The sequence below is a fragment of the Kluyvera sp. 1366 genome, assembly GCF_054823405.1.
Genome location: NZ_JBTRDW010000003.1, coordinates 1 through 230,686 on the forward strand (window position 1 = coordinate 1; position 230,686 = coordinate 230,686).

The 230,686-nt window shown below is 53.8% G+C and carries 190 protein-coding genes, 2 tRNA genes, 1 riboswitch and 1 other annotated feature (1 of these 194 cut by a window edge); of the genes, 88 read left to right on the top strand and 104 right to left on the bottom strand.

Annotation, left to right across the window (positions count from 1 at the left end; genetic code table 11):
* Nucleotides 1–267 precede the first annotated feature (267 nt).
* The 5 genes from ACVLVH_RS06865 to ltnD all read right to left on the bottom strand — a co-directional run bounded on the left by ACVLVH_RS06865 (nt 268) and on the right by ltnD (nt 5,312).
* Nucleotides 268–1,620 carry a GntP family transporter gene (locus ACVLVH_RS06865; RefSeq protein ID WP_101763406.1) on the bottom strand — a complete coding sequence of 451 codons (1,353 nt, stop codon included), beginning with the start codon at nt 1,618–1,620 and terminating at the stop codon, nt 268–270.
* A gap of 119 nt (nt 1,621–1,739) precedes the next feature.
* Complete coding sequence (locus tag ACVLVH_RS06870; protein WP_498949059.1) at nt 1,740–2,519, bottom strand: HPr family phosphocarrier protein; 780 nt, start codon at nt 2,517–2,519, stop codon at nt 1,740–1,742.
* On the bottom strand, nt 2,519–3,145 hold the full coding sequence (otnC, locus tag ACVLVH_RS06875; protein WP_192233438.1) for a 3-oxo-tetronate 4-phosphate decarboxylase: 627 nt from the start codon (nt 3,143–3,145) through the stop codon (nt 2,519–2,521). The genes ACVLVH_RS06870 and otnC overlap by 1 nt, the downstream gene beginning before the upstream one ends.
* On the bottom strand, nt 3,142–4,401 hold the full coding sequence (gene otnK / locus ACVLVH_RS06880; RefSeq protein WP_498949061.1) for a 3-oxo-tetronate kinase: 1,260 nt from the start codon (nt 4,399–4,401) through the stop codon (nt 3,142–3,144). Before otnK ends, otnC begins: the two co-directional genes overlap by 4 nt.
* 2 nt (nt 4,402–4,403) lie before the next feature.
* The gene (gene ltnD, locus ACVLVH_RS06885; protein ID WP_101763402.1) at nt 4,404–5,312 is read right to left on the bottom strand and encodes an L-threonate dehydrogenase; all 909 of its coding nucleotides are present in this window, start codon (nt 5,310–5,312) and stop codon (nt 4,404–4,406) included.
* A gap of 259 nt (nt 5,313–5,571) precedes the next feature.
* Here ltnD and ygbI point away from each other — a divergent pair, with 259 nt between their 5' ends.
* Nucleotides 5,572–6,333, top strand: coding sequence for a DNA-binding transcriptional repressor YgbI (gene ygbI / locus ACVLVH_RS06890; RefSeq protein ID WP_101763401.1), 762 nt, complete (start codon nt 5,572–5,574; stop codon nt 6,331–6,333).
* Nucleotides 6,334–6,498: 165 nt separating this feature from the next.
* Here the strand turns inward: ygbI and ACVLVH_RS06895 are convergent, their stop codons facing one another.
* Nucleotides 6,499–7,857, bottom strand: a complete 1,359-nt coding sequence (locus tag ACVLVH_RS06895) for an APC family permease (protein ID WP_101763400.1) — start codon at nt 7,855–7,857, stop codon at nt 6,499–6,501.
* 371 nt (nt 7,858–8,228) lie between these two features.
* Entirely contained in the window at nt 8,229–9,644 is a 1,416-nt protein-coding gene (locus tag ACVLVH_RS06900; protein WP_101763399.1) for a glutamine synthetase family protein, read from the bottom strand.
* 213 nt (nt 9,645–9,857) lie between these two features.
* Between ACVLVH_RS06900 and puuD the strand changes: the two genes are divergently transcribed.
* Genes puuD through ACVLVH_RS06915 form a run of 3 tightly spaced genes read left to right on the top strand, consistent with a single transcriptional unit; the run spans nt 9,858 to nt 12,478 of the window.
* Nucleotides 9,858–10,622 carry a gamma-glutamyl-gamma-aminobutyrate hydrolase gene (gene puuD / locus ACVLVH_RS06905; protein WP_498949064.1) on the top strand — a complete coding sequence of 255 codons (765 nt, stop codon included), beginning with the start codon at nt 9,858–9,860 and terminating at the stop codon, nt 10,620–10,622.
* Entirely contained in the window at nt 10,619–11,176 is a 558-nt protein-coding gene (gene puuR, locus ACVLVH_RS06910) for an HTH-type transcriptional regulator PuuR (protein ID WP_277973779.1), read from the top strand. Before puuD ends, puuR begins: the two co-directional genes overlap by 4 nt.
* Nucleotides 11,177–11,200: 24 nt before the next feature.
* Nucleotides 11,201–12,478: an NAD(P)/FAD-dependent oxidoreductase gene (locus ACVLVH_RS06915; protein WP_137386093.1), complete on the top strand. Its 1,278-nt coding sequence runs from the start codon at nt 11,201–11,203 to the stop codon at nt 12,476–12,478.
* Between the two features lie 100 nt (nt 12,479–12,578).
* On the opposite strand, the gene ACVLVH_RS06920 is transcribed toward ACVLVH_RS06915, so the two are convergent.
* Nucleotides 12,579–13,406 (bottom strand): SDR family oxidoreductase, encoded by an 828-nt coding sequence (locus tag ACVLVH_RS06920; RefSeq protein ID WP_498949066.1) that lies wholly within the window; start codon nt 13,404–13,406, stop codon nt 12,579–12,581.
* Between the two features lie 176 nt (nt 13,407–13,582).
* On the opposite strand from ACVLVH_RS06920, the gene hisL reads away from it, so the two are divergent.
* The 12 genes from hisL to ACVLVH_RS06980 all read left to right on the top strand — a co-directional run bounded on the left by hisL (nt 13,583) and on the right by ACVLVH_RS06980 (nt 23,481).
* Nucleotides 13,583–13,630 carry a his operon leader peptide gene (hisL, locus tag ACVLVH_RS06925; RefSeq protein ID WP_100396937.1) on the top strand — a complete coding sequence of 16 codons (48 nt, stop codon included), beginning with the start codon at nt 13,583–13,585 and terminating at the stop codon, nt 13,628–13,630.
* Nucleotides 13,606–13,727 (top strand) — a sequence feature (His leader region). Its footprint overlaps the gene before it by 25 nt.
* Nucleotides 13,728–13,780: 53 nt before the next feature.
* Entirely contained in the window at nt 13,781–14,680 is a 900-nt protein-coding gene (gene hisG, locus ACVLVH_RS06930; protein ID WP_008104821.1) for an ATP phosphoribosyltransferase, read from the top strand.
* Between the two features lie 4 nt (nt 14,681–14,684).
* On the top strand, nt 14,685–15,992 hold the full coding sequence (gene hisD, locus ACVLVH_RS06935; protein WP_498949068.1) for a histidinol dehydrogenase: 1,308 nt from the start codon (nt 14,685–14,687) through the stop codon (nt 15,990–15,992).
* Nucleotides 15,989–17,065: a histidinol-phosphate transaminase gene (gene hisC / locus ACVLVH_RS06940; RefSeq protein ID WP_498949070.1), complete on the top strand. Its 1,077-nt coding sequence runs from the start codon at nt 15,989–15,991 to the stop codon at nt 17,063–17,065. The genes hisD and hisC overlap by 4 nt, the downstream gene beginning before the upstream one ends.
* Nucleotides 17,062–18,129 (top strand): bifunctional histidinol-phosphatase/imidazoleglycerol-phosphate dehydratase HisB, encoded by a 1,068-nt coding sequence (gene hisB / locus ACVLVH_RS06945; RefSeq protein WP_192233424.1) that lies wholly within the window; start codon nt 17,062–17,064, stop codon nt 18,127–18,129. The genes hisC and hisB overlap by 4 nt, the downstream gene beginning before the upstream one ends.
* Nucleotides 18,129–18,719 (top strand): imidazole glycerol phosphate synthase subunit HisH, encoded by a 591-nt coding sequence (gene hisH / locus ACVLVH_RS06950; protein WP_101763389.1) that lies wholly within the window; start codon nt 18,129–18,131, stop codon nt 18,717–18,719. The genes hisB and hisH overlap by 1 nt, the downstream gene beginning before the upstream one ends.
* Complete coding sequence (hisA, locus tag ACVLVH_RS06955; protein WP_312464028.1) at nt 18,719–19,456, top strand: 1-(5-phosphoribosyl)-5-[(5-phosphoribosylamino)methylideneamino]imidazole-4-carboxamide isomerase; 738 nt, start codon at nt 18,719–18,721, stop codon at nt 19,454–19,456. The genes hisH and hisA overlap by 1 nt, the downstream gene beginning before the upstream one ends.
* The gene (gene hisF, locus ACVLVH_RS06960; RefSeq protein WP_192233420.1) at nt 19,438–20,214 is read left to right on the top strand and encodes an imidazole glycerol phosphate synthase subunit HisF; all 777 of its coding nucleotides are present in this window, start codon (nt 19,438–19,440) and stop codon (nt 20,212–20,214) included. The genes hisA and hisF overlap by 19 nt, the downstream gene beginning before the upstream one ends.
* Nucleotides 20,208–20,819, top strand: a complete 612-nt coding sequence (hisIE, locus tag ACVLVH_RS06965; RefSeq protein ID WP_101763386.1) for a bifunctional phosphoribosyl-AMP cyclohydrolase/phosphoribosyl-ATP diphosphatase HisIE — start codon at nt 20,208–20,210, stop codon at nt 20,817–20,819. Before hisF ends, hisIE begins: the two co-directional genes overlap by 7 nt.
* A gap of 93 nt (nt 20,820–20,912) precedes the next feature.
* On the top strand, nt 20,913–21,389 hold the full coding sequence (locus ACVLVH_RS06970) for a YbaK/prolyl-tRNA synthetase associated domain-containing protein (protein WP_061717713.1): 477 nt from the start codon (nt 20,913–20,915) through the stop codon (nt 21,387–21,389).
* Between the two features lie 66 nt (nt 21,390–21,455).
* Entirely contained in the window at nt 21,456–22,253 is a 798-nt protein-coding gene (locus ACVLVH_RS06975; protein ID WP_498949073.1) for an ABC transporter substrate-binding protein, read from the top strand.
* 112 nt (nt 22,254–22,365) lie between these two features.
* The gene (locus ACVLVH_RS06980; RefSeq protein ID WP_498949075.1) at nt 22,366–23,481 is read left to right on the top strand and encodes a succinylglutamate desuccinylase/aspartoacylase family protein; all 1,116 of its coding nucleotides are present in this window, start codon (nt 22,366–22,368) and stop codon (nt 23,479–23,481) included.
* 129 nt (nt 23,482–23,610) lie between these two features.
* On the opposite strand, the gene ACVLVH_RS06985 is transcribed toward ACVLVH_RS06980, so the two are convergent.
* From ACVLVH_RS06985 to wbaP, 27 genes are all read right to left on the bottom strand, one after another.
* Entirely contained in the window at nt 23,611–25,026 is a 1,416-nt protein-coding gene (locus ACVLVH_RS06985) for a glycosyltransferase family 2 protein (RefSeq protein ID WP_498949076.1), read from the bottom strand.
* 123 nt (nt 25,027–25,149) lie between these two features.
* A complete protein-coding gene (locus ACVLVH_RS06990; RefSeq protein WP_498949077.1) occupies nt 25,150–26,508 on the bottom strand; it encodes a glycosyltransferase family 2 protein in 1,359 nt (452 codons plus the stop codon).
* A 1-nt stretch (nt 26,509) separates the two neighbouring features.
* Nucleotides 26,510–27,490, bottom strand: a complete 981-nt coding sequence (locus tag ACVLVH_RS06995; RefSeq protein ID WP_498949079.1) for a glycosyltransferase family 2 protein — start codon at nt 27,488–27,490, stop codon at nt 26,510–26,512.
* Nucleotides 27,491–27,515: 25 nt separating this feature from the next.
* A complete protein-coding gene (locus ACVLVH_RS07000) occupies nt 27,516–28,616 on the bottom strand; it encodes an acyltransferase family protein (RefSeq protein ID WP_498949081.1) in 1,101 nt (366 codons plus the stop codon).
* Nucleotides 28,617–28,760: 144 nt separating this feature from the next.
* The gene (gene gnd, locus ACVLVH_RS07005; protein WP_498949082.1) at nt 28,761–30,167 is read right to left on the bottom strand and encodes an NADP-dependent phosphogluconate dehydrogenase; all 1,407 of its coding nucleotides are present in this window, start codon (nt 30,165–30,167) and stop codon (nt 28,761–28,763) included.
* 254 nt (nt 30,168–30,421) lie between these two features.
* Nucleotides 30,422–31,555 carry a glycosyltransferase family 4 protein gene (locus ACVLVH_RS07010; protein WP_498949084.1) on the bottom strand — a complete coding sequence of 378 codons (1,134 nt, stop codon included), beginning with the start codon at nt 31,553–31,555 and terminating at the stop codon, nt 30,422–30,424.
* Nucleotides 31,552–32,457: a glycosyltransferase gene (locus ACVLVH_RS07015; RefSeq protein ID WP_498949086.1), complete on the bottom strand. Its 906-nt coding sequence runs from the start codon at nt 32,455–32,457 to the stop codon at nt 31,552–31,554. The genes ACVLVH_RS07010 and ACVLVH_RS07015 overlap by 4 nt, the downstream gene beginning before the upstream one ends.
* A complete protein-coding gene (glf, locus tag ACVLVH_RS07020; RefSeq protein ID WP_498949087.1) occupies nt 32,454–33,605 on the bottom strand; it encodes a UDP-galactopyranose mutase in 1,152 nt (383 codons plus the stop codon). Before glf ends, ACVLVH_RS07015 begins: the two co-directional genes overlap by 4 nt.
* Before the next feature lie 5 nt (nt 33,606–33,610).
* Nucleotides 33,611–35,515 (bottom strand): DUF4422 domain-containing protein, encoded by a 1,905-nt coding sequence (locus tag ACVLVH_RS07025; RefSeq protein ID WP_498949088.1) that lies wholly within the window; start codon nt 35,513–35,515, stop codon nt 33,611–33,613.
* Between the two features lie 11 nt (nt 35,516–35,526).
* Complete coding sequence (locus ACVLVH_RS07030) at nt 35,527–36,264, bottom strand: ABC transporter ATP-binding protein (RefSeq protein ID WP_222212085.1); 738 nt, start codon at nt 36,262–36,264, stop codon at nt 35,527–35,529.
* Nucleotides 36,264–37,031 carry an ABC transporter permease gene (locus ACVLVH_RS07035; RefSeq protein ID WP_498949090.1) on the bottom strand — a complete coding sequence of 256 codons (768 nt, stop codon included), beginning with the start codon at nt 37,029–37,031 and terminating at the stop codon, nt 36,264–36,266. Before ACVLVH_RS07035 ends, ACVLVH_RS07030 begins: the two co-directional genes overlap by 1 nt.
* Before the next feature lie 309 nt (nt 37,032–37,340).
* Nucleotides 37,341–38,354 carry a UDP-glucose 4-epimerase GalE gene (gene galE / locus ACVLVH_RS07040; RefSeq protein WP_498949091.1) on the bottom strand — a complete coding sequence of 338 codons (1,014 nt, stop codon included), beginning with the start codon at nt 38,352–38,354 and terminating at the stop codon, nt 37,341–37,343.
* Nucleotides 38,355–38,402: 48 nt separating this feature from the next.
* A complete protein-coding gene (gene galF / locus ACVLVH_RS07045) occupies nt 38,403–39,296 on the bottom strand; it encodes a UTP--glucose-1-phosphate uridylyltransferase GalF (protein WP_101763372.1) in 894 nt (297 codons plus the stop codon).
* A 326-nt stretch (nt 39,297–39,622) separates the two neighbouring features.
* Nucleotides 39,623–40,963, bottom strand: coding sequence for an MOP flippase family protein (locus tag ACVLVH_RS07050; RefSeq protein WP_008104858.1), 1,341 nt, complete (start codon nt 40,961–40,963; stop codon nt 39,623–39,625).
* Complete coding sequence (locus tag ACVLVH_RS07055) at nt 40,960–42,183, bottom strand: glycosyltransferase (protein ID WP_192411955.1); 1,224 nt, start codon at nt 42,181–42,183, stop codon at nt 40,960–40,962. The genes ACVLVH_RS07050 and ACVLVH_RS07055 overlap by 4 nt, the downstream gene beginning before the upstream one ends.
* A gap of 4 nt (nt 42,184–42,187) precedes the next feature.
* Nucleotides 42,188–43,450, bottom strand: a complete 1,263-nt coding sequence (gene wcaK / locus ACVLVH_RS07060; RefSeq protein WP_101763371.1) for a colanic acid biosynthesis pyruvyl transferase WcaK — start codon at nt 43,448–43,450, stop codon at nt 42,188–42,190.
* 210 nt (nt 43,451–43,660) lie between these two features.
* Nucleotides 43,661–45,871 carry a phage tailspike protein gene (locus tag ACVLVH_RS07065; RefSeq protein ID WP_498949094.1) on the bottom strand — a complete coding sequence of 737 codons (2,211 nt, stop codon included), beginning with the start codon at nt 45,869–45,871 and terminating at the stop codon, nt 43,661–43,663.
* A 57-nt stretch (nt 45,872–45,928) separates the two neighbouring features.
* Nucleotides 45,929–46,963, bottom strand: a complete 1,035-nt coding sequence (locus tag ACVLVH_RS07070) for a glycosyltransferase (RefSeq protein ID WP_101763369.1) — start codon at nt 46,961–46,963, stop codon at nt 45,929–45,931.
* Between the two features lie 50 nt (nt 46,964–47,013).
* Nucleotides 47,014–47,766 (bottom strand): glycosyltransferase family 2 protein, encoded by a 753-nt coding sequence (locus tag ACVLVH_RS07075; protein WP_498949096.1) that lies wholly within the window; start codon nt 47,764–47,766, stop codon nt 47,014–47,016.
* A gap of 73 nt (nt 47,767–47,839) precedes the next feature.
* Nucleotides 47,840–48,757, bottom strand: a complete 918-nt coding sequence (locus tag ACVLVH_RS07080) for a glycosyltransferase family 2 protein (protein ID WP_192411530.1) — start codon at nt 48,755–48,757, stop codon at nt 47,840–47,842.
* A 74-nt stretch (nt 48,758–48,831) separates the two neighbouring features.
* Nucleotides 48,832–50,010 (bottom strand): acyltransferase family protein, encoded by a 1,179-nt coding sequence (locus ACVLVH_RS07085; protein WP_110866650.1) that lies wholly within the window; start codon nt 50,008–50,010, stop codon nt 48,832–48,834.
* Between the two features lie 24 nt (nt 50,011–50,034).
* Nucleotides 50,035–50,757 (bottom strand): SGNH/GDSL hydrolase family protein, encoded by a 723-nt coding sequence (locus tag ACVLVH_RS07090; RefSeq protein WP_498949097.1) that lies wholly within the window; start codon nt 50,755–50,757, stop codon nt 50,035–50,037.
* 15 nt (nt 50,758–50,772) lie between these two features.
* On the bottom strand, nt 50,773–51,909 hold the full coding sequence (locus ACVLVH_RS07095; RefSeq protein WP_137386120.1) for an EpsG family protein: 1,137 nt from the start codon (nt 51,907–51,909) through the stop codon (nt 50,773–50,775).
* A gap of 181 nt (nt 51,910–52,090) precedes the next feature.
* On the bottom strand, nt 52,091–54,268 hold the full coding sequence (gene wzc / locus ACVLVH_RS07100) for a tyrosine-protein kinase Wzc (RefSeq protein ID WP_137386121.1): 2,178 nt from the start codon (nt 54,266–54,268) through the stop codon (nt 52,091–52,093).
* Between the two features lie 12 nt (nt 54,269–54,280).
* Nucleotides 54,281–54,715: an arsenate reductase/protein-tyrosine-phosphatase family protein gene (locus tag ACVLVH_RS07105; protein ID WP_101763362.1), complete on the bottom strand. Its 435-nt coding sequence runs from the start codon at nt 54,713–54,715 to the stop codon at nt 54,281–54,283.
* A 9-nt stretch (nt 54,716–54,724) separates the two neighbouring features.
* Nucleotides 54,725–55,855 carry a polysaccharide export protein gene (locus ACVLVH_RS07110; protein WP_101763361.1) on the bottom strand — a complete coding sequence of 377 codons (1,131 nt, stop codon included), beginning with the start codon at nt 55,853–55,855 and terminating at the stop codon, nt 54,725–54,727.
* A 273-nt stretch (nt 55,856–56,128) separates the two neighbouring features.
* Entirely contained in the window at nt 56,129–57,562 is a 1,434-nt protein-coding gene (gene wbaP, locus ACVLVH_RS07115; RefSeq protein WP_498949099.1) for an undecaprenyl-phosphate galactose phosphotransferase WbaP, read from the bottom strand.
* Nucleotides 57,563–58,348: 786 nt separating this feature from the next.
* Here wbaP and ACVLVH_RS07120 point away from each other — a divergent pair.
* Nucleotides 58,349–59,905, top strand: coding sequence for a TerC family protein (locus ACVLVH_RS07120; protein ID WP_277973800.1), 1,557 nt, complete (start codon nt 58,349–58,351; stop codon nt 59,903–59,905).
* Nucleotides 59,906–59,941: 36 nt separating this feature from the next.
* On the opposite strand, the gene asmA is transcribed toward ACVLVH_RS07120, so the two are convergent.
* The 3 genes from asmA to udk all read right to left on the bottom strand — a co-directional run bounded on the left by asmA (nt 59,942) and on the right by udk (nt 63,110).
* Nucleotides 59,942–61,741 (bottom strand): outer membrane assembly protein AsmA, encoded by a 1,800-nt coding sequence (asmA, locus tag ACVLVH_RS07125; protein WP_498949101.1) that lies wholly within the window; start codon nt 61,739–61,741, stop codon nt 59,942–59,944.
* A gap of 76 nt (nt 61,742–61,817) precedes the next feature.
* Nucleotides 61,818–62,399, bottom strand: coding sequence for a dCTP deaminase (dcd, locus tag ACVLVH_RS07130; protein ID WP_007888946.1), 582 nt, complete (start codon nt 62,397–62,399; stop codon nt 61,818–61,820).
* A gap of 72 nt (nt 62,400–62,471) precedes the next feature.
* Complete coding sequence (gene udk / locus ACVLVH_RS07135) at nt 62,472–63,110, bottom strand: uridine kinase (protein WP_008104883.1); 639 nt, start codon at nt 63,108–63,110, stop codon at nt 62,472–62,474.
* 230 nt (nt 63,111–63,340) lie between these two features.
* Here udk and ACVLVH_RS07140 point away from each other — a divergent pair, with 230 nt between their 5' ends.
* From ACVLVH_RS07140 to yegD, 3 genes are all read left to right on the top strand, one after another.
* Nucleotides 63,341–63,952: a phosphatase PAP2 family protein gene (locus ACVLVH_RS07140; RefSeq protein ID WP_498949104.1), complete on the top strand. Its 612-nt coding sequence runs from the start codon at nt 63,341–63,343 to the stop codon at nt 63,950–63,952.
* A 161-nt stretch (nt 63,953–64,113) separates the two neighbouring features.
* Entirely contained in the window at nt 64,114–66,678 is a 2,565-nt protein-coding gene (locus ACVLVH_RS07145) for a diguanylate cyclase (RefSeq protein ID WP_280171867.1), read from the top strand.
* 77 nt (nt 66,679–66,755) lie between these two features.
* Nucleotides 66,756–68,108 (top strand): molecular chaperone, encoded by a 1,353-nt coding sequence (gene yegD, locus ACVLVH_RS07150; protein WP_110866643.1) that lies wholly within the window; start codon nt 66,756–66,758, stop codon nt 68,106–68,108.
* A 56-nt stretch (nt 68,109–68,164) separates the two neighbouring features.
* Here yegD and ACVLVH_RS07155 read toward each other — a convergent pair whose 3' ends face one another.
* Both ACVLVH_RS07155 and ACVLVH_RS07160 read right to left on the bottom strand, forming a co-directional pair.
* Nucleotides 68,165–69,499 carry a carbohydrate porin gene (locus tag ACVLVH_RS07155; RefSeq protein ID WP_167391199.1) on the bottom strand — a complete coding sequence of 445 codons (1,335 nt, stop codon included), beginning with the start codon at nt 69,497–69,499 and terminating at the stop codon, nt 68,165–68,167.
* Between the two features lie 218 nt (nt 69,500–69,717).
* A complete protein-coding gene (locus ACVLVH_RS07160; protein ID WP_110866641.1) occupies nt 69,718–70,680 on the bottom strand; it encodes an aldo/keto reductase in 963 nt (320 codons plus the stop codon).
* Between the two features lie 240 nt (nt 70,681–70,920).
* Between ACVLVH_RS07160 and ACVLVH_RS07165 the strand changes: the two genes are divergently transcribed.
* From ACVLVH_RS07165 to yegS, 10 genes are all read left to right on the top strand, one after another.
* Nucleotides 70,921–72,141, top strand: coding sequence for an MdtA/MuxA family multidrug efflux RND transporter periplasmic adaptor subunit (locus ACVLVH_RS07165; protein WP_110866640.1), 1,221 nt, complete (start codon nt 70,921–70,923; stop codon nt 72,139–72,141).
* Entirely contained in the window at nt 72,141–75,263 is a 3,123-nt protein-coding gene (locus ACVLVH_RS07170; RefSeq protein ID WP_192411524.1) for an MdtB/MuxB family multidrug efflux RND transporter permease subunit, read from the top strand. Before ACVLVH_RS07165 ends, ACVLVH_RS07170 begins: the two co-directional genes overlap by 1 nt.
* The gene (gene mdtC / locus ACVLVH_RS07175) at nt 75,260–78,331 is read left to right on the top strand and encodes a multidrug efflux RND transporter permease subunit MdtC (protein WP_498949106.1); all 3,072 of its coding nucleotides are present in this window, start codon (nt 75,260–75,262) and stop codon (nt 78,329–78,331) included. Before ACVLVH_RS07170 ends, mdtC begins: the two co-directional genes overlap by 4 nt.
* 71 nt (nt 78,332–78,402) lie before the next feature.
* Entirely contained in the window at nt 78,403–78,636 is a 234-nt protein-coding gene (gene vapB, locus ACVLVH_RS07180; RefSeq protein ID WP_101763423.1) for a type II toxin-antitoxin system VapB family antitoxin, read from the top strand.
* Nucleotides 78,636–79,034, top strand: coding sequence for a type II toxin-antitoxin system tRNA(fMet)-specific endonuclease VapC (gene vapC, locus ACVLVH_RS07185; protein WP_137386130.1), 399 nt, complete (start codon nt 78,636–78,638; stop codon nt 79,032–79,034). The genes vapB and vapC overlap by 1 nt, the downstream gene beginning before the upstream one ends.
* Before the next feature lie 16 nt (nt 79,035–79,050).
* Nucleotides 79,051–80,457, top strand: coding sequence for a multidrug transporter subunit MdtD (gene mdtD / locus ACVLVH_RS07190; protein WP_498949107.1), 1,407 nt, complete (start codon nt 79,051–79,053; stop codon nt 80,455–80,457).
* Complete coding sequence (gene baeS, locus ACVLVH_RS07195) at nt 80,454–81,839, top strand: envelope stress sensor histidine kinase BaeS (protein WP_101763347.1); 1,386 nt, start codon at nt 80,454–80,456, stop codon at nt 81,837–81,839. The genes mdtD and baeS overlap by 4 nt, the downstream gene beginning before the upstream one ends.
* Nucleotides 81,840–81,848: 9 nt before the next feature.
* The gene (gene baeR, locus ACVLVH_RS07200; protein WP_101763346.1) at nt 81,849–82,556 is read left to right on the top strand and encodes an envelope stress response regulator BaeR; all 708 of its coding nucleotides are present in this window, start codon (nt 81,849–81,851) and stop codon (nt 82,554–82,556) included.
* A gap of 145 nt (nt 82,557–82,701) precedes the next feature.
* Nucleotides 82,702–84,069, top strand: coding sequence for a prephenate-dependent tRNA uridine(34) hydroxylase TrhP (gene trhP / locus ACVLVH_RS07205; RefSeq protein ID WP_498949108.1), 1,368 nt, complete (start codon nt 82,702–82,704; stop codon nt 84,067–84,069).
* A gap of 249 nt (nt 84,070–84,318) precedes the next feature.
* Nucleotides 84,319–85,218: a lipid kinase YegS gene (yegS, locus tag ACVLVH_RS07210; protein ID WP_110866633.1), complete on the top strand. Its 900-nt coding sequence runs from the start codon at nt 84,319–84,321 to the stop codon at nt 85,216–85,218.
* Between the two features lie 77 nt (nt 85,219–85,295).
* Here the strand turns inward: yegS and ACVLVH_RS07215 are convergent, their stop codons facing one another.
* Nucleotides 85,296–86,417, bottom strand: coding sequence for a Gfo/Idh/MocA family protein (locus ACVLVH_RS07215; RefSeq protein WP_498949109.1), 1,122 nt, complete (start codon nt 86,415–86,417; stop codon nt 85,296–85,298).
* Nucleotides 86,418–86,723: 306 nt separating this feature from the next.
* Here ACVLVH_RS07215 and ACVLVH_RS07220 point away from each other — a divergent pair.
* The 5 genes from ACVLVH_RS07220 (at nt 86,724) to ACVLVH_RS07240 (ending at nt 91,676) form a co-directional block, all read left to right on the top strand.
* Nucleotides 86,724–86,799: transfer RNA gene (locus ACVLVH_RS07220), tRNA-Asn, on the top strand.
* Nucleotides 86,800–87,007: 208 nt separating this feature from the next.
* On the top strand, nt 87,008–88,018 hold the full coding sequence (locus ACVLVH_RS07225; RefSeq protein WP_498949263.1) for a Zn-dependent oxidoreductase: 1,011 nt from the start codon (nt 87,008–87,010) through the stop codon (nt 88,016–88,018).
* 84 nt (nt 88,019–88,102) lie between these two features.
* Nucleotides 88,103–89,386 carry an MFS transporter gene (locus ACVLVH_RS07230; RefSeq protein WP_101763341.1) on the top strand — a complete coding sequence of 428 codons (1,284 nt, stop codon included), beginning with the start codon at nt 88,103–88,105 and terminating at the stop codon, nt 89,384–89,386.
* 44 nt (nt 89,387–89,430) lie between these two features.
* The gene (locus ACVLVH_RS07235; RefSeq protein WP_498949110.1) at nt 89,431–90,891 is read left to right on the top strand and encodes a mannitol dehydrogenase family protein; all 1,461 of its coding nucleotides are present in this window, start codon (nt 89,431–89,433) and stop codon (nt 90,889–90,891) included.
* 98 nt (nt 90,892–90,989) lie between these two features.
* On the top strand, nt 90,990–91,676 hold the full coding sequence (locus tag ACVLVH_RS07240; RefSeq protein ID WP_498949112.1) for a GntR family transcriptional regulator: 687 nt from the start codon (nt 90,990–90,992) through the stop codon (nt 91,674–91,676).
* 156 nt (nt 91,677–91,832) lie between these two features.
* On the opposite strand, the gene fbaB is transcribed toward ACVLVH_RS07240, so the two are convergent.
* The 3 genes from fbaB to thiM all read right to left on the bottom strand — a co-directional run bounded on the left by fbaB (nt 91,833) and on the right by thiM (nt 94,615).
* The gene (fbaB, locus tag ACVLVH_RS07245) at nt 91,833–92,885 is read right to left on the bottom strand and encodes a class I fructose-bisphosphate aldolase (protein WP_101763338.1); all 1,053 of its coding nucleotides are present in this window, start codon (nt 92,883–92,885) and stop codon (nt 91,833–91,835) included.
* Nucleotides 92,886–93,032: 147 nt separating this feature from the next.
* Entirely contained in the window at nt 93,033–93,833 is an 801-nt protein-coding gene (gene thiD, locus ACVLVH_RS07250; protein WP_192411518.1) for a bifunctional hydroxymethylpyrimidine kinase/phosphomethylpyrimidine kinase, read from the bottom strand.
* A complete protein-coding gene (thiM, locus tag ACVLVH_RS07255; protein WP_192411517.1) occupies nt 93,830–94,615 on the bottom strand; it encodes a hydroxyethylthiazole kinase in 786 nt (261 codons plus the stop codon). The genes thiD and thiM overlap by 4 nt, the downstream gene beginning before the upstream one ends.
* 33 nt (nt 94,616–94,648) lie before the next feature.
* A riboswitch (TPP riboswitch) is annotated at nt 94,649–94,744 on the bottom strand.
* Nucleotides 94,745–95,010: 266 nt separating this feature from the next.
* On the opposite strand from thiM, the gene chiP reads away from it, so the two are divergent.
* From chiP to ACVLVH_RS07285, 6 genes are all read left to right on the top strand, one after another.
* Nucleotides 95,011–96,408, top strand: coding sequence for a chitoporin ChiP (chiP, locus tag ACVLVH_RS07260; RefSeq protein WP_192233354.1), 1,398 nt, complete (start codon nt 95,011–95,013; stop codon nt 96,406–96,408).
* Nucleotides 96,409–96,459: 51 nt separating this feature from the next.
* Nucleotides 96,460–99,123, top strand: coding sequence for a beta-N-acetylhexosaminidase (locus ACVLVH_RS07265; protein ID WP_192411516.1), 2,664 nt, complete (start codon nt 96,460–96,462; stop codon nt 99,121–99,123).
* Nucleotides 99,124–99,176: 53 nt separating this feature from the next.
* Nucleotides 99,177–100,301 carry a sugar efflux transporter gene (locus ACVLVH_RS07270; RefSeq protein WP_192411515.1) on the top strand — a complete coding sequence of 375 codons (1,125 nt, stop codon included), beginning with the start codon at nt 99,177–99,179 and terminating at the stop codon, nt 100,299–100,301.
* Nucleotides 100,302–100,357: 56 nt separating this feature from the next.
* The gene (gene galE, locus ACVLVH_RS07275) at nt 100,358–101,389 is read left to right on the top strand and encodes a UDP-glucose 4-epimerase GalE (RefSeq protein ID WP_192411514.1); all 1,032 of its coding nucleotides are present in this window, start codon (nt 100,358–100,360) and stop codon (nt 101,387–101,389) included.
* The gene (locus ACVLVH_RS07280) at nt 101,389–103,254 is read left to right on the top strand and encodes a GNAT family N-acetyltransferase (protein ID WP_498949113.1); all 1,866 of its coding nucleotides are present in this window, start codon (nt 101,389–101,391) and stop codon (nt 103,252–103,254) included. Before galE (ACVLVH_RS07275) ends, ACVLVH_RS07280 begins: the two co-directional genes overlap by 1 nt.
* 185 nt (nt 103,255–103,439) lie before the next feature.
* On the top strand, nt 103,440–103,643 hold the full coding sequence (locus tag ACVLVH_RS07285; RefSeq protein ID WP_101763330.1) for a hypothetical protein: 204 nt from the start codon (nt 103,440–103,442) through the stop codon (nt 103,641–103,643).
* A 71-nt stretch (nt 103,644–103,714) separates the two neighbouring features.
* On the opposite strand, the gene ahpF is transcribed toward ACVLVH_RS07285, so the two are convergent.
* The gene (ahpF, locus tag ACVLVH_RS07290) at nt 103,715–105,283 is read right to left on the bottom strand and encodes an alkyl hydroperoxide reductase subunit F (RefSeq protein WP_192411512.1); all 1,569 of its coding nucleotides are present in this window, start codon (nt 105,281–105,283) and stop codon (nt 103,715–103,717) included.
* 67 nt (nt 105,284–105,350) lie between these two features.
* Nucleotides 105,351–105,914: an alkyl hydroperoxide reductase subunit C gene (gene ahpC, locus ACVLVH_RS07295; protein ID WP_192411511.1), complete on the bottom strand. Its 564-nt coding sequence runs from the start codon at nt 105,912–105,914 to the stop codon at nt 105,351–105,353.
* Nucleotides 105,915–106,140: 226 nt separating this feature from the next.
* Between ahpC and ACVLVH_RS07300 the strand changes: the two genes are divergently transcribed.
* The gene (locus ACVLVH_RS07300) at nt 106,141–106,593 is read left to right on the top strand and encodes a GNAT family N-acetyltransferase (protein WP_192411510.1); all 453 of its coding nucleotides are present in this window, start codon (nt 106,141–106,143) and stop codon (nt 106,591–106,593) included.
* Here ACVLVH_RS07300 and apbC read toward each other — a convergent pair.
* The gene (gene apbC / locus ACVLVH_RS07305) at nt 106,590–107,702 is read right to left on the bottom strand and encodes an iron-sulfur cluster carrier protein ApbC (RefSeq protein WP_192411509.1); all 1,113 of its coding nucleotides are present in this window, start codon (nt 107,700–107,702) and stop codon (nt 106,590–106,592) included. The genes ACVLVH_RS07300 and apbC overlap by 4 nt on opposite strands.
* Before the next feature lie 161 nt (nt 107,703–107,863).
* Here apbC and metG point away from each other — a divergent pair, with 161 nt between their 5' ends.
* The 6 genes from metG (at nt 107,864) to sanA (ending at nt 114,854) form a co-directional block, all read left to right on the top strand.
* A complete protein-coding gene (gene metG, locus ACVLVH_RS07310) occupies nt 107,864–109,897 on the top strand; it encodes a methionine--tRNA ligase (protein WP_309833943.1) in 2,034 nt (677 codons plus the stop codon).
* A gap of 155 nt (nt 109,898–110,052) precedes the next feature.
* A complete protein-coding gene (locus tag ACVLVH_RS07315; protein WP_309833941.1) occupies nt 110,053–110,436 on the top strand; it encodes a CidA/LrgA family protein in 384 nt (127 codons plus the stop codon).
* On the top strand, nt 110,429–111,121 hold the full coding sequence (locus ACVLVH_RS07320; RefSeq protein ID WP_222233708.1) for a CidB/LrgB family autolysis modulator: 693 nt from the start codon (nt 110,429–110,431) through the stop codon (nt 111,119–111,121). Before ACVLVH_RS07315 ends, ACVLVH_RS07320 begins: the two co-directional genes overlap by 8 nt.
* Nucleotides 111,122–111,245: 124 nt before the next feature.
* The gene (gene cdd, locus ACVLVH_RS07325; protein ID WP_498949114.1) at nt 111,246–112,142 is read left to right on the top strand and encodes a cytidine deaminase; all 897 of its coding nucleotides are present in this window, start codon (nt 111,246–111,248) and stop codon (nt 112,140–112,142) included.
* A 160-nt stretch (nt 112,143–112,302) separates the two neighbouring features.
* On the top strand, nt 112,303–114,000 hold the full coding sequence (locus ACVLVH_RS07330) for an NAD-dependent malic enzyme (RefSeq protein ID WP_176972365.1): 1,698 nt from the start codon (nt 112,303–112,305) through the stop codon (nt 113,998–114,000).
* A gap of 134 nt (nt 114,001–114,134) precedes the next feature.
* Nucleotides 114,135–114,854, top strand: coding sequence for an outer membrane permeability protein SanA (gene sanA / locus ACVLVH_RS07335; RefSeq protein ID WP_008104952.1), 720 nt, complete (start codon nt 114,135–114,137; stop codon nt 114,852–114,854).
* 63 nt (nt 114,855–114,917) lie between these two features.
* Here sanA and mglC read toward each other — a convergent pair whose 3' ends face one another.
* The 7 genes from mglC to ACVLVH_RS07370 all read right to left on the bottom strand — a co-directional run bounded on the left by mglC (nt 114,918) and on the right by ACVLVH_RS07370 (nt 123,144).
* Nucleotides 114,918–115,928, bottom strand: coding sequence for a galactose/methyl galactoside ABC transporter permease MglC (gene mglC / locus ACVLVH_RS07340; protein ID WP_007889502.1), 1,011 nt, complete (start codon nt 115,926–115,928; stop codon nt 114,918–114,920).
* A gap of 18 nt (nt 115,929–115,946) precedes the next feature.
* Nucleotides 115,947–117,467 (bottom strand): galactose/methyl galactoside ABC transporter ATP-binding protein MglA, encoded by a 1,521-nt coding sequence (gene mglA / locus ACVLVH_RS07345; protein WP_110866613.1) that lies wholly within the window; start codon nt 117,465–117,467, stop codon nt 115,947–115,949.
* Nucleotides 117,468–117,537: 70 nt separating this feature from the next.
* Complete coding sequence (mglB, locus tag ACVLVH_RS07350) at nt 117,538–118,533, bottom strand: galactose/glucose ABC transporter substrate-binding protein MglB (protein WP_101763715.1); 996 nt, start codon at nt 118,531–118,533, stop codon at nt 117,538–117,540.
* Between the two features lie 303 nt (nt 118,534–118,836).
* Nucleotides 118,837–119,877, bottom strand: coding sequence for an HTH-type transcriptional regulator GalS (gene galS / locus ACVLVH_RS07355; RefSeq protein WP_110866612.1), 1,041 nt, complete (start codon nt 119,875–119,877; stop codon nt 118,837–118,839).
* 142 nt (nt 119,878–120,019) lie between these two features.
* Entirely contained in the window at nt 120,020–121,180 is a 1,161-nt protein-coding gene (gene yeiB / locus ACVLVH_RS07360) for a DUF418 domain-containing protein YeiB (RefSeq protein ID WP_110866611.1), read from the bottom strand.
* A 53-nt stretch (nt 121,181–121,233) separates the two neighbouring features.
* Nucleotides 121,234–121,899, bottom strand: coding sequence for a GTP cyclohydrolase I FolE (folE, locus tag ACVLVH_RS07365; RefSeq protein ID WP_498949116.1), 666 nt, complete (start codon nt 121,897–121,899; stop codon nt 121,234–121,236).
* Between the two features lie 117 nt (nt 121,900–122,016).
* Nucleotides 122,017–123,144 (bottom strand): YbfB/YjiJ family MFS transporter, encoded by a 1,128-nt coding sequence (locus ACVLVH_RS07370; RefSeq protein ID WP_498949117.1) that lies wholly within the window; start codon nt 123,142–123,144, stop codon nt 122,017–122,019.
* Between the two features lie 99 nt (nt 123,145–123,243).
* Here ACVLVH_RS07370 and ptrR point away from each other — a divergent pair, with 99 nt between their 5' ends.
* The 3 genes from ptrR (at nt 123,244) to fghA (ending at nt 126,202) form a co-directional block, all read left to right on the top strand.
* Nucleotides 123,244–124,155: a putrescine utilization regulator PtrR gene (ptrR, locus tag ACVLVH_RS07375; RefSeq protein WP_498949118.1), complete on the top strand. Its 912-nt coding sequence runs from the start codon at nt 123,244–123,246 to the stop codon at nt 124,153–124,155.
* A gap of 67 nt (nt 124,156–124,222) precedes the next feature.
* Complete coding sequence (locus tag ACVLVH_RS07380) at nt 124,223–125,347, top strand: S-(hydroxymethyl)glutathione dehydrogenase/class III alcohol dehydrogenase (RefSeq protein ID WP_064739274.1); 1,125 nt, start codon at nt 124,223–124,225, stop codon at nt 125,345–125,347.
* A 12-nt stretch (nt 125,348–125,359) separates the two neighbouring features.
* Nucleotides 125,360–126,202 carry an S-formylglutathione hydrolase gene (fghA, locus tag ACVLVH_RS07385; RefSeq protein ID WP_137386162.1) on the top strand — a complete coding sequence of 281 codons (843 nt, stop codon included), beginning with the start codon at nt 125,360–125,362 and terminating at the stop codon, nt 126,200–126,202.
* A 167-nt stretch (nt 126,203–126,369) separates the two neighbouring features.
* Here fghA and ACVLVH_RS07390 read toward each other — a convergent pair whose 3' ends face one another.
* From ACVLVH_RS07390 to yieE, 4 genes are all read right to left on the bottom strand, one after another.
* Nucleotides 126,370–127,155, bottom strand: coding sequence for an ABC transporter ATP-binding protein (locus ACVLVH_RS07390; RefSeq protein ID WP_110866609.1), 786 nt, complete (start codon nt 127,153–127,155; stop codon nt 126,370–126,372).
* Nucleotides 127,155–128,234 (bottom strand): FecCD family ABC transporter permease, encoded by a 1,080-nt coding sequence (locus ACVLVH_RS07395; RefSeq protein ID WP_101763708.1) that lies wholly within the window; start codon nt 128,232–128,234, stop codon nt 127,155–127,157. The genes ACVLVH_RS07390 and ACVLVH_RS07395 overlap by 1 nt, the downstream gene beginning before the upstream one ends.
* A 169-nt stretch (nt 128,235–128,403) precedes the next feature.
* Entirely contained in the window at nt 128,404–129,870 is a 1,467-nt protein-coding gene (locus ACVLVH_RS07400; protein ID WP_498949121.1) for an amino acid permease, read from the bottom strand.
* 136 nt (nt 129,871–130,006) lie between these two features.
* On the bottom strand, nt 130,007–130,873 hold the full coding sequence (gene yieE, locus ACVLVH_RS07405) for a DNA-binding transcriptional regulator YeiE (protein WP_498949123.1): 867 nt from the start codon (nt 130,871–130,873) through the stop codon (nt 130,007–130,009).
* 139 nt (nt 130,874–131,012) lie between these two features.
* On the opposite strand from yieE, the gene ACVLVH_RS07410 reads away from it, so the two are divergent.
* Nucleotides 131,013–132,056 (top strand): YeiH family putative sulfate export transporter, encoded by a 1,044-nt coding sequence (locus tag ACVLVH_RS07410; RefSeq protein WP_498949125.1) that lies wholly within the window; start codon nt 131,013–131,015, stop codon nt 132,054–132,056.
* A gap of 57 nt (nt 132,057–132,113) precedes the next feature.
* The gene (nfo, locus tag ACVLVH_RS07415; protein ID WP_101763704.1) at nt 132,114–132,959 is read left to right on the top strand and encodes a deoxyribonuclease IV; all 846 of its coding nucleotides are present in this window, start codon (nt 132,114–132,116) and stop codon (nt 132,957–132,959) included.
* A 55-nt stretch (nt 132,960–133,014) separates the two neighbouring features.
* Here nfo and fruA read toward each other — a convergent pair whose 3' ends face one another.
* From fruA to ACVLVH_RS07435, 4 genes are all read right to left on the bottom strand, one after another.
* The gene (fruA, locus tag ACVLVH_RS07420) at nt 133,015–134,712 is read right to left on the bottom strand and encodes a PTS fructose transporter subunit IIBC (RefSeq protein WP_498949127.1); all 1,698 of its coding nucleotides are present in this window, start codon (nt 134,710–134,712) and stop codon (nt 133,015–133,017) included.
* 16 nt (nt 134,713–134,728) lie between these two features.
* Nucleotides 134,729–135,667, bottom strand: coding sequence for a 1-phosphofructokinase (gene fruK, locus ACVLVH_RS07425; RefSeq protein ID WP_101763702.1), 939 nt, complete (start codon nt 135,665–135,667; stop codon nt 134,729–134,731).
* Complete coding sequence (fruB, locus tag ACVLVH_RS07430) at nt 135,664–136,794, bottom strand: fused PTS fructose transporter subunit IIA/HPr protein (RefSeq protein WP_498949129.1); 1,131 nt, start codon at nt 136,792–136,794, stop codon at nt 135,664–135,666. The genes fruK and fruB overlap by 4 nt, the downstream gene beginning before the upstream one ends.
* Before the next feature lie 278 nt (nt 136,795–137,072).
* Nucleotides 137,073–137,327: a YkgJ family cysteine cluster protein gene (locus ACVLVH_RS07435; protein ID WP_008105007.1), complete on the bottom strand. Its 255-nt coding sequence runs from the start codon at nt 137,325–137,327 to the stop codon at nt 137,073–137,075.
* A gap of 152 nt (nt 137,328–137,479) precedes the next feature.
* Here ACVLVH_RS07435 and yeiP point away from each other — a divergent pair, with 152 nt between their 5' ends.
* From yeiP to yejF, 9 genes are all read left to right on the top strand, one after another.
* Nucleotides 137,480–138,055 (top strand): elongation factor P-like protein YeiP, encoded by a 576-nt coding sequence (gene yeiP, locus ACVLVH_RS07440; protein ID WP_008105009.1) that lies wholly within the window; start codon nt 137,480–137,482, stop codon nt 138,053–138,055.
* A 106-nt stretch (nt 138,056–138,161) separates the two neighbouring features.
* Nucleotides 138,162–139,136 carry a CobW family GTP-binding protein gene (locus tag ACVLVH_RS07445; protein WP_498949131.1) on the top strand — a complete coding sequence of 325 codons (975 nt, stop codon included), beginning with the start codon at nt 138,162–138,164 and terminating at the stop codon, nt 139,134–139,136.
* Between the two features lie 44 nt (nt 139,137–139,180).
* Nucleotides 139,181–139,888 carry a phosphatase PAP2 family protein gene (locus ACVLVH_RS07450; RefSeq protein WP_176972348.1) on the top strand — a complete coding sequence of 236 codons (708 nt, stop codon included), beginning with the start codon at nt 139,181–139,183 and terminating at the stop codon, nt 139,886–139,888.
* A gap of 514 nt (nt 139,889–140,402) precedes the next feature.
* Nucleotides 140,403–140,978, top strand: a complete 576-nt coding sequence (gene mepS / locus ACVLVH_RS07455) for a bifunctional murein DD-endopeptidase/murein LD-carboxypeptidase (protein WP_008105015.1) — start codon at nt 140,403–140,405, stop codon at nt 140,976–140,978.
* Between the two features lie 281 nt (nt 140,979–141,259).
* Nucleotides 141,260–142,825, top strand: a complete 1,566-nt coding sequence (gene pdeN / locus ACVLVH_RS07460) for a cyclic di-3',5'-guanosine monophosphate phosphodiesterase PdeN (protein ID WP_271460832.1) — start codon at nt 141,260–141,262, stop codon at nt 142,823–142,825.
* Between the two features lie 65 nt (nt 142,826–142,890).
* The gene (locus ACVLVH_RS07465) at nt 142,891–144,699 is read left to right on the top strand and encodes an extracellular solute-binding protein (protein WP_462061889.1); all 1,809 of its coding nucleotides are present in this window, start codon (nt 142,891–142,893) and stop codon (nt 144,697–144,699) included.
* 10 nt (nt 144,700–144,709) lie between these two features.
* Complete coding sequence (locus ACVLVH_RS07470; protein WP_137386169.1) at nt 144,710–145,801, top strand: microcin C ABC transporter permease YejB; 1,092 nt, start codon at nt 144,710–144,712, stop codon at nt 145,799–145,801.
* Nucleotides 145,801–146,823 carry an ABC transporter permease gene (locus ACVLVH_RS07475; RefSeq protein ID WP_101763694.1) on the top strand — a complete coding sequence of 341 codons (1,023 nt, stop codon included), beginning with the start codon at nt 145,801–145,803 and terminating at the stop codon, nt 146,821–146,823. The genes ACVLVH_RS07470 and ACVLVH_RS07475 overlap by 1 nt, the downstream gene beginning before the upstream one ends.
* Nucleotides 146,824–148,413: a microcin C ABC transporter ATP-binding protein YejF gene (gene yejF / locus ACVLVH_RS07480; RefSeq protein WP_498949132.1), complete on the top strand. Its 1,590-nt coding sequence runs from the start codon at nt 146,824–146,826 to the stop codon at nt 148,411–148,413. It begins immediately after the preceding gene.
* Here yejF and ACVLVH_RS07485 read toward each other — a convergent pair.
* From ACVLVH_RS07485 to rsuA, 3 genes are all read right to left on the bottom strand, one after another.
* Complete coding sequence (locus ACVLVH_RS07485) at nt 148,407–148,733, bottom strand: YejG family protein (protein ID WP_462061891.1); 327 nt, start codon at nt 148,731–148,733, stop codon at nt 148,407–148,409. The two genes, yejF and ACVLVH_RS07485, sit on opposite strands and share 7 nt — an antisense overlap.
* Nucleotides 148,734–149,070: 337 nt before the next feature.
* Entirely contained in the window at nt 149,071–150,264 is a 1,194-nt protein-coding gene (locus ACVLVH_RS07490) for a Bcr/CflA family multidrug efflux MFS transporter (RefSeq protein WP_192233314.1), read from the bottom strand.
* 12 nt (nt 150,265–150,276) lie between these two features.
* Complete coding sequence (gene rsuA / locus ACVLVH_RS07495; RefSeq protein ID WP_101763690.1) at nt 150,277–150,999, bottom strand: 16S rRNA pseudouridine(516) synthase RsuA; 723 nt, start codon at nt 150,997–150,999, stop codon at nt 150,277–150,279.
* Nucleotides 151,000–151,165: 166 nt separating this feature from the next.
* Between rsuA and radD the strand changes: the two genes are divergently transcribed.
* From radD to ACVLVH_RS07515, 4 genes are all read left to right on the top strand, one after another.
* Nucleotides 151,166–152,920, top strand: coding sequence for a DNA repair helicase RadD (radD, locus tag ACVLVH_RS07500; RefSeq protein WP_280171888.1), 1,755 nt, complete (start codon nt 151,166–151,168; stop codon nt 152,918–152,920).
* A gap of 131 nt (nt 152,921–153,051) precedes the next feature.
* Complete coding sequence (rplY, locus tag ACVLVH_RS07505; protein WP_101763688.1) at nt 153,052–153,336, top strand: 50S ribosomal protein L25; 285 nt, start codon at nt 153,052–153,054, stop codon at nt 153,334–153,336.
* 216 nt (nt 153,337–153,552) lie between these two features.
* Entirely contained in the window at nt 153,553–154,410 is an 858-nt protein-coding gene (locus ACVLVH_RS07510) for a S6 family peptidase (RefSeq protein WP_498949133.1), read from the top strand.
* Nucleotides 154,301–157,363, top strand: a complete 3,063-nt coding sequence (locus ACVLVH_RS07515) for an autotransporter outer membrane beta-barrel domain-containing protein (RefSeq protein WP_498949134.1) — start codon at nt 154,301–154,303, stop codon at nt 157,361–157,363. Before ACVLVH_RS07510 ends, ACVLVH_RS07515 begins: the two co-directional genes overlap by 110 nt.
* A gap of 35 nt (nt 157,364–157,398) precedes the next feature.
* On the opposite strand, the gene yejK is transcribed toward ACVLVH_RS07515, so the two are convergent.
* Entirely contained in the window at nt 157,399–158,403 is a 1,005-nt protein-coding gene (yejK, locus tag ACVLVH_RS07520; RefSeq protein WP_101763686.1) for a nucleoid-associated protein YejK, read from the bottom strand.
* Between the two features lie 158 nt (nt 158,404–158,561).
* Between yejK and ACVLVH_RS07525 the strand changes: the two genes are divergently transcribed.
* The 3 genes from ACVLVH_RS07525 to ACVLVH_RS07535 all read left to right on the top strand — a co-directional run bounded on the left by ACVLVH_RS07525 (nt 158,562) and on the right by ACVLVH_RS07535 (nt 160,713).
* Complete coding sequence (locus ACVLVH_RS07525) at nt 158,562–158,789, top strand: YejL family protein (RefSeq protein ID WP_036648480.1); 228 nt, start codon at nt 158,562–158,564, stop codon at nt 158,787–158,789.
* A 22-nt stretch (nt 158,790–158,811) separates the two neighbouring features.
* Nucleotides 158,812–160,566, top strand: coding sequence for an LPS biosynthesis-modulating metalloenzyme YejM (gene yejM / locus ACVLVH_RS07530; protein ID WP_101763685.1), 1,755 nt, complete (start codon nt 158,812–158,814; stop codon nt 160,564–160,566).
* A gap of 70 nt (nt 160,567–160,636) precedes the next feature.
* Nucleotides 160,637–160,713, top strand: a tRNA-Pro gene (locus tag ACVLVH_RS07535).
* A gap of 51 nt (nt 160,714–160,764) precedes the next feature.
* On the opposite strand, the gene arsC is transcribed toward ACVLVH_RS07535, so the two are convergent.
* From arsC to ACVLVH_RS07550, 3 genes are read right to left on the bottom strand one after another with little or no spacing between them, the layout of a single operon-like run.
* The gene (gene arsC / locus ACVLVH_RS07540) at nt 160,765–161,190 is read right to left on the bottom strand and encodes a glutaredoxin-dependent arsenate reductase (protein ID WP_101763684.1); all 426 of its coding nucleotides are present in this window, start codon (nt 161,188–161,190) and stop codon (nt 160,765–160,767) included.
* A 12-nt stretch (nt 161,191–161,202) separates the two neighbouring features.
* Nucleotides 161,203–162,492, bottom strand: a complete 1,290-nt coding sequence (locus ACVLVH_RS07545) for an arsenic transporter (RefSeq protein ID WP_192411489.1) — start codon at nt 162,490–162,492, stop codon at nt 161,203–161,205.
* Nucleotides 162,493–162,533: 41 nt separating this feature from the next.
* Complete coding sequence (locus tag ACVLVH_RS07550) at nt 162,534–162,854, bottom strand: metalloregulator ArsR/SmtB family transcription factor (RefSeq protein WP_192411488.1); 321 nt, start codon at nt 162,852–162,854, stop codon at nt 162,534–162,536.
* Nucleotides 162,855–163,146: 292 nt separating this feature from the next.
* On the opposite strand from ACVLVH_RS07550, the gene ACVLVH_RS07555 reads away from it, so the two are divergent.
* A complete protein-coding gene (locus ACVLVH_RS07555) occupies nt 163,147–163,350 on the top strand; it encodes a hypothetical protein (protein WP_192411487.1) in 204 nt (67 codons plus the stop codon).
* 77 nt (nt 163,351–163,427) lie between these two features.
* A complete protein-coding gene (locus tag ACVLVH_RS07560) occupies nt 163,428–164,153 on the top strand; it encodes a 4'-phosphopantetheinyl transferase family protein (protein ID WP_192411486.1) in 726 nt (241 codons plus the stop codon).
* 156 nt (nt 164,154–164,309) lie between these two features.
* Here the strand turns inward: ACVLVH_RS07560 and ACVLVH_RS07565 are convergent, their stop codons facing one another.
* The 3 genes from ACVLVH_RS07565 to apbE form a co-directional block, all read right to left on the bottom strand.
* Nucleotides 164,310–165,962 (bottom strand): multidrug ABC transporter permease/ATP-binding protein, encoded by a 1,653-nt coding sequence (locus tag ACVLVH_RS07565; protein ID WP_498949136.1) that lies wholly within the window; start codon nt 165,960–165,962, stop codon nt 164,310–164,312.
* 514 nt (nt 165,963–166,476) lie between these two features.
* Entirely contained in the window at nt 166,477–167,118 is a 642-nt protein-coding gene (alkB, locus tag ACVLVH_RS07570; protein ID WP_192411484.1) for a DNA oxidative demethylase AlkB, read from the bottom strand.
* Nucleotides 167,119–167,129: 11 nt separating this feature from the next.
* Nucleotides 167,130–168,167 carry an FAD:protein FMN transferase ApbE gene (gene apbE, locus ACVLVH_RS07575; RefSeq protein WP_498949138.1) on the bottom strand — a complete coding sequence of 346 codons (1,038 nt, stop codon included), beginning with the start codon at nt 168,165–168,167 and terminating at the stop codon, nt 167,130–167,132.
* Nucleotides 168,168–168,569: 402 nt separating this feature from the next.
* Here apbE and ACVLVH_RS07580 point away from each other — a divergent pair, with 402 nt between their 5' ends.
* Nucleotides 168,570–168,728, top strand: a complete 159-nt coding sequence (locus ACVLVH_RS07580; protein ID WP_168197464.1) for a hypothetical protein — start codon at nt 168,570–168,572, stop codon at nt 168,726–168,728.
* Nucleotides 168,729–168,731: 3 nt separating this feature from the next.
* Here the strand turns inward: ACVLVH_RS07580 and ACVLVH_RS07585 are convergent, their stop codons facing one another.
* Nucleotides 168,732–169,187 (bottom strand): nuclear transport factor 2 family protein, encoded by a 456-nt coding sequence (locus tag ACVLVH_RS07585; RefSeq protein ID WP_192411482.1) that lies wholly within the window; start codon nt 169,185–169,187, stop codon nt 168,732–168,734.
* A gap of 93 nt (nt 169,188–169,280) precedes the next feature.
* On the opposite strand from ACVLVH_RS07585, the gene ACVLVH_RS07590 reads away from it, so the two are divergent.
* Nucleotides 169,281–169,844 carry a TetR/AcrR family transcriptional regulator gene (locus ACVLVH_RS07590; protein WP_192411481.1) on the top strand — a complete coding sequence of 188 codons (564 nt, stop codon included), beginning with the start codon at nt 169,281–169,283 and terminating at the stop codon, nt 169,842–169,844.
* A gap of 24 nt (nt 169,845–169,868) precedes the next feature.
* Here ACVLVH_RS07590 and ompC read toward each other — a convergent pair whose 3' ends face one another.
* The 4 genes from ompC to ACVLVH_RS07610 form a co-directional block, all read right to left on the bottom strand.
* Nucleotides 169,869–170,993, bottom strand: coding sequence for a porin OmpC (gene ompC, locus ACVLVH_RS07595; RefSeq protein ID WP_101763675.1), 1,125 nt, complete (start codon nt 170,991–170,993; stop codon nt 169,869–169,871).
* Between the two features lie 598 nt (nt 170,994–171,591).
* On the bottom strand, nt 171,592–172,761 hold the full coding sequence (locus ACVLVH_RS07600) for a beta-barrel domain-containing protein (RefSeq protein WP_192411480.1): 1,170 nt from the start codon (nt 172,759–172,761) through the stop codon (nt 171,592–171,594).
* Nucleotides 172,758–174,890 carry a type I secretion system permease/ATPase gene (locus tag ACVLVH_RS07605; protein ID WP_498949141.1) on the bottom strand — a complete coding sequence of 711 codons (2,133 nt, stop codon included), beginning with the start codon at nt 174,888–174,890 and terminating at the stop codon, nt 172,758–172,760. Before ACVLVH_RS07605 ends, ACVLVH_RS07600 begins: the two co-directional genes overlap by 4 nt.
* Nucleotides 174,891–174,962: 72 nt before the next feature.
* Nucleotides 174,963–176,747, bottom strand: coding sequence for an Ig-like domain-containing protein (locus ACVLVH_RS07610; protein WP_498949143.1), 1,785 nt, complete (start codon nt 176,745–176,747; stop codon nt 174,963–174,965).
* Between the two features lie 562 nt (nt 176,748–177,309).
* On the opposite strand from ACVLVH_RS07610, the gene ACVLVH_RS07615 reads away from it, so the two are divergent.
* The 3 genes from ACVLVH_RS07615 to rcsB are packed head-to-tail and all read left to right on the top strand — an operon-like array spanning nt 177,310 to nt 181,806.
* A complete protein-coding gene (locus ACVLVH_RS07615) occupies nt 177,310–178,464 on the top strand; it encodes an MFS transporter (RefSeq protein WP_110866581.1) in 1,155 nt (384 codons plus the stop codon).
* Nucleotides 178,465–178,487: 23 nt separating this feature from the next.
* A complete protein-coding gene (gene rcsD, locus ACVLVH_RS07620; protein WP_192411954.1) occupies nt 178,488–181,154 on the top strand; it encodes a phosphotransferase RcsD in 2,667 nt (888 codons plus the stop codon).
* A 1-nt stretch (nt 181,155) separates the two neighbouring features.
* A complete protein-coding gene (gene rcsB, locus ACVLVH_RS07625) occupies nt 181,156–181,806 on the top strand; it encodes a response regulator transcription factor RcsB (RefSeq protein WP_007889370.1) in 651 nt (216 codons plus the stop codon).
* 48 nt (nt 181,807–181,854) lie between these two features.
* Here the strand turns inward: rcsB and rcsC are convergent, their stop codons facing one another.
* Nucleotides 181,855–184,710, bottom strand: a complete 2,856-nt coding sequence (gene rcsC / locus ACVLVH_RS07630; protein WP_101763669.1) for a two-component system sensor histidine kinase RcsC — start codon at nt 184,708–184,710, stop codon at nt 181,855–181,857.
* Nucleotides 184,711–184,874: 164 nt separating this feature from the next.
* Nucleotides 184,875–187,514: a DNA topoisomerase (ATP-hydrolyzing) subunit A gene (gene gyrA / locus ACVLVH_RS07635; protein WP_110866580.1), complete on the bottom strand. Its 2,640-nt coding sequence runs from the start codon at nt 187,512–187,514 to the stop codon at nt 184,875–184,877.
* Between the two features lie 176 nt (nt 187,515–187,690).
* Here gyrA and ubiG point away from each other — a divergent pair, with 176 nt between their 5' ends.
* The 4 genes from ubiG (at nt 187,691) to yfaE (ending at nt 192,991) form a co-directional block, all read left to right on the top strand.
* Nucleotides 187,691–188,416, top strand: a complete 726-nt coding sequence (gene ubiG / locus ACVLVH_RS07640; RefSeq protein WP_192411477.1) for a bifunctional 2-polyprenyl-6-hydroxyphenol methylase/3-demethylubiquinol 3-O-methyltransferase UbiG — start codon at nt 187,691–187,693, stop codon at nt 188,414–188,416.
* Between the two features lie 842 nt (nt 188,417–189,258).
* Nucleotides 189,259–191,544, top strand: a complete 2,286-nt coding sequence (nrdA, locus tag ACVLVH_RS07645) for a class 1a ribonucleoside-diphosphate reductase subunit alpha (RefSeq protein WP_101763666.1) — start codon at nt 189,259–189,261, stop codon at nt 191,542–191,544.
* Between the two features lie 53 nt (nt 191,545–191,597).
* Nucleotides 191,598–192,728 (top strand): class Ia ribonucleoside-diphosphate reductase subunit beta, encoded by a 1,131-nt coding sequence (gene nrdB, locus ACVLVH_RS07650; RefSeq protein ID WP_192411476.1) that lies wholly within the window; start codon nt 191,598–191,600, stop codon nt 192,726–192,728.
* A gap of 2 nt (nt 192,729–192,730) precedes the next feature.
* Nucleotides 192,731–192,991, top strand: coding sequence for a class I ribonucleotide reductase maintenance protein YfaE (gene yfaE, locus ACVLVH_RS07655; RefSeq protein ID WP_061717835.1), 261 nt, complete (start codon nt 192,731–192,733; stop codon nt 192,989–192,991).
* A 37-nt stretch (nt 192,992–193,028) separates the two neighbouring features.
* On the opposite strand, the gene ACVLVH_RS07660 is transcribed toward yfaE, so the two are convergent.
* The gene (locus ACVLVH_RS07660) at nt 193,029–194,225 is read right to left on the bottom strand and encodes a nicotinamide mononucleotide deamidase-related protein YfaY (RefSeq protein ID WP_192411475.1); all 1,197 of its coding nucleotides are present in this window, start codon (nt 194,223–194,225) and stop codon (nt 193,029–193,031) included.
* Nucleotides 194,226–194,369: 144 nt separating this feature from the next.
* Nucleotides 194,370–194,678, bottom strand: a complete 309-nt coding sequence (elaB, locus tag ACVLVH_RS07665; RefSeq protein WP_008105125.1) for a stress response protein ElaB — start codon at nt 194,676–194,678, stop codon at nt 194,370–194,372.
* A gap of 291 nt (nt 194,679–194,969) precedes the next feature.
* Between elaB and ACVLVH_RS07670 the strand changes: the two genes are divergently transcribed.
* Nucleotides 194,970–196,628, top strand: coding sequence for a glucan biosynthesis protein D (locus ACVLVH_RS07670; RefSeq protein WP_498949146.1), 1,659 nt, complete (start codon nt 194,970–194,972; stop codon nt 196,626–196,628).
* Between the two features lie 30 nt (nt 196,629–196,658).
* Here the strand turns inward: ACVLVH_RS07670 and ACVLVH_RS07675 are convergent, their stop codons facing one another.
* The 15 genes from ACVLVH_RS07675 to lrhA all read right to left on the bottom strand — a co-directional run bounded on the left by ACVLVH_RS07675 (nt 196,659) and on the right by lrhA (nt 213,918).
* The gene (locus tag ACVLVH_RS07675) at nt 196,659–197,111 is read right to left on the bottom strand and encodes a GNAT family N-acetyltransferase (RefSeq protein ID WP_137386192.1); all 453 of its coding nucleotides are present in this window, start codon (nt 197,109–197,111) and stop codon (nt 196,659–196,661) included.
* 189 nt (nt 197,112–197,300) lie between these two features.
* Complete coding sequence (nuoN, locus tag ACVLVH_RS07680) at nt 197,301–198,758, bottom strand: NADH-quinone oxidoreductase subunit NuoN (RefSeq protein WP_008105131.1); 1,458 nt, start codon at nt 198,756–198,758, stop codon at nt 197,301–197,303.
* Between the two features lie 6 nt (nt 198,759–198,764).
* Nucleotides 198,765–200,285: an NADH-quinone oxidoreductase subunit M gene (gene nuoM / locus ACVLVH_RS07685; RefSeq protein ID WP_192411474.1), complete on the bottom strand. Its 1,521-nt coding sequence runs from the start codon at nt 200,283–200,285 to the stop codon at nt 198,765–198,767.
* A gap of 84 nt (nt 200,286–200,369) precedes the next feature.
* The gene (nuoL, locus tag ACVLVH_RS07690; RefSeq protein WP_137386193.1) at nt 200,370–202,205 is read right to left on the bottom strand and encodes an NADH-quinone oxidoreductase subunit L; all 1,836 of its coding nucleotides are present in this window, start codon (nt 202,203–202,205) and stop codon (nt 200,370–200,372) included.
* Complete coding sequence (nuoK, locus tag ACVLVH_RS07695; protein WP_007889334.1) at nt 202,202–202,504, bottom strand: NADH-quinone oxidoreductase subunit NuoK; 303 nt, start codon at nt 202,502–202,504, stop codon at nt 202,202–202,204. Before nuoK ends, nuoL begins: the two co-directional genes overlap by 4 nt.
* Complete coding sequence (gene nuoJ, locus ACVLVH_RS07700; protein ID WP_008105138.1) at nt 202,501–203,052, bottom strand: NADH-quinone oxidoreductase subunit J; 552 nt, start codon at nt 203,050–203,052, stop codon at nt 202,501–202,503. The genes nuoK and nuoJ overlap by 4 nt, the downstream gene beginning before the upstream one ends.
* A gap of 10 nt (nt 203,053–203,062) precedes the next feature.
* Nucleotides 203,063–203,605 carry an NADH-quinone oxidoreductase subunit NuoI gene (gene nuoI, locus ACVLVH_RS07705; RefSeq protein WP_007889332.1) on the bottom strand — a complete coding sequence of 181 codons (543 nt, stop codon included), beginning with the start codon at nt 203,603–203,605 and terminating at the stop codon, nt 203,063–203,065.
* A gap of 11 nt (nt 203,606–203,616) precedes the next feature.
* Nucleotides 203,617–204,594, bottom strand: coding sequence for an NADH-quinone oxidoreductase subunit NuoH (gene nuoH, locus ACVLVH_RS07710; RefSeq protein ID WP_008105140.1), 978 nt, complete (start codon nt 204,592–204,594; stop codon nt 203,617–203,619).
* A complete protein-coding gene (gene nuoG, locus ACVLVH_RS07715; protein ID WP_498949148.1) occupies nt 204,591–207,314 on the bottom strand; it encodes an NADH-quinone oxidoreductase subunit NuoG in 2,724 nt (907 codons plus the stop codon). Before nuoG ends, nuoH begins: the two co-directional genes overlap by 4 nt.
* Before the next feature lie 103 nt (nt 207,315–207,417).
* Nucleotides 207,418–208,758 (bottom strand): NADH-quinone oxidoreductase subunit NuoF, encoded by a 1,341-nt coding sequence (nuoF, locus tag ACVLVH_RS07720; RefSeq protein ID WP_498949266.1) that lies wholly within the window; start codon nt 208,756–208,758, stop codon nt 207,418–207,420.
* A 2-nt stretch (nt 208,759–208,760) separates the two neighbouring features.
* A complete protein-coding gene (gene nuoE, locus ACVLVH_RS07725; protein WP_101763655.1) occupies nt 208,761–209,276 on the bottom strand; it encodes an NADH-quinone oxidoreductase subunit NuoE in 516 nt (171 codons plus the stop codon).
* A 2-nt stretch (nt 209,277–209,278) separates the two neighbouring features.
* The gene (gene nuoC / locus ACVLVH_RS07730) at nt 209,279–211,078 is read right to left on the bottom strand and encodes an NADH-quinone oxidoreductase subunit C/D (RefSeq protein WP_008105149.1); all 1,800 of its coding nucleotides are present in this window, start codon (nt 211,076–211,078) and stop codon (nt 209,279–209,281) included.
* Nucleotides 211,079–211,194: 116 nt separating this feature from the next.
* Complete coding sequence (locus ACVLVH_RS07735; RefSeq protein WP_008105151.1) at nt 211,195–211,875, bottom strand: NuoB/complex I 20 kDa subunit family protein; 681 nt, start codon at nt 211,873–211,875, stop codon at nt 211,195–211,197.
* Nucleotides 211,876–211,890: 15 nt separating this feature from the next.
* Nucleotides 211,891–212,334, bottom strand: a complete 444-nt coding sequence (locus ACVLVH_RS07740) for an NADH-quinone oxidoreductase subunit A (protein WP_007889316.1) — start codon at nt 212,332–212,334, stop codon at nt 211,891–211,893.
* A 660-nt stretch (nt 212,335–212,994) separates the two neighbouring features.
* Complete coding sequence (lrhA, locus tag ACVLVH_RS07745; protein WP_021509211.1) at nt 212,995–213,918, bottom strand: transcriptional regulator LrhA; 924 nt, start codon at nt 213,916–213,918, stop codon at nt 212,995–212,997.
* A 968-nt stretch (nt 213,919–214,886) separates the two neighbouring features.
* On the opposite strand from lrhA, the gene ACVLVH_RS07750 reads away from it, so the two are divergent.
* Both ACVLVH_RS07750 and yfbR read left to right on the top strand, forming a co-directional pair.
* Nucleotides 214,887–216,104, top strand: a complete 1,218-nt coding sequence (locus ACVLVH_RS07750; RefSeq protein WP_008105154.1) for a pyridoxal phosphate-dependent aminotransferase — start codon at nt 214,887–214,889, stop codon at nt 216,102–216,104.
* Nucleotides 216,105–216,174: 70 nt separating this feature from the next.
* The gene (gene yfbR / locus ACVLVH_RS07755; protein WP_110866568.1) at nt 216,175–216,774 is read left to right on the top strand and encodes a 5'-deoxynucleotidase; all 600 of its coding nucleotides are present in this window, start codon (nt 216,175–216,177) and stop codon (nt 216,772–216,774) included.
* A gap of 27 nt (nt 216,775–216,801) precedes the next feature.
* On the opposite strand, the gene ACVLVH_RS07760 is transcribed toward yfbR, so the two are convergent.
* From ACVLVH_RS07760 to yfbV, 3 genes are all read right to left on the bottom strand, one after another.
* Nucleotides 216,802–217,461 carry a sugar phosphatase gene (locus ACVLVH_RS07760; protein ID WP_192411472.1) on the bottom strand — a complete coding sequence of 220 codons (660 nt, stop codon included), beginning with the start codon at nt 217,459–217,461 and terminating at the stop codon, nt 216,802–216,804.
* A gap of 14 nt (nt 217,462–217,475) precedes the next feature.
* A complete protein-coding gene (locus tag ACVLVH_RS07765) occupies nt 217,476–217,970 on the bottom strand; it encodes a YfbU family protein (protein ID WP_008105160.1) in 495 nt (164 codons plus the stop codon).
* 150 nt (nt 217,971–218,120) lie between these two features.
* Nucleotides 218,121–218,573 carry a terminus macrodomain insulation protein YfbV gene (gene yfbV, locus ACVLVH_RS07770; protein WP_101763650.1) on the bottom strand — a complete coding sequence of 151 codons (453 nt, stop codon included), beginning with the start codon at nt 218,571–218,573 and terminating at the stop codon, nt 218,121–218,123.
* 339 nt (nt 218,574–218,912) lie between these two features.
* On the opposite strand from yfbV, the gene ackA reads away from it, so the two are divergent.
* From ackA to ACVLVH_RS07785, 3 genes are all read left to right on the top strand, one after another.
* Complete coding sequence (ackA, locus tag ACVLVH_RS07775) at nt 218,913–220,115, top strand: acetate kinase (RefSeq protein WP_192411471.1); 1,203 nt, start codon at nt 218,913–218,915, stop codon at nt 220,113–220,115.
* Nucleotides 220,116–220,188: 73 nt separating this feature from the next.
* A complete protein-coding gene (pta, locus tag ACVLVH_RS07780; RefSeq protein ID WP_192411470.1) occupies nt 220,189–222,333 on the top strand; it encodes a phosphate acetyltransferase in 2,145 nt (714 codons plus the stop codon).
* A 129-nt stretch (nt 222,334–222,462) separates the two neighbouring features.
* Entirely contained in the window at nt 222,463–223,722 is a 1,260-nt protein-coding gene (locus ACVLVH_RS07785) for a 4-aminobutyrate--2-oxoglutarate transaminase (protein ID WP_192411469.1), read from the top strand.
* A 46-nt stretch (nt 223,723–223,768) separates the two neighbouring features.
* Here ACVLVH_RS07785 and yfcD read toward each other — a convergent pair whose 3' ends face one another.
* Both yfcD and yfcF read right to left on the bottom strand, forming a co-directional pair.
* Nucleotides 223,769–224,314 carry an NUDIX hydrolase YfcD gene (yfcD, locus tag ACVLVH_RS07790; protein WP_007889295.1) on the bottom strand — a complete coding sequence of 182 codons (546 nt, stop codon included), beginning with the start codon at nt 224,312–224,314 and terminating at the stop codon, nt 223,769–223,771.
* 111 nt (nt 224,315–224,425) lie between these two features.
* On the bottom strand, nt 224,426–225,067 hold the full coding sequence (gene yfcF / locus ACVLVH_RS07795) for a glutathione transferase (protein WP_008105173.1): 642 nt from the start codon (nt 225,065–225,067) through the stop codon (nt 224,426–224,428).
* Between the two features lie 204 nt (nt 225,068–225,271).
* Here yfcF and ACVLVH_RS07800 point away from each other — a divergent pair, with 204 nt between their 5' ends.
* Nucleotides 225,272–226,165, top strand: a complete 894-nt coding sequence (locus ACVLVH_RS07800) for a TIGR01777 family oxidoreductase (protein WP_101763646.1) — start codon at nt 225,272–225,274, stop codon at nt 226,163–226,165.
* A gap of 32 nt (nt 226,166–226,197) precedes the next feature.
* On the opposite strand, the gene ACVLVH_RS07805 is transcribed toward ACVLVH_RS07800, so the two are convergent.
* From ACVLVH_RS07805 to dalD, 3 genes are read right to left on the bottom strand one after another with little or no spacing between them, the layout of a single operon-like run.
* A complete protein-coding gene (locus ACVLVH_RS07805) occupies nt 226,198–227,478 on the bottom strand; it encodes an MFS transporter (RefSeq protein ID WP_192411468.1) in 1,281 nt (426 codons plus the stop codon).
* A gap of 22 nt (nt 227,479–227,500) precedes the next feature.
* Entirely contained in the window at nt 227,501–228,970 is a 1,470-nt protein-coding gene (xylB, locus tag ACVLVH_RS07810) for a xylulokinase (protein ID WP_280171905.1), read from the bottom strand.
* 10 nt (nt 228,971–228,980) lie between these two features.
* Complete coding sequence (gene dalD, locus ACVLVH_RS07815; protein ID WP_192233263.1) at nt 228,981–230,375, bottom strand: D-arabinitol 4-dehydrogenase; 1,395 nt, start codon at nt 230,373–230,375, stop codon at nt 228,981–228,983.
* A gap of 195 nt (nt 230,376–230,570) precedes the next feature.
* Between dalD and ACVLVH_RS07820 the strand changes: the two genes are divergently transcribed.
* Nucleotides 230,571–230,686: the beginning of a sugar-binding transcriptional regulator gene (locus tag ACVLVH_RS07820; RefSeq protein WP_192233261.1), read on the top strand. Its footprint extends 832 nt past the window's final position; only the first 116 of its 948 coding nucleotides appear in the window; the start codon lies at nt 230,571–230,573; its stop codon lies beyond the right edge, outside the window.

A 230,686-nucleotide genomic window follows, 5' to 3' on the forward strand; every position in this document is an offset into this window, starting at 1 on the left:
TGGTATCTCTCGCATCCCAGGACATAAGCGACTCCATAAACGGGTTCTTATGCCTTAGTTGTAAGTGTCTACCATGTCCCCGAACAAGTGTTCACCATGTCCCCGGACTGTACACTCCCACAGGGAGAGGGAGACGCTGCCAAATGCTGGCGTGAGCGCTCGATCGGTTCCCCCTTCCACAGGAGAAGGAGACGCTGCCAAATGCTGGCGTAAGCGCTCGATCGGTTCCCTCTCCCTGTGGGAGAGGGTTAGGGTGAGGGAAAACCCTTAAATCATCCCCCACACCAGCCACGTCAATGCGAAACCGCTCAGCCCCATCACCGTCGTCAATACCGTCCAGGTCTTCAGACCATCGGCCACTGACAAGCCCAGATAGCGCGTCACCACCCAAAAACCCGCATCATTGACGTGCGACAAACCTAACCCACCGAAACAGGCCGCCAGCGTCACCAACACGCGCTGCATATCCGTTACATCGCCCACCGCCTGGCTTAACAAGCCGCTGGTGGTCAGAATCGCCACCGTTGCCGACCCCTGCGAAGCACGCAGCGCCAGCGACAGAATAAAGGCCGCCGGAACTAATGGCAGATGCAAGGTTTCCAGCGTCAACGCCAGCGCTTTGCCCACGCCCGATTCCACCAGCACCTTACCAAACGCACCGCCCGCGCCCGCCACCAGAATCACGCTGGCGGAGCTGGGAATCGCACGTCCGGTGAGATCTTCCAGTTTCTCTTTGCTCCAGCCGCGACGCACGCCGAGCAGCCACGCCGCCAGTCCCAGCGCAATCAGCAACGCAATGGCTGGCGTACCGATCACCGTCATCACCGCACGCAGCGTGCTGCCTTCTTCCAGTGTGGTATGCGCGACGGTACCCATGACGATCAACAGAATCGGCACAACAATCAGACCGGTAATGGTCAGTGCACCCGGCGCTGGCGCGTCGTTCTTCGGCTTACCTTCCGGCTTCGCCAGCTGCAGCTGTTCTAATACATCAACGGAAAGATGATATTGGCGCAGGTTCATCGCTTTCGCGACGTAATAACCGACGATACCGACCGGAATCGAGATCAGGATACCGAGCATCATCAGCCAGCCCATATCAGTGTGCAGAATGCCCGCCGCCGCCGCCGCGCCGGGATGGGTTGGCAGCGCCACATGCACCGTCAGCATCACGCCCGCCATCGGCAAGCCAAACTTCAGCGGTGACACGCGCGCCACTTTGGTGAAGCCATAAATCAGCGGAATCACGATGATGAAGCCGACTTCGAAGAACACCGGAATGCCGAGGATAAACGCCGCCATGGTCAGCGCCGCCACGGTACGCTTGATACCCAGCGATTTACTGAAGCGTTGTGCCAGCGACTCGGCACCGCCCGAGGCTTCAATCACTGCGCCGAGCATCGCCCCCAGCACGATGATAATGGTGATATGCCCCAGCAAGTTACCCATCCCGCTAAAGATGGTTTCCATAATTTTGTCGGCTGGAATGCCGGTCGCAATCGCCACCAGCAAGCTGACAATCAGCAGCGCCACAAAGGGGTGAACTTTGGTTTTAATCACCAGCAGCAGCAAGATCACAATGCTGGCGGTAGCAATGGCTAACAACAACGCGGTAGACATGATAATCCTCTGATTTAATTAGTATAGTTTGGGTACAGCTCTATCTGGTATTGTCGAATTCAGGTAATACTTACCCAGCACAGTGCTGAAAATCCCTGTGCTGGGTGGTTAAACAAAAATTATTTAGCGTAAGGCGCGAACCAGCCGAGGCCAGCTTCAGTGCGGCCGCGCGGGATGTATTCACATCCCACCCAACCGTCGTAACCCACTTCATCCAGCAGGTCGAACAGATAGGAATAGTTGATCTCGCCTTCATCCGGCTCGTGACGATGCGGCGCAGAGGCGATCTGGATATGGCGATAACGACCAGCGTATTCACGAATCAGATGCGTCAGATTGCCGTCCACCAGCTGTGCATGGAACAGATCGAGCTGGGTAAAGACGTTGGGCCGATCGATACGCGTCATCATCGCCAGCGTCTGATACTGGCTGGCGTAGAGATAATTCGGCTTAGTGACTGGATTAAGCGCTTCCAGCAGCAGGCGAATGCCGTGCGGCGCAAAACGCTCGGCGGCATAACGCATGTTACGCACGAAAGTCTCTTCATAGGCTGCACGATCGACACCGTTTGGCACCGTTGCCGCCATCACATGCACCTGCTGGCAGTTGAGCGGCAGCGCATACTCGAGTGCCCGATCGATATCGGCACGCGCTTCCTGTTCACGGCCCGGAATGGCAGAAACGCCCCACTCGCCCGCCTGCACGTTGCCTGCGGCGGTGTTGAACAGCACCAATTCCAGCTGATGTTTTTCCAGCTCGGCTTTAATCACCTCGGCCGGAAAGTCATACGGAAACAGGAATTCAACGGCGCGAAAACCGGCGTTAGCCGCGGCGGCAAAGCGTTCGATAAACGGCAACTCACCGAACTGCGTAGATAGATTGGCTGCAAACTTAGGCATTAAACATTCCTCAATTCCGCGACTTCGCTATCGGTCAGATAACGAATCGAGCGGTCACCGAGCGTAAACATCAGGCGCGCGGTCTCTTCCAGTTCTTCAGTGTTATTGGCAGCTTCGCGCAGGGATTTGCCCACCACCACCGGACCATGATTAGCCAGCAGGAAGGCGTTATAGCGCGATGCCAGATTGGCCAGATCGTCAGCCAGCCGCTGATCACCCGGCTTGTAATAGGGCACCACCGGCACATCACCGACGCGCATCACCACGTACGGCGTGAACGGACGGATGCAGTTTGCTGTGTCGAGATCGTTGAGGCAGGAGAGCGCCGTCAAATAGTGGCTGTGCAGATGCACCACCGCTTTGCACGCGGGATTGTTCAGATAGAGCGCGCGGTGAAAAGCCACCTCTTTCGACGGCTTGTCGCCGGAGATCCATTCGCCCTGAATCGTCACTTTCGACAGACGATCGGCCTGCAGTTCGCCGAGACAGGAGCCGGTTGGCGTCGCCAGCAAGTTGCCATCCTCCAGCAGCAGAGACAAATTGCCCGCTGAACCGGTGGCGTAACCGCGCTGAAAGAAGGATGCGCCGAGCTGTACCATTTCTTCGCGTGCTTGTTGTTCCGTCATGCTGAATACTCCTGTTGTGCGCGGGCAAAGAACTGTTCGTCGCCAAAGTTGCCTGATTTCAGCGCCAGTGACAGCGGCTGATGGATATCGCGTACCCACGGCACGCCCGGTGAAATCATCGGGCCAATGTGGAATGCGGTAACGCCAAGGCTTTGTGCCACCACGCCCGAGGTTTCACCGCCGGCGACGATAAAGCGCTGCCAGCCACGGGTTTTTAGTTCACGGGTTACGGCGGCAAACAGCTGCTCAACCGCTTCACTGCTGCGCGCTGCGCCGTATTGCTGCTGAATGGCTTGCAGCTGCTGCGCATCGGCGGTAGCAAACAGCAAGGGCGCCAGTTCGGGCTGATGATGCGCCGCCACCCAATCACAGAGTTCCTGCGCATAGCTTTCGGCGTTATCGAGGCAGCGTTCCACCAGCACTTCATGCGAGGGCGCTTGCTGACGATACGCCTGCACCTGACGGTTGGTCATTTGCGAGCAGGAGCCTGAGATCACCACCGCGCGATCGCCTTGTGGACGCCCGGCGTGTTCAGCGTCACTGTTCTGCTGCTGCGTTGCCCAGGCGCGGGCGATACCGATCGCCAGGCCAGAACCGCCGGTCACCAGTCGCGTCTCTTTCAGCGCTTCGCCCTGCGTCAGCAGATGCTGCTCGTGCAGCGCATCCAGCACCACATAGTTGATGCCCTGCGCTTTTAAAGCATCCAGCTGCGCACGCACCGCATCAGCACCTTGATCCAATTGCGCGGCGTTGATCACTGCGGCCTGGCCTTTGGCCTGGCGCGTCATCAAACGCACCAGATTGCTATCGGTCATTGGCGTTACCGGATGATGGCGCATGCCCGATTCGGACAGCAGCTGATCGGCCACAAACAGATAGCCCTGATACACCGTACGACCGTTAACCGGCAGCGACGGCGAAATCACCGTTTGCGTTTCGCCCAATGCCGCCAGCAGCGCATCGGTTACCGGGCCGATGTTGCCCTGCTCGGTGCTGTCAAAGGTGGAGCAATATTTGAAATAGAAACGATCGCAGCCCTGCTGTTGCAGCCACTGCAGCGCCGCCAGCGACTGATCGATCGCCTGCTGGACCGGGCATGAGCGTGACTTCAGGCTGATAACAATCGCCTGCGCGCTCAGCGCGTCATGCCTTTCCGGCACGCCGTTGAACTGGATGGTCGGCAAACCGTTCTGCACCAGAAAACTGGCGATGTCGGTTGCGCCGGTAAAATCGTCTGCAATAACGCCTAAACGCATGATTATTGCTCCTTCGCCTGCGGCAGCGTGATGCCGCTGAAGATCTTGATCACTGCGCTGTCATCTTCACGACCGTGGCCGGCGTTGCTGGCTTCGGTAAACATATTGAGCGCAGTAGAAGCCAGCGGCAGCGGGAAGTGCAGCGACTTGGCGGTATCCGCCACCAGATTGAGATCTTTAACGAAGATATCGACCGCTGATTTCGGCGAGTAATCGCCATCCACCACGTGACGCATGCGGTTCTCGAACATCCATGAGTTACCGGCGGCGTTGGTCACCACGTCATACATGGTGTCGAGCGGGATCCCGGCGCGCGCGGCCAGCGCCATCGCTTCTGCGCCCACGGCAATGTGCACGCCCGCCAGCAGCTGGTGAATGATTTTGACGGTTGAGCCGAGACCGATTTCGCTGCCCACGCGATAGACTTTCGCCGCCACCGCATCCAGCACGGGCTTGAGCAGGGCAAAAGCTTCATCGCTGCCGGACGCCATCACCGTCATCTCGCCAACTGCAGCTTTGGCTGCGCCGCCGGAAACCGGTGCATCCAGCATCAGCAACTGATGCTGCGCCAGCTGTTGTTCAATCGCCTGCGCATCCTGTGAAGAGATGGTAGAAGAGACCATGACCACGGTGCCGGGCTTGAGCTGCGCCGCCACGCCGTTTTCACCGAACAGGATTGCTTTAACCTGCGCGGCATTCACCACAAGCAGCAGCACCGCATCGAGTTCAGCGGCAAAGCGGGCAGCGGAGGTTTGCGCATCACGTGCACCGGCCTGACGCAGGGTTTCCAGCGCCTGCGGATTGAGATCAACACCCCAGGTATTTAATCCTGCACGGATGCAAGACTGCGCGGCACCCATGCCCATGGAACCTAAACCAATCACGCCGATGTTATTCACGGTTGCTGACATAGCAAACCTCCATTGTTAATTTAAGTGATAATTTGTTCATTGGTGTTAAGTCTGCCGCAGTCAGTGGCGAATAAACGTGCGTGATATCACAAAAATTAACTTATGCGCGCAAGGATTAACATGGATTCACAGCCGGAGGTCAGCGCTTCGAAGTCAGTCCAGATGGGATTTCTGCTTAGATTCCGCCAAGATAAATTGTGCTGCGGGCTGTGAATCGATGATCTACAATGTGAAAAAATGATAATTCAGGGAGAGCAAGGTGATTCCGGTTGAACGTCATCAACAAATTTTAGCGCTGGTGGGCGAACGCGGCGTGGTTAGCATTGCCGAGCTCACTGAGCGCTTGGGTGTGTCGCATATGACGATACGTCGCGATGTGCAGAAGCTGGAAGAGCAAGGTGCGGTATTGTCTGTTTCGGGCGGCGTGCGCTCAGCGGATCGCCTGGCGGCGGAGCCATCGCATCTGGCGAAAACCAATATGTACAGCGGCGAGAAGATGGCGATTGGGCAGTATGCCGCGCGTCATATTCCGCGTAATAGCTGCATCTATCTCGATGCCGGCACCACCACACTGGCGCTGGCGCGCGAGTTGCTTGAGCGTGATGACTTGCTGGTGGTGACCAACGATTTCGTGATTGCGCGCCTGCTGATGGAGAGCAGCGGCTGCAAGTTGATTCACACCGGCGGCACGGTATGTCGTGAGAACCGTTCCAGCGTCGGTGAAGCGGCGGCCAGAAGTTTGCGCCAGCTGGCGATTGATATCGCGTTTATCTCCGCGTCCTGCTGGGGCCCGCGCGGGCTGTTTACGCCGGATGAGGATAAGGTGCCGGTGAAGCTGGCGGCGAGCGATGTGAGTAGTAAGCGCGTGTTGTTAAGCGACAGTTCGAAGTACAACAAGATTGCGACGCATCTGGCGTTACCGCTGGAGCGGTTTGATACCTTGATTACCGATGCGGGGTTGAGTAAAGCGGGACGCGAGGCGTTGAGTGCGGGGAGTTGGGAGTTGGTGTTGGCGGGATAGTGCGTGCTGTTCCCGGTCGGTGCTCGCTGTCCCCCATCCCGGCCTTCCCCCGCTAGCGGGGGAAGGAGACGCTGCCACATGCAGCTTCAGAACTCACATATGGCAGCATCTTCCTCCCCCATTTATGGGGGAGGACCGAGGAGGGGGACAGCGACGTCGATCAAATCACACTTCTTCGCTGAACTGCGGAACCGGGTTGCGGAAGGTGCGGGTCACAAAGGCGAGGTAAATAATACCAATCGCTGCCCACACCAGGCCGAGCACCATGGAGGTCTCTTCCAGGTTAATCCACAACGCACCGACTGTCAGGGCACCCATCACCGGCAGCACCAGATAGTTGATGTGATCTTTCAGCGTCTTGTTACGCTTCTCACGGATCCAGAACTGCGCAATCACCGACAGGTTCACAAAGGTGAACGCCACCAGCGCACCGAAGTTAATCAGCGCAGTTGCGGTTACCAGGTCGAAGTTGATCGCCATCAGCGCGACCGCACCCACCAGCAGCACGTTCAGTGACGGCGTGCGGTATTTCGGGTGCACGAAGCCAAAGAAACGCTGCGGGAACACGCCATCGCGGCCCATCACGTACATCAAACGTGAAACGCCTGCGTGCGCGGCCATACCGGATGCCAGCACCGTCACCACCGAGAAGATCAGGATGCCAATTTGCAGCGCTTTACCCGCCACGAACAGCATGATCTCTGGCTGTGAAGAGTCCGGATTCTGGAAACGCGAGATGTCCGGGAAGTACAGCTGCAGGAAGTAAGAAACACCGATAAAGATCACACCACCAATCAGCGCGGTGAGGAAAATCGCGCGCGGGATCGTGCGTTCAGCATCTTTGGTCTCTTCTGACAGCGAACTGATACCGTCAAAGCCAAGGAACGAGAAGCAGAGAATGGTCGCACCAGTAATCATCGGGACTACGTGCGCATTCTCAGACCAGAATGGTCTGCTGCTGGTCAATGTCCCCTCGCCAACACCGTGTGCCACACCGTAAACCACCATGCCGGTAATCACTACCATCACTACCACTTGCAGCACCACGATCACGCTGTTGAAGTTGGCAACGGTTTTGATTCCACGCAGGTTGGAGATGGTCATAAAGGCCACCAGCAGCACCACGAAAATCCACGACGGAATGCCCGGCACCAGCGTCTCAAAGTAGCTTTTCGCCAGCAGGATGTTGATCATCGGCATGAACAAGTAGTCCAGCAGTGATGACCAGCCAACCATAAAGCCGACGTGCGGACTGATTGCTTTCTGAGCATAGGTGTAAGCGGAGCCCGCAGATGGGAAGCGGCGTACCAGCTTGCCGTAGCTCACGGCAGTAAACAGAATCGCGATCAGGGCGAAAGCATAAGCGGTGGCGACGTGGCCGTCGGTCAATCCAGACACGATTCCGAAGGTATCAAACAGGGTCATTGGCTGCATATACGCCAGGCCCATCATGACAACCGGGATCAGGGTCAGAGATTTTTTCAGGTGTGCACGCTGAGGTGCGGCAGAGGTGTTAAGCGACATTGTTCAGGCCCCCGCAGACGACAACCGAGATCGGTTGGGCTACAGGGCTACTGCGCAATTTGCTGCAGTGAGAAGTGATATTAGTGTTTACGATTGTCGCGGCGCCGTAGTCATCACGGAAGCGAGAACCAGCCTGCGCTGGTGCAATGTTAAACAGTCCCATCTTTGTTTTCCTCAAATCTCACGCACAAGCGTGTTTGTCAGTATCTATCTATCCGGATGCGTGTCCGGCCTCGTGTGAATGTCAGTGAGTACATCATGCAAAAAAATAACCGACGCGGTTAACGTCGGTTAGTTCTCATTTTGCAGGGCGCGTATTTTGCCCCAACTTATGCCATCGGCACAAGACGTTAGATCAATTCTTCCGGCACTCAGGCATTCTTGAGCATCCAGTCGATTTCCGTCGAGGTGATTAAGCGCTCAAACTGCATCAGTTCGTACTGTTTGCAGCTGTGCCACACCCCGCTAAAACGCTCGCCCAGCAGCTTTTGCAGCGGATAGCTATTCTCAAATTCATACAGCGCATCGCTCTGCCGAATCGGTAATGCCAGCCCTTCTGCTTCATGTCCATTGCCCTGCACCGCATGCGGTAAAGGTAGCTGATTATCCAGACCGTGCAAAATACCGGCAAGAATAGTTGACACCACCAGATAGGGATTTGCATCCGCACCGGCCACGCGATACTCGATGCGATGGTTATCCGCATCGCCACAAGGCACACGCAGCGCAACCGTACGGTTGTTGTGTCCCCATGACGCCTGCAGCGGTACATAGGCTTCCGGCAGGAAGCGGCGATAAGCGTTCACGTTAGGCGCCAGCAGCGCCATCGAAGCCGGCATTAAATCGATCATGCCCGCCAGCGCGCGTTTCATCAGCGGTGAATCGCTGCCGTCATCAAGCGCAAAGGCGTTGTGATCGGCGGCATCCAGCATGCTGATATGCACATGCATGCCGCTGCCCGCGTACTCTTCGTAAGGCTTGGCCATGAAAGTGGCGGTCATGCCGTGATTTTCCGCCACCTGACGCACCAGCCGTTTCAGCTGAATAGCGTGATCGCAGGCTTTAAGCACGTCGCGCGTGTGATGCAGGTTGATTTCGAACTGGCCGGGCGAGGCTTCCGCCAGCGCGCCATCGGCGGGAATGCCTTGCAGCTTGGCCAGATGGTCGATGTCCCGCAGTACGTCGGCGAAGTGATCGAGATTATCCACCGAATACACCTGGCTCTGCATATTGCGTTCGTCACTGCCCGGCGAACACGGCGGCTGAATGAAGCCCTCCGCATCACGCTTTTTATCCACCAGATAGAACTCCAGCTCTACCGCTACCACCGGGAACAATCCTCGATTACGCAGCTGTTGCCACAGCCGATTGAGAACATTACGGGGTTCAACGTCAAAGGGAGTGCCATCTTGGTTACACATGGTCAGCAACAGCTGAGCGATGTGCGTGGGATCGGCGGCAGAAGGAATTAAGGTGCCGGGCACCGGCATGCAGAGGTGGTCGGGTTCGCCCAGTGACTGACCCAGTCCGGCGTCTTCGACGGTGTTACCGAGAATATCCATAGCGAAAACCGAGGCCGGGAAGTAACACCCTTTTTCCAGTTTTGCCAATGCGGAGATGGGAATGCGTTTACCGCGAAATACCCCATTTAAATCATTAAGAAGAATATCGACATACTGCGTTTCAGGATGGCGTTCCAGCCAGGTTTTGACCTCCAGCTGGAACGCGCTTGTTCGTTTCTCTTCACTGTGTCGCGTGAAGTCTTCTACTTCTACGAGGTTCGTCATGATCCCACCCGCCCTTTACCGTTTAATATTGGTGCGCGCAATGCTCAAAATAACAGCCACTCCACTAACATAGCGCTAACGCAAAAAGTGTGCAAATGTAACAATTCTGTTTGAGGAATGAACGATCGGTTGCTAGATTGACAAAATATTGCACACTTTTAAGGCCAGCCGCGCATTTCCGGCGAAAATATTGAACAGCAACGCGGAGACGTTATGGGCATTATTTTTGACAAGCCCTTGATTGGCGTAGTGATGTGCCAGAACTTTATCGGCAGCCACGCAGGGCAAACGATTCATAACAAATATCTCGACGCTATCGTGCTTGCCGGTGGCGTGCCGCTGCCCTTGCCGCATCAACTGATGCAAGCACCTCATCTATTAGAAAACAGTATGACCGTGCTGGATGGCATTTTGCTGACCGGCAGCCCCAGCAACATTGAACCCTGGCATTACGGCGCGGACGGTAAAGAGGCGCATGCCGATCCGGCGCGCGATCGCCTCGCCTTTGGGCTCATCACCCATGCGATCGGTAAAAAGATGCCGATGTTCGGTATCTGTCGCGGTTTGCAGGAGCTGGTGGTCGCTAATGGCGGTGCGCTGCATCGCCAGCTGCATATGACACATCTGTTTCAGGAGCATCGCGAAAACGACGCGTTATCGCTGGATGAGCAATACGCGCCGGCACATACCGTGCAGCCAGAAGTGGATGGCATGCTGAGCCAACTGCTCGGCAGCGCCGAACCTTTTGCGGTCAACTCGCTGCACGGGCAAGGCATCCGCGAAACCGGTCCGCAGCTACATATCGAAGCGCGCGCGCCCGACGGGCTGGTTGAAGCCGTAAGCCTGCCAAAGCACCCTTTTGCCCTTGCGGTGCAATGGCATCCGGAATGGCACTCCGATCGCGATCCGGTCTCGCGCCGTTTGTTTGAGGCCTTTATCCACGCCGCTGTCTGTTATCACAAGGAAAAACAGCCATGAATGATGCCACTCTGGCACCCGGACGTCGCTTATCGCAGATCCGGCAGGAGTTGGGATTGTCTCAGCGTCGCGTCGCTGAGTTATCAGGTTTAACGCACAGCGCCATCAGTACTATCGAACAGGACAAAGTGAGCCCGGCCGTCAGCACCTTACAGAAGCTGCTGAAAGTTTATGGGCTTTCGCTGTCAGAGTTTTTCTCCGAACCCAAAATCAATGCCACGCCGCGGGTGATTGTGCGCCCGGAAGAGTGCGTGGAGATCGGCAGCCTTGGCGTATCGCTGATGCTGATCGATAACGGTGCCGCACGGCGCGCGCTGGCGATGCTGCTGGAGCGTTATGAACCCGGCGCCAGCACCGGCGAGAAGTTACGCCATCCCGGCGAGGAAACCGGCACCGTGCTGGAAGGGGAAATCATGCTGGTGGTCAACGGCCAGAGTTACCATCTCTATCGCGGTGAAAGCTATGTGATTGATACCGGCTTGCCGCACAGTTTTACCAATACCTCAGATCAGCCGTGTCGCATTGTTAGCGCGCATACGCCCGCCAATTTCTAAGGTTTCGCGCTTAAGGAGGATGTCATGCAACATGTGGGAAGTTATTACGCCGCTACCGCCAACGCCCATGAGCCGTGGCCGGAGCTGCAAGAGTCAGTGCAGTGCGATGTCTGCATCATTGGCGGCGGCTTTACCGGGCTCTCGTCCGCGCTGTTTCTCACCGAAGCCGGTTACGACGTGGTGCTGCTTGAAGCGGCGAAAATCGGCTTTGGCGCCAGCGGCCGCAATGGCGGCCAGGTCGTCAACTCCTACAGCCGCGACGTGGATGTGATTGAGCAGCGCTACGGCAAACAGACCGCACAAATGCTTGGCAGCATGATGTTTGAAGGCGCGGAGATCATTCGCGACCGCATCGACCGTTACGCTATCGCCTGCGACTATCGTCCCGGCGGCATTTTCGCCGCACTGAATCAGCGGCAAATGGGCCATCTTCGCAGCCAAAAAGCCCTTTGGGCACGCTATGGCAATCACGATTTGGAGCTGCTCGACGAACGCGGCATTCGGCGCGAAGTGGCGACCGATCGCTACGTCGGTGGCTTACTTGATAAGCGCGGCGGGCATCTGCATCCGCTCAATCTGGCGCTGGGTGAAGCGGAAGCTATTCGCCGTCACGGCGGGCGCATTTATGAGCAGTCAGCGGCGATTGAAGTGAAATACGGCGCACCGCATCGCATAAAAACTGCTAAGGGCGAAGTCAGCGCCACCTTCGTGATTTTTGCAGGTAACGCTTATTTGCCGTCACAGCTTGAACCGCGCCTGACGGGCAAAAGCATGCCGTGCGGTTCGCAGATCGTCACCACCGAACCTTTAACGCGCGATCAGGCTTTGGGTTTGCTGCCGAACAATTACTGCGTTGAAGATTGTAACTATCTGCTCGACTACTTCCGCCTCACCGCCGATAACCGCCTGCTCTACGGCGGCGGCGTGGTGTACGGCGCACGTGAGCCGGATGATATCGAAGCGCTGATTCGCCCCAAGCTGCTGCGCACCTTTCCGCAGCTGCGTGACATCAAAATCAGCCACCGCTGGAGCGGCAATTTCCTGCTCACGCTATCGCGCATGCCGCAGTTTGGGCAGGTAGAGAAGAATGCGTTCTTTATGCAGGGCGACAGCGGACACGGCGTGACCTGTACCCATCTTTCAGGAAAGTTGATTGCTGAAGTGCTACGTGGGCACGCCGAGAGATTTGATGCGTTCGCGAAATTGCCGCATCTGCCGTTTCCAGGTGGGAGACGGTTTAAGGTGCCGCTTACCGCGATGGGAGCGGCGTGGTATGCGTTAAGGGATCGGTTTGGGGTTTAATCTGCTGCGCGCTGATGCCCTCACCCCGGCCCTCTGCTACGGGAGAGGGAGCAAAAGATTCCCTCGCCCGCCTGCGGGAGAGGGTTAGGGTGAGGGGAAATCACTCCAGCGGCATTTTCATCGGGTCATCATACGTATACTCAAACCCCAGCTCACTCGCGATCTTCGAGCCATCAATCACCTTGCCGTTAGAACGCTCCGGCTCAACAACGAACGTCGGTGGCTCAAGCCCCAGCTGCTTCGAAACGCTAGGATAAAAACTGTCGCGCGACGGATGTTTCGAGGCACACAAATTGTAAACATGCCCGCCTTTCGGGGTTTGCAGCAACAGCACAATCGCATCGACCACATCATCGAGATGTACCAGATTGACCGCATGACCGCCGTTTTCCAGCCCGGTTTTACCGGCAAGGAAACGCCCCGGATGACGATTCGGCCCCACTAATCCCGCGAGACGCACAATGTCCACGCTGGTGCCGGGCAGATCGTGCAGCCAATTTTCCAGCTCCACCAACGTTTTGCCGGCGACGGTTTCCGGCTGCAGCGGACTGCTCTCTTTCATTACACCCTCACCGCTGCCGTACACAGACGTTGAGCTGGTGAAAATAATGCGCGGTACTCTCTTCGCCAGCGCGGTATCCACCACGTTCTGCACCGCCTGCATGTAATCTTCACCGCCTTTCACCGTGCGACTGGCGGGCAAGGTCACCACCAGCGCATCGACTGCCATCAGCGTATCTAACTCTTCGGCTTCACACTCCAGTTCGGGGGTTAACACCAGCTGGAAGGCTTCAATGCCACAGCGGCGTGCGGCGTCCACGCCATCCGGCGAGGTTTTACTGCCGGTGACCTGCCAGCCGCGTGCCGTTAGCGCCATCGCCAGCGGCATACCCAGCCATCCCAGACCTACAATCGCGACCTTTTTCATATCGACTCCTGCTATGGGCTCACACTTCATCTTAGTGCGGGTAGATGTGCCAAACCAGCGCAAACTGTTTCGGGAGATTCCGGAAATTGACGGTTAAAAAAGGGTTGCCAATTGTCACCATCTTCGTTAGGTTATTCAGCACGCAAATGAATACTCATTCAGCAACGGAATTTACTATGACACGCGTTCAGTTCAACCACCATCATCACCATCACCCTGACTAGTCTTTCAGGCGATGTGTGCTGGGAGACGATTAGGATCTTCCAGTGGTGCGAACGCAAAGAGAGCCCCCGGAAGATCATCTTCCGGGGGTTTTTTTATGGGCGAACGCCAACCAACACGTTCAGACAGGATTGAATAAGAGGACAGGAATCATGTTAGATAACACCCGTATTCGCATAGCTATGCAGAAATCTGGCCGTTTAAGTGATGAATCACGCGAACTGCTGGCACGCTGCGGTATCAAAATTAACCTTCAGCAACAGCGTCTGATTGCGTTTGCGGAGAACATGCCGATCGACATCCTGCGTGTGCGCGATGACGATATCCCTGGCCTGGTAATGGATGGCGTGGTCGATCTCGGTATCGTCGGTGAAAACGTGCTAGAAGAGGAGCTGCTGAATCGCCGTGCTCAGGGCGAAGATCCGCGTTACTTCACGCTGCGTCGTCTGGATTTCGGCGGTTGTCGCCTGTCGCTAGCGATGCCGGTTGATGAAGAGTACACCGGCCCGCAATGCCTGAATAACGCCCGCATCGCCACCTCTTATCCACACCTGCTGAAGAAATACCTCGATAAACAAGGCGTCGCCTTTAAATCCTGCCTGCTGAACGGATCGGTTGAAGTCGCACCACGCGCGGGTTTGGCCGATGCGATTTGTGACCTGGTTTCAACCGGCGCCACGCTGGAAGCCAACGGCCTGCGCGAAGTGGAAGTGATCTACCGCTCTAAAGCAGTGCTGATCCAGCGCGATGGCGAACTGCCGGCCGCCAAGCAAGAGCTGGTCGACAAAATGATGACGCGTATTCAGGGCGTAATTAAAGCGCGTGAATCCAAGTACATCATGCTGCACGCGCCAAGCGAGCGTCTGGATGAAGTGATTGCGCTGCTGCCGGGCGCTGAGCGTCCAACCGTGCTGCCGCTGGCCGGCGATGTGAGCCGCGTGGCGATGCACATGGTGAGCAGCGAAACGCTGTTCTGGGAAACCATGGAAAAGTTGAAGTCGCTGGGTGCCAGCTCGATCCTCGTGCTGCCAATTGAAAAAATGTTGGAGTAATACGATGAGCACGCTGATGACACCCATTGATTGGCAGCAATGCAGCGCAGAGCAGCAGCAAGCGCTGCTGATGCGTCCGGCGATTTCGGCTTCAGAAACTATCAGCCAGATCGTGCGCGACGTATTAGTTCAAGTGAAAGAGAGCGGCGATGCGGCGCTGCGTGAATTTAGCGCGCGCTTCGATAAAGCGCAGGTGGATAACCTGCGCGTCAGCGCCGAAGAGATGCAAGCGGCCAGCGATCGTCTGAGTGACACGCTGAAGCAGGCGATGGCCGTGGCCGTGAGTAATATCGAGACTTTCCACAACGCGCAAATTCTGGCGGAAGTGGATGTGGAAACTCAGCCTGGCGTGCGCTGCCAGCAGATTACCCGTCCGGTGAAATCGGTAGGTTTGTACATTCCTGGCGGTTCCGCCCCGCTGTTCTCAACCGTATTGATGCTGGCGACACCGGCACGCATCGCCGGTTGCGGTCGCGTGGTGCTGTGCTCGCCGCCGCCGATTGCCGATGAAATTCTTTACGCCGCCCAGCTGTGTGGCGTGAAAGAGGTGTTTCAGGTGGGCGGTTCACAAGCCATCGCCGCCCTCGCCTTCGGCACCGAAAGCGTGCCGAAAGTGGACAAGATTTTTGGCCCTGGCAACGCCTACGTCACCGAAGCCAAACGTCAGGTTAGCCAGCGTTTAGATGGCGCGGCAATTGATATGCCAGCCGGTCCATCGGAAGTGCTGGTGATCGCCGACGAAGGCGCCACGCCCGCGTTCGTGGCATCTGATTTGCTGTCGCAGGCGGAACACGGCCCGGATTCGCAGGTGGTTTTGCTGACGCCGTCGCTGCAACTGGCCGAAGGCGTGGCGCAAGCGGTTGAAGAGCAACTGGCGCAGCTGCCGCGTGCGGCTACCGCGCGTCAGGCGTTAGCGAGCAGCCGCCTGATTGTGCTGCGCGATTTAGAGCAGTGCATCGAGATCTCCAACCTGTACGGCCCGGAGCACCTGATCATTCAGACGCGCCAGCCGCGCGATCTGGTCGAAAGCATCACCAGCGCCGGTTCGGTATTCCTTGGCGACTGGTCCCCGGAATCCGCGGGCGATTACGCGTCCGGCACTAACCACGTGCTGCCGACCTACGGCTACACCGCGACCTGTTCCAGCCTTGGCCTGGCCGATTTCCAGAAACGTATGACGGTGCAAGAGCTGACGCCGCAAGGCTTCCTCAATCTTGCCGCGACGATTGAAACGCTGGCCGCCGCCGAGCAGCTGGAAGCCCACAAAAATGCCGTTACCCTGCGTGTTGCCGCGCTAAAGGAGCAAGCATGAGCCTGAATATTGAAGAGTTAGCGCGCGCCAACGTGCGAGCGTTGACGCCGTATCAATCGGCGCGTCGTCTGGGTGGTAACGGTGATGTGTGGCTGAATGCCAACGAATTCCCGCTGCCGGTGCCGTTTGAGCTGTCGCAGCAGACGCTGAACCGCTATCCGGAATGTCAGCCGAAGATTGTTATTGAGCGCTACGCCGCTTACGCCGGTATGACGCCGGAGCAGGTTCTGGTCAGCCGCGGTGCGGATGAAGGTATCGAACTGCTGATGCGCGCGTTTTGCGAGCCGGGCAAAGATGCGATTCTGTTCTGCCCGCCAACCTACGGCATGTATAGCGTCAGCGCCGAAACCATCGGTATCGAATACCGCACCGTGGCGGCACTCGATGACTGGCAGCTGAATCTGCCGGCAATTGCTGACCAGCTCGACGGCGTGAAAGTCGTCTATATGTGCAGCCCGAACAATCCGACCGGCAACCTGATCAATCAGGATGACATCCGCTCGCTGCTGGCGATGACCGCCGGTAAAGCGCTGGTAGTGGCCGATGAAGCCTATATCGAGTTCTGCCCGGACGCGACGCTGGCGGGCTGGCTGCAGGAATATCCGCACTTAGTGATTCTGCGCACGCTGTCCAAAGCCTTTGCGCTGGCCGGTTTGCGCTGCGGCTTCACCCTCGCGAACAAGCCGGTGATCGATCTGCTGATGAAGGTGATTGCGCCCTATCCGCTGGCGACGCCGGTAGCGGATGTGGCGGGACAAGCGCTGAGCGAGCAAGGCATTGCGCTGATGCGTCAGCACGTTGCTGAGCTGAACGCCAATCGTGCCTGGCTGTTTGAGCAGTTGCCGCAGATTAGCGTGGTGCAGCAGGTGTTCCCGAGTGAAACCAACTACATTCTGGCGCGTTTCACTGCTTCGCCAAAAGTGTTTAAAACGCTGTGGGATCAAGGCATTATTCTGCGCGACCAAAACAAAAACCCCGGCCTTGCGGGATGCCTGCGCATCTCCATCGGCACCCGTGAAGAGTGCGAGCGGTTGATCGCCGCGCTGCAAGCCTTATCAGTGGAGCAAGCATGAGTCAGAAGATCCTTTTTATCGACCGCGACGGCACCATCATCTCTGAGCCACCCACTGATTATCAGGTGGATCGCATGGAGAAGCTGGCGTTTGAGAAGAACGCCATTCCGGCGCTGCTGGCGTTGCAGGCAGCGGGCTATCAGCTGGTGATGATCACCAATCAGGATGGCCTCGGCACCGACAGCTTCCCGCAGGCGGATTTTGACGGCCCGCACAACCTGATGATGCAGATTCTCCGCTCACAAGGCGTGAATTTCAGCGACATCCTGATCTGCCCGCATATGCCGGAAGATAACTGCGATTGCCGCAAGCCGAAGACCAAAATGGTGGAAGCCTGGCTGGCCGCCGGTGCGCTCGATACCGCCAACAGCTACGTAATTGGCGATCGTCTCACCGATATTCAGCTGGCGCAGAACATGGGCATTCAGGGCCTGCGTTACGGCGCGGAAGGCGAAGATTGGGATGCGATTCAGGCGCGCCTGACCCAGCGCGATCGTTACGCGCTGGTGCAACGCAACACCAAAGAGACGCAGATTAAAGTCGAAGTGTGGTTGGATCGTGAAGGCGGCAGCAAAATTAACACCGGCGTCGGCTTCTTCGATCACATGCTGGACCAGATTGCGGTGCACGGCGGCTTCCGCATGAACATTGATGTGAAAGGCGATCTCTACATCGACGATCACCACACCGTGGAAGATACCGGTCTGGCGCTCGGCGAAGCGCTGCTGAAAGCGCTGGGCGACAAACGTGGCATCGGCCGCTTCGGCTTTGTGCTGCCCATGGATGAGTGCCTGGCTCGCTGCGCGCTGGATATCTCCGGCCGTCCGCACATCGAATTCAAAGCCGAGTTCAGCTACCAGCGCGTCGGCGATCTCAGCACCGAGATGGTCGAGCACTTCTTCAGCTCCCTCTCCTACGCCATGATGAGCACGCTGCACCTAAAAACCAAAGGCCGCAACGATCACCATCGTGTGGAAAGCCTGTTTAAAGCCTTTGGCCGCACGCTGCGCCAGGCGATTCGCGTGGAAGGCAACACCTTGCCGAGCTCGAAAGGAGTGCTGTGATGAACGTGGTGATCCTCGATACCGGCTGCGCCAACCTGTCGTCGGTGAAGTGGGCGATTGAGCGCCTCGGGTATACGCCGCAGGTGAGCCGCGACCCGGATGTGGTGCTGCATGCCGACAAGCTGCTGCTGCCCGGCGTGGGCACCGCGCAGGCGGCGATGAATCAGCTGCAGGAGCGCGATCTCATCGACTTAATCAAAGCCTGTACTCAGCCGGTGCTCGGTATTTGCCTCGGCATGCAGCTGCTCGGTCGCGGTAGCGATGAGAATGGCGGCGTCACCACGCTCGGCCTGGTTGATGAGCCCGTCACGCTGATGGATACGCAGGATTTACCGCTGCCGCACATGGGCTGGAACCAGATCACCGCTAAAGCCGGCCATCATCTGTTCCGCGACATTCCCGATGGCAGCTACTTCTACTTCGTGCACAGCTATGCCATGCCGGTGAATGCCGCCACCATCGCCCAGTGCGATTACGGCTATCCGTTCACCGCTGCCCTGCAGAAAGATAACTTCTTCGGCGTGCAGTTCCACCCGGAGCGTTCGGGCAAAGCCGGCGCGCAGCTGCTGAAAAATTTCCTGGAGATGTGATGATTATCCCCGCATTAGATTTAATCGACGGCAAAGTGGTGCGCCTGCATCAGGGCGATTACGGCCAGCAGCGCGATTACGGCAGCGATCCGCTGCCGCGTTTACAGGATTACCAACGCCAGGGTGCAGAAGTGCTGCATCTGGTGGATTTGACCGGCGCCAAAGATCCGGCCAAACGTCAGATTCCCCTGCTCACCACCTTACTGCGCGGCGTGACCGTGCCGGTGCAGGTCGGCGGCGGCATCCGCCATCGCGATGATGTGGCGGCGCTGCTGGCAGCGGGTGCCACGCGCGTGGTGGTCGGTTCCACCGCGGTGAAGCAACCGGAAGAAGTCAAAAGCTGGTTTAGCGAGTTTGGCGCCGACGCCATTGTGCTGGCATTAGATGTGCGCATTGATGCCAACAACCGCAAAGAGGTGGCGATCAGCGGCTGGCAGGAAGCGGCGGGCGTGACGCTGGAAGAGGTGATTGGCTGGTATCAGCCGGTTGGCCTCAGGCATGTGTTGTGCACTGACATTTCGCGCGACGGCACGCTGAGCGGATCCAACGTCGCGCTGTATAAAGAAGTGTCTGCGGCCTTCCCTGACATCGCCTTCCAGTCTTCAGGCGGCATCGGTTCGCTGGATGACATCGCGGCGTTACGCGGCAGCGGCGCACAGGGCGTGATCGTTGGTCGCGCGTTACTGGAAGATAAATTCACGGTGGCGGAGGCAATCGCATGCTGGCAAAACGGATAATTCCTTGTCTCGATGTGCGTGACGGACAAGTGGTGAAAGGCGTTCAGTTCCGCAACCACGAAATCATCGGCGACATCGTGCCGCTGGCGCAGCGTTATGCGCAGGAAGGTGCGGACGAGCTGGTGTTCTACGATATCACCGCCTCATCGGATGGCCGCGTCGTGGACAAAAGCTGGGTGTCGCGCGTAGCGGAAGTGATCGATATTCCTTTCTGCGTGGCGGGCGGCATTAAGAGCGAAGAAGACGCGGCGCGCATTCTGCAGTTTGGTGCCGACAAGATTTCCATCAACTCGCCAGCATTAGCCGATCCGACGCTGATTACGCGCCTGGCCGATCGCTTTGGCGTGCAGTGCATCGTAGTGGGCATCGATACCTGGTTTGACGAAGTGAGCGGCAAATATCACGTCAATCAGTACACCGGCGACGAAGCGCGCACCAAAGTGACCACGTGGGAAACTCTGGATTGGGTACAGGAAGTGCAGAAGCTGGGCGCAGGCGAAATCGTCCTCAACATGATGAACCAGGATGGCGTGCGTAACGGCTACGACCTGGTGCAGCTGAAGAAAGTGCGCGATGTGTGCAAAGTGCCGCTGATCGCCTCCGGCGGCGCAGGCACCATGCCGCACTTCCTTGAAGCCTTTGAGCAGGCGAACGTCGATGGTGCGCTGGCGGCTTCGGTGTTTCACAAACAAATTATCAATATCGGCGAGTTGAAAAACTTCCTGATCGACAACGGTGTGGAGATTCGCGCGTGTTAACTGCAGAACAACTGGCCAGGCTGGATTGGGTCAAAACCGCGGGCATGATGCCCGTTATCGTCCAGCACAACGTTTCCGGCGAAGTGCTGATGCACGGTTATATGAATGAAGAAGCGCTGCAAAAAACCCTCAGCGAGGGCAACGTCACCTTCTTCTCTCGCACCAAAAACCGTTTATGGACCAAAGGCGAAACCTCGGGCCACTTCCTGCAAGTGGCGAGCATTACGCCGGACTGCGACAACGACACGCTGCTGGTGCTGGCCAATCCGATTGGCCCAACCTGCCATCTCGGCACTTCCAGCTGCTTCTCACCGGCTGCGCCAGACTGGACGTTCCTCTATCAGCTCGAGCAGCTGCTGGCTTCGCGCAAAAGCGCCGACCCTGAGAGTTCGTACACTGCGAAGCTTTATGCCAGCGGCACCAAGCGTATCGCGCAGAAAGTGGGGGAAGAAGGCGTGGAAACGGCGTTGGCGGCAACGGTTAACGATCGTCACGAGCTGACCAATGAAGCTTCGGATCTGCTTTATCACCTGATGGTGCTGCTGCAGGATCAGGAGCTGGATTTGAGCACCATCATCAATAATCTGCGCGCGCGTCATAAATAACAGATTGTGCAACATGCTGCTCAAAATTGGCTTTTCTGGCTAGTTTTGAGCAGCTTACTGCTCAAAACCCACGTTTAGATAATGGAGAACGCCATGACCACCCATGAAAAACTGATCGCCCTGCTCGACCAACATCAGGCGCGCTATCGCGTGATGGAGCATGAAGCGACCGGCAAGTGCGAAGCGGTGGCGGCGATTCGCGGAACTGAAGTTGGGCAAGGCGCGAAAGCGCTGGTGTGTCATGTAAAAGGCAACGGCATCAAGCAACATGTGCTGGCAGTGTTGCCTGCCGATCAGCAAGCGGATCTCAGTAAGGTTGCGGCAGCGGTTGGCGGTCGCCGTGCTTCGCTGGCCTCGCCTGCGGAAGTAGATACGCTGACCGGCTGCGTATTCGGGGCTATTCCGCCGTTTAGCTTCCATCCTGATTTACAGCTGGTGGTCGATCCGCTGCTGTTTGAACGCTATGACGAAATCGCTTTCAATGCCGGATTGCTGGAGCAATCGGTGGTGCTGAATGTAGCGGATTATCAGGCGCTGCATAATGGTAACGTGATGAAAATAATCCTCTAATTGCCTTGCCAGGCCCTGAGCGGTCCTCTTTCTGACTCAAGATCACATCAAAAGAAGACCGATATTATGGCAAGTTCTCGTTTAACCGCCTGCCTGCGTCACACGCTGGCGCTGGCTGTGCTGGCAGGTTGCGCGTTTGGCGCACAGGCAAAAATTGATCAGGTGCGTTTCGCAGTGGATCCCACCTATCCTCCTTTCGAATCCAAAACGCCACAGGGCAAACTGGTCGGTTTTGATATCGATCTCGGCAATGCGCTGTGCCAGCAGATGCAGGCAAAATGCGTGTGGGTGGAGAGCCAGTTCGATGGCATGATCCCGGCGCTGAAAGCGCGTAAGTTCGACGCCATCTTGTCGGATATGGGCATCACCGAAGAACGTTTGAAGCAGATTGATTTCACCGTGCCGCTCTACGACACCCATACGCAGCTGATTGCGCGTAAAGGATCTGGCTTGCTGCCAACTGCTGAATCGCTGAAAGGCAAAACCGTGGGCGTTGAACAAGGCACCGTGCAGGAGCGTTATGCGTTGGCCAAATGGCAGCCGCATGGCGTGCAGGTTGTGCCTTATGGCGATCAGGCGCAGGTAGAAAGCGACCTGATTTCGGGTCGACTTAACGTGGTGTTTACAGATGCCGCTCAAGCCGCCAATGGCTTCCTGAAACATCCGCAGGGCAAAGATTTCGAACTGGCCGGCCCGATTGTACAGGATCCGATTATCGGTCCGGGCACCGCGATTGGTCTGCGTAAAGGCGACACCGAACTGAAAACCGCACTGGATAACGCGTTTGCCGAACTGAAGAAGAACGGCACTTTCGATAAAATTCGGAAACAGTACTTCGCGACGGACATCTCCATCCAGCAGTAATCTTTTGGGCGGCTTTTTTGCCGCCCTTTTTGCACTCAGCACTATAATTCCATCAGAAAATGCATCTGGCGTCGCTGAAAGCGTGCCACGAATAAAGGACATCGATAGCGTTATGCAACAACAACATCATCCTCTATTAAGCGCCTCGCTGGGAACGCAACGCGAAATTGTTAGCTTCCACTTCGGTACGGATTCACAGCAACGCGTCTACATTCAGGCTGCGCTGCACGGCGATGAACTGCCGGGCATGGCGGTGGCGTGGTACTTGAAACAGAAACTGCTGGCGCTGGAATCTGCCGGACAACTCAAATCCAAAATCACATTGGTGCCGGTGGCGAATCCTTTAGCCATGGGACAGCATTGGCATGGGAGCCATTTGGGGCGTTTCCATACGTTATCAGGACAAGACTTTAACCGCCGCTTCCCGGCATTGGGTGAAGCCTTGGTTGAGGAACTCGCCGGCTCACTGACGCAAAGTGAATACGAAAACAAACGCCTGATCAGGGAAGCGATTGATCGCCATTATCGTGACCGCATTGCCCGCACCGAACTGGATGCCCAGCGCTTTACGTTGATGCGTATGGCGAGCCAGGCCGATTTGATGATTGATCTGCATTGTGACTGGGATGCGCTGCCGCACCTCTACACCACGCCGCACGCATGGCCGGATATTGAACCGTTGGCGCGTTGGTTAGGCAGTGAGGTGCAGTTGCTGGCGCAGATATCTGGCGGTGAACCGTTTGATGAGGCTTGCTGTGAGCCGTGGCTAACATTGGCAGAGCGTTTTGGTGATGAGTATCCGATGCCGCGCGGCTTGCTGCCGGTGACGCTGGAACTGCGCGGTGTGGCGGATGTATCGCCTGAGATGGCGGAGAAAGATGCCGACGCGATTATCAATGCACTGATTGAAGGCGGTTATATTGCCGGTGAAGTGGTTGAGTCCCCTGCCCTGATTCATCCGGCGACGGCGCTGGCGGGATGTGAGTATATTCATGCAGCTCAATCTGGATTAGTGTTTTACAGACGTAATTTGGGCGAGTGGATTAAGGCTGGGGAAGTGGTGGCTGAGGTTGTTGATCCGATCACTGACCAGGTGATGCCGCTGGTGGCGGAGTTTGGTGGCGTGTTGTATGCGAGGAATTTGACCAAGTTTGTGACGGCGGGGATGTTGGTGGTGCGGTTGGCTGGGGAGAATGCTGGGAGACGGGGGGAGCTGTTGGTATATTAATTGACTTAAACGATTAAAAGGTATTAAAGAAATCAATAAATAAAGGCCATGGTCTACATTTGGCCTTTAAAATATGATATAATATCAATTCTCTTACAATTTTAGTATTATTTAAGAACCATGAAGTAATCAACCATTAGCTTTGTTATTAGCTTTGTTAAATGACTCGATAAGATTTTTGTTTAATAATGCTTCTTTTTTCAAAAATTCTATCTCTCTGACACATGAGTCGTAAAGTTTTCTGTTTAAATAATGAGATTCTTCAAGCGTCATTGTTTGTTCGTTCAAAAGTTGATTTGTAGGGGCACATATATCAATTTCATTACAAAGATTTCCTTTATAATTTGAACTAATAAATTCATTGGAGGTTATAAAGAGTTCTTTATTTAAACTGGACAGATGCCCACTAACCTCGTTAAAAAACATTTTTAGTTTTGCTAATTCACATGAAAGGTTATCCTTGGATTTTTTTGATTCACTTAGAAATTCATCATTAGAATCGATAAATCCTTGCTGAACAGATACTTTATCTTTTAAATTCTGTACTTCATGCAACAATCTATTTTTTAAATTGAATAAATATGAATCAGCATCAAATAAAACAATCCTTTCAAAAGCCTCTTTCGTGACATCTTCATAAAATACAGTGTCGTCACCCTTTAATTTTTGTAAGAAAAATTTTGCATCATTGTAAAATTCATAGAAAGCTTCTCCAGATAAAGTATTAACATTCCACTCAATGAAAAAAACAGCATAATTCATAAAATCATGTTTTCTTTTTTCATATAAGTCGTTCGATGAAAGAAAATTGTTTACTTCAGTGAGAGCCTCTAGAGCACAATGAGCCGATTTTTCTCTTGTATTTTCTAAAGAATCATTTCTTGAGACTGTATGATGTATCATGACATCTTTAATAATGCTAATTCGTTCTGCTAACATCATCTGAGCAGAAGTGAATAATAAATCGTTACTCGTCCTTATCTCCTGAAATAATATACCTGTTTTTTTTATAAATTCTTTTTTGAAAAACTTATCCCATGGCCACCAAATGAAAGTACGATAAAAATCTTTAGAAATATCATCTGCAGAAAAAACTTGTTTTTGAGGAAGAAGATCATGCCTTATAGTCCAAGGAGTTTCAATAATCTTTTTCGTCTGATAATTAACGAAATTTGATCCATACACTAAAATATCTGTATTTCTTAATTTAGCTTCTTTATAGAGAGTTGAAAGCAGATGTTCACTGACATAATCATCATCATCCAAAAAAATCACATACTCACCTCTTGCAGTCTCTAAGGCTTTATTACGACAAGCTCCTGCGCCAAGATTTTCTGAATTATTTATAACTCGAATTCTTTCATCTAAATTCGCATAATTTTGAATTAAAGTTTGTGTATTATCAGATGAGTTATCATTAACCAATATAAATTCTATATTTTCCAGTGTCTGATTATGAACATTGGTAAAAGTGCTTTGAAAATAATTTTCTGCATTATAGATGGGCATTATAACTGTTACATAAACATCATTAGCAATATTCATCTATTTCTTCAGCCTTTGATTTCAAATATATAGTAGTAACAAAACAACCAGAAGCTAGCAATCAGATAAAGTTTAAAAGTAAACTGCACTACATCTCCTTTCATGAGTGCAGCACTTATAAAATTACTTCAAATTTCTCTCTGAAAGAATAAAGCCTGTCTCTACAATTTTTTCTAGACTTTTGATGTTGTGCTCATTCTTATGGAAACCATGATGAATATCCATAAAAAGCTTATTTTGTGATACTTCAATGTGATCAAGCCTTGAATTAACTTCATGAATTTTATCAAGGACCAAATCTAATTTTTCCGAAATCTCTAAAGAAACATTAGCTTGTGAACTAATGTATTTACGCCCAGCAATTTTATGGCGATAAGAACAAATTTTGTACTTCAAGTGACGGATAGACATCGAAGTAAATCTTCGTAGCCCCAGCTTGTGATAGTTAAATTTGACTTTCTCATTCATTTTTTCTGAAAGTGCGCCGTTCATGACCTTGACAAACTTTTTTTGATCTTTACTAATAACGGCTATAATAAGTTCAACAGACTTACGATCATAAAATCTATTCAGGAAGTAATCCTGCACTTCACTTTTAGTATATTTAGAAAAGTGAGGGATTAAAGCATCGTAAAACTCTTTCGCATAGCTAGAAGCTAATACTTGCTGAATCCAGGATACATGCCCACACAACCAATTAAGAGCATATTCTCTATAGTCGTTTAAAATATTTTCTTCAGATAAATATTCATAAATTACAGAATGTTGATGGAAAACGCCTAATAAACGCTCCCCGCCAGAGGACATTGTTTGCCCAACGCGATTTCTTCTGTGTAAGCATAATACTTCATTTACGAAAGCAACTTTATTTGAATTTAACGTTGTCATCCAATGAAACCCATTGTCTTCAAAGAAAAATGGACCTACAGGAAAATGTAGTGATTTGGAAGACAGCATTTTACGATTATAAATTTTTCTCCACGGTACAGGCAATAACTCCAGTATTATCTTTTTATTATCAGGATTAGAAATATCCAATGAATCATTCAGAGCAACTTTAGACCAAGAAGGTTCATATGGTTCATTTTTTACACCTGATTCTGATTCGAACTCCTGAAAATTACATAGCGCTATATCAGCATTATTTTTGAGTGCGCTGTTATATAATTTTTCGAACATACTTACGTCATAAAGATCATCACCATCAGCAAAACCTATAAAGTCACCCTTAGCCATATCTATACCTATATTAGCTGGCGTTGCAACTCCCCCTGGCGAATTTTGAGTATTCAGAATAGGAATTATTCGAGAATCTTTGGCAGCATATTCATTTATTACATCTTGCGTTTTATCAGTTGAACCGTCGTCAACGACAATAATTTCGATGTCTTTTATTGTCTGATTTACAATATTATTCAGACACTCACCTATAAAAGACTCAATATTATAAGATGTTACGATTATTGAAATTTTAGGGTTCATTTTAAATACCTTCTTTATTGATTATAAACTCACAAATATTGTTATAAAAATATTCATTTAAATGATAAATCTTCTGTAATTGCTCAAAACTTATATTTAAAAAGATATCCCTTGCAGTTTCATGAAATTTTTTCTTATATTCATCACTTATTATTCCATAAGCCCAACCTATAACATCCGCTGAAAAATACCAAAAAACGGATTCAAATGGCTTATATACATCATTGCTTTTAATTAAATCATAAAGTTGCTGAATAGCATTTAGGCATTGAATCCTAAGACCAGAAGAATTATTTGTCATGTTATTTCCGCTTGGATCCAAAATGTAATTGCAAATTACTTTTTCAGAAATATGAATTTTATTTGAATTCATCAAAATGGTCCAGTGAGGAAGAATATCTTCATGAAGGCGAAGACTCCCAAATGTTACATTATTTTTAATTAGATATTGAGTCTTACATATTTTCGTCCATGGGTAATTAATTAAAGTAAGCAGTTTTGGATAAATTTTTGGATCTAATATTTTACCTAAATTATTATGAATATAGTTATATATTTCCCTGTCCTTTTCCCACATCGCAATATTTTCCTTTTCAGGTCCATAGAGGATATTATACTTTCCTATAGAGACATCTAAATCATGAATATCCATATAATTAACAATTTCGTCTATAGCATTCTTCAGCATTAAATCATCACTATCAAAGAAAAGAGTGTATTCTCCTTGTGCATATTTTAAACCCAAATCACGTGCAACACCTGGTCCTTCATTAATATCTTTTTCGATAACCCTCAAGTTATTCTTATTCTTGGAAAAATCAGATATAACGTCCAACGTTCTATCTTGTGATTTATCATCAACTATGATAATTTCAAAAGAATTAGAAATTGATTTATATATAGAATCAAGAGTGTCAATAATATAGCTGCTAGCATTATATGCAGGAATTATTATTGATATCTTTACAAGTTGATTACTCATCCCCAACCCCAAAACAGTAATTTATTTAATTAAATTTCTTTGCTATGCTATTTGCTAAATTAATTGATGGAATATCAACATAACGTTCAAATAACGATGAAAACAGTAAACAAATTGGTATGGCAACAAAAACACTTAATAAGAAAATAAAAATTGTTATTTCATGAAAGTAAACATGTATAAAATAGCTAATTATTGAAAGAATAGTTGTGTGAATGATGTATAGAGGAAACGAAATTCTCCCAAGAAATTGTGCAATTTTTTTATTTAAAACTTTAATTGAAAGCTCAGAATTAAGAATTGATGCAAATATTAAAATACTACCAATCAACATCATGGTCTGATAAAGGTCAGTATATTTTGAAGCATTAAACAATTTAAGATAAGAATACATACCTCCATATACATCTACACCCTCACGCTGATAAGGTGAAGTGACCAGTATCAGTCCAAAGATAAACGCAATAAATCTAGTTACAGAATTTAATTTAAATAGTTCCCTTACATAAAGATTGCTGAAAATCATACCAATTACAAACAAGCAATAGAAAGATGAGTTAAAAAGTAAAAATACAAAAGTTATAATATAAAAAAACATCTTATATTTATATTGACCGAAAAGTGCCAACATGCAAAATACAATCAATGAACCATATATTTCAAAGGATATAGTCCAAAGAGCATAATTCTTTAACTGCACATGTTCGAAAGGGGCATAATATAAAGCTTCACTCAAAGCGTGAATGAAATGCAAGTTTATGTCATGACCAGTGTAAACCCTCAGCAATTTAAAAGATAAATACATAAAAATCATTGAGCACACGATTGGAAAAATCAATCTAGGGTATCTTTTTATTACTCCAGCTGTAATATCTTTTTGATTACCAGAGCGATTGAATTTTATGGAAAGAACAAATCCACTTAAAATAAAAAATATGCAGACCGGTGCGATCCCACTATAAATTATATTAATTGGAGTTAAAGCAACTAGCTTTCGTATCAACCCACCAATTTCACTTAATCCAGTGAATCTTATATCTGGTTTAAATTCATTAATGCAATGATCGAGAATAACAATAAAACAACAAACACCTCTTAAACCTTCAAGATACTTAATTTTATTCATGAGCCACCAAGGATTAAAAAATCAGATGAAATAAAAAATTTAAAGCAGCACTTAATTTTATTCATTATCTAAACACATTGACTTCCAAAAAAAAAGCCTCTAGCAGAGGCTTAGTTTGATTAAAACTTCAATTAATCCTTATTATTAAAGCCATTCAGTATGAAACACGCCTTCTTTATCGATACGCTTGTAAGTATGCGCACCAAAGTAATCACGTTGAGCCTGAATCAGATTCGCCGGCAGAACTTCTGAACGATAGCTATCATAGTATGCAATAGCAGCAGAGAAAGTCGGCGTCGGAATACCGTTCTGAATAGCGTAAGATACTACATCACGCAGCGCCTGCTGGTACTCATCGGCAATATTCTTGAAGTAAGGATCCAACAGCAGGTTAGCGATACCTGCATCATTCGCATATGCATCGGTAATTTTCTGCAGGAATTGAGCACGGATGATGCAACCAGCGCGGAAAATCTTAGCAATCTCGCCGTAATGCAGATCCCAATTGTTTTCTTCAGAAGCAGCACGCAGTTGAGAGAAGCCCTGAGCATATGAGACGATTTTGCCCAGGTACAATGCACGACGCACTTTTTCTACGAACTCAGCTTTATCTCCGGTAAAGGCTTTCGCCTGCGGGCCACTGAGTACTTTGGAAGCTGCAACACGCTGAGTTTTCAGAGAAGACAAATAGCGTGCAAACACTGATTCGGTGATTAATGACAGTGGCTCGCCCAGATCCAATGAGCTCTGGCTAGTCCATTTACCGGTACCTTTGTTAGCTGCTTCATCCAGAATGACATCAACCAGATATTTACCGTCTTCATCTTTCTTAGTGAAAATATCTTTAGTGATGTCGATCAGATAGCTGCTCAGCTCACCGTTGTTCCACTCAGTAAAGGTTTCAGCCAGCTCTTCATTATTCAGGCCCAATGCACCTTTCAGCAATGCGTAGGCTTCTGCAATCAACTGCATGTCGCCGTATTCGATGCCGTTATGCACCATCTTCACATAGTGGCCTGCGCCATTTGGCCCGATGTAAGCCACACAGGCTTCGCCATCTTCCGCACGTGCTGCAATCTTGTCCAGGATCGGTGCAACCAGCTCGTACGCTTCTTTCTGGCCACCAGGCATGATGGATGGGCCTTTCAGTGCACCCTCTTCACCGCCAGAAACACCAGTACCAATAAAATTGAAGCCTTGATCGGACAGCTCTTTATTACGACGAATGGTGTCTTTATAGAAGGTGTTACCACCATCGATCAGGATATCGCCCTTTTCCAAATGAGGAGTCAGGGAAGCGATAGTTTTATCAGTTGCCTCACCTGCTTGTACCATCAGAAGGATTCGACGTGGTTTTTCCAGCGATTGAACAAACTCTTCTACAGTATAGAAAGGCGCAAGTTTTTTACCCTGGTTCTCAGCGATGACTTCATCAGTCTTTTCACGTGAACGGTTGAAGATAGAAACAGTGTAACCGCGGCTCTCAATGTTAAGAGCCAAATTGCGCCCCATAACTGCCATACCTACAACACCGATTTGCTGCTTTGACATTTATCTACTCCTGTCTGTTTGTAAACCGTATATAAACTGTTCATTAGATGTTAACTGAAATATCTTACATCATGATACGGGTAACTTTAAACAATTAAAAATCGCAAGCACTCAAAGCTAAACTATAGTTTAGGTGGAGGAAGCTGTAATAGAAGCAAATGAATTGGTAAATCATTATTAAATCATCATCATAATCACTTACAAAAAACATCAAACACTAATATAAATAATATCTTCTGCCAATTATGAACTTACTAATTAGCTATTAAATTCTTATAAATCCCCAGCGTGGTTTCAATTACTTTCTTTGAAGAGAAACCATCTACAGCTTTTATACTTGCTCTTTTGCCAAATTCTTTTCTCAGCTCAATATCAACTAGCAAAACTTGTAATTTATCAAGTAACTCTGGAAAGTTACTTTTCTCAATTAAGTATCCAGTTTCATTATTTTCAATAATGCTGCCACAGCCTCCGGTATCGTAAGCTATTGTAGCTCTACCTATAGCTGCTGCCTCAATTAGAATTCTTGGAACGCCCTCCGCATAAACAGAAGGTAACGCTATAATATTTGATTTTTTTATTAATTCACTCACATTATTTGATTTACCCAACCATCTAATAATGCCTTTACACGACCAATCTTCAATTAAACTTTGCGGGATTGAATCTGGGTCATTTTTAACTATAAAACCAGCCACATCTAATACAAAATCCACGCCCTGCTCGCGGAGAGCAATCTTTGCATCAATAAGGTCTTTTAAACCTTTACTCCATATGAGACGACCTGCAAACAGCACCACTGGAATTTCTCTATCATCTTCCTCAACATAATTAAAATCTGATAGATTGACACCCGCACCATTTATTACAAAAGTCTTATTGATATCAATACCAGTTCTATTAACTATTTCACATCTGTCATTTTCATGTTCAAATATGAAGAAAACATTTTTTTTCTTAGAAATCCATGCGTAAAGCTTAGTTACTATTTTCTCTAGAAGCTTGTAAATAATAACTTCTGAAGAAAAGACTCTACCTAACCCAACAAAACTTAGAACTAAATTTTTATTATATATTTTTGAATATAAGCCGCCAATGATGCATGCTTTGATTGTGATACAGTGAATAATATCAGGGCTAATTTTTTTAAGTATTTTACAAGAGCGATAGACATCCTTCATTAAAAAAAACGGATTTAATGATTGCTCAGACATATTGGAATTATGTGTGATTAGTCCTAACAATTCTAATGAGCGTCTTTCATCATCACTTGAAAAATTGCATATTACGTGAACTTGATAGCCATTATTGATAGCAGCTACCGCTCGTTCCTTCCAGTGCAAACTAAAATACCAATCAGAATTTATATAGAAACATAATTTTTTCATTTAATGACACCATCTTTAGATATTTTACTTTTATTCAAAGCCCCATCCCATACCCCCCTTATAATTGCTTTAAAATATTTCAACTTACTTTCTGAATGAATTGTTTGTAATAAATAACTAAATATCCTAATTAGAATGGAAGTATATCCAAATGGCTTCTTCTTTCCAAATATGTGCACAGACCAAATAAGATTCCTGACAAGATAATATATTTTCCCCGGACTCATCACTGTTTGCCTGTCAGCTATGTCATGTATGAAGCTAAGTGTGGGTTCGTATTTTATTTTATATCCCTGCCTGACTAAAAACCATGAATAGTATACATCATCAAAGTAGATAAATAGGCGTTTATCTATATTTTGGTAAGTATTCCTGAGAACGTTTGAGTTAATAAAAACCCCTACAAATGAAAAAGAAATTATGCTACAACATTCTTCGCCAATTGCAGTAAATAAATTAGGTTCGGCACGATATTTATTAACATCTCTTATCGTATTCGGAAATTTAATCCACGGTATATTCATCTTGCAACGAATGCCTTGTTTATCTACGACTTTTGTTGCTATAGCATCTACGTCAGTCTTATCGGTCAACGCAAAATTGTTGAGCAATTCTATATCTGGATATGCGTCATCATCAAAGAAAAGAACCCAATCTGTAATACAATTTTCAGAAATCCATTTAGCTCCTTTATAGAATCCCCCAGCGCCACCATCATTGGTATCACTATTTAATATATTTATATTAGGTTCGTCAATGGACTCTAGCCAACACTGCGTATCATCAGTTGATGCATTGTTTACTATAACAATCTGGTGAAAAGATAGCAGCCTCGCGGCCGCTACACATTTTTTTAACTTTTCAAGTCGATTGTAAGTGACAATCAACGCAGTAATTTTCATCTCGGATTAACCACAAATGATGGCATTTTTTGATTATCTAATAGTGCCTGACGATATGAACGTACCACTGACAATGCCTCGGCTATTGTCACATCCATATCGAGGTAACGATAAGTTCCAAGACGACCAATAAATGTAATGTTACTTTCTGATTCTGCTTGATCTAGATACTTTTGAAGCAATGACATTTCACCCATTTGTCTAATTGGATAATAAGGAATGTCATTCTCAGTACAAGAGCGACTAAACTCTTTATAACATACAGTTGAATCATGCTTTTCCCATGGGGCAAAATATTTATGTTCAGTGATCCTGGTATAGGGTACATCAACCTCACAGTAATTCATTACGGCACAACCTTGATAATCACCTTCGGCAGTGAATTTATCAAAGTCTAAAGTTCTGTATCCTAAGCGCCCTAAACTATAACCGAAGTATCCATCCAACTGACCACTATAAAACACATGGTCATAATTTTCTTTTTCTTGAGGGTTATAATCAGTGTTCAATTCAACAGTAATATTTTCGTGATTTAGAATCGATTCAACAATTGGGGTATAACCCTCTTTTGGCATGCCTTGATACTTATGATTGAAATAGTTGTCATCATAATTAAAGCGTATCGGGAGCCTTTTTAAGATAGAAGCTGGCAATTCTTTTGGCTCCATACCCCATTGTTTAATGGTATAGCCCTTAAAGAATGACTCATATAATTCTTTACCAACAAATCTTAACGCTTGATCTTCGAATGTTTTAGGATCAAGGATTGTTGCATCACCCTTTGATTCAATGAGCTTTTTAGCTTCTTCAGGATTACATGTAGTTTTAAAAAACTGATTGATCGTGTGTAAGTTGATCGGTAAAGAGAAAACCTGTCCATTTACAGTTGCTTTAACTCTATTTACGTATGGCATCATCTCGCAATGCGAACTGATATAATTCCAGACTTCTTCATTATCGGTATGAAATATATGAGGCCCATAGGTATGAATCATTACATTAGTTTTTTCGTCTCGCTCGCTATAGCAATTTCCAGCGATATGGGCACGAGAATCAATGATTCGTACATTGTGCCCGTCCTCTGCTAGTTCACGCCCAATCACTGCACCTGAAAAGCCAGCACCTACAATTAATACATTCTTTTTCATATAAATTAACCTAAAATCATCCGACGAAATTTATAATAAGTTTTTGCGATATGCTGCCGACGCTTACTACCAACTGGAGCATAACGATTTAAATATGGCATCAATTTGCGTTTTACTTTTGTCTGGAATAATATTTTGTTACTGCCTGTGTTATTCGCAATTACGTTAACCTTTCCGTTCAAGCGGTTAATAACTTCTAGTTGCCAAGGCGTTCCATCGATATAAGACATGAAGTTATCAAAGAAATCGACATGAGGAGCATCCCATGGCTTGTTTTCACCTGCAAAATGAATCATTTTTGGTTTTCTTCTGGAAGCCAAAAACTCCATGTATGATGCAAATTTAAGATTTGGGAAGAAATCATCTGTATTGCCATTACCATGATATACATTCCACTCAAATGGCAGATAATGCACTCGGTCGTAAAATACCTTATTCATAATGTCTTGGTCTAAGAACCAAAACGATCTGGATTTCATAGTCGCCATTAACTTAGTGTATGTATTTTCAATATTCATTTGCGCAATATTGAAAAGTATTAAGCCAGCCTGAAAGTAACGCTCTGTATCCTTCATTGACAGAACATTATTTAAATATTCTTTTGCTGTTTCGTTTTTACCTTCTTCAGAATGAGCAATAGCGCCAAACTTTACAAAACCTTCCATGACAATATCTTTAACAGCTGCTATAAGATTATTATTCAGATCAATATGAACTAATTCTGCAACGTCACTTTCAACTATAGTATCAGCATCGATAAACAGGACTTTTTCAAAATTAGAAAATAAAGAAGGAATAAATAATCTGGCATAGGTCGCAGCGCTAAAATGCGCGCGCGTATAAACACTTTTCATTTCACTAAATGCATTAACATCAAAGAAGCGTAATGTAAAGTTACTTTTATTTTTTAACAGCGAAATTAAACGCGACTTATTTCTTGCCGAAACGCCATTTTCTAGTACAACAATATCGTAATTATCCTTTTCATTGCTATTTTTTACTATGGAGTTTATTAGTGCTCCACCACTTAATGAGTAATTATCATCAAAACAAATGACAATAGGGATATTTTTTAATTCAAAACTCTGTTTTAACTTCCCGTTAAATGTTTCATTTTTAACAAAAGTTCTTTGAATTTCTTTTTTATTTAACCCAGTGGTTTTTTCTTTATGAATCAAATAAATATTAAACAGCCTTTCGGAGATATGCCCTATAACTCTTCTTTCTTGTGTATCATAATTTTTCAGCGCAAAATGATTTTCAAGATTACCTAATATCCAAAATAACCACTCTGAATATTCTCTGAATAATTCAGATTTCATAACGAACATATTCGTATAATATCCATCGTGAGCAGTATTGAATTCTTTTACCGCTGCAGCATATTCAGGATATAGATACAATAAGCTGTCTATTGCTGACTGGTAATCTTCAATATGTAGATGCTGAGATATTTTATAATGTTCATAATTATTCTTACTCCCCGCCTGCTTTACACTCCATTTTTTAGGCAACAAGATATCATAATCGGCTATTGCACTAATGATGCTGCTTTCATCTAATCCAAACTTTTTTTCATATTCAGGAGATATAACGTCTTCATTAATTACACCCCAAACATCTTCATCAAAACTTTGATCTGATGAAAAATTTAAATGCCTCCTGTAGTGCATAAAGCCGACATAATCTGATGAGAGATCATTTTTCCATACCCAATATTGAGCTGTAAGTTCGCAATAAAATGGATTCTTAAAAGAAATATTTTCTCCAGTATTATCACCTAAACAGCAAATATCATTATAGCTATTAGCTTTTCCTACATGTATTGGTTTTATCACACTTGATGATAAAAAGGCGCTAGGCTTATGGTGGCTGGTATATATTTTAACTTTTTCATTTGTAACGTTCATTCATTGTTTCCTTACATTGAAGATCGATATTGTTCTAAAATTACACCCGCATTGCCACTCGCCTTTAATCGGTGGTTCTCAATCCATATAACTCTGTCACAAATCTTTTCAATATCGGTTAAATTATGACTAACAAATAGTATCGTTACGCCTTTCTCTTTAAATTTGTTAATGGTCTCAATGCACTTCTTTTGAAACGCATAATCACCTACAGCTAAAACCTCATCAATAATTAAAATATCCGGATCGACTTGAGTAATAACCGAGAAACCCAGTTTTGCTAACATGCCGCTTGAATAAACACGAATCGGTTCATCAATAAATTCACCAAGCTCAGAAAATTCAATAATCTTATCAATTCGTTCATTTAATTGCTTACGTCTCAAGCCGAGTAGAGTTGCATTTAATCTAATATTTTCTCTACCAGTGAGTTCAGGATGAAAGCCGCCTCCCAATTCTAGCATCGAAGCGACTCGGCCTTTGGTGATGACACTCCCTGCAGTAGGCTTAATTACTCCAGCAACCAAACCTAATGAAGTGCTTTTACCAGCACCATTTCTGCCTATCAAAGCAACAGATTCCCCTTTATTAACTGTGAAGTTGATATCCTCAATAGCCAGATAGCTTCTACCTGATAAAAGGGTTAATGCTCTTTTGGGGTTAAAAATCAGCTCTTTAATTCCTGAGCCAATATGATGATATAAGGGATAACTTTTAGTTACCGCTTTAAATTCAATTGCGACTTCCATTATAAAATCTCTGCGAAACGGTATTTTAATTTGTTGAAAACCCATGCACCAATGGTAAGCGTCACGATTCCCATACCATAAAGTGAAAGAATTTTTTCATAATCAACATAACCATTCATGAATAATTCTCTCCAGCTTAAAACCATATCTGCGAGAGGATTATAGGTTATTAACCATTGATATTTTTCAGGTATCATATCACTGGCATAAAGTATCGGCGTGCAATAGAACAGCAGCATAATACCCAATGTAATAAACCTTTCTAAATCACGGAAGAAGAGATTTAATGTTGAAAGGAAAAGAGCAATACCATAAGAGAAAATTAATTGTGCAATACCAATCAATGGGATGCCATAGATCCAATTCCAATGAGGCGTCATGTCATATATCAAAAGGAACACAATGATAACAGGAATGGTACATAGGAAATGCAAGCACTCCATCATGACATTACTGAAAGGAATAACTGATCTTGGAAAAACCGTTTTCTTTATTATTTGTGCATTAGCTATGAACGAAAACAGCGAGTTAGAGGTTGTGCTTGCAAACCACTGCCAGGGAAACAATCCTGTGATAATAAAGATTGTGTAATTCGGGATTTGGACTCGCATGATTAACTTGAAGATAAAGTAGTAAATCATGGCAAAGAGAAGTGGATTAGCTATTGACCATAAATAACCTAGAAAACTGCTTTTATAGCGAACTTTAAGTTCCTTCTCAGTGATTACTGTTATTAAATCAATGAGATATCCCAAACTAAACTTCATACTTTACGCTCTAATTTTAAGCTTACGCTAATGATTATTTAATGTTCGATGATTAGTTCTGCAGACGCTACCGCCCCTGGCTCTATAGCTACCAGTACACTACTAATCAATCCATGTTTCGAAAGTTCGTGCTGCTATTTCCGATAACAAGCTAAACACATAACTTAAATTTTATAATGACCATCCGCACTTTTTGATAAGCGCAGAATGTTATCATTTCCGATAACTACTTAAAAGCCTGTAAAACTCCATGATTTATAAAGCAAAAAAGCCTGTCCGTAGACAGGCTTTGAGCTATAAACAGTATAACTAGCGGAATCCATTCGGATTCTTCGACTGCCAGTTCCACGTATCACGCATCATGGCATCAATCCCGCGCGTCACACGCCAGTCCAAATCAGTATTTGCGAGACTTGCATCCGCCCAGAACGCTGGCAAATCGCCGTCACGACGTGGCTTGAACTCGAACGGAATCGGCTTACCGGACGCTTTCTCAAACGCCTTGATCATCTCCAGCACGGAGAAGCCTACGCCGCCACCGAGGTTGTAAGCTTTGTAGCCTTCAACTTTGGCTAAGTGGTCCAGCGCTTTTAAGTGCCCTTCTGCCAGGTCGACAACGTGAATGTAGTCGCGCTGTGCGGTGCCATCTGGCGTGTCGTAATCATCGCCAAACACGCCCAGCTTCTCAAGACGGCCAATCGCCACCTGCGCGATGTACGGCAGCAGGTTGTTAGGAATGCCGGTGGGATCTTCACCGATTTCGCCAGACTCATGCGCGCCAACCGGGTTGAAGTAGCGCAGCGCGATGGCTTTGAAATTCGGATCGGCTTTAGCGAAATCGCGCATCACGAATTCGATCATCAGCTTCGAGGTACCGTACGGGCTGGTGGTACCGCCAATTGGCGTGGTTTCCACGTAAGGAACCGGTGCATCGGCGCCATAAACGGTCGCCGATGAGCTGAAGATGAAGTTCCACACGCCAGCCGCGCGCATCTCTTCCAGCAGCACCACGGTGCCAGCCACGTTGTTTTCGTAGTATTCCAGCGGCATGCGCGTGGATTCACCAACGGCTTTCAGTGCGGCGAAGTGAATCACAGCGCTGATATCGTTAGTGGCAAACAGGTCACGCAGGCAGGCGCGATCGCGGATATCGCCTTCGACGAACACCGCTTTTTTGCCTGAGAGCTTTTCCACGCGGTTAATGGCTTCGCGGGAAGCATTGCAAAGGTTATCCAGGACCACAACGTCGTCGCCGCGCTCTAACAGCGCCAGCACCGTATGGGAGCCGATGTATCCCGCTCCGCCCGTTACCAAAATAGCCATGTGTACTCCTTTAAACCGCGCTAAAGGCGCGGTAGAGAATGAGAAAGCTTATTTCGCCAGGATTTTCTGAATAGATTCGCGGAAATCGCGGCCCTGATCGTTGTTACGCAAGCCGTAAGAGACGAATGCCTGCATATAACCGAGTTTACGACCGCAGTCGTAGCTGGTACCGGTCAGCAGCTGCACATCAACTGGCTTCTTCTTGCTCAGAGAGGCGATAGCATCGGTCAGCTGAATGCGGCCCCATGCGCCCGGCTCAGTGCGCTCCAGCTCTTCCCAGATATCCGCAGAGAGCACATAACGGCCAACTGCAGTCAGGTCAGAGTCGGTAGAACCCGCTTCTGGCTTCTCAACAAAGCTGGTGATGGTGCTGATATCGCCTGGGTTATCAATCGGCTCTTCGGTGGTCAGCACGCCATATTCAGTGAGATCTTCGCCCGGCATGTGTTTCGCCAGCACCTGGCTGTGGCCAGTATCTTCGAAGCGAGCAACCATCGAGGCAAGGTTATAACGCAGGTGGTCAGCGGTGGAGTCATCAAGCAGCACGTCTGGCAGCACCACCACAAATGGGTTGTCGCCAATCATTGGACGCGCGCACAGCACAGAGTGGCCCAAGCCTAACGGGTTGGCCTGACGCACGTTCATGATGGTCACGCCCGGCGGACAGATTGACTGCACTTCGCTCAGCAGCTGACGTTTAACGCGCGCTTCAAGCAGCGCTTCCAGCTCGTAAGTGGTATCGAAGTGGTTTTCCACTGCATTTTTGGAAGCATGGGTGACCAGCACAATCTCCTTGATGCCAGCCGCGACGCATTCGTCAACAATGTATTGAATCATTGGTTTGTCGACAATTGGCAGCATCTCTTTCGGAATGGCTTTCGTCGCAGGAAGCATATGCATACCGAGACCCGCAACGGGGATTACTGCTTTAAGCTTGGTCATATTTATTCCATTTCATGAAGTGAATACGTGGGGTCGATTATGCAGGATCGGCCGGTCGAGCAAGTATAATCTTTATCTGAAAAACCGGCACTAACTCTCTGTCACACCATCAAAATTCGCCAATTTGGCCGGTAAAAACGCCGAAATGCCAATGAGGAACCGATGCGCTAAACCGCTGAAAAATCGTGAAAGGATTTGAGATGACGACACCAGAGATTGACTGAAAGCTGAGTTGATAATGCGCCATAAATGGCGCCGCTACGGACCGTGTAAACATTGAGTCATCTGTAGCGGCGCGATTCATCACGCGGGTTGGATGTTGATGTCTACAGCCAGCCCTCAAACCATTCCGGCATCACGAACAGGTTGAAGTGGTTTACCAGCATCATCAGCGCAACAAACACCACCGACACCGAAACCCACTGACGTGCATACGGCATAAAGCGGATGCCAATCACCGGCTTGATGAAGAACGGATGGGCAAAGGCCGAAATCAGCACCTGCGAGATCGACAGCGTCAGCGCCACATACAGCACGTTCGGCCAGATGTAGGTTGTCGCCAGCACCGCAACCACCACCAGGCTCGCCACAATGTTCCAGTAGAACTCAACATTGGTGCGGCCGTTGGCCTGCGAAATCGCGCCTGTTAAGCCGCCCATCGGACGCAGCATGCCAAACAGCAGCATCAGCGGAATCAGATGGTAAACCTGCTCATGTGAAGCGCCGTACAGCACGCGCACAATGACCGGGGAAAGAATGCCAATCGCCAGATACATCGCGCTACTGAACAGCATGATGACGAAAGTGCCTTTCAGGAACAGCTTTTTCAGCTGCTCTGGATCGTGCTGCTTCTCAGCGAAGCGCGGCAATGCCAGGCGGTTAATCACCGGCGAAACCAGCTTCAGCGGTTGCAGAATGAGCTCTTTTGCCAGCGAGTAAATCCCCAGCATCTCCGCACCCATCACTTTACCGACGATCAGCGCATCGGCCTGGGTACGCAGCTGATTGATGGTCTGCGAACCAAGCTGATATACGCCATAACGCACGGCGCTGACGAAGGTTTTGCCGTCGAACTCCCAGGTCGGACGCCAGGATTTCTCGCCGAAGTAGATCATGCAAAGAATGCGCGTGAAGGCGTTGATGAACAGACCAAGAATCGCCGCGGCCACGGTAAGCGAGGTGTAATACAGCATCGCCACGGTACACAGGAACGCAAACAGCTTGGTGGCCATCTCAATCTTCGCCAGCGTTACCATGCGTTTGGTTTTCACATAGTGCGCCTGATACTGCGACAGATGTCCCAGCACCAGGAAGTTGAGGCTGGTGAGCATGATCAGGCCCACCAGCTCCGGCAAGTGATAGAACCACGCCACCGGATAGGCAATCGCCAGCATAATTAAGCCGGTGCAGAAACTGAGCGACACGTTCACCCAGTAAATGGTGCTCTGCTCACGGCGATTAATATCCTGGCGATGCACGATATAGCTGCTCATGCCCATATCCTGCAGCACGGTCGCCACCGCCAGAATCGCATTGATGATCGCCAGTAAACCCAGCTCGTGCGTTTCCAGTTTGCGCGCCAGCACGGCGAGCTGTAACACCTGGAGCAATGCGGCAAAACAGGTACTACCAAACAGCCAAACGGCCTGTTTTTTTAATCCGCTCACACCATGCGCTCCAGAATTTTCGCCAGCTCACCGTAAGCGATGTGCTGATTGAACTCAGTTTCGACTTTCTGCCGCGCAGCGGCGACCACCGGTGCCACATCCACGTCGCCACGCGACAGGCGCAGCAACGTCGCTGCCAGCTCGTCAGGATCGTTTTCGGCCACCAGCCATCCGCTGACGTCATTCTCAATCAGCTCAGGAATGCCGCTGTGATAGGTCGACACCACCGGCAAGCCAACCGCCATCGCTTCCATCAGCGCCACCGGAATGCCTTCCATATCGCCATCTGCGGCGGTTTTAGACGGCAGCAGGAAGATGTCCGCCTCGTTCAGCGCCTGACGAATTTCATCCTGCGGCTTGAAGCCCGGCATGGTGACGTAATCCTGCAATCCAGCGCGCGCGATGTGCTCGCGCATCATGCCATCCTGCTCGCCGTTACCGATGATGGTGAACTGGAACTGGCCGCCATTATTGCGCAGGATTTCGCTGGCTTTCACCGCCACATCCAACCCTTTCTTCTCGGTCAGACGCGCCACTGAGACGATGCGCAGCGGTTGATGGAACGCCTCGCGCGGACGGAAGTTAAACTTCTCCGGCTCGATACCCATACGCGTGACATGCACCTTGGCGCGCGGACAACCCATCTCAATCAGCTTGTTCTCCCACAAGTGGCTGATAGGCAGCATCAGTTCGCTCTGTTTGAACAGGTTGACGTAGTCGAGCTTGTGCTCTTCCAGAATGTGACGACGCGAAATATCCGCGCCGTGGAACACCGTCGCCTGCTTGCCTTTCAGCACGCCGAGTTCGCGCAGCTTGTTAGCCAGTGCGCCGGCATAGCCGAAGTGCACCAGAAACACATCGGCGGTGTAAGGCTGTTTAGTGTTGGCGACAATCGCCGGCAGCAGCAGTTTGCTGGCCTGTGCGCCGTAGCGACGCACATTCAGCGACTTGAGCAACGCGCCTTTGGTGATTTTCGGCAGTATCAACCCGATACGCTGCGTCAGCTTATCAAGGTTGGATACTTTCTCTTCCGGCAGTAAATAGTGGGTTTTCGCTGCCAAATTGTAGTCATCGAACGCGGCGTGGCGATTAATCATATCGCCCGGAAACACGGAGATAATCTCCACGTCGTAGCCTGCATCGATGAAATGCGTCACCTGATTGAGCACAAAGGTCTCAGAGGCAACAGGAAAACGCATGGTGAAAAAGGTCAGCTTCATCACTTCACCCCAGGACGTTGAGAATTTCTGCTGTAATGCGGTTACCAATCTCACGCTCCTGCGCCACCGCGGTATCAACTTTGTGTTTCACGTTGTCGTAGTCGGCCAGCACCGTCTGCACTTTATCAATGAGCGAACCGTCCATCAGGCTCTGCACATCGGTGGCCATCTGCGGCAGGCCAAGCTGTTTCATCACGCCGAGCGACTTGTGCTCGTAGTTGATGGCCACGGCTGGCGTACCAAAGTTCATGGAGATGATGGCGGAGTGCAGGCGGGTACCAATGGTCAGATGACAATGGCTGAGGAGGATGCCGAGTTCGAGGTCGTTGAACTCGTCCATGATGACATGGTAATGCTCGGGATGCTCGACATGATCGCGCAACGTCAGCGCCACCATGCGGTCATCTTTGGCGTAGCTATCAATACCGGTACAGGTAGAGAAGGCAACCACCTGATAACCTTCGGCAATCATCGCATTAATCACGCGGCCAAAGGCAGCTTCATACTCTTTCTGCGTGACGCCGAGACGTTTGTCGAACGGCGCCAGTTCACGCACGGTAATCGCAATGGTTTTGCGTGCGCTGATAATCGCCTGCCAGTGCAGCAGGTTATGGCTTGGATTGGCCACTTCACGCGCTTCAACCAGGAACGCGGTATCAACACCCTTCTTCACTTTGCTGGTGGTCACGCCATCTTGCTTCAGGCGGTCGTAGCTCACCTCTTCGCGCAGCACCAGGCTGTCAACGCGATCAAAGACAAAGTTCGCCAGCGCATTAACGCGCGGGTTCTCGAACGGACCGACCGAGTGACCGACCATATGCAGCGGCTTTTTCGCCATCAGCGCACAAAGCGCGTGGTCGAATTGGGTCACGCCGTAGAGATCGACGAAGAACGAGCCGCCAACCTGAATAATCGCGTCGTACTGCGCAAGGCTTTGGGTGAACGCCGCCAGATGCGGTGGCACCGAGAAGGATTTGTACACGCCGCCTTTGCCAAGGTGCGCCATCATGATGTCCGGCATCAAGCGGTTCGCCACCTTGCGTTTCAGGCTGCCCACTAACCCTTTGCCCGACTTGCTGTTGTGCAGGAACAGGGAATCCTGCTGGATATCCTGCTGCAGTAAATAGCCAGAGCTTGTTGGATAACGGCTGATCACATCGATATCCAAATCCGCACGCGCGGATTTCAGTGAATCAATCAGCCCACGTAAAATCGCGCCATCCCCACGATTTCCACAGGTATGGTTTCCTACCAATAAAATCTTCATAAAAAAACTCCGGAAAAATTTTTGTAATTTTTACAAGCCGCCAATAGCTGCACTGGCAAAGTGAACTCTGATTCAAAGGACTGCAATGGGAGTAAACCCCAAAAAAGTGGTGCTAATTGCATTTCTATTCAGTACTGCTTACAAACTATGCACATTCCGTTGCGGCGCGATTTATCGCGCAATAAATTGCGCCGCTACGATCGGTGTGCGTTATGACTTCACGGCGAAATACGGCATAGCCACCTGCTCGCCATTGATTACTACCGAAATGAAACCTTTGGGTTCGCGCGTATCCACCTGCTCCGGCTTCAGCGCACGCGAGGCCAGCAGCAGATCGCCCTGCTCGTTACCGCCGATGCCGGCTTTGCCGTTGTGCAGGCTAAAACGCTGCGGCGCCTGTTGCGCTGCGCTGCCCGGCGCGCCTTTGTCCATCACGGCGTCAACGCGCGCGCAGCGACCGGTCAGGAAGCGATCCTTGGCGGTACTCTTGATCAGCACGGCGGTGGTCGGCGTCCAGCCCGCCAGCTTCACGAACACTTTGGTGTCGGTATCAGTGCGCGGTTCGAAACGTACGTCCACCACCGGCGAGCTACCTTCCGCTGACCAGCTGGCTTCCGCTTTGTTTTTCTTGCGCTGCAGATGAATCACCGCGCGGCCGCCGGTACCTTTGCCGTTGATAACATCCATCAGCGGCTGATTGGCGGTGCCGTTATTGAACTGTGACTGACCAAATACCTCGATCTCCCAGCTATCGCCCACCGTTGGCGAGTAGAAGTTGCCGAGTTCAAACCAGGTTTGCTGATCGCTATTATTGGTCAGGCGGAAGCGCGAGGTGATGTAGTTGTATTTCAGACTGCCATCAATGGCGACGCCGTAAGATTCAACGCGCGTTGAGCCCATTTCCCAGATGTTCAGCCAGCGCTCGCCTTCCAGCGAGTTATCAATCCAGCTGCCCGACTGCAGATTGGTCTGACGCATATTAAGGCGCGAGTTACGTGCGTTGAGCGGGTTCTTACAATCCTCAATGCTCAGCGCATCGACAATCCACTGGCCGTTCGAGATGTCGCCAGGGAAATCGCTGTGCTCAATCCAGCCGTTGTGGATGATGGATTGGCTGCAGCGCGGCAGATTCAACACCATGCCGCCTTTACAGTGCTGGGCGTTGAAGTTGGAGAGCTCAATCGCGGTACTGTGATCCCAGGCACCGGCCTTTTGACCCGACCAGCTGGCTTTAATCACATCGCCGGTACAGGCGTTGGCGTACCACTGGTCGATTTTGCAATCCAGCGTATCCAGCAGGCTGAGCGAAACGCCGCCCACCTGATTGAAGCGCAAGCAGGCACCACGGAAGAACTGGCCGCCCGGACAGGTATTGCGGAACAAACCCTGTTTGTTCGGACGCTTGTCGGTATTGCCGTTGAAATTCAGGTTGGAGATTTCCGTCCAGCGCGCATTTACCTGGAACAGGAATTCGGAGCGACCGTCGGAAACCAGCGTGGTCGCCGGGAAGTAACCGAAGTTGACCATCGCGCCGGAAATGCGGAAGAAGCGACGTCCTTCGTCACCGAAATCACATTCAGAGACAAAGAAGGTGCCGGCCGGGAATTGCACGCAAATCTGCTGGCTGGCATCAATCGACCATTGATACATGGCTTTGATCGCCGGTGCCGTGTCGGTTTTGCCGTCGGCGATCGCGCCGAAATCAAACAGCGTCAGGCGATTAAAATCTTCCACCACGCGACGCCAGGTAAAACCGTTGCCGCTGAAGTTCACGCCGCCATCATCTTTGCCATCACCGAAGGTGCCGACAAACTCGCCGCCGCCCACTTCCAGCCCTTCGTGCCAGCTTTTCAGCTTGATTTTGGCACCGGCAAACAGCGGACGGGTTTTGCGCAGCTCTTCAACCGATGGGATTTCACCAATCAGCTGGTAGCCGTTCGGCTGCGCCAGACGCTGGCTGAAGTTGCTTTGATTAGGGCGCGAGACATCGCTGATAGAAAACAGTGTATGGCCCTGATCGTCCTCCACCACCATTGAGTGCACGGGATTGGCGATCAACGCCGCATTGTCGTGAATGAACTGGGCGAAGTTGCCCTTGTTCAGCGCAATCGGCTGGCTGATTTGTGACACTTTGCCATTGGCATCGCGCAGAAACACCGGGATCTGGTTGCCGGCCTGGCTGGCATCGCTGCCCGCTTTACCGATCCACAGTTTGCCCTCGAAGTTCTGCCAGAACTGCGGCGGCATGGTATAGACGTTTTCTGGCGTCAGAATCGGCACATCGCCTGCCGGTACGCTGGCAGGATCGACGGATTTTAACGTTGGCTGACCACTTTTTGCGGCGTAGCTGGAAAACGCACTCACTGAGAGCGCAGTAACAATCGAGGAGGCTGCGGCCTGCAAGACTTCTCTTCTTTTCATGCTTCAATTCCCGTGGTTGTGCGGCCAAAAAGGATTCCCGAGGCACGATAATTGTCGCTAAACAAGGGCGAGCCAGCTCTGCTTGATCTGATTACCGTCAAACTTGAGCGCGGTTTCTTTGGTTTTTTCACTCATGGCGTAGAACAGGCCATCATCACTGGCGAGCTGCTCCATCCGCTTGATAAAGGTGGTTTTGTCATTCATCGGCACCAGGAAGCCATCTTCACCGTGGTTGATGATCTCCTGCGGCCCGGTTGGGCAATCGTACGCCACCACCGGCAGCGACCAGGATTTGGCTTCCAGCAGCACCAGCGGCAAGCCTTCATAGCGCGACGTCATCAGCGCCATGTCGCTTTCGCGGTAGTAATCGTTGATGTTGCTGACTTTGCCGACAAAGTTAACGCTATTAGTGATACCTAACGCCGCAGCCTGATCGTGTAGCTGCTGGCGTAGTTCGCCGTCACCGGCAATCACCAGTTTCCACTCGGGATGTTTCTTGCTGAAGTCGGCCCAGATATCCAGCAGCAGGTCGAAGCCTTTCTGGTTATCAAGACGTCCCACCGCCAGCGCCTGACGGCTGCGCGTTTGACGTTGAAACGCTTTGTACACCACCGGATTGGGGATTTGCTGGCTGGCAATATTCCAGCGGTTAAACACCTGATGATCTTTGTCGGTCAGGACGATCACCTGGTCGTAATAGCGCAGCATCAGCCACTTCAGCAGCTTAATCGGCTTGCTGAACGAGTTAATCGCGATGTGTTCGCAGGCATACGCCTTGAAGCGCTTCTTCTTCAGCGCCATCAGGTTCCAGAAGGCAAACATCACGCTCAGGCGACCCATGCTGATCAGGAATACGCTGTCGAAGCCTTCCTGATGAATGCTGCTAACGGCGCTTTTAATTGGGTTGCTGTGGCCTTCAAAGCTGACAATTTTTTTCACCCGTTCGAACGGATAAAAGGTTTTGCCATGGCCTTCCAGCGAGTAAATGGTGACTTCATGCTGCTCGCCGAGGCACTCAGACATAAAGTTGCAGATGTTTTCCGTGCCCGCATACGAGTAGGCATCTTTAATCACCAAAACGATCTTTTTCATACAATCCTTTCCACCTCAAAAATATAAAAGCAGCTAAATCACCGTTGCGCTTAGCGGTGTTTTAAGGCAAAAAGAACCCCATTCACCATATACCAGACATAATAGTAATATACTTTTAACGGATTGTTTTTATAGATAATTCTTAATAATTCGAGGTGCCACTTCGCCGCTTTATTTTTGTTGCGCGACAGTGAATCGCCCAACTCGTAATAGTTGACCAGGGTTTTCTGGATCACGCGGGCTTGTTTGTAGCGGAGGAACAACTCATAGAGGAACAGGAAATCTTCGTGGCCTTTACGCTGGAAGAAGATGCCCTGTGGAGGACGGCGGAAACACACCGAGGAGAAGCAAACACGATATTGCTTCTTCACGAAGTTTTCCTGCTGCAGGTAGGGTTTGCTGTAGTTGATATCGTGGTCAGCGGTTTTGGTTTTGTAGTGATAATGCGTGATCACGAAATCGTCGCCGGCGGCGATCGCGGCCGTCTGTTCGGCCAGTTTTTCGCGGTGCCATTCGTCGTCGCTGTCAAGAAACGCGATGATCTCTTCTTTCGCCGCGCGCAGCCCCACGTTACGGGTTTCGGCTGCGCCCTGATTGACCTCGTTGTCGAGAATGGTGATACGCGCGTCCTGACAATTTTCACGCACCAAGGCGAGTGAATCATCGGTGGATTTGTCGTTGATCAGGTAAAGATGCCAGTCGCTGTAGGTCTGGTTGATGATCGACTCAACCGCGCGCAGAACGGTATTTCGCGCGTTATACATCGGCATCACAATACCGACGGTGCCAACATGATTTGTCATTTGTCTACCCGGAGTTTCAGGAACCAAAAAATTGCCCCCGTGTAGGGAGCAAGTGAAAGTGTTTAAAAGTGAATCAGGAGACGGCTCTTCTGCCCGAGAAGCGCGACTTCACCTTATCGAGCAAGCGATTCATGAAGTAGGCGCGATTGTCACGGTTGGTGAGGAAGAAGTAGCGTGCAAAGCTGAGGCTGGCCTGCAGCGATTTACCATCCATCTTGTAGCGCAGCGGCAGCTTGAACGCCTTGTAAGTATGGATGTCACGCGTGGTCAGGTGCGGCTTCATGGTATCGAGCCAGAAGAACGAGTATTTGACCGATTCGCCTTTGTGCTTGGAACCAAATTTGGTCACCAGATGGTAGGTTGCCAACGGCTTGTCGATCATCACGAAGTCGTAACCCATGCGGTCAGCGCGGATGCAGAAGTCATAATCCTGATGGCGAATATAGCGCGCATCAAACTGGATCTGCGCCGCATCTTCGCGCTTCAGCACAATGGTGCTGGTTTGAATAAAGCCGTAACAGCCAAACAGATACTCGGCGACGGTTTCGTTTTTGCCGGGCGGTTGCATCGGCATCACCTTGAGGAAGCTGCCATCCTGATGGATGTTCACCTGACTAAAGATGACGTAGCGCGATTTGCCCTGCGCTTCCAGTTTGGCGATGGTTTCACTCGCCACCAATAACTTGTCCGGATGCCACTCATCGTCGGCATCGAGGAAGCTGATAAAGTCGCCGGTTGCCAGCTCAATACCTTTGTTACGGGCGCCAGCGCCGTTGAGTTTGACCTCAGACAGCTCCAGTTTGATAGCCAAATCCTGATAACGTTCGCTGCGTACCACCTGCGCCAGTTCAGCCGCATCGGCCGATTTGTCATCAACAATAATGACTTCAAAATTGCGATAGGTTTGCGCTTTGACGCAATCTAGCGTCGTGACAATCGATTTCGACGCGTTATACGCGGGAATAACAATTGAGAAGCGAATCTCCTGCATTGCCAGCACCTCATTAAAAAAGTTACAAAATCAATGATATAACTTGTGGGCTCAAAAGAATAATGGGTGATGTCCTAATTTGTCGGCGAGGTCTTCATCGCCACTTTCTTCTTGTTGCTACTGCCGATAAACGGTTTCTCGACAAACAGATACGTCAATTTCGCCACATAGAAGGAGGCGACAAAGAACAACGTTGAAAGCAAGGTGTAGAACAGGAACGAATGCGGATAGAGCGTTTCCGGGATCTGCTTGATGAAATAGAGCACCACACCGTGAATCAGATACAGGCTGTAACTCACCTCACCAATCGACATCAGGGTTTTGTTTTCCAGAATGCCAAACACCGCGTTGCCGCTGCTGACAATAAAGAAGATCACCGTCAGGCAGCAGAGGAAAATCAGATACCAGAAGGTGTTGCTGGTGAACGACAGCGAGAACAGCGACAGCACAATCACCGCAAAACCGGCCAAGCTGGAAGTTTTGTAGTGCGCAAACATGTCGCGATACTTATACGCCAGATAACCCATGGCGAAGCCCAGCACCGGACGCGGATCGGTATAGGTTTTGCCCCACAGACGCAGGCCAACCGCCACGCAGAAAATCACGCCGATCGAGCCGAGAATCAGCAGCGTTTTGTATTTACCTTTGGTGGCGCGGTTGAGCACGTAAATCAGCGGAATCGACAGGTACAGCAACCATTCGAGGCGCAGCGTCCATTCCACACCGGCGTTGACATCCGCCGTCAGGAAATCACCCATGCGATAGCTGCCAATAAACAGCAACCACAGCACGGCATCTTTTACTGCCGTGAGGCTATAAGTGAGATCGCCCTGCACCACGCCTACCGCGATGATGACAAAACCGGAGAACCAGAACATCGGGACGATACGGCGGATACGCGACTTCAGCAGCTTGTGAGTCAGCTGCCCTGGCGTCAGGGTTTCATTATCCAGCCAGCGATAGAACAGGAAGGCGGAGATCATGAAGAACAGCAGTACACCGAATTTACCGGAGTTAACGAAGAAGTTGCCTTCGGAGAACCAGGCAAAATAGTCTTTATCGAACACCCACTGACCATCCAGCGAATAGATATAGTGCGCGAAGTGTGAGAACGCCACGATGCTGGCCAGCAGCGCGCGCATACCAGAGATACTTTTAATACCGCTACTGTTGTAAACGCCTTTGTGGAAGGAGAATACTCGCAGAATGATTAGCGCCAGACAAAATGACAGCACCATGATTAATACATACATGTCAGCTCCTGAATCTGAGTTGGGTTAGCTGCTGTGCCGCGACAAAACGCTATCGAAAGTGCTGCTTAAGACGTTGAAGGTTCTTTCTGCTTTCTGCTTATAAAGCATCTCGTTCGGGTGAATGCAATCAGGCGACATCTCAGATTGCCAGTCACGGTTCTGCTTGATGACGCTGTACTGCTTCACAATCGGCACTTGCTGCTCTTTAGCCACTTCATTTAACTGATAAACATACGGCCAGACGTTCCAGCGCTCGGCTTTGCCACAAATGGGATTCGGTTCCTGTAACACCACCAGCTTGTTATTCGCCTTCGCGCCTTTGACCAGCTCGGTGATGATGCGCTTATACTCTTGCGGCGTTTCAATGCGCTCGCCTTTGTCTTTGAAGAAGTTGATGCGCGCATCGTTGATGGCATAGTTAATCAGAATCATGTTGGCATCGGATTTCGCCATGCGTTCTGACCAATCCATCGGCGTATTGTCTTTGTCGTAAACCAGCACCGAAACTTGTGCGCCCGGCATGCCGTGGTTCTTCACCTCAATGTTGTTGCCGTATTTCTCACGCAACATCTGCTGCAAAAAACTCACTTCATTATTTTTACTGAGGATATTGCGATTGCCCGACGCGGTAACGCCAGCGGTGGTGGAGTCACCGTAGGCGGCGATGATGAAGGTGCCGGGATGATCCTCTGCCTGCGCCAGAAACGGCGCAGAGGTGATCAGAATTGCCAGTAAAGTCTTCCGCATATTTCCTCTCATCGGTTAATGAAACAATTTGAATTCACGAGCAACTTCATAGCCCACAACGGCCTGCTTCAGTGAGATCGTGTTGTAGTAGAGGTAATAAACAAGGAAGAAAGCGAACATCGCAAACATCGCGGGTTTCAGTACGCGTTTTGACTGGAAGATTAGCGATGTCAAAATAATCGGTTCGACCTGCAGCAGGTAGTTCGACAGGCGCGCACCCGATGAGTAGTTGTAGAAGAAGATCCTGATACCGCCGCCGATGGCAAAAGTGAGAATCAACAGATAGTTCAGCTTCCACACGTCGTACTGTTCACGCTTGAGCTGGTTGCTCAGCATGAAGTAGACAAAGATAAACACCAGCATGATGTTTTTCAGGTTGGACACTGACACCACGCTGCCGTCACCGGCATTCGAGGCTTCGTTACTGTAGCCTGCGGCCCTCTCGCCCATCGATCCCAGATGTCCGGCGATCAAGGCAATAAAGCCGGTCCCGCCCACCACCGAAAGTGGCACACTGAATATAATGATGGCCACCGGCCACCAGCGCGATTCCCGAATAAACAGGAACGGAATGATGGTCACCACCATTACTGCGGTGTTGTGGCTGAGGAAGGACAGAATAAAGAAGGCAAACGCCCACCAGTATTGCTTGAGGTAAATAGTCCAGATCACGCCAAGGAACAGCGCCGAGCTCAGGCCAAAACGAATCTGGTTTACGTCTTTGTTGATAAAGATATGCGCCGAGTAAAGCGCCAATGCCAACACCGGATACGGTGACATCTTTTTGAAAAAGATGGCGTTGGTTGAAACTGCCAGAATACTGAACACAAACAGGAACACGCTGGCATTGTGTGAAAACAGGCTGGTGATCCACGCGATAGCAAAAATCAGCGGTTCATAACGGAAGAAGGCGACGGTGTTGGCAAAACCGTTGACCTCAATACGGCGGACGAAGTCGGCAAAGAAGCTGCGATATTGATAGTCGTCCATCCCGGTACCGAGACCGCGAATACCGGCGAAAATAATCAGCGTGACCGTGGCGATGCACAGCAGGTAAGTCAGAATATGGGTGGTGCGTTCGTCTTTCTTCAACAGGATTTCGACCAGCGCAAGCAACAGCAAAAACCCTGATAAATACCAATATGGAGCCATGGTGTGATTCCTTAATTCCACAAGTTCTCGTGCCAGCGGTGGCTTTTAATGGCGTTATAGAGAGAATCACCTGTGTAAATCGTTGCGTGTCGTCATTCAAACGGTGCGATCAAAAGGGGCGGTCAACCCGCCCCTTTCTTCACCGGATTACCCTCATCATTAACTGTGAATGACGGGCAAATTAACTTTTGGTCGGTTTGCCATACTCGTAGTCGTAATAGTCGTAACCGTAACCATAAGAGTTGGCGGCTTTACGCACCACGGCGTTAAGGATCACACCTTTAATCTCAATACCGTTCTGGGCAAAGCGCTTGAAGCTGACATCCAGTTCTTTCGGCGTGTTGGTTTCGAAACGCGCCACCATCAGCGACGTACCGGCCAGCTTACCGATGATAGACGCATCGGTGACCGCCAGAATCGGAGGCGTATCAATCAACACCAGGTCGTAGTTCTTGCTCGCCCAATCCAGCAGCTCACCCATGCGACGATGCATCAGCAGTTCAGATGGGTTTGGTGGCACCTGACCGCGTGGCAGGAAGTCAAAACCGTACGGGCCTTTCTGAATCAGCGCCGGGCTGAACTCGGTTTTGCCTGACAACACGTTAGACAGACCGGATTTGTTATCGGCTGACAGCAGTTCGTGGGTGTAACCGCGACGCATATCACCATCGATGAACAGCACACGTTGGCCCGCTTTGGCGACCAGCGTTGCCAGGTTGGCACAGATAAAGGTTTTACCAATACCTGGGCTGGCGCCGGTGATCATCAGGATGTTGTTTTTCGCTTCCATCATCGCGAAGTGCAGGCTGGTACGCAGGCTACGAATCGCTTCAATTGACAGATCAGTTGGATTGCCCAGCGCCAGCAGCGTTTCGTGGGGATCGGTTTTCACCTTGTTGCCACGACGCGCCAGTGCTTCGGTATCTTTCTTACGTTGCCATTCTGACAGCGGTACGCTGGCATAGACGTTCATGCCCAGCTCTTCCAGCTGCTCTGGATTTTCGATGCCGTGATGCAGCAGCGCTTTCAGCAGCACCAGACCAACAGAAACCATCAGACCCAGAATCACGCTCGCCGCGATGATCAGCAGTTTCTTCGGTGCCACCGGGCTGTTGCCGGTTGCTGCGCCATCGATGATGCGTACATCACCCACGGTGCTGGCTTTACTGATACCCAGCTCTTGCTGACGGTTCAGCAACTGCATGTAGATTTCCTGACCAGACTGCACATCACGCGTCAGACGCAAGATCTCTTGCTGCGTTTGTGGCATCTGAGAAATCTTTTTATTCAGCTGCGCCTGCTCACCTTCCAGCGTTTTGCGTTTTTCCAGCAAGGCGCGGTAGGTTGGGTGATCTTTAGTAAACAGCTGAGACACTTCGGCTTCACGGAAGGTCAGTTCGTTCAACTGGCTCTGCACGCTGACAGAAGAATCCAGCGCCGATTTCGCTTCCAGCGACAGGTCAACCGACTCGTTCTGGCGACGGAAGGTATTCAGCTTGTCTTCGGCATCATCCAGTTTGCCACGCACTTGCGGCAGCTGATTGCGCAGGAATTCCAGGCTTTTTTCCGCTTGCTCAGATTTACGCTCAACGTTCTGCAGCAGATAGTTATTGACGATTTGGTTCAGCACTTTGCTGATCTGCTCCGGATCTTCACCCAGATACTCCAGACCCAGCACGCCCGTGTCTTTACCTTTATCCGCAACGGTCAGGTTGGCCAGCACGGAGTTAATCGCCTGCAGCTCGTTCAGTTTGGTAACGCTGAAGCTGGTGCCTTCATCGGCATTGATGCCGCTTACCAGCATGGTCACATCACCGTGCGTTTCCAGCTGACCAACTTTACCTTTGAACAGCTCATCACCGTCCGCTGACACGGTATACGAGTCAGGACCGGTCACTTCCAGTTCAACGGTACGCTTATCGATGGTGCGTGGAATTTCCAGGCGGGAGATGGCGACGGTTGATGGCTTGTTACCCATCAAACGCGACAGACCTTTACCAATCACCGGGAAATAGTTCTGGGTGACAACGGTGTCCAGACCCAGATCGTCAACGGTTTTACCGATAACCATGCGCGATTCAAGAATCTGAATCTCGGTATCGGACGCCGGCGTTGGCGGCAGAATGCTGTCTAACTCATTCAGTACTGAGCTGGCATTCTTCTGTTCAACCTGGACTAACGCATCCGCGCTGTAGATTGGTGTAGCAAACAGTGTGTAGAGCGTGGCTACCAGCATGAAGAAGGCGGTAACGGCAACAATGATCCAGCGATGATCAATCAGCTGTCCCACAAGATGCGCCAGATCCCATCCATTCGAATCTTCCTTTGGCGCGGTCATAACCTTGTTTTTGATATTCATGGATATTCCCAACTATCGGCTTAATACGTTGACCCATTTCTGGGTAGCGTTTTCCAGTAACCCGTAGACCTCTTCAAAGGCCTCGCGACTTTTTTTGTACGGATCCGCAATTTCCTGCTGATTGAGCCAGTGGCCAAGCAGCATGGTCTTTCCGCGTGCGGCTGGATCGATGCGATTCACCTGTTCAATGTGGCGCTTTTCCATTACCAGAATCAGGTCATAGTCACGGCACATGCTGGCCGTTAATTGCTGAGCCTGATGCCCTTCCAGCGACACGCCGTGTTCGGCGGCCACAGCCAGGGCTTTCTGGTCCGCCGGATAGCCTTGCAGCGCGCTGAGCCCTGCGGAGGCAATCCGGATGTTTGGTAGCGCGCGTTTGAACAGACGCTCCCCGGTGGGGGAGCGGCAGATATTGCCGACGCAGACGACTAACACGGACTTAATCATGGCGAACCCTTAGTTCGACCAGTTGCGGAAACGAAGAGCCGAGGAGCTGGCATCGTCAATACCTACGATGGTCGGCAGCAGGCCCGAAATCACACGGTTCCAACGGGTGATTGGTGTCGCGGTGACATAGACGATGTCGTACGGCTCCAGTTGGAATTCGGTGCCCATCACCATCGATGCCGCATCTTTGGTATTCAACTGATAGATGTTGGCGATCTTGGTGCGGTTGGCGCCGCGAATCGGACGAATCACGAACACGCCGGTGGCATCAGAGGTGGTCTGATCCATACCCTGCGAGTTGCCCAGTGCTTCGGCCAGCGTCATGCCACTGCGGTCCATCTTCAGCGTTGACTGCTGCTTCACTTCACCCATCACGAAGACTTTGAGATCGTCGTTACGTGGCACGTAAAGGATGTCGCCCGGATAGAGCAGATGGTTTTGGCTCAGGTCGCCGTTTTGCATTAGCGCCTGCAACGAAAGACGTTGTTCTTTGCCGTTGTGCGTCAGCACCACGTTGCGCCAGTCAGCGTCAGCCGCTAAACCGCCGGCGGCGTTGACGGCATCCAGCACGGTCAGCGGCACGTTAGTGATCGCCTGCTGTCCGGAGGTGGTGACCGAACCGGTGACGTACGCTTTCTGCGAACGGAACGAGGCGACGTTAACGTCAACCTGCGGACTTTCGATGTATTGCGCCAGACGACGCGCCACTTCGCTGCGGATCTCGGTAACCGTTCGGCCTGCTACGCGCACTTTACCGATGTACGGGTAGAAAATGGTGCCATCTGCCTGTACCCAGTTACCGGTGTCGCTGGCGCTACGGTACTGACCGGCAGGTGTGGTCAACTCTGGGTGATCCCAGACCGTGACGTTCAGCACGTCGCCGACACCGATACGGTATTCGTAGCTCTGAATTTCATTTTGCAGCATCGGGTTAGCCTGCGCGACTAACGGCTTCGGACGCATCTGTTCAACCAGACGCGGCGTCAGCGGGAAGACGTTGACATATTTGTCGATGTCATAGTTGCTATCCTGTTGCTCTATGACATCTTTTCCACTGGTGGAAAGGTGAGAACCCGGCTCAATGGTGCATCCGGAGAGAAAAGTCGCGGATACCAGTAAAGGTATCAATTTAATTTTCATTATCATCTGATTCTTCGCTATCAGTTATTGATTGATAGAGGCGAAATCGCCCGCTGTGTAGCGTCTTACAAAAATGGAATGTGACGGGTTAAACACTGAAACTGTGGGTCATTATTATGCGCTCCCTTGGTTTTATGTTGTCACCGAGTCTAAAGACGACATCAATTAAAATGGTTATACAGACTCAATCAGTGCAGCTGTCTAATAACGACACACCCAGCACCCGCAGTTTTCAACCGGGGAGCTTGCTGCCCTCCCCGGCTTCGCTGTCTATCAATAGGCGCCATCGCGTTTCAGCACTACGCCAACCGTCTTAAACAGAATCGCGATGTCATTCCACAGCGACCAGTTCTTGACATACCACGAGTCGAAATAGACGCGTGTTTCATAGTCAACGTCGTTACGACCGCTAACCTGCCACAATCCCGTCATGCCTGGTTTCGCCATCAGGTAATAATCGACATCACCGGCATAACGGCAGAGCTCATCTTCAATCACCGGGCGCGGCCCCACCAGGCTCATATCGCCACGGACCACGTTCCACAGCTGCGGCAGCTCATCCAGACTGGTTTTACGGATGAAATGGCCGACTTTGGTGATGCGCGGATCGTTCTTCAGTTTGAAATCTTTATCCCACTCGGCGCGGGCAACAGGATCGGTACGCAGTACCTCTTCCAGCACCTCTTTCGAGTTAATCACCATTGAGCGGAATTTCAGGCATTTGAACTTACGGCCGCCTAAGCCCACACGTTCATGACCGTAAATCGGTGGTCCGCCATCGCGGCCAACCATAAATCCAAGGACCAGCAACGCCGGGGACAGCGCGAGGATAATGCTCAGCGCGCCGACGATATCGAATGCACGCTTAAGGAAACGTGACGTGCGCTTCGCCAGATTGTTATTCACACGCAGAATCATCACTTCATGGCTAAAGATGTAAGCCATGTCGGTGCCGTACAGCGGTACACCGCGCAGTGTTGGAATAACAGAAACCGAGCGGCAATTGTGCATCGCCAGGGTTTTCAGCCAGTGGTCGCGGTGCTGGCTCTGTTCGAACTCCACCGCCACGATGAACTGGGTTTCGCTGTTGGTCAGCTGCCACAACTCTTGTTCGTTGTGCAGCACAGGTACGCCTGAGATGCTGGCCTGTGGGCTGCTCTTATCGACATCGAAGAAGGCGATAACATCGAAGCCCATCACCTCTTCGCTCTGCAGCGCCTGCCAGGCTTCCTGGGCATTGCGGCTGCTGCCGATGATGATGGTTTGCTTCTTCCACATGCCATAATGATTCAGCACACGCTTAGAGATGGCGCGCGCTAAAGGAATCATAATCAACGCAAGAATCCAGGTCGCTACCCAGACAAAGCGCGACATTTGCCACTGTGAAAGGGCTGAAATTGACAAATCGATGACAGAGAAAATAAGAATGGTACGAAAGATCTCTTTGAGCTCGAACCAGAATGGCTTGCGATAGGTATAATGACGCAGGCGAACCCAGAACCAGCCCACGCAAATAACGGAAAGCGCAATGTGCGTAGCAATTTTTAAATGCAGGTATTTTTCAGATATATCTGCCAGTGGAGAATGGGTAAACGAATTAATCAATGCCATCGCAATAAATAATGCTGCGTTGAAACAAATTAAATCCGAGCACGCCAGTAAAATTTTTGTCAGAAGACTTTTATATGTAATTTCGTTATCGCGCATAGTTAACTCTTTTATATTATTTCTTTAATCCCTAATGCCTCAACGCTGTTTGATAAATGAGCGAAATATTCACTGCATTTGTTGAGGCAATCTGCGGTAAATTCTCTGAGGCCAAATCAATTCTCACAATAGTAAGCAAGAGAATTGTGATTAATACCAACAGATTAGTCCGACTTCCCTTACCACAGTGGCAGACCATTAAACCAAGAGAAAGGCGATTCAGGCACGCTACCGCCCTTGGCTGTCGCTGCCAATACCGCTTTCATCCTAATTACAACTTGTTTTATGCGGCATTTTTGCGCTAATTACTGGCCGTGGTCCGCGTGCGATCACAGTTCGCAACATTAAGAGGCTAAGGAGCACGCTATAAACAACTTTGGCGCAGACATTTACTAACACGTTGCTATACTAGTTATTACTGGCTTGTTTACAAGTAGGCCCCGTGTTCCCTGCACTATTTTAGGAAAAAGACTACCAGCGATAAGTATTGATGCCAGCCCTTTCAGGCCATTCCCCTGCAAAATTCAGATTAATTCGATACTCAACCACGCAATAGACTGCATTAAAAATGCACGTGGTTATCTGCTGAAAAAAAATAATTGTCTCTTTCATTCAGGTGCAATCTTTATCCATACTTTCATCTTATCGGTGCAAATCGGCAATCAGGGATATTCTTCTCTCATGGCTGACCCGCCAATTGACCGAGTCAGCGGCTATTTACAGGCTTAACGCCGTTTCACTATCATCAGATTAAGCGCATAACACAGACATTAAGGTGATTAACACATGTTGGAGTGGATCATTGATCCGTCGCTGTGGGCAGGATTAGTAACGCTAATCGTTCTGGAGCTGGTGTTGGGCATTGATAACCTGGTTTTCATTGCCATCCTCGTCGAAAAGCTGCCGCCGAAGGAACGCGACCGTGCGCGCATTATCGGCCTGCTTCTCGCGCTGGTGTCGCGTTTAGTGCTGCTCGCCTCACTTTCCTGGCTGGTAACCCTGACACAACCGCTGTTTACTCTGTTGCACCACGACTTCAGCGCCCGCGATCTGCTGCTGCTGTGCGGTGGTTTCTTTCTTCTTTATAAGGCCACCACCGAGTTAAACAGTCGCCTGGAAGGCGCTGACGAGGAAACTGGTCAAAATAAGAACGGTGCTAAATTCTGGCCGGTGGTGGCGCAAATAGTGGTGCTGGACGCCATCTTCTCGCTGGACTCGGTGATTACCGCCGTTGGCATGGTCAACGAGCTGCCGGTGATGATGGCGGCTGTAACGGTGGCGATTCTGCTGATGCTGCTGGCGAGTAAGCCACTGACGCGTTTCGTTAACGGCCATCCAACCATCGTGATTCTCTGTCTGAGCTTCCTGCTCATGATCGGCTTCAGCCTGGTGGCCGAGGGGTTAGGCTTCATTATTCCGAAAGGGTATCTTTACGCGGCGATTGGTTTCTCTATCGTCATTGAGATACTCAATCAGTTGGCGATGTTCAATCGCCGCCGCTTTCTCACTGCCGGCCGTCCACTGCGTCAGCGCACGTCAGAAGCCGTTTTGCGCATTCTGCGCGGCGAGGCGCAGCGTGCGGAACTGGACGCCGATACCGCGTCACTGGTAAGCGATAGCGAAGAGGGCGCGCTATTTAACCGTCAGGAACGGCGCATGATTGCGCGCGTGCTGGGGCTGGGTCAGCGCCAGATTAATAGCATCATGACGTCGCGCCACGACGTCGAGCATATCGACCTCACCGAAGATCCGGCGGAGATCATGGCGAAGCTCGATCGCAATCAACACACGCGTATTCTGGTGACCGAACAGGGCCGCGACCCGCTCGGTGTGGTGCACGTGATTGATCTCCTGCATCAATCGTTGCACAGCAAATCACTGGATTTACGCTCGCTGATTCGCCAGCCGTTGATCTTTCCTGAGCGCGTCACCTTATTACAGGCGCTGGAACAGTTCCGCAACGCGCGCACCCACTTCGCCTTTGTGGTGGATGAGTTTGGTTCGGTGGAAGGCGTGGTCACGCTGAGCGATCTGATGGAAACCATCGCCGGCAATCTGCCGAATGAAGGGGAAAAAATCGATGCGCGCTATGATATTCAAGTGCTGCCCGACGGCGGTTGGGTGGCGAATGGTCATATGCCGTTAGAGGATTTAGCCGTCTACGTGCAGCTGCCACTTGATGAAAAGCGCAATTACCACACGCTGGCAGGATTACTGATGGACAGCCTGCAACATGTGCCGCAGGAAGGCGAAGAGTTACAGATCGGTGATTATCTGCTGCGAACGTTGCAGGTAGAAAATCACCGCGTGCAGAAAGTGGAGATAGTGCCGATAGCACCGTAATTAACCAGGTCGCCATAAATGGCGACCTGGTTTCAGTCACGGCTGCTTCGCCGGTTGTTGGCGATCCAGCCACTGATTGAGCCGCGACTTCGCTTCGCTTTGCAGTTGCTGACGCACCACGTCATCCACCGGCAACGAGTACTGCAGATTATTCCAGCCGCCGTACATACGCAGCGGAATAGTTTGCTGGTTCAGCAGCGCAGCTAATTTATCGTCGCCCTGCCAGCCGCGCAGCATCATATTAATGGTGACGTCGAGCTGCTGTTTAACCATATCGACATTGCCTTTGGTCTGCACCGCCAGACGACTGTTGCCGCCCTGCAGATCCGGCAGGCTGAAGATGCCTTGCTTGAGACTCACGCGCCCACTCAACTGCTGAATGCCCTGATCGTCGGGTTGATCGTTGGTGACACGATTACTGACGCGCGCCACCGCACGGCGCACCATCTGCTGCAGATTCAGCTGCGAAAGCTGTAAATTAGTGGCTTCCAGATCCGCACTGCCCTGCCAGTTACGTTTTGCCTCTTCAATGCTCAATCCAGCACCGCTCACATCGCCTTGCAGTGAAACCGTGCCTTGCAGCTTTTCTGGCAGTTCTAATGCTTTCAGCAGCGGCGCAATGGCGATGTTATCCAGCTCAGGCTGGAATGCCACTTGCGTCACCGGTTTGCGGATATCCACCGAACCGGGAACGGAGAAATGGCCTTCGCCAAATTTGCCTTGCAGCTTACTCAGCGTCATCAAACCTTGCTGATTGCTGGCATCGATCTGCAAGTTGGTCAGCGTCAGGCCGCGCCACACGCTGCTATCGGCGATGAGATTGAGCGTCAAATCCAGCTGATTCAGCGGCGAGTCGCTGTTGTCACGCATTCGCGGTTCAGCAATCACTGGCGTGCTCACCACATTGGCTCGCTGCGGCGCGCTGCTATCCGTCACCGGTGCATTCGCCATCAACGCGTCGATGTCTAAACGGGTGGCATGCAGCGCCAGATTAAGCTGCTGCGGCAGCGCCAGACTCCCCTCGGCGCTGCCATCCAGTGCGCTGTCATTGGCGGTGAGCTGCATCTTCTGTAGGGAAAAACGCTGATTGTCACCGTTCCATTCGCCCTGCCCGCTCAAGGTGCCTTTGATGCCCTGCGTCGGCAGATTGGCGCCGTCGATGGCGTAATTCAACTCATCCAGCTGTCCGACCAGACGATGTGGGTATTGCGCCACATTCATCTGACCTTTGAGATTGACGCTAACATTGCGCTGATTACGCGAAATCCGGGTAGCCAGATTGATGCTGGCCTGCTTGCTGGCATCCTGATCGAGGTTGAGATTGAGGTCGCGGAAATTATATTCGTCGCCGCCGGGCTGCTGCCAAATCAGCAGGCTGTCGGCAAGACGCAGTTTGCCAATCGTGAATGACCAGCCGTTATCGCTGCTGCTCACTGGCTCGGCATCACCCGGCCCCACTGGCGCGCCGCTCGGCTTTTGTGCGGCGCTGTCTGGCGTGACGCGGATGATGGCGTTTTTCAGCATCACCTGGCTGACGCTCAGCTGATGCGACAACAGCGGCCAGAGATGGACATCCAGGCGCATGTTATCGGCGGTGACCATCGGCTGCGTCGCGCCAGGCGCGGTCAGACTCATGCGTCCGGCGAGAATGCTAAGCTGCGGCCAGACGTGCCAGCGCAGATCGCCGCCTACCTGAAGCTGATAACCACTGCGCTGTTCTACCTGCTTTACCATGTAGGTGCGAAAGTCGTTGGGATTGACCAGCAACACCAATGCCGTCATGCCCGCTACCACCACCACTAACAGGATGGCCAGCGTAGTTATCACTCTTCTCATCACATCCTCATTGCCGTCATAATTCAAGGTGCAGCTGCGTTGGCTGCGCTCGCTCACCCCGGTCACTTACTGATAGTCAGTCTTTGTCGATGCGGCTGGCATCCGCGCCCTGCTGACCACGATATTTGGCATCTTCGCGACGGTTATACGGTCGCGCAGCCGGGCCCGACAGCGGCTCAAAGCTCAGTGCACCAATTAACATGCCTGGACGCAGCGCCAGCGGCAGTTTGCCTGAATTATAGAACTCCAGCACGATGCGGCCTTGCCAGCCCGGATCGATACGGTGCGCCGTGACGTGCACCATTAAACCCAGGCGTGCCAGCGAAGAGCGGCCATCCAGCCAGCCGACCAGATCGTCAGGAATGGTGACCGATTCCAGCGTTACCGCCAGCGCCAGCTCGCCAGGATGCAGGAAAAAGGCTTCGCCTTCCGGCAGCACAATCTCGTCGCTCATCACACGGTCCAGCGCGGCACTGACTTCATGCTTTGGACCACTCAAATCAATAAACGCCGCCGTATGACCGCTAAAAGTGCGGAACTGATTGCCGAGGCGCACATCCACCGTGGCGCCGTTGATGCGTTCCACTGGCGGGCGCGGCTCAATCGCCAACTTTCCGTTGTCCAGCCAGGCTTCAATATCGCGATCGCATAATCTCATCGCAGGTACTCCATGAATTAAGTGTAGCGAATGGCTACGACAGCGCGTCACGCCGGGGCGGACGCCATGTCGTCAAAGATACTGATTAATCTTGGCCTTGAGGATATCAATGGCGATACGGTTTTTTCCGCCGCGCGGCACAATGATGTCAGCGTACTGCTTGGAAGGTTCAATAAATTGCAGGAACATCGGACGCACGGTCTTCTGATACTGGCTCATCACCGAATCCATGGAGCGACCGCGCTCATTCACATCGCGCTTCATGCGGCGCATCAAACAGATATCCAGCGGCGTATCGACGAAGATAGAGAAATTCATCTCCTGACGCAGGCGGGCATCGGTTAACAGCAAGATGCCTTCGAGAATGATGACTTTCTTCGATTTGAGATGAATACAGTCGCTGGTGCGGGTGTGCTCAACATAGCTGTAAACCGGCAACTCAATTTCCTGACCAGCTTTAAGCGCGCGCAGATGCTGCAACAACAGATCATGATCCATCGCACTCGGATGGTCATAGTTGGTTTTCACCCTCTCTTCCATAGTGAGGTGGCTCTGATCTTTATAGTAGGCATCTTCGGGGATCACACCGATATGCTCGTCACCGACCTGGTCACGGATTTCACGATAGAGCGTGCTGGCGATAAGACTTTTTCCGGATGCGGATGCACCTGCGATGCCAACGATCACGCACTGATGAGACTTGTCAGTCATACTTTTTTAAGACCTGATAACTGGAGCCTGCCTAAGCCGAAGCTGCAACGGGCCGAATGAGAGGGTTAGTTGGCGGCAATTATAGGTATTTCACCGGGTTGATGCCAGAGAAATGGGCCAACGGCTTTTCAGAATATCCCCTTTTGCAGCCAGACGCTTAATCGATACACTGTTCATCTGCCAACACTGCAGCTGGCGTTGGCACTCCGAATATAGCCGCAAGGAAAAGTATGAGCTGGAAAACCCTGACCTATTTTGGCGACAGCATGTTGCTGATCCCGACCGCGGTGATCATCGCGCTGGTCTTGCCATGGAAAAGCGACAACCGCCAAACCGTCTGGTATTGGGTGCTGGCGTTTGGTCTGGCTGGCCTGGTGGTGAGCGTCTCGAAAATCCTGTTTCTCGGCTTTGGCATTGGTAGCGCCCGATTCAACTTTACCGGCTTCAGCGGCCACAGCGCGATGTCGGCCACGCTCTGGCCGGTGATGATGTGGCTGATCTCCGGCCGCTGGTCGCCGCGCTGGCGCCTGTTTACCATTGGCATCGGCTATCTGATCCCGCTGATGGTTGGCCTGTCGCGCCTGGTCATCCACGCGCACTCCAAAAGCGAAGTGCTGGCGGGCCTGATACTCGGCTTTACGCTTAGCACCGCATTCCTGCTGACGCAGCGCCGTACTTCACTAAAGGGCTTTAGCCTGCCGCAGATTGGCGTCGCGCTGCTGGTGCCGCTGTTGCTGCTCAGCCACGGCCGCGTCGCCACCACGCAACAGTTCCTCGAACGCTTCTCTGCCAATCTTGCCGGCTTAGAAAAGCCGTTTACCCGCGCCGATCTTTTTCGCTAATACCGTTTGGCCCTTTGCGCGCAAAGGGCCAATCAATTCAGTGAATAACGACTAAAGTCGAATTCCCCGCAGACATCTCAAACAGATGTGCTAGCATGCAAAATAGTGATTGGTTGGCGCATTTTCCATCGTGAATCAGGTGCGCGCTGCTGGATTCTTGCATGACCCTCGAGATACTAACTTCACAGGAAAGGCCACAGCGAACCTGGCTCAATGCCTTGCTCATTGGCGGGCTCACTTTTCTACTGACGCTATTTTGCCTGGAACTGATTGTTGTCAGCGGCCGTATTTCGCCGCTTTGGTACTCCACCGCGCTGATGACGGTGATCGTGTTTCGCGCCCACTCCAAACACGTTCCCTTGCTGCTGCTTGCCTGCGTATTGGGTACCGCGTTAGCCAATCTGATCATTATTGGCCCCGCGCTCAGCAACATTAAGTTCGCCATCTTAAATATGGTGCAGGCGATTCTGGGCGGCGTGATGCTGCGCGCGCTGCTCGATCGCCGCGCCCCGCTCAATTCGTTACTCGACTGGGTGCGCTTTGCCCTGTGCGCCGGCCTGATTGCGCCGCTGTTAGGTGGCGTCGTGGCATTGTGGATGCTGCATGTGGGCAGCAATGCGTCACTGCCCTTCTTCTCGACGTGGGTGATTTCTGAGGTGATCGGCGTGCTGGCGTTTGGCCCGGTGTTATTGCTGTGGCCAAATAAACCGCTGCGCCAGATTTTGACGCCAGGCCGTCAGTTGGAAACCGGCCTGACGCTGCTTGTCACGCTGCTCGCCAGCTATTTGTCGCTGCGTTTTCTGCCGTGGCCCTTCACTTTTATTGTGGTGATTCTTTTTTGGTGCTCGGTGCGGCTACCCAAGTTCGAAGCGTTTCTGCTGTTCTTCCTCAACGCCAGTTTCATCTCGATTCTGCTGGCCTTTAACTGGGTCAACCTGGCGCAAAACGGCATGCTGCTCGGCCAGGTCAGCACATGGCTGCCATTTCTGTTGGTGCTGCTGCCGAGCCACGTGATGGCGCTGGTGATGGATGCCTTCCAGCGCGAGAAGCATCATATCAGCGAGAGTGAAACCCGCTTCCGTAACGCTATGGAATACTCCGCGATTGGCATGGCGCTGGTTTCGCCGAATGGCGGTTGGCAGCAGGTCAATCATTCGCTGTGCCAGACGCTGGGTTTCCCGGCCGATGAGCTGAAAAAGCTCACCTTCCAGCAAATCACCCATCCCGACGATCTCAACAACGATTTACAGCAGCTGGAGCGATTGGTGGCGGGTGAAATCATGACCTACACCATGGAGAAGCGCTATTTCCGCAAAGATGGCGAAATCGTCTGGGCGCGCCTGACGGTATCGATGGTGCGCGACGCCGCGCAACAGCCGCACTACTTCATCGCGCAGATTATCGATATCTCCGAACTGAAGCAGAGTGAGCAGATTAATCGACGCTTGATGGAGCGCATCACGCTGGCCAATGAAGCTGGCGGCATTGGCGTCTGGGAGTGGAATCTGCTGACCGGCGAGATGTTGTGGGACAAGCGCATGTATGAGCTATTTGGCTTAAGTCCGCACCAGACGCCCACCTACGATCTGTGGGTGCATCTGCTTGATCCGGCCGAGCGGGAAACCGCCACGCTTGCGGTGCAGCAGGCCATCGAACGCCGCAGCGCTTTCCAGCTGGAATACCGGATTAATCTACCGGAAGGCCCGCGCTACGTGCGCTCTGAGGCCAACCGCATTCTGAGTCAGGATGGGCAGATTGAACGTATGCTCGGCATCTGTCAGGACATCACGCCGCTGCGCGCGCTGAATGAAGCGCTGTTCCAGGAAAAAGAGCGCATGGCGATCACCCTCGATTCCATCGGTGAAGCGGTGATCAGTACCGATGATGAAATGCGCGTCACCTTTATGAATCCGGTGGCCGAAACGCTGAGCGGCTGGCCACAGGAAAAAGCCGCAGGCGTACCCATTACCGAACTGCTTAACATCACGCGCGGCGCGAGCGGCCCGCGCGTCGATAATTTGCTGTTGTGCCAGCTGCCGGACGAAAAAATCTCTCCCGAACTCGATGAAGAGCTGGTGCTGCATACACCAGACGGCACGCGCGTGGAGATCCACTACAGCATCACGCCGCTGAAAACCCTGACCGGCGCCAGCATCGGCGCGGTGATGGTTATTCAGGACGTCAGTGAATCGCGCAAGGTGATGAAGCGCCTGAGCTACAGCGCTTCACACGATATGCTGACGCGCCTGCCAAATCGCCACAGCTTCGAGCAGCGTTTGAAGCAGTTGGTGAACGATGCGGCGGCCAACCACACCCATCACGTCTTGGTATTTATCGATCTGGATAAATTCAAGGCGGTGAACGATACCGCCGGGCATGCCGCCGGTGATGCGCTGCTGCGCGAACTGGCAGAGCTGATGCCGCATCATCTGCGCAGCAGCGATATGCTGGCGCGTTTGGGCGGCGACGAATTTGGCGTGCTAATGCCGAATTGCGAAGTGGATCAGGTGCGCGACGTGGTGCAGCGTATCGTCACCGCCGTGAGCGAATATCGCTTTATGTGGCAGGAGCAGACTTATCACGTCGGCGCGAGTGCCGGCATCACGCAAATTGATCAACGTAACTGCATCAGCAATGTGGTGATGTCACAGGCCGATGTCGCCTGTTACAGCGCAAAACACGCGGGCCGTGGTCAGTATCACGTTTATCAGGAAGTGCAGATGTAATCTGCCACGTCTGCCCATTGCCAGCCCGTGCTGGCTGCGCTAAAGTCGCCCCCTTTTTTCCGGCATGGGGGATAAATATGTTTATCGGATTCGATTACGGCACAGCAAACTGCTCAATTGCGGTCAGCGATAATGGCACGCCGCGCCTGCTGACACTGGAGAATGGTCAGCGCTTGCTTCCCTCCATGATTTGCGCGCCAACGCGTGAAGCGATCAGCGAATGGCTGCATCGCCATCATCAGGTGCCAACGCCCGACAGCGAAGGCACCGCCTTATTGCAGCGTGCGCTGCGCTATAACCGCGAAGAAGATATCGACGTCACGCCAGGCAGCGTGCAGTTCGGTTTGACCGCGCTGCAGCAATATATGGTCGATCCCGAAGAAGTGTGGTTCGTGAAGTCACCGAAATCCTTCCTCGGCGCTAACGGCCTGAAGCCACAGCAGATCGCCTTCTTTGAAGATTTGGTGTGCGCGATGATGCTGCACATTCGTCAGCAAGGCGAAACCCAGCTCGATCGCCCGATTGAGCAAGCGGTGATTGGCCGCCCGATTAACTTCCAGGGTTTAGGCGGCGAAGAGGCTAACCAGCAGGCGCAAGGCATTCTGCTGCGTGCGGCACAGCGCGCCGGTTTTCGTGATGTGGAGTTCCAGTTTGAGCCGGTGGCGGCGGGCCTCGATTTCGAAGCCACGCTGCAGAAAGAGACGCGCGTATTAGTCGTCGATATCGGCGGCGGCACCACCGACTGCTCGATGCTGCTGATGGGGCCGGAATGGCGTCATAAAACCGATCGCCGTGAAAGTTTACTTGGCCACAGCGGATGCCGCGTGGGCGGAAACGATCTCGACATTATGCTGGCGTTTAAAACCCTGATGCCGCTGCTGGGGCTCGGTGGCAATACGCAAAAAGGCACCGCGCTGCCCGCGCTGCCGTGGTGGAATGCGGTGGCGATCAACGACGTTCCGGCACAAAGCGACTTCTATTCCGCGGCCAGCGGCAAACTGCTGCGCGATTTGATCCGCGATGCTGAACACAGCGACAAAGTGGCGCACCTGCTGAAAGTGTGGCAGCAGAAGCTGAGCTATCGTCTGGTGCGTGCGGCGGAAGAGAGCAAGATTGCGCTGTCGGAGGTGAAAGAGACCGATGCCTCGCTGGCGTTTATCGCCGCGCAATTGCAGGCGCAAATCAGCGCTGCGCAGCTGGAAGAAGCGATTAATCAACCGCTGGAACGCATTCTGGAGCAAGTGCATCTGGCGCTCGCCACCTGCGAAACCAAGCCGGAAGTGATTTATCTCACCGGCGGTAGCGCACGTTCTCCGGTGTTGCGCGCGGCGCTACAACAGGCGCTGCCCGATACGCCTATCGCCAGCGGCGATGACTTCGCCTCGGTGACCGCCGGCCTCGCCCGCTGGGCCGAAGTGATGTTCAGATAATTCCCTCTCCCTGCCCTCTCCCAAAGGGAGAGGGCAAAGTCACACATTCTGCCAGATTAGAAATTCACGTTCGCACTGATCCCACCCACAAACGCATCTTTCACTTCACTTACCGCCCCCGGCGCCACCACATATTGCAGGTTCGGACGCAATTGCAGCCATTTGGTCAGCTGCGCGTTGTAGTAGATCTCATAGTTATACTCTGATCCATCCTGAATCGGCAGATAGGTTGGGCTATTGAAGTCGGTCTCACCGTTCGCGTTGTTCTGCTCACGCTGCGAACGCGTGTAAGCGCTGTTAACGTGAATACGTGCCGCACCCACACCAATCTCATCCTGCGGACGCGCATCAAACGGCCCTTTCCAGGTGAAGCTCACCGACTGATAGTTATCCGTTTTCGAGGTTTTATGGTCGTTCATCACCGCTTGAACGGTGACGCCCAAACCACGGCTGGCATCGCCGCCCTGCGCGGTCAGTTGCTGTTGCAGCAGCACGTAGCCGCCGTAAGCGTGATCCTGGCTCTGATAAGCCCCATCGCGCCAGCTGCCGTAGTTGTCGCCGTTAGCCGAAGAGTAGTAATAGCCGATACGGTAATTACCCGGCAGCTTGTCGGCACCTAACGTTGGTTTCCAGCCCAACTCTACCGGCACCAGATTGCCTTCGGAGTTGCTGGTATCAAGACGGAATCCGTCGCCGCGATCGTAGTTGGCGCGGTTCTGGTTATAGAAGCCCACCTGGAAGAACACTTCAGGTGTGATATTCACCTTCACGCGGCCGCCCCATTGGGACACCGGCCAGTTGAACCAGCGATCGCCACGCCAGTTACCAGCCTGGCCGCTACCGAACGCCAGGTTCTGGAACTTACTGTCAAAGTTATCGAAATCTTCACCGACGGTAACGCGACCGGCTTTCAGGTTCACGGTGTTATCGAACAGACCTTTGCTTAACCAGAACTGGGTTAAACGCCAGGTTTGGCCGCGTCCGTACACTTCCTGAGTGGAGGACAACATGCCGGTGCGACGATCGGCGACCTGGTCGGAAATGTTCTGACCATTACGATCGGTAATCGTCATCTGGAATTGCGCATCCTGCCAGTTGAGCAGTTTTTCCAGGTCGAAGTTAGCGCCAAACGCCCACTGATCGCTGTAGCGCATTGAGGTGTTGGTATCGGCGCCGCCCGCCAGATTGGAGCCGCTTTCCATGGTGTAGTTAACGTCGAATTTTATGCCGTCATTTTCCAGCTGCGTTCGGTAACCGCCCCAATCACCAAACATATAGGGAGAGTCGTAACTGAAAGCATCAGCGGCCAGCGCAGATGCACTCAGCATCGCAAACATCAGAGTTCCCGCTGCCAGACGGGGTAAATGCTGCACTGCTTCTTTTCTGTTCATGATGGTTATTCTTATATGAAGTTACTGGAATGGATCGAACAGAGGATAGTGCTGAGGATTTGTCAGTTTTTGCAAATATGTGCGCAGTTTACCGCAGGATGATAGTGCGTTAGCGCAATTGTGACGTCTGTCGATGATTGAAAATCTTTTGTGGGAAATGGCATTTTTTGTGAGGCAGAGCTGGAAAATAGCGGGACGCCGCAGCGTCCCTGAAAACCTTACAGTTTGCTGGCGCTCGCCAGCTCTTCGATCTCTTGCTTGCTGAGCTCGAGCTGGGTGGCTTTCACCAACTCATCCAACTGCTCCAGCGACGTGGCGCTGACAATCGGGGCGGTAATGCTCGGACGGGCAATCTGCCACGCCAGCGCCACCTGCGTTGCCGACACATCGTGCGAGGCGGCGACATCTTCCAGCGCTTCAACAATGCGCTTACCGCGTTCATTCAGGTACTTGTCGACGATGCCCTGCCCGCGCTGACTTTTGCTGGCATCCTCTGGCTTTTTGTACTTACCACTGAGGAAGCCGCTGGCCAGCGAATAGTAGTTAATCACACCGAGGCCATTTTTCACCGCAACCTGCTCCAGACCGCTTTCATACTCCTGACGATCGTAGAGATTGTATTCCGGCTGCAGGGTTTCATAGCGCGCCAGGCCATGTTGCTTGCTCACGTCCAGCGCTTCCTGCAGACGTTTAGCGTTGTAGTTGGACGCGCCAATGGCACGCACTTTGCCCTCTTTGATCAGCGAATCGAAGGCTTTCAGCGTGTCCAGCAGCGGCGTCGCGTCATCATCGCGGTGCGCCTGATAAAGATCGATGACGTCGGTTTGCAGGCGGCGCAGCGAATCTTCTACCGCCTGACGAATGTAAGCCGGTTTGAGGCCGGTTTTCTCCGGCGACAGCTCCATGCCAACTTTGGTTGCCAGCACGATGCTGTCGCGCTTGCCGCTTTTCTTCAGCCATTTACCGATGATGGTTTCCGATTCGCCACCTTCGTTACCCGGCGCCCAGCGCGAATAAACGTCGGCGGTATCGATGAAGAACAAGCCCTTCTCCACCAGCGCATCAAGCAGGGAAAATGAGGTTTTCTCATCCACCGTCCAGCCAAACACATTGCCGCCAAAGGTGAGACGGGGAACTTCAATACCGCTGTCGCCGAGCTGGCGGAGTTTCTGTTGACTCATTTTGTTCTCCTTATTCAAACGAGACAGGTCTGTATTGAGCTTAGCAAAGGAAATTGCCGCGCTTATGCCTATTGCTGGCAGAATATTTACAGAATATGAATACTTACCTTCAATGGGGCGATATTCTTATTTCCTTCAATTTTTGCCCGGTCCGGGCGACTACAATCATTCGTTTGCGAAATGGCTATTTTTATATTTCGCATTGGGGAAAACGAAAAATGCTGGAGAGCACACGCCTTGATGAACCGTCGAATTAAAACAAGCTTACTGGCCGTAGCCGTGATTGCCGTGCTGGCGGGCGGATATTATTGGTGGCAGCATCCAGCGGAACCGAATAAACAGCCGCAGGCCGAAGGTCAGCAGCAGCGTGGTCGCGGCGCAGGTGGCAAACGCCCCTTAGCGCCAGTGCAAGCCGCCGCTGCCACCACCCAAAGCGTGCCGTATTTCCTCAGTGGCCTTGGCACCGTGACCGCCGCCAACACCGTTACGGTGCGCAGCCGCGTTGACGGCCAATTGATGGCGCTGCACTTCCAGGAAGGAGAGCAAGTGGCCGCTGGCGCGCTGCTGGCGGAAATCGACCCACGCCCTTATCAGGTGGCATTAACTCAGGCGCAGGGCCAACTGGCAAAAGACCAGGCTACGCTTGCCAACGCGCGCCGCGATCTCAGTCGCTATGAAAAACTGGCGAAAACCTCGCTGGTATCGCAGCAGGAACTCGATACGCAACGTTCGCTGGTGAGCGAAACGCTCGGCACCCTTAAAGCTGATGAAGGCAACGTCGCCAGCGCCCAGCTTAATCTCACCTACAGCCGCATTACTGCGCCGATTGGTGGACGCGTCGGCTTGAAGCAGGTGGATGTCGGCAACTACATCACCTCCGGCGATACCACCGGATTGGTGGTGATCACCGAAACGCACCCCATTGACGTGGTGTTCAGCGTCGCCGAGAACAACATCAGCCAAATCCTCAAAGCGCAGAAAAGCGGACAGCCGCTGATCGTCGAAGCCTGGGATCGCAGCAACAAAACGCTGCTGACCAGCGGCACGCTGTTGAGCCTCGATAACCAGATTGATGCCACCACCGGCACCATCAAACTCAAAGCACGCTTCAGCAACGAAGATGACACGCTGTTCCCTAATCAGTTTGTCAATGCGCGTCTGAAAGTGGACACCTTGCAGGATGCGGTGGTGATCCCCACCGCCGCGTTGCAGATGAGCAATGACGGTCACTTTGTCTGGGTGGTCAACAGTGATAACAAAGTGAGCAAAAAACGCGTCACCGCTGGGTTACAGGATAGTCAGAAAGTGGTGATCAGTGCGGGCCTCGAAGCAGGCGAACGCGTGGTGACCGACGGGCTCGATCGCCTGACGGAAGGTGCCACCGTTGAAGTGGTGGCACCGCAAAGCGCCGCGACCCACAGCACGCGCGCTGCGCAGCCCGCACGCGGAGAGCGTCAATAATGCAGGTGATGCCTCCTGACAGCAGCGGTGGACCTTCGCGCCTGTTTATTCTGCGCCCGGTCGCCACCACGCTACTGATGATCGCCATTCTGTTAGCCGGCGTGCTCGGCTACCGTTTTCTGCCGGTCTCCGCGTTACCTGAAGTCGATTATCCGACTATTCAGGTGGTTACGCTCTATCCCGGCGCTTCTCCCGATGTGGTGACCTCTTCCATTACCGCGCCGCTGGAACGCCAGTTTGGCCAGATGTCTGGCCTGAAGCAGATGGCGTCGCAGAGTTCGGGCGGCGCGTCGGTAGTGACATTGCAGTTTCAGCTGACGCTGCCACTGGATGTTGCCGAGCAGGAAGTGCAGGCAGCGATCAACTCCGCCACCAATCTGCTGCCGAGCGATCTGCCAAATCCACCGGTCTACAGCAAAGTAAATCCGGCCGACCCGCCGATCATGACGCTCGCCGTCACCACCACCAGCATGCCGCTCACGCAGGTGCAGGATATGGTGGAAACGCGCGTGGCGCAGAAGATTTCTCAGGTTTCGGGCGTGGGTTTAGTCACGCTGTCGGGCGGGCAACGTCCTGCGGTGCGCGTGAAGATGAACACCCAGGCGCTGGCCGCGCTCGGCCTGACCAGCGAATCGGTGCGCACCGCCATTACTAACGCTAACGTCAATTCGGCGAAAGGCAGCCTCGACGGCCCAACGCGCTCAATTACGCTGTCCGCTAACGATCAGATGACCTCGGCGGAAGATTATCGCAAGCTGATCATCAGCTATAACAACGGCGCGCCGGTGCGACTGGGCGATGTGGCGACAATCGAACAAGGTGCCGAAAACAGCTGGCTGGGCGCCTGGGCGAACCGTCAGCAGGCGATTGTGCTGAACGTGCAGCGCCAGCCCGGCGCTAACATCATCGCCACCGCCGATAATATTCGCGCCATGCTGCCCGGATTAACCGCCACGCTGCCGAAATCGGTGGAGGTGAAACTGCTTACCGACCGCACCACCAACATCCGCGCGTCGGTTAGCGATACCCAGCACGAACTGATGCTGGCGATGGGTTTGGTGGTGATGATCATCTACCTGTTCCTGCGTAACGTTCCGGCGACCCTCATTCCCGCCGTCGCCGTGCCGTTGTCGCTGGTCGGCACCTTTGCCGCGATGTATTTCCTGGGCTTCTCGATCAACAACCTGACGCTGATGGCGCTGACCATCGCCACCGGTTTTGTGGTTGATGACGCCATCGTGGTGATCGAGAACATCTCGCGCTATATCGAAAAAGGCGAAAAGCCGCTGACGGCGGCACTGAAAGGCGCGGGCGAGATTGGCTTCACCATTATCTCCCTCACCTTCTCGCTGATTGCGGTGCTGATCCCGCTGCTGTTTATGGGCGATGTGATTGGCCGCTTGTTCCGCGAATTCGCCGTGACGCTGGCGGTGGCGATTTTGATCTCCGCCGTGGTGTCGCTGACGCTGACGCCGATGATGTGCGCCCGCATGTTAAGCGCCGAATCGCTGCGCAAGCAGAACCGCTTCTCGCGGGCCAGCGAAGCGATGTTTGACCGCATTATTGCCCGTTACGGACGCGGCTTAACGCGCGTGCTGCTGCATCCGTGGATCACCTTGTCGGTAGCGCTCGGCACCTTGCTGATCACCGTGTTGCTGTGGATCGTGATCCCCAAAGGCTTCTTCCCGCAGCAGGATAACAGCATTATTCAGGGCACCTTGCAGGCGCCACAGTCGGTCTCTTACGCCAACATGGCAGAGCGCACGCGCGATGTCGCCTCGATCATCATGAAAGATCCGGCGGTGCAGAGCATGACCTCGTTTGTCGGCGTCGATGGCACCAACGCCGCGCTCAACAGCGCGCGCCTGCAAATCAACCTGAAGCCGCTGGATGAGCGTGACGATCGCATTCCGGCCGTGCAGCAGCGTCTGCAACAGGCGTTAGCCAAAGTGCCGGGCATTTCGCTGTGGCTGCAGCCGGTGCAGGATTTGACCATTGATACCCAGGCGAGCCGCACGCCGTACCAGTTCACGCTGCAATCGGGTTCGCTGGAGTCGCTGAGTTTGTGGGTGCCGAAACTGCTGGAGCAACTTAACACGCTGCCACAACTGCGCGACGTCAGCAGCGACTGGCAGGATCAAGGTCTGGAAGCTTTTGTACGTGTCGATCGTGACAGCGCCAGCCGCCTCGGCATCAGCATGGCCGACGTGGATAACGCGTTGTATAACGCCTTTGGCCAGCGCCTGATCTCCACCATTTACACCCAGGCTAATCAGTATCGCGTGGTGCTGGAGCAGAACAGCGACGCCACGCCAGGACTGGCGAGCCTCGACGGCATTCGCCTGACCAGCAGCGACGGCGGCAGCGTGCCGCTTAGCGCCATCGCGCAGATTGAGCAGCGCCACGCCGCGCTCAGCATCAACCATCTCGACCAGTTCCCGTCGGCGACCTTCTCGTTTGATGTCGCGGAAGGGTATTCGTTGGGCGATGCGGTGAAAGCGGTGAGCGCAGCGGAAGATCAGGTAGGCATGCCCGCCGAAATGATGACGCAGTTCCAGGGCAGCACGCTGGCCTTTGAAGCGGCGCTGTCCAGCACCGTGTGGCTGATCGTGGCGGCGGTGGTGGCGATGTATATCGTGCTCGGCGTGCTGTATGAGAGCTTTATCCATCCCATCACTATTCTCTCGACGCTGCCCACCGCCGGTGTCGGCGCGCTGCTGGCGCTGATGCTGAGCGGTAATGAGCTGGATATCATCGCCATTATCGGCATTATTTTGCTGATCGGTATCGTGAAGAAAAACGCCATCATGATGATCGACTTCGCGCTGGCAGCGGAACGTGAGCAAGGTATGCCGCCGCGCGAGGCGATTTATCAGGCGTGCTTGCTGCGTTTCCGCCCGATTCTGATGACCACATTGGCGGCGCTGCTCGGTGCACTGCCGCTGATGCTGAGCACCGGCGTTGGCGCGGAGTTGCGTCGTCCGCTGGGCATCGCCATGGTGGGCGGTTTGGTGGTGAGCCAGGTGCTGACGCTGTTCACCACGCCGGTGATCTATCTGCTGTTTGATCGCCTGTCGCACGCTACGCGCCGTCGCTTTAAGCGCCCGGAGGCGCAGTCGTGAAGTTTTTCGCGCTGTTTATCCATCGTCCGGTCGCCACCACCTTGCTGACGCTGGCGATTGCGCTGGCCGGTATTCTCGGCTTCCGTCTGCTGCCGGTGGCGCCGCTGCCACAGCTGGATTTCCCGGTGATTTTGATTTCGGCTTCGCTGCCCGGTGCGTCGCCGGAAACCATGGCGGCATCGGTGGCAACGCCGCTGGAGCGCTCGCTGGGGCGCATCGCGGGCGTCAGCGAAATGACCTCCACCAGCTCGCTAGGCAGCACGCGCATCATTCTGGTGTTCGATTTTGATCGCGACATCAACGGTGCGGCGCGCGATGTGCAGGCGGCGATCAACGCCGCGCAAAGCCTGCTGCCAACCGGCATGCCGAGCCGTCCCAGCTATCGCAAAGCCAACCCTTCCGATGCGCCGATCATGATCCTGACGCTGACCTCGGACATTTATAATCCCGGTCAGCTGTATGATTACGCCTCAACGCAACTGGCGCAGAAACTGTCGCAGATTGAGGGCGTGGGCGATGTGACGGTCGGCGGCAGTTCGCTGCCGGCGGTGCGCGTTGAACTCAATCCGCAGGCGCTGTTCAACCAGGGCATATCACTGGATGCGGTGCGCACCGCCATCAGTAACGCCAACCAGCGCCGTCCGCAGGGCGCGATTGATGACGTGCAGCAGCGCTGGCAGTTACGTACTAACGGAGAATTGCAAACCGCCAGCGAATATCAGCCGCTGGTGGTGCACTACAACAACGGTGCGGCGGTGCGCCTCAGCGATGTCGCCAATGTGCAGGATTCGGTGCAGGATGTACGCAACGCCGGGATGACCAACGGTAAAGCGGCGGTGCTGCTGGTGGTGCGTAAATCGCCGGAAGCCAACATCATCGATACCGTCGATCGCATTCGTGGCGAATTGCCGGAACTGCACGACGTGATCCCCGCCGCCATCGATCTGCAAATTGCGCAGGACCGCTCGCCAACGATTCGCGCCTCGCTGCATGAAGTGGAGCAGTCGCTGATCATCGCCGTCGCGCTGGTGATTCTGGTGGTGTTTGCCTTCCTGCGTGACTGGCGCGCTACGCTGATCCCCGCCGCTGCGGTGCCGGTTTCATTGATTGGCACCTTCGCCGCCATGTATCTGTGTGGCTTCAGCCTGAATAACCTGTCGCTGATGGCGTTGACCATCGCCACCGGTTTTGTTGTCGATGACGCCATTGTGGTGCTGGAGAACATTGCGCGCCACGTCGAAGCGGGCATGAAACCGCTGCAGGCGGCGCTGACCGGCGTGCGCGAGGTCGGTTTTACCGTGCTGTCGATGAGCCTGTCGCTGATTGCCGTGTTCCTGCCGCTGCTGATGATTGGCGGCATTATTGGTCGCTTCTTCTCGGAGTTCGCCATTACGCTGTCGGTGGCGATTCTGATCTCGCTGTTTATCTCGGTCACGCTGACGCCGATGATGTGCGCCTATCTGCTGAAGCCGCAGGTCAAGCGCAGCCAGCCGCGTCTCCGCGGTTTCGGCAAGCTGCTGATGAAGGTGCAAAACGGCTACGCGCGCTCATTGGGTTGGGTGCTGAATCACGCCATTTGGGTGCTGATGTTGCTGCTCGGCACCGTGGCGCTCACCGTGTGGCTGTTCATCTCGATCCCGAAAACCTTTATGCCGGAACAGGATACCGGCCGCTTACAAGGATTTATCTCGGCGGATCAGAGCATTTCGTTTCAGGCGATGCGCGGCAAGCTGCAGGATTTCATGAACATCATCAAAGCCGACCCGGCAGTGGATAACGTCACCGGCTTTACCGGCGGTTCGCGCACTAACAGTGGCTCGATGTTCGTCTCGCTCAAGCCGCTCTCCGAGCGCAGCGAAAGCGCGCAGGAAGTGATCGCCCGGCTGCGTATCAAGCTGGCGAAAGAGCCCGGGGCCAATATCTATCTCAACGCGGTGCAGGACATTCGCATTGGCGGACGTGAGTCCAACGCCAGCTATCAGTACAGTTTGCTGTCGGATAACCTGAATGATTTGCGCGAATGGGAGCCGAAAATCCGTCAGGCGTTCGCCGCCCTGCCCGAGCTGGCGGACGTCAACTCGGATCAGCAGGACAACGGCAGTGAAATGAATCTGACTTATGACCGTGAAAGCATGGCGCGGCTCGGCATTGATGTCTCGGCCGCTAATGCCCTGCTGAATAACGCCTTTGGTCAGCGCCAGATCTCCACCATTTATCAACCGCTCAACCAGTACAAAGTGGTGATGGAAGTTGATCCGCGCTACACCCAGGACATCAGTTCACTCGATCAGATGTTTGTGATCAACAGCGACGGCAAAGCGATTCCGCTGAGCTGGTTTGCCAAATGGCAACCGGCCAACGCGCCGCTATCGGTGAACCACGAAGGCTTGTCGGCGGCGTCCACCGTTTCCTTCAACCTGCCGGAAGGCGTATCGCTGTCGCAGGCGTCTGAAGCTATTGACCGCACCATCACCGCGCTTGGCGTGCCTTCCAGCGTGCGCGGCAGCTTTGCCGGCACCGCGCAGGTGTTCCAGCAGTCGCAATCCAATCAGCTCTACCTGATGCTGGCGGCGATTGCGGCGGTGTATATCGTGCTGGGCATTCTGTATGAGAGCTACGTGCATCCGCTGACCATTCTCTCCACGCTGCCGTCGGCGGGCGTCGGCGCGCTGCTGGCGCTGGAGCTATTCAACACGCCGTTCAGCCTGATTGCGCTGATCGGCATTTTGCTGCTGATCGGTATCGTGAAGAAGAACGCCATCATGATGGTCGACTTTGCGCTGGATGCCGAGCGTAACGGCAATCTGTCGCCGCGCGACGCGATTTTCCAGGCGTGCCAGCTGCGTTTCCGCCCGATACTGATGACCACGCTCGCCGCGCTGTTTGGCGCACTGCCGCTGGTGCTGACCAGCGGTGACGGCGCGGAGCTGCGTCAGCCGCTCGGCATCACCATCGCCGGGGGGTTGGTGATGAGCCAGCTGCTGACGCTCTACACCACGCCGGTAGTCTATTTGATGATGGATAAGCTGCGGCGGCGTAAGAAAAAGGTTCAGTTAACCGCTGAATGACCTGCTACATACGCTTGCTATGTAGCATGAAGAGCGTAAACTTTAACCTGTTCATTACTGTGGAGGTTTATATGTCACAAGGTACCGTGTTCACCAGCAACAGGACACAAAACGTTCGCATTCCAGCAGACGTTCGTTTTCCTGATGATGTGAAAAACGTCACCGTCAGAGCGATTGGCAAGGAGCGCATCCTCACGCCCATAGAGAACGCCTGGGACAGTTTTTTCCTCGACGGTCCGACGGTGAGCGATGATTTTATGGATGAGCGTGCTTCGCAGGAACAATCTGAGCGGGAAGCGTTTTAATGCATCGCTACATGCTGGATACCAATATTGTTATCTACGTCATCAAGCGGCGGCCGATTGAGGTGCTCGAACGTTTTAACGCCAATGTCGGCCGGATGGTTATCTCGACGATCACCCTGGCGGAGCTGTTTCATGGCTCAGAAAAGAGCGCCTTTCCAGAGCGGAACTTACGCATCGTTGAAGATTTTGTCTCACGCCTTGATGTGCTGAATTACGATGCCAAAGCCGCTTTCCACTATGGCGCTATCCGCGCAGAACTGGAGAAAAATGGCACGCCTATCGGCCTGAACGATCTTCATATCGCCGCTCATGCCCGCAGTGCCGCCCTGACGTTGGTATCGAACAATTTGCGTGAATTTTCACGCGTGAATGGGCTGATCTGCGAAAACTGGATCTGACATAACGGGTACCTGCATGTCACCTCAAAACGCCACCGTGCGCTGGCAGCTGTGGATCGTCGCGTTTGGCTTCTTTATGCAGGCGCTGGATACCACCATCGTCAATACCGCGATCCCGTCGATGGCGCGCGATCTCAACGTCAGCCCGCTGAATATGCACTCGGTGATCGTCTCCTATGTGCTGACCGTAGCGATTACGCTGCCGATCAGCGGCTGGCTGGCGGACCGTTTTGGCGTGCGCAATATCTTCTTCTGCGCCATCGTGCTGTTCAGCATCGGCTCGCTGCTGTGCGCCTTCTCCACCACGCTTGATGAGCTGATTATGGCGCGCGTGGTGCAAGGCATTGGCGGTGCGATGATGGTACCGGTTGGCCGCTTAACGGTGATGAAAATTGTGCCGCGCGAGCAATATATGTCGGCGATGACCTTCGTCACCACGCCGGGACAAATTGGTCCGCTGCTCGGCCCGGCGCTGGGCGGGATTCTGGTGCAATACGCCAGCTGGCACTGGATTTTCCTGATCAACATTCCGGTTGGCATCATTGGCGCGATTGCCACGCTGACGCTGATGCCGAATTACACCATGCAGACGCGGCGCTTCGATTTTCTCGGCTTTGTGCTGCTGGCCGTCGGCATGGCGACCTTAACGCTGGCGCTGGATGGTCAGCGCAGCGCCGGCGGATCGCCGCTGTTGCTCGGCTTACTGATTCTGGTAGGCGTGTTTTCGCTGCTGTTCTACCTGATGCACGGCCGCAACAACGATAACGCGCTGTTTAGCCTGAAACTGTTTGATAACCGCATCTATTCGATTGGCCTGATCGGCAGTTTTACCGGCCGCATCGGTAGCGGCATGCTGCCGTTTATGACGCCCATTTTCCTGCAGGTCGGCCTCGGCTATAGTCCGTTCCACGCTGGTTTGATGATGATTCCGATGGTGCTCGGCAACATGGGAACCAAACGCGTGGTGGTGCGTATCGTCAACCTGTTTGGTTATCGCAATGCGCTGGTCGGCGCGACCCTGGCGCTGGCGTTGGTGGTGCTGCTGTTCCCGCTGGTGGCGCTGCTAGGCTGGATCTGGCTGCTGCCGTTGGTGTTATTGCTGCAAGGCATGGTCAACGCCATCCGCTTCTCTTCGATGAACACGCTGACGCTCAAAGAGCTGCCGGACGATCTGGCTTCCAGCGGTAACTCGTTGTTGTCGATGATCATGCAATTGTCAATGAGTATTGGCGTCACCGTGGCCGGTTTGCTGTTGGGCGCATTTGGCCACGGCGTGGTAACCGACAGCGCGGCGGCACATCAAACCTTCATTTACACCTATCTGTGCATGGCGCTGGTGATTGCGCTGCCGGCGCTGGTGTTCTGGCGCGTACCGAAGGATGTCAGTAAAAACGTTGACCTTAGAGGCAGGAGCAAAGGATGAAGCGGCCGGTAAAATGGGGCATTGGTGCCAAGCTGTTTGCGGCGATTTTTTCCACCTGCATGCTGGTGATCATCACCATGCATTGGGGCGTGCGGCTCAGCTTTGAGCACGGCTTTGTCGATTACATCAAAAAAGGCAACGAGCAGCGCTTAACCCTGCTGAGCGATGCGCTGGCCGATCAGTATGAACAGCACGGTAGCTGGGATTTTCTGCGCAGCAATGACAAGCTGATTTTTTCTATTTTGCGCTCGCTGGAGCAGAATCCGGGCAGCGTGAATCAGTTACCGCCGCACGGCTGGCGCACGCAGTTCTGGATTATCGATCAGCAATACAAAGTGCTGTCAGGGCCGCGCCAGCCGGTGCCGCCGGAAGGTACCCGGCGCAATATCACCACCAGCAACGGCAAAATTGTTGGCTGGGTGATTGCCTCACCGGCTGAACGTCTGACGCGCAGCACCGACATCAACTTTGATCAGCAGCAGCGACGCACTAGCTGGATGATTGTGGCGCTGACCGGGTTACTCGCCGCGCTGGTCACCTGGCTGCTGGCGCGCGGTTTACTGGCACCGGTAAAACGGCTGGTGGATGGCACGCACCATTTGGCGGCGGGCAATTTCGCTACCCGCGTTGAAGTCGGCAGCAGCGATGAACTCGGCCAACTGGGCCGCGACTTCAACCAGCTTGCCAGCTCGCTGGAAAAGAACGAAAGCAACCGCCGCGCCTTTATGGCCGACATCTCCCATGAACTGCGCACGCCGCTGGCGATTCTGCGCGGTGAACTGGAAGCGATGCAGGATGGCGTGCGCAAGCTGACGCCGGAAGCCATCAGTTCATTGCAAAGTGAAGTGGTGGTGCTGACGAAACTGGTGGAGGATCTGCATCAGCTGTCATTATCTGACGCGGGCGCCCTCGCCTATCGCAAGCAGCCGGTTGATCTGGTCACTCTGCTGGAAGTGGTGGCCGGCAGCTTCGGCGAACGCTATCGCAGCCGCGGCTTAGCTCTCAATCTGGCCTTACCCGCGCAGGCGGAGAGCTTTGGCGATCCCGATCGCCTGATGCAGCTGTTCACCAATTTGCTGGAAAACAGCCTGCGTTACACCGACAGCGGCGGCGCGGTGCAGCTCTCGATGCAGCTGGCGGGCGAAAACTGGCAGCTGCGGTTTGCGGATAGCGCGCCGGGCGTAGATCCGGCCCATCAGGCACAATTATTTGAACGATTTTTCCGCGCGGAAAGTTCACGCAATCGCGCCAGCGGCGGCTCTGGGCTTGGCCTGGCGATCTGTAAAAACATCGTGGAAGCGCATGATGGCAGCATCAGTGCGGATCACTCTGATTTAGGTGGTCTGCAAATCACGCTAAACTTGCCGTATGTTCCTCACTAGACGCCACTTATGAGCCCGGAAAATAGCGATCCTCTGATCCTTGTAGTAGAAGATGAACCCAAACTGGCGCAGCTGATGATTGATTATCTGCAGGCGTCCAACTATCGCACGCACCACATTGCCGACGGTAACGCGGTGTTGAGCTATGTTCAGCACACGCCGCCGGACCTGATGCTGCTGGATTTGATGCTGCCCGGCCGCGACGGCTTAACGCTGTGCCGCGAAATTCGCCGTTTCTCGGAACTGCCGATCATCATGGTGACCGCGCGCACTGAGGAGATTGATCGCCTGCTGGGGCTGGAAATCGGCGCGGATGACTATATCTGCAAGCCGTTCAGCCCGCGTGAAGTGGTGGCGCGCGTCAAAACCATTTTGCGCCGCGTCAAACGTTCGCCGGAAGAGGCGCAGCAGGAATCGCCTTTGCATATTGACGAGAGCCGCTTTCAGGCCAGCTGGCGTGAACAGCAGCTGGAGCTGACGCCCGCCGAATTTCGTCTGCTGAAAACGCTGGCGCTGGAGCCGGGAAAAGTGTTCTCGCGCGAGCAGTTGCTTAATCATCTCTACGACGATTACCGCGTAGTCACCGATCGCACCATCGACAGTCACATCAAAAACCTGCGCCGCAAGCTGGAAAGCCTCGATGCGGAACAGCCGTTTATCCGCGCGGTGTACGGCATGGGTTATCGCTGGGAAGCCGACGTCTGCCGCTTGCTGTAGCCTGCAACGGCTTACATTGATCCAGGTCAATTTACATCGGGTGCGGGCCTGCCTACAATTCCCCACCTTTTGCAGGGCCGTATAATGCGGCCGCTGCACCTGCCATCCACGATGGCATGCTGACCTGACATCAGTGAGAAAATCCATGTTAAAACCTGAACTGCTTTCTCCAGCGGGATCGCTGAAGAATATGCGCTATGCCTTTGCCTACGGCGCTGATGCCGTCTACGCTGGCCAACCGCGCTACAGCCTGCGCGTGCGCAACAACGAATTCACCCACGAGATTCTGGCGCAGGGCATCAATGAAGCCCACGCGCTCGGTAAGAAATTCTACGTGGTGGTCAACATCGCCCCGCACAACGCCAAACTGAAAACCTTTATCCGCGATCTGACGCCGGTCATTGCCATGCAGCCGGACGCGCTGATCATGTCCGATCCCGGCCTGATTATGCTGGTGCGTGAAGCCTTTCCGCAGATGCCGATTCATCTGTCGGTGCAGGCCAACGCGGTTAACTGGGCCACGGTGAAATTCTGGCAGCAGATGGGGCTGACGCGCGTGATTCTTTCACGCGAGCTATCGCTGGATGAGATTGCCGAAATCCGTCAGCAGGTGCCGGAAATGGAGATTGAGATCTTCGTGCACGGCGCGCTGTGCATGGCTTACTCCGGCCGCTGCCTGCTCTCGGGCTACCTCAACAAACGCGATCCGAATCAAGGGACCTGCACCAACGCCTGCCGCTGGGAATATAAAGTGGAAGAAGGCAAGCAGGATGAGATGGGCAATATCGTCGGTTTCCATGAGCCGGTTAAGGTGCAGGAGCCGACTTTGGGCGCCGGCGCCACCACCGACCGGGTGTTCCTGCTGGAAGAGAAGATGAAGCCGGGTGAGGTGATGAGCGCCTTCGAAGATGAACACGGCACCTACATCATGAACTCAAAAGATTTGCGTGCGGTGGCGCACGTTGAACGTCTTAGCCAAATGGGTGTGCACTCGCTGAAAATCGAAGGCCGCACCAAATCCTTCTACTACTGCGCGCGCACCGCGCAGGTTTATCGCCGTGCCATTGATGATGCCGCTGCAGGTAAGCCCTTCGATCCGACTCTGCTGGAGACGCTGGAAGGTTTGGCGCATCGCGGTTACACCGAAGGTTTCCTGCGTCGCCATACCCATGACAGCTATCAGAACTACCAGCAAGGTTTCTCCATCTCCGAGCGCCAGCAGTTTGTCGGCGAATTCACCGGCGAACGTCGCGGCGACTGGGCGCAAATTGCGGTGAAGAATAAGTTTATGCTCGGGGATTCTGTCGAGATCATGACGCCCGAAGGCAACCTTAATTGCACGCTGGAAACCATGCAGAACGATAAAGGATCGGCGGTGGACGTGGCGCCAGGCGATGGACACCGCGTGTGGATCCCGGTCCCGAAATCGGTCAACCTCGCCTTCGCCCTGCTGCTGCGTAACTTCACCGATGGCAACAGCACCTACGATCCTCACGGGAAAAATCGCACATAAAGAAAAGAAAATGGCGAAGTTAGAGTAGGATCACAGACCCTTTCTTCGCCTCGCTTTAGAATCTCGCCTGCTGCTAACGAGTAAGAATAAAAGCAGGTAGTACCAGGAACCACCTCATTCACCCGCCCGGCTCCCCCGTGCGGGTTTTCTTTTTTAATCGCCCACCGATTTTTTCGTCGCCCGCCGATAAAGTTCTCTCCCCAGCTATGCTATAACCAGTGCTCTGTCTCTAGCATCAAGGAACTGATAATGCAAAACAAACCGCTGACGCTGCTGATCCTCAACGGGAAAGGCGCAGGTAATGAAGATTTGCGCGCTGCGGTGAATACGCTGCGTGATGAAGGCTTTAATCTGGCGGTGCGCGTCACCTGGGAAAAAGGTGATGGCGATCGTTATGTACAAGAAGCGGTCGCTTTGCAGGCAGAAACCGTGGTGGCTGGCGGCGGTGATGGCACCATTAATGAGATCGCGACCGCGCTGGCGGGATTACCCGAGCAGCAGCGTCCGGCGCTGGGCATTTTACCGCTCGGCACCGCCAATGATTTCGCCACCAGCGTCGGTATTCCTGAAGGGATGGAACCGGCTTTACGTCTCGCGCTGGTGGGAAAAGCCACGGCTATCGATTTGGCGCGCGTGAACGGCGATCGCTACTTTATCAATATGGCGACCGGCGGATTTGGTACACGCATCACCACCGAAACGCCTGAAAAGCTGAAATCGGCACTCGGCGGCGTGTCGTACTTTATTCATGGTTTGATGCGCGTCGATGCGCTGAAACCGGATCGCTGTGAAATCAGCGGCCCCGGCTTTAACTGGCAAGGCGATGCGCTGGTAATTGGCATCGGCAATGGACGTCAGGCCGGCGGCGGACAAAAGCTCTGCCCGGATGCACTTATCAATGATGGACAGCTCAACCTCAGCATCGTCACCGCGCAAGAGCTGCTGCCAACGTTGCTGCATTCGCTGACGCGTGATGATGAAAATCCGAATATCGTCACGGCGCAGCTGCAGTCGCTCACCATCCGTTCACCCCATGAGATGACGTTTAATCTGGATGGCGAACCGCTGACGGGAAGTGAGTTTGAGATTGAAGTGATGGCGGGCGCACTGAGCTGCCGTTTGCCGCCGCAATGCCCGTTACTTGCTTAATGCACATTACCGTAGCGGCGCGCTTTCAACGGCGCGCAATACATTGCGCCGCTACGATGTTGTTCAGTTAACTGTAATTACACTTTCATCCAGCGGCGTTCCAGTGCGGAAACCGCAACAGCTTCCAGCACCTTCTGCACCTGCAATCCTTCGGCGAAATCTGGCCACATGCGATCGCCAGCGGCAATGCCATTGATTAAATCGCGAATCTCGACGGTTTTCTGATCGTTGAAACCGATGCCGTGCCCGGCAGATACGCAGAAGTTGGCGTAATCCGGATGCGCCGGGCCGGTCAAAATGGTTTTGAAACCCTGGCGGCCTGCCGGTTCATCGTGAATATACAGCTCCAGCTCGGCCATACGTTCCTGAGTATAACGCAGCGTGCCTTTGGTACCGGTGACCACATAGGTCAGGCCCATTTTGCTGCCGCAGGCGATACGCGAGGTTTCAAACACGCCGTGCGCACCGTTTTTAAAGCGCAGCAAGGCGCTGGCCTGATCCTCGTTTTCCACCGGCAGCAGGCGCGAAGTATCCTTCGGATCCGGACGCTCTTTAATCACCGTCATCATATCGCCGCTGACTTCTTCAATATCACCGACCAGATAGTGCGCCATATTCACAATATGCGCAGCGAGGTCGCCAAGCGCGCCTAATCCGGCCAACGCTTTCTGGCAGTGCCAATCGAGCGGCGTTTCCGGCCGTGCCAGATAATCTTCATTGTGCGTGCCGTAGAAGTGCACCACATCGCCGATTTCACCACGCGCGATAATTTCGCGCGCCAGTTGGCTGGTGGGGTTTTTCATGTAGTTAAAGCCGACCAGCGTTTTAACGCCCGCCTGCTGCGCTGCTTGTACCATCTCTTCCGCATCGGCCACTGATAACGATAAAGGTTTCTCGGAGTAAACGTGTTTGCCGTTGCGAATCGCTTCCAGCGCCATCTCTTTATGCAGGAAGTTTGGCGCGCAGATATCAACCACATCGATGTTCGGATCGCGCACCAGCTCGTGCCAGTCGCCAGTAGAACGGGCAAAGCCAAAAGTTGCCGCCTGTTTTGCTGCCAGCTCTGGGTTCACTTCCGCCAGCATCTCACGCACGATCTCGCCTTTCAGGGCAAAAACCGTAGGTGCCTGAGCGTAAGCAATCGCGTGACAACGACCAATGTAACCACTGCCAATCATTCCAATTCTGACTTTGTTCATGACTATTCCCGCATTCGCTTAAGAGTTGATCTGGAATATATGTTTCGCTTTTGGCCCCGACAACGGCGAAATGAAATATCTGTGATCATGCATGCGAGGTATCTGACAAAATCGACAAATCAGAATGTAATTTTGCATAGTGATGGTGATCATCGTCACAAAAGAGGTTGTATCAGTTGTGATTTTGCCGCGCTGAGTCCGCTCATAGCGCGCAATTGACGCTTTATTCAGCAGTCAGAGCGAATTGTGAAAAAGAGTTTTGACAAGGCGAGGGCCGCTCGATAATATGCGCCCCGTTCAAACGATTCCTCTGTAGTTCAGTCGGTAGAACGGCGGACTGTTAATCCGTATGTCACTGGTTCGAGTCCAGTCAGAGGAGCCAAATTCAAAAAACCCGCTCAGGGAAACCTGAGCGGGTTTTTGTCATTTCAGCGTCGCCATTTAAGGTGGCCGTGATTTCCTGGTCGCCATGAATGGCGCCCCTACGTAACTGTTCCTCTGTGATTCTCTTCACAACTCTTTAACGCCGACTTGTATGGTAGTATTAGTGCGCGTATTTTTTCATCATTGCATATCCGTTGGAGTAGATGATGAAAAGTGTAGTGATTGAGCAACCGGGTGAACTGGTATTAGCAGAGCGTCCGCTGCCGCAACCCGCTGCAGGTGAAGTACGCGTGAAGGTGCAATTTGCCAGCATCTGCGGTTCCGACGTGCATATCTGGCACGGTCACAATCCTTTCGCTAAATATCCGCGCGTGATTGGTCACGAATTCTTCGGCCTGATTGATGCGGTCGGCGATGACGTTGCCGCCAGCCGCATTGGCGAACGTGTGGCGGTCGATCCGGTCGTCAGCTGCGGTCACTGCTATCCCTGCTCGATTGGTCGCCCGAACGTCTGCACAGCGTTACAGGTGATTGGCGTGCACCGCGACGGTGGCTTTAGCGAATATGCCGTGGCGCCAGCAAAAAACGCCTTCCGCCTGCCGGATAGCGTTCCCGACAAACTCGCCAGCATGGTCGAACCTTTCACCATCGCGGCCAATATCACCGCCTTCCTCAAACCACAGCCAAACGATGTGGCGCTGATTTACGGTGCCGGCCCAATGGGCCTCACCGCCATTCAGGTGCTGAAAGGCGTGTATGGCGTTGAACAGGTATTAGTGGTTGATCGTCTGCCAGAACGGCTGTCGCTGGCGCAGGAAAACGGTGCCGATCAGGTGTTCAACAACAGCGAAATTCCACTCGCCGCGCAGCTGGAAGGCGTGCAGCCAACGCTGATTATCGACGCCGCCTGTCACCCTTCGATCCTGGCAGAAGCCGCCGCCATCGCCTCACCGGCGGCGCGTATCGGCCTGCTGGGTTTTTCTGGCGAGCCGTGCAGCATCACGCAGCAAAGTCTCACCAGTAAAGAGCTGTCGCTGTTCACCTCGCGTCTCAACAGCAATCGCTTCCCGCAGGTGATTGAGTGGATTGAGCAAGGCCAAATCCAGCCGGAGAAACTGGTGACGCACTATTTCCCGCTGGCAGACGTTGAGCAAGCCATGACGCTGTTCGAAAAAGATCCCCGCACCTGCTGCAAAGTGATCCTACAAATGGGTTAAGTTAACCCGCACACCAGGTGTCCCCATGCCGGTCCCTTACCCGCCGGCATTATTACTATAAAAAATGACGATGACGGAGTTTCTATGTTTAAGAACCTGCGCTGGACCCTCGTACTGCTGTTGTTCCTGGTGTTTATGATCAACTACCTTGATCGTATCGCCCTCTCTCTGACGGTACCGCTGGTGGAAAAAGACCTGATGATCAACGCCGAGCAGTTCGGCATGATTTTCGGCAGCTTCTTCTTCGGTTATGCCCTGTTTAACTTCATCGGCGGGCTGGCGACCGATAAATTTGGCCCGACCATCGTGCTCGGCACCGCCGTTGGCATGTGGTCGCTGTTCTGCGGCCTGACCGCGATGGCGACTGGCTTCTGGTCGATGATGATTCTGCGCGTGCTGTTTGGCATGGCGGAAGGCCCCATCTCTGCCTCAGCGAACAAAGCCATTAACGGCTGGTTCCCGAAAAAACAGGCCGCCACCGCAATGGGCTTACTCAGCTCGGGTTCACCGCTGGGTGGCGCGGTTGCCGGTCCGATTGTTGGCTATCTGGCGCTGTCGTTCGGCTGGCGTCCGGCATTTGTAGTGATCGCCGCGATTGGCTTCGTCTGGCTGGCGCTGTGGTTCTTCTTCGCGTCAGATAATCCGGCGAAAAGTAAGCGCGTCTCGGCAGAAGAGCGTGCCTTAGTAGAAAAACTGAAAGCCGAAGAACCGGCCGACGTGATCGACTCAAGCGGCGCCGCGCATGGTTTAGGCTTTTATCTGCGCCAGCCGATCATTCTGGTCACCGCCTTTGCCTTCTTCTGCTACAACTACATTCTGTTCTTCTTCCTGAGCTGGTTCCCGGCGTATCTGGTGCAGGCGCACGGCCTTGATATCAAAGCGATGAGCATCACCACCATGATCCCGTGGATTGTTGGCTTCGTGGGCCTGGCGCTGGGTGGCTGGATCTCCGATAAGATTTTCAACATCACCGGCAAGCTGCTGCTTTCACGAAAAATTGTGCTGGTGGTTTCACTGACCGCCGCGGCGATTTGCGTGGCGCTGGCAGGTACGATAAAAGAGGTCAACTCGGCGGTGATCATGATGTCGATCTCGATCTTCTTCCTCTACATCACCGGCGCAATTTACTGGGCGATTGTGCAGGACGTGGTGCACAAAAGCCGCGTCGGCAGCATCAGTGGCTTTATCCATCTGATTGGTAGCTTGTCCGGCGTGATCGGCCCGGTGGTGACTGGCTTCATCGTGCAGCACTCCGGTAAGTTTGACAGCGCCTTTATCCTCGCGGGTGCGGTAGCCGGCGTCGGTGCGCTGCTGGTGCTGCTGGTAATTCGTGAACCAAAAGCCACCAATAAACCGGTTTCAGTATAATTCTCATGGGGCGCTGAGCGCCCCATTTGCTAAAAGGAATGACTATGTTAGAGCTTGAACGCCTCCCCGCTGATGTCCAACGCCCCGCTTACGATCGTAGCCAACTCAAGACCCGCATGGTGCACATCGGCTTTGGCGCCTTCCACCGCGCGCATCAGGCGCTGGCGACCGATAAGCTGGCCGCTCAGGGCAGCGACTGGGGCTATTGCGAAGTGAATCTTAACAGCGGCACGCTGATTCAGGCGCTGCGTCAGCAGGATCTGCTCTACACGCTAACCGAAATGGCGGATGAGAGTTTACACACGCGGGTGATTGGCGTGGTGACGCAAGCGCTGCATGGCAAAGGCGACGGCATTGAGGCGGTGATCGAGGCGATGAGCCAGCCGGACGTGGCGATTGTCTCGATGACCGTAACTGAGAAAGGTTATTGCTACATGCCGTCGAGCGGCAAGCTCAATCCCGATCATCCCGATATTGTGCACGACCTCGCTCATCCTGGTGAGCCACGTTCGCTGCCCGGCTTGATTCTGGCGGCCATTATCCGCCGCCGCGAACGCAATTTGCCGCCGTTTAGCGTGATGTCCTGCGACAATATGCCGGAAAACGGCCATGTCACGCGCAACGTGATCACCCAGTTGGCCGCGCGCCACAACCCTGCGCTGGCGGAGTATATCCAGGCGCACATCACCTTCCCTTCGACCATGGTTGATCGCATCGTCCCGGCCATGACCGATGCAGCGTTCGACACGCTGGCGGAACGTTTGGGCAGCCGCGATCCGGTGGCGGTTGAAGCCGAACCGTTTTTCCAGTGGGTTATCGAAGACAACTTCGTTAACGGACGTCCGGCGTGGGAAAACGCGGGGGCGGAGCTGGTCAGCGATGTGCTGCCGTTCGAAGAGATGAAGCTGCGGATGCTCAACGGCAGCCACTCGTTCCTCGCGTATCTCGGTTTTCTCGCCGGTTATGAACACATCAGCGATTGCATGGCCGATGCCAGCTATCGTGCGGCGGCGCGCGCGTTGATGTTGCAGGATCAGGCGCCGACGCTGCGCACGCAAGGCGTCGATCTCGAAGCCTACGCTGATTCCCTGATTGCGCGTTACGAGAATCGCGCCATCAAACATCGTACCTATCAAATCGCCACCGATGGCACGCAAAAACTGCCGCAGCGCCTGCTGGATAGCGCGCGCTGGCATCTGCGCAATGGCACCTCGTGCGATTTCGTGTTGCTGGGCGTGGCGGGCTGGATGCGCTACGTCAGCGGCGTGGATGAGCAAGGTCAGGCCATTGAGCTTCGCGATCCGCTGAAAGATCAGCTGGCGGACATTGTGGCCCACAGTGAGGACGGTGCGCCACGTGTTAAGGCGTTGCTCAGCCTCAACGCCGTGTTCGGTGACGATCTGCAGCAGCAGCCCGCCTTTGTCTCACGCGTGACTGAACTCTATCAGCAATTGGTTAAACAGGGCGCGCGCGCCACCGTTCAAAGCCTCGTCACACAAGGCTAAGCGCCTGCACAAATGTGTAGCGCAGACGCAGCGTGCTGATTAGACTGAACCTTTCTTAACGGGCTGGCAGATGCCAGCCGTAATACGGATATTGCTGCATGTCGACTGCCTATATCATAACCACCAGCGAACCGGTAAATCAGCAGATCTATCGTTATCTGCGCAAAGATATTGTGACCTGCGTTATTCATCCGGGCTCGCTGCTGTCGGAGAAGGAAGTGTCGGCGCATTTTAACGTGTCACGTCAGCCGGTACGTGAAGCCTTTATCAAGCTGGCGGAAGCCGGACTGGTGCAGGTGCTACCGCAGCGCGGCACCTTCGTGCGCAAAATCTCCGCTCAGCGCGTGGCCGACGGTCGCTTTATCCGTGAAGCGGTAGAGATCGCCGTGGTTCGCCGCGCAGCGCAGGAGATGGGTGCGACCGGATTGATGGCGCTGGAGCATAACCTGCAGCTGCAGCGTCTCGCCGCTGAACGTCATGACAGCCAGGCTTTCCTGGGGCTGGACGATGAGTTTCACCGCTTGATTGCTGAAGGGATTAATTGCCTGCTGGCGTGGGAAACGGTGGAGAACATCAAAGCTACCATGGACCGCGTGCGCTTTCTGACCCTGAGCGAAGTGTCACCGCCGGAGCGTTTGATTCAGCAGCATGAAGATATCTATAACGCGTTGAAAGCGCATGATGTTGACGCAGCTGAAAGCGCAATGCGGCGTCATCTGCAGGAGATGATTTTGACTATTACGCCGATTGCCGAGCGTAATAGTGAGTGGTTTGAGGCGCCTTGATTTAGTGCTCGCTGTCCCCCTCCTCGGTCCTCCCCCATTAATGGGGGAGGAAGATGCTGCAAAATGTAAGTGTTGAAGCCGCATATGGCAGCATCTCCTTCCCCCGCTCGCGGGGGAAGGCCGGGATGGGGGACAGCGAGCACAGCCCCCACTCAATCAAGCAATCGTCACATCCTTCGACAAATACACATCCTGCACCGCATTAATCAACTGCACGCCCTCTTTCAACGTCTTCTTAAACGCCTTGCGCCCCAGAATCAGCCCCATGCCGCCGGCACGCTTATTGATCACCGCCGTACGCACTGACTCCGCGATATCCGTTTCGCCCGCAGAAGCGCCGCCGGAGTTGATCAAACCTGCGCGTCCCATATAGCAGTTCGCCAGCTGGTAACGCACCAAATCTATCGGGTTTTCCGAAGTCAACTTGCTATAGACGCGCTCATCGGTGTGACCAAACTTCACCGCGTTATAGCCGCCGTTATTCTCCGCCATCTTCTGCTTGACGATATCCGCACCGATGGTCGCCGCCAGATGGTTGGCCTGGCCAGTTAAATCGGCGCTGGCGTGATAATCGACGCCCTCTTTCTTGAACGCATCATTACGCAGATAGGCCCACAGCACCGTCACCATGCCCAGCTCGTGCGCACGTTCAAAGGCCGCCGAGATCTCTTCAATCTGGCGACGTGATTGTTCAGAACCAAAGTAGATGGTGGCGCCAACCGCCACCGCGCCCAGATTGAAGGCCTGTTCCACGCTGGCGTACAACGTCTGATCGTATTGCGTCGGATAGCTCAGCGTTTCGTTGTGGTTCAGCTTCACCATAAACGGAATGCGGTGCGCGTAGCGGCGAGAAACCGAAGCCAGCACGCCGTAGGTAGAGGCGACGCAGTTACAGCCGGCTTCAATCGCCAGCTCAACAATGTTTTTTGGATCAAAATAAGCTGGATTGGCCGCAAAGGATGCGCCCGCCGAGTGCTCAACGCCCTGATCGACCGGCAGAATCGACAAATAGCCGGTGCCGGCTAAACGTCCGGTGTTGTACAGCGTTTGCATGTTGCGCAGTACGGCAGGAGAACGATTGTTGTCGATCATCACGCGATCAACGTAATCCGCGCCGGGTAAATAGAGGCTATCCGCTGGAATGGTCATGCAGCGATGTTGAAGAAGGCTATCCGCCTCTTTGCCCAATAACTGTACGATGTCCGTCATGTTCGCTCCTGATAAATGGCTGGATTGGAACCGGCCGTTGCCGATTCGCCCCCAACAGCCTGGACCGGAAAGCGCCAGGCTGGCAAATTGCTGACTCCATTTTTCAGACGGATGCGCAGTGAAAAAGCGGCAATCTGGCGTTACGCCCTACCACCATTGATGGAAATGGTGCACCGGCCCAATGCCTTTGCCGACCTCCAGCGAATCGGCATGCAGCAGCGCCTGTTGCAGCCACGCCTTGGCTTCAGCGACCGTTACCGCCCAGCTATCATGGCGCGGACGCAACGCCGCCAGCGCGGCTGAAAGCGAGCATCCGGTGCCGTGCGTGTGGCGCGTATTGACGCGCGGCGCGGTAAAGCGCTGACGTCCGTCGCGGGTAATCAGCCAGTCCGGGCTTTCGGCATCGCTAAGGTGTCCGCCCTTCATCAGCACCGCTTCGCAGCCAAGATCGAGCAGCGCATCGCCCTGCTGCAACATGGTTTTCTCATCCTGCGCCATCGCGCGTCCCAGCAGCGCGGCGGCTTCCGGCAGGTTTGGTGTGATCAGCGATACCTGCGGCAGCAGCAATTCGCGCACGCTCGCCACCGCATCCGGCGACAGCAGCGCATCGCCACTTTTGGCAATCATCACCGTATCCAGCACCACAAACGGCAGGCTGGCCCGTTTCAGCCGCTCGGCGACCACCTCGACAATAGCGGTTTCGGACAGCATGCCTATCTTCGCAGCATCAATGCGCACATCATTCAGCACCGAATCGAGCTGTGCGCCAACAAAATCAGGTTCGATGCGATACACCGACTGCACGCCGCAGGTGTTCTGCGCCACCAGCGCGGTGATGACGCTGGTGCCATACGCGCCCAGCGCGGAGAAAGCTTTGAGGTCGGCCTGAATACCTGCGCCGCCGCTCGGATCGGTGCCAGCAATGGTCAATGCATTGATGCGTTTCATGCCTCGACCTCCAGCGTCCACAGCGTATCGAGGAAAGCAGCGGCAAAGCCGCCTGGCCCGGCGACCTGGCGCGCTGTCTGCTCACCCGCCAGCGACATCACGCGGCAGGCCGCAGCGACATGCTGCAGGCGATCGCCCGGCAAGCTGGTGCAGGCGGCAACCACCGCCGTCAACGCGCAGCCGGTGCCAACCACGCGCGTCATCAGCGGGCTGCCGCCGGGGATGGCGAATGTCTGCACGCCGTCAGTGACATAATCCACTTCACCGGTCACCGCCACAACGGTGTGGTAATCGCGCGCCAGCTGCTGGGCAGCGCTTAACGCGACATCGGCCTGATGCAGACTGTCGACACCGCGTCCGCCGCTAGCCTGTTGCGCCAAGGCGAGAATTTCTGAAGCGTTACCGCGAATCGCCGCCGGTTGCAGGCTCAGTAACTGTTGACAGAATGCGGTGCGCAGCGTTAGTGCGCCGACCGCCACCGGATCCAGCGTCCACGGCGTGCCTGCGGTTTGCGCCGCTTGCACCGCCGCCCACATCGCATCACGACGGTCGCGCGTCAGCGTACCTACGTTTATCAACAACGCATCGGCAAAACCGGCAAACTGCGCCGCTTCTTCAGGATCGATCACCATCGCGGGCGAAGCTTGCAGTGCCAGCAGCACGTTGGCAGTAAAGGTTTGCACCACGTCATTGGTCATGCAGTGCACCAGCGGCGCTTGCTGACGCAGCAATTGCAGAGAGTGCGCGAGTTGCGCGGGGGAAAGAAGGTCAGGCTGTTTCATAAGGCTCCCAACCGGCGATCAAGAAGGCGAATGCGGTCAGGCATCTGACTTCCCTACGCTGGCATTATCCAGATCAGGTCGGCGGGTGTATCTCAGCCCTGTATTAAAGGGGCACCCCGAGTCAAAACTACGTTGGCGAGCATAGGGAACAAGTTGGGGTAAAGCAAGTAAACGCCGCTTTCCTGGAATCTGGCTCACAAAGCAACAAATTACACATTCATGTAACTTATTGATAAAACGCCTTAAAACGACGCTTTTTTGCGTGCTGCGTCATACTTTGTAATAAATTCCATTGATAATTCGCGTCGCGAAAAATAGCATCGCCGGCAACTTGTTTCATGACGAAACAATACGGATTTGTTAATTATTCATGGAAGCATCACGGAGGATTTGCTATGCGTCGGATTCCACGCGCGCCGCTCTCTGCGGCCATTGTCTCTGCCCTGTTTGCCGGCACTTTTGTGCCGGTTCCCTCCGCCCACGCCGTGGGTTTTGTCGAAGACGCCACTCTCTCTGGCAATCTGTTTTACTGGCAACGCCAGCGCGATCGCAAAGAGATGGATCCGCAAAAAGGCTCGTACGGTCAGTATGATGCCAATCTGCATCACGCCTCTGCGAATGCCAATCTCGACTTCTCATCCGGTTACGCCGGTGAGGTGATCGGCCTCGATCTGGCAGCGTTTGGCGCGCTGGAGTTAAGCAACGGCGGCCCGGCGGCACCGAATGAAATTGGTTTCAGCAATGCCCGTACGCGCTGGGATGAGGACTGGAGCGGAGATAAGAGCGGCTTAAGTCTCTATAAAGCCGCCATCAAGGCAAAATGGCAGGATAACTGGCTGCGCGCAGGCTATCTGCAGCCCACCGGGCAGACGCTGCTGGCACCGCACTGGAGCTTCCTGCCCGGCACCTATCGCGGCGTTGAGGCCGGCACCACCTTTGATTTTAGCGACGCCGGCGCCCTTTCCGTCTCCTGGATGTGGACTGACGAATACAAAGCGCCGTGGTATCGCGACATGTACAACTTCCGTAAAGCCGATGGCGTGACGGAGATTCCGTGGCTGCAATCCTTTGGTGCCAAATACGATTTTAAAAACGCGCTGGTGCTGGAAGGCGCCTACGGCCAGGCGGCAAATTACATGGATCAGTATTTTGCCAAAGCCTCTTATCAGCTGCCGCTGGCCGATGCACCGCTGCGCACCAGTTATCAATTTTATGGCGCGAAGGATCGTGACAACAGCGGCGTTGGCCAGGTGAACGATGTTTACGATGGCCTCGCGTGGCTGCAGGCGCTGACGTTCGGCTACACGCTCGGCGCGTTCGATTTCCGCCTCGAAGGCACATGGGTAAAAGCCGAGGGTAATCAGGGCTTCTTCCTGCAACGTATGACGCCGTCTTACGCCAGCTCGAATGGCCGCATGGACGTGTGGTGGGATTCTCGCTCAGACTGGAACGCCAACGGTGAGAAAGCGCTCTTCGCCGGTGTGATGGTGGATCTGGGACACTGGCAATTACCTGGCTGGCAAGTCGGTACATCGTACGCCTACGGTTGGGACGCGAAGCCTTCCACCAATCCCCTCTACGACCAAAATCAGCGCCTGAAAGAATCAGCGTGGAGCCTCGACCTGGTTTACACCATCCAGCAAGGCCGCGCCAAAGACACCCAATTCAAACTGCACTACACCCGCTACGACAATCACAGCGATCTTCCCAGCTATAGCGGCGGCTACGGCAACATCTTCCAGGACGAGAAAGACATCAAATTTATGGTCGTCGCGCCATTCACCCTGTTTTGACCCCGATCTGGCAGGAGCCAGAGACTTACCTCCGTGGAGAAGGATAACAACATGAAAAAGTTAAAAATCAGTTTACTGGCGCTGAGCGTGATGAGCCTTGCCGCCTGCAGTTCATCCCCGCGCAGTAATCAGCAGGTCGTCGATCAAATCAGTCATTTCGGCGTGCAGTATCAGGTCACTGACAACCAGGCGGCCGATCACGGCGTGAACTGCGCGAAACTCGGTGCCGATTGGGCATCCTGCAACACCGCTACCATCACGCTGACCAACAACGGTCCGGCGCTCACCAGTAAAAACTGGGCAATCTACATGAGCAACGTGCACGAAACGCTGCGGGTGGATAACGATCAGTTCAAAATGACCCATATCGTCGGCGATTTAACCCGTCTGGAACCGACGGAGAAATTCAAAGGTATCGCGGCGGGTGAGTCGATTGAGATCCCTATCGTCAATGAATACTGGCAGCTGTTTATCACCGACGTGATGCCGCGCTGGTATGTCACCGCCGCCAATGCCACGCCAAAAATTATCACCAGCACCGATACCGAAAACCTCAGCGACTTTGTTAAGCCGTTTGGCGGCCAATGGAAGCGCATTGCCGACGATAAAAACGTGCTAATGCTGCCGCAAAGTCGTTTCACAAAGAATGCCGATGTGGTGCAACTGCCTGCCAGCGCGCTGCGCGGACAAATCACCCCAACGCCGCGTTCGGTAAAAGTTCATGCGGCGGATGTCGATCTGAGCCGTGGCGTTGCCTTGCATCTTGAGGTATTGGCGGACAACCAGGCCGATGCGGTTAAACAGCGTTTCGATTTGATGGGGCTCAAACCGCAGTCAGCGGGTTATGACATTCATACCCGTATCGCCGTCAATCATTTCCACGGCGCAGAGGCGGTTTCCGGTGCTTATCAACTGCGCATCACACCGCGCGGCACCGATATCATTGGTTACGATCAAGCTGGCGTTTACTACGGCTTAATGTCGTTACTGTCGCTGGTGCCGGCTGAAGGTAAACCGATTATCGCCACGCTTGAAGCGAAAGACGCACCGCGCTTTGCCTATCGCGGTGCCTTCCTCGATGTGGCGCGTAATTTCCACAGCAAGCAAGCGGTGCTGCGCATGCTCGATCAAATGGCGGCATGGAAGATGAATAAATTCCACTTCCACCTGACCGATGACGAAGCCTGGCGTATCGAAATCCCCGGTCTGCCAGAGTTGACCGACGTAGGCAGTAAGCGTTGTCACGATCTGACTGAGCAGCAATGTCTTCTGCCGCAATTGGGCTCCGGTCCGTTCACGGATAACAACGGAACCGGACATTTCAGCCGCGCCGATTATATCGAGATCGTCAAATATGCGCAGGCGCGCAACATCGAAGTGATCCCGGAAATCGATATGCCCGCGCATGCACGCGCGGCGGTGATCTCTATGGAGGCGCGATATCAGCAACTGATGAAAGCGGGTAAACCGCAGCAGGCCAGTGAATATCGATTGGTGGATCCTACGGATACCTCGAATACCCGTTCCGTGCAGCTGTACGACCGCACCAGCTATCTCAATCCTTGCCTCGACTCCTCGAAGCGATTTGTCGATAAAGTGATGGGTGAAGTGCAGGCGATGCACCGCGAAGCCGGCCAACCGTTGACCACCTGGCACTTTGGCGGTGATGAAGCGAAAAACATTCGCCTCGGTAGCGGCTACAGCGATGTTAAGAACCCGAAAGCGGGAACGGGCATTTTAGACCAAAGCAAAGAGGACAAACCCTGGGCAAAATCTCAGGTCTGCCAGGCGGTGGTGAAATCCGGCAAGGTGGAAGATCTGGAGCACTTGCCAAGTCACTTCGCGCTGGAAGTGAGCAAGATGGTGAAAGCGCACGGCATTCCGGTGATGCAGGCCTGGCAGGATGGATTGAAAGATGCCACTGACGCGCACGCCTTCGCCACTTCGCGCGTACGCGTTAACTTCTGGGACACGCTCTATTGGGGCGGCTTTGACACCGCCAACGACTGGACGCTGAAAGATTATGAAGTGGTGATATCCAATCCGGATTACGTCTACATGGACTTCCCGTATGAGGTGAATCCTAACGAGCGCGGCTATTACTGGGGCACACGCTTCAGCGATGAGCGCAAGATGTTTGGCTTCGCGCCGGACAACCTGCCGCAGAACGCTGAAACCTCGGTGGATCGCGACGGGAAGACCTTTGATGCCACCTCGAATAAGCCGTGGTCAGGCGCATACGGCATTTCAGTACAGCTGTGGAGTGAAACCACGCGTACCGATCAGCAGATGGATTACATGGTATTCCCGCGCCTGCTGTCGGTGGCCGAACGCGGTTGGCATCGCGCGGAGTGGGAGCTGAATTATCAGCAAGGCCGCACCTTTAAAGGCGGTGAAACCCACTTCGTTAACCAGCAGCAGCGCAATCAGGACTGGCAGCGTTTCGCCAATCTGTTAGGCCAGCGTGAGTTGGGCAAGATGGATAAAGCCGGTATTCACTACCGTTTACCGGTGCCGGGAGCGCGCGTCGAGAATGGCATACTGACCATGAACATTGCGCTGCCGGGTCTGCCGCTGGAGTACAGCCTGGATAAGGGTAAGCGCTGGCAGCGTTATCAACCACATGCTAAACCGGCAATTACTGCTAGCGATAAAGTCTGGGTGCGTAGCGTGAGTCCGGATGGCAAACGCTTCAGCCGCGCTGAAGCACTTTAAAAACTTTCTGCCCCTCGCTGGAGTGCCTGGGGCGAACACTGACAAGGATGTCGATGAAACACTCAACCTTCTCTTTTTATGTTGTTGCGCTGGGTGCCGGTTTAAGCGGCGCCCTGTTCATTCCGACGCTCAGCTTATTTCTAGCCAGTGAACTTAACGTGGCAGCCTGGAAAATCGGCGCCTTCTTCAGCGTTAATGCGCTCAGCAGTATTGCGATGAGCTTACTGATTGCCCGTTATTCAGATCGTGTCACGCAGCGTCGCCCGCTACTGCTCTTGTGCTTATTCGCACAGGCGCTCAATGCGCTGCTGTTTATCTTCTGCCGCGATTATCTGCTGTTAATTTCGCTCGGTTCGCTGCTCAATGCTTGCGGCAGTGCGGCGATACCGCAACTGTTCGCGCTGGCACGGCAAACCCGCAGTGACAATGCTTTCAGCGCCATTTTACGCGCGCAATTTTCGCTGGCGTGGGTATTCGGCCCACCGCTGGCATTCTGGATTGTTCAGTTGGCCGGCTTCACCTGGCTGTATGCCGTCATGTTCGTGCTGTTACTGAGCGTGACGCTGCTGGCTGTCACCTTGCCGCCTGGCGAGCGGCTGGCAAGCGCTACTCCTGCAAAGCAACCGGACCGGCAGCCGCTGGGGCAAAACCTTTGCTTCCTGATGTTTGCCACCTTGCTGGTATGGAGCTGCAGCGCACTCTATCTGATTGCGTTTCCTTTGCATCTGGCAGAGCAGCCAACCTTGTCTGCCGACTGGAGTGGCGTGCTTTTTGGCCTCGCCGCGGCGCTGGAAATACCGATCATGCTGCTCAGCGCCAGCATGCTCAAACGCTGGGGTAAGAAAACGCAAATGCAGGCAGCCATGCTGTGCGGCATGATGTTTTATGTGGGAATTTACTTCAGTCAAAGTTTTATCCCACTGATGTTACTGCAAATTTTCAATGCCATTTTCATCGCTATCATCGCTACCGTTGGCATGTTCTGGTTTCAGGATTTACTGCAACATCGTCAGGGAATGGCGGCCACGCTGTATACCAATTCGATGTCCATCGGCGTGCTGCTGGCTGGCGTTTTACAGGGAATTATCACCACCGTCTCACCGCTGGCCATCTGGCCGGCAGCCTGTGTGCTGTTGGTGATGTCATTACTACTGATAACAAAGGTCGACAATGTTTAAACACCCTCATTCGTCGCGCACCGCTGCGCGCAACAAAACACATGGAGTGTACGTAAATGAATGTCTTAATTACTGGCGGTGCGGGCTATATTGGCTCACACATTGCCCTTAGCCTGCTGCAGAAAAACCATCGTGTGATCGTGCTGGATAATTTGTGTAATAGCTCACCGCTGGCCTTAACGCGTGTCGAAGCGTTAAGCGGAAAGAAAATGACGTTTCATCAGGGCGATATTCGCCGCCGCGCCGATCTAAATCTGGTATTTAGCCATCAGCCGATTGATGCGGTTATTCATATGGCTGGGCTGAAATCGGTAAATGAATCGCTGCAGAAACCGCTGAAGTATTATCAAAACAATATTGCCGGAACGCTAATGCTGCTGGAAACCATGAAGCAGCATCAGGTGAAAAAACTTATTTTCAGCTCATCCGCCACGGTTTATGGCATTCCGGTAAAGATTCCGCTGTGTGAGAACTGTGATACCGGCAATACCACCAACCCTTATGGCGCCTCCAAATATATGGTGGAGAAGATCATGGGTGAAGTGGTTGATGCACAACCTGAGTTAGCCATTACCGCACTGCGCTATTTCAATCCTGCCGGCGCACATCCCTCCGGCCAGCTTGGTGAGCATCCTGAAGGGATTCCCAACAATTTGCTGCCCTATCTGTTTCAGGTTGCCAATGGACTAAGAAGCCATCTGCCGGTATTTGGTGATGACTATGCAACGCCCGACGGCACCGGCGTGCGCGACTACATCCACGTGATGGATTTAGCCGAAGGTCATATTCAGGCGCTAAATCATCTCAAACCGGGCTATCGCCATTACAACCTGGGTACCGGACAAGGCTACTCGGTGCTGGAAATCGTGCAGATGTTTGAACAGGTGAGCGGCCGAAGCGTGCCGCTCGATATGCGCCCGCGTCGTCCCGGCGATGTCGCCATCTGCTTATCCGATCCCGGTCAGGCGAAAAAAGAACTGGGCTGGCAAGCAACTCGCGGCCTCGAAGACATGCTGCGCGACGCATGGCGCTGGCATACGCAGAATCCGCAAGGCTATGTTGCTCAACCAGCCGGGAGCGAAATCTGATGATGACGCGCGAAACGTTTTTACCTCATTACGAACGCCAACTCGCCGCGCTTAAAAAGCGCTTTACCTATCCCGCGACAGCAGACTGGCAACAAGCGTTACGGCAGTTTAAACAGTGGCAAGTGGAACATCAGCCGCACGAGGTGTGCGTTGCGGAACTCTCTTCGATGTTCGCGGTGCCCACCAGCCGACTGACAGGTAATGAATGCACGCTCCATCGCGTCTGGCTCGGCGGACCATCACCACTCAACGTCAACCGCACCATTGCCCAATGGCAACGCGCGATAGAAGCCAGTCGCAGTGATTTCCGGCAAACGCTATGGGTGTGGAATGCACAGCATCTGGCGGCAGAGGATCGCTTCGTCGCTCAGCAGGGAAATAGCCCCTTTCATGCTGGCACGCTGTTTCTGCCTGATGCGCTGGTGCAGGTCAACAGCCTGAGCGCACTGATGCAGTCATTTGATGGCGCCCTGATCGATGTGCTGCAGCAACTGCATGATAAGCGCTATTACGCTACGCTCTCTGACTTCTTCCGCCTGGCGATTCTCAATCGGTGCGGCGGCGTTTATATGGATGCCGATACACTTCCCGCTCAGCCTGCGACGCTGTTTCTCTGTCATCCTGAACTGCCTGATTTTACGGCAGAACAGCAGCAAATAAATTGGCTGAATCTCTTCACCGATGAAACCGGCATGATCATCAGTCATCAAAACAATCCGGTGTTGCAGAATTTACAACGGCAGCTCAGTGCGGTGTATCGCGGCTGGCCTCAGCCAATTCCAGCAAAAACGCCGGAAAGCGAACGCGCCATCTTCGAACCTTTTTACCAGTTATGGTGCGAGCAATTGCAGGTCACGCAGCTCAGCCATCAGGATTTCAGCCGGTTTGCCGTATGGGGTTTTGATGTTCAGCAGCATCGCGTGAGCGGGATTAAAGGCATGCGCCTGACTGAGGATATTCTCAGCGGTGAACGTCGCCCGCTGAGTGGTGAAGAGCAGCAGCATTATCAGCATACGATTACTCAGCTAGCACAACGCGACTGGCAATTAAGCGATCCTCTGCAGTTAGGTGAACTGGTACCTTTGCTTTCTGAATGCGATATCCTGCAAATTGCTTATGCGCCGCAGCTGCGTGCTGAAATTCCCTATTATCACTATTACGGCGTGCTCTCTCAGGATCCGCAACTGGATAAAGTGAATGCATTATTCAGCGATTTTTTAATTGCGCTTACCGCAAAGAATATTAAAGCAGGTGATTTCTGGCAGCCGATTGATGGTCAGAAAGTGTCGCCACTGATCTTCAAACCGGGAAGTATTACAGACAAGCAAGAACAGCTCGCGATGGCGAAATTAATTTTCACCACCAGCTATCTGGAATACTGCTCGGTCGATAATATTTATGCCACTGATATAACCACCCTACAGCAGCGGCAAAATATCCAGCCTTTCCTGCAACAGATTGCCGTGATTTATAATCCGCAGGGAAAAATGGTGGGTTTCGTTAACGCTGCGCCGATTCAGGATTACGATCATATCAAGGTGGCATATGGCTATCGTCAGGAAGTATTTCCGCTCGATGTGGCTTACGACAGTTTCGTGAATCAGCACCGCCAGCCGGACGATTTCTTCATTTGCAGTGTGGCGCTGCTGCCAGAGGAACAGGGAAAAGGCTATTTCAATCAAATTTTGTCAAAGCTTAAGGATCAAGCCAAACAGCAAAAAATGCGCCGCATCACCTTATGCGTCTGGCAATCGAACCCGGCAGCTATGATCTATCGCAAGAAAGGTTTTAAGGTGGTGAGCAGTATGAAACAGGAGGTTGCACGGTTTAGTGATGAAATCGTGTTTATGGCGCTAACGCTGTAATCCTTCCGCGATCAAATAATCCGGTGCGAATCTATTTTTATTCGCACCGGAAGCAACAGAAGCGCGGTGAAATAAGCAAAGTTTTAATCACCTTGATACTTATCAAATTTATTACGCCAGAAAACGGGCCTAATTGCGCTCCGGATTTGAAGATAAACACCGCCCACTCCATTCCGGTAGCGATAATGAAATTAAAATTCTTCAGCTTTATTCCGCATGCACACAAATGGCACAACATCCGTATTTCCCGCAAAGGCGCTATTTCTCCCACCGGGCGAGCCTACTTCTCTACTCATGTTGAAGCACAATGTAAAGGCTGTGGCGAACGGCTGCATAAAATCTATTACCGCGATATTAGCGATGCGCAAGCCATACGCTGGTTAGGCTAATCATTGTTTTTTCAAATAAAAAAAAGCCCCGCAACATGCGTTGCAGGGCTATTGCGTGGCTATCGCAAAACTTATTCAGCCGGTTTGGTGCGAATCAGATAATCAAAGGCGCTGAGTGAGGCTTTCGCGCCTTCACCGCTGGCGATGATGATCTGCTTGTACGGCACCGTGGTGCAGTCGCCTGCGGCAAACACGCCTTTCAGGCTGGTTTCGCACTTGGCATCAATGATGATTTCGCCCATCTTGTTGCGCTCAACCGCACCTTCCAGGAAGGTGGTGTTCGGCAGCAAACCAATCTGCACGAAGATGCCGCTCAGCGCGATTTCGTGGCTGCTCTGATTGTTACGGTCAATGTAGGTCAGGCTGGTAACTTTGCTGCCGTCGCCTTTCACTTCGGTGGTCTGTGCGTTCAGAATCACATCGACGTTTTTCAGGCTGCGCAGTTTGTCCTGCAGCACTTTGTCGGCGCGCATTTCGCTGGCAAATTCCAGCAGCGTCACGTGCTCAACAATACCGGCCAAATCGATTGCCGCTTCCACGCCTGAGTTACCGCCGCCGATCACCGCAGTGCGTTTGCCTTTAAACAGCGGGCCGTCGCAGTGCGGGCAATAGGTTACGCCCTTGGTGCGATACTGCTCTTCGCCCGGTACGCCCATGTTGCGCCAGCGTGCGCCGGTAGCAATGATGATGCTGCGGGATTTTAGTACTGCGCCAGATGCGGTTTCAATTGCGTGCAGACCGCCCTCTTTCGCCGCAGGAATCAGCTTGATGGCGCTCTGGGTATCAATCACATCAACATCGTAATCATCAACGTGGGCACGCAGAGAACCGGCCAGCTTCGCGCCTTCGGTTTTAGGTACGGAGATGTAGTTTTCAATGTCTACGGTATCCAGCACCTGACCACCGAAACGCTCGCCCATCAGGCCAGTACGGATGCCTTTACGTGCCGAGTAGATGGCCGCTGCTGCGCCCGCCGGGCCGCTGCCGACGATCAATACTTCGTAGGCTTCACGTTTGTTCAGCTCTTCCGCCGCGCGCTTGTCGGCGTTGGTGTCCACTTTACCGACGATTTCCGCCAGGCTCAGACGGCCCTGACCGAACTCTTTGCCGTTGAGGAACACCGCCGGCACGCCCATCACGTTGCGCTCGGTGATTTCGTTCTGGAACATACCGCCGTCAATCGCGGTATGGCTGATACGCGGGTTCAGCACCGCCATCAGGTTCAGCGCCTGCACCACGTCAGGACAGTTGTGGCACGACAGGGAATAATAAGTTTCGAAGTGGAAGTCGCCTTCCAAAGCCACAACCTGATCCAGCAGGCTCTGCGCTTCTTTCGAAGGGTGTCCACCGGTTTGCAGCAGGGCTAAAACCAGTGAAGTAAATTCGTGACCCATTGGCGAACCGGCAAAACGCGGACCGCTCTGGCTGCCTGGGTTAGTGATCAGGAAAGAGGGTTTACGCACCGGACGATCGTTCTCTTCGCGGAAGCTGACTTTGTCTGACAAGCCCGCGATATCGGCCAACAGAGAGCGAATCTCTGCCGATTTGGCGCCATCATCCAATGTGGCAATCAACTCAACCGGTTTCGTTAGTTTCTCAAGGTAAGCCTTGAGTTGGGTTTTTAAATTGGTGTCGAGCATAGTGAGTTCCTGTCATGAAAATCGGGTGCCGTAGCACCCGATAGAGAAAGATCGAATGGCAGCTAACTTAGATTTTGCCAACCAGGTCCAGTGATGGAGCCAGCGTTGCTTCGCCTTCTTTCCATTTTGCCGGGCAAACTTCACCTGGGTGAGAAGCAACGTACTGAGCGGCTTTCACTTTACGGATCAGGTCAGATGCGTCACGGCCAATGCCTTCTGCAGTGATTTCGATCGCCTGGATGATGCCTTGCGGGTCAACGATGAAGGTACCGCGGTCTGCCAGACCTTCGTCTTCGCGCATGATTTCGAAGTTACGGGTCAGCGCGCCAGTTGGGTCACCGATCATTGCGTATTTGATTTTCGCGATGGTGTCAGAAGAACCGTGCCAGGCTTTGTGGGTAAAGTGCGTGTCAGTAGAAACAGAGTAGATATCTACACCCAGTTTCTGGAACTCTGCGTGATGGTCTGCAACGTCACCCAGTTCGGTTGGGCATACGAAGGTGAAGTCAGCCGGGTAGAAGAAGAAAACACTCCATTTACCTTCAACGTCTTTCTCGGTGACTTCGATGAATTCGCCGTTTTTGAACGCTGCGTTTTTAAATGGTTTGATCTTGGTATTAATGATGGACATGGTGACCTCCGTTAAAAGATGTGATGCAGGCTACAGAATTTTCGGGCCAACTTCTAATATGCAGACGTTATCAATCAGATAACCAAAAGCTATCAAAGCGCCGACACCTGATTTCATGCGGCTCGCGGAGGCATTCTACACAAAAAGGGCGCGGTTCTGTCAGGCTTTATCTTTTTGCGGTGAAACTGCTAGTTTTATTCAAATACCTAACTGACGGAGCAAATAGGTGCATATACGTTTTTTTGACGAAGCCGATCGGCCCTTTCTGCGCACGCTCTATCTTGCCGCGCGACGCCATAACTGGACGTGGCTGGAGGGCGATGATTGGCAGTTAGAAGATTTCGATGCGGTGATTTTGGGTGAAACCGTGCTGGTCGCTGAACTGGACGGGCATCGCGTGGGGTTTGCGGCGGTGCTGGATAATGACAACTTCCTGCATAGCCTGTACGTCGATCCCGATGCGCAGGGACAAGGCGTAGGCAGCGCGCTGTTAGAAAAAGTGCAGTCGCGATTTAGCTCGACGGGCGCCTTGAAATGCCTGCAACAGAATCAGGTAGCGATGGATTTTTATCTCAAACATGGCTGGCGGCGCGAAGCAGTTGGCGAGAGCGAGCAGGGAAAATATGTGCTGATGCATTTCCCGCTGGCGACCCGCGCCAGCGGAAATGGACGGCGTTAAACGGCGCGGAACGCGATATCGCCAGGGATAATTTCTCCCTGCCAATAGAGCTGCGCTGCAACGCGACCCGCCAGTTGGCGGTAGAGCGCGGTGAAATCACTGTCCGGACGGCGCACCACGGTCGGTTCGCCATCATCCAGATCTTCACGCAGCGTAATGTGCAGCGGCAGCTGGGCCAGCAAACGGGTGCTGTAATCTTCCACCAGCTTCTGCGCACCGCCGGTGCCGAAAATCGGCTCGTGATGTCCGCATTGGCTGCAGATATGCATGCTCATGTTCTCGACCACGCCCAGCACCGGCACGCTCACTTTCTCGAACATCACCATCCCTTTACGCGCATCAATCAAGGCGATGTCCTGCGGCGTGGTGACCACTAACGCGCCGGTCACCGGCACGTTTTGCGCCAGCGTCAGCTGAATATCGCCGGTGCCTGGCGGCATATCGAGGATCAGATAATCGAGATCAGGCCACAGAGTTTCGTTGAGGAGCTGCATCAGGGCTTTGCTGGCCATTGGACCGCGCCACACCATGGCGTTGTCGTCGGTGACCAGATAACCAATCGAATTGGTTGCCAGTCCGTGCGCCATAATCGGTGCCATATGCGTACCATCCGGCGAAGTCGGACGCTGATTTTCGGTGCCGAGCATGTTGGGGATCGACGGACCGTAAATATCCGCATCAAGAATTCCCACGCGCGCCCCTTCGGCGATCAGCGCCAGCGCCATATTCACGGCGGTGCTGGATTTGCCCACGCCACCTTTGCCTGAACTCACGGCGATGATGTTCTTCACACCGGTCGCGCCCGGATGGTTTTTCACCCGCTTCAGCGTGGCGATGTCGTGGCGCAGTCGCCAGTCAATGGCGCTGGCGTCCGTCAGGCGCAGCAGTTCGGCGCTGGTTTGCGCTTTCAGCTCTTCAAAAGCGCTGGCCCACGCGAATGGCATCACCAGTTCGATATGCAGCTTGTCATCCAGCAGCGCGACATGGCGCAGGGCTTTCAGCGTGGTCAGGTTATGTTGCAGCGTCGGATGTTCAAAGTCACTCAACACGCCGATAACCAATGCTCGCAGCGCCTCAGGTGAATGATGTTGCTGGGATTGTGAAGTCATCCCCTCTCCTTGTTTATTCATCACGCCAGATTGCGGCGGTGTCTGTTCAATAATATCAGATAGGCGCTAAAAGTGACGTGGATGTCCAGCTGTGTTTACGCCAGAGGGTGCTTCGGTTAACATCTAACACCGATTTTTCTTCAACGGAACGCTACGCAAACATGACTCAAGTCGCTAAAAAAATTCTGGTAACGTGCGCACTGCCGTACGCAAACGGTTCAATCCATCTCGGTCACATGCTTGAACACATTCAGGCTGACATTTGGGTCCGTTACCAGCGAATGCGTGGCAACCAGGTTCACTTCATCTGTGCAGACGACGCTCACGGCACGCCTATCATGCTGAAAGCTCAGCAGCTTGGCATCGCGCCGGAGCAGATGATCGCGGAGATGAAGCAGGAGCACGAAACGGATTTTGCTGGCTTCAATATCAGCTACGACAACTATCACTCGACGCACGGTGACGAAAACCGTCAACTGTCCGAGCTGATTTATGGTCGCCTGAAAGAGAACGGCTTCATTAAAAACCGCACCATTTCGCAGCTGTACGATCCTGAGAAAGGCATGTTCCTGCCGGACCGTTTCGTGAAAGGCACCTGCCCGAAATGTAAGTCACCGGATCAATATGGCGATAACTGCGAAGTGTGTAGCGCAACCTACAGCCCAACCGAGCTGATCGACCCGAAATCGGTGGTCTCTGGCGCGACGCCGGTGCTGCGCGATTCCGAGCACTTCTTCTTTGATCTGCCCTCTTTCAGCGCGATGCTGCAGGCGTGGACGCGTTCAGGCGCACTGCAAGAGCAGGTGGCTAACAAGATGCAAGAGTGGTTCGAGTCTGGCTTGCAGCAGTGGGATATCTCCCGCGATGCGCCTTACTTCGGCTTCGAAATCCCTGGCGCGCCGGGCAAATACTTCTACGTCTGGCTGGATGCACCAATCGGTTACATGGGTTCATTCAAAAACCTGTGCGACAAACGCGGTGATATCGATTTCGACGAGTTCTGGAAGAAAGATTCCACTACTGAGCTGTATCACTTCATCGGTAAAGACATCGTCTATTTCCACAGCCTGTTCTGGCCAGCGATGCTGGAAGGCAGCAACTTCCGCAAGCCAACCAACCTGTTCGTACACGGTTATGTGACGGTGAACGGCGCGAAGATGTCTAAATCGCGCGGCACCTTTATTAAAGCCAGCACCTGGTTGCAGCATCTGGATGCCGATAGCCTGCGCTATTACTACGCAGCCAAGCTCTCTTCACGCATCGACGACATCGACCTGAATCTGGAAGATTTCGTGCAGCGCGTGAACGCAGACGTGGTGAACAAAGTGGTGAACCTGGCGTCACGTAATGCCGGCTTCCTGACCAAACGCTTTGGCGGCAAACTGGCGAGTGAACTGGCCGATCCCGCGTTGTATCAAACCTTTGTGGCGTCCTCAGAGAAGATTGGCGAAGCCTGGGCCAGCCGCGAATATAACCGCGCGATCCGTGAAATCATGGCGCTGGCCGATCTGGCCAACCGCTATGTCGATGAGCAGGCACCTTGGGTGGTAGCAAAGCAAGAAGGCCGCGATGCCGACCTGCAGGCGATTTGCTCCATGGGCATTAACCTGTTCCGCGTCTTGATGACCTGGCTGAAGCCAGTGCTGCCATCTTTGAGCGAGCGTGCCGAAGCCTTCCTGCAGAGCGAACTGAGCTGGGATGCAATTGCCCAACCGTTGCTGGATCATGAAGTGGCGCCGTTCAAAGCGCTGTATGGCCGTATCGAAATGACCAAAGTCGACGCGCTGATTGAGGCCTCGAAAGAAGATGCGGCGGCGGCGAATAAGCCTGCAGCAACCGGTCCGCTGGCTGATGCGCCGATTGGCGACACCATCACCATTGATGATTTTGCCAAGGTCGATATGCGCGTGGCGCTGATAGAGAAAGCGGAGCTGGTTGAGGGTTCTGACAAGCTGCTGCGTCTGGAGCTGGATTTGGGTGGCGAGAAGCGTCAGATTTTCTCTGGCATTCGCGCTGCGTATCCGGATCCGTCGGTGCTGGTCGGCAAGATGACCATCATCGTCGCCAACCTCGCGCCGCGTAAAATGCGCTTCGGTATTTCCGAAGGTATGGTGCTGTCAGCGGGTCCAGGCGGCAAAGACCTGTTTGTGCTGTCGGTTGATAGCGGCGCAGTACCGGGCATGCCGGTTAAGTAAGCTAACAAGCCGCCTCAGGGCGGCTTTTTTGTACCTGTTGATCCTGCGCATTGTGGGGTCACCATTAATGGCGACCAGGTCAGACAGTATTGTGATCGCTAGCACGCTAATCGCTTAATGCGTATGATAAAGCGCTACGAATACAGGAGTCTGACATGCCTGCCGTTCTCTCTGCTTGTTGGCGCTATGTGCGCGCCTTCGTCATCATCTATGCGGCGCTTTACGCCGGAATGGGGATTTCTGCCCTGCTCCCAATAACCATTCCCGGCAGCATCATTGGCATGCTGCTGCTATTCCTGCTGCTGGGTCTGCAAATCATGCCGGTTGAGTGGGTGAAACCCGGATGCCATTTACTGATTCGCTATATGGCACTGCTGTTTGTGCCGATTAGCGTTGGTGTAATGGGCTATACCGATATCCTCACCGCGCAGTTTGGGCCGATTGTGGTGTCATGCATTGTCAGTACTTTTATAGTGCTGCTGATTGTCGGGCTCAGCGCAGAGCGCCTGCAGCGCCCGCAGGAGAAGCCGAATGAGTGATGCATGGTGGTCGCTGCCGCTGACGATGATCGCCTATTTTCTGGCGCGTAAACTGGCGGCGAAAATCAATATCTCCATCGTTAATCCATTGTTAGTGGCGATGGCGATTGTCATTCCGATTCTGCTGCTGACTCACCTGCCTTACACGCGCTACTTTGCCGGCAGCAGCCTGCTCAATCAGTTGCTGCAACCGGCAGTCGTAGCGCTGGCGTTGCCGCTGTATGAGCAGATGCATCAGATTCGCGCGCGCTGGAAAACCATCATCAGCGTCTGCTTCATCGGCAGCATCACGGCAATGGTATCGGGCACCGCGATTGCGCTGTGGATGGGCGCAACGCCGGAAATCGCCGCCACCATCATGCCGAAATCTGTCACCACTCCAATTGCGATGGCGGTCTCCGCATCGCTGCACGGTATTCCTGCCATAAGCGCCATCTGCGTGCTTATCGCCGGCGTGCTGGGTGCGGTGTTTGGCCATATGCTGCTCAATCTGTTTAAGGTGAAAAACAAATCCTCGCGCGGGTTAGCAATTGGTAACGCATCGCACGCGTTAGGTACCGCGCGCGCAGCCGAGATCGATTATCAGGAAGGCGCGTTCAGCTCCCTTGCGCTGGTGATTTGCGGCATCATCACCTCGTTACTGGCGCCGCTGCTTTTTCCGCTATTAATGCATTGGTGGGGCTAAAACTTGCGAGAGATCTCGCAAAGTTGAAACAACCCAATCAGCTTGCATTGTCAGAGCGACTTGGATCACATATAAAACGTCAGGCGGCGCATCGCCGCTAACGCGTAACTGAGGTCATCCCATCATGCATTCACGATTCCTAACTGCTTTTTCTGCCCTGCCCGCTGCGCTGCAAGCTGCGATTCAGCCGCTGCTGGATGCGCCGGATTTCCATGGCGTATTGCGTCCGCAGGATGTCGCGCAACTGAAACAGCTTACCGGACTGGATGAAGATGCGCTGGCACTGGAACTGCTGCCGCTGGCGGCGAGCTGCGCCGTGGCAACGGTGTCTCACTTCAATGTCGGCGCGATTTCGCGCGGCGTCAGCGGCCACTGGTACTTCGGTGCTAACATGGAGTTTCTGCATACCCCGCTGCAGCAGACGGTGCACGCCGAGCAAAGCGCGATTACGCACGCCTGGCTGCGCGGTGAAGAGAAGCTGGCGGCGATTACCGTCAACTACACGCCGTGCGGACATTGCCGTCAGTTTATGAACGAGCTGAACAGCGGCACAGCGATTCGCATCAGCCTGCCGGGACGTGCGGTTAGCACGCTGGGCGACTACCTGCCGGATGCGTTTGGCCCTGCCGATCTGAACATCACCGAACGTCTGCTGTCGCCGGTCGATCATGGTTTTGTGGTTGCGGGCGATGCATTGCAACAGGCCGCCATTGCCGCCGCCAATCACAGTCACGCGCCTTACAGCCAGAGTTACAGCGGCGTGGCGCTGCGCAGCCAGAGCGGCAAGGTCTTCACCGGTCGCTATGCGGAAAACGCCGCCTTTAACCCCAGCTTGCCGCCGCTGCAGGCTGCACTGATTTTGATGAACATGAGCAACGAAGCGCTGGAGACAATTCAGCAAGCGGTTTTGGCGGAATGTCAGGACAGCACGCTGAGTCAGCTTGACGCGACCCGCGCGACGCTTAAGGCGTTAGGATGTGAGGATTTCTCACTTACTTTAGTTTCGAAAACATCAGTTTAGTGATCCTTTTACCGCTTTTGTGACCTCCTGTTAACAAAAGCTGTACATCTGCAGGAATTTTCATAGGATCGGGCGCCAGAACCTCTTCACTTCAAGATGGACTGGCGTTACCTTTTCCCGGCGATACGTCAGAAAACACTGCAACCGGAGCAAGCACTGCATGGAACTCGACTACGAAAGTAAACGCCCGCTGTATATTCCTTATGCGGGTCCGATCCTGCTGGAATTTCCGCTGTTGAATAAAGGCAGCGCCTTCACCCTCGAAGAACGTAACGAATTTAACCTCAACGGCCTGCTACCGGAAGCGGTAGAAACCATCGAAGAGCAGGCAGAACGTGCCTGGCGCCAGTTCCTGGATTTTAAAAACAACAATGACAAGCATGTCTATCTGCGCAATATCCAGGATACCAATGAAACCCTGTTCTACCGCCTGCTCGACAATCATCTGGAAGAGATGATGCCGATCATCTACACCCCAACGGTCGGCGCGGCCTGTGAACACTTCTCTGAAATCTACCGTCGCGCGCGCGGCGTGTTCATCTCTTATAACAATCGCGACCGCATTGAAGACATGCTGCAGAACGCCACCAAGCAGAATGTCAAAGTTATCGTGGTGACCGATGGCGAACGTATTCTCGGCCTCGGCGATTTGGGTATCGGCGGCATGGGCATCCCAATCGGTAAACTGTCGCTGTATACCGCGTGTGGCGGCATCAGCCCGGCTTACACCCTGCCGGTGGTGCTGGATGTTGGTACCAACAACCAGCAGTTGCTGAACGATCCGCTCTATATGGGCTGGCGTCATCCACGCATTACCGGCGAAGAGTACGAAGAGTTCGTCAATGAGTTCATTCAGGCAGTGAATCGTCGCTGGCCGAACGTGCTGTTGCAGTTCGAAGACTTCGCGCAGAAAAACGCCATGCCGCTGCTGGAGCGCTATCGCGATGAGATCTGCTGCTTCAACGACGATATTCAGGGCACCGCCGCAGTGACCGTCGGTACCCTGATCGCTGCCAGCCGCGCTGCGGGCAGCCGCCTGTGCGAGCAAAAAGTGGTGTTCCTCGGTGCCGGTTCTGCCGGTTGCGGTATCGCCGAACAGATCATCGCGCAGATGAAGTCGGAAGGGTTGAGCGATGATGAAGCACGTGCCCGCGTGATGATGGTCGATCGCTTCGGTTTGCTCACCGACAAGCTGCCGAACCTGCTCAATTTCCAGAGCAAGCTGGTGCAGAAGAGTGACAGCCTGAAAGATTGGGACACCAGCAGCGACTCCATTTCTCTGCTCGACGTGGTACGCAACGCCAAGCCGGATATTCTGATCGGCGTGTCTGGCCAACCTGGCCTGTTCACCGAAGAGATCATTCGCGAGATGCACAAGCACACCAAGCGTCCGATTGTTATGCCGCTGTCGAACCCGACTTCACGCGTTGAAGCGACGCCAGCCGACATCATCGCCTGGACTGACGGCGCCGCGCTGGTTGCCACCGGCAGCCCGTTCTCGCCGGTCACCTGGAAAGGGAAAACCTATCCCATCGCCCAGTGCAATAACTCCTATATCTTCCCTGGCATCGGTTTGGGTGTTATCGCTGCGGGAGCCAGTCGCGTGACGGATTCGATGCTGATGACCGCCAGCCGCGCATTGGCCGACTGCTCGCCGCTGGTTAACGATGGCGAAGGCCCGGTTCTGCCGGAGATCAAAGACATTCAGGGCGTTTCCAAGCTGATTGCCATTGAAGTGGGTAAAGCCGCGCAGCTGGCGGGCGTGGCGGTGGTGACGTCGGAAGATGTGTTGTCGAAAGCCGTCAGCAACAACTTCTGGCTGCCGCAGTATCGTAATTATCGGCGTACTTCGATCTGATAAATCCGTTGCCGGATCATTTAGATCCGGCAACGTTTAAAAAAACGTCAGCCAACGGGCGTTTACTTGCTTCCCCCGCCCGCCTCAAGTAGCCTTTATCCATTCTGAATTCTGCCAACCGAGTGCCCGCGCGCATGATTAAACGCGTTTTCTTTGGTCTGTTTTTCATCATCTTACTGATGGTGGCGACCGCGCTCGGCCTGGATCGCTGGATCAGCTGGAAAACCGCGCCCTTTATATACGAAGATGTCACCTCGTTGCCACATCGTCAGGTCGGCGTGGTCTTGGGCACGGCGAAGTACTACCGCACGGGCGTGATCAATCAGTATTACCTCTATCGCATCCAGGGCGCGTTGAACGCCTATAACAGCGGCAAGGTCAATTACCTGCTGCTGAGCGGTGATAATGCGCAGCAAAGCTATAACGAACCGATGACTATGCGCCGCGATTTGATCAAAGCGGGCGTCGCGCCGTCGGACATCGTGCTGGATTACGCTGGCTTCCGCACGCTGGATTCGATTGTGCGCACGCGTAAAGTGTTCGATACCAACGATTTCATCATCATTACTCAGCGCTTCCACTGCGAGCGAGCGCTGTATATCGCGCAGCATTTGGGCATTCAGGCGCAGTGCTATGCGGTGCCGTCGCCGAAGAATATGTTGTCGGTGCGTTTCCGCGAAGTGGGTGCGCGTTTGGGTGCGCTGGCGGATTTGTATTTGATGAAGCGCGAGCCGCGCTTCCTTGGCCCGTTAGTGCCGATTCCTGCGGTGCATGAAGTGCCGGAAGATGCGCAGAGTTATCCGGCGGTGACGCCGGAGCAGCTTTTGGAGTTGGAAGAGAAACTGCAGAAGTGATGTTTGTTCCCTCACGGTTCCCTCTCCCGCCTGCGGGAGAGGGTTGGGGTGAGGGGAAATCCACTACTTCTTACGTGCGTACTTCAATGAATCCAGCGCCACGGCGAAGATGATAATGCCGCCCTTGATGATGTACTGCCAGTAAGGGTTAACGCCGATGTAGGTCAAACCGTAGTTGATCACGGTGAAGATGATGACACCGGTCACCACGCCCGCCACCGAACCCACGCCCCCGGCAAACGACACGCCGCCGACCACACAAGCCGCAATCGCATCCAGCTCATACATAAAGCCGAGGTTATTGGTGGCGCTGCCGATACGGCCTGCTTCCAGCATCCCGCCGAACGCGTAGAACACGCCAGACAAGGCATACACCAGAATCAGGTTGAACGGCACGTTCACACCAGACACTTTCGCCGCTTCCGGGTTACCACCGATAGCGAAGATATTGCGACCAAAGCGAGTTTTATTCCACAGCACCCAAACAAAGACGATGGCAATCACAGCGTAGAAGGTGATAAACGACAGTTTGAAATCACCAAAACGCAGGAAGCCTTGGGCAAATTTGGAGAAGCCAGGATCGAAACCGGCAATTGGCGATGCACCCACAAAGTCGTAATAGAGCGAGTTGATACCGTAAACGATAATCATGGTGCCCAACGTGGTGATAAATGGCGTTACCTTGAGGTAAGCGATGATCACCCCGTTCACCAGACCAATCACACCGCCGATGATGCACACGGTCAGGATAACCACTGGAATAGGTACGGTATCCAGATGCGGGAACACCTTGTTCGCGTTATCCATCGCCTGCAGCAGCGTGGCTGCCACCACCGCCGCTAAGCCAACCTGGCGACCCGCTGAAAGGTCCGTACCCTGGGTGACAATCAAACCGGCCACGCCGAGTGCGATAATAATACGCACCGAAGATTGGGTCAGAATGTTACTCAGGTTCATTAAACTTAAGAAGGTTGGATCCTGGAAAATAATAATTGCCAGCAGTACAAACAGGACAACGTAAATGCCGCCCTCTTTTAACCAGGTTAGCGCATTCTTTTTAGTAGTCGCTTTCATGTTAAAGCCCTTGCTTCATTAAAGGTGTAATGACGCTAAACGCAGGATTTCATTCTGCGAGGTCGTTTTGGTATCAACAATGCCTGCTACCTGGCCATTACTCATCACTAAAATACGATCGGTAATACCCAACAGCTCTGGCATTTCAGAAGAGATAATAATGATGCCCTTCTCTTTCTTCGCCAACTCGGCAATAAGTTGGTAGATTTCGAATTTCGCGCCCACATCAATCCCGCGCGTCGGTTCATCAAGCATCAATATTTCCGGCTGCGTTAATAACCAGCGACCAATAATCACTTTTTGTTGGTTACCACCGGAAAGCGAACCAATTTGCGTATGATGACCCGGCGTTTTCACGCGCATCGAATCAATGACCCATTGGGTATCGCTTTTCATGCGTTTATTATCGAGCAGCCCCATGCTGGATTTATACTTTTTAATATTGGAGATAAGCGAGTTAAAGCCTATATCCAGATACGCATAAATACCGGTGGAGCGACGCTCTTCCGTCACCAGCGCAAAGCCGTGGTTAATGGCTTCGTTGGCGCTGTGGTTATTAATACTCTTGCCGTGCAGCTTAATCGTACCGCCTGACTTCTCGCGAATGCCAAACAGGGTTTCGACGATGTCGGTACGCTTAGCGCCCACCAAACCGGCAATACCAAGAATTTCACCTTTACGCAGATCGAACGAGATATCACGTATCGATGGCTGACGCAGTGAGGTTAAATGGCGCACCTCAAGAATGGTTTCCCCCGGCACGTTTGTTTTATCCGGGAAGCGCTGGTTCAATGAACGGCCAACCATCATCGAGATGATTTTGTCCATGTCCAGACCTTCAAGCGGCTGGGTGGCGATCCACTGTCCGTCACGCAAAATGGTGATCTCATCACACAGCTGGAATATCTCTTCCATCTTGTGCGAGATATACACAATGCCGCAGCCACGATCTTTCAGCTTACGAATAATCGTGAACAAGTGGTTCACTTCTTTTTCGGTCAGCGATGATGTCGGCTCATCCATAATGACGATTTTGGCATCATAGGAGAAGGCTTTGGCGATTTCGATCATCTGCATCTGCGACACCGATAAGGTGGCGACTTTATCGCGCGGATCGATATCAATATCTAATTCATCAAAGATCGCTTTGGTATCGCGATACATTTTATCCTGATCGACAAACACGCCTTTACGTGGATAACGGCCAAGCCACATGTTATCCATGACGTTGCGTTGCAGAACCAGGTTTAATTCCTGATGCACCATGGAAACGCCATTTTCCAGCGCCTCTTTGGAGCTCTTATAATCAATTTCCTCACCCTGAAACAGGATGCTCCCCGTATCCTTTTTATAAATCCCAAACAGACATTTTAATAATGTAGATTTCCCGGCGCCGTTTTCGCCCATTAATGCATGAACAGAGTGCGGCCGCACTTTTAAATTCACATTATCTAAGGCTTTAACTCCTGGAAATGATTTCGAGACATTCGTCATCTCCAGCAGATATTCACGCTGTGTGGTCGGATTCTCACTGGCCATAATTTACCTGGCTAAATAAAGCGTTGGTCAGATGCAATAAGGCGCGGCGAAATGCCGCGCCCAGGATGAATTACTTCACAAACTGCGACAGATTTTCTTTATCTACTGGTACGTAAGGAACACGTACGATTTTGTTGTCCATTTTGAAGTTAGTGCCTGCAGTTGGCTCTTTGCCATTGGCCAGATTGTTAGCAATATCCAGCGTCGCTTTCGCCTGGTTTTCCGCATCGTTCAACACGGTACCGGCCAGCGCGCCTGATTTCACCAGCGCCAGCGCTTCTGGCAGTGCATCGACACCAAACACCGGAATGCTGGTTTTGTTGTGCGCTTTCAGCGCTTCAACCGCACCCATCGCCATCGCATCGTTATTAGCGATGATCACTTCAATCTTGTTGGCGTTCGGGCCAGAGAGCCAGGCGTCAACTTTGTCTTTTGCCTGTGCGGTATCCCACATCGCGGTATCCATCGCCAGCTGCTGTGTTTTCAAGCCGTCTTTGTTCAGGGTATCGATCACGTATTTAGTACGCGCTTCGGCATCCGGATGGCCCGGCTCGCCTTTCAGCAGCACGAACTGGATGGTACCGTCTTTGTTCAGATCCCAGGCTGGCGTGGCTTTCCAGTGCTTCTCAATCAGCTGACCCTGGATGATGCCTGACTCTTTAGAGTCGGTACCGACGTAATACGCTTTCGGGTAGCTGGCCAGCACTTTGGCGTTAGGTTCTTTGTTGAAGAACACCACCGGCACATCGTTGCCACGCGCTTTATCAATCACCACTGCCGCAGCAGCCGGATCCACCAGGTTGATGGCCAGCGCTTTCACGCCTTTCGCCATCAGCACGTCAATCTGGTCGTTCTGTTTAGACTGGTCGTTTTGGGAGTCATTCATCAACAGCTGAATGCCGCCCAATGATTTTGCTTCTTTCTCAATGTCCTTACGCACCATCGACATGAAGTTGTCGTCGTATTTGTAGATGGTCACGCCAATGCGGGTATCGGCGGCGTGCGCAGTTGCACCAAACATCATGCTGGCAACCAGTGCTGTGAGCGTGAAAACCTTCTTATTCATGGTATCTCCGGTTTTTTATGTAGGGCATTTCATTGCGCTATTTGCCTGCGGGCAAACAGCGCCGTCGGTTGTAAACCTGATAATGGGCGGACGCGTAACGCAAAGCCGGGCCACCATCGCAATCCTGACTTCCCTGTAGGTAAACGCTTCCTGAAGAGTGTTGTGAACTATTTCAATCGGCTACTGAAACCGGCTGGGAGAAGGAATTCCCAGCGTTACATGATGTTTCAGTCCGGTAAGACGCTGCCATCATAGTGAGCGGCATGTTAATTAACTGTGAATGCAATCACAGATTGGAAACGGTTACACTGAGCTATCGCCTGAATTAGTGACCGACTCCACAATTTGCCGCTGGGCGACAGAATGGCGACGCACCAGCGTTGGCATAAAGCAGTGTACAGCCAGCTGATCCAGCTCACCTGCGGCACCTTTGAGCGCTAATTCCGTGGCGAGTTTCGCCATAGAAACAATAGGATAACGGACCGTGGTTAACTGCGGATCGGTGTAGCGGGAGATGGGAATATCATCAAAGCCAATGACAGAGAAATGCTGCGGAACCTGGATGCCGTTGTCCTTTAAAGCGGTCAATGCACCCGCCGCCATGCCGTCATTGTAGGAAAACACCGCGGTTAAATGTAAGTTACGACCCAGCAACTCCACCATCGCTGCTTCGCCGCCTTGCATATCAGGTTCAGCATGCGCAATCCATGACTCCTGCGGGCGGATTCCCTGTTCTGACAAGGCCTGCAGCCAGCCTTCACGTCGTTGCGTTACATCCTCAATCGGGTGGCTGGAACTAAGAAAGCCGATGCGTTGATGTCCCTGTTGTAACAACATGCGCGTGGCTACCTGAGCGCCGGTAACGTTATCCAGGCAGACGCAGCGGTGTTCATAACCGGGAATTGTACGGTTAATCAATACCATACCGGGAACCTGATCCATAAACTGCGTCAGTTCGGCGTCTGAAAGCGTTTTCGCGTGCACCACCAATGCGTTACATCGTTGACGTATCAGCACCTCAATTGCGTGACGTTCTTTCTCTTCCTGATGCCAGGAGTTGCTGATTAACACGTGTTTATGCACGCGCTGCGCCACGGTATCAACCGCTTTGACCAGCGCGCCAAAGAAGGGATCGGAAACATCCATCACCACCACGCCAATGGTGTCACTGATTTGCGTAGCCAGCGCCTGCGCGTTGGCGTTCGGGCGATAGCCTAACGCATCAACGGCAGCCAGCACGGCTTCCCGGGTATCGGCGGTGACTGCACTGCTGTTGTTGAGCACACGCGACACGGTGGCTACTGACACACCGGCCTGACGGGCGACATCACGAATCGTTATCATGCAGCTGTTCCACAGAGGCTGAAAATGCGCGACAAGCGCGTAACGGCGCTATTCTGTCAGGACATGTGAAACGACTACGTGAATCACATCACAGCAATGAAAACGGTTACATACAATTCTGCAACCTTTGTGATGAACATCATTATCTGAGCGAGGAGGAAGGATCAGCTTTTCCCGCGGCAAGACGTGTCAGTTTGCGCCAGATCCACTCCATTGGGCCTTGCGGGAAGACGCGCAGCCACAGCACGGAAAACAGGATATTAACCAGCCAGATAGCCGGTACAAAGGCCAGCAGCTGCAGTCGATCGAACCTGAGGAACAGATCAAAGCGGTAGAACAGCGTGGTGCAAATCAGCGTCTGTAACAGGTAATTGCTCAAGGCCATGCGGCCAACGCATTGAATGGCGTAGCTGACGCGCATTGACGCAATTTGCGGCCAGAATCCCAGGCAAAGCGCGGCATAACCGAGGCTGATAAACGGACTGGCGAGATCGCGCGGTACCTGCAGGAAAAAGCCGGTCCAGCGGAATTCCCAGCCAATCATCCACTGCGCGGCGATGCCGGGAATGGCGATCAGCCAGCCGATAGTCAGCAGCAGCGCCGCCGAACGGCGATAGTGCTGCACGCTAAATTGCCCGCTGAGCCAGCCGCTGCGCATCAATGCCGCACCAATCAGCATCAAACCCGCCAGTTGCCATCCATATTGTGATGCCAGCGCCATCAGGCCTGATGACAGATGATCCAGCCGGTTCTGCACCGCTTCCCAACCGCCGAGCAGTTTCCAGTAGCTTTCATACTGCAGGTCCGCCGCACCCGGCAGCCAGGATCGCGTGGGATTGGGGCTGGAGACCGCGCCGAAAATCAGCAGCACGCCGCAGCCGACCAGATAGAGTAATGCGCCGGTTTGTAACAACGCGCGGTCGGAAGGCACATCACGCAGCATGCGCCAGATAATCAGCCCAATCAGGCCATAATCCAGCAGGATGTCGCCTTCCCAGAAAAAGATGCCGTGAATAAATCCGAGCAGCACTAGCAGCGTCAGACGCGCCGACATCCAGCGGCTACCGCGCGGCGCCTGCATATAAAGGCCGGCACCAAACAGCAAGGCAAACAGCGTGAGGAATTTCAGCTGCGCCAGGCCATCCATGATCGCCCACGTCCAGGCATCAGACGTAGCAGCCTCGCCGCGCCACGCCGGATTGAGATAGGCGGCCGATGGCAACGCAAAGCCGACAATGTTCAGCAGCAAGATGCCGAGAATGGCGCAACCACGAATGAAATCCAGCGCGAGATAGCGTTGCATCGAGTGCCCTGACGGAGAGAGGAAATCGGGCAACAGGCTGTTGCCCAAACAGATTAGCTGTGACGAACCGCGCGCAAAAACTCCTGACGCGTGTTCTGGCTGGATTTGAACAAGCCACCCAGTGAAGTGGTGGTGGTGGCGCTGGTAGCATCTTTTACGCCACGCGCTTTCACGCAGTAATGCACCGCATCAATTGACACCGCAACGTTATTGGTGCCAAGCAGCGTTTGCAGCGCCACCAGCACTTGCTGCGTCAGGCGCTCTTGCACCTGCGGACGCTGGGCAAAGAACTGCACAATACGGTTGATTTTCGACAGGCCAATCACTTTTTCTTTCGGGATATAGGCCACGGTGGCTTTGCCATCGATAATCACAAAGTGGTGTTCGCAAGTGCTGGTCAACGTGATATCACGCACCGTTACCATCTCATCCACTTTCATCTTGTTTTCGATGACGGTGATTTTCGGGAAGTTGGCGTAATCCAGACCTGAGAAAATCTCCTCCACATACATCTTAGCGATGCGGTGCGGCGTTTCCATCAGGCTGTCATCTTCCAGATCCAGGTTCAGCAGCTGCATGATTTGCGTCATGTGACCGGCAATTTCGCGTTTGCGCGCGGCGTCATCCATTTCACGCACCGGGGCACGTAACGGTGTTTCCAGACCACGCGCCAACAGCGCTTCGTGAACCAGGGCGGCTTCCTGACTTAAGGTGCTCATTTACTCTTCTCCGACAGGTGATGCGCCCGCGGGTTTTCGCCCACGGGGGAAATTCTGAGCGCGTATTGTGAAATACTCCGCGCCCTTAATCCAGTAATCATTCTGATAAGCTTTTCATCACGTACGGCGACGTAAAACCAGCATTCCCGCAAGGATTAAGCTGGCGCCCGCTACCCATAGCGCGGGTTCCAGCTGATGCCATAGCATGCTGGAAATCCACGACAGCAGCGGACCGCCCAACTGCCCGACCGCATAACCGGTGGTGAGCAAACCGGCAAGATAGCGCGCATGCTGCGGTGCCAGCTCGCGCCCATATTGCAGCGTCAGCTGCACCACACACAGGAAGCCGCCGCCGATCAGCGCTGCGCCCAGCATCAGGCCATTCAAGCCTGGCAGTACAATCGCGGCGATGACGCCCAGCGCCTGCGCCCACAGCACTATGGCCAGCCGCAGATGGCTGCTGCCCCAGTGACGCGTCAGAATACCTAACACAATGCCGATCACTGCCGCGCCACCAAACACCGGCCAGACAAACTGGGCAAACGCGCTGTCAGGAAAACGCGCCGCCGCCATTTGCGACAGAAAAGTGGCGGGCAGAATGTAGCCAAAGCCGGCGAGGCTGTAACTCAGCACCAGGCGCTTGAGATTGCCATTCAACACCAGCGGCGATGCAGCTTGATCGGGGCGATGTAACTGGCCGGTGCGCGGCAGGAATCGCGCAATCGCGGCAATCAACAACAGCGCCAGCAAACCGTAAGCCGCCCACGCAAAGGCCGCGCTGACCCCGCTGGCGTGCAGCGCCACCGCCAGCATGCCGCTGATAAAGATGCCGGTGCCGGGTCCGGCAAACACCGCCGCCAGCAAGCCGGGACGTCCGTGATGATGTAGCTGGTCGCTGGCCCAGGCCGCCAGCAACACCATCGCCCAGCCGCTGGCCCAGCCAATCAGGAAACGAATCAGGCCATGTAACCACGGACCGCTGACGCAGGCCGAGAGCAGCGTTAAAATCACTGCGCCCCACACGCCCGCCTTTAAACGCCACTCGACGCGGTTGCGCGCACGCATCGCATCAAACGAGCCAAACAGATAACCGAGATAGTTGAGTGCCGCCACCAGACTGGCGCTGGTGAGCGTCAGTTGATGGCCCTGAATCATCAGCGGAACCTGCGGCGTGAAAGCAAATCGCCCAATCCCCATCGCAACCACTAAACTTAAGAACGCGCTAAGCGCGACACGAAACGCCATACCGACCTCAGAATGTTTTATAACTTGTCACTAGCATGCATGACGTTTAAACTCACGAAAAGTGAATAATACTAACCAAGTTGCTTACGAGAAGAGAATATGGATTTAGTACAGCTCCGCATGTTTTGCTCCGTCGCCGATTCCGGTTCGCTGGCGCGTGCCGCCGAGCAACTCCATCGCGTACCTTCCAATCTCACCACGCGTCTGCGCCAGCTGGAAGATGAAATTGGCGTTGATCTGTTTATTCGTGAGAAGCAACGCATTCGCCTGTCGCCAATGGGCCACAATTTTCTTAACTATGCGCAGCGCATCCTGGCATTGAGCGATGAAGCGCTGAACATGGCGCGCGCCGGTGAGCCGGGCGGCAATTTCGCGCTCGGTTCGATGGAGAGCACCGCCGCGACGCGCCTCCCTGCCCTCCTTGCGGCCTATCACCAGCGTTTTCCCGCCGTGGAACTGTCACTGATCACCAATACTTCCGGTGAAATCATCGACAAAGTGCGGGAAGGCACGCTGGCCGCTGCGCTGGTGGATGGCCCTGTGGCGCACGACGATCTCAACGGCTGCATTGCCTTTAATGAGCAGATGGTGCTGATCACCAGCCCGGAACATGCGCCGATTGCCAGCGCGCGCGATGTGCAAGGCGACACGCTGTTTGCTTTCCGCAACAGCTGTTCCTATCGCACCAAGCTGGAAGCCTGGTATCGCGAAAGCCAGACCGCGCCGAGCAGCGTAATGGAGATACAGTCTTACCACGCGATGGTGGCGTGTGTGGCCGGCGGCGCGGGCGTGGCGATGATTCCCGCCTCGGTGCTGGCGCAAATGCCAGCCCGCGCCCGCGTGCAGGAGCATGCGTTACCGCCAGCTTACCGCGATACCGCCACCTGGCTGATGTGGCGGCGCGATGCGTTTACACCCAATGTGGAAGCACTGAAATATTTGATTATTGAACTGTTTGACGATCGCCCGGTTAACGACGAGTTACGGCATCCGCTGCACGTTGCCGAGTGAGTTTCTGTTTTATCGACATCACGACCATCGGGGCCACTTACCCCGCATCTACAGGAAGAGGGATTGCATGAACATGATTAAAACCCGCGCCGCCGTTGCCTGGGCAGCTGGCGAACCGCTGAAAATCGAAGAAGTGGATCTGATGCCACCGCAAAAAGGTGAAGTGCTGGTGCGCATCGTGGCCACCGGCGTGTGCCACACCGATGCTTACACCTTGTCGGGACAAGATCCGGAAGGCGTATTCCCGGCGATCCTCGGCCACGAAGGCGGCGGCGTGGTGGAAGCGGTGGGCGAAGGCGTGACCAGCGTGGCCGTCGGCGACCACGTGATCCCGCTTTACACCCCAGAGTGCGGCAAGTGTAAGTTCTGTCTCTCGGGCAAAACCAACCTGTGTCAGGCGATTCGCGCCACCCAGGGCAAAGGTTTGATGCCAGACGGCACCACCCGCTTCTTCAAAGACGGCAAGCCGATTTTCCACTACATGGGCACCTCAACCTTCTCTGAATACACCGTGGTACCGGAAATCTCGCTGGCGGTGATCAGCAAAGAAGCGCCTCTGGAAGAAGTGTGCCTGCTGGGCTGCGGCGTCACCACCGGCATGGGCGCGGTGATGAACACGGCCAAAGTAAAAGAAGGCGACACCGTGGCGATCTTCGGCCTCGGCGGCATTGGTTTGTCGGCGATTATCGGCGCGAAGATGGCGAAAGCCGGTCGCATCATCGGTATCGATCTCAACACCAGTAAATTCGATCTGGCGCGCAAACTGGGTGCCACCGATCTGATCAACCCAAAAGATCACGATAAGCCGATTCAGGATGTGATCGTTGAACTGACCGACGGCGGCGTCGATTTCTCCTTCGAGTGCATCGGTAACGTTAACGTGATGCGTTCGGCGCTGGAGTGCTGCCACAAAGGTTGGGGCGAATCAGTGATTATCGGCGTGGCTGGCGCGGGCCAGGAGATTTCTACCCGTCCATTCCAGCTGGTGACCGGTCGCGTATGGCGTGGTTCCGCTTTTGGTGGCGTTAAAGGCCGTTCACAGTTGCCGGGCATCGTGCAGGATTACCTCGACGGTAAATTCGCCCTGAACGATTTCATCACCCACAACCTGCCGCTGGAAGAGATTAACGACGCCTTTGATCTGATGCATGAAGGGAAATCCATCCGTACGGTGGTGCATTTTACTAAGTAATCAGGAGACGTTATGGCTTCCACTTTGGAGCTGTTAGAAGAGCATCGCATTTTTGGTGGCTGGCAGCAGCGCTGGCGTCATCAGTCGGCCGTGCTGAACTGTCCGATGACCTTCAGCATTTTTCTGCCGCCGCCGCAGAGTGACGCACCGCCGCCGGTAGTGTGGTTTCTCGCCGGATTGACCTGCAGCGATGAGAACTTCACCACCAAAGCCGGCGCCCAGCGCGTGGCTGCGCAGCTGGGTTTGGTGCTGATTATGCCAGACACCAGCCCGCGCGGTGACGAGGTGGCGAACGACAGCGGTTACGATCTCGGCCAGGGCGCAGGTTTCTACCTCAACGCCACGCAGCAGCCGTGGGCGGCGAACTTCCGCATGTTCGATTACCTCAGCGCGGAGCTGCCGGAGTTGGTGGCGGATAACTTTAAGCTGAGCGATCGTCAGTCGGTGATGGGTCATTCAATGGGCGGTCACGGTGCGCTGGTGTTGGCATTGCGTCTTGGCGGACGTTTTGCGTCTGCTTCTGCCTTCGCGCCAATCGTCAATCCTACCGAAGTGCCTTGGGGGCAGAAGGCCTTTGCCGCATACCTGGGTGAAGATCGTCAGACGTGGCGTGAATGGGATAGTTGCCTGTTGATGCGTGACGTGGAACAGCGCTTGCCGATTCTGATTGATCAAGGGGATAGCGATCAGTTCCTCGCCGATCAGCTGCGTCCAGAGCGACTGGAAGCGGTGGCGCGTGAGCAAGGTTTCCCGCTGGAGCTACGCATTCAGCCAGGTTATGACCATAGCTACTTCTTTATCGCCAGCTTCGTGGAAGATCATCTGCGTTTCCACGCGAAGCATTTGTTGGTGTGATGGTGCTGGCTGGCCTCTGGGTATGTGCTGGCTGTCCCCCTCCTCGGTCCTCCCCCATAAATGGGGGAGGAAGATGCTGCCACATGTCAGTGATGAAGCTGCATGTGGCAGCGTCTCCTTCCCCCGCTAGCGGGGGAAGGCCGGGATGGGGGACAGCGTGCACCTAACTACACCAACGTCTCCGCCAGCCCGTCGATCATCACCTGCGGCATGCCGCGAGAGCAGTGCTCGATACGGCCGCGCACGCCATACACCTGCGCCAGCGTCTCAGGCGTAATCACCTGCGACGGCTCGCCGTCCGCCAGCAGATTGCCATCCTTAAGCATCAACGCGTGATCCGCATGACGCAGCGCGATGTTGATATCGTGCACCACCACCACCGTCACAATATTGCGCAACCGGGTTTCACGACGCACCAGATCCATCACGTGGAACTGGTAGTTAAGATCCAGCGCGCTGAGCGGTTCATCCAGCAGCAACAGTTCCGGACGGCGAATCAGCGATTGCGCCAGACCCACCAACTGCTTCTGCCCGCCCGAAAGCTGATCGAGATAGCGCATGGCTAAATGCGCGATGCCGAGCTGCTCGAGTAGATGCATGATCTCCGCTTCGCTCGAGGCGCTGTGCAAGCCACCCGACGCACGCTGCGCCACGATAATCGACTCCAGCACGTGCAGATGCACGCCCGCCGGCAAACTTTGCGGCAGATAAACCACACGCTGCGCCCGGCGCGCAAACGGCTGGCTCATCAGCTCTTCACCGTTCAGCCACAGCTCGCCCTGCCCTTTGCCCAAACCAGCCAGCGCGCGCAACAGCGTCGATTTGCCGCAGCCGTTGGGGCCAAGCAACACGGTGATTTTGCCCTGCGGCAGCTCCGGCACGTTGAGATCGTCAATCACCTTGCGCTTCGGATAACCGGCGGAGAAATGCTTAAGACGTAATCCCTGCTCCATTACACCGTCCCCCGATGACGCAGAATAATGCTGAGGAAGAACGGCACGCCGACCAGCGACGTCACAATTCCCACCGGAATGATCACGCCGGGAATCAGGTTTTTCGACGCCACCGAAGCCAGCGACAGCACCAGCGCACCGACCAGCGCGCTGGCTGGCAGGTAATAGCGGTGATCTTCACCAAACATCATGCGCGCAATGTGCGGCGCGACCAGACCGATGAAACCAATTGGGCCGACAAACGCCACCGCCAGCGCAGAGAGAATACTGATGCGCAGCAGCGTTGCCAGGCGCAGACGGCGCACGTCGATACCAAAACTCACCGCGCGATCTTCGCCGAGGCGCAGCGCGGTCAGCTTCCAGCTACTGAGCATCGAGAACGGAATCAGGATGGCAAAGGCGGCGGTTAATACGCCGAGCTTTTCCCACGAGGCGCGCGCGAGGCTGCCCATGGTCCAGAACACCAGGCCCTGCAAAGTATCTTCGCTGGCGATGAACTGCATCATTGAGACTAATGCGTTGAAGGTGAACACCAGCGCGATACCAAACAGCACCACGCCAGAGGTCGAAACTTTGGTCCAGCGCGTCACGCCATCCAGCATCAAGGCGGCAAATAGCGCAAACACAAACGCGTTGGCGGAGATAAACCACTGATCCGGCACGCCAGGAATGCCGATACCAAGAACGATGGCCAGCGCCGCACCAAAGGCCGCCGCCGACGAAACGCCGAGCGTAAACGGGCTGGCAAGCGGGTTATTCAGGATGGTTTGCATCTCTGCACCGGCAAGGCCGAGCGAGAAGCCCACCACCACCGCCATCAAGGCGTACGGTAAACGAATATCCCAGACAATCACGCGGGTGCCCGCATCGACCGCATCGGGATGCGTCAGCGTTTGCCATAAGGTGTCGAGGGAGAGCCCAGCCGGGCCGAGGGTGAAATCAAGAATCACTGACGCTAATATCGCCAGCGCCAGCACGCCAATTAACATCAATCGCTGGCGCAGTACCTGACGATAACGCGTCATGGTGTCGGTTTCGAGGCCGTTTTCCGCCAGCAGCGTGGCGTCGGTGGTACGCATTGTTCTACCCGTTTCTTGTCGAAATCATAACGGCAGCCACAATAGTGCAGGTGATAATAATTATCAATTCAATCTGAGTAACAAAATCCAAAACAATGCGCAATAAATTGCGCCGCTACTACACGTGCACCTTATTCGTAGCGGCGCGATTTATCGCGCAAGGGTATGACTACTCTTTAAACGTCGGGAATTCCATCTCGCTGTATTTCACGAAGCGCGAACCGCGTGTCAGCTTGTAACCCAACCAAATAATCAGGAACAGCGGCAGACCAATATAGGTTGCGGCCACGCCATACCAATCAATGCGGTCAGCAAGGAACGCCTGATAGTTCTGACCCAGTGTGATGATCAAACACAGAATAAAGGCGAAAATCGGTCCCAGCGGGAAGAAGCCCGAACGGTACGGCAAATCGGCCAGGTTGTGACCCTGAGCGATATAACCGCGACGGAAACGGTAATGGCTAATGGCGATACCCAACCAGGCGATGAAACCGGTCATGCCTGAGGTGTTCAGTAGCCACAGGTAAACTTCCTGGTTACCAAATTTCGAGCTCAGGAAGCACAATCCCGCCACCACAGTGGTAGCAATCAGCGCGTTACGCGGCACGCCACCTTTCGACAGCTTGCCGAAAATGCGTGGCGCTTTACCTTCGCGTGCCAGGTTGAACAGCATACGCGTTGAGGCGTACATGCCGGAGTTACCCGCTGACAGTACCGCCGTCAGAATCACCGCGTTCATTACCGCTGCCGCCGAGAGCAGACCGGCATTCTGGAACACCAGCGTGAACGGGCTGATGGCGATATCGGTGACATCGTTATGCAGCAGCTTCGGATCGGTGTACGGCAGAATCAGGCTAATGATTAGAATAGCGAAGATATAGAACAGCAGAATTCGCCAGAATACCTGACGCACCGCGCGCGGAATGTTCTTCGCCGGATCCTCAGATTCACCGGCCGCGATACCGATCAGCTCGGTGCCCTGGAAGGAGAAGCCAACGATCATCGCCACGCCTATCATCGCGGCAAAACCACCGGCGAACGGCGCTTCGCCCACGGTCCAGTTATGCCAGCCGGCGTTTTCTGCGCCGCGCAGGATGCCGGTGATCATCAACACGCCAACCACAATAAAGATGATGACGGTGGTCACTTTGATCAGCGAGAACCAATATTCCGCTTCGCCGAAGCCTTTGACTGAGATGTAGTTGAGCAGGAACATCAGGCCAAGGAACAGTGCGCTCCAGATCCAGCCGGGCGTGTCCGGGAACCAGTAGTTCATGACGAGCTGCGAGGCGACGAGGTCAACGGCGATGGTCACCGCCCAGTTGTACCAATAGTTCCAGCCCAGCGCGAAACCGAAGCCTTCTTCAACATATTTTGAACCGTAGGTGGAGAAGGAGCCAGAAACCGGCATAAAGGCCGCGAGTTCGCCGAGGCTGGTCATCAGGAAGTAAACCATCAGGCCGATGAGCGCATAGGAGAGCAGCGCGCCGCCGGGTCCGGCCTGAGAAATGGTGGCACCCGAGGCGACAAACAGGCCGGTACCGATGGAACCACCAATGGCGATCATGGTGAGATGACGCGCTTTTAATTCACGGCGCAATCCAGGTTGTTGTGTTGTTTTTGAGTCATTATGCATGTGTAAACGCTATGCTGGATAAAAATGAGGCGAGATTGTAGCAGCTAGCCCCAAGCTGTATAGCATTCACGTCGGGTTATTAGTTACCTTCATGATCGGCCGGGAATTATTAGCCGCAGCGTGCTCAGCGCTGTGATTATTCACGGCAATACGACAGGAAACGGCTCAAAGCTTTGGACACATGCTTCTGTCGATGATGGATGCGATACAGCGTGCGCGTCAGGCGCGGCAATGGGATCGCGACTTCCACCAGCGTGCCGGCTTCCAGCTGATCCTCAATCACCCGCCGCGACAAACAGCTGATGCCCATGCCGTGACGCACCGCGTGTTTAATCGCCTCTGAATTGCCTAACTCCATGCCGAGCTGAAACTGTGGCAGATGCGACAGCAGCAGATAATCAACGATCTCGCGCGTGCCTGAACCGCGCTCGCGTAGAATCCACGGCGCGGCGGCGAGCGCTTCCAGCGTAATCGGCTGCTGCAGGATGGCGGCATCCGGCGCGGCAAACACCACCAGCTCATCTTCCAGCCACGGCTCGCTGATAATATCCAGCTCGTGGCACGGACCTTCGATCAAACCGATATCGACGCGGAAATCCGCCACCGCATTAATCGCATCCTGACTGTTACCGACGCTCAGCTCCAGCGGCAACGCGGGGAAATCGCGGCGATAGGCGGCGATCATGCCCGGCAGCAGGTAATTACCAATGGTGCTGCTGGCGAACAGGCGAATCGCCCCGTTATCTTCCTTAAACAGCTGTTCGATTTCGCCCGCCTGCTCCATCAAACCCACGGCACGCGGATAGAGTAAACGGCCATGCTCATTCACCACCAGCCGCTTACCGACGCGGTCAAACAGCTGCACACCGAGTTGGTTTTCCAAATCTGCTAACGCGGCGCTCACCGCCGACTGCGACAGCGCCAGCACCTGCGAGGCCTGCGTCGTCGAGCCGCTCTTCAGCACTTCGGTAAACACTTCAATCTGGCGCAACGTGATGTGCATGCGGTTCTCTTTATATTACTTATTCTGGTTAATTATAAATATATTATCAATTTTACTTTTATACCAGCGCAGCGCAGGCTTGAGGCAGAGATTGAATGTTAGAAGGTCGCCAGGAATGGTACCCCTACAGGAGAAAAGTATGGCTGAGTTAAGCGTGAATAAAACCCCGTTTCATCTACATCACTGGCTACCGGGTTTGCTGTTGACCGTGGCGATTGCCGGTACCGCGGCGTGGTTAAGCAATCAGTCTTGGTTGGCCGGGGCCGGATTCGGTGCGCTGACGTTAGCGATTATTTTGGGCATCGTGCTCGGTAACACCCTTTATCCGCAGATGGCCGGCGCCTGTGACAGCGGCGTAATGCTGGCGAAACAGCGCTTGCTGCGCCTCGGCATCATCCTGTATGGCTTTCGTATTACCGTGCAGCAGATTGCTGATGTCGGTCTTAGCGGCGTATTGATTGATGTGATGGTTCTCAGCTCCACTTTCCTGCTGACCTGTTTTATCGGCATTCGTCTGCTGAAGATGGATCGCGAAACCGTGTGGCTGATTGGGGCGGGCAGCAGCATTTGCGGTGCGGCGGCGGTGCTGGCGAGTGAACCTATCGTCAAGGCTGCGCCGTCAAAAGTGGCGGTGGCTGTTGCGACTGTGGTGCTGTTTGGTACCCTCGGTATCGTGCTCTATCCGCTGCTGTGGTCGCTGCTGCCAAACGTCAGCGCGGAACATTTCGGTATCTTCACGGGTTCGACGTTGCATGAAGTAGCGCAGGTCGTTGCGGCAGGACACGCGATGGGTGCCGAGGCCGAAAACACCGCCGTGATTGCCAAAATGCTGCGCGTGATGATGTTAGCGCCCTTCTTGCTGATGCTGGGAAGCTGGCTGAAACGTCAGCCTAGCCACAACGCACAGCAACAAGCGATTCGTTTTCCCTGGTTCGCGCTGCTGTTTATTGTGATGGCGCTGTTTAACTCGCTGCATCTGCTGCCTGCCAATATTGTTGGCACGTTGAATCAGCTGGCCAATCTGCTGCTGGCGATGGCGATGGCCGCGCTGGGTTTGACTACGCGCTTCAGCGCCCTGAAACAGGCCGGTTGTAAACCGTTGCTGCTGGGATTGGTGATGTTTGGCTGGTTAATTCTCGGCGGCGGAGCACTCAATGTGCTGGTGCAACATTTCATGGCGTAACCGCATCCGCTATGATGGGCAGCTTTGCAGCAGCAATCGCCCAATCAGGAGAGCGGCATGAAATATATCGGCGCACATGTCAGTGCATCAGGCGGCGTGGACCAGGCAGTTATCCGTGCCCACGAACTCGAAGCCACAGCCTTTGCGCTGTTCACCAAAAATCAGCGCCAGTGGAAAGCCGCACCGCTGTCAGGAGAAGTGATCGATGCGTTTAAAACCGCCTGCGATCGTTACAACTTCACCTCCGCGCAGATTCTGCCGCACGATAGCTATCTGATTAACCTCGGCCATCCGGTGATGGAAGCGCTGGAGAAATCGCGCGAGGCTTTCCTCGATGAGATGCAGCGTGCCGAGCAGTTGGGTTTGACCTTGCTGAACTTCCACCCGGGCAGCCATCTGAAGCAGATTGAAGAAGAAGCCTGCCTGAAGCGTATCGCCGAATCGATCAACATCGCGCTGGATAAAACCAGCAGCGTGGTGGCGGTGATCGAAAACACCGCCGGTCAGGGTAGCAATCTCGGTTTCCGCTTCGAGCACCTCGCCACCATTATTGAGCACGTGGAAGATAAGTCGCGCGTTGGCGTGTGCATTGATACCTGCCACGCCTTTGCGGGCGGTTACGACCTGCGTACCGAAGAAGCCTGCGCCGAGACCTTCAGCGACTTTGAGCGCATCGTTGGTTTCCAGTATTTGCGCGGTATGCACCTGAATGATGCCAAAAGCACGCTGGGCAGTCGCGTCGACCGCCATCACAGTCTGGGTGAAGGCAATATCGGTAAAACCGCGTTTAGCTGGCTGATGAAAGATAAACGTTTTGACGGCATTCCCATGATTCTGGAAACCATTAATCCGGATATCTGGAAGGATGAGATTGCGTGGTTGAAGTCGGAGCAGCAGGGTTAATTATCTGATTAAACAAAAGGGAGCCGCAGCTCCCTTTTTTTATGTCTGACGAAGATTACGCGGCTTTAACCAGCTCTTCTTCCGGACGTTTCAGGATGGCGTAGCCAAGTCCCGCTACCGCAGTACCAATCACAATCGCCAGCAGATAACCCAATACTGGGGTAATCGCGCCTGGAATCAGCAGGACGAACAGACCACCGTGCGGTGCCATCAGTTTCGCGCCAATCGCCATGGAAATCGCACCGGTTACCGCGCCGCCAATGATACAGCACGGCAGCACACGCATTGGATCACGCGCCGCAAACGGAATCGCACCTTCAGAGATGAAGCACAGACCGAGCACCAGCGCCGCTTTACCCCCTTCCTGCTGACCTTTGTTGAACTTACGACGCGCAACCAGCGTCGCCAGGCCCATCGCCAGCGGTGGTACCATACCGGCTGCCATGATGGCCGCCATCGGTGCGTAGGTTTGTGAACTCAGCAGACCAACACCAAACGCATAAGCCACTTTGTTCACCGGACCACCCATGTCGGTACACATCATGCCACCGAGAATCGCGCCCAGCAGCACCGCGTTCGCGGTACCCATATTGGCCAGCCAGGTTGTCAGGCCAGTCATGATGCCCGCCACCGGCTTACCTACCACGTAAATCATCAGCAAACCGGTAATTAAACTCGCCACCAGCGGAATGATCAGAATCGGTTTCAGCGCTTCCATACTCTGCGGCAGTTTCACTTTGCTGCTGAGCATCTTCGCGGCGTAACCGGCAATGAAACCGGCGATGATACCGCCCAGGAAACCGGCGTTAATGCTGGTGGCGATCATACCGCCAATCAAACCAGGCGTCAGACCCGGACGATCCGCAATCGAGAAGGCAATGAAACCGGCTAACACTGGCACCATCAGCGCGAAGGCGCTGCCACCACCAATCTGCATCAGTGCCGCCGCTAAGGTGCCCGGCTCTTTAAATGCGGTGATACCAAAGGCAAATGACAGCGCGATGCTCAAACCACCGGCAACCACCATCGGCAGCATGTACGAAACGCCAGTCAGCAGGTGACGATAGGCACCGGCTTTCTCTTTACTGTCGCCCTGTGCGCTGGCAGCCTGATTGCCGCTCGGCTGATAGGTTTTCGCTTCGGCCTGCGCTTTATCCAGCTCCTGCGCAGTTTTCTTCAGCGCCAGACTGGTTGAGGTGCGGTACATCGGCTTACCGGCAAATTTCGCCAGATCCACATCGATATCAGCCGCGACGATCACCAGATCGGCCGCCGCCACTTCTTCTGGGGTAATCGCGTTGCCTGCGCCCACAGAACCACGGGTTTCAACTTTCACCCACCAGCCACGCTTGGTCGCTTCGGCCTGAATAGCTTCAGCAGCCATAAAGGTATGCGCCACGCCGGTTGGGCAGGCGGTCACCGCCACGATGCGTTTCTGAGCAGCGCTCTGCGCAGCTACTGGCGCGGCAGCGGTTGCAGCAGCAGGCTGCCAGGTTTTGGCACTCGCTTTGGCTTGATTGATTGCCGCCAGCGGATCGCGCAGCGCTTGCTGCACATCAACCAGCGCCAGCGATTTACCGACCAGCTCTGCGTCGTGCGGCACATTGTGGCCAGCAACCAGCACCAGTTCAGCTTCGGCGGCATTATCGGTCAGCGTCAGGCCAGCTTGTGCCGCCGTCGCGCGTAAACGTTCCAGCGCCAGATGTCCTGACGCCAGTCCCAGTGAAGAATCTTTTATCAGCAGCGTTTTCATTATCGCTCTCCTGCTGTTAGTTAACGGGTTGTAAGTCGACGCGCGCCATCATCGCGGCCAACTGGGTACGATCTTTAACGCCAACGTTGCTTTGGCTAACGGCCATCGCCGCCACTGCCGTCGCCAGACGCAGCGTGTGCTCGCTGGATTCACGCATCAGCAAGCCGTAAATCAGGCCGCCGACCATCGAATCGCCGGCACCGACGGTGCTGACCACTTCGCAGGCAGGCGGTTTGGCGATCCATTCGCCGGAGGCATTCACCCACAGCGCACCTTCCGCACCGAGAGAAATCACTACGTGCGCAATACCTTGCTCACGCAGTTCATGTGCAGCACCGATCACGTCCTGCAGCGCAGGCAGTTTGCGACCAGCCCAAATCTCCAGCTCGCGGCGGTTCGGTTTCACCAGCCACGGCGCGGCTTTCAGACCGGCGACCAGCGCTTCGCGGCTGCTGTCGAAGATGATGCACGGGCACAGCGTGCGCAGATCGCTCATCCATTTAGTGAAGGCTTCTGGCGCCACGCCGGCTGGCAAGCTGCCGCTGACGCACACCATGTCGAACTGGCCGAGCCAGGTGAGAGAATCGGCGGTGAAGCGCTCCCAATCCTGCGCGGTGACCTCAAAGCCAGAGAAATTCAGGTCGGTCACATCGCCGTCTTTTTCGGTCAGCTTAACGTTAATACGCGTACGGCCCTGCACCACCTGAAAACGGTTGGCGATACCGAGTTCGCTGAACAGCTGCTGAAAGCCGTCCTGATTCTCTTTGCCGAGGAAACCGCCGACGGTGACATCGATACCGAGATCCTTCAGCACTTTGGCAACGTTGATGCCTTTACCCGCCGCGTGCAGGCCGGTGGTTTTCACCAGGTTAACTTCGCCGCGCTCAATTTCTGGCGTGTATCCGACCAGATCGTAAGCCGGGTTTAAGGTAATTGTTGCGACACGACGGCTCATGCAACCCCCTCGCCTAAACCAGAATTGATCGCTTCTTCAATTGCGTTCAGCGCCTGCTGTGCATCTTCGCCGCTGGCGGTGAAGCGCAGGCGATGGCCTTTTTTCACACCGAGCGCAACGACTTTCATCAGGCTGCGGCCGTTAGCAGGCTTACCGCTGCCATCGAGATTAGTTACGGTGATGTCACTGTTGAACTGTTTAATGACGGTCACCAGCGCCGTACCCGGACGCGCATGCAGACCGTGTTCGTTGCGGATGGTGAATTCAGCGGTCAGCAGCTCGGCAGCTTCATCGACTTCGCTGGTCAGCAGCGCCAGGATACCGGCGGCATCGGCTTTCAGCAGACGTTCAGCTTTGTTGCTCAGCAGCAGATTGCTGAGATAGCCCAGCACTTCCAGCGGACGCTGATCGTTAGCCGCCACGGTCAGCAGCAGCGCGACGTTTTCGCCCTGATGCTGGAATGGCGCTGCCGCGCGGCTTACGGCCACTGCGCTGCCGAGATTGCCGTTGGCGCTGTCGCTCAGCCAGATGCCCTGACCGAGGCTCAGCGGGGCGCGGGAAATCACGTCAGCAATAAATGACGCGTCCACCGCGCCTGCAGCCTGCAGACGTCCGGCGTTCAGTGCCTGTAACATGATTAAATCGCTGGCCGCCACATCAACGGCAATCAGCGAGGTATCGAATTTGAATTCTGCGGCCTGGTTTTCGCCCATCAGCAGCGCACGCAGATCTTCCGCCGAGGCGGTTTTCAGCTGTTCAGCAATGCTGTCATCACTTAATACGTGAGTGAGCTGGCGCAGCAACGCGAGGTGTTCATCCGATTTAGCGGCAATACCGATCGCCACATACGCCGTTTGCCCTTCGCCCCAATCCACGCCCTGCGGGAACTGATAAACCTGGACACCGGTTTTCAGCACCAGGTCGCGGGTGTCGGTGGTGCCGTGCGGAATGGCGATGCCGTTACCCAGGAAAGTGGTGGTTTGCTGTTCGCGCGCCAGCATGCCGTTAACGTAGCCTTCGGCCACATTGCCTGCAGCGGTTAACGCAGCGGCAACCTGACGAATGGCCTCTTCTTTATTCTGTGCGCTAGCACCGGTATGAATGGTCTGAACTTTGAGCTGGAACATATCTCTCCTCGCTTGCTGTATTGAATCGTTTCAGCTAGATGGTGAAAAAAGCTGCTGTGCATCGCGGACTTAGCCGGAGTGACAACGCTGAAACGTTTCAGGGAATATGGTACAGCCACGTACAGCAGGCAAGAAAATGCGCGATCTGAGTAGCAGATTTTTGACGTTCCGCACACTTCATGTTGGATTTAAGATTTTTACCGGCAGGCAGGCTGATGCTTTTGCTGTACAGACCAACGGCACTAAGCCCAATTCTTCAGCTATGCGTCAGCAGTGCTTCAGGGCGCCGTATCGGCTTCCAGTTTAAGCAGAAATGTCATGGCGCTATCACGGCTGCTGCCGCACATTTCGGCGCTGGGCTGTAAGCCGGCACAGACCGCCGGACGCAGCGGTGAACCAAAGATTTTGCAACGCTGTTGCTCATCAAGCTGCACGCAACGCGTGTTGGCCGGCTTGCCGTGCGGCATGCCAGGAATCGGGGACGAGATTGAGGGGGCTGTGCAACAGGCACCGCACTGGTCACGACAAAACATCATGCGCTCCTGCAGACAATTCGCCGCGACAATAACAGTCCCAGACCGCGAATGCCATGCACCGGCAACAATTTTACATTGGCTGACTTGCCAGTTTTTCGCCGCGCGAGTAACGTGACGCGCATTAACCTCCTGTCAGCGAGAAAACCACCATGCCAAAGGCAAATGAGATCAAAAAAGGGATGGCTGTCACCTGGAACGGCAAACTGTTGCTGGTGAAAGACATTGATGTACAGAGCCCAAGTGCTCGCGGTGCCGCGACGCTCTATAAGATGCGTTTCACCGATGTCCGCACCGGCCTGAAAGTGGAAGAACGCTTCAAAGGCGACGATATTATTGACGCCATTTCGCTTAGCCGCCGCGCCGTCACCTTCTCTTATATAGATGGTGATGAGTATGTGTTTATGGATGACGAAGACTACACGCCGTACAACTTCAAAAAAGAGCAAATTGAAGAAGAGCTGCTGTTTATTCCTGAAGGTGGCATTCCAGGCATTCAGGTGCTGACGATGGATGGCCAGGTCTTGGCGCTTGAGCTGCCACAAACCGTCGATATGGAAATTGTTGATACCTCGCCGGGCATTAAAGGCGCCTCCGCCAGCGCTCGCTCCAAACCCGCAGGCATGAGCACCGGCTTATCCATTCAGGTGCCGGAATACCTGAGCAATGGCGATCGCATCCGCATTCATATTGCGGAACGTCGTTATATGGGACGCGCTGATTCATAACGTGCTTCCGTCCGGCGGCCGGTGATTGTTATAGTATAACAAGGCCGTGCGCGCCGGATGCCTCTCATCCACGCGCGATTTATTCTCTTTTTTTGGGAGCCCTTTTGTGACGCGCGTAAACCTCATCACCGGATTTCTCGGCAGCGGAAAAACCACCACTCTGCTGCATCTGTTAGCCAATAAACCCGCCGATGAAAACTGGGCGATTCTGGTCAACGAATTTGGCGAAATTGGCATCGACGGCGCACTGCTCGCCGATCGCGGTGCCACGCTGAAAGAGATTCCCGGCGGCTGCATGTGCTGCGTTAACGGCTTGCCGCTGCAGGTTGGGCTGAACATGCTGCTGAAACAGGCTAAACCCGATCGTCTGATTATCGAACCCACCGGCCTTGGCCATCCCAAACAGCTGCTGAATATGCTGCGTGCTGCCGTCTATCAACCCTGGATTCAGGTGGATGCCACCTTAACGCTGCTCGATCCGCGCCAGCTTGCCGACGCACGCGTAGTGGAGAATGAGAATTTCCGCGATCAGCTGGTGGCGGCCGATATCATCGTGGCGAACAAAAGCGACCGCTGGAACGATGATGATCGTCAGCGGTTACAGACCTGGCAACAGCAATTTTTGGGCGAGCGTCAGCTGGTGGAAGCGGCGTGGGGACGCATCGATCCCGCGCTGTTGACTCAACCCGCCTTGGCGGATCGTGCGGTTCCCGATGCAGCACATCACCACCAGAATTCACGTCCACAAGGCTTGGCCGCACTGAAACTGGATGGCCAGGCGCGCTGGCGTCGTGCGCTAAATGAAGGTCAGGGCTATGCTTCCTGTGGCTGGATTTTCGATGGTGAAACCGTGTTTGATACGATCAAAGCGCTAGAGTGGGCAAGGCATGCGCCAGTTGATCGCGTTAAAGGTGTGTTGCGCACTGCCGATGGTTTAGTGAATATCAATCGCCAGGGCGACGATCTGTTTATAGAAACCCGTCCTACCACACCGCCGGATAGCCGCATCGAATTGATTCATCATCAGCCTGCTGACTGGAACCTTTTGCAGACCGCTTTGTTGAAGATTCGTTTAAATTAGATGCGTTAGGTTGCCCCGTTGTTTTCACTTTGAGTCTATTTTCTATGCGCGCTTCTCGATTAATCACCATCCTGCTGCTGAATGCGCTGGGCGTGATGCTTTTCCTTTCATGGTACCTGCCGCCGGATCACGGCTTCTGGTTTGGTATCGATAAAGCCATCTTTTATGGCTTCAATGACCAGATGGTTGATCATCACGGTTTCGCACTGTTAGTGGCCATCACTAACTTCCGCGGTTTCGATGTGGTTTCGCTGTTGGCTATGGGTTTGCTCTATTTAAGCTACTGGCGTCGCGAGACGCCGCAAGGTCGCCGCCGTTTGCTGGCCATTGGCATCACGATGCTGCTGAGCGCGGTAGTACTGAACCAACTCGGTCATCTGCTGCCGGTACAGCACTCCAGCCCAACGCTGTTCTTTGAGAATGTGCATCGCGTAAGCGAACTGACCGGCATCCCGGCCAAAGATGCCTCGAAAGATAGCTTCCCTGGCGACCACGGCATGATGCTGATGATCTTCACCTGCTTTATGTGGCGCTATTTCGGCTTCCGCGCGTTTCTGGTGGGTTTAATGATTACCGTGGTGTTTGCTCTGCCACGTGTGATGGCGGGTGCGCACTGGTTTACTGATATCGCTGTGGGTTCGTTGTCAGTGGTGCTGGTTGGCATGAGCTGGTGCCTGTTAACGCCCTTCAGCGACAAGCTGGTGAATTGGCTGAACCGTTCGTTGCCGGGCAAATATAAGCCGCGCACGTAATTGTTAAGCGCGAGTGATCATAGAACAAAAAGTCAGTCGCTCGCGCTTATTTAAAACCTGAATAAACTATTAGCAAACTAACATTATTCAGATAAAAGAAAAGATTATGATGAAAAACGCGGAACAATAGCCTTAATCCTAAGCTGTCCAGCCCGAACCCTCTTAAAATCGGCCTTAGCGCCAGAATTACCCCCTTATTGCACCGCTGTTTGGCTATTAAATCGCTGCCAATTGTTGATAAAGTCGCCATTGTGTTACAGATTGATTTCACATCGAAAAAACCTTTGAATATTTATATAAAAGCACTCGCCACGCGGTCTGTAATCGGTTAACCTCAAATCCGATTAGTAAGCAACAGCATAAAATGCGGTGCTGAAAGCGACAAAAATGTGTGCATTAACACATTTTAGTAATTAAGGATTTGTCTTAGACGGTCGTACTTATTAATCTCAACCCGTTTTGTCATCTGGCTGACGACATTCTGTCGTAAGGAAATCGAAGGAAAACACGTACAATGGTCAAGTCTCAACCAATTCTGAGATACCTCAGGCGGATCATTCCCGCGGTAGCACTCGCAACACTTTTATCAGCATGCAGCAGTACCCATAACGGTCAGAACGCGAATAACGAGAATCATGAAGTTAACAACCAGAATGGTTTTTTACTTCAAGCGTCTCAGGACGAATTTGAACAGATGGTGCAGAACGTGGACGTTAAGTCCCGCATCATGGAACAGTACAGTGACTGGAAAGGTGTACGTTATCGCTTAGGCGGCGACACCAAACGCGGCATTGATTGTTCTGCTTTTGTTCAGCGCACCTTTCGCGAGCAGTTCGGTTTAGATTTGCCACGCTCAACGTCTGAACAGCAAGACACCGGTAAAGAGATTTCACGCAATAAATTGCGCGCAGGTGACTTAGTGCTGTTCCGCGCCGGTTCTACCGGTCGCCACGTGGGCATCTATCTTGGCAACGATAACTTTGTTCACGCGTCCACCAGCAGTGGCGTAATGATTTCCAACCTGAATGACAGTTATTGGAAAAATCGTTACCGCGAAGCGCGTCGGGTTCTTGCTAAAAACCCAAGCTAACGTATTTCTTTGATGATCCTCTCAGCCAGAGAATCAGAAACGCTGCCCCGGCAGCGTTTTTTTTTCGCCCGTAGTTTTTAACTCAAATCCAACCGATAAAAAGTAATTGAGAATCAAAAATATAACGAGACATTCTTCGCGCTCTCGTTATATTCTCGTTGACTTCCTGATACCCAGATATTGCGCTGCAGACACCGTTATCACCGTGGCTGCGGTCTGAAGTGGGTAGTGACCAAACGATAAACATAATAAAAAATGGCAAGACAAGGGGAATGCACTCCATGCCACTGTCAGGGACATTAAAACACCACAGCAGTTATTCACGCCGTATCGCCTGGCATAGCGCGATTATCGGCGCGGCATTCTTTCTGCTTTTTGTCACCGTGCTATTAACACTCACCTGGCAAAAACGCGTACAACAACACGAACAGCTTCTGGCACACAGCCGCGACGATTTACAACAGGTGATAGCAAGCCTGGTCGATACACTTTATCCCTTACAGCAATACACCCAGTTAGCCTGCAACAACGTCAGTCGTGAGCTCACTTCTCGCGCCGCCTTTGCCGGTAATATCCGCGCCATCCTGCTGGTGCGTGATGGCAACGCTTACTGCTCTTCTGCCACCGGCGCGTTTCTGATGCCAGCCAACGATATTTCACCTGAGTCTGAACTGGAACGCGATCGCGATATGCGCTTGCTGGAAGGCACGCCATTGCTACCGAAGAAACCGGCGCTGGTGCTATGGGTGAAAAATCCAGGTTCAGCCGAGACCGGCCTTTTCGCCACCATGAACATCAGCCTGACGCCTTATCAGCTGCTGGCCTCTTATCATCCCGAAATCACCGGCATGGCGCTGGTGGTCGGCAACAAAGCGCTGTTGAGCGGCAGCAACAACGTGGTACGCGCGAGTGATTTACCGGCATCGCTGCATGAAATAGCCTTTAATAACAGCGATCTGCACTTCGTGCTGTTTGGCACCACCTTAGCGCCTCGCGATTACTCACTGACGTTGCTGACCGGCATCCTCTTCTCACTGCTGATTTCCGCGCTAAGCGGGTTGTTGCTGACGCGACATCAGCGGCCGGGCAAAGAGATCATGCAGGGCATTAAACGCGGCCAGTTTCATGTTGAATACCAGCCGCTGGTCACCGCGCACGATGGACAACCCTACGGCGTGGAAGCGCTGCTGCGCTGGACGCATCCCACTGAAGGCATGATTCCGCCGGATGCCTTTATCAGCTACGCCGAAGCGCAAAACCTGATTATTCCGCTCACTCAGCATCTGTTCACGCTGGTGGCGCGCGATGCCCAGTTTCTCTGTAAACAGCTGCCGCGCGGCACGCGCCTGAGCCTCAATCTCTCGCCGCTGCATCTCGCTTCAGAGAGCTTCCGGCGCGATGTCCAGGCATGGATTAACATCATGCCCACCGATCACTTCAACTATGTGTTTGAAATTACCGAACGCAGCATGGTCGGTGAAAAAAGCGCGGGAGAAATCTTCGCCTGGCTACATGAGAACAATTTTAAAATAGCGATTGATGATTTCGGCACCGGGCATAGCGCGCTGATCTATCTGGAAAAATATCCGTTCGATTACCTGAAAATCGATCGCGGTTTTGTGCAAAGTATTGGTACAGAAACCGTCACCTCACCGGTGCTTGATGCAGTGCTGCTGCTGGCGAAAAAACTCAATCTCAAAACCGTCGCTGAAGGGGTCGAAACGGGCGATCAGGCGGCGTGGCTGGTGAATCGCGGCGTGACGCATTTGCAGGGCTATCTGTTTAGTCGTCCGTTACGCCCCGAAAACCTCGTCAGCTATTATCAACGCCAGCGCGCGCTGAGTTAACATCACGCGAACCCCATGAAACTGCTACCATAAAGTGCGGAACACCACAGGAGATCGCCCCACTTATGCTGCTGCGTCTTGTCACAGCGTTGTTCATTTGTAGCGCCACTGCGCCGCTGCATGCCGCCACCATCAATGAAAGCTATGCCTTCGCTAAGCTGGGCGAGCCGAAATATGCGGTGAATTTCACTCACTACGATTACGCCAATCCCGCCGCGCCCAAAGGCGGCAAGATCACGCTGGCGGTGGTGGGCACCTACGACAACTTCAACCGTTTCGCCTCGCGCGGCAATCCCGGCATCGGTACCGATACGCTGTATGACGGCTTGTTTACCACCTCCGATGATGAACCTGGCAGCTACTATCCGCTGATCGCGGAATCAGCGCGCTATCCCGACGACTATCGCTGGATGGAAGTGTCGATCAATCCTCATGCACAGTTTCAGGACGGAACACCGATTACCGCGCAGGATGTGGCTTTCACCTTCCAGAAATTCATGACGGAAGGTGTGCCGCAGTTCCGCGTGGCGTTTCGTGACGTGCAAGTGAAAGCGCTAAACCGTCTCACCGTGCGTATCGACATGCCGAAACCGGACAAAGATCGGATTCTCAGCTGGCTAACGCTGCCGGTCATCCCGGAAAAATTCTGGCAAAACAAAAACTTTAACGAGCCGATTGGTTATCCGCCGCTGGCCAGCGGGCCTTATCGCGTCACCTCCTATAAATCGGGTCAGTTTATCCAGTACAGCCGGGTGAAAGATTACTGGGCCGCCAATCTGCCAGTGAATCGCGGGCGTTTTAACTTCGATACTTTGCGTTATGACTATTATCTTGATGACAACGTGGCGTTTGAGGCCTTTAAAGCCGGCGCTTACGATTTGCGCGAAGAGAGTTCAGCGAAGAAATGGGCGACACAATATCGCGGTCGCAACTTTGACAGTCACGCCATCGTCAAATCGACCATTCCCAACACCGTTTCCACCGACACGCAATGGCTGGCATTTAACAACGAAAAACCGCTGTTCGCCGATCGTCGCGTACGTGAAGCCATCACGCTGGCGTTCGATTTCGAGTGGATGAACAAAGCCTTGTTCTATGGTGCTTATAAACGCACGCGCAGCTATTTCCAGAACACTGAATATGCAGCGCTTGGCTATCCCAAAGCCGAGCAGTTGATCCTGCTGGCGCCCTACAAAGCGCAGCTGCCGCCCGAAGTGTTCAACAATGAGTATGCCCCGCCACGTTCTGACGGCAGCGGTTTCGATCGCGGCAACCTGTTGCAAGCCATGAACTTGCTGAAAGCGGCGGGTTGGGAAATCAGAAATCAGCAATTGGTGAATGTGAAATCCGGCCAGCCGTTCCGTTTCGAATTACTGATGCGCAGCGGTACGCAAAACGACTGGGCGTTGCCGTTCCAGCACAGCTTGCAACGGCTTGGCATCCAGGTCTCGCTGCGCCAGATTGACAGCTCGCAATATCTCCGCCGTATGCGCGAAGGCGACTACGACATGATCCCATCGCTCTATTACGCCATGCCATGGCCCTCGACCAGCTTGCAAACGATTTGGCAATCTCAATTTATTGACTCTTCCTGGAACAGGCCGCGCGTGAAAGATCCCATCGTCGACCATTTTGTGCAGCAGATCGTTGAGCATCAGGGCGATGAGAAAGCGCTGCTGCCGCTCGGCCAGGCGCTGGATCGCATCCTGCTGTGGAATGCCTACATGATTCCGATGTGGTACAGCGCGGAAGATCGCATGGCGTATTGGGACAAGTTTTCCCATCCCGAGATTAAACCCGCGTTTGCTACCGGTCTGGAAAACTGGTGGTACGATGTGAACAAAGCCGGGCGATTGCCGGCCAATCGACGCTGAGGAGCACGGTTTGGCAGCCTATTTTCTTCGCAGGTTACTGCTGATCATCCCGACACTTTGGGCGATCATCACCCTGAACTTCTTTATTGTGCAGATTGCGCCGGGTGGACCGGTGGATCAGGCGTTAGCCAACGTGCAGTTTGGTCACAGCACCGGCATTCCCGGCTCAGGCGGCGGCGACAGCGGCGCGCGCGGTGCGCTGATGCGTGACAATCCCGGCGACAGCCAATATCGCGGCGCTCGCGGACTCGATCCGGAAGTGATCGCGGAAATTAAGCATCGCTATGGCTTCGATAAACCGCTGCTGCAGCGTTACGGTGAAATGCTGTGGAACTACATTCGTTTTGATTTCGGCGACAGCCTGTTCCGCAGCGCATCGGTGCTGCAGCTGATCAAAGAGAGTTTGCCGGTCTCCATCAGCCTGGGATTGTGGAGCACCTTGATCATTTACCTGGTATCAATTCCGCTGGGCATCAAAAAAGCGGTGCGTAACGGCAGCGCTTTCGATATCTGGAGCAGCACTTTTATCATCATTGGCTATTCGATCCCGGCATTTCTGTTCGGCATCATGCTGATAGTGCTGTTCGCCGGCGGCAGCTATTTCGACTGGTTCCCGCTGCGCGGCCTGACGTCACCGCAGTTTGATGCGCTGCCGTGGTACAGCAAAATCAGCGATTATCTGTGGCACATCACGCTGCCGGTGCTGGCTACGGTGATTGGCGGTTTCGCCACGCTGACCATGCTGACTAAAAACTCGTTCCTTGATGAGATCCGCAAACAATATGTGGTCACCGCGCGCGCCAAAGGGCTGGATGAGAAGCGCGTGCTGTACGGCCACGTGTTCCGCAACGCCATGCTGCTGGTGATCGCCGGTTTCCCCGCCACCTTTATCAGCATGTTTTTCACCAGCTCGGTGTTGATAGAGGTGATGTTCTCACTCAATGGTTTGGGCCTGCTCGGCTATGACGCCACTATTCAGCGCGACTATCCGGTGATGTTTGGCACGCTCTATATCTTCACCTTGATTGGCCTGTTGATGAACATTCTTAGCGATCTGACCTACACGCTGGTCGATCCGCGCATTGATTTTGAGGGACGCTGATGCGCTTATCTCCGGTTAACCAGCAGCGCTGGCAGCGTTTTCGCCATAACCGTCGCGGTTACTGGTCGCTGTGGATTTTCCTGATCATTTTTGTCCTGTCGTTGGGCGCTGAGTTGCTGGCCAACGACAAACCGCTGCTGGTGCATTATCAGCAGCGCTGGTACGTGCCGCTGCTGTTCAACTACAGCGAAAGTGATTACGGCGGCGATTTTTCCACACCCGCTGATTATCAGGATCCCTGGCTGAAGCAGCGCATCGATCAACAAGGTTGGGCGATCTGGGCACCGATTCGCTTCAGCGACAGCACCATCAACTTCGCCACCGATGTGCCCTTCCCTTCGCCACCTTCGGCACAAAACTGGCTTGGCACCGATGCTAACGGTGGCGATGTGCTGGCACGCTTGCTGTATGGCACGCGCATCTCATTGCTGTTCGGCATCATGCTGACGCTGTTCTCCAGCGTGATTGGCATCGTGGTTGGCGCGGTGCAAGGCTACTTTGGCGGCCGCATCGATTTGGTGGGTCAACGCCTGATTGAGGTGTGGTCCGGCATGCCGTCGCTGTTCCTGCTGATTCTGCTCTCCAGCGTGATTCAGCCCGGCTTCTGGTGGCTGCTGCTGGTAACAGTGGTGTTTGGCTGGATGAGCCTGGTAAGCGTGGTGCGCGCCGAATTCCTGCGTGCGCGCAACTACGATTATATCCGTGCGGCGCGTGCGCTCGGCGTCAGCGATAGCCGCATTATGCTGCGCCACATGCTGCCCAACGCTATGGTCGCCACGCTGACGTTTTTGCCGTTTATTCTGTGCGGCTCAATCACCACACTAACTTCGCTGGACTTCCTGGGTTTTGGTTTGCCAGTGGGATCGCCATCGCTCGGCGAGCTGCTGTTACAGGGCAAAAACAATTTACAGGCGCCGTGGCTTGGACTGGCGGGCTTCTTTGCCCTCGCCCTGCTGCTGTCGTTACTGATATTTATCGGCGAAGCGGTACGCGATGCCTTTGACCCGAGTCGAGGACGCTAAATGAGCCTGTTAACGGTGAATCATCTGGCGGTGGCCTTTCAGGATCGCCGCGTGGTAGAAGACATTTCGCTGCAGATTGACGCCGGCGAAACGCTGGCGCTGGTGGGCGAATCCGGTTCAGGTAAAAGCGTGACTGCGCTGTCGATCATGCGCTTATTGCCGCAACCGCCGGTCAACTATCCGCAAGGCGAAATCTTGTTTAACGGCCAGGATATTTTGCAAGCCAGCGAACGCACCCTGCGCGGGCTGCGTGGCAACCAGATGGCGATGATTTTTCAGGAACCGATGGTGTCGCTCAATCCACTGCATAACGTGGAGAAGCAGCTGTATGAAGTGCTGTCGGTGCATCGCGGCATGCGGCGCGAAGCCGCGCGTGGCGAAATGCTGAGCTGCCTGGATCGCGTCGGCATTCGCCATGCGGCATCGCGCTTGCAAGATTTTCCGCACCAGCTTTCTGGTGGTGAGCGACAGCGCGTGATGATCGCCATGGCGCTGCTAACCCAGCCGAAGCTGCTGATCGCCGATGAACCGACCACCGCGCTGGATGTGACGGTTCAGGCGCAGATTCTGCAACTGCTGCGCGAACTGCAGCGTGAACTCAACATGGGCATGTTGTTCATCACCCATAACCTGAATATCGTGCGTCAGCTGGCGCACAGCGTCACGGTGATGCGCAATGGCCGCGTTGTGGAACACAATCGCTGCGATATGCTGTTCAGCCAGCCGCAGCAGCCCTATACGCGCGAACTGATCGCCGCCGAGCCGGATGGCGAACCGGTGCCGCTGCTGGATGCGCAATCGCTGTTGCAGGTGAAGAATTTACAGGTTGGTTTCCCGATCCGGCGGGGATTGCTGCGTCGCACCGAGGCAGAGAAGATGGCGCTGAAGGATCTTAGCTTTACCCTGCGGCGTGGCGAAAGCCTCGGACTGGTGGGCGAATCGGGTTCGGGCAAGAGTACAACGGGCCTGGCGCTGCTGCGTTTAATTAGCGCGCGCGGTGAAATCTGGTTCGAGGATCAGCCGCTGCATCAGCTGTCGCCAAAGCAGTTATTGCCGCTGCGCCAGCGCATTCAGGTGGTGTTTCAGGATCCCAATTCGTCGCTCAATCCGCGCATGACGGTGCAACAGGTGATTGCGGAAGGTTTAGCGGTGCATCGCCCGGAACTGAGCAGTGCGGAGCAGGAAGCCAAAGTGATTGCGGTGATGCAGGAAGTGGGGCTCGATGCCGACAGCCGCTCGCGCTATCCGGCGGAGTTTTCAGGCGGTCAGCGCCAGCGCATCGCGATCGCCCGCGCGTTGATCCTGGAGCCGCAGCTGATTGTGCTGGATGAACCCACCTCGTCGCTGGACCGCTCGGTGCAGAAGCAAATTCTCACCTTACTGCGCCGTTTGCAGCAGCAGCATCAGCTCGCCTATCTGTTTATCAGCCATGATTTGCAGGTGGTGCGCGCGCTCTGTCATCAGCTGATTGTGCTGCGTCAGGGTGAAGTGGTGGAGCAAGGTGATTGCGAAACGCTGTTTAACGCACCAGCAGCCGATTACACGCGGCAGCTACTGGCGTCTGCGCAGGGAAAAGATCTGAGTCAGTGACCATCAAAGGTTTCGGCGATAGCGACACCCTGATTTTTCAGGCAGCAGTTGGTCGCGCTTTCGTCATCACGTTGAATCAGCAGGCAAGGCTGCCCTTCACACTCGGCGATTTTGCACTCGACCTGTATCTGCGCCAGCGTCTCCTTCAGCTGGTGCAGAATTTCCAGCGCCGGATGACCATCATGACTCAGCAGGCGCAGCACCACTAAATCTTCGGCATGCGCGCCATTCGCTGCTTCCTGACGCACAATTTCACCCGCATGTTCCAGCGACCAGCGATAATGTTGTGGCAAGCGATGCACAACGGAAAGTTGCAGCATAGTTATACGGCCCCCAGAGACGTTAACTTTATTCACGACGACGGCACAACGTGGTGAATCCCAACCTGATTAGCTCTGAATACCAATTCAGTCTGCCTTCTCGTTTTAAACACAAAGCGTGTAGCCAATTTATAATTTGCGAGGCTTCTCACATTTATGCCTATGTTTACCGTGTTCGGCTGCGGTTAACAATCATTTTAGACGCATTATCGTTACTTTTTTATCTCTAAATTTTCACATAATGGAAACATTAAGCATAACGAATGAATGGGGATTAGCGAGTGAGGGAGAAGAATTAAGAGAGGCCAGGTCGCCATTTATGACGACCCTGGGGATGTCACGCCGGCTGTTGAGGCCGCGAAGCATAGGTGAACAGCACAATCGAAATTGTGGCGCACAGCGCAATGGTGGCAACCATCGGCCAGGCGCTGTTAATGCTGACTAATGAGAGCAGCGCGCCGACTAAAGCACCGACGCCAAAACGCAGCGTTCCCGCCAGCGAAGAAGCGGTGCCCGCCATATGCGGAAACTCATCCAGAATCACCGCCATCGCGTTCGACGACACCGTCGAGACGCAGCCAATAAACATCGCCACGCCAAACACCAGCGACAAGAAGCCCAAATCCAGCGCGCTGGAAATCAACAGCCAAACGCCCATCGCGAACTGAATCAACAATCCCATGCGGAACATTTTCACCGGACCAAAACGGCGCACGGCGCGGCTGTTGATCAACGTCATCACGAACAGGAACACCACGTTCAGGCCAAAGTAATAGCCAAAGTTCTGCGGGGAAACGTGGTTTACTTCGATGTAGACAAACGGACCGGCGTTGAGGAAGGTGAATAATCCGGCAAAGGAGAAACCGCTCGCCAGCATGTAACTGAAGGCGCGCTTGTGGCGCACCAGCGCCACAAAGTTGCCCAGCGTGGTCCGCAGATGAAAGCGCTGGCGCTGTTCGGGCTTGAGCGTTTCACGAATTTGCGTCACGACCAGCATGGTGGTGAACAGCGCGGCACCTGCCAGCGTCCAGAAAATGGCGTGCCAGTTCCACAGCAACAGCAGCCAGCCACCGATAATCGGTGCCAGCAGCGGCGCGATGGTGGTCACCAGCATCACGAATGACATCATGCGCGAGAAGTCCTCTTTCGAGTAGGTGTCGCGCATCAAGGCGTTGATCACCACGCTGGCAGCGGCGGCCGATAAGCCGTGCAGGAAGCGCATAAAGATCAGCTGATCGATGGTTTGTGACAGCGCGCAAGCCGCGGCGGCGCAGGCAAAAATTAGCGTTCCCAGCACAATCACCGGTTTACGTCCGTAGCTGTCTGCCAGTGGACCATAAACTAACTGGCCAATGGCGAAACCGAGGATGTAAAGGTTGAGCGTCATCTGCACACTGCCCGCTGAAACCGCAAACTCATGGGCGATTTGCGGCATGGCCGGCAGATACATATCGATAGAGAGCGGCATCAGCATTGCCAGCAATCCGAGGATGACCACTAAACCGACCGGTGAATTCTTTTCCTTGCGCACCGCGTTCTCCCGCTATTTACGTTGTTTGAGTTCTTCTGGCAGGCCGATGCTGTCGACCTCTTGCTGGGTCAGTTCACGATATTCACCTTCGCCGAGATCTTCATCCAGCTCGATGTCACCAATACGTTCGCGATGCAGCGCTGAGACATGGTTACCCATCGCCGCAAACATGCGTTTGACCTGATGGTAACGCCCTTCGCTGATAGTCAAACGGGCGGCTTTCTCATCGAGAATCTCTAGCACGGCCGGCTTGGTGAGCTCTTTTTCATTGTGCAGCTGTACACCCGCAGCGAACTTCTCAACCAGGACAGGATCGATTGGCTCCTCCACTTCCACCAGATAGGTTTTTTCCAGGTGATGCTTCGGTGAGGTAATGCGGTGTGACCATTGGCCATCGTCGGTCAGCAGCACCAAACCAGTGGTGTCGATATCCAGACGGCCCGCCGCATGCAGCTTGAACGCCGCGGGTTCTTCGATAAAGAACAGCACGGTGGGATGATCGGGATCGTCGGTTGAGCAGACGTAACCCTGCGGCTTATTCAGCATGAAATAGCGCGGTCCTTGCTGCACCACCAGCGGATTGCCGTCGTATTCGACTTCATCGTCTGGCTGTACTTTGTATGCCGCATCGCGCACAACTTCGCCGTTAATGGTGACTTTTTTGGCGCGGATTTCGCGTCCGGCGATAGCACGGCTAACTTCCAGTTGCTGAGATATGAATTTTTCGAGTCGCATGAATTCGCTTTGCCTGTTACTGCGGGGGAAACTGAAACGGTGTTTTTGTCCGTTAAGAAAGTGTGGGCAGTATAGCTTGATCCTTAGAGTGCTAACAGTAGTGAACCTGCGTTTAACTGGCTTTCATGGCATAATGCGCGTCCGTTCCAGAAAAAAGTTTGCCCCGATGTCATTCTCCCTGCGCCCATACCAACAAGAGGCGGTTGACGCCACCCTCAACCACTTTCGTCGCCATACCACGCCTGCGGTGATTGTGCTGCCGACCGGGGCGGGTAAGAGTCTGGTGATTGCTGAACTGGCGCGGCTAGCGCGTGGACGGGTATTGGTGCTGGCCCACGTCAAAGAGCTGGTGGAGCAGAATCACAGCAAATATCAGGCTTATGGACTTGAAGCAGACATCTTCGCCGCGGGTTTGCAGCGCAAACAGAGCGAAAGCAAAGTGGTGTTTGGCAGCGTGCAGTCGGTAGCACGCAATCTTGATCGCTTCGATAGCGCCTTTTCACTGGTGATCGTTGATGAGTGTCACCGCATCAGCGATAACGAAGAGAGCCAGTATCAGCTGCTGTTCGCCCACCTGCGGCAGCACAATCCGCAGTTGCGCCTGTTGGGTTTGACCGCCACGCCCTTCCGACTCGGCAAAGGCTGGATATATCAGTTCCACTATCACGGCATGGTGCGCGGCGATGAGAAAGCGCTGTTCCGCGACTGCATTTATGAGCTGCCGCTGCGCTATATGATCAAACACGGCTTTCTGGTGCCGCCGGAGCGCTTAGATATGCCGGTGGTGCAGTACGATTTCAGCCGCCTGATCCCGCAAAATAATGGACTGTTTAGCGAAGCCGATCTCAACCGCGAGCTGAAACAACAGCATCGCGTAACGCCGCATATTATTCGCCAGATTATTGAGTTTGCTGAAGATCGCCGTGGCGTGATGGTGTTTGCCTCCACCGTGGAACATGCCCGTGAAATCCTCACGCTGCTGCCTGAAAACAGCGCGCTGGTCTCGGCGGAAACGGCAGTAAAGGATCGTGACCGCTTGATTGGTGCATTTAAAGCGCAGCAGCTGAAGTTCCTGGTCAACGTTGCCGTTCTGACCACCGGCTTTGACGCACCCCACGTTGATTTGATCGCCATTTTGCGCCCTACCGAATCCGTTAGCCTCTACCAGCAGATCGTCGGTCGCGGTTTACGCTTGTCACCCGGCAAAACCGATTGTCTGGTGCTGGATTACGCCGGTAATCCACACGATCTTTTCACCCCCGAAGTCGGCGCGCCGAAAGGGGCCAGCGACAATCAGCCGGTGCAGGTTTTTTGTCCCGCCTGCGGTTTCGCCAATACCTTCTGGGGCAAAACCACCGAAGATGGACACATCATCGAGCATTTTGGCCGCCGCTGTCAGGGCGTACTGGAAGATGATGAAGGCGAGCGCGAACAGTGTGATTATCGCTTTCGCTTCAAAAGCTGCCCGGATTGCGGCGCCGAGAATGACATCGCCGCGCGACGCTGCCATCAATGCGACAAAATTCTGGTCGATCCGGATGACATGCTGAAAGCGGCGCTGAAACTGAAAGATGCGCGCGTGTTGCGCTGCGCCGGCATGACGCTGGAGCAAGGGCGCGATGATAAAGGCGAATGGCTGAAAGCCACCTATTTCGATGAAGATGGCACCAGCGTCAGCGAGCGTTTTCGCCTGCAAACGCCAGCACAACGTAAAGCCTTTGAGCAGCTGTTTATGCGCCCGCATCAGCGCGCGCCGGGCGTGGAACTTGGCTGGCAAACCGCAGCGGATGTCATCGCCTTACAGCCTTTATTGCGTCATCCGGACTTTGTGGTGGCACGCGCAAAAGGCCATTTCTGGCAGATTCGCGAAAAAATGTTTGATTATCAGGGCCGTTATCGCCGTGCCAATGAGCTGCGTTAAGCGGCGGAATCATTTGCCCCTGCAGCATCATTGGGGCTATAATGCCGCCCGCTTTTGCATCCGTAAAAGCAGTTTGAATAACCGTCCTGTTGCTGGGTCGCCTGTAGCAGGAACTATTGAAGAGACATCAAATGTTCACTATTAACGCTGAAGTACGTAAAGACCAGGGTAAGGGTGCGAGCCGCCGCCTGCGTGTAGCAAACAAATTCCCAGCCATCATCTATGGCGGAAATGAAGCACCAATTGCTATCGAACTCGACCACGATGCAGTGATGAACGTACAGGTTAAACCTGAGTTCTACAGCGAAGTGCTGACCATCGCGGTTGATGGCAAAGAAGTTAAAGTTAAAGCTCAGGCGGTACAGCGTCATCCGTTCAAGCCAAAACTTTTCCACATCGACTTCGTTCGCGCTTAATTGCTGAATGAGTTGAAGGTAGAAGGGCCGGTTGCGAAACCGGCCCTTTTATTTTAGGCATAAAAAATAACCCGATATCTTCCCTTCCTAAAAACCCCTGTCTTTCATTTCTCTCTGCCTTCGTTTATTTGAGACTGTTCTTTACCATGAAGCTTTCACAAACCATGGAGAATACCGTTTTAACATTTCTCCAGAATTTGTCTGCAAGGACTTCAAGTGAAAAAAATACCTGCCTTGGGCTATGGCATCATACTCATCTCATTTTCTGGCTATGCGGGCGTAATGCGTCATGACATTAACGTGCAAGAATACCGTGATTTTGCCGAGAATATGGGTAAATATCGTGTCGGCTTAAGCAACATTCCCATTTTTAAGAAAGATGGCGAGCTGAGTGGTTATCTTGATTTTGCCATGCCCGACCTTAGCAGTGTATCTCGTCGCGGGTTTGCCACATTGATTAATCCATCCTATGTAACCACCACACGGCACGTAACCGCTTTGGGTAGCGTTTCTTTTGGCGGTCCTTCTGCTTATTCCTCCCGTTATCTTTTTATTAACCGCAATCAATCCGCCGTTCAGGATAATATTCTGCCACGGTTAAACAAAGTTGTAACCGAAGTAGCGCCAATAGATTATGTGGAACGTAATGAGCTTCAGAAAGGACATGGCTCTCGGTATATTGCTTATGTGCGCGCGGGTGCTGGTGAAATGACACAGGTCACAAATGACCTCACTGAGAAAGAGTTCCTGGCCAGTGCCTATAAATGGTTAGCGGGTGGAACAATTAATATTGACACCATTACCTTCAACAAAGAAAAAAATGACGATTTCTATTGGATTCAATATGAACCTGGCCATCAATATTCATCCGCTTTATCAATATCAACCGGCGGCGGTGACAGTGGCAGCCCTATTTACGTCTACGACAATGTTGATAAAAAATGGAAACTCGCTGGTGTACATTATGGTGGTTATGGTAGCGCAACGCCTTATGGTCGCAAAGTTATCTCAACACGTTTTAATGAAGAATATTTCAATGGGATTATTGCCAACAATATCTCCCGATGTCACTGATTTTGCGAATAATGGCCCAATTTACTGGAATGCAGATAAGCTGGTTCAGGGTAGTAAAAACTGGGGTTGGCAAGGTTTAGACAACACATATCGTCATTTGGCGCCAGGCAAAGCCAGCCTTATTGAACTTGATGCAACCAAAGATATTCGCTTTAACGGCGCGGGCGGAGACATTATTCTTAATGAGGCCGTTAATCTGGGAGCAGGAAAACTACAGTTTTCTAATAACTACACCCTGAAATCTGCAGAGAATGTGGGCGCAACCTGGGTGGGCGGCGGCGTTGAAATCGATGAAGGGAAAAAAGTCATCTGGCAAGTGAATGGACTAAAAGATGATGATTTACACAAAATTGGCGGTGGCGTCTTATATATTAATGCTACAGGTGTCAATGAAGGCGGACTGAATATCGGCGATGGCACCGTTATTCTGGATCAACAAAAAGATGCGCAAGGAAATCGCCAGGCATTTTCTCGACTGTATTTAGCGAGCGGTCGGCCTACCGTTATTTTAGCGAGCGAAGACCAGGTTAATCCTGATAACATTTATTTTGGTTATCGTGGGGGGACATTGGATCTTAATGGTAATAATCTCATAATGCGAAAGATTAATCACACGGATAGCGGTGCGGCAGTGATCAATCAGAGTGAATTAACCTCGGCCAGTCTAATGCTTACAGGGTACTCACGTAGCGATATCAACATTAACACCTGGAGTAGTGTCGACATTGGTAATATTGGTGATATTTATGAATATTATAATTCGAGAACGCAACGTAAAGAGTATTTTCAATTAAAAAAAGAGAAGTATTGGTACTTCCCCACAAATCAGCAGGACAATGAAGACTGGAAGTATCTGGGATATGATCTGGTTCAAGCCGTCGATTATCGACTATCACAGTTAAATGATTTAGTTTTCCGCGGAGACATTGGCACGCGCTCGTCGGATAAAAATAATGGTGCATTAGATGTGAATTTATCTCCGGAGAGTGGAAATACACATTTCGCACTGACCGGTAATATCCATTTAAATGGAAATATCAGCGTCAATAAAGGGACTCTTCTGCTGTCCGGGCAACCCGTTCCTCATGCCGGCGGCCTGATCATTGACAACGATTGGTACACTTCCTCTTTCACCGCCAATAACATTTTAGTAGATGACAATGCACGTTTTCAGGTCGGTGAATATGCGCAGGTTAAAGCCGATATCCAGGCGGGCGACAACAGCCAGGTTATCCTTGGCTACCATCCCGATGCTGCTGATGAGCAGCAAATTTTACGCTGCACCTCGCCGGTGCAAAGCTCTAAGGGCAGCTGCAAAGTTGCACAGCGAAACGCGGAAGAGTTGCGTTTCCTTCCTGCCAGCTCGGTCGAGGGCAATATCTCGCTGGGCGATAACGCATTGCTTCACCTTGGCAAAGTCGATTACCACGGCCACATCAACGACAGTCACTCAGCGCGAGTCACCCTGAGCAGTGAAACATTCTGGAACATGAATGGTAACAGCCGCGTGCATCGGATGGATGCAGGTAAAGGCGGTATCATCTCGCTTCTTTCTGCAGATGAAATGGCCTGGACGCCGAAGCTGCTCTCTGTGGAACATCTGACAGCAAATCATCTGCAGCTTGGTTTCGGCATCGCGCCACAGTCCGCCATCAGCGACAGTTTATACATTGGGTCCAGCGTGCAGGGCGGCAGCAACACCCTCGATCTTGGTTTTATGCTGGGTGAAACCTTCCCCAACCGCATCGCGAAAGAGATCGTGCTGATCAACGCGCCCGCCGGAACCGCGCACGACTATTTCACGCTACCTCCCGTCAAACGCGGTTTCTCGCTCTATACCGCTGATTATCAGGTTGTGGAAGAGAATGGTCGGGTGAAATGGATCATTGCCAAAACGCCTGATCCGGTGTTACCACCCGATCCGGTAATTGACCCCGATCCGGAGACTCATCCCGAACCCGACATTACGCCTGAACCGGAAGTTAAGCCTGAACCAGAAGTGAAACCTGAGCCCGAGATCACGCCAAATCCGGGTACTGCAGAAGACTGGTTTGAGATCATTGATAATCAGCCGCTGGTGCAGAGTACTCGCGCCCTGCTCGCTTCGCGCCACTATCTGTTCAGTGAAATCAGCAATATGCTGACCGATCGCGCTCAGCTACTGCGCGGTAACCATGAAAATAGCGGCGCATGGGCCAGCCTCAGCCAAAATCGCGGCAGAATGGATAGCGTAACGTTAAAAGACAGCAGGCTAGAGATCGGCGCCGATGCGCAAGCGGATGCCTGGCTTTATGGCGTGACCGCCAGTTACAGCCAGGGAAATGCCGGGGAAGAAGCCAGCATTAGCCATAAACTGAGCACTCTGGGCCTGTATGCGAGCGGAATGAGCGATGAAGGATGGTTTATGGATCTTGCTGCCAGCTACCTGCATCTGCGTCAGGACATTCACCTTGACCCGGTATTGGGAGTAAAAAGCACCTCAAAAACCAGCCATATGCTGGCAGGCAGTGCAAAATGGGGTAAATCCTACCCTCTGCTGGATGCATCTTTCACGCTATCGCCTTACCTGAGAGCCAGCGCAGGCTATTTACCGGGTTATACGCTGGAAAGCAGAGAGGCCAGCATTGCCCTGAGTTCAGCCATGCCGTGGGGACTCGCGCCGGGTATTGAAGTCAGCAAGCAGGGGCTCGGTACGCTGCTGCCACGCGTGCGATTGAGCGCCACCGTTGAAAAACAGTTTTCATCGGGCCGTTCTGGCTCTTCACTAACCCTTGAGGATCGCCACAGCCGACGCGTTTATGGCGCGCTGAACGACGATCGTTATCGGGTTCATCTGGGTTTAGAGGGGAAAATCAGCGACAACTGGTCAGCGAATATTGGCGCGAAGCATAGCTTTGGTGGCAAGTTCCGCACCGATTCTCTCATCAGCAGTGGCATAAACTATTCGTTCTAATAGAAAAGCCGGGCACTTTGGTGACCCGGCTTTTTTCATTTACTGCTGGTGCGGCGTTGCAGCTGATCGCGCAAATTCGGTGGCGTGCCTTTAATGGTCAGCGTGTCGGTGGTGGGATCCCAGAAGATGCGCTCGCCGAGCAGCATGGCATCAAAGTTCAGGGTTAATCCGCCGCCGCTGCCCGCAAACTTGGTCAACTGGCGCAAGGTGCTACGATCCGCAGGGAAGGTCTCTTCCAGCTCGTAACCTTGCTCTTGGGTAAAGGCCTGAAACGTTTTTTCTCCCAGCGGCGGTAATTCACTGGAGAGATCGTGCAGCGCAATCTCTTCGCCTGCCTGCAGCTGATCGTTACAGTAGCTGTAAACCTGCTGACGATAGTTCTGACGCTCGTTTTTATCGAGATCCGATTCGGCGCAGTAATCATCAACCGCTTGCAGCAGCCCACGGTTTTGCGCTTTGGTGTCCAGACCGACGCTAGCGCCAAGGAAATCCATGAAGAAATCCGCTACTTTACGCCCCACGCGACCGCGCAGGAAGGTCAGATAACGGGTGGATTCCGGGTTAGTTTCCCACTCGGTGAGATCGATACGCGCCACAATATCCGCATGATTGATATCGAGATAATGGGTGCTGCTGATATCCAGCTGCTCGTTAACGCGCATGCTCGACTGGCTGTTGAGAACCGCAATCAGCAAATATTCCACGGCCAGATAGCGATAGTGTAAAAACAGCACCACGCCGCCTTCCGCAAACGGATATTTGCTCAGTTCATCACGCAGACGTCCGGTTGCCGCACGGCTAAACGCCAGAAAGTCATCTTCCCCTTTGCGGCAATTACGCAACGCATCGGCCAGTTCGCTATCTTCGTTAAACAGGCCGTAAGCTTTGCTTTTGGCGCTATATACCCGGTGCAGCTCTTCTGCCATCTCTTCAACCGCGCGGGTAGCAGGCAGCAAGGTGTCGCGCAGTACCAGTTCAAGCTGGTTTTCATCACGTTTAACTAACTGATGCAGGGCAATCTGGTCGATATCCAGACTCATGGTAGACTCTCCTTTTAGCTCAGGCGCGTATTCAAACACCGCCCGCAGCCGCTTTCAACTGCCAGCACAAACTGATCGCTCTGCTTGCGATAAAATTGCGGAAAAAAATGCGTTGTTACGGTAATATACCGCCTTTTCACCCTTGATTAGACGACGATATGCCACAATCATCCCGTTACAGTGACGAACGCGTGGAAAAGCTCCTCGCAGAGATGGCGCAGATTCTTGAAAAAGACAAAGCGCCAACCGACCTTTCCCTGATGGTATTGGGTAACATGGTAACTAACTTGATCAATACCAGCGTTTCACCGGCTCAACGCCGCACCCTGGCTCGATCTTTCGCGGATGCGTTGCAGTCATCCGTACGCGATGATAACGCTCATTAATATGCAGATTTGACCTCATAATATGGTAACCAACCGGCAGCGCTACCGTGAAAAAGTCTCCCAGATGATCAGCTGGGGGCATTGGTTTGCCCTGTTTAATATTATCTTCGCGTTAATTTTAGGCAGCCGCTACCTGTTGGTCGCCGACTGGCCCGCGTCACTCGCGGGACGTATCTATGCCTATACCAGCTGGATCGGTCATTTCAGTTTCATCGTCTTCGCCGGTTATCTGCTGATCATCTTCCCGCTCACTTTCGTGGTGATGTCACAGCGATTGCTTAGGGTGTTGTCGGCGATTGTCGCCACCGCCGGGCTGACGTTGATTATGGTCGACAGCGCGGTGTTCAGCCGCTTCCACTTGCACCTCAATCCGGTGGTGTGGGAGCTGGTGATAAACCCTGATCAAAGCGAGATGGCGCGCGACTGGCAGCTGATGTTTATCAGCGTGCCGCTGATTTTCCTCGTCGAAATGCTGTTCGCGACCTGGAGCTGGCAAAAGCTGCGCAGCCTTAATCGGCGCTCGTTCGGTAAGCCGCTGGCTGCGCTGTTTATCAGCGCCTTCTTCGCCAGTCATCTGCTCTATATTTGGGCCGATGCCAATTTCTATCGCCCAATTACCATGCAGCGCGCCAACCTGCCGCTCTCCTATCCAATGACCGCGCGTCGCTTCCTTGAGCGTCACGGTTTGCTGGATGCGCAAGAGTATCAGCGCCGTCTGGTGCAACAGGGTGATCCGGAAGCGTTGTCAGTGCAGTATCCACTGAGTGACATTACCTTCCGCGATGGCGGTACGCGCCACAATCTGCTGGTGCTAACCGTTGATGGTCTGAACAACGCCACGGTGGAAAAAGCGCTGCCGTCGCTTCATCAATTCGCCAGTGAGAACGTGCGCTTCACCCAGCACTTCAGCGCGGGGCTACAGCCGGAAAAAGGGTTATTTGGCCTGTTCTACGGCATCTCTTCCAGCTATATGGATGGCGTGTTAGCGTCGCGTACGCCTTCCGTGCTGCTGAATGCGCTGAACGCGCAAGGCTATCAGTTTGGCTTGTTCTCATCGGACGGCTTCAGCCAACCGCTGTATCGTCAGGCTTTGTTAGCCGATTACTCGCTGCCGCAGGCCGATACCCAACCGAATAGCACCACGGTGACGCAGTGGCAGAACTGGCTCAATGGCCACAAATCAAACAATGCGCCGTGGTTCTCGTGGATTGCCCTTAACGGTGTGACGGTCAATGGCGACAACCTAAAAGCGCGCCAGCGTAGCTATACGCGTCAGGCAAGCGGTGTCGACGAGCAGATTAAGGCGGTGCTGCAAACCTTGCAGGATCGCGATTTGCTGAAAAATACCGTGGTGGTGATCACGGCGCAGCGTGCGGTCAATCTGGATAGCAACGATGACAATCCAGGTAACCGTGCGACGTTACAGGTGCCGCTGGTGGTGCATTGGCCGAATACGCCAGCGCAAACCATCGATCGTCTGACCGATCAGCAGGATGTGATGACCACGCTGATGCAGCGCCTGCTGCACGTGCGCACTAATCCCGCTAACTTCTCGCAGGGTGAAGATCTGTTTGCCGCACAACGCAGCCACGATTGGGTGGCGAGCAGCGAAGATGGCAAGCTGGTAGTGACCACGCCAACCGTGACGCTGGTGCTGAATAACAATGGCAGCTACAGCGCTTACGATGCGCAGGGTAACAAACTGAAAGATCATAAACCGCAGCTGGCGTTGTTACTGCAGGTGCTGACGGAAGAGAAGCGTTTCGTCGCAAACTGATTAATTATGAGGCAGTTAAATGCGGCTCATATTGCAATCGTGCGTAGAAACAGTAATATTCTTCCACGTTCGGCACGTAGCGCAGCCTGGTAGCGCACGGTCATGGGGTGTCCGGGGTCGGAGGTTCAAATCCTCTCGTGCCGACCAAAATCCAAAAAAGCAGCCTTATGGCTGCTTTTTTATTGTTTCTAATTCGGTCTAAACGATTCGATTACCCTGCTGATCTATCACCTTCTCACCATCCTCCTTTCTGAATTCGCCCTGCTGCGCATCGGGAAGAATATCGAGCACGGCTTCTGAAGGCCGGCACAAACGCGTTCCCAGCGGGGAGACAACAATCGGACGGTTAATCAGGATGGGATAATTCAACATCGCCTCGATGAGTTGCTCGTCACTAAAACGCTCTTCAGCCAAACCCAATTTTTCGTAGGGTTCGACATTGTTGCGTAATAAAGCGCGCGCATCGATCCCCATCGCGCTAATCAACGCCTTAAGTTGCTCACGATTTGGCGGAGTCTCAAGATAAAGAATAACGGTAGGTTCAACGCCGCTATTGCGTATTAACGCCAGCGTGTTGCGCGATGTGCCGCAAGCGGGATTGTGATAAATGGTGATGTCAGTCATGGTGCTCTCTTCTTAATGGGACAACGTCAGGCGCAGGGCCAGCGCGCTAAGGGTGACGAACAGCACGGGCAAGGTCATCACGACACCCACGCGGAAGTAATAACCCCAGCTAATGTTGATGTTCTTCTGGTCGAGTACGTGCAGCCATAGCAATGTGGCGAGACTGCCAATCGGCGTAATTTTTGGCCCCAGGTCGCAACCAATAACATTGGCATAAATCATCGCTTCCTTTATCACGCCCTGCGCGCTGCTGGCATCAATCGACAGCGCACCAATCAGCACCGTTGGCATATTATTCATTACTGAAGAAAGCAGCGCCGTCACCAAACCGGTACCCAAGGTGGCGGCCCATAAGCCGTGGCTGGCAATGAGGTTGAGTAAGTCAGTGAGATGTTGCGTCAGCCCAGCATTTTTAAGGCCATAAACTACCAGGTACATGCCGAGCGAAAAAATCACGATCTGCCAGGGCGCATTGCGTAACACTTTACCGATGTTAATCGCCTGACCTCTTTTGGCAACGATAAACAGAATTAAGGCGCCCAGTGCGGCGATAGCACTGACTGGAATGCCCAGCGGCTCCAGCAGGAAAAATCCCACCAATAGCAACAACAGCACCAGCCAACCGGCTTTAAAGGTAGCGGGATCTTTTATGGCTTCATCTGGTAGTTTGAGGCGTGAAACCTCATAGCTGGCGGGAATGTCTTTGCGAAAGAAAAGGTGCAGCACTATCAGCGTGGTGATAATAGCGGCAATATCAACCGGAACCATCACCGCCGCGTAAGCGTTGAATCCCAATTTGAAGAAATCTGCGGAAACGATGTTAACCAGATTGGATACGATCAGCGGCAAACTCGCGGTATCGGCGATAAATCCTGCTGCCATGACGAAAGCCAGCGTTGCACCTTTACTAAAGCCCAGTGCCAGCAGCATTGCGATGACGATCGGCGTCAATATCAGAGCCGCACCATCATTGGCGAAAAGCGCGGCAACGCATGCACCGAGCAACACGATATAGGTGAAAAGCAGCCGCCCTCGCCCACTTCCCCAGCGCGCTACGTGCAAAGCGCACCACTCAAAAAAACCGGATTCGTCCAGCAACAGGCTGATGATAATGACGGCGATAAAAGCCGCTGTCGCATTCCAGACGATATGCCACACCGCGGGAATATCGTTTAACGGGATAACGCCGGTCACCAGCGCCAGTAAAGCCCCTATCGTTGCTGTCCAGCCAATGCTCAGGCCGCGCGGCTGCCAGATGACAAACACGATGGTCAAAACAAATATTGCGCCTGCCAGAAACATCACGCCTCCAATGCATTCGAATAATCGAATGTGTTTAATGATTATTCACAACCCGTAGCAGCGGCGTTCTTCAGCGACTCACGCACTTCCTCACGCTGGCTATTCCAGGCCGTATCGATAATCGATGCAGCCCATGCCGGCATATGCGGAGAAAGACGATAGTGAATCCACTTGCCTTCACGTCGATCCAAAATCAGCTCAGCATCGCGCAGCAAGGCAACGTGGCGTGAAATTTTTGGCTGTGATTGTTGGGTAGCGGTGCAGAGATCGCAGACACACAGCTCTCCGGCCTCTCGTAATAATAAAACGATCGTCGTACGCGTTTCGTCGGCAAGCAGTTTGAAAAGTTGAACAGGAATCATTGGGCCAGGTTCCGGTAAAAAATCTAACACATATGCTAATTCATATATATTAGAAGTAAAGGCAGAATTTAAAGTCTGGTGATTTCATATGTTTTCAATGCAGTAAAGCATTATCAGATTATCGCCAAAGAATTGCTGATTATTGGTTTTTAATCAGTAAGTTACCGAAAGCAACCCAAACCGAGCCAGATCACATTTCTGGATAAATATGACAGCGCTTCATCAAATTGAAACAAAACTGTCACAGACTTCTCTTACTCTTAGGGCTCTTGTTTTTTCGATGGAAACCATTATGGTCATCAAAGCAAAAAACCTGCAGGATGCGGAAGAACTCCTGCACTCGGGTATCAATAAAGTTGAACTGGCTTACGATATCGGCAGCGACGATTTCTTCCGTCTCGCCTCGCACTGGTGCGATCGCGGTGCGCGCATCACCAAAGGCCATCAGCACTTCGTGGTGCAGATTAAAGGCATGGCTATTCCGCCAAATAACTAAAAGTAGGCGAGCCCCTTTGGCTTGCTCTCCATCCGGCTGGCTGGTAAAACTACGTTTTCCGTCAGCCGTGATTTTTTATGTTCGCCTCTCAAACGCCGCTTGCCCTGCCCTCTTCCCCGTTTATCCGCGCTGCTGGCATGTCGCTGGATACATTGCCGATCGCCTGGTGCGAATTCGATCAACATCACTGGCATGCTGAATTGCACCAGGCGTGGCAACTGCCGCTGCCCGCGTCGCTACAGAGCGCGGTGACGAAACGCAAAGCCGAGCATCTGGCGAGTCGCTGGCTGGTGCAGCAAAACTTTGCGCACTTCGGTTTACCGCACTTTGTGTTGTGTAATGCGCCCGATCGCTCACCGTTGTGGCCCGCCGGCATTCAGGCGTCGCTGTCGCATACGCACAGCGTTGCGATGATGGCTGCGACGCGCGAGCCACTGTGCGTGGGTGTGGATGTTGAGCAGATTATGGCGGAGGAAACCGCCGATGAAACCGCTGGGATGTTGATGAGCCCGGCGGAAAAACAGCGCCTGCTGGCGCGGCCTATGCCCTTTGCCCAGGCCGCTACACTGCTGTTTTCATTGAAAGAGAGTGTGTACAAAGCGCTGTGGCCGCAATTGCATCAGCCAATGGATTTTCTTCAGGCGGAAGTGCTGGAACTGGACGTGCAGCAAGGCCGTGCAACGCTGCGGTTGTGTCAGGATTTTGATGAGTATTTCACCACCAAAGCGCTGCTGCAGGCGCGTTTTTGGCTGGCTGGAGATCGCGTGATTACGCTGCTGACGCATCCACTCCCGACAAAATAAAAAACCGGCTCAGAAATAAACCTGAGCCGGTGACAACACAAGACGACAGAAAAGTGTTCCAGGGACGCAGAAACGAGGATTTCTGCTGGGAGTGACTTTACTCACTCCGCAACTTCTTGCCCAATAAGGGTTTTTGCTAAGCTTTCCCGGCTGGCGTTAATGGCCGGTATCGGTACGTTGCACCGCATCCAGCGTTGCCATCTCGCGTTCGTTACCGGTTAACTCACTTAGTTGACCTTCGCGCATCTCCAGCAAGCGATCGGCGTGAATAAAGTAGTGATCGTCATGACTAATAGCGAACACCGTTTTACCCGATTCCTGTAACCATGGCAGCAGCTCACGATAGAAGATGCGACGGAAATGCGGATCCTGATCCGCCGCCCATTCGTCGAGCAACAGAATATCGCGCTCTTCGGCGGCTGCCAGCAGCAGCGCCAGACGTTTGCTCTGCCCTTTCGACAGTTGCAGATTGAGCACTCTGTTGCCTTCCAGCTTGAGCTTGTCCTGCATCTTCAGACGCTCCAGCCACTGCTGCACCAGCGCAGGATTGGCTGGCTGCCCTTGATCGCCGATGAGGCGATCAAACAGATGCGCGTCAGTAAACACCGCCGAGAAATGTTTGCGATAAGCATCGAGGTTTTGCCAATCCACCACCTTGCCATCCAGCAGCAAACTGCCCGATTGCGGCTGATAGAGGCCGGTGAGCAGCATCGCCAGCGTCGATTTTCCGCTGCCGTTGCCGCCAATCAGGAACACCAGCTCGCCGCGGCGTAGCGTCAAATTGATCGGCCCAACCCGGAATCCGTGCTCGCCGTAGTGGAAGCAGACGTCGCGCAGCTCCAGCGTTTGCCAGTCGCTGACTTTTGGCAGCGCCTTGAACGTTTCTTCATAGGGCGCCAGTTCAAACCTGTTGAGCTTGCGAAACGCCACCTGCGCGCTGAGCAGCGTCGGCAAGGCGCCGACCGCCGCCAACAGCGGTGTGCGCAGGAACAGCAGCGTCAGCGAATAAGTTGCCGCCACCGCCGTATTTGCCCAGCCCAGCCCGTTCGCCATAAAGAACACGATGCCAATCGCGCCGAGCATCATGATATTCGACCAGTTCACCGCGCTGAGGTGGAAGGTATCGGCGCGCACGATGTGGTGGCGATAGCTTTTGGCATTCTCCTGATAAACGCTGTCGTAAATAAGCTGCGCACGTTCGCGGTTAAGCTGCAGCTCTTTACGCCCTTCGATAATGGTCTGGAAATCGCGATACAGGTCATCTTCGATTTCACGCAGCTTAGCCATGTGCTGATAAACGCGTGATACCAGCAACCAGCCGCCAACCAGCGTCACCAGCAGCCACAGGCAGGTGATCAACAGCATTTTTGGCGAAAGCCAGGCGAGATAAAGCGCCGAACCGAGCGTAATAATGATGCCCTGAATCAGCTCGGGTAAACGCACGAAGGCGATGGTGATGGCGCGCACATCGCTGGTGAGACCGGCCAGCAGTTGGGCATTGCCAATCTGTTCGATGCGCTCCACGCGCGTATCAAGAATCCGTTTGATGAATTCGCCGCGCAGCCGCCAGACAAAGTGATGGCCGAGCATAGTCAGCGCCAGCTGGGAGCCGAGCGTCACCGCCATTAGCAGGAACAGCTGGCCAAGGAAACTCGGCAGCACCGAAATCGAAGTATTCACCGCGACGATCAGCTCATTATTGATATAGGCAATCAAACCAATACCAAGCACGGCGCTTAACAATGTAAGAAGAATGACGCCAATAAAAGGCCAGCGGTACTGGCGAAAAACGACTTGCAGCAATGCCATCAAAGGGTTCCAGCGGTCAATAAAGCAGCCTGCAGTTTAATGTCGCCTTGGCTGATAGCAAGAATAATTCTCATCTCAAATTTGCCTGAGTAAAATGTTTCTCGCCGCTCGTTTGGTAGCGGCGCGATTTATTGCGAAATGCTTGTCAGATAAGAAGGTATTTTGTTTTGAAAATGCATTATCTGTGCGGGCTCTGACACGTCTGCGCCTCTGGCAAATGAGCCCTTTTCAATAATAAGCACTGAAGTTGATGAGCAGGCCGGGGCCGCTTTTGGGCCGGCAATCCGCAGCGCTGAACGAAGCGAGGAAGCCAGGAGAGCCCGCAGGACGCGGGCGAAAGGCGGAGCCGGGACATGGAAGTCCCGTCTCCGCCGGTCCGTCAGGCAGACGAGCGAAGTGAAGGTACCGCGTAAGCGGCGCGAGGACCGCCGGACCAAAAGTGGCACCGGCCAGCGCCTTCATCAATGGCTTAACAACATGCATTCCAAATTAATTGCGCCGAGACGAAAATGCGCTAAAAAGCACGGCGGAAGGTCAGGTTGTAGCGGAACGCGCCTGCCTGCGGATGAATACCAGGTTTGAGCGGCAGAATGCCGTGATAACGCAGGCGCGATGGCCCGCCCCACACCACGATATCGCCATGTTCCAGCAGCACGCGCTGGGTGGCGTCGCCGCGTTCGAAACCGCCGAACTGGAATACCGCAGGCAATCCCAGTGAAACCGACACAATCGGCTGGCGCAGATCCTTCTCATCTTTATCCTGATGCAGCGTCAGTTTTGCGCCGGGTTCATAGCGGTTAATCAGGCAGGCATCCGGATTGAAACCAGCAAAGCCCGCTTCGCGCGCAGTTTGCTGCGCCAGCTCGCGGAACAGCGCGGGCATCGGCGGCCAATGGTGTCCGCTGTTGCTGTCTTGCTCGGTATATTGATAGCCGCGCGAATCGGTGGACCAGCCAAAATCACCACAGTTGGTCATCGCCACCGACATGCGATGGCCACCGGGCGTGATGCGATGGGCAAAGGGATTTTTCGCGGCGATATCGTGAATCGCCGCCAGCAGCGCGTCGGCCTGTTCGCGGGCACGACGTCGCAGAATCACCGCGCCATCCGCTAGCGGTTCCTGCCACGGCGCTTCGTCACTAAATAAATCCAGCATGTGCGCTTCCTTTATTGAGATGCCTGATCGATGAGGAAGGTTTTAAACTGCGGCGACATCCAGTGAGTAAAACCGTCGCCCTGCTTGCTGATCAAATAGACCGCCAGATGCTCTTTCACCGCTAACGCTTTAGCGCGTTCGCTGCCGAGCACCATCAAACCGGTATCCCAGCCATCCGCTTCCAGCGCGGTGGTGGCTATCACCGTTGCCGACACCAGCTTGTGCTCAATCGGTCTTCCGGTAGTCGGATCGATGACGTGCGAAATGCGTTTGCCATCCAGTTCATAATAGTTGCGATAGCTGCCGGAGGTGCTAATGCCGTGTCCTTGCAGATCGACGCGCGCTTCCACCGCGTTTTCGCGATCGGTGGGTTTCTGGATCGCCACGCGCCACGGCTGCAGATTAGCATTGACGCCACGGCTCAATACTGCGCCGCCCACTGAAACCAGATAATCAGTGATGCCTTGCTGCTCCATCAGACGCGCCAGATGATCGGTGGCATAGCCTTCGCCCATGGTGGAGAGATCGACATACAGGCCGGGCAGATCTTTCTGCAGCCATTGACCGTCCACGCCCTGAATCACGCGCAGATGCTGCAAACCGGTCAGCGCTTTAGCGGCGGCGATTTCTGCCTCGCTGGGGGTATGCGCCGGTTGCTTCGTCGGGCCAAAACCCCACAGATTGACCAGCGGGCCCACGGTGATATCCATCGCACCCGACGTTTTATGCCCGATTCGCAGCGCTTCAGTAACGATGTCCGCCATGTCAGCGCTTACCGGCTGCGGTGCGTTGCCTTGATACTGATTAAAGTGCGACAGCACCGAATCGCTTTTCCACGTCGAGAGTTCGCCGTCATCGCGATCCAGCTGTTGCTGGATCAACTGTTGCAACGCCGCTTTACGCTGCGGATCAACGCCGGCGACGCTGACGCGCCACACGGTGCCCATGGTTTTGCCTTCCAGTACCATCGCAGGTTTGCTGCTGTTTTTTTCGCAACCGCTGAGACCTAATGCCAGCAGGCTAATTAGCAGAATGTTCTGAAAACGCATCAATTCCTCATCTGTAACCCATTACTACAGCCAATTACAAAGCATAACTCGCTTGTAAAGCAGTCTAAAGCTGCTTGATGTTCGATAAACGCTGACACAGGATAACCGGTTCCTGCAACGTTATGCCTACAGGAGCATCAGATGATTTATATGATTATTGCCGTAACCGCCGGGCTGTTTATTTATGGCAGTTTCAAATGTTGGCAGACTTACCGCCATCGCCTGATTCAGCACTATCCTGCACGCCGACGTTAAATTATTGCACCAGAAAATCACCCTTCTGCACCGCTTCAGCGCTGGCGCAGTGTAGCAAAGTCGCTACAAGCCGCGTGGCGCGGAGAGCGGTGCGCTGGCATGAATGCTGCATTGTTGAAGATGAGTTGAACTTCAGCGAGGTGCAGAATGGAAAATAGCAAAACACAAAACAGTAAATGGCAGCACTGGCTGAGCTTCTCGGCCTTTACGCTGGCGGGTGTCGCGATGGAAGGCAGCCTGAGCGCCATCACCAACCCGCCGCCGCAACCGGCACCCAAAGCCAAAAAATGGCGCGGTATGCAATAATCGCTACAGTCCCAACTCACTTAGGCCCGGATGATCGTCCGGGCGCGTGCCGGCTGGCCAGTAGAACAGACGCTGATCTGCGCTGATCGGCAGATCATTGATGCAGGCGAATCGCTGAATCATCAAACCATCGGCACCAAAGTGCCAGTTCTCATTGCCATAGCTGCGAAACCAGTTACCGCTGTCATCATGCCATTCATAGGCAAAGCGTACCGCCAGCTTATCTTCATGCCACGCCCATAGCTCTTTGATCAGTCGATAATCCAACTCTTTTATCCACTTACGTTGCAGGAAAGTCACGACTTCTGCGCGTCCATTGACGAATTCACTGCGATTGCGCCAGCGCGTATCTTCGCTGTACACCCGCGAAACACGCTGCGCATCGCAGCTGTTCCAGGCATCTTCCGCCATGCGGACTTTCTGTAACGCGGTTTGTTGATTGAACGGTGGCACCAGCATGTTATTTCTCCCTATTATGTAGACAGGTCTGTCTACTTGATTCATCCTGCCGTATGTAGACAATTCTGTCTACATACAAACGCAGGAATTTTTATGCTTGAGCCTCTGATCTTTGATGCCACCGCCTCCGCGCGCGATCGTATCTTGCTATGCGCGCAGCAGCTGTTTTACCAACAAGGCATTCGCGCCACCGGCGTGGATAAGGTGATTGCGCAAGCGGGCGTGACCAAAGTGACTTTCTATCGTCACTTTCCGGCGAAGAATGCGCTGGTGCTGGCGTTTTTACAGCAGCGCCATCAGCGCTGGATGCTGGCGTTTCGCCATGCGCTGAATCCACATGCGGCATTGATCGATGCGCTGCCCGCGGCGTTACTGAGCTGGTTCAGGGATGACGATTATCGCGGCTGTGCGTTTATCAATACCGCTGCGGAGCTGGGCGACACGTTAGCAGAAGCCAGCGAACTGATTCGTCAACATAAGCGTGAGATGGCGCAGGCGATCAGCGACAAGTTGATGCCCGATCAGCAGGTCAAAACGGCGCAGATTGTGTTGCTGGTTGAGGGCGCGATTGTGCAGGTACAGATTGGCGAGGAGGCGGAACGGGTGGTCGACGTGCTGCGTGCCGCGCTGGATGCGCTGCTGAAAACGGGAGCGTGACCGGCAAGTCACGCTCCATCACCCTTAGAACTGGTAAACCAAGCCCAGTGCTACGACGTCATCGGTATTGATACCGGCTGCGTCGGTGAAGTTGTTGTCGTCCAGCAGGTTGATCTGGTAATCAACGTAGGTCGACATGTTTTTGTTGAAGTAGTAAGTTGCGCCTACATCAATGTATTTCTTCAGGTTCTGGCTGCCGTAACCTTCGATGTCAGAGCCGCGAGAAGAGACAAACGCCAGAGATGGACGCAGGCCGAAGTCGAACTGGTACTGTGCCACCAATTCCCAGTTATCCGCTTTGTTGGCGTAACCGTAAACGGTGCCGCTATCGCTGGCGCCGAAACGCGTCGCGTTGTATGAACGGCTGTACATTGCGGCCAGGTAAACATTGTTAGCGTCATACTTCAGCGCACCGCTGTAAGCTTCGGCTTTATCACCGCGACCCAGGATGTTGGCGGTACGTGGATTGTTACCGTTCTGGTTATTGGTACGGTCAGACTGGAACATCGCTGCACCAATACCGAAACCTGAACCCAGATCGTAAGTGGTGCTCAGGCCGTAGCCGTCACCGTTCTCGCCCAACACATCACGACCAGAGCCAGTAGATTCGGTTGGGTTATCGTTTTTGCCTTGATACTGAACCGCGAAGTTCCAGCCATCGACTAAACCGAAGAAGTTGGTATTACGATAGGTTGCGAGGCCGTTGCTGCGCTGGAACAGGAAGTTGTCCGCGCCGTAGGTATCGCCACCGAACTCTGGCAGAACGTCAGTCCATGCGCCGAGATCGTACATCACGCCGTAGTTACGGCCGTAATCGAATGAACCCGCATCACCAAATTTCAGACCGGCAAAACCAACACGCGTATAGCTGTTCGCGGTGCCTTCGCTTTCTGCGGTGTTCAGTGCAGCCTGGTATTCCCACTGGCCGTAACCGGTCAGCTGATCGGTCACCTGAGTTTCACCTTTGAAGCCAAAACGCAGGTAAGACTGGTCACCGTCTGAGCCAGAGTTATCAGAGAAATAATGCAGACCGTCCACTTTGCCGTAGAGGTCTAATTTGTTGCCATCTTTATTGTAAATTTCAGCTGCGCTTGCTGATCCTGCCACCAGCAATGCAGGAATCATCAGGGAGAGAACGCGACGTTTCATTTTTATTACCCTCTTTAATGTGCCTTTATTTTTGCCACTGCGAACTGAATGATTAAAAATTCAGCCGGCAAGCCATTGTTATTTTATGTTGGGCAATAATCTATCACGAAAATGCTACTAAATTTCCAAAACTGTTTCAGTGTATTAAATAGTTATTTCAGGATGTAAATTCAGGGGAACTAATAACCAGCACAAATAGGTAAAAAATATAGCACTTTTTGACAACACATATTTTAATTGTTTAAAAACATCAAATTACATGAGTTACATTTCCGCACTGAATGACAAAACTCAAACCCATCCAGAGCATACAATTATCTCCGCTATCATCATTTATTTCATTATTACCTTCATTCGCCCCGAATGTTTTGATTTACCCTAATTTCCCGCCGGACCAGATGGTCCGGCATTTTTTTGCCCGCAATTCAGACATCGCCTTATATTGCGTAAAGTTAATTACACGGGTTAAATTAACCACAATAACTGCCGCGCATTATTTGTCTCTTTTCGCACATTTTGTTCAATTCATAGCCTTAAATCGGCAATGTTAATTTCGGCACGTAACAAAGATCGCTGCAATAATAGCCGGTGCATATTGTTAACGCTCACGCAGTGATTCCCTGGCTTTATTCAGCGGCTTAAGCAAATAATCCATCACGGTTTTCTGACCGGTTTTAATCTCAACATTCGCCACCATGCCGGGCATGATGGCGAATCTGCGTCCGCTTTTATTGGTCAGCTCGGCTTTTTGCGTGCGCACATAGACGCGATAGTAAAACTCGTCGTGCCGCACCTCGTCCTGCAGCGTATCAGGCGAAACGGTTTCGACTTCCCCGTGCAGATCGCCATAAATCGACGCGTCGTAGGCGGTGATCTTCACCACCGCGGGTAAACCCGGCCGGATATAGCCGATATCGCGTGGATTGATGCGCGTCTCAATCAGCAGTTGATCCTCCAGCGGCACAATCTCCATCAGCTTGCCACCCGGCTCCAGCACCCCGCCCACGGTGGTGACGCGCACATCCTTCACAATGCCGCGCACCGGCGAAATCAGCGTAGTGCGCGTCAGCAGATCCTGCTTCCCTGCCGCCACCTGCAGCTGCGCATCCAGCTCACCGTTGTTCTTCACCTGCTCTTCATGGGCGCGCACGTAATAATCGTTGCGCGCTTCGTCGATTTTGCCGCGCAGATCGCTAACCTGGCGACGCAGGCGAATCACATCCACCTTACCCGCCGCGCCGCGCAGCATCAGCGGCTCCGTCACGTTGAGTTCTGCCTGCACCAGCGCAAGGGATTGCTGCAAATTGCCGATGGTCTCGACAAAATTCTGCCGCCGCGCCTGATAGAGCTGCGTTTCGCGCGCCACCAGTTCGGGATGTTGCAGGATATCGGCGCTGAACTTCAGCGGCGTGTCGCTGAGCTCGGCCTGTAAACGTTCAGAGGAGGCACGCAGCGTGCGCACCCGCGCAATCGCTTCACCAAAGTTGGTTTGAAAGCGCGTGGGATCGAGTGTTGCCAGCACCTCGCCGCGCTGCACAATATTGCCTTCGTGCACATTGAGCTGTTTGACGATGCCGCCATCAAGGCTATCAATGATCTGCGCGCGGCTGGAAGGCGTGACTTTGCCGATGCCGACCGTGACTTCGTCCAGCACCGCAAAGTACGCCCACAGCAGAAATAGCAGCAGCGCCACCACGCACAGCCAGATGATCGCCGAGGTGCGACGCTCACGCCGCGTCAGATCTTTATCCAACAGCACCACGCTCATGCCGCATCTCCTTTTTTACTGGCGGCGTGACGCAGAATCTCGTCGCGCGCGCCATCGGCCACGATGCGGCCGTTATCCATCACGATAATGCGATCAACCATGCGCAGCAGCGCGGGACGATGCGTGACCAGTACCAGCGTGCGCCCGGTGACCCATTGCGCCAGCTGACGAATCACCTGCGCTTCCAGCTGTTCATCCATCGCCGCGGTCGGTTCGTCCAGCAAAACCACCTGCGGCTGGCGCAGAATCAACCGGCTGAGCAGCACCATTTGCCGCTGGCCGCCGGACAAGCCGCGTCCGCCTTCATGAATAATGCGATCGAGGCTGGCGGCGTCCTGCTGCACCAAAGCTAACGCGCCGCTAATGCGCAGCGCCTGCAGCATCTCCTGCTCGCTGGCGTGCGGATTACCGAGCAGCAGGTTCTGGCGCAGCGTGCCGAAAAACAGCCGCGCATCCTGCGACAGCCAGCCAAGCTGACGCCGCAGATCGACCGGATCGATGCAGGTGAGATCGACGCCGTCCACCAGCACTTTGCCCTGGCTGGCGCGCGCCTGACCGGCCAGCATCTTCAGCAGCGTCGATTTGCCCGCGCCGACTTTACCGAGAATCGCCACGCGTTCGCCGGGCGCGATCTGCAACTGCGGAATGTTGAGCACGCTATTACCGCTCTCCTCTTCGTAGCGGTAATGTACATTTTGCAGCAGATAGTGGCCGCTGAGCACCGGACAGTGCGCCAGCGTGGCGTGATCGGGTTGGTCGAGCGGCTTCTTTAACAGTTCATCCAGCCCTTTCATCGCCGATTTCGCGTGCTGCCAGCGCGAAAACACCATGGTGAGCTGCATCAGCGGCGCGATGGTGCGTGATGAGAGCAAGCTGCACGCCACCAGCGTGCCGGTGGTGATCTGATTGTCGAGCACCAGATAGACGCCGAACACCAACATGCCGGCATAGGTGAGCTGCTGCACGCTAGCCGACCAACCGGTGAGGCGCGCGCCCCATAAACGTTGCTGATTACTGATGGCCGCGCTAACTTCGTGCGTTTGCTCCCACTGGCGCTGAAAATAGGGTTCCGCTTGCAGCGCTTTGATATCCTCTACACCTTCTAAGGTTTCCACCAGCACCGCCTGACGCAGCGCGCTTTCCCGCAACCCTTCCTGCGCCAGCCGCGCCATCGGGATCTGCACCAGTAAGCCAGGAATGACGATCAGCGGGATTGCCAGTAACGGAATCAGCACCAGCCAGCCGCCAATCGACGCCATGATCAGCAGAAACAGCAGCACAAACGGCAGGTCGGCGGCGGCATTCACCGTGGTGGACGTCAGCAGCTCGCGGACCTGATCAATTTCACGCAGTTGGGCAATAAAGGAGCCGGTGGAACGCGGACGCGCTTCGTTGCGGATGTTCATCGCCCGCGCAAACAGCATGGCGGATATTTTCAGGTCGATGCGTTTGCCCATCAGGTCAGAAACCTGGGTGCGCATCAGACGAATCAGATACTCAATGGCGGCCGCCAGCACCACGCCGGCGAACAGCACCCACAACGTTGGCAGCGACTGCGCCGGAATCACCCGATCGTACACCTGCATGGAAAACAGAATGCCCGCCAGCGCCAGCACGTTGCCGACCAGCGAGGCCAGGCTGATTTCCGCGATGCGCCGCTTCATGCCACGAAAGTCATGCCAGAACCAGTGCGGCTGATAAGGCTGCACAAACTCATCGATGCGCGCATCACGCGCCCGCGCCGCCACACCAACGACGCCAACCTGTATGTCGGCCTGCATGAGCAAATCCTGCAGCTGACCTGCGCGCACCACATCGCCACTTTCACTCAGCCAGTAACGCACGCCACCGTTGCTATCCACCTCTTCTATCAACGCCACGCTGCCGTTTTCCAGCAGCAGCAATACCGGCACAATTTCCTGCCGCCAGCGCAGTTTGCTGTGCGGCACCAACATCAAATGCAGGCCTAACAGCCGGGCTAAACGTTCTAACTGTTGCGTCGGGGCCAGATGTTGAAACCAGCGCATCTGCTGGCGCAGCGTGCTGCCGTCCGCCGGTTTACCGAAGCGTGCCGCCACGCGCAGCATCGCCGCGATGCCGTTGTCGCTGTTGAAGGGTTGTGCTGTCATCCCTGTTGTCCCGTGAGCAATGAGAGTGGGCTGGCAACCGCTAGCCGATGTTGCTAGCGGTTGATGGGCGGATTACGCCAGGCTCTGAACCTGATGTTGCTGCAGATGATCGCCGAGGGTGTAACTGCTATCGCTGGCGTTGTAGTGGCTTTCCGTGGCGCGCGCATCGCTGGGTTGAGCGGCGGCGCTGTCGCCTGCGTCGACCAGTTGCGTATTCAGTGGCTCGCTGCTGACGCTGGCGGCCGCCTCATGGCTATCGATGGTCACCGGCTGCGTCGCCATCGCCACATTGCCTGCTTTGTCCTGCGCGCTGACCTTCATTTGGTAGCTGCCATCATCCAGCGGTGCCAGCTGACCCGCCAAAATGGTCAGCGCCCAGTTGCCGTCGGCTTTAACCGTGGCGGTGTAACTCTGATCGCCCAGCGTCAACGTCACAAGGCTGCCCTGATCGAGATGGCTACTGCTGCCCTGAATCAGATGCCAGCTATTCAGCTCCGCCGCATCCAGCACCCCGTCGCCAAACGGTTGATTCAGCGTAATGGTCGGCACCTGATGCGTGGCAACGTTGAACAGGTTCTCAATAATCTGCGTGTCGTGGTTGCCGTACTCATCCCAGCGCGTGGCCAGCGCCGACACTTCGCCATCCGGCAGCGCCTGCAGATCTTCGGCGCTGATGGTGACCATGCCGTTGACCGGCGTGTAGTTTTTGCCGTTGAGCGTCAGCTCCTTCACGCCTTCGAGATAGAAACTGAGATCGTGCTGCGCTTCCTGCTGATTCAGCGTGGTATCGCCGCCAATATTGATTTCGTAATAGATGTCTGGCAGTTGGGTAACCACGTTCAGTTCCAGCATTGCGTCGGTGCTGTTGCCAGCGCCATCCTGCGCATACACCCGGATTTCGCCCAATGAAATAAAGCTCGCCACTTCACTGGCCGGAATCGTTACCTGCCAGTGACCGTCGCTGCCAATCTGCGCGTGATAGACCGCATCTCCACTGCACAGCAACAGCTGCTGGCCCGGTACCACCACCGAGAGATCGCCGCTAAAGGTGAGATCGTTTTGGCTCTCTTCTTTATTGATCACGTTGTCTACTGTGACCTTATCGAAGCTGATGTGCGGCAGGCTGCTAACGTGGGTAATTAAGGTGACATCCTGCAGATAAGCGGTGGTTTTGCCGTTAGGATCGGTAGCGCTGACTTTCAGGCTGTAGACGCCATCCTGTAACGCCTGAAGATCCTGTGAAGGAATAGCGGCGGTCCATTCGCCTTTATCGTTAACGCCGCCAGAGTATTTTTTCCCGGCTAAAATCACCGTGATATGGCTGTTCGCCGGCATGTGCGTAACACTGCCGTGCACCTCCACGCCGTAAATGCCTTCTGCCACGCTGACCGCGTTATCACCGCTGATCGGATCCAACGTCAGCGTAGGCTTGATGGTTTTATCTACGTAAACCCCAAAGCCCACCTGCGTATCGGTGCTATTACCGGCTTTGTCGGTGAGGGTTAGCGTCAGCGAATAAGCACCGTCGGACAATCCGTTGAGCACCGACGGCGGCATCGAAGCATTCCAGTAACCCCATTTATTTACCGTGCTGTGCCAGACTTCGCCGTTAAAGGTCAGCGTTACGGTGGCGCCTGGCTCAGATTCGGCGCGACCTCGCAGGTGAATATTCCTGCCGGATTCCCATGCGGCAATCACGCCATCTTGTGCAATAGGTTCATAAGGACGTAACGGCGCGGGCGGCGTAGTATCCACGCTGCGCGTTTGCAAAGATGATGTGTCGTCTGCCAGCGGATAAAGAGTGACCGCAGAGTGCAGAATCGCCGCTAATTGTTGTTCGGATTGACGTGAAGACATAGGTAACCTCGTTACAGGGAAGGTATTGCAACGGTCATTAAGCTTATTAATGTTTTAAGCGTACCGGTGCGCCATACAGGCCATTAATCAATGGCCCGCTTCGCCTGATGAAAACGGGTTACCCGCAGGTAACAAGGACTAAAATAAGGCACAGCAAAATTCTCCCAAAGGGGGAGAAATAATCTCGATCTCGCTATATTCCGCATCGGGAGCTGATGGGATGACTAACATATCGGTTTTACGTGGTCGCTGCCTATTGGCGAAAATCCGGAAATGCATGCTTTGCGACAGCGCCAAAAAATTGACGTCCAGGCCGCATGTGGCGCGGAATCTTTCATCAGTATACTGCATCATTCGGCAGAAAAAATTTTACTTAAGTCACTCCAGTAATCATTGGCACATGCCAGGAAAGTTCTGGAAAAGCGCAGCGATGCGTAAAAAATCGGTAATATGCCTGTTTCTGGCGTTTAATCGCTGCCATCTGATAGGGTCTGATGCGCGGTGTGACATGCGCTTTGATGCTAAACTTCGTCGCTTCACCCGCTAATGAAAACTACTCTTTATGACAGCACTGGACGCCGCGCCGCAAAATAAATTGCATCACCGTGTCAACCTCGGGACACGTATCGTTTTCCTTATCGCTGGATTGGGCATGTCCGCATGGGCACCGCTGGTGCCGTTCGCCAGCCAGCGTCTGGCATTGAGCGGCGCATCATTGGGCGGTTTGCTGCTGTGTTTGGGAATTGGCTCGCTGGCGGCGATGCCGATTACCGGCGGTTTGATTGCGCGCTTCGGTGGTCGTCGGGTGATGTTGTGCTCCACGCTGGTGGTGCTGGCGATGTTACCGCTGCTGGCAACGCTTGATGTGATGTGGCTGATGGCCGCCACTTTAATGGTGTTTGGTGCCGGACTCGGCATGCTGGATGTCGCGATGAACGTGCAGGCGGTCGAAGTGGAAAAAGCCGCACGCAAGCCGATGATGTCCGGTTTCCACGGCTTCTTTAGCCTCGGCGGGATTATCGGCGCCGGTTCCGTCAGCCTGTTACTCGGCAGCGGCCTGACGCCGTTACAAGCCGTAGGCGCGGTGATGGTGCTGATTGTGCTGCTGCTGGTGTGGAGCCTGCCGACGCTGATGACCGAACGCCTGCATCAGCCCGATCAGCCGTGGCTGGTTATTCCGCGCGGTTGGGTGGCATTCCTCGGTTTACTCTGCTTTATTCTGTTTCTTGCCGAAGGTGCGGTGCTGGATTGGGGCGCGCTGTTGCTGCTGCAAAGCCCGGAGATGAGCCCGGCGCACGCTGGTTTAGGTTATGCGGTGTTCTCGGTGGCAATGACCATTGGTCGTCTGACCGGCGATAAAGTGATTCAGCGCTTCGGACGTTATCCGGTGATGTTGACCGGTGCGTTAGCCGCTGCCGCAGGCATGACGCTGGCGGTGTTGCTGCCGTGGCCGCAAATTGCGCTGCTGGCTTTCCTGCTGGTGGGTTTTGGCCTCGCCAATACGGTGCCGATGTTGTTCAATGCTGCCGGGAATCAACACGATATGCCGTCGAATCTGGCGATTTCGGCCATGACAACGTTAGGCTATGCAGGTATTCTTTCAGGTCCGGCTTTAATCGGATTAATTTCCCAGTGGATCAGCCTGAGTGGTGCATTTTTGCTTATCGCTCTGCTGCTGCTGGCCGTCGCTGCCAGTGCCCGACGGGTTGCGCGCTAATTCCATGATCCTGAGACACTATGCTGCCTTATAAATTTCCACTGACATCCGGCAATGTAACGCGCTTTTTCGTGGTGTTTAACCTGGTGCTTTTTCTGGCGCTGGGCGCGATGGTGCACAACAGCGTGAATGCCTGGATGACAGAGAAGCGCTATGCGATGACCGATTTGGCGCGTGCGATGCAGAAACGCATCGATGCGTCGCGCTTCGCTACGTGGCAGATCTATGAGAACCTGGCCACCAGCGCCGCCGGTTCGTCGCCGAACAGTAATCTTCAGGAAACCCGCCTGCGCCCGGATGTCTATTATCTGGAAAAAACCCGCCGCAAAACCGAAGCACTGATTTTCGGTTCGCACGATAGCAGCACGCTGGATATGACCATGCGCATGTCCAACTATCTCGATACGCTGTGGGGCGCGGAAAATCCGACCTGGTCGATGTACTTCCTCAATGGTCAGGATAACAGCCTGATTATGATCTCCACGCTGCCGCTGAAAGACATGGCGACGCGTTACAAAGAGAGTGCGATCAATTCGCTGGTTGATAGCCGCCGCGCCGAGATGCTGCAGCAGGCCAATGCGCTGGATGAGCGCGAAAGCTTCTCGCCGCTGCGTCACTTCGCCTGGCAGAACGATCACTACTTTACCCTGCGCACCACTTTCAATCAGCCGGGCCATTTAGCCACCGTGGTGGCATTTGATTTGCCGGTTAACGATCTGATTCCGCGTAATATGCCGCTGGAGAACTTCCAACTGCGTCAGGACGCGACGCAAACGTCGACCACCACCACCACCACCAGCGACGACACCAGCAGCGAAAGCACGCACGTGGCGCTGGTAAACCCGAATCTGGAGATCGCCGCCTCGCTGCCTAGCACTTCGCTGCAGCTGGTGTATCGCGTGCCGCTCACCAGCCTGGCGCTGGATACGCTGCATAATCTGATGTGGCCGCTGCTGATCAACCTTGTGCTGTTTTTATTGTCGATTGCGGGCATTACGCTGCTGCGTCAGCAATCGCTGCGCCCGAACGAGAATCAGAGCGCCGAGCTGGATTCGCTGCGCATGCTTAACGAAGAGATCGTCGCCAGTTTGCCGGTCGGCTTGCTGGTGTACGACTTCGCCACAAACCGCACGCTGCTCAGCAATAAAATCGCTGAACATCTGTTGCCGCACCTGAATCTGCAGAAAATCATCAATATGTCCGATCAACATCAGGGCGTATTGCAGGCGACCATCAATAACGAAGTGTATGAAATTCGCCACGCGCGCAGCGTGCTGTCGCCGCATACTCAGCTATTTATGATGCGCGATCAGGACCGCGAATTACTGGTGAATAAGAAGTTGCAGAAGGCGCAACAGGTGCTGGATCGTAATCACCAGATGCGCCAGCAGTTAATGCATAACCTCGGTCACGCCCTCAATGGTCCACTGCAAAGCATGGTTAAGCAACTAGTACAACTTAGCCAGCGTGACGATGACGAAAGCGTGCTCGATCTGCTCGACGAGAGCCAGGGTTTGGCGCGCCTGGTGGATGATATCGTGCTGCTTAATCGCCTGGAAGCGCATGACTGGTCGCCTGATGCCAGCGTGTTCAACCTGCAGGATATGCTGGACGAAATCGCGCTGGAAAGCCTGCCGCTGCTGCGTCGTAAAGGTTTAGCGCTGGTGGTGAATAACCATTTAGCCAATGACGAGATGCGTTTTGGCGATCGTCGTGCGCTGCGTAAAGTGCTGACCACGCTGATGCACTATTCGCTGACCACCACGCGCTGGGGCAAGATTTCGCTGGAGATCAAAACCAGTGAAGACAAGCCCAATCAGGTCTTGCTGCAGCTGGTGGATACTGGCTCCGGCTTGAGCGTCGATGAACTGGCGAATGTCGATTTCCCCTATCTCGGCGACACCACGCAAGATCGTTTTGGCCAAGCGTCCGGCATGGCATTTTTCCTCTGTAAGCAGCTGTGCAAACAGATGGGCGGCCAGCTGGAGATCATCGCTAAACCCGATATCGGCACACGCTACAATATTCAGCTGCCGCTGGCGTTAGAGCAGCAAGGCGAGCAGGAAGAGAAACTGCTGGAAGGCGTGACCGCGTTGGTAGATATCGCCGTAGAAGACGTACACAAGATCGTTTGTCGCCACCTCGAAAACTGGGGAGCGAAATGCCTGACCTCGGATGAGCGTTTAACTGGTCAGGATCATGATGTGCTGGTGACCGACGATCCGGCGCGCCTGAACGGCTGGGCGCTGCTGCTGGCCGGTGACGAAATGGGTCATCACGCGTTGAACGATCAGCAATTCCGGGTCAACTTCAATCTCAGTAATGCACTGCTTGATGCGCTGCTGGCCCTGATTGAAAAGCAACTTTCTCATGATTTGTTAGAGGAGAGTCGCGAAGATGAAGAAGCCACGCCGCTAATGAGCGGAGGCTATTTCCAGCTGTTTACCGAGACAGTACCGCCAGATGTGAAGAGACTGTATACTGAAGCGGCGGAAAAGGATTATCCCTCGCTTGCTCAGACAGCACATCGCCTGAAAGGCGTGTTTGCCATGCTCAATCTGGGTTCAGGTAAACAGCTTTGTGAAGCGTTAGAACAACACATTAAAGTATGTGACGATTTAACCATTAAAAATACCACCAGTGAAATTGACGCTTACGTCAGCCAACTGCTGCAGCAAGGTAACCAATAAGATGAATAACTTGAACGTAATTATTGCCGATGACCATCCGATCGTTCTGTTCGGTATCCGTAAGTCACTGGAACAGATTGAATGGGTTAACGTTGTAGGTGAGTTTGAAGACTCAACAGCACTGGTAAACAGCTTGCCCAAACTGGATGCTAATGTCCTGATTACCGACCTTTCCATGCCAGGCGAGAAGTACGGTGACGGTATCACCCTGATTAAATACATCAAACGTCACTATCCGGACCTCTCGATTATCGTTCTGACCATGAACAATAACCCAGCGATCCTGAGCGCGGTGTTGGATCTGGATATCGAAGGGATCGTACTGAAGCAAGGCGCACCAACCGATCTGCCAAAAGCACTCGCGGCTCTGCAGAAAGGCAAAAAATATACGCCGGAAAGCGTGGCAAAACTGCTGGAGCGCATCAGCGCCGGTGGTTACGGTGACAAACGTCTGTCGCCGAAAGAGAGTGAAGTACTGCGTCTGTTCGCAGAAGGTTTCCTGGTGACTGAGATCGCTAAGAAACTTAACCGCAGTATCAAAACCATCAGTAGCCAGAAGAAATCAGCCATGATGAAACTGGGCGTGGAAAACGATATCGCGCTGCTGAACTATCTCTCTTCTGTCAGCGCCACTCAGGTCGACAAAGAGTAATACAGATGGGCGGCGTCTTCTGGCACCGCCCATTTTTTAGTATCCGCTTTACGCCTCTACCCTGCCCTTTCTGACGCGTTCCGCATACACCGCCAGCGTGCTTTTCAACACATCCAGCGTGACCGGCTTCGACAAACAGTTATCCATGCCCGCATCCATACAGCGCTGCTTCTCTTCCGCTAGCGCATTTGCCGTGACGCCAATCACCGGGAAAGTATGTCCCAGCTGACGCAGACGTTGCGTCAGGCGATAACCATCCATGTTCGGCATGTTCACGTCGCTCAGCACGATATCGATATGGTTGCGACTCAGCACGTTCAGCGCATCAACGCCATCCTGCGCGGTTTTGGTTTGATAGCCGACGGTGCCGAGCTGTTCTGATAGCAGCATGCGGTTGATCGGATGGTCATCAACAATCAGCACGATAATATCTTCGAAAGTCGCGGCGGCTTTTGGCGCGGTTAACGGCAGCGGCGTGGCGGTTTGGCTATTAATGTTGATGCGGTAGATGCGGCCCAGCAGCTGCGGCAGATCGTGGAGCATCGCGCTGCTCTGAATCCATTGCCCCGGCGCGGTTTCGTGCGGCATATCGATGTGCTCACCACAGATACGAATATGTGCGCGTCCAGTTTGCGCGGCAGGCTCATCGTGATCGCTGATGATCACATCATCAGCCGCCGCCTGGCCGTGGTAATACGCTGCCTGAATACCCTGCTGTTGCAGCAGACGCAGCAGGAAGCTGGCGAGATACTCATTACGCATATCCAGCCAGATGGCTTTTTCCTGCAAGCCGTCGAGCAGCGGTGGCGCCGCCAGCTGACCGGAATAGATCGGAATACGCACGATAAACTGGCTGCCCATACCCGGTTCGGAATCGACTTCGATGTCGCCGTCCATCATGTTGATCAGCTTTTCGCAGATCGCCAACCCTAAGCCGGTGCCCTGGAAGTTACGCTGCACGCCAGAACCCACCTGGAAGAACGGATCGAACAGGCGCGTTACCTCTTTGGCCGGAATACCGACGCCGGTATCGCGTACGCGGAATGCCAGATAACCCTCTTTGACGTAAGCATGCAGGATGATGCAGCCGGTATGCGTGAATTTAATGGCGTTGTTCAGCAGGTTGGATATCACCTGCTGCAGACGCATGGCGTCGCCATCCATAATCAGGGGCACATCGTTTTCAATAAACACATACAGCGCCAGGCGCTTACGCACCACCAGCGAGAGATAGTTGCTGGCAATGTGATTGACCACTTCACGCGGCGAGAACGGATGCGGTTCAATTTTCAGCTGTTCGGATTCAATCTTCGAGAAGTCGAGGATGTCGCTGATGATCTTCAGCAGCAGGCTCGACGAGTTGTTCATCGCCGTCACCAGTGAATCGACGCCTTTCGGCAGCACTTTGGTTTGCAGCAGATCGAGGTTACCGATAATGCCGTACAGCGGCGTGCGCAGTTCATGGCTGACGGTGGCGAGGAACATTGATTTCGACTGGCTGGCTTGCTCGGCCGAGTGCGCCATCTCCTGCAGCGACTGCTCCATACGCACGCGCGCCGAAACATCCACCAGCACGCAAATCGCCACGTTTTCATTACGGTAACGCGAATGCACAAAGCTGATTTGCAGGTTGGTGTTGCTGCCGGTCAGCACATCGACAAAGTTGACCTGCTGACCGCCAATGATTTCATTCAGACGCTGGCGATCTTCCTGCGTCAGCAGCGTCAGATAGTTATGCGCCAGTTCGTTACTCAGAATGTTGGTGCCGTCGCTGGTGCGCAGGATACAGATGCCGACCGGCGCCGAGGCGACAATCTTGCGGTTGAACTGCTCGTGCTCCTCCAGCCGATGCGCATTCTCCTCGGCCGGCAGGAACATGCGGCGCTCAAAAATCCACGCCAGCGTGAACAAAATCACCGCGGTTAAGATATTGAGTAGCAGCGCGTTGATCAGCATCAGCTTGAGCTGATCGGTTAACACGTCGGTGGAAAGCGACCACACCACATTGAGATTCGACGGCGGCAGCGGCTTTTTCAGCACCAGCTGGCGATAGCTGTCGAGATAGCCGAACCAGGTGCTGTTATCCGGCAGATCGTCGAGCGAGTAGCCCGGCCCGCCGCGACGCGAACTGATCAGCGGACGGTAGTTTTCATCGGTGATGGTGGCCACCAGCGGCAAACCGCCCGGCTGAATAAACTCATCAAGGCGAATATTCTGCTCCACGCCCAGCAGCGCCTGCAGCTTGTTCGCCACATATACCGGCATCACCATATAGAAGTTGCCGACGCCCGGCTGCGCGCTGCTGGTGATCCAATACATCGGCTGACGGCGCTCTTCTTCATTGCCGTTGCGATAATGCAGCACGCGTTCGCGCAGCGCTTTCAGGCTACGTTCACGATCGACCGAATTGTTGCTGCCGATGGTGAAATCAGCCAGACACTGATTCTCTCCGCCGATGAAGAACACGCGGTTCAATTCATACGCCGAGGCAAAATTGCTTTTCCAGTAATTGATGTAGTAGCTGAGCGAGTCCAGCGAGTTACGCCAGGTATTGCTCATTGACGTGCAGTCGCCATCGGAAAACAGCGGCGTGAACTGCGGCAGCGCACCTTTGCCCGGCGGCAAACCGTTGAGCACATCCAGACCATTAGCGCTACTGCTCAGGCGATTTTCGGTGATGTATTTCAGCTCGCGCATCACGTCCGCCGAATGGCGCACGTACCACTCAGCCTGACCATAATTGGCGGCAAACTCCTGACGCACCGCGTTCTCTTTCTCATGCAGCACGTTGATGATGTAGAAAGTGGTCAGCAGCGCACCCAGCGCCCAGAGCAGCAACGCCAGCGCACGAAACAGATAGCGCGAAATTCGAAGCGTAGTGCGAAAGGAGACAAGATATTTCAAAAGAGGCTCACTGGCGGTAAGAGGTTATCAGGATGTTGAAAAGCTTCCATACACTAGCTTTATCGGCCCTAAAAAGCCAGCTAGCCCGCGCCTTTAGGGGAAAACTCAGATAAAAAAACGGCAGGCCAGTTTCCTGACCTGCCGCTTATTAAAGCCGTTACGAATTACTCTTCGTCGTCAGCTTCTGGTGCTTCGTCGTCGCTGTCCACTTCCGGCGCGATATCCTCCTCGCCTTCCGCTACGCTACCGTCGATGGCGTCGAGTTCTTCCTCTTCCACCGGCTCCGCAACGCGTTGCAGACCCACCACGTTTTCATCTTCCGCAGTACGGATCAGAATCACGCCCTGAGTATTACGGCCTACCACGCTGACTTCCGATACGCGAGTACGCACCAGCGTACCGGCATCGGTGATCATCATGATCTGATCGCCATCCACCACCTGTACCGCGCCGATAACCGGTCCGTTACGTTCGGTGACTTTAATCGAGATCACGCCCTGGGTCGCACGCGACTTGGTTGGATACTCGCTGTTGGCGGTACGTTTACCGTAACCGTTCTGCGTCACGGTGAGGATCGCGCCCTCTTCGCGTGGCACAATCAGCGACACCACTTTGTCGCTTTCAGCCAGCTTGATACCGCGAACGCCCGAAGCCGAACGGCCCATCGCACGTACCGCCGTTTCAGCGAACCGCACCACTTTACCGGCGGCAGAGAACAGCATCGCTTCGTCGCTACCGTTGGTCAGCGCCACGCCAATCAGCTCGTCATCCTCACGCAGGTTGATGGCGATGATGCCCGCGCTACGCGGACGGCTGAACTCCTGCAGCGCGGTTTTCTTCACGGTACCGCTCGCAGTAGCCATGAAGATGTTGAAGCCTTCGGTGTATTCACGCACCGGCAGAATGGCGGTGATACGTTCGTTGGCTTCCAGCGGCAACAGGTTGACGATGGGACGACCGCGCGCACCACGGCTGGCTTCCGGCAGCTGATAGACCTTCATCCAGTAGAGACGGCCACGGCTGGAGAAGCACAGAATGGTGTCGTGGGTGTTGGCCACCAGCAGACGATCGATAAAGTCTTCTTCTTTAATACGTGCAGCGGATTTGCCTTTACCACCGCGGCGCTGGGCCTCATAGTCGGTCAGCGGTTGGTATTTGACATAACCCTGATGCGACAGCGTCACCACAACGTCTTCCTGATTGATCAGGTCTTCGATGTTGATGTCTGCACTGTTCGCCGTAATTTCAGTACGACGTGCGTCGCCGAACTGATCGCGCATCAGCTCCAGCTCTTCACGGATTACTTCCATCAGGCGCTCAGCGCTTTGCAGGATGTGCAGCAGTTCAGCGATCTGATCCAGCAGCTCTTTGTATTCGTCGAGCAGCTTTTCGTGCTCGAGGCCGGTCAGTTTCTGCAGACGCAGATCCAGAATCGCCTGCGCTTGCTGTTCAGTCAGATAATATTGACCATCGCGAATACCGAACTCGGCTTCCAGCCATTCCGGACGTGCAGCGTCATTACCGGCACGTTCCAGCATCGCGGCAACGTTACCCAGATCCCACGACTGCGCCAGCAGGCCCAGTTTCGCTTCGGCTGGCGTTGGTGCACGACGAATCAGTTCGATGATCGGATCGATGTTAGCCAGCGCAATCGCCAGGCCTTCAAGGATGTGAGCACGATCGCGCGCTTTACGCAGTTCGAAAATGGTACGACGCGTAACCACTTCACGACGGTGACGCACGAAGGCTTCGATGATGCCTTTCAGCGTCATGATCTTCGGCTGGCCCTGATGCAGCGCCACCATGTTGATGCCGAAAGAGACCTGCAGCTGTGTCAGCGAGTAGAGGTTGTTGAGAACCACTTCACCCACCGCATCGCGTTTGATCTCAATGACAACACGCATGCCGTCTTTATCAGATTCGTCACGTAGTGCGCTGATGCCTTCCACGCGCTTCTCTTTCACCAGCTCGGCGATCTTCTCGATCAGACGCGCTTTGTTCACCTGATACGGCAGTTCGTGCACGATGATGGTTTCACGGCCGGTCTTGGCATCAGTTTCCACTTCGCCACGTGCGCGAATGTAAATCTTACCGCGCCCGGTGCGATAGGCTTCTTCGATACCACGACGACCATTGATGAAGGCCGCCGTCGGGAAGTCTGGCCCGGTGATGTGCTCCATCAGACCTTCAACGGTGATGTCTTCATCTTCAATAAACGCCAGACAGCCGTTGATCACTTCCGTCAGGTTGTGCGGTGGAATGTTGGTTGCCATACCAACGGCGATACCGGAAGAACCGTTTACCAGCAGGTTAGGAATTTTAGTTGGCAGGACTTCAGGGATCTGCTCGGTGCCGTCATAGTTCGGCACGAAATCGACGGTTTCCTTTTCCAGGTCAGCCAGCAGCTCCGAAGAGATCTTTGCCATGCGGACTTCGGTATAACGCATCGCTGCGGCGGAGTCGCCGTCGACCGAACCAAAGTTACCCTGACCGTCAACCAGCATGTAGCGCAGGGAGAATGGCTGGGCCATACGCACGATACTTTCGTATACCGCGGAATCGCCGTGCGGGTGATATTTACCGATGACGTCACCGACCACACGGGCGGATTTTTTATAGGGTTTATTCCAGTCGTTGCCCAGTTCGCTCATGGCAAAAAGCACACGGCGGTGTACCGGCTTCAGACCATCACGCACATCGGGTAAGGCTCGGCCAACAATGACCGACATGGCGTAATCGAGGTAGGAGTTTTTCAACTCTTCTTCGATATTGACCGGTGTAATTTCTCTCGCAAGGTCGCTCATGGAGCCGCTATCCCTCTACATAATCCCGGATTTAAAGGTGCGAAAGTATATCACATTGCTTCCCTTCGGTGAACGTTAACCAGGCCTTAATCCCGCTTTTCCTTGAGCGTGAGAGATGCGTTCGCGTGAGTTAAGCGTTTATACTGAGGGAATATTTTGTCTGGAGTGATGATTCAATGAGTGAACAACCGCAGGAAAGCCGCCAGAACGTCGACCACGCCGAGATCGCCAAGTTTGAGGCCGTGGCATCCCGCTGGTGGGATTTAGAGGGTGAATTTAAGCCGTTGCACCGTATTAACCCCCTGCGACTTGGCTGGATAGCGCAGCATAGTAATGGCCTGTTCGGCAAGAAAGTGCTCGATGTCGGCTGCGGCGGCGGCATTCTGGCGGAGAGCATGGCGCGTGAAGGCGCTGAGGTTACCGGCCTGGATATGGGCGCTGAGCCGCTGGAAGTGGCGCGTCTGCATGCGCTGGAGAGCGGCGTTAGCGTTAACTACGTGCAGAAAACCGTGGAAGATCACGCCGCAAGTCACGCCGGGCAGTATGATGTGGTGACCTGCATGGAGATGCTGGAGCATGTGCCGGATCCGCGCTCGGTAGTCTTAGCCTGCGCGCAGCTGGTGAAGCCCGGCGGCGAAGTGTTTTTCTCCACCATCAACCGCAATCCAAAAGCCTGGCTGCTGGCGGTATTTGGTGCCGAGTATGTGCTGCGCATGGTGCCGCGCGGGACGCACGACGTGAAGAAATTCATCCGTCCCGCCGAGTTGCTGAACTGGGTGGATGAAACGCCGCTGCGTGAAAGAAATATGATTGGCCTGCACTACAATCCGCTGACCAACCAGTTCCGTCTGGGTCGCGGTGTCGATGTGAACTACATGATTCATACGCATCGTCAGGAGTGATGACTGCCAGCTTAGATTTCAGAAAGTACGTTCATCATACGTGCGGGCCCTTGCACATCTGCTTCACGGGCAAATGAGCCCTTTTCAACAACACGCACTGGAGCTTACGAGCAGGCCGGGGCCACTTTTGGTCCGGCAATCCGCAGCGCTGAACGAAGCGAGGAAGCCAGGAGAGCCCGCAGGACGCGGGCGAAAGGCGGAGCCGGGACATGGAAGTCCCGTCTCCGCCGGTCCGTCAGGCAGACGAACGAAGTGAAGGTACTGCGCTAGCGGGGCGAGGACCGCCGGCCCAAAAGTGGCCCCGGCCAGCGCACTCGTCGTTGGCTTAACTAACAAACATTACGTCATTCATGGCGACCTCTTATCCCCTAATTTTGGCCCTATCCAGATCAATTTCCTTTTAGACGCGTACCAGCCTTTTTTATAGGCTAAGCAAGTCACAAAAAATTCATAAGCACTTTTAGATAAGTTCGCTGCTGGCGGCCTTGTCGGGGCTTTTTTTGTCTAAGAAAATTCCTGAGGCGCGGTGGTTGAGCAAGAAACACGCGTCCGATCATAAAGTGAAAAAAAAGTGTTGAGCGGTTGACACTAAGTGCAGGCCTTGCGGCATGCGGATCCAGGATTTTAGCCAGCCGGTAATGACGATTTTTTAGTGAAAATCAACTCTTGTTAAGAAGAGATTGCTGACTAGAATACTCACCATATTGTTGTTCAAACTTCCCGCACCCCCTATATATAGTGTTTATCCACAGGCTTACTCACAACGAGCGGCTTGTGCATAAACCTTGTGCATACATGGGGGATAAATACGTCATTCATGCATGGACAGGTAAAAACGCGACATGAACCAAAGTCTGCTCGTTACTAAACGCGATGGCCGCCAGGAGCGCATTGATCTCGACAAAATTCATCGTGTACTGGATTGGGCAGCCGAAGGGCTGAACAATGTTTCAGTTTCACAGGTTGAACTGCGCTCACACATTCAGTTCTACGATGGCATCAGAACTTCTGACATTCATGAGACCATCATCAAGGCTGCCGCAGACCTGATCTCGCGTGATGCGCCGGATTACCAATACCTGGCTGCGCGTCTGGCTATCTTCCACCTGCGTAAAAAAGCCTACGGCCAGTTTGAGCCGCCGAAGCTGTACGATCAGGTGGTGAAAATGGTTGAGATGGGCAAATACGACCGCCATCTGCTGGAAGATTACAGCACCGAAGAGTTCGAGCAGATGGACGCGTTTATCGACCATTGGCGCGACATGAATTTCTCCTACGCAGCGGTTAAGCAGCTGGAAGGGAAATATCTGGTGCAGAACCGCGTCAGCGGCGAAATCTACGAAAGCGCCCAGTTCCTCTACATTCTGGTGGCGGCGTGCCTGTTCTCTGGCTATCCGCGCGAAACCCGTATGGATTACGTGAAGCGTTTCTACGATGCGATCTCAACCTTCAAAATCTCGCTGCCAACGCCAATCATGTCCGGCGTGCGTACCCCAACGCGTCAGTTCAGCTCTTGCGTACTGATTGAGTGCGGCGACAGCCTCGACTCTATCAATGCCACCTCCAGCGCCATTGTGAAATACGTCTCTCAGCGCGCCGGTATCGGCATCAACGCCGGCCGCATTCGTGCGCTGGGTAGCCCGATTCGCGGTGGCGAAGCGTTCCACACCGGTTGTATTCCGTTCTACAAACATTTCCAGACTGCCGTGAAGTCTTGCTCACAAGGCGGCGTACGTGGCGGCGCAGCGACGCTGTTCTACCCAATGTGGCATCTGGAAGTTGAAAGCCTGCTGGTGCTGAAAAACAACCGCGGTGTTGAAGGCAACCGCGTGCGTCACATGGATTACGGCGTACAGATCAACAAACTGATGTACACCCGCCTGCTGAAAGGTGAAGACATCACGCTGTTCAGCCCGTCTGACGTGCCTGGCCTGTACGATGCGTTCTTCGCCGATCAGGACGAGTTCGAGCGTCTGTACACCAAATACGAGAAAGACGACAGCATCCGCAAACAGCGCGTGAAAGCCGTTGAGCTGTTCTCACTGATGATGCAGGAGCGTGCGTCAACTGGCCGTATCTACATTCAGAACGTCGATCACTGCAACACGCACAGCCCGTTCGATCCAAGTATCGCGCCAGTTCGTCAGTCGAATCTGTGCCTCGAGATCGCACTGCCGACCAAACCGCTGAACGACGTCAATGACGAAAGCGGCGAAATCGCCCTGTGTACGCTGTCTGCCTTTAACCTGGGCGCGATTAACAGCCTTGACGATCTGGAAGAGCTGGCCACCCTTGCGGTGCGTGCGCTTGATGCACTGCTGGATTATCAGGATTACCCCATTCCGGCAGCACAACGCGGCGCCATGGGCCGCCGTACGCTGGGTATTGGCGTGATCAACTACGCGTATTACCTGGCGAAAAACGGCGTGCGTTACTCTGATGGCAGCGCCAATAATCTGACGCACAAAACTTTCGAAGCCATTCAGTACTACTTGCTGAAAGCCTCGAACGAATTGGCGAAAGAGCAAGGTGCGTGCCCGTGGTTTAAAGAGACCACTTACTCGCAGGGCATTCTGCCGATCGATACCTATAAAAAGGATCTCGACGCGGTGTGCAACGAGCCGCTGCATCTGGATTGGGAAGGCCTGCGTAAGTCAATCACCACGCACGGTCTGCGCAACTCAACGCTCTCTGCGCTGATGCCGTCTGAAACCTCTTCGCAGATTTCGAACGCCACCAACGGCATTGAGCCGCCGCGCGGACACATCAGCATCAAAGCATCGAAAGACGGCATTCTGCGTCAGGTGGTGCCAGAGTATGAGCGTCTGAAAGACCAGTACGAACTGCTGTGGGAAATGCCGTCCAACGACGGTTATCTGCAGCTGGTTGGCGTGATGCAGAAGTTCATCGATCAGGCGATTTCGTCGAACACCAACTACGATCCGAGCCGCTTTGCGAATGGCAAAGTGCCGATGAAACAGCTGCTGAAAGACCTGCTGACCGCGTACAAGTTCGGCGTGAAAACCCTGTATTATCAAAACACCCGCGACGGTGCGGAAGATGCACAGGACGATCTGGCACCTTCCATTCAGGATGATGGCTGCGAAAGCGGCGCATGTAAGATCTAATCTCATCTTGTCAGGGCCGACATTGGTCGGCCCTCTTCACATTTGGACTCAAAATGGCTTACACCACATTCTCGCAGAACAAAAATGACCAGCTGAAAGAGCCGATGTTCTTTGGCCAGTCCGTTAACGTTGCCCGTTTCGATCAGCAGAAATATGACATCTTTGAAAAGCTGATTGAGAAGCAGCTCTCCTTCTTTTGGCGTCCGGAAGAAGTGGACGTCTCGCGCGATCGCATCGATTACCAGGCGCTGCCGGAGCATGAAAAGCACATCTTCATCAGCAACCTGAAGTATCAAACGCTGCTGGACTCGATTCAGGGCCGTAGCCCGAACGTGGCGCTGCTGCCGCTGATTTCCATCCCTGAGCTGGAAACCTGGATTGAAACCTGGGCGTTCTCCGAGACCATTCACTCGCGCTCTTACACGCACATCATCCGTAACATCGTTAACGATCCGGCGGTGGTGTTTGACGATATCGTCACCAACGAGCAGATTCTGGCGCGCGCCGAAGATATCTCGAAGTACTACGACGACCTGATCGAGATGACGAGTTACTGGCATCTGCTGGGTGAAGGTACGCATCAGGTCAACGGTAAAACCGTTACCGTTAACCTGCGCGATCTGAAAAAGCAGCTCTATATCTGCCTGATGAGCGTCAACGCGCTGGAAGCGATTCGCTTCTACGTCAGCTTCGCCTGTTCATTTGCTTTCGCCGAGCGCGAGCTGATGGAAGGCAACGCCAAAATCATCAAGCTGATTGCACGCGATGAAGCGCTGCATCTGACCGGCACCCAGCATATGCTGAACCTGCTGCGCACCGGTGAAGACGATCCAGAGATGAAAGCCATCGCCGCGGAGTGTCGTGATGAATGCTTCGATCTGTTCAAGAAGGCAGCCGAGCAGGAAAAAGAGTGGGCAGACTACCTGTTCAGCGGCGGCTCGATGATTGGCCTGAACAAAGACATTCTGTGCCAGTACATCGAGTACATCACCAACATCCGTATGCAGGCGGTGGGTCTCGATCTGCCGTTCCAGACGCGCTCTAACCCCATTCCATGGATCAACTCGTGGCTGGTGTCGGACAACGTGCAGGTTGCACCACAGGAAGTTGAAGTGAGCTCGTATTTGGTCGGTCAGATTGATTCTGAAGTGGGCGAAGACGATTTCGACGGCTTCCAGCTGTAAGCATGAGCCGCTCTGTTGTTATTCTGCGTAGCTCCGGCTCCCGGCTGGAGTGCGCAGAAGATCACCCTAATCTGCTGGCGACGCTGGAAGCCAATAATCTGTGCGTTGAGTTTCAGTGTCGCGAGGGCTACTGCGGCTCTTGCCGCATGCGTTTGCTAAAAGGCGAAGTGGATTATGCCGAAACCCCGTTGGCGTTTGTGCAGCAAGGCGAGATTTTGCCGTGCTGCTGTCGCGCCAAAGGGGAGATTGAGATCGAGCTGTGATTGACCAGGCCGCCATTTATGGCGACCTGGTGATCAATCAGCTTTTCACCGTTTCCAGCACATCAATCCAACCGTGACCGGTGCTGACTTCACTGCCGTGTAGCCAGCGACGCAACATGTTCATCGCCATCATCGCCACCACTTTCTGCCGCGTTTCCACGTTATGACGTCCATGAGTGAACTTTACGCGTTGGCCCCAGCTGGCTTCCGGCGTATGCAGCGCAATCGATACTTCGCCTTCCACTAAATTTCCCACCGATAAAGCCAGCGCCGCGCCCTGCTGTTTCGCCCAGTCACGCGTGCGCGCAACCTGCGCTTCCAGATCTTCATCCTGCGGCGGCAGAATCTCTGCTTTGCTGAGCGCCACGTCCGCAGCTGCCAGCTGCCAGTTAAGTAAGCCGGCGGTGAACTGCTCGCTCAGCGCCAAATGGAAGCCACGCTGCTGCAACTCGCGCGCCAGCAGCGCCGGTAAACCTTCGGTGCCCTCAAAGATGGTGCATTCAGCCAGCAACAGTTTTACCTGCTGCCACACTTGCTCCATCGCCACGCGCTGGCTGGCGGGTCCGGTGAGTTTGATTTCAATAATCGGCATCGATGAGCGATAGCCCATCACCACGCCTTCCGGCAGCGGGAGCGGCTCCAGCTCGGCGGCAATGTCACTTTCCCCACGTCCAAAGGTGGTGAGGCGCAAACACAATGGTGGCTCAGGCAGTTCAAAGCGTGCTTTGAGGCGCGGAATAATCTCCTGCTCAACCATCACTTTAAATTCCGACGGCACGCCAGGGGTGAAGAAAATCCAGCAGCGATTGAGCTGCAGCGCGAAGCCGCATGCGGTGCCGACCGGATTATCCAGCATCTCAGCAATGGCGGGGATTTCTGCCTGCTTGCGGTTGCTCGGCGCCATCACACGTCCGCGGCTGGCGAACCAGTCTTCCATTTTTTCCAGCCAGGCTTGCTGGATAACTAACTCGCTGCCACTGGCAATAGCTGCGGCCTGCGCGCTGAGATCGTCACTGGTCGGTCCTAAACCGCCATTCACGATCAGCACGTCAGCAATCTGGCTGCGGCTCTGCAGCGCCTCCACCAGCGAGGTCATTGCATCACCGACGGTGCTACGGCTGGTCATCGGCAAACCGTGCTGGAACAGTACATCGGCCAGCCACGCGGCGTTGGTATCGACAATCTGCCCATGTAACACTTCATCGCCCGTTGAGAGCATTTCTACACGTATCACGTTGCGTTCTCCTTTTCCCTGTCGCTTTACTGTAGGAAGCGCGCAGGCGAAACACAATCGCGGATGATGCGAAACAGGGATTTAGCGGGAAAAGCGGCGAGGAAATCAGGAAGCGGGCGCGAAGCGTGTCGCGCCCGTTGGAACTTAACGTCGAGCCAGTAGTAAACCGACAAACAGGCCAGCGGCGGCACCGATGCCAATCCCCTGCCACGGTTTTTCATGCACATAATCATCGGCGCGATAGGCCGCATTTTTGGCACGATAGTAATAACTGTCTGACGCCTGGCTAACGCGCGATTTCACGTCTTCCAGCGCTTGCTCAGCTTTGAGTTTCAGCTCGATATATTTCTGATCGGCCGGATCGCCTGATGCGCGTAACACTTCTTCCAGCGTTTCCGTTAGCAGCGCCAGGTCGTCGTCAAGGTGCGTTTCAAATTGATCTGAAGATGACACTATGTAGTTCCTCCATGTTCCTTGCTCGTTGTGGTTTAACTATAGTCATAAATTGCAGATTTGCTGGATGGCGACTGCAAGGTTTTCACCAAGTTTCATCCACCACAGTGCAAAGTTGTGTCATGTACGCTGCCGCTACGCGAATTCTGCTTCGCTTATTTGATTAATCTGATAAATTTTCCGCAGACTGAATTATTTATTTTCACGACTGTCGTAACCCCCTGTAGTCAGACGCTTCTCGTCTTACGAGAGTCAAAATACACCCGAGCAGCTAAGGATTAGATTTCCGGCATGAATCGTAGAAAATTTATGAAAGCGTCCATGGCCCTCTCCGCTGTTAGCGGCATGACGGGTCTCTCCACGCTGTTTGCACAATCCGCCTGGGCCGATGATGGTATCGCCGACGGTACCGCGGTTCGCTTCGATTTCGACTCACTGAAAAAGAAAGCCTCCGCGCTGGCAAAACAGCCCTGGGGCGGCGCCCCCGGCCCCTTGCCCGACACCCTGGCCAATCTCACTCCGCAGGCCTATAACGAAATTCAGTACGACGCCAATCACTCGCTGTGGAATAACATCCCCGATCGTCAGCTGGACGTGCAATTCTTCCACGTCGGTATGGGCTTCAAGCGCCGCATCCGCATGTTCTCGGTCGATGCCCAGAGCCGTGAAGCGCGTGAGATCCACTTCCGTCCGGAGCTGTTCAATTATCACAACGCCAACGTTGATACCAGGCAGCTGGTCGGTAAAACCGATCTCGGCTTTGCCGGTTTCCGTGCGTTTAAGAAGCCTGAACTGGCGCGCCGCGATATCGTCTCTTTCCTTGGCGCCAGCTATTTCCGTGCGGTTGATGAAACCTTACAGTACGGCCTCTCCGCGCGCGGCGTGGCGGTCAACACCTTCAGCAACGGCAAAGAAGAGTTTCCGGACTTCACCGCGTTCTGGTTCGAAACACCAAAAGCGGATGACACTACTTTCGTGGTCTACGCCCTGCTGGATGGCGCGAGCGTCACCGGTGCCTACAAGTTCACCATTCACTGCGAGGAGAAACGCGTCGTGATGGAGGTGGAAAACCACCTGTTTGCGCGTAACGACATTCGCCAGCTTGGCATTGCGCCAATGACCAGCATGTTCAGTTGTGGCACCAACGAGCGCCGCATGTGTAACACTTACCATCCACAAATCCACGACTCCGATCGTCTGGCGATGTGGACCGGTGAAGGCGAATGGATTGCACGTCCGCTGAACAACCCGCAGCGTTTGCAGTTCAACGCCTATCAGGACGAAAACCCGCGTGGTTTTGGCCTGTTGCAGCTCGATCATGACTTCAAAAATTATCAGGATGTGATTGGCTGGTACGACAAACGTCCAAGCCTGTGGGTAGAACCGATTGGTAAATGGGGCAAAGGCGCCATTAACGTGATGGAGATTCCTACCACCGGGGAAACGCTGGATAACGTGGTGTGCTTCTGGCAGCCGTCAGAACCGGTGAAAGCCGGTAGCGAGTTCAGCTTCCAGTACAAACTCTACTGGAGCCAGTTGCCACCAGTGCGCAGTGGTTTGGCGCGTGTCGATGCCACGCGCACCGGTATCGGCGGCTTCCCGGAAGGTTGGGCGCCAGGCGAACACTTCCCGGATACCTGGTCACGTCGTTTTGCCATTGATTTTGTTGGTGGCGATCTGAAAGCCGCAGCGCCGAAAGGTATTGAGCCGGTGATTACCGTTTCAGAAGGCACATTCAAGCAGGTTGAGATTCTTTACGTCGAGCCACTCAACGGTTACCGCATTCTGTTTGACTGGTATCCAAACAGCGACTCTACCAAACCGGTTGATATGCGCCTGTTCCTGCGTACCAAAGATGAAACGCTGAGTGAAACCTGGCTTTATCAGTACTTCCCGCCGCCGCCAGATCAACGTAAATACGTTGATGACCGGCAGATGACGCCAGGCTGATTGATTAACGGCGAGGAGCAATCCTCGCCGTTATGCTTTCTGCATGCCGATGTGGGGAATCTCATCTTCCATATACACTTCGGTCACCGCTTCAAAGCCCAGACGACCGTAGAAACCTTCCAGATGTGCCTGCGCAGAGAGATAAATAGCGCGCTGCGGCCAGTACTTCTCACAGCTCTCCAGCGCCTTCTCCATCAAGCGATAGCCCAGCTTCAAACCGCGTGCTTCTTCAGAAACAATCACACGACCAATCATTACCGGCGCAGAGTCTAGCGCTGGCGTTAACACGCGCGCATAGGCCAGCAGCTTACCGTCGAGAAATCCGAGAATGTGGCGATTTTCGGCAGCTAGATCCTGGCCATCAATATCCTGATAAGGACAGTTTTGTTCCACGATGAAGACATGATTGCGCAGTGCCAGCAAAGTGTAGAGTTGTTGCGCTGTCAGTTCACTGTGGTGGCAATCAAGCCAAAGCATTTCCATGGTGCTTCCTTGTCTGAGCGAAAAAAGGGATCCGATGAGAATATCACACCGGCTACGCCAAACGCAGTGAGCAGCAGCGGCAGCTGAAAACCTCGTGGTGACTCTGTGCTCAACCTCTCACTACGCCGTGAACTGCAGGCAAAAAAAATCAGGCCCGCAGGCCTGATTCAGTGGTTTCGTGAATCTGAATTACATGAGCGGCTGAGCCATCTGCACCAGTGTAATCAGCGGCTGCGGATAAACACCAAGCAGCAGCACCAGAATCGCAGATATCAGCACCACAACGCCGCCGGCCGTAAATGCCCAATTGGCTTGCGTATCGCGGTTGTGCAGTTCCGGCGGACTGAGATACAGACTCACCGTCACACGCAGATAGTAATAAAGCCCAATCGCACTACCCGCTACCACCGCACCACTCAACCACCACAGATGTGCGTTCACACTCGAGGCGATAACGTAGAACTTACCGATGAAGCCGAGCGTCATTGGGATACCCGCCAGTGACAACATCATCACCGTCATTACTGCAGACAGAATCGGACGATGCCAGAACAGACCACGATAGGAATAGAGCGTATCGGCATCCGGACCGCGATAAGGGCTCGACATCAGACTCACTACGCCGAACGCGCCAAGGCTGCTGAACAGGTAACCGGCCAGATAAACGCCTGCGGTTTCCAGCGACAGCTGATGGGTTTTCACCGCAATCAGCGCCACCAACAGATAACCAAGGTGCGCGATAGAGGAGTAACCGAGCAGACGCTTGATGTTGCTCTGGGAAATCGCCATCAGGTTGCCGAACAGAATCGACGCAAACGCAATGATGCCCAGCACGGTACGCACCGCTTCGCTGTCAGTGACGGGCGCGTACATGAACAGGCGCATAATCACACCAAAGATGGCGATCTTGCTGGCGGTAGCGAGGAAGGTTGAAACCGGCGCTGGCGCACCCTGATAAACATCTGGCGTCCACAGGTGGAAAGGAACCAGCGACAGTTTAAAGCCCAGTCCGATAATCATCATGCCCAGACCGAGCAGCAACAGCGGCTCCTGAATCATGCTATCGCTCAGACTTTTGCCCAGCTGCACAAAGCTCAGGCTGCCGGAATCAGCATAAATCAGCGCGATACCGAACAGCAGGAACGATGAGGCCGCCGCCGACAGAATGGTGTATTTCAGCGACGCTTCCAGCGAACGTTTCTGGCGGAAAGCATAACCAATCAAACCAAACAGCGGCAGTGACAGCAGTTCGATACCGATGAACAGCGCTGCCAGATGGTTGGCGCTCGCCAGCACGATCCCGCCGAGTGCTGCAATCAGCACCAGCAGATAGAACTCATCTTTGTTGTCCGGGAAACCGGCCAGCCACGGATAAGCGAAGGTGCAGGTGGCTAAACTCGCCAGCACCACCAGCGCGGTGTAGAACATCGAATAGCCATCAACGCGCAGCAGCGGCGTGACGTCCATCGCTCCCGCCTGGCCTACAAACCACAGAGAAAACAGCGCAATGTTAAGTCCGATCACCGTCAGCGTGGCATTAACAAAGTGATTGCGTCGCCACGCAATGGACAGCATCACCACCACCACCGTCAATCCGACGATTAACAGCGGCAGTAACGCGATCAGATGTTGAGGAGTTATTGTCATGGCGAATTACGGCCTTGTAGTTGAAATTGAAGCGGTAAACCACTGCTGAATATTGCTCATCGCAGCATGGGATGTGTCGAGGATCGGCTGAGGATAAATCCCCAGCAGTACCAGCAACATCACCAATACGCCGATAGTCATGAACTCACGCGGTGACATGCCTGGCAGCGGATCTTTCGACTTTGCTTCGCCGAAGTAAGCGCGCTGCATCATGATCAGGGAGTAAACCGAAGCAAACACCAGACCAAAGGTTGCAATGACGATAATCACCGGTACCACCTGGAAGCTGCCGGTCAGAATCATAAATTCGCCAACAAAGTTACCGGTGCCCGGCATACCAAGGTTTGCAACCGCGAAGAACAGTGACAGACCCGGAATCCATTTGATACGTGACCACAAACCGCCCATCTGACGCAGGTCGCGGGTGTGCAGACGTTCATACAGCTGACCACACAAGATGAACAGTGCCGCAGCAGAGAGACCGTGCGCAATCATCTGAATCACCGCGCCCTGGAAGGCCAGCTGGCTGCCAGTGTAGATGGCGATGAGCACGAAGCCCATGTGCGAAATAGAGGTGTAAGCGATCAGTCGCTTGATATCAGTTTGTGAGAATGCCATCCACGCACCGTAGAAGATGCCGATGATACCCAGCCACATGGCAATCGGTGCGAACTCTGCTGACGCATTCGGGAACAGCGGCAGGCTAAAGCGCAGCAAACCGTAAGCCGCAGTTTTTAGCAAGATACCTGCGAGGTCAACTGAACCAGCGGTTGGTGCCTGGCTGTGCGCATCGGGTAACCAACCGTGTAATGGCACCACCGGCATTTTCACCGCAAAGGCAATAAAGAAGCCAAGCATCAGCAGATATTCAACGGTGTGCGACATCGGGGTTTTCAGCAGTTCTTCGTAGCTGAAAGTCCATACGCCGGTGGCGTTGTAATGGACAAAGACCAGCGCCAGAATCGCCACCAACATGATCAGACCCGATGCCTGGGTGTAGATGAAGAACTTGGTCGCCGCGCTGATACGCGTTTTACCGTCGGATGCTTTATGGCCCCACAGTGCGATGAGGAAATACATCGGCACCAGCATCATTTCCCAGAAGAAGAAGAACAGGAACATATCGATGGAGAGGAACACGCCAATCACACCACCGAGAATCCACATCAGGTTGAGGTGGAAAAAGCCCTGATATTTCTCAATTTCGTTCCAGGAGCACAGCACCGCCATCAAACCGAGCAGTCCGGTTAGCACCACCATCAGCAGCGACAGACCATCAATTGCCAGATGGAAGTTGATGCCAAAGCGCGGAATCCACGGTACGGAGAAAGTCGATTGCCATTGCGGAATGCCCGCAGCCTGCGTCAGTGAATAGCCTCCCTGCAACCACAGCTGCAGACCAAGCGCTAGCGTCAGGCCCATGGTGATCATGGCAATCCAGCGCGGAACTTTTGCGCCAAGACGCTCCGCAAGCCAGCAGAGCAAGCCACCGACAAAAGGTATGATAATTAGCCAAGGTAATAACACGGCAAACTTCCCTTTTTATTGCCTTACTTCAGGCAATTTTTGACATTCTAATTGGGCGAGCGAACCCGCCCCGCTCATCAATCTTTAAATCACCAGCAGCAGCGCCAGCACCACAACGGCACCCACACTCATCGAGGCCACGTACCAGCGCAGATAACCGTTTTCGCTCACCACCAAACCTTTATTACCAACACGCGACAGCAGCGCAGGCAGGTTCATCAGTGAGTTAAGCGGATCGCGCTTCAGCAACCAGGCAATGCCGAGATAAGGTTTTACAAACACCTTGTCATACAGCCAGTCGAAGCCCCAGGCCGCGAACCACCAGGTGCCGAAGAAACGACCCGGCGCGCTGTTAGCAATACTGGTCACCAGTTGACGTTTACCCAGCCACAGAGCTGCTGCGATCAGGATACCGACAATGGCCACCACGCCTGAGGTGATTTCCAGCATCACTTTGCCGCCTTCACCAAACTCGTTCTGCGGCAGAACCCCCGCCAGAGGAGGCGTGATCAGCGCACCAATAAAGGTGGAGAGCACCATCAGAACAATCAGCGGCAGGTGATGCGTAATGCCTTTACCGGCGTGGGCATGAATTTTCTCTTCACCGTGGAACACGATAAAGATCATGCGGAAGGTGTAGATCGAAGTGAGGAATGCACCCACCAGACCCGCCACCATCAGATTGATGTGACCATTCGCCATCGCACCAAACAGGATTTCATCTTTACTGTAGAAACCTGCGGTGATCAGCGGCAGCGCAGCCAACGCGGCACCGCCCACCAGGAAGCAGACATACACCAGCGGGATGCTCTTACGCAGGCCGCCCATTTTGAAAATATTCTGCTCGTGATGGCAAGCCAGAATGACCGAGCCTGAAGAGAGGAACAGCAAGGCTTTGAAGAATGCATGCGTCATCAGGTGGAAAATCGCCGCGTCCCATGCCTGCACGCCAAGCGCGAGGAACATGTAGCCGATCTGACTCATGGTGGAGTAAGCCAGCACGCGTTTGATGTCGGTTTGCACCAGCGCAGCAAAACCTGCCAGCACCAGAGTAATCGCACCAATGATACCCACCAGATGCAGCACTTCCGGCGTCAACAGGAACAGGCCGTGAGTACGTGCAATCAGATAAACACCGGCGGTTACCATGGTCGCGGCGTGAATCAGAGCCGAAACCGGGGTTGGACCGGCCATCGCATCCGCCAGCCAGGTTTGTAATGGCAGCTGTGCCGATTTACCGACCGCGCCCCCCAACAGCATCAGGGTTGCCCACTGCAGCATGTGGTTGTCTGCAGCGAAGTGCGCGGGTGCCAGTTCCACCAGTTCGCGGAAGTTCAGCGTGCCCAGTTCGTTGTAGAGGATGAACAAGGCGAAAGCGAGGAACACATCACCGACACGGGTGATGATAAAGGCTTTCATCGCCGCTTTGCCGTTCTCTGGATTGCTGTAATAGAAGCCAATCAGCAGATAGGAGCACAGGCCCACGCCTTCCCAACCGAGATACATCAGCATCAGGTTATCGGCCAGCACCAACACCACCATGCTCGCGATGAACAGGTTGGTGTAAGCGAAGAAGCGCGAATAACCCTCTTCACCACGCATGTACCATGAAGCGAACATGTGGATGAAGAAACCAACGCCGGTGACGACGGACAGCATGGTCAGAGAAAGACCATCCAGCACCAGATTCACTTTAATGTCAAAGTTGCCGACGTGAATCCAGGTCCACAGCGCCTGAGTGAACGGCTGCTGACCCTGATTGAAGAAGTCGAAACCGGCATAAATAGTGGTTAATGCGGCAAGACCAACAGAACCCATACCGATTGCTGCCGACAGGTTCTCCGACCAGCGACCGCGTGAAAACGCCAATAGCAGGAAGCCAATCAGCGGAAATAATACGGTTAAATAGAGAAGATTCATCCGCGCATCTCGCTCACTGTGTCAATGTTCAGCGTCTGACGACGACGATAGAGCTGGAGCAACAGCGCCAGACCAATACTCGCTTCCGCCGCCGCAAGGCTGATCGCCAGGATGTACATCACCTGACCATCAGCTTGTCCCCAATAGCTGCCTGCTACCACCAGCGCTAACGCGGAGGCATTGATCATGATTTCCAGACCAATCAGCATAAACAGGATGTTACGACGCAGCACCACGGAGGTCAGGCCGAGAACAAACAGCACAGCGGCCAGCATCAGGCCGTGTTGTAACGGGATCATGCGTGATCCTCCTTATTTGCTTGCGCATCAGCTTGACGATTGCTCAACACTTCGCCGTGACGCTCTTCACGTCCAATATGGAAGGCCACGACCAGACCCGCGAGCAGTAGCATCGATGCCAATTCAACCGCCAGAACATAGGGACCAAACAAGCTGATACCGACTGCTTTCGCGTCGATGACGGTGCCATCAATGCCCTGATCGGTTGCCGTGCTAATCGCGTAAATCATCACTGCCAGCAGCAGTAAAGAGACGATGCCCGGACCAATCCACAGCGAAGGTTTGAGCCACTCGCGCTCTTGATCCTGCTGCGTTTTGCCGAGGTTCAGCATCATCACCACAAAGACGAACAGCACCATGATGGCACCCGCGTAGACGATGATTTCCAGTGCACCGGCAAAGTAGGCGCCCATTGAGAAGAACACGCCGGCAATCGACAGCAGCGAAACGATCAGGTACAGCAGCGCATGTACCGGATTGGTGTGGGTGATGACGCGCAGCGTCGTCAGCACCGCCACCAGTCCGCAAAGATAAAACGCAAATTCCATACCTGGCTCCTTAAGGTAACAACCCTTTGACGTCGATCGGCTTGGCTTCGTTTTCCGCTTCGCCCTTCTCTTTTCCGTCGATCGCCATACCAGCCATACGATAGAAGTTGTACTCCGGATATTTACCCGGACCGGAAATCAGCAAGTCTTCTTTCTCATACACCAGATCCTGACGCTTAAACTCACCCAGTTCGAAATCGGGTGTCAGCTGAATCGCGGTGGTTGGGCAAGCCTCTTCACACAGGCCGCAGAAGATGCAGCGTGAGAAGTTGATGCGGAAGAACTCAGGATACCAACGTCCATCCTGCGTCTCGGCTTTCTGCAGCGAGATACAGCCGACAGGACAAGCTACCGCGCACAAGTTACAGGCAACGCAACGCTCTGCGCCGTCCGGATCGCGCGTCAGCACAATACGGCCACGGTAACGCGGCGGCAGATAAACCGGTTCTTCCGGATACATTTGGGTTTCGCGCTTGGCGAAGGCATGCATGCCTATCATCCAGATACTGCGCACTGTCGTGCCGAAGCCAACGACAATATCTTTTAAAGTCATCTCAATGTCCCTTACTGCGCGGTGTACAGAATCACTGCGGCGGTCGCCAGCAGGTTCAATAGCGTCAACGGCAGACACACTTTCCAGCCGAACGACAGCACCTGGTCATAGCGTGGACGCGGCAGCGCAGCACGAATCAGGATAAACATCACCATAAAGAACGCTGTTTTCAGAGCGAACCAGATGAATGGCGGCAGGAACGGGCCGTGCCAGCCACCGAAGAACAGCGTCACGATCAGCGCTGAAACGGTGGTTATCGCCACGTATTCACCGACGAAGAACAGGCCGAACTTCATACCGGCGTATTCGATGTGGTAACCGTCCGCCAGTTCCTGCTCCGCTTCTGGTTGGTCAAACGGATGACGGTGACATACCGCTACGCCCGCGATGCAGAAGGTAAGGAAGCCGAAGAACTGAGGAATGATGTTCCACAGATGCGCCTGGCTTTCGACAATGGCATTCATATTGAACGAGCCGGCTTGCGCCACCACGCCCATCAGTGACAGACCAAGGAACACTTCGTAGCTCAGCGTCTGCGCCGATGCACGCATCGCACCCAACAGTGAGTATTTGTTATTACTCGACCAGCCAGCGAACAGCACCGCATACACCGCCAGGCCCGCCATCATCAGGAAGAACAGCAGACCGATGTTCAGATCGGTGACCATCCAGGTCGGCGAAACTGGCACAATGGCGAAAGCCAGCAGCAGCGATACGAAGGCGATAACCGGTGCCAGCGTAAAGATGAAGCGGTCGGTAAACGGCGGAACCCAGTCCTCTTTAAAGAACATTTTGATCATGTCAGCAGCCAGCTGCAGCGAGCCGCCCCAGCCAACACGGTTTGGTCCATAACGGTTCTGCCACAGGCCGAGCAGACGACGCTCGGCGAAACTCATGAAAGCACCGCAACCGACAACCACCAACAAGATGACCAGCGCTTTGCCGATGTTGATGAGGATTTCAATAACGTCCGGTGTCAGCCAACTCATTGCGCGGCCTCCTGCAGTTTGTCAATGTGCGCACCTGAGAGGAACGGCGGCACGCCCGGCATACCGAGCGGTAAACCAACCTGCCCTGCTTGCAGCGACGCAGAGAAACGTACCGGCAAGCGCAGTGTTTCGCCTGCACACACCAGCTCAACGGAAGCACCGCTATTAACGCCCAGTTTCTCAGCATCAGCCGGGTTGATCACCAGCGTGGCCGGGGACATGCGTTTCTGGAAGGTGGTTGAGCGCTGGGTCATCTCCTCGCTACCAAACAGCTGGTAGTAAGGTGCAACGCGCCACTGGCTGCCTTCAACGAAGCTTTCAGGAATCGCGGTAAACCACGGCAATGAACGATCGCTGGCTTCAAACAGACGCACGCCCGGATCGCCATGACGCAGTTTGCCGCCCACTTCAGCCTGGAACTTGTTCCATGCCTGCGGTGAGTTCCAGCCCGGCGCCCAGGCAAATGGAATCTGCGAACGCGGTGCGCTGGGTTGGTTGTTCCCTTCCATCGAGAAGGCAAACATGGTGTCTTTATCTTGCGGCTGACGCGGTTCATGCACGCTGATGTTGGCGCGCATCGCAGTACGGCCACTGTTGCGGTGCGGTGAACGTGCCAGTTTTTGACCACGGATACGGAAGCTCGCGTCTGGCGCGGCATCCTTAATGCCTTTCAGCTGTGGCAGCGCCGCAACGGTGGCATCAATCACGTGATCCAGCTGAGTCCAGTCGATGTGACGGCTCTCAACCGCGCTGTGCAGCGAACGCAACCAGCGCCAGCTCTCCAGCATCACTACGCTGTCATCGTAATAAGCGGGATCGTAAACCTGGAAGAAGCGCTGCGCGCGGCCTTCGTGGTTGATTGAGGTGCCATCGCTCTCCGCAAAGCTGGCGGTTGAAAGTACCAAACCGGCTTTTTCCAGCGTTGCGGTACGCTGATGATCGACCACAATCACGTTAGCGGTAGTATCGAGCGCCGCATCCACGTTGGCTTTCGGTGCATGACGATAGAGATCGTTTTCCAGCACCACCAGCGCATCGGCTTCGCCTTTGCTCAGCTTTTCCAGCGCGCTGTCCAGCGATTGACCGCCCATCAGGCCGAGGCCAAAGCTGTTCGCCGCACCCGCGAGGAAGGTAATACCGACATCGGCACCGCGCGCTTTCAGGGCTTTTGCCACGTTAGCAGCAGCTTCAATCATCGCGATGCTACCGGAATGGGTACCGGAGATAATCAGCGGTTTTTTTGCACCTGCCAGCGCCTGAACCACCACATCAACTTTGCCGTTGAGTTTGCTGTCGAAGCCGCTGACTGCCGGCGCGCTTTCATCCAGTGCATTGGCAATCGCGAAGCCGAGACGAGCTTGATCTTCCACCGGTGCGCGATAGCTCCACGCAGCGATATCATCCAGGCGGGTTTCGTCGACGTTGGTTACGAACAGCGGATGTTTGGCATGCTGACCGATGTTAAGGATTGCCGCGATCTGCCAGTCAGCCACTTTCTGTGCCGCAGCCATCTCACGCGCTTTACCTTTTACTGCCTGACGTACAGACAACGCCACGCGTGCGCCAACCTGAGTCAAATCTTCACCCAGCACCAGCACCGCATCGTAGCTCTCAATTTCGCGCAGTGATGGCGTGTAGATGCCGCCGTCCTGCAGGACTTTCAGCATCAGCTCAACGCGAGCTTGCTCACCGGCTGGCATACCGGTTGAGAAGTTTTCTGCGCCAACCAGCTCACGCAACGCGAAGTTGCTTTCAATGCTGGCGCGCGGAGAACCGATACCGATCACTTTTTTCGCCCGACGCAACACATCCGCCGCCGCATTCACCGCTTGTTCAGCATTCAGGCTGACCCAATCGTTGCCGCGTTGCTGTACCGGATGACGTGGGCGATCTTTGCGGTTGACGTAGCCGTAACCGAAACGACCGCGATCGCAGAGGAAATAGTGGTTTACGGTGCCGTTATAGCGGTTTTCGATACGACGCAATTCGCCATAGCGTTCGCCCGGGCTGGTGTTACAACCCACGCTGCACTGCTGACAGATGCTTGGTGCGAACTGCATATCCCATTTACGGTTATAGCGTTCGGAGTGCGTTTTATCGGTGAAAACGCCGGTCGGACAGATTTCCACCAGGTTACCGGAGAATTCGCTTTCCAGCGTGCCATCTTCCGGACGACCAAAGTAGACGTTGTCGTGAGCGCCATAAACGCCAAGATCTTTGCCGTCGGCATAATCTTTGTAGTAACGCACGCAGCGATAGCAGGCGATACAGCGGTTCATTTCATGCGAAATGAACGGGCCGAGGTCCTGGTTCTGGTGAGTACGTTTAGTGAAGCGATAACGACGGAAACTGTGTCCGGTCATTACCGTCATATCCTGCAGATGGCAGTTACCGCCCTCTTCGCACACCGGGCAGTCGTGCGGATGGTTGGTCATCAGCCATTCCACCACGCTTTCACGAAACTCTTTCGCTTCGCCATCGTCGATGGAGATAAAGGTGCCGTCCGACGCTGGTGTCATGCAGGACATGACAAGGCGACCGCGGGTATCTTCGGCATTCTGGAATTGCTTCACCGCGCACTGGCGGCAGGCCCCTACGCTTCCCAGCGCCGGATGCCAGCAAAAATAAGGAATATCAAGGCCCAGAGAGAGACACGCCTGTAGCAGGTTGTCCGCTCCGTTCACATCATATTCTTTACCGTCTACATGGATTGTAGCCATAGTGAACATGCTTCCGTAAGGCTCGCCCTAAGACGAGCGTTAAACATCTAATTCTTTCCCCACGCCATGTCGGCATGAGGTGAATTCCGTGTACGGCGGCTGATTACCAGCGCGCTTTCAGCAGGTTGGGCTGAATACCGCCGATGGCTCGGGTATTGCCAAACACCTGCGGCGCAATGCCAGCTTCAAACTCTTCACGGAAATATTTAATCGCGCTCTGCAATGGCTCGACGGCGCCCGGTGCGTGGGCACAGAAGGTTTTACCTGGGCCAAGCTGGCGGCAAAGTTGCTGCAGGGTTTCAATATCACCCGGCTGACCTTTCTTCTGCTCCAGCGCACGCAGGATCTTCACGCTCCATGGCAATCCATCACGGCACGGCGTACACCAGCCACAGGATTCGCGCGCAAAGAACTCTTCCAGATTACGCACCAGCGAAACCATGTTGATTTCGTGATCGACTGCCATCGCCAGCGCAGTACCTAAACGGCTGCCAGCTTTACCAATACTGGCAAATTCCATCGGCAGATCGAGGTGCTGATCGGTGAGGAAGTCAGTTCCTGCGCCGCCTGGCTGCCAGGCTTTGAATTTCAGGCCATCGCGCATGCCACCGGCGTAATCCTCAAGAATTTCACGTGCGGTGGTGCCGAACGGCAATTCCCAGACGCCAGGATTTTTTACGCGGCCAGAAAAGCCCATCATTTTGGTGCCGGTGTCTTCGCTGGTAGAGATGTTTTTGTACCAGTCAACGCCGTTAAGGAAGATGGCAGGCACGTTCGACAGCGTTTCCACGTTGTTCACGCAGGTCGGCTTGCCCCACACGCCGGCACTCGCCGGGAATGGCGGCTTAGAGCGCGGATTAGCACGACGTCCTTCCAGCGAGTTAATCAGTGCTGTCTCTTCACCGCAGATATAACGACCTGCGCCGGTGTGGACGATCAGCTCGAAATCAAAACCGGTACCAAGAATATTTTTGCCGAGATAGCCCGCTTCGGTGGCTTCAGCAATCGCGCGACGCAGATTAACGGCCGCTTCGATGTACTCACCACGTAAGAAGATGTAGCCACGATAGGCTTTCAGCGCGAACGCACTGATCAGCATGCCTTCCACCAGCTGGTGCGGCAGTTGCTCCATCAGCAAGCGGTCTTTGTACGTGCCCGGCTCCATTTCATCGGCATTACACAGCAGGTAACGGATGTTCATGGATTCGTCTTTCGGCATCAGGCTCCACTTCAGGCCGGTGTTAAAGCCTGCACCACCGCGGCCTTTCAGGCCGGAGTCTTTTACCGCCGCGACGATTTCGTCCTGGCTGAAATCTTTCAACGCTTTTTCTGCGCCGACATAACCGTTTTTACTGCGATATTCTTCGATCCAGATCGGCTGCTTGTCGTCACGGAGACGCCAGGTCAGTGGATGGGTTTCGGCAGTACGAATGATCTGTTTAATGGTCATTGATACTGCTCCAGCAAGTTGGCGATGCCTTCAGGCGTCAGATGAACGTGGGTATCTTCATCCACCATCATGGTTGGCCCTTTATCGCAGTTACCCAGGCAGCAAGTTGGCAGCAACGTAAAGCGTCCATCCGCCGTAGTCTGGCCCGGCTTGATGTTCAGATTTTGCTCCAGCGCATCCTGAATCCCCTGATAACCCGTGATGTGGCACACCACGCTGTCACAGTAGCGAATAACGTGACGGCCAACCGGCGTACGGTAGATTTGGCTATAGAAAGTCGCTACGCCTTCAACATCACTGGCTGGAATCCCCAGAACATCTGCGATGGCGTTAATCGCGCCGTCCGGCACCCAGCCACGCTGTTTCTGCACGATCTTCAACGCTTCGATCGAAGCGGCGCGTGCATCTTCGTAATGGTGTTTCTCGTGCTCGATAGCGTGGTGCTCGGCCTCGCTCAGCACGAAGACCTCAGTAGGGTCAATGGTGTGAATAGCAATTTTTTGATCGTGCATAATTAGCGGTCCACGTCTGACATAACAAAATCGATACTACCGAGGTAAACGATCAAGTCGGATACCAGGCTGCCGCGGATCACCGATGGGATCTGCTGCAGATGCGGGAAGCTCGGCGTACGCACGCGGGTGCGATAGCTCATGGTGCTGCCATCGCTGGTCAGGTAGTAACTGTTGATCCCTTTGGTCGCCTCAATCATCTGGAAGGATTCGTTGGCCGGCATGATTGGGCCCCACGAAACCTGCAGGAAGTGAGTGATCAGGGTTTCAATGTGCTGCAGCGTGCGCTCTTTCGGCGGCGGCGTTGTCAGCGGATGGTCCGCTTTGAACGGGCCTTCAGGCATGTTGTTCAGGCACTGTTCCAGAATGCGCAGTGACTGCCACATCTCTTCCATTTTCAGCTGCACGCGGGTGTACGCATCACTGATGCCAGCGCCAACCGGAATTTCGAAATCGAAGTTTTCGTAACCTGAATATGGACGCCATTTGCGCACGTCAAAATCTAAACCAGTGGCGCGCAGACCTGCGCCGGTGGTGCCCCACGCCAGTGCTTCATCCATGTTGTACGCCGCAACGCCTTGCGAACGGCCCATCAACACGGTATTGCGCAGTGCGGCTTTGTCGTACTCTTTCAGACGCTTCGGCATCCAGTCGAGGAAGTCGCGCAGCAGACGTTCCCAACCTTTCGGCAGGTCATGCGCGACGCCGCCGATGCGGAACCACGCCGGGTGCATACGGAAACCGGTAATCGCTTCCACCACATCATAAATTTTCTGACGATCGGTAAAGGCGAAGAACACCGGCGTCATCGCGCCGACGTCCTGAATAAAGGTGGAGATATAGAGCAGATGGCTGTTGATGCGGAACAGTTCAGACAGCATCACGCGGATCACATTGACGCGATCCGGCACGGTAATGCCCGCCAGTTTTTCCACCGCCAGCACGTACGGCATTTCGTTCACGCAGCCGCCGAGGTACTCGATACGGTCGGTGTACGGAATGTAGCTGTGCCAGGATTGGCGCTCGCCCATCTTCTCCGCGCCACGATGGTGGTAGCCGACATCGGGAACGCAATCGACGATTTCTTCACCATCTAACTGCAGAATGATGCGGAAAGCACCGTGCGCAGAGGGGTGGTTCGGACCGAGGTTGAGGAACATGAAGTCCTCATTAGTGGTGCTGCGCTTCATGCCCCAATCTTCAGGCTTGAAGGTCAGCGCCTCCATCTCCAGATCTTCTTTCTGCTTGGTCAGCTCGAAGGGATCGAACTCGGTAGCGCGCGCCGGATAATCTTTACGCAGTGGATGGCCTTCCCACGTCTGCGGCATCATGATGCGCGTCAGGTGCGGGTGACCATTGAAAGTGATGCCAAACATCTCCCAGGTTTCGCGCTCATACCAGTTGGCGTTAGCGAAAATTTTGGTGATGGTTGGCACATTCAGATCGTTTTCAGATAAAGCGACCTTGAGCATGATGTCGCGGTTGCGTTCAATGGAAAGCAGGTGATAGAAAACGGAAAAATCCGCGGCGGGCAAACCGGCGCGGTTAGTGCGTAAACGCTCATCAAAACCGTGTAAGTCATACAGCATGACATAGGGCTTTGGCAGCTTGCGCAGGAATTCAACGATTTCTAATAGCTGTTCACGCTTCACCCAGACAACCGGAATCCCGGTGCGGGTAGCCTGAACGGTAAAGGCATCCGGCCCAAAACGGTTACGCAGCTCGCCGACCACTGGGTCATCCAGGTGATCGCGGGTTTGCCATGAAGGCTGAGCGAGATCTTGCGTGGTTAAATCAGTCATACGTTACTCACCATTCCGGCCTGTAATCAGGCGCTCAAAAGAAGGCGTCAGGATGGCGGCGCACATTAAATTGTGATGTTTTGCTGTGGCCGTGGCTCCATCCGTGTACGGGAAGCTTAAACTTCGTCTGGCGATCTCAGGTTGGTGACGGCAATACGCTCGCCACGCTTTCTTTCACGCTCTGGCTGCATATTGGCGCGATAAACACCCTGATCACCAACCACCCAAGACAGTGGACGACGCTCTTTGCCAATCGACTCGCGCAGCAGCAGCAATGCCTGCATATACGCTTCTGGACGCGGCGGGCAGCCAGGAATGTACACGTCAACCGGCAGGAATTTATCCACCCCCTGCACCACCGAGTAGATGTCATACATGCCACCCGAGTTAGCGCATGCGCCCATGGAAATCACCCATTTCGGCTCCAGCATTTGGTCATATAGACGCTGAATAACCGGCGCCATTTTGGTAAATGGCGTACCGGCGATCACCATGAAGTCAGCCTGACGTGGCGAGGCGCGCATAACTTCGGCGCCAAATCGTGCCACGTCATGCACTGCGGTGAAGGATGTGGTCATTTCCACGTAGCAACAGGAAAGGCCGAAGTTATACGGCCAGAGTGAGTTTTTACGACCCCAGTTCACCATGTCATGCAGGGCGTGCTCGAGCTTGCCCATGTAGACGCTGCGGTGAACGTGTTGCTCCAGCGGATCGGTAACCGTTTCCTGTTTCTGCAGAGGATAACGATCGTTGTCGCCGCCCCCGTTCGGGTCTACGCGTGTCAGCGTGTAGTCCATCTTATTGCCTCGCTTTTACTGCTTATGAGGGTTGGTGTGGCTGTGACTGACCGGGACAGATTTGACCACTACGCGACGACGCGCAGGAGCCCAATCCAGCGCACCGATGCGCACCAGATAAACCAGGCCTGCCAAGAGCACCAAAATGAAAATTGCGGCTTCGACAAAGCCGACCCAACCGCTTTCGCGGATGGAAGTCGACCATGCGTATAAATAGAGGGCTTCGACGTCGAATATGACGAAGAACATCGCAACCAGATAGAATTTTGCAGAGAGGCGAATATGAGTGTCACCGACCGACTCAATACCCGATTCGAACGGGGTGTCCTTGTGTCGCGCACGCGCACGACCACCTAACAACCAGCCCCCGGTCAACATAAAGGCACACAGGCCGAATGCGATAACGATAAAAACAATAAATGCCCAGTGATGAGCGATCACTTCTGTAGTTGTCGACATACTCTTTGCTTACTCATCAAAAGTGGTGATGGCATCCTGCGCTGTTGCAGCAAACACACCACATCGATTCAAGGGAAGGATAAAAAACCTTATAAATTTTGCTGTCATTAGCAATAAAGCAGCAATTTTATAGGGGTTTTTACTCCTTTCTATAACCTTTTGTCAACTTTGACAAAAGTATCCAAACATTATTTTACAGCTGCATCATATTATTAACATTCAACCCTCTGAGCGCCAGCTAAATCGCTTCAGTTTGTGAGGTTAATTTTAGTGTAGCGGGTATTCACATGCGTGGATCGTGCATTTAACAATCATATTTTGACAGGTCTCGCCCGAGATTCCCCCCCCTTATCAGGGGTATTTTTTTGATCTAAAGCACATAACTGGGTTTTATGCTGCAAAAAACAGCGGAGTGGACGGGCAATTGCCCTGGGAAAGTTGGCACGAATTGATAAAATCATTCCATGTGGAGCAAAAATAGAACACATTTCATTTTTAAGATGTTGAGTGAAATCTTTTTCTGGAAATCGCTCTAAAAAGGACGTGTTAAAAGGCATAAAAAAAGCCTTAGCGGATAATTATCCAGCTAAGGCTTATTTTTATCGGTTTTAACAATTAACCGGTATTCCAATTGAGAGGAATTACCAGTAACTGCAACCCTTACTCTTCATCATCCAGTAACAAGGTACCGTCTGGATTAGCACTCAGATTATAAGGATCGTTGGTGGACTGCATGGCATTGAAGATCGCCAGCGCCAGTTCGTTATCGCTGTCTGGATTACGGCACAGCAGATACTGGGTGTCAGGCAATACTGGCAAACCTTCTGCCGCGCCCATCACGCGCAGTTCTGGACTCATCATCTCAACAGGACGCGCTGTCACACCCAAACCGGCTTTAACCGCTGCACGGACGGCAGCCAGCGTTGAGGCAACATACGAGATGCGCCACGGAATGCCAGCCTCGTTGAGGTGATCAATGGCCATATCGCGATACGGACTTGGCTCATCCAACAGAACCAAAGGAATGGCCTCTCCACGCTGGAAGATATAATCTGCCGCGCAGTACCACAACGTTGGTGAAGTACGCAGTACCTGATAAGTAAAGTTTCCTGGGCTGGACGTGGTCACAACCAGATCGACTTCACCTTGATTAAGCATTTCCATCATGAACGGGTTGCGCTTAACACGCACATCAATGGCCAGCTTCGGATAGACCGACGTTACGCGGTTAAGCAGGAACGGCAGAATGGTATCTGAGGTATCATCTGAAGCGCCGATGGTCAGAACGCCCTGAATGTTGCTGTACATTAAAGAGGTGCAAGCTTCGTCATTAAAACGAAGGATTTTCCTGGCGTAACCCAGCAGTTGAATGCCATGCTCCGTCAGCAATTTATTACGTCCATGTCTGGCAAACAGCTCTTTACCTACCAATTGTTCCAGACGTTGCATCTGCTGGCTCACTGCGGACTGCGTTCTGCACACGGCGGCAGCGGCGGCTGCGAAAGTGTTCAGATCGGCAACGGCAACAAATGTACGCAGCAGATCGAGGTCGAGATTCAGTATCGGACGATTTGCATTAGTCATGTTTTTTCTTCACTTATAAGATTTTTTAAAACTACTACCCTGGTGTATTACCCGACTTATCAAAGAGATAAGAGGCAATGGTGCTTAATGACAGCCCTGTGTGGAGCTGCCATGAAAAAAATTTGTCAGGCGGATGCCGACGATCGCACCACTCTGAGATCAGAGCAGCGTCGTCATTATAGACAGCAGAACTTCTGGGCCGAAAACGTAAGTCGTACAGGTGCTGGAAGCTGCGTAGTTGTCTATGTATCCCGCACAAAGTCCCTGCGGGTTAAAAAGAAATAACATCATGTTATGTAGATGCGAAGCGATAAAGTGCATCAAATAATAAATTATACTTAATCATTTTTACGCTATAAATGGAAATGTTTTTATTCAAAACATCGCAATTTTTGACCAAAAGTCTTTTCGCACACATCCTGCCATAATGCTGCTCTTTTTTTAACCCCTCCAGGTTCTGAATCTCAAACACTTACGTTAAAGATACAGCGCAAATGCTATTTTACGCGTGTTTTACACTGAGTTGCAGCTGATGGTGGTGCTTAATTCTGCCAATAAAAAGTGTATGAGAATGAACTCTATTTTGTGACGCCAAACAGTGCTTAATCATTACCAGACAATTTTTCGCCATCCAACAAGATTCATTTAACTATTTCGTCTGGTCGCTAATGTTTTTTTAAGCCAGTTTTGACTGAAAAATTTCTGAATAGTCTCGGATGTCGATGGAAGAAGGCATTTACACGTCAGGCACACCTTACCAGCGTTTAATATTAACATTCTTCACATTTGTGGACTAATGAACCAGATTAATCGATTTCCAATGACTTTTACGCCACGTGAAAGGGGAAAAAATGGCAAACACGCCAAAACCAAGCGCTGCCCTTCTTTTGTTAAGGTGAGAAGAGTAAATTGGGCGAGTTTGATTTTTGGTGGCAGGTTAAAGGACTCTGCCCATAAAGGCGGTAACAATGAATTTTCAAATTGATAAATCCGGCAAGCTGGAAAATGTCTGTTATGACATCCGTGGCCCGGTACTGAAAGAAGCTAAACGTCTCGAAGAAGAAGGCAACAAAGTTCTCAAGCTGAACATCGGCAACCCTGCCCCGTTTGGTTTCGAAGCACCTGATGAAATTCTGGTCGATGTCATTCGCAATCTGCCGAGCTCGCAGGGTTATTGCGATTCAAAGGGGCTGTATTCGGCGCGTAAAGCGATCATGCAGCATTACCAGGCGCGTGACATGCGCGATGTCACTGTCGAAGACATCTATATAGGTAACGGCGTATCCGAACTGATTGTGCAAGCGATGCAGGCATTGCTCAACAGCGGTGATGAAATGCTGGTGCCTGCGCCGGATTATCCGCTGTGGACCGCTGCCGTTTCGCTGTCGAGCGGTAAAGCGGTGCATTATTTGTGTGATGAATCAGCAGGTTGGTTCCCTGACCTGGATGATATTCGCAGCAAGATTACCCCGCGCACGCGTGGCATTGTCATCATTAACCCGAATAACCCGACCGGCGCGGTTTACAGCAAAGAGTTGTTGCTTGAGATTGTTGAAATTGCGCGCCAGCACAATCTGATTATTTTCGCCGATGAAATCTACGACAAGATTCTCTACGACGAAGCACAACATCATTCGATTGCTGCGCTGGCACCCGATCTGCTGACGGTGACCTTCAACGGCTTGTCCAAAACCTATCGCGTGGCGGGTTTCCGTCAGGGCTGGATGGTTTTAAATGGTCCGAAGAAACACGCCAAAGGTTACATTGAAGGGCTGGAGATGCTGGCGTCGATGCGCCTGTGTGCCAACGTTCCTGCACAACACGCGATTCAGACCGCATTGGGTGGTTATCAAAGCATTAGTGAATTTATCGCGCCCGGCGGACGTTTGTATGAACAGCGCCAGCGTGCATGGGAATTGATTAACGATATTCCTGGCGTCAGCTGTGTGAAGCCGCAAGGTGCGCTCTATATGTTCCCGCGTATTGACGCCAAGAAATTCAACATTTTCGACGATCAGAAGATGGTGCTGGATTTCCTGTTGCAGGAAAAAGTGCTGCTGGTACAGGGCACCGCGTTCAACTGGCCGTGGCCGGATCACGTACGCATCGTTACGCTGCCGCGCGTGGACGATTTGGAAATGGCCGTCAGCAAGTTTGGTCGTTTCTTACAAGGGTATCGCCAGTAAATTGTGACGCGTATACTGTTCGCATTTCGGGGAAAAGATATCTTCCCCGCCGTGCGAACAGGAACCGTCCATGACTCGTAGCCATTTTTTCGCCCACCTCTCCCGTCTCAAACTGATTAACCGCTGGCCATTAATGCGCAATGTGCGCACTGAAAACGTTTCCGAGCATAGTCTGCAGGTGGCGATGGTTGCTCACGCGCTCGCCATCATCAAAAACAAAAAGTTTAACGGCAACCTCAACGCCGAGCGCATTGCCATGCTAGCGCTGTATCATGATGCCAGCGAAGTATTGACCGGGGATTTACCGACGCCGGTGAAGTACTACAACGCGCAAATTGCGCACGAATATAAAAAGATCGAGAAAATTGCCCAGCAGAAACTCATCGATATGCTGCCGCCCGAACTGCAGGACGCTTATCGGCCGCTGATAGATGAACACATGCATAGCGAAAGTGAACAATCCGTGGTTAAGCAAGCGGATGCACTTTGCGCCTATGTGAAGTGTCTGGAAGAGTTGTCGGCGGGTAATAACGAGTTTTTGCTGGCCAAAGCGCGCCTGGAGAAAACCCTGACGCAGCGGCGCTCGCCGGAAATGGATTATTTTGTTGAGGTGTTTATTCCCAGCTTTAGCCTGTCGCTGGATGAAATCTCACAGGATACGCCGCTGTAAAAAAACGGGCCGCAGCGGCCCGTTTTTTTATGCGGTGATAGAAAGGGTAAATTCACCGCTATCTTCTTTAGCGACATTTACCGGTTCAAGCGAAGCGACGCGGAAGGTGACTTCATCAATGCGCGGCGCATCGGCTGGCGCATTGATGGCGATCACCGCACTGCCCGCATCCAATCCTGAAATGATGCCCGCTGGCGCATCCTCAACCACCACGCATTGCGTCGCTGAAAGCCCCAAACGCTCGGCGCCCAGCAAATAAGGCTCGGGATTCGGCTTACCGTGCTTGATGTTCTCCGCAGTGATGAACACCTCTGGCATAGGTAGATTGGCGGCTTTATGGCGCGCATGGGCAACAGGGATCGAACCCGATGTGACAATCGCCCATGGGATCTGCAACTCGTTCAACGTTGAAAGTAACGCTAATGCGCCCGGAATCGCCTGTACGCCATGCGTGTCTTCCGCTTCGAGGCGTTCAAGCCAGAGAAATTCCGCCTGAATCGCCTCTTCAGATTGTCCCGCCATGAAATGGCGCAGCGAGTTGATCGCAGGCTTCCCATGGATATAGCTCAGGACCTCTTCCGCAGACAAACCATGGCGCTCACCCCACAATGACCATGCGCGAATCACAGCAGGCAGTGAATCCACCAGCGTACCGTCTAAATCAAACAGAAAACCCCTGTACTTCACGCGTCGCTCCTTATTCAGGCATTGATAATCTGCGCGATCTCATTCGCGCTGAGATGATATTGACGCGGACAAGTGTGCCACACCGTAAGCATGCGTTGGTATTTTTCCCACATCGGCGTTTGGGCATTGAAGCCGTGTGTGCCGGAATCAAAATGGGTATAGCGCCCTTCTACGTTCACCATAAAACGCACGTAGCCGAGATAACGCGCTTCGGTGGCCGCATCAAAGCCGAGAAACGCCAGGCGACGCTCATCAATCGCGCTGCCATCTTTGAGGTTCGACCACGAAACATGCAGCGCATGATGCATTTCCATAATATCGATCAGTAAGCGACAGGTCGCTTCGGTTAGCTCGCCGAATTCCTTATCGAGCTCGCGTAACTGCAAGCCATAGCCGCGTTCAATAATGGTTTGATAACGACGATAGCGCTCGGCGTTATCGGGTTCCAGCATGGCCATCATTTTGTATTGATTGGAGAGGATCAATCGTTGTGCGTGGGTCATTTCCATGGTTTGCTCCCGGGCCAGGCGGCCGCTTAAGATTTAAACAATGAAGAAATGATTACACAAGGAGAGTGATGCGTGTATGTCCGCACCACTTTTCTTTGATTTGAACCGGGATTTGGCTCAAATTCTCTGGCAGGTAAAAGCGTCCGCGGATCAAAGATCGTCGAGGAAAGTGCGATCAAGCTGTTTAAACGCGCGCTTCAACACATCGGCGAGCGACTGATATGTCGGCTTACCGTCAACGGGTGCAATCGCCTGCCCCGCTTCTTGCAGTTTGGTACGCACTTCATGGAACCACTGCAGCAGCGTCGGCGGCAACGGCGTTACCGAACGTTTACCTAACCACCATAATCCTTGCATCGGCAGGCTGCAGGCAAACAGCGCGGTGGCAATTGCTGGACCAAGTTGTCCCCCCATCGCGATTTGCCATGTCAAGGTGAAAATCGCCAGCGGCGGCATAAAGCGAATGGCAAAACGCGTTGCATTCACCACGCGATTTTCAGGAAATACCGGCGCCAGGCGCTTGTCTGCAGGCCAGGTCTTCATGTATCGCTGTCCGCGCTGGAACAAGCCGAACCAGCCGGGTTTGTCTGTCTCATTCGCCATGATAGACCTCAACTAAATCTGTAATATTTAAAATAAACCGATAACTACACAACTTTACGTGACATCCTTCAAAAGTTTTTGTCTTTGCGGGTGACAGTGAGTATTCTGACGCCGTTTGAGTAACATTACCGGAAGCTTTAGCTCAATAAAAGAGCGGCCAGAGCCATGTTTCGCTAAGTGCTTATCAAAAATAAGCGTAAAATCACCAAAATTTTTTGCATGTCACTGAATTTTTGACTAGCACATGATGTTTATCATTAACCTACCAGCTTTCATGGGCTACGCTGTTAGTCTGATTGCGTTTTTTTTAGCCACTATTTAACAAAAATAGGTACTTCCATGTCGACGAAGTTAGTTCTGGTTCTGAACTGCGGCAGTTCTTCACTTAAGTTTGCCATCCTTAACCCTGTTACCGGCGACGAATACCTCTCCGGTTTGGCTGAATGTTTCCATTTACCGGAAGCACGTATTAAGTGGAAACTGGACGGCAGCAAACAAGAAGCTCAGCTTGGCGCGGGTGCGGCACACAGCGAAGCACTGAATTTCATGGTCAAAACTATTCTGGCACAAAAACCAGAGCTTTCGGCACAAATCGCTGCAATCGGCCATCGAATTGTTCACGGCGGCGAGCAGCTGACCAAATCGGTCATCATCGACGAATCTGTTATTCAGGGCATCAAAGACGCCTCTTCTTTTGCGCCGCTGCACAATCCTGCGCATCTGATCGGTATAGATGAAGCGCTGAAAAACTTCCCACATCTTTCTGATAAAAATGTCGCGGTTTTTGACACCGCATTCCATCAGACAATGCCGGAAGAGTCCTATCTCTATGCTCTGCCGTACAAATTGTATAAAGAGCACGGCGTTCGTCGCTACGGCGCACACGGCACCAGCCACTACTATGTGACGCAGGAAGCCGCGAAAATGCTGAACAAACCCGTTAGCGAACTGAACGTCATCACCTGCCACTTGGGTAATGGCGGTTCCGTTTCTGCTATTCGCAATGGTCAGTGTGTTGATACTTCCATGGGCCTGACGCCATTGGAAGGTTTGGTGATGGGCACGCGCAGCGGCGACATCGATCCTGCGATTATCTTCTTCCTGCATGATGCCCTGGGCATGAGCGTTGATGCCATCAATAAGTTGCTGACCAAAGAGTCTGGCCTGTTAGGTCTGACCGAAGTCACCAGCGACTGCCGCTATGTGGAAGACAACTACAGCACCAAAGAAGATGCTAAGCGTGCGATGGATGTGTTCTGCCACCGCCTGGCGAAATACATCGGCAGCTACACTGCGCTGATGGAAGGCCGTCTGGACGCCGTGGTCTTCACCGGTGGTATCGGTGAAAACGCGGCGATGGTGCGCGAGCTGGCGCTGCAGAAACTGGGTCTGCTCGACTTCGAAGTCGATCACGAGCGCAACCTGGCAGCACGCTTCGGCAAATCGGGTTTCATCAACAAAGAAGGCACGCGCGCAGCCGTGGTGATCCCAACCAACGAAGAGTTGGTGATTGCTCAAGACGCCGCGCGTCTCACCGCTTAAAAACACTTCTCTCCGTCAGCTTAGGCTGACGGAGTTGTTTTAGACAGTCTGCAACACCTGAGAGGTTTCTATCGTGTCACGTACAATTATGCTCATTCCTACCGGCACCAGCGTCGGTCTGACCAGCGTCAGCCTCGGCGTGATCCGTGCCATGGAGCGCAAAGGCGTGCGCCTGAGCGTATTCAAGCCAATTGCCCAGCCACGTGCGGGTGGCGATGCGCCAGACCAAACCACCAGCATTATCCGTAAAAGCTCCGCGATTCCTGCCGCAGAACCGCTGCAGATGTCACGCGTTGAGTCGCTGCTTGGATCTAACCAGCAAGACGTGTTGATGGAAGAGATCATTGCCAACTATCACGCAAACGCTAAAAACGCGGAAGTGGTGCTGGTTGAAGGTCTGGTCCCCACGCGTAAACATCAGTTCGCATCTGCTCTGAACTATGAGATCGCTAAAACCCTGAACGCCGAAATCGTCTTCGTGATGGCGCTGGGCAACGATTCTCCGGCGCAGCTCAAAGAGCGTATCGAACTGACGCAAAGCAGCTTTGGCGGCAGCAAAAACAAAAACATCACTGGCGTGATCATCAACAAACTGAATGCGCCGGTGGATGAGCAAGGTCGTACGCGCCCGGATCTGTCAGAAATTTTTGATGACTCCTCTAAAGCCAGCATCGCCAACATCGATCCAAAGCAGCTGTTTGCCAACAGTCCGCTGCCGGTGCTGGGTTGTGTACCGTGGAGCTTTGATCTGATCGCCACTCGCGCCATCGATATGTGCCGTCACCTGAACGCCGATATCATCAACGAAGGTGAAATCCAGACGCGCCGTGTGAAATCTGTCACCTTCTGTGCGCGTAGCATTCCACACATGCTGGAGCACTTCCGTCCGGGTTCACTGCTGGTAACCTCCGCCGATCGTCCTGATGTACTGGTTGCCGCCTGTTTGGCCGCGATGAACGGCGTAGAAATCGGTGCCGTGCTGTTGACCGGTGGCTATCAGATTGAAGCGCCCATCGCACGCCTGTGTGAACGTGCGTTTCAGACCGGCCTGCCGGTGTTTATGGTGAAAACCAACACCTGGCAGACGTCGCTTAGCCTGCAAAGCTTCAACCTTGAAGTCCCGACTGACGATACGCAGCGCATCGAGAAAGTGCAGGAGTACGTAGCTAGCTTCATCAATGAAGATTGGGTGGAATCGCTGACCGCCACGTCCGAGCGCAGCCGTCGCCTGTCTCCACCGGCATTCCGCTACCAGCTCACCGAGCTGGCGCGCAAAGCAGGCAAACGCATCGTGCTGCCAGAAGGCGACGAGCCGCGTACCGTCAAAGCGGCAGCAATTTGCGCCGAACGCGGCATCGCTACCTGTGTGCTGCTCGGCAATCCGGAAGAGATTCAGCGTGTTGCGGCGGCGCAGGGTGTTGAACTCGGCACAGGCATCGTGATCGTGGATCCAGAAGTGGTACGTGAAAACTACGTGCCACGTTTGGTTGAGCTGCGTAAGAGCAAAGGCATGACCGAAGTGGTGGCGCAGGAGCAGCTGGAAGACAACGTGGTGCTCGGCACCATGATGCTGGAGAGCGGCGAAGTTGACGGTCTGGTCTCCGGCGCGGTTCACACCACTGCGAATACCATTCGTCCACCGCTGCAGTTGATCAAAACCGCGCCAAACAGCTCGCTGGTGTCGTCGGTGTTCTTCATGCTGCTGCCGGAGCAGGTTCTGGTGTATGGCGACTGCGCCATCAACCCGGATCCCAATCCAGAACAGCTGGCAGAGATCGCGATTCAGTCTGCCGACTCAGCTAAAGCCTTCGGTATCGATCCACGCGTCGCGATGATCTCCTACTCAACCGGTAACTCCGGTGCCGGTAGCGACGTAGAGAAAGTACGTGAAGCCACGCGCATCGCGCAGGAAAAACGCCCGGATCTGGTGATCGATGGTCCGCTGCAGTACGACGCCGCGATTATGGAAGACGTCGCCAAATCCAAAGCGCCAAACTCTGCGGTTGCCGGCCGCGCTACCGTGTTCATCTTCCCGGATCTGAACACCGGTAACACCACTTACAAAGCGGTACAGCGTTCTGCCGATCTGATCTCCATCGGACCGATGCTGCAAGGCATGCGTAAGCCGGTGAACGACCTGTCGCGCGGCGCACTGGTGGATGATATCGTCTACACCATCGCATTGACGGCGATTCAATCGCAGCAGGCCGAAGGCTAATCCCCTTTCCCGCCCACCAAAAAAGCATGCACTTCGGTGCGTGCTTTTTTTTTGCCCCGTACTTCACTGGCATAAACCTCACGCTGCGTTAACACTGATTGAAGTCTGCCGCTAATTGCGAGGTGAATAATGAGCAACAGTGATGTGCACCGCCGTCGTTTACAAGCCACGCCGCGCGGCGTGGGTGTGATGTGTGATTTCTATGCGGTAAAAGCCGAGAATGCCACGGTTTGGGATCAACGTGGACGCGAATACACCGATTTTTCCGCAGGCATCGCAGTGCTTAACACCGGGCATCGTCACCCGAAAGTGATGGCTGCGGTGCAACAGCAGCTAGAATGCTTTACCCACACCGCATTTCAAATCATCCCTTATGAGAACTACATTCATCTCGCTGAGCGACTAAATGCGCTGGTGCCGATTAGCGGGCCGGTGAAAACCACCTTTTTCTCAACCGGTGCTGAAGCGGTCGAAAACGCGGTCAAAATAGCGCGTGCGGCCACCGGTCGTCCCGGCATCATCGCCTTCACCGGCGCGTTTCATGGCCGCACCAATATGACAATGTCGCTGACCGGGAAAGTGGTGCCGTATAAAACCGGCTTCGGCCCCTTCGCCAGCCCGGTGTTTCACGCGCGCTATCCCAACGCGCTGCACAAGGTCAGCGTGAGCGATGCGCTCGACAGCCTGGAAGCGATTTTCCGCAGCGATATCAGCCCGCAGCAGGTGGCAGCCATTATCTTTGAACCGGTTCAGGGCGAAGGCGGTTTCTACGGTGCGCCGCCAGAGTTTGTCGTTGCGCTACGGGAGTTGTGCGATCGCCACGGCATACTGCTGATCGCCGATGAGATCCAGAGCGGTTTTGCGCGCACTGGCAAGCTGTTCGCCAGCGACTATTACGCCGTGCAGCCTGATATCATCACCATGGCGAAAAGTCTGGCTGGCGGTTTCCCGCTCTCGGCGGTATCGGGACGCGCAGAAGTCATGGATGCGCCAGAACCCGGCGGCCTGGGCGGAACCTATGCTGGCAGTCCACCGGCGATTGCGGCGGCGCTGGCGGTGTTAGACATTATCGAAGAAGAGGCGCTGTGCAGCCGCGCCAACCAGCTTGGCAGCCGATTAAAACAGACGTTGCAGCGAGCAGATTGTAAAGCGCTGGCGGAAATTCGTGGTTATGGCTCAATGATGGCGGCGGAATTCAATGATGCGGCGGGCAAGCCGTCGGCGGAGATTGCCAAAGCTATTCAGCAGCAGGCGCTGGAAAAAGGTTTGATTCTGCTAACCTGTGGCGTGTACGGCAACGTGATCCGCTTCCTCTATCCGCTGACTATTCCCGATGCGCAGTTCGAGGATGCGTTGGCACTGTTGGCGGGGATTCTGCGGGAACATTAACAATGTTGTATATAAGGTCGCCAAAAATGGCGACCTTACGGCAAGATTACGCTTCGCTGCTCTGTTTACGACGTGCAGCATCACTGTTTCGGCTCAGCCACAGCGACAGCGCCTTAAGCGAATCATCGGTGAACTCGTCACAGCGCGCGGTGATCTCTTCCGGCGTCATCCAGAAGATCTCATCCACTTCCTCTTCCTGCATGGCAAACGGGCCATGGGAAACGCAGCTGAACAGCCCGCCCCATACGCGGCAATGCTGATCTTCAAAATAGAACTGGCCGTGTTCGGCGAATGGAACGGCCGCGATACCCAATTCCTCTTCCGCTTCACGACGCGCCGATTCCAGCAGGTCTTCCCCACTCTGCACCACGCCACCGGCAGTGGCGTCCAGCATACCCGGCATGAAGTCTTTGATTTCAGTACGACGCTGCACCAGAATTTTGCCCATACCATCGTGCACCACAATATAAGTAGCGCGATGACGCAGACACTGCGCACGCATCTGCGCACGGCTGGCCTGCGCAATGACTTCGTTCTCTTCGTTAACGATATCAACCCACTCGATACCGTCACCTGCCGTTTGATCCACCATCCGTAACCCTTTTCTGTTTTCGGCGTGCCCAGCACGCGCCTGTTTGCCATGCTTTATTAGAATGAGCGGTAAGGTAAAGCGTTCTTTTCGCCATCGCAAGGCGCATCGTGCTCAGCGTGTTTTACCCGATTCCGCTAACCAGAGTTGCACCGAAGCACGCTGCCACTGGAACTCCGCATAGTGTTGCAGCTTCACCGGCAGCGCATCGCCGTGCAGCGCCAGGCGATTAATCATCACGGCTAAATCGGTATCCGCAATCGACCATTCGCCAAACAGATTTTGCTGTCCATCAGGCAAAAGGCGCTGCACCGCAGCAATGAGTTTGTTGGCAGCTTGCTCACCTGCCGGCGTAAGCGGCGCAAAGCGTTCGCCGGCGAACAGCACTTCGGTTGGACGCTCAGAGCGCAGCGCCATTAAGTCGCTGCGCAGCCATGCCTGCACTTCGCGCGCATGCGCCCGTTTCTCACGATCGCGCGGATAGAGCCGCTCGAACTCTGGCGCCGGAAAACGCTCTTCCAGGTACTCAGCAATCGCTGAAGATTCCGTCAGCAGCACATCATCGATTTGCAGCGTCGGCACACGGCAGGTCAGCGACAGCGCGCGGTATTCCTCATCCCACTGCGCATTCTGCGATAAATCGACGCGCTTAAGGGTGAAGGGAATGCCCTTCTCGGTGAGCGCAACATAAACCGACATGGCGTAAGGGCTGAAAAAGCAAGAATCTGACCACAAAGTAATGGTTGGATAATTCATTGGCTGCCTCAGAAAAGCGTCAGGTGTGCATCATGTTTACCGATTTTTATTTATTAAGGCAATGGTGCGCTGGTCGGATCTTTAGCTGCTAAGACCAGCGCTGACTTTTCCTTTTTCTTCATAAGCGTAAGCCGAGTCACGCCGCGCGCACGCTTCTCTTCTATGCTCAATCTGAGCAGATAAAAAATGACAAGGAGGCTCAACATGCATTTACTGATCACCGGCGGCACCGGCCTGATTGGCCGCCATCTGATTCCGCGTCTGTTGCAGCTTGGCCATCAGGTGAGCGTCGTCACGCGCGATGTCGCCGCCGCACGCGAGAAACTCGACGCCAGCGTGGCGCTGTGGTCCGGCATCAATCAGCAAACCGATTTAAACGGTATTGATGGTGTGATTAATCTTGCGGGCGAACCGATCGCCGATAAACGCTGGACCGAACAGCAGAAGCAGCGGCTGTGCGAAAGCCGCTGGCAGATCACCGAGCAGCTGGTCTCGCTGATTCACGCCAGCAGCAATCCCCCGCAATTTTTGATTTCCGGCTCGGCTACCGGCTTTTATGGCGATACCGGCGACCTGGTGCTGACCGAAGAGGATCCAGGCCAGGATGAATTTACCCATACGCTGTGCGCGCGTTGGGAACAATTGGCGTTAACTGCACAGAGCGATCGCACGCGCGTCTGTTTGCTGCGCACCGGCGTGGTGCTGGCGAAAGAAGGCGGCGCGTTATCGAAGATGAAACTGCCGTTTAAGCTTGGCGTAGGCGGTCCGATTGGTAGCGGCAAACAGTATTTACCGTGGATTCACATCGACGATTTGGTTAACGCGCTGCTGTGGTTAATCGATCACTCTGAACTGCGCGGCCCGTTCAACATGGTTGCGCCCTATGCGGTGCGCAATGAGCAGTTCGCCGCCACGCTCGGCCATGTGATGCATCGCCCAGCCTTTATGCGCACGCCCGCCAGCGCCATCAAGCTGATGATGGGGGAATCAGCGGTGCTGGTGCTCGGCGGCCAACATGTGTTGCCGAAGCGCCTGGAAGAGTCAGGCTTTGGTTTTCGCTGGTACGATTTGGAGGAAGCGTTGCGGGATGTCGTGTAGGGGCGCCATTAATGGCGCCCGCCTATCACAGATTAACTTCTTTGCTGCGCCACGCGTGATTTCACTGCCGCCGGTTCATGCGTATGTCCCGGCTGCGGCACGCGGATGATAAAGGTCAGCACGCCAGCAAACACGTACAGCGCGGTATACGCCCACACCACGCCGACGATATCGAAAAACGGCAGCAACACCGACGCAATCGCGGGCGCGACAAAATTACTCAGTCCGGCCGACAGGTTATAAATCGACACGGCGGCGCCTTTGTGATGCGGCTCCAGTGTCGGAAACACTGCGGTCATCGGCACGAAGGCGGCGACAAAAATTCCTAACATCACCGCCGGAATCAGCGCCACCCAGAAGTTATGTCCGGCATACAGCGGCAGGTAGTAAAACGCCAGACTGGAGATGGCCATACCGAGACAGCCAAACCAGCGCACCTGACGGATCCAACCCAGTTTCTCGCCGGTAATGCCCCAGAAGATGTTGGTAAAAATGGTGACGAAGAAGAACACCGCCCAGATTTGCAGCCATTCGGAAATGGTGAAACCAAGACGATCAACGAACAGCAGCGGCATGATAATGGCGAAACCAAACAGCGACAGCGTGTTAATGATGCGAATCAGGCAGGCATAAAACACGTGCTGGTTGGTAAACAGAATAGTTACCGCCCGCGACATTTCGGTCATTTTATCGCGCATCGGCAAATTGACGCGCGAACGATCAACCGGCACATGGCGCAAGCTGAAATAGGCCAGCACGCCACCACAGGCAACCCAAATAATCGCCAGCCACAGCGTACCGGTTTCGCCGAGCATCGGGATGGTCAGACTCGGTAAATAGCTGCCGACCACACCGATACCGACGGAATACATTGCCCAGAACCAACCGGTGGCTGCCGCCAGTTTTTCACGCGGCAGCACCTGCACCAGCATCATCATGAATGAGTAAATGAATAGCGGATACGCCAGACCGCGAATGCCGTAAAATAGCACCATCAGCGTATAGTTGCGCATGCCAAGTCCCAGCGACATAAACAGCGTGTGCATGACAATCCACAGCACGAAGCCAATCATCATGGCACGCTGGGGCGTAATCAGTTCCGCTACCACGCCCGATGCCCACGCCGCTAGCGCTGCCGCCAGTCCGTAAAAAGTAAATACTACCGCCGACTGCGCTGGCGTGAAGCCCATATCGGTGATGTGACGCGACAGAAATGCCATTTCAAAGCCGTCACCCGCCATAAAAATAGCGATGGCGAGGAAGCCCCAGAACATCTTTTTCGGTAAGCCAAACCAGTAATCATTCGATTGCATCTCATTCATCCTCTGTCTGGAATTATTCAGGCAACAACACTCGCGCCTGCTGCTGTTGTGCATAGAGCGTGCGGAACAGCTGCAATCGCTGCTGCAGCACCTTGCCGCGCGCAGCATCTGGTTGATATCGCGCCTGCACCGGCGGTTTTAGGCAAACTTCGCTCTCCACACCACCCGCGGCCAGCCATGCCAGACGCGCAGCCCCCAATGCGCCGGACGCGCTGGCGGGATGCGTGACGATCGGCAGTTGCAGCACATCGGCGATCAACTGCGCCCACAACGTGCTGCGCGCCCCACCGCCGGTCAGGCTGCACTGCTGAATCTGGCGCTGCGCATCACCAAGCACCGCGAACCCGTCGGCCAGACCAAAAGCTACGCCTTCAATTACTGCGTAGCCGAGCAGCGCACGCGGTGTTTCGTGGCGCAGATTGAAGAAAGAACCGGAGGCGTCAGGATCGTTGTGTGGCGTGCGTTCACCGGAAAGATAGGGCAGGAAAACCGGGGCATGACGCCGCTGCTCTTCACTGAGCTGTGCCATCTCTTCCATCAGTTGGCTTTCGGTAACGGAGAGCAGATTACACAGCCAGCGCAGGCAGCTGGCGGCGCTGAGCATCACGCTCATCTGGTGCCAGCGTCCGGGCAAGGCGTGACAAAAGGCGTGCACGCCCGATTGCGGATCGGCCAGCAAACGATCGTTGACGACAAAAATCACGCCGGAGGTACCCAGCGAGATAAAAGCATCACCCGGATTAACCGCGCCGACACCAACCGCCGATGCGGCATTGTCGCCACCGCCGCCCGCCACGCAGACCGCGGCCGACAAGCCCCATTCACTTGCCAGATCGGCTTTCAATGGGGCGCTCACCGCGCTGCCTTCCACCAGCGCCGGCATATTGGCGCGCGTGAGACCGGTGATGGCTAACAGTTCGTCGGACCAGTCGCGCTGAGCCACATCGAGCCACAACGTGCCTGCCGCGTCTGAAGGTTCACTGATAAATTGTCCGGTTAAACGCCAGCGTAGGTAGTCTTTCGGCAATAGCACTTTATCGATGCGACGGAAAATCTCAGGCTCATGTTCTGCCACCCAACGCAGTTTAGGTGCGGTGAAGCCCGGCATAATCATATTGCCGCTGAGCTGCATCATTTCCGGATGTTGGGCACTGAGCGCGGCACATTGCGGCGCACTGCGTGTGTCATTCCACAGAATGCACGGGCGCAGCACCTTACCCTGCGCATCCAGCAGCACCGCGCCGTGCATCTGCCCGGACAAACCCATCGCGCGAATCTCGCTCCAGGCCAGCGCATCCTGCTGGCGCAATCCAGCAAGGACATCACCGCACGCTTGCCACCAGCGCTCGGGATCCTGTTCTGCCCAGTGCGCATGCGGGCGCTGCACGTTGAGCGTGGCGTGATTCGAGGCAATGATCTCACCCTGCGCATTGATGATCAGCGCTTTGAGCTCGGAGGTGCCAATATCAATCCCAAGATACATAACGCGCTCCTTACACCGCAGCCAGCATGCGTTCTGGCTGTTTCAGCCACAGTTGCAGATCCGCCACGCTGCGCGTCACCAGCGCATGAAACGCCTTGTCCTGTGCCAGTTCGCCAAATAGCGCGCTATCGCTGAGGAAAGCGTTCAGTGCATCGGAGCGGCTAAACTGCTGGCGCAGCGCATCGGCTTGCAGCACGCCATCCTGATAGGTGTAAGGCAAATCATCACAGGCCCAGCGCTGCAGGAACAGGAAGAACAGTGCAGGCAGCACGGCAGTGGCCGCCGGTTCTGCGCCACGCTGGTAGCATTCGCGCAGTGTTGGCGTCACCATGCCGGGGATTTTCGACAAACCGTCCGCGCCAACACGTTGATTGGTGTCTTTAATGTAGGGATTGCTAAAACGCGCCAGAACTACATCGCGATAATCGGCTAAATCCAGCGGGCTCGGCGACAGCGATGGCATCACATCCTGGGTCACGTAGTCATAGGCCAGTTGGTAAATCGCCGGCTGACGCGTGCTGTCATCAATGTAATTGAGGCCAATCAGCGTGCCTGCCCAGGCAATCGCCGCATGCGTGGCGTTAAGGATGCGGATTTTCGCCTCTTCCCACGGCAATACCGATTCCACCAGCTCAACGCCAACCTTCTCCAGCGCCGGCCGACCGGCAATGAAGTCATCTTCAATCACCCATTGAATAAAGGATTCGGCCATCACCGATGCACCATCCTCTTTACCCGTAGCGGCTTTAACGCGCTCAGCCACATCCGGCGTTGGACGCGGCGTAATACGATCCACCATGGTGTTAGGCGAGGTGGTATTTTCGCGCACCCAATTCGCTAAGGCGTTGTCACCTTTGGCGGTAAGAAACGCGAGGAAGCCGTGACGGAAACGTTCGCCGTTGTGGCGCAGGTTATCGCAGTTGAGCAGCGTAACGGGCGCGCCACCGTTGGCCACGCGCTGCGTGAGGATGCGTGCCAGCGCGCCATAAATCGTGCGGATGTCGCCTTTCACATCGGCCTGCACATCCGGTTGCGTCAGGTCCAGTTCGAATTCCGGTGTCAAATAGTAACCGGCTTCGGTGACGGTAAAACCTATCACGCGGGTTTCACTTTTCGCTCCCTGCTCCACCAGCGCGCTGATGTCGCTATCCCACGGCAGGATTTTGCGCAGTGACGTGATGGTTTCGTAGGCGCGTTCGCCATCGGGTGTAACGGTTTCCAGCACATATTCGCCCTCTTGCGCAGCGAGTTGCTTTAGCAACGGCGCGGCATCATTGCGGATATTGCCGAGGGCAATGCTCCAGCTGTCATCGCCCTGCTCGCGTAGTTTATGCAGATACCACGCCTGATGAGCGCGGTGAAAAGATCCTGCGCCGATATGCATCCACACTGATTGATTGGTCATAGTCGCCTCAAAATAAACATTTGCCACGATTAAGGGCATTTGCCCGATTAGGCGTAGCATAGTGCGAGCGAGCAGCCTTGTTCTGCGAGCTCAATCACAATTAATACTTTTGCTCTTTTTTAGGGCTTTTGCTCAATTAACACTTCATCGGCATCTCGCGTTAACATGGCGCACCGGTTTTGACGGAACAGCGCGATGAGCAGAGAAGAGAAAAAACAAGAACTGGCAGCACGTGCGGCCTGGATGTATTACGTGGCGGGCGTGACGCAGCAAGAGATTGCACGCGCGTTAGGATTGTCACGTCAGGTGGC

Excerpts from the sequence above, each read along its gene's own strand:
- ACVLVH_RS06865 (WP_101763406.1), bottom strand. The coding sequence starts at position 1,620 with ATGTCTACCGCGTTGTTGTTAGCCATTGCTACCGCCAGCATTGTGATC.
- ACVLVH_RS06870 (WP_498949059.1), bottom strand. The coding sequence starts at position 2,519 with ATGCCTAAGTTTGCAGCCAATCTATCTACGCAGTTCGGTGAGTTGCCG.
- otnC (WP_192233438.1), bottom strand. The coding sequence starts at position 3,145 with ATGACGGAACAACAAGCACGCGAAGAAATGGTACAGCTCGGCGCATCC.
- otnK (WP_498949061.1), bottom strand. The coding sequence starts at position 4,401 with ATGCGTTTAGGCGTTATTGCAGACGATTTTACCGGCGCAACCGACATC.
- ltnD (WP_101763402.1), bottom strand. The coding sequence starts at position 5,312 with ATGTCAGCAACCGTGAATAACATCGGCGTGATTGGTTTAGGTTCCATG.
- ACVLVH_RS06895 (WP_101763400.1), bottom strand. The coding sequence starts at position 7,857 with ATGTCGCTTAACACCTCTGCCGCACCTCAGCGTGCACACCTGAAAAAA.
- ACVLVH_RS06900 (WP_101763399.1), bottom strand. The coding sequence starts at position 9,644 with ATGACGAACCTCGTAGAAGTAGAAGACTTCACGCGACACAGTGAAGAG.
- puuD (WP_498949064.1), top strand. The coding sequence starts at position 9,858 with ATGGGCATTATTTTTGACAAGCCCTTGATTGGCGTAGTGATGTGCCAG.
- puuR (WP_277973779.1), top strand. The coding sequence starts at position 10,619 with ATGAATGATGCCACTCTGGCACCCGGACGTCGCTTATCGCAGATCCGG.
- ACVLVH_RS06915 (WP_137386093.1), top strand. The coding sequence starts at position 11,201 with ATGCAACATGTGGGAAGTTATTACGCCGCTACCGCCAACGCCCATGAG.
- ACVLVH_RS06920 (WP_498949066.1), bottom strand. The coding sequence starts at position 13,406 with ATGAAAAAGGTCGCGATTGTAGGTCTGGGATGGCTGGGTATGCCGCTG.
- hisG (WP_008104821.1), top strand. The coding sequence starts at position 13,781 with ATGTTAGATAACACCCGTATTCGCATAGCTATGCAGAAATCTGGCCGT.
- hisD (WP_498949068.1), top strand. The coding sequence starts at position 14,685 with ATGAGCACGCTGATGACACCCATTGATTGGCAGCAATGCAGCGCAGAG.
- hisC (WP_498949070.1), top strand. The coding sequence starts at position 15,989 with ATGAGCCTGAATATTGAAGAGTTAGCGCGCGCCAACGTGCGAGCGTTG.
- hisB (WP_192233424.1), top strand. The coding sequence starts at position 17,062 with ATGAGTCAGAAGATCCTTTTTATCGACCGCGACGGCACCATCATCTCT.
- hisH (WP_101763389.1), top strand. The coding sequence starts at position 18,129 with ATGAACGTGGTGATCCTCGATACCGGCTGCGCCAACCTGTCGTCGGTG.
- hisA (WP_312464028.1), top strand. The coding sequence starts at position 18,719 with ATGATTATCCCCGCATTAGATTTAATCGACGGCAAAGTGGTGCGCCTG.
- hisF (WP_192233420.1), top strand. The coding sequence starts at position 19,438 with ATGCTGGCAAAACGGATAATTCCTTGTCTCGATGTGCGTGACGGACAA.
- ACVLVH_RS06970 (WP_061717713.1), top strand. The coding sequence starts at position 20,913 with ATGACCACCCATGAAAAACTGATCGCCCTGCTCGACCAACATCAGGCG.
- ACVLVH_RS06975 (WP_498949073.1), top strand. The coding sequence starts at position 21,456 with ATGGCAAGTTCTCGTTTAACCGCCTGCCTGCGTCACACGCTGGCGCTG.
- ACVLVH_RS06980 (WP_498949075.1), top strand. The coding sequence starts at position 22,366 with ATGCAACAACAACATCATCCTCTATTAAGCGCCTCGCTGGGAACGCAA.
- ACVLVH_RS06985 (WP_498949076.1), bottom strand. The coding sequence starts at position 25,026 with ATGAATATTGCTAATGATGTTTATGTAACAGTTATAATGCCCATCTAT.
- ACVLVH_RS06990 (WP_498949077.1), bottom strand. The coding sequence starts at position 26,508 with ATGAACCCTAAAATTTCAATAATCGTAACATCTTATAATATTGAGTCT.
- ACVLVH_RS06995 (WP_498949079.1), bottom strand. The coding sequence starts at position 27,490 with ATGAGTAATCAACTTGTAAAGATATCAATAATAATTCCTGCATATAAT.
- ACVLVH_RS07000 (WP_498949081.1), bottom strand. The coding sequence starts at position 28,616 with ATGAATAAAATTAAGTATCTTGAAGGTTTAAGAGGTGTTTGTTGTTTT.
- gnd (WP_498949082.1), bottom strand. The coding sequence starts at position 30,167 with ATGTCAAAGCAGCAAATCGGTGTTGTAGGTATGGCAGTTATGGGGCGC.
- ACVLVH_RS07010 (WP_498949084.1), bottom strand. The coding sequence starts at position 31,555 with ATGAAAAAATTATGTTTCTATATAAATTCTGATTGGTATTTTAGTTTG.
- ACVLVH_RS07015 (WP_498949086.1), bottom strand. The coding sequence starts at position 32,457 with ATGAAAATTACTGCGTTGATTGTCACTTACAATCGACTTGAAAAGTTA.
- glf (WP_498949087.1), bottom strand. The coding sequence starts at position 33,605 with ATGAAAAAGAATGTATTAATTGTAGGTGCTGGCTTTTCAGGTGCAGTG.
- ACVLVH_RS07025 (WP_498949088.1), bottom strand. The coding sequence starts at position 35,515 with ATGAACGTTACAAATGAAAAAGTTAAAATATATACCAGCCACCATAAG.
- ACVLVH_RS07030 (WP_222212085.1), bottom strand. The coding sequence starts at position 36,264 with ATGGAAGTCGCAATTGAATTTAAAGCGGTAACTAAAAGTTATCCCTTA.
- ACVLVH_RS07035 (WP_498949090.1), bottom strand. The coding sequence starts at position 37,031 with ATGAAGTTTAGTTTGGGATATCTCATTGATTTAATAACAGTAATCACT.
- galE (WP_498949091.1), bottom strand. The coding sequence starts at position 38,354 with ATGGCTATTTTGGTAACGGGCGGAGCGGGATACATCGGCTCCCATACG.
- galF (WP_101763372.1), bottom strand. The coding sequence starts at position 39,296 with ATGACCAAGCTTAAAGCAGTAATCCCCGTTGCGGGTCTCGGTATGCAT.
- ACVLVH_RS07055 (WP_192411955.1), bottom strand. The coding sequence starts at position 42,183 with ATGAAGCTGACCTTTTTCACCATGCGTTTTCCTGTTGCCTCTGAGACC.
- wcaK (WP_101763371.1), bottom strand. The coding sequence starts at position 43,450 with ATGAAGATTTTATTGGTAGGAAACCATACCTGTGGAAATCGTGGGGAT.
- ACVLVH_RS07065 (WP_498949094.1), bottom strand. The coding sequence starts at position 45,871 with ATGAAAAGAAGAGAAGTCTTGCAGGCCGCAGCCTCCTCGATTGTTACT.
- ACVLVH_RS07070 (WP_101763369.1), bottom strand. The coding sequence starts at position 46,963 with ATGAAAAAGATCGTTTTGGTGATTAAAGATGCCTACTCGTATGCGGGC.
- ACVLVH_RS07075 (WP_498949096.1), bottom strand. The coding sequence starts at position 47,766 with ATGACAAATCATGTTGGCACCGTCGGTATTGTGATGCCGATGTATAAC.
- ACVLVH_RS07080 (WP_192411530.1), bottom strand. The coding sequence starts at position 48,757 with ATGCAGGAGATTCGCTTCTCAATTGTTATTCCCGCGTATAACGCGTCG.
- ACVLVH_RS07085 (WP_110866650.1), bottom strand. The coding sequence starts at position 50,010 with ATGTATGTATTAATCATGGTGCTGTCATTTTGTCTGGCGCTAATCATT.
- ACVLVH_RS07090 (WP_498949097.1), bottom strand. The coding sequence starts at position 50,757 with ATGCGGAAGACTTTACTGGCAATTCTGATCACCTCTGCGCCGTTTCTG.
- ACVLVH_RS07095 (WP_137386120.1), bottom strand. The coding sequence starts at position 51,909 with ATGGCTCCATATTGGTATTTATCAGGGTTTTTGCTGTTGCTTGCGCTG.
- wzc (WP_137386121.1), bottom strand. The coding sequence starts at position 54,268 with ATGAATATCAAAAACAAGGTTATGACCGCGCCAAAGGAAGATTCGAAT.
- ACVLVH_RS07105 (WP_101763362.1), bottom strand. The coding sequence starts at position 54,715 with ATGATTAAGTCCGTGTTAGTCGTCTGCGTCGGCAATATCTGCCGCTCC.
- ACVLVH_RS07110 (WP_101763361.1), bottom strand. The coding sequence starts at position 55,855 with ATGAAAATTAAATTGATACCTTTACTGGTATCCGCGACTTTTCTCTCC.
- wbaP (WP_498949099.1), bottom strand. The coding sequence starts at position 57,562 with ATGCGCGATAACGAAATTACATATAAAAGTCTTCTGACAAAAATTTTA.
- ACVLVH_RS07120 (WP_277973800.1), top strand. The coding sequence starts at position 58,349 with ATGTTGGAGTGGATCATTGATCCGTCGCTGTGGGCAGGATTAGTAACG.
- asmA (WP_498949101.1), bottom strand. The coding sequence starts at position 61,741 with ATGAGAAGAGTGATAACTACGCTGGCCATCCTGTTAGTGGTGGTGGTA.
- dcd (WP_007888946.1), bottom strand. The coding sequence starts at position 62,399 with ATGAGATTATGCGATCGCGATATTGAAGCCTGGCTGGACAACGGAAAG.
- udk (WP_008104883.1), bottom strand. The coding sequence starts at position 63,110 with ATGACTGACAAGTCTCATCAGTGCGTGATCGTTGGCATCGCAGGTGCA.
- ACVLVH_RS07140 (WP_498949104.1), top strand. The coding sequence starts at position 63,341 with ATGAGCTGGAAAACCCTGACCTATTTTGGCGACAGCATGTTGCTGATC.
- ACVLVH_RS07145 (WP_280171867.1), top strand. The coding sequence starts at position 64,114 with ATGACCCTCGAGATACTAACTTCACAGGAAAGGCCACAGCGAACCTGG.
- yegD (WP_110866643.1), top strand. The coding sequence starts at position 66,756 with ATGTTTATCGGATTCGATTACGGCACAGCAAACTGCTCAATTGCGGTC.
- ACVLVH_RS07155 (WP_167391199.1), bottom strand. The coding sequence starts at position 69,499 with ATGAACAGAAAAGAAGCAGTGCAGCATTTACCCCGTCTGGCAGCGGGA.
- ACVLVH_RS07160 (WP_110866641.1), bottom strand. The coding sequence starts at position 70,680 with ATGAGTCAACAGAAACTCCGCCAGCTCGGCGACAGCGGTATTGAAGTT.
- ACVLVH_RS07165 (WP_110866640.1), top strand. The coding sequence starts at position 70,921 with ATGAACCGTCGAATTAAAACAAGCTTACTGGCCGTAGCCGTGATTGCC.
- ACVLVH_RS07170 (WP_192411524.1), top strand. The coding sequence starts at position 72,141 with ATGCAGGTGATGCCTCCTGACAGCAGCGGTGGACCTTCGCGCCTGTTT.
- vapB (WP_101763423.1), top strand. The coding sequence starts at position 78,403 with ATGTCACAAGGTACCGTGTTCACCAGCAACAGGACACAAAACGTTCGC.
- vapC (WP_137386130.1), top strand. The coding sequence starts at position 78,636 with ATGCATCGCTACATGCTGGATACCAATATTGTTATCTACGTCATCAAG.
- mdtD (WP_498949107.1), top strand. The coding sequence starts at position 79,051 with ATGTCACCTCAAAACGCCACCGTGCGCTGGCAGCTGTGGATCGTCGCG.
- baeS (WP_101763347.1), top strand. The coding sequence starts at position 80,454 with ATGAAGCGGCCGGTAAAATGGGGCATTGGTGCCAAGCTGTTTGCGGCG.
- baeR (WP_101763346.1), top strand. The coding sequence starts at position 81,849 with ATGAGCCCGGAAAATAGCGATCCTCTGATCCTTGTAGTAGAAGATGAA.
- trhP (WP_498949108.1), top strand. The coding sequence starts at position 82,702 with ATGTTAAAACCTGAACTGCTTTCTCCAGCGGGATCGCTGAAGAATATG.
- yegS (WP_110866633.1), top strand. The coding sequence starts at position 84,319 with ATGCAAAACAAACCGCTGACGCTGCTGATCCTCAACGGGAAAGGCGCA.
- ACVLVH_RS07215 (WP_498949109.1), bottom strand. The coding sequence starts at position 86,417 with ATGAACAAAGTCAGAATTGGAATGATTGGCAGTGGTTACATTGGTCGT.
- ACVLVH_RS07225 (WP_498949263.1), top strand. The coding sequence starts at position 87,008 with ATGAAAAGTGTAGTGATTGAGCAACCGGGTGAACTGGTATTAGCAGAG.
- ACVLVH_RS07230 (WP_101763341.1), top strand. The coding sequence starts at position 88,103 with ATGTTTAAGAACCTGCGCTGGACCCTCGTACTGCTGTTGTTCCTGGTG.
- ACVLVH_RS07235 (WP_498949110.1), top strand. The coding sequence starts at position 89,431 with ATGTTAGAGCTTGAACGCCTCCCCGCTGATGTCCAACGCCCCGCTTAC.
- ACVLVH_RS07240 (WP_498949112.1), top strand. The coding sequence starts at position 90,990 with ATGTCGACTGCCTATATCATAACCACCAGCGAACCGGTAAATCAGCAG.
- fbaB (WP_101763338.1), bottom strand. The coding sequence starts at position 92,885 with ATGACGGACATCGTACAGTTATTGGGCAAAGAGGCGGATAGCCTTCTT.
- thiD (WP_192411518.1), bottom strand. The coding sequence starts at position 93,833 with ATGAAACGCATCAATGCATTGACCATTGCTGGCACCGATCCGAGCGGC.
- thiM (WP_192411517.1), bottom strand. The coding sequence starts at position 94,615 with ATGAAACAGCCTGACCTTCTTTCCCCCGCGCAACTCGCGCACTCTCTG.
- chiP (WP_192233354.1), top strand. The coding sequence starts at position 95,011 with ATGCGTCGGATTCCACGCGCGCCGCTCTCTGCGGCCATTGTCTCTGCC.
- ACVLVH_RS07265 (WP_192411516.1), top strand. The coding sequence starts at position 96,460 with ATGAAAAAGTTAAAAATCAGTTTACTGGCGCTGAGCGTGATGAGCCTT.
- ACVLVH_RS07270 (WP_192411515.1), top strand. The coding sequence starts at position 99,177 with ATGAAACACTCAACCTTCTCTTTTTATGTTGTTGCGCTGGGTGCCGGT.
- galE (WP_192411514.1), top strand. The coding sequence starts at position 100,358 with ATGAATGTCTTAATTACTGGCGGTGCGGGCTATATTGGCTCACACATT.
- ACVLVH_RS07280 (WP_498949113.1), top strand. The coding sequence starts at position 101,389 with ATGATGACGCGCGAAACGTTTTTACCTCATTACGAACGCCAACTCGCC.
- ACVLVH_RS07285 (WP_101763330.1), top strand. The coding sequence starts at position 103,440 with ATGAAATTAAAATTCTTCAGCTTTATTCCGCATGCACACAAATGGCAC.
- ahpF (WP_192411512.1), bottom strand. The coding sequence starts at position 105,283 with ATGCTCGACACCAATTTAAAAACCCAACTCAAGGCTTACCTTGAGAAA.
- ahpC (WP_192411511.1), bottom strand. The coding sequence starts at position 105,914 with ATGTCCATCATTAATACCAAGATCAAACCATTTAAAAACGCAGCGTTC.
- apbC (WP_192411509.1), bottom strand. The coding sequence starts at position 107,702 with ATGACTTCACAATCCCAGCAACATCATTCACCTGAGGCGCTGCGAGCA.
- metG (WP_309833943.1), top strand. The coding sequence starts at position 107,864 with ATGACTCAAGTCGCTAAAAAAATTCTGGTAACGTGCGCACTGCCGTAC.
- ACVLVH_RS07315 (WP_309833941.1), top strand. The coding sequence starts at position 110,053 with ATGCCTGCCGTTCTCTCTGCTTGTTGGCGCTATGTGCGCGCCTTCGTC.
- ACVLVH_RS07320 (WP_222233708.1), top strand. The coding sequence starts at position 110,429 with ATGAGTGATGCATGGTGGTCGCTGCCGCTGACGATGATCGCCTATTTT.
- cdd (WP_498949114.1), top strand. The coding sequence starts at position 111,246 with ATGCATTCACGATTCCTAACTGCTTTTTCTGCCCTGCCCGCTGCGCTG.
- ACVLVH_RS07330 (WP_176972365.1), top strand. The coding sequence starts at position 112,303 with ATGGAACTCGACTACGAAAGTAAACGCCCGCTGTATATTCCTTATGCG.
- sanA (WP_008104952.1), top strand. The coding sequence starts at position 114,135 with ATGATTAAACGCGTTTTCTTTGGTCTGTTTTTCATCATCTTACTGATG.
- mglC (WP_007889502.1), bottom strand. The coding sequence starts at position 115,928 with ATGAAAGCGACTACTAAAAAGAATGCGCTAACCTGGTTAAAAGAGGGC.
- mglA (WP_110866613.1), bottom strand. The coding sequence starts at position 117,467 with ATGGCCAGTGAGAATCCGACCACACAGCGTGAATATCTGCTGGAGATG.
- mglB (WP_101763715.1), bottom strand. The coding sequence starts at position 118,533 with ATGAATAAGAAGGTTTTCACGCTCACAGCACTGGTTGCCAGCATGATG.
- galS (WP_110866612.1), bottom strand. The coding sequence starts at position 119,877 with ATGATAACGATTCGTGATGTCGCCCGTCAGGCCGGTGTGTCAGTAGCC.
- yeiB (WP_110866611.1), bottom strand. The coding sequence starts at position 121,180 with ATGCAACGCTATCTCGCGCTGGATTTCATTCGTGGTTGCGCCATTCTC.
- folE (WP_498949116.1), bottom strand. The coding sequence starts at position 121,899 with ATGAGCACCTTAAGTCAGGAAGCCGCCCTGGTTCACGAAGCGCTGTTG.
- ACVLVH_RS07370 (WP_498949117.1), bottom strand. The coding sequence starts at position 123,144 with ATGGCGTTTCGTGTCGCGCTTAGCGCGTTCTTAAGTTTAGTGGTTGCG.
- ptrR (WP_498949118.1), top strand. The coding sequence starts at position 123,244 with ATGGATTTAGTACAGCTCCGCATGTTTTGCTCCGTCGCCGATTCCGGT.
- ACVLVH_RS07380 (WP_064739274.1), top strand. The coding sequence starts at position 124,223 with ATGAACATGATTAAAACCCGCGCCGCCGTTGCCTGGGCAGCTGGCGAA.
- fghA (WP_137386162.1), top strand. The coding sequence starts at position 125,360 with ATGGCTTCCACTTTGGAGCTGTTAGAAGAGCATCGCATTTTTGGTGGC.
- ACVLVH_RS07390 (WP_110866609.1), bottom strand. The coding sequence starts at position 127,155 with ATGGAGCAGGGATTACGTCTTAAGCATTTCTCCGCCGGTTATCCGAAG.
- ACVLVH_RS07395 (WP_101763708.1), bottom strand. The coding sequence starts at position 128,234 with ATGCGTACCACCGACGCCACGCTGCTGGCGGAAAACGGCCTCGAAACC.
- ACVLVH_RS07400 (WP_498949121.1), bottom strand. The coding sequence starts at position 129,870 with ATGCATAATGACTCAAAAACAACACAACAACCTGGATTGCGCCGTGAA.
- yieE (WP_498949123.1), bottom strand. The coding sequence starts at position 130,873 with ATGCACATCACGTTGCGCCAGATTGAAGTGTTTACCGAAGTGCTGAAG.
- ACVLVH_RS07410 (WP_498949125.1), top strand. The coding sequence starts at position 131,013 with ATGGCTGAGTTAAGCGTGAATAAAACCCCGTTTCATCTACATCACTGG.
- nfo (WP_101763704.1), top strand. The coding sequence starts at position 132,114 with ATGAAATATATCGGCGCACATGTCAGTGCATCAGGCGGCGTGGACCAG.
- fruA (WP_498949127.1), bottom strand. The coding sequence starts at position 134,712 with ATGAAAACGCTGCTGATAAAAGATTCTTCACTGGGACTGGCGTCAGGA.
- fruK (WP_101763702.1), bottom strand. The coding sequence starts at position 135,667 with ATGAGCCGTCGTGTCGCAACAATTACCTTAAACCCGGCTTACGATCTG.
- fruB (WP_498949129.1), bottom strand. The coding sequence starts at position 136,794 with ATGTTCCAGCTCAAAGTTCAGACCATTCATACCGGTGCTAGCGCACAG.
- ACVLVH_RS07435 (WP_008105007.1), bottom strand. The coding sequence starts at position 137,327 with ATGTTTTGTCGTGACCAGTGCGGTGCCTGTTGCACAGCCCCCTCAATC.
- yeiP (WP_008105009.1), top strand. The coding sequence starts at position 137,480 with ATGCCAAAGGCAAATGAGATCAAAAAAGGGATGGCTGTCACCTGGAAC.
- ACVLVH_RS07450 (WP_176972348.1), top strand. The coding sequence starts at position 139,181 with ATGCGCGCTTCTCGATTAATCACCATCCTGCTGCTGAATGCGCTGGGC.
- mepS (WP_008105015.1), top strand. The coding sequence starts at position 140,403 with ATGGTCAAGTCTCAACCAATTCTGAGATACCTCAGGCGGATCATTCCC.
- pdeN (WP_271460832.1), top strand. The coding sequence starts at position 141,260 with ATGCCACTGTCAGGGACATTAAAACACCACAGCAGTTATTCACGCCGT.
- ACVLVH_RS07465 (WP_462061889.1), top strand. The coding sequence starts at position 142,891 with ATGCTGCTGCGTCTTGTCACAGCGTTGTTCATTTGTAGCGCCACTGCG.
- ACVLVH_RS07475 (WP_101763694.1), top strand. The coding sequence starts at position 145,801 with ATGCGCTTATCTCCGGTTAACCAGCAGCGCTGGCAGCGTTTTCGCCAT.
- yejF (WP_498949132.1), top strand. The coding sequence starts at position 146,824 with ATGAGCCTGTTAACGGTGAATCATCTGGCGGTGGCCTTTCAGGATCGC.
- ACVLVH_RS07485 (WP_462061891.1), bottom strand. The coding sequence starts at position 148,733 with ATGCTGCAACTTTCCGTTGTGCATCGCTTGCCACAACATTATCGCTGG.
- rsuA (WP_101763690.1), bottom strand. The coding sequence starts at position 150,999 with ATGCGACTCGAAAAATTCATATCTCAGCAACTGGAAGTTAGCCGTGCT.
- radD (WP_280171888.1), top strand. The coding sequence starts at position 151,166 with ATGTCATTCTCCCTGCGCCCATACCAACAAGAGGCGGTTGACGCCACC.
- rplY (WP_101763688.1), top strand. The coding sequence starts at position 153,052 with ATGTTCACTATTAACGCTGAAGTACGTAAAGACCAGGGTAAGGGTGCG.
- ACVLVH_RS07515 (WP_498949134.1), top strand. The coding sequence starts at position 154,301 with ATGGTGGTTATGGTAGCGCAACGCCTTATGGTCGCAAAGTTATCTCAA.
- yejK (WP_101763686.1), bottom strand. The coding sequence starts at position 158,403 with ATGAGTCTGGATATCGACCAGATTGCCCTGCATCAGTTAGTTAAACGT.
- ACVLVH_RS07525 (WP_036648480.1), top strand. The coding sequence starts at position 158,562 with ATGCCACAATCATCCCGTTACAGTGACGAACGCGTGGAAAAGCTCCTC.
- yejM (WP_101763685.1), top strand. The coding sequence starts at position 158,812 with ATGGTAACCAACCGGCAGCGCTACCGTGAAAAAGTCTCCCAGATGATC.
- arsC (WP_101763684.1), bottom strand. The coding sequence starts at position 161,190 with ATGACTGACATCACCATTTATCACAATCCCGCTTGCGGCACATCGCGC.
- ACVLVH_RS07545 (WP_192411489.1), bottom strand. The coding sequence starts at position 162,492 with ATGTTTCTGGCAGGCGCAATATTTGTTTTGACCATCGTGTTTGTCATC.
- ACVLVH_RS07550 (WP_192411488.1), bottom strand. The coding sequence starts at position 162,854 with ATGATTCCTGTTCAACTTTTCAAACTGCTTGCCGACGAAACGCGTACG.
- ACVLVH_RS07555 (WP_192411487.1), top strand. The coding sequence starts at position 163,147 with ATGGTCATCAAAGCAAAAAACCTGCAGGATGCGGAAGAACTCCTGCAC.
- ACVLVH_RS07560 (WP_192411486.1), top strand. The coding sequence starts at position 163,428 with ATGTTCGCCTCTCAAACGCCGCTTGCCCTGCCCTCTTCCCCGTTTATC.
- ACVLVH_RS07565 (WP_498949136.1), bottom strand. The coding sequence starts at position 165,962 with ATGGCATTGCTGCAAGTCGTTTTTCGCCAGTACCGCTGGCCTTTTATT.
- alkB (WP_192411484.1), bottom strand. The coding sequence starts at position 167,118 with ATGCTGGATTTATTTAGTGACGAAGCGCCGTGGCAGGAACCGCTAGCG.
- apbE (WP_498949138.1), bottom strand. The coding sequence starts at position 168,167 with ATGCGTTTTCAGAACATTCTGCTAATTAGCCTGCTGGCATTAGGTCTC.
- ACVLVH_RS07580 (WP_168197464.1), top strand. The coding sequence starts at position 168,570 with ATGGAAAATAGCAAAACACAAAACAGTAAATGGCAGCACTGGCTGAGC.
- ACVLVH_RS07585 (WP_192411482.1), bottom strand. The coding sequence starts at position 169,187 with ATGCTGGTGCCACCGTTCAATCAACAAACCGCGTTACAGAAAGTCCGC.
- ACVLVH_RS07590 (WP_192411481.1), top strand. The coding sequence starts at position 169,281 with ATGCTTGAGCCTCTGATCTTTGATGCCACCGCCTCCGCGCGCGATCGT.
- ompC (WP_101763675.1), bottom strand. The coding sequence starts at position 170,993 with ATGAAACGTCGCGTTCTCTCCCTGATGATTCCTGCATTGCTGGTGGCA.
- ACVLVH_RS07600 (WP_192411480.1), bottom strand. The coding sequence starts at position 172,761 with ATGAGCGTGGTGCTGTTGGATAAAGATCTGACGCGGCGTGAGCGTCGC.
- ACVLVH_RS07605 (WP_498949141.1), bottom strand. The coding sequence starts at position 174,890 with ATGACAGCACAACCCTTCAACAGCGACAACGGCATCGCGGCGATGCTG.
- ACVLVH_RS07610 (WP_498949143.1), bottom strand. The coding sequence starts at position 176,747 with ATGTCTTCACGTCAATCCGAACAACAATTAGCGGCGATTCTGCACTCT.
- ACVLVH_RS07615 (WP_110866581.1), top strand. The coding sequence starts at position 177,310 with ATGACAGCACTGGACGCCGCGCCGCAAAATAAATTGCATCACCGTGTC.
- rcsB (WP_007889370.1), top strand. The coding sequence starts at position 181,156 with ATGAATAACTTGAACGTAATTATTGCCGATGACCATCCGATCGTTCTG.
- gyrA (WP_110866580.1), bottom strand. The coding sequence starts at position 187,514 with ATGAGCGACCTTGCGAGAGAAATTACACCGGTCAATATCGAAGAAGAG.
- ubiG (WP_192411477.1), top strand. The coding sequence starts at position 187,691 with ATGAGTGAACAACCGCAGGAAAGCCGCCAGAACGTCGACCACGCCGAG.
- nrdA (WP_101763666.1), top strand. The coding sequence starts at position 189,259 with ATGAACCAAAGTCTGCTCGTTACTAAACGCGATGGCCGCCAGGAGCGC.
- nrdB (WP_192411476.1), top strand. The coding sequence starts at position 191,598 with ATGGCTTACACCACATTCTCGCAGAACAAAAATGACCAGCTGAAAGAG.
- yfaE (WP_061717835.1), top strand. The coding sequence starts at position 192,731 with ATGAGCCGCTCTGTTGTTATTCTGCGTAGCTCCGGCTCCCGGCTGGAG.
- ACVLVH_RS07670 (WP_498949146.1), top strand. The coding sequence starts at position 194,970 with ATGAATCGTAGAAAATTTATGAAAGCGTCCATGGCCCTCTCCGCTGTT.
- ACVLVH_RS07675 (WP_137386192.1), bottom strand. The coding sequence starts at position 197,111 with ATGGAAATGCTTTGGCTTGATTGCCACCACAGTGAACTGACAGCGCAA.
- nuoN (WP_008105131.1), bottom strand. The coding sequence starts at position 198,758 with ATGACAATAACTCCTCAACATCTGATCGCGTTACTGCCGCTGTTAATC.
- nuoL (WP_137386193.1), bottom strand. The coding sequence starts at position 202,205 with ATGAATCTTCTCTATTTAACCGTATTATTTCCGCTGATTGGCTTCCTG.
- nuoK (WP_007889334.1), bottom strand. The coding sequence starts at position 202,504 with ATGATCCCGTTACAACACGGCCTGATGCTGGCCGCTGTGCTGTTTGTT.
- nuoJ (WP_008105138.1), bottom strand. The coding sequence starts at position 203,052 with ATGGAATTTGCGTTTTATCTTTGCGGACTGGTGGCGGTGCTGACGACG.
- nuoI (WP_007889332.1), bottom strand. The coding sequence starts at position 203,605 with ATGACTTTAAAAGATATTGTCGTTGGCTTCGGCACGACAGTGCGCAGT.
- nuoH (WP_008105140.1), bottom strand. The coding sequence starts at position 204,594 with ATGAGTTGGCTGACACCGGACGTTATTGAAATCCTCATCAACATCGGC.
- nuoG (WP_498949148.1), bottom strand. The coding sequence starts at position 207,314 with ATGGCTACAATCCATGTAGACGGTAAAGAATATGATGTGAACGGAGCG.
- nuoE (WP_101763655.1), bottom strand. The coding sequence starts at position 209,276 with ATGCACGATCAAAAAATTGCTATTCACACCATTGACCCTACTGAGGTC.
- nuoC (WP_008105149.1), bottom strand. The coding sequence starts at position 211,078 with ATGACTGATTTAACCACGCAAGATCTCGCTCAGCCTTCATGGCAAACC.
- ACVLVH_RS07735 (WP_008105151.1), bottom strand. The coding sequence starts at position 211,875 with ATGGACTACACGCTGACACGCGTAGACCCGAACGGGGGCGGCGACAAC.
- ACVLVH_RS07740 (WP_007889316.1), bottom strand. The coding sequence starts at position 212,334 with ATGTCGACAACTACAGAAGTGATCGCTCATCACTGGGCATTTATTGTT.
- lrhA (WP_021509211.1), bottom strand. The coding sequence starts at position 213,918 with ATGACTAATGCAAATCGTCCGATACTGAATCTCGACCTCGATCTGCTG.
- ACVLVH_RS07750 (WP_008105154.1), top strand. The coding sequence starts at position 214,887 with ATGAATTTTCAAATTGATAAATCCGGCAAGCTGGAAAATGTCTGTTAT.
- yfbR (WP_110866568.1), top strand. The coding sequence starts at position 216,175 with ATGACTCGTAGCCATTTTTTCGCCCACCTCTCCCGTCTCAAACTGATT.
- ACVLVH_RS07765 (WP_008105160.1), bottom strand. The coding sequence starts at position 217,970 with ATGGAAATGACCCACGCACAACGATTGATCCTCTCCAATCAATACAAA.
- yfbV (WP_101763650.1), bottom strand. The coding sequence starts at position 218,573 with ATGGCGAATGAGACAGACAAACCCGGCTGGTTCGGCTTGTTCCAGCGC.
- ackA (WP_192411471.1), top strand. The coding sequence starts at position 218,913 with ATGTCGACGAAGTTAGTTCTGGTTCTGAACTGCGGCAGTTCTTCACTT.
- ACVLVH_RS07785 (WP_192411469.1), top strand. The coding sequence starts at position 222,463 with ATGAGCAACAGTGATGTGCACCGCCGTCGTTTACAAGCCACGCCGCGC.
- yfcD (WP_007889295.1), bottom strand. The coding sequence starts at position 224,314 with ATGGTGGATCAAACGGCAGGTGACGGTATCGAGTGGGTTGATATCGTT.
- yfcF (WP_008105173.1), bottom strand. The coding sequence starts at position 225,067 with ATGAATTATCCAACCATTACTTTGTGGTCAGATTCTTGCTTTTTCAGC.
- ACVLVH_RS07800 (WP_101763646.1), top strand. The coding sequence starts at position 225,272 with ATGCATTTACTGATCACCGGCGGCACCGGCCTGATTGGCCGCCATCTG.
- ACVLVH_RS07805 (WP_192411468.1), bottom strand. The coding sequence starts at position 227,478 with ATGCAATCGAATGATTACTGGTTTGGCTTACCGAAAAAGATGTTCTGG.
- xylB (WP_280171905.1), bottom strand. The coding sequence starts at position 228,970 with ATGTATCTTGGGATTGATATTGGCACCTCCGAGCTCAAAGCGCTGATC.
- dalD (WP_192233263.1), bottom strand. The coding sequence starts at position 230,375 with ATGACCAATCAATCAGTGTGGATGCATATCGGCGCAGGATCTTTTCAC.